The 226,887-nt window shown below is 61.1% G+C and carries 215 protein-coding genes, 1 other RNA gene and 4 pseudogenes (2 of these 220 cut by a window edge); 106 read left to right on the forward strand and 114 right to left on the reverse strand.

The annotated features are described in order from the left end of the window. Positions 1-47 carry the 3' end of a transporter substrate-binding domain-containing protein gene (locus NVB75_RS18400; protein WP_258342696.1) on the forward strand. Its footprint begins 733 nt before the window's first position, so the window shows 47 of its 780 coding nt (coding positions 734-780); its start codon lies off the left edge, out of view; its stop codon occupies positions 45-47. 110 nt (positions 48-157) lie between these two features. Here the strand turns inward: NVB75_RS18400 and NVB75_RS18405 are convergent, their stop codons facing one another. Then, entirely contained in the window at positions 158-652 is a 495-nt protein-coding gene (locus NVB75_RS18405; RefSeq protein ID WP_218263100.1) for a DUF523 domain-containing protein, read from the reverse strand. Between the two features lie 2 nt (positions 653-654). Beyond that, the gene (locus NVB75_RS18410; protein WP_076013039.1) at positions 655-1,287 is read right to left on the reverse strand and encodes a 2OG-Fe(II) oxygenase; all 633 of its coding nucleotides are present in this window, start codon (positions 1,285-1,287) and stop codon (positions 655-657) included. Between the two features lie 131 nt (positions 1,288-1,418). Between NVB75_RS18410 and NVB75_RS18415 the strand changes: the two genes are divergently transcribed. Next, entirely contained in the window at positions 1,419-2,171 is a 753-nt protein-coding gene (locus NVB75_RS18415; protein ID WP_063026433.1) for a DUF2059 domain-containing protein, read from the forward strand. A gap of 110 nt (positions 2,172-2,281) precedes the next feature. Here NVB75_RS18415 and NVB75_RS18420 read toward each other — a convergent pair whose 3' ends face one another. Continuing rightward, a complete protein-coding gene (locus tag NVB75_RS18420; protein ID WP_258342698.1) occupies positions 2,282-3,223 on the reverse strand; it encodes an alpha/beta hydrolase in 942 nt (313 codons plus the stop codon). A gap of 111 nt (positions 3,224-3,334) precedes the next feature. On the opposite strand from NVB75_RS18420, the gene NVB75_RS18425 reads away from it, so the two are divergent. The 4 genes from NVB75_RS18425 to NVB75_RS18440 all read left to right on the forward strand — a co-directional run bounded on the left by NVB75_RS18425 (position 3,335) and on the right by NVB75_RS18440 (position 6,054). Next, positions 3,335-3,919, forward strand: a complete 585-nt coding sequence (locus tag NVB75_RS18425) for a DUF6436 domain-containing protein (RefSeq protein WP_076013042.1) — start codon at positions 3,335-3,337, stop codon at positions 3,917-3,919. Positions 3,920-4,064: 145 nt separating this feature from the next. Beyond that, positions 4,065-4,421, forward strand: a complete 357-nt coding sequence (locus tag NVB75_RS18430) for an EamA family transporter (protein WP_167664061.1) — start codon at positions 4,065-4,067, stop codon at positions 4,419-4,421. Then, positions 4,421-4,834, forward strand: coding sequence for a multidrug efflux SMR transporter (locus NVB75_RS18435; RefSeq protein WP_167664060.1), 414 nt, complete (start codon positions 4,421-4,423; stop codon positions 4,832-4,834). Before NVB75_RS18430 ends, NVB75_RS18435 begins: the two co-directional genes overlap by 1 nt. After that, positions 4,831-6,054 (forward strand): DegT/DnrJ/EryC1/StrS family aminotransferase, encoded by a 1,224-nt coding sequence (locus tag NVB75_RS18440; protein WP_258342704.1) that lies wholly within the window; start codon positions 4,831-4,833, stop codon positions 6,052-6,054. The genes NVB75_RS18435 and NVB75_RS18440 overlap by 4 nt, the downstream gene beginning before the upstream one ends. On the opposite strand, the gene NVB75_RS18445 is transcribed toward NVB75_RS18440, so the two are convergent. Then, positions 6,044-6,925: a hypothetical protein gene (locus tag NVB75_RS18445; protein WP_258342705.1), complete on the reverse strand. Its 882-nt coding sequence runs from the start codon at positions 6,923-6,925 to the stop codon at positions 6,044-6,046. The genes NVB75_RS18440 and NVB75_RS18445 overlap by 11 nt on opposite strands. Then, a complete protein-coding gene (locus NVB75_RS18450) occupies positions 6,922-8,007 on the reverse strand; it encodes a GNAT family N-acetyltransferase (protein ID WP_258342706.1) in 1,086 nt (361 codons plus the stop codon). The genes NVB75_RS18445 and NVB75_RS18450 overlap by 4 nt, the downstream gene beginning before the upstream one ends. A 239-nt stretch (positions 8,008-8,246) precedes the next feature. Here NVB75_RS18450 and NVB75_RS18455 point away from each other — a divergent pair, with 239 nt between their 5' ends. Then, positions 8,247-10,610, forward strand: coding sequence for a penicillin acylase family protein (locus NVB75_RS18455; protein ID WP_258342707.1), 2,364 nt, complete (start codon positions 8,247-8,249; stop codon positions 10,608-10,610). Between the two features lie 147 nt (positions 10,611-10,757). Here the strand turns inward: NVB75_RS18455 and NVB75_RS18460 are convergent, their stop codons facing one another. After that, positions 10,758-11,660, reverse strand: a complete 903-nt coding sequence (locus NVB75_RS18460) for an AraC family transcriptional regulator (RefSeq protein ID WP_258342708.1) — start codon at positions 11,658-11,660, stop codon at positions 10,758-10,760. Positions 11,661-11,759: 99 nt separating this feature from the next. On the opposite strand from NVB75_RS18460, the gene NVB75_RS18465 reads away from it, so the two are divergent. Then, entirely contained in the window at positions 11,760-12,113 is a 354-nt protein-coding gene (locus tag NVB75_RS18465; RefSeq protein WP_016973032.1) for a carboxymuconolactone decarboxylase family protein, read from the forward strand. On the opposite strand, the gene NVB75_RS18470 is transcribed toward NVB75_RS18465, so the two are convergent. After that, positions 12,091-13,056, reverse strand: coding sequence for a GlxA family transcriptional regulator (locus NVB75_RS18470; RefSeq protein ID WP_258342709.1), 966 nt, complete (start codon positions 13,054-13,056; stop codon positions 12,091-12,093). The two genes, NVB75_RS18465 and NVB75_RS18470, sit on opposite strands and share 23 nt — an antisense overlap. Before the next feature lie 300 nt (positions 13,057-13,356). On the opposite strand from NVB75_RS18470, the gene NVB75_RS18475 reads away from it, so the two are divergent. Then, entirely contained in the window at positions 13,357-13,998 is a 642-nt protein-coding gene (locus tag NVB75_RS18475) for an HD domain-containing protein (RefSeq protein WP_258342710.1), read from the forward strand. A 119-nt stretch (positions 13,999-14,117) separates the two neighbouring features. On the opposite strand, the gene NVB75_RS18480 is transcribed toward NVB75_RS18475, so the two are convergent. From NVB75_RS18480 to NVB75_RS18515, 8 genes are all read right to left on the reverse strand, one after another. Continuing rightward, positions 14,118-15,005 carry an ABC transporter permease subunit gene (locus NVB75_RS18480; RefSeq protein WP_258342711.1) on the reverse strand — a complete coding sequence of 296 codons (888 nt, stop codon included), beginning with the start codon at positions 15,003-15,005 and terminating at the stop codon, positions 14,118-14,120. Further along, positions 15,002-15,922, reverse strand: coding sequence for an ABC transporter permease subunit (locus NVB75_RS18485; protein ID WP_258342713.1), 921 nt, complete (start codon positions 15,920-15,922; stop codon positions 15,002-15,004). Before NVB75_RS18485 ends, NVB75_RS18480 begins: the two co-directional genes overlap by 4 nt. Further along, the gene (locus tag NVB75_RS18490; protein WP_003195240.1) at positions 15,919-17,061 is read right to left on the reverse strand and encodes an ABC transporter ATP-binding protein; all 1,143 of its coding nucleotides are present in this window, start codon (positions 17,059-17,061) and stop codon (positions 15,919-15,921) included. The genes NVB75_RS18485 and NVB75_RS18490 overlap by 4 nt, the downstream gene beginning before the upstream one ends. Before the next feature lie 74 nt (positions 17,062-17,135). Next, positions 17,136-18,230: a polyamine ABC transporter substrate-binding protein gene (locus tag NVB75_RS18495; RefSeq protein ID WP_258342715.1), complete on the reverse strand. Its 1,095-nt coding sequence runs from the start codon at positions 18,228-18,230 to the stop codon at positions 17,136-17,138. Between the two features lie 240 nt (positions 18,231-18,470). Next, positions 18,471-19,565, reverse strand: coding sequence for a polyamine ABC transporter substrate-binding protein (locus NVB75_RS18500; RefSeq protein ID WP_275712421.1), 1,095 nt, complete (start codon positions 19,563-19,565; stop codon positions 18,471-18,473). Between the two features lie 208 nt (positions 19,566-19,773). Further along, complete coding sequence (locus NVB75_RS18505) at positions 19,774-21,138, reverse strand: aspartate aminotransferase family protein (RefSeq protein ID WP_258342718.1); 1,365 nt, start codon at positions 21,136-21,138, stop codon at positions 19,774-19,776. A 58-nt stretch (positions 21,139-21,196) separates the two neighbouring features. After that, positions 21,197-22,555, reverse strand: a complete 1,359-nt coding sequence (locus NVB75_RS18510; protein ID WP_201125642.1) for a glutamine synthetase family protein — start codon at positions 22,553-22,555, stop codon at positions 21,197-21,199. 39 nt (positions 22,556-22,594) lie between these two features. Continuing rightward, positions 22,595-23,374, reverse strand: a complete 780-nt coding sequence (locus NVB75_RS18515; protein WP_093203916.1) for a gamma-glutamyl-gamma-aminobutyrate hydrolase family protein — start codon at positions 23,372-23,374, stop codon at positions 22,595-22,597. A gap of 278 nt (positions 23,375-23,652) precedes the next feature. Here NVB75_RS18515 and NVB75_RS18520 point away from each other — a divergent pair, with 278 nt between their 5' ends. Beyond that, positions 23,653-25,029, forward strand: coding sequence for a glutamine synthetase family protein (locus tag NVB75_RS18520; protein ID WP_003213894.1), 1,377 nt, complete (start codon positions 23,653-23,655; stop codon positions 25,027-25,029). A gap of 63 nt (positions 25,030-25,092) precedes the next feature. Here NVB75_RS18520 and NVB75_RS18525 read toward each other — a convergent pair. Next, a pseudogene (locus tag NVB75_RS18525) lies at positions 25,093-25,170 on the reverse strand (outer membrane lipoprotein carrier protein LolA); the annotation flags it as partial. 79 nt (positions 25,171-25,249) lie between these two features. Between NVB75_RS18525 and NVB75_RS18530 the strand changes: the two are divergent. Continuing rightward, entirely contained in the window at positions 25,250-25,885 is a 636-nt protein-coding gene (locus NVB75_RS18530; RefSeq protein ID WP_258342722.1) for a TetR/AcrR family transcriptional regulator, read from the forward strand. A 140-nt stretch (positions 25,886-26,025) separates the two neighbouring features. Here NVB75_RS18530 and NVB75_RS18535 read toward each other — a convergent pair whose 3' ends face one another. The 10 genes from NVB75_RS18535 to argE all read right to left on the reverse strand — a co-directional run bounded on the left by NVB75_RS18535 (position 26,026) and on the right by argE (position 36,466). Beyond that, complete coding sequence (locus tag NVB75_RS18535; protein ID WP_003213899.1) at positions 26,026-26,241, reverse strand: molybdopterin-binding protein; 216 nt, start codon at positions 26,239-26,241, stop codon at positions 26,026-26,028. Between the two features lie 29 nt (positions 26,242-26,270). Further along, positions 26,271-27,077, reverse strand: a complete 807-nt coding sequence (gene ssuB, locus NVB75_RS18540; protein WP_258342723.1) for an aliphatic sulfonates ABC transporter ATP-binding protein — start codon at positions 27,075-27,077, stop codon at positions 26,271-26,273. Further along, entirely contained in the window at positions 27,074-27,862 is a 789-nt protein-coding gene (ssuC, locus tag NVB75_RS18545) for an aliphatic sulfonate ABC transporter permease SsuC (RefSeq protein WP_010167854.1), read from the reverse strand. Before ssuC ends, ssuB begins: the two co-directional genes overlap by 4 nt. Before the next feature lie 9 nt (positions 27,863-27,871). Further along, positions 27,872-29,020 (reverse strand): FMNH2-dependent alkanesulfonate monooxygenase, encoded by a 1,149-nt coding sequence (ssuD, locus tag NVB75_RS18550; RefSeq protein ID WP_003213905.1) that lies wholly within the window; start codon positions 29,018-29,020, stop codon positions 27,872-27,874. 25 nt (positions 29,021-29,045) lie between these two features. Next, on the reverse strand, positions 29,046-30,014 hold the full coding sequence (locus NVB75_RS18555) for a sulfonate ABC transporter substrate-binding protein (RefSeq protein ID WP_010167860.1): 969 nt from the start codon (positions 30,012-30,014) through the stop codon (positions 29,046-29,048). Positions 30,015-30,121: 107 nt separating this feature from the next. Further along, entirely contained in the window at positions 30,122-30,715 is a 594-nt protein-coding gene (ssuE, locus tag NVB75_RS18560; protein ID WP_017476595.1) for an NADPH-dependent FMN reductase, read from the reverse strand. A gap of 317 nt (positions 30,716-31,032) precedes the next feature. Then, positions 31,033-31,671, reverse strand: a complete 639-nt coding sequence (locus NVB75_RS18565) for a peroxiredoxin (RefSeq protein ID WP_010167863.1) — start codon at positions 31,669-31,671, stop codon at positions 31,033-31,035. A gap of 273 nt (positions 31,672-31,944) precedes the next feature. Then, on the reverse strand, positions 31,945-33,288 hold the full coding sequence (locus NVB75_RS18570; RefSeq protein WP_258342725.1) for an OprD family porin: 1,344 nt from the start codon (positions 33,286-33,288) through the stop codon (positions 31,945-31,947). A gap of 595 nt (positions 33,289-33,883) precedes the next feature. Continuing rightward, positions 33,884-35,182, reverse strand: coding sequence for an amino-acid N-acetyltransferase (gene argA / locus NVB75_RS18575; RefSeq protein WP_258342726.1), 1,299 nt, complete (start codon positions 35,180-35,182; stop codon positions 33,884-33,886). A 135-nt stretch (positions 35,183-35,317) separates the two neighbouring features. Beyond that, complete coding sequence (gene argE, locus NVB75_RS18580) at positions 35,318-36,466, reverse strand: acetylornithine deacetylase (protein ID WP_258342728.1); 1,149 nt, start codon at positions 36,464-36,466, stop codon at positions 35,318-35,320. A gap of 158 nt (positions 36,467-36,624) precedes the next feature. Here argE and NVB75_RS18585 point away from each other — a divergent pair, with 158 nt between their 5' ends. Beyond that, positions 36,625-37,992, forward strand: coding sequence for an inorganic triphosphatase (locus NVB75_RS18585; RefSeq protein ID WP_076013066.1), 1,368 nt, complete (start codon positions 36,625-36,627; stop codon positions 37,990-37,992). 57 nt (positions 37,993-38,049) lie between these two features. Here NVB75_RS18585 and NVB75_RS18590 read toward each other — a convergent pair whose 3' ends face one another. Then, a complete protein-coding gene (locus NVB75_RS18590; RefSeq protein ID WP_010167872.1) occupies positions 38,050-38,520 on the reverse strand; it encodes an Lrp/AsnC family transcriptional regulator in 471 nt (156 codons plus the stop codon). 127 nt (positions 38,521-38,647) lie between these two features. Between NVB75_RS18590 and NVB75_RS18595 the strand changes: the two genes are divergently transcribed. From NVB75_RS18595 to NVB75_RS18625, 7 genes are all read left to right on the forward strand, one after another. Then, positions 38,648-38,986 carry a hypothetical protein gene (locus tag NVB75_RS18595; RefSeq protein ID WP_258342731.1) on the forward strand — a complete coding sequence of 113 codons (339 nt, stop codon included), beginning with the start codon at positions 38,648-38,650 and terminating at the stop codon, positions 38,984-38,986. Between the two features lie 84 nt (positions 38,987-39,070). Further along, positions 39,071-40,774 carry a GspE/PulE family protein gene (locus tag NVB75_RS18600; RefSeq protein WP_258342732.1) on the forward strand — a complete coding sequence of 568 codons (1,704 nt, stop codon included), beginning with the start codon at positions 39,071-39,073 and terminating at the stop codon, positions 40,772-40,774. A 59-nt stretch (positions 40,775-40,833) separates the two neighbouring features. Next, positions 40,834-41,754, forward strand: a complete 921-nt coding sequence (locus NVB75_RS18605) for an SPFH domain-containing protein (protein ID WP_003213925.1) — start codon at positions 40,834-40,836, stop codon at positions 41,752-41,754. A gap of 10 nt (positions 41,755-41,764) precedes the next feature. Further along, positions 41,765-42,211: an NfeD family protein gene (locus NVB75_RS18610; protein ID WP_258342735.1), complete on the forward strand. Its 447-nt coding sequence runs from the start codon at positions 41,765-41,767 to the stop codon at positions 42,209-42,211. Between the two features lie 69 nt (positions 42,212-42,280). After that, on the forward strand, positions 42,281-42,598 hold the full coding sequence (locus NVB75_RS18615) for a DUF2388 domain-containing protein (protein ID WP_010167882.1): 318 nt from the start codon (positions 42,281-42,283) through the stop codon (positions 42,596-42,598). A gap of 162 nt (positions 42,599-42,760) precedes the next feature. Continuing rightward, positions 42,761-43,432, forward strand: coding sequence for an outer membrane protein (locus tag NVB75_RS18620; RefSeq protein WP_258342738.1), 672 nt, complete (start codon positions 42,761-42,763; stop codon positions 43,430-43,432). Between the two features lie 160 nt (positions 43,433-43,592). After that, a complete protein-coding gene (locus tag NVB75_RS18625) occupies positions 43,593-44,735 on the forward strand; it encodes a DegT/DnrJ/EryC1/StrS aminotransferase family protein (RefSeq protein WP_258342739.1) in 1,143 nt (380 codons plus the stop codon). A 39-nt stretch (positions 44,736-44,774) separates the two neighbouring features. Here NVB75_RS18625 and gcvH read toward each other — a convergent pair whose 3' ends face one another. The 9 genes from gcvH to NVB75_RS18670 all read right to left on the reverse strand — a co-directional run bounded on the left by gcvH (position 44,775) and on the right by NVB75_RS18670 (position 54,152). Further along, positions 44,775-45,158, reverse strand: a complete 384-nt coding sequence (gene gcvH / locus NVB75_RS18630) for a glycine cleavage system protein GcvH (RefSeq protein WP_008438893.1) — start codon at positions 45,156-45,158, stop codon at positions 44,775-44,777. Positions 45,159-45,210: 52 nt separating this feature from the next. Beyond that, on the reverse strand, positions 45,211-46,293 hold the full coding sequence (gcvT, locus tag NVB75_RS18635) for a glycine cleavage system aminomethyltransferase GcvT (protein ID WP_258342740.1): 1,083 nt from the start codon (positions 46,291-46,293) through the stop codon (positions 45,211-45,213). A 155-nt stretch (positions 46,294-46,448) separates the two neighbouring features. Next, positions 46,449-48,065 carry an iron ABC transporter permease gene (locus NVB75_RS18640; protein ID WP_003213940.1) on the reverse strand — a complete coding sequence of 539 codons (1,617 nt, stop codon included), beginning with the start codon at positions 48,063-48,065 and terminating at the stop codon, positions 46,449-46,451. A 197-nt stretch (positions 48,066-48,262) separates the two neighbouring features. After that, complete coding sequence (locus NVB75_RS18645; RefSeq protein ID WP_008438892.1) at positions 48,263-49,267, reverse strand: extracellular solute-binding protein; 1,005 nt, start codon at positions 49,265-49,267, stop codon at positions 48,263-48,265. Between the two features lie 95 nt (positions 49,268-49,362). Beyond that, positions 49,363-50,580, reverse strand: coding sequence for a 2-octaprenyl-3-methyl-6-methoxy-1,4-benzoquinol hydroxylase (locus NVB75_RS18650; RefSeq protein ID WP_258348674.1), 1,218 nt, complete (start codon positions 50,578-50,580; stop codon positions 49,363-49,365). Between the two features lie 9 nt (positions 50,581-50,589). Continuing rightward, a complete protein-coding gene (locus NVB75_RS18655) occupies positions 50,590-51,075 on the reverse strand; it encodes a DUF4442 domain-containing protein (RefSeq protein ID WP_258342741.1) in 486 nt (161 codons plus the stop codon). Then, a complete protein-coding gene (ubiH, locus tag NVB75_RS18660) occupies positions 51,068-52,255 on the reverse strand; it encodes a 2-octaprenyl-6-methoxyphenyl hydroxylase (RefSeq protein WP_258342742.1) in 1,188 nt (395 codons plus the stop codon). The genes NVB75_RS18655 and ubiH overlap by 8 nt, the downstream gene beginning before the upstream one ends. After that, positions 52,252-53,574: a Xaa-Pro aminopeptidase gene (gene pepP / locus NVB75_RS18665; protein WP_258342743.1), complete on the reverse strand. Its 1,323-nt coding sequence runs from the start codon at positions 53,572-53,574 to the stop codon at positions 52,252-52,254. The genes ubiH and pepP overlap by 4 nt, the downstream gene beginning before the upstream one ends. A gap of 20 nt (positions 53,575-53,594) precedes the next feature. After that, positions 53,595-54,152, reverse strand: coding sequence for a YecA family protein (locus NVB75_RS18670; protein WP_258342744.1), 558 nt, complete (start codon positions 54,150-54,152; stop codon positions 53,595-53,597). A gap of 138 nt (positions 54,153-54,290) precedes the next feature. On the opposite strand from NVB75_RS18670, the gene NVB75_RS18675 reads away from it, so the two are divergent. From NVB75_RS18675 to NVB75_RS18690, 4 genes are all read left to right on the forward strand, one after another. After that, positions 54,291-54,500 (forward strand): TIGR02449 family protein, encoded by a 210-nt coding sequence (locus NVB75_RS18675; protein ID WP_003213954.1) that lies wholly within the window; start codon positions 54,291-54,293, stop codon positions 54,498-54,500. Then, positions 54,497-54,814 (forward strand): cell division protein ZapA, encoded by a 318-nt coding sequence (locus tag NVB75_RS18680; protein WP_003213956.1) that lies wholly within the window; start codon positions 54,497-54,499, stop codon positions 54,812-54,814. Before NVB75_RS18675 ends, NVB75_RS18680 begins: the two co-directional genes overlap by 4 nt. 30 nt (positions 54,815-54,844) lie before the next feature. Beyond that, a non-coding RNA gene (ssrS, locus tag NVB75_RS18685) (6S RNA) lies at positions 54,845-55,023 on the forward strand. 56 nt (positions 55,024-55,079) lie between these two features. After that, a complete protein-coding gene (locus tag NVB75_RS18690) occupies positions 55,080-55,709 on the forward strand; it encodes a 5-formyltetrahydrofolate cyclo-ligase (protein ID WP_258342745.1) in 630 nt (209 codons plus the stop codon). 7 nt (positions 55,710-55,716) lie between these two features. Here NVB75_RS18690 and NVB75_RS18695 read toward each other — a convergent pair whose 3' ends face one another. Beyond that, positions 55,717-55,866, reverse strand: a complete 150-nt coding sequence (locus NVB75_RS18695; RefSeq protein WP_003213959.1) for a hypothetical protein — start codon at positions 55,864-55,866, stop codon at positions 55,717-55,719. Positions 55,867-56,062: 196 nt separating this feature from the next. Here NVB75_RS18695 and NVB75_RS18700 point away from each other — a divergent pair, with 196 nt between their 5' ends. The 4 genes from NVB75_RS18700 (at position 56,063) to NVB75_RS18715 (ending at position 61,454) form a co-directional block, all read left to right on the forward strand. Continuing rightward, positions 56,063-56,512, forward strand: a complete 450-nt coding sequence (locus NVB75_RS18700) for an EVE domain-containing protein (protein ID WP_258342747.1) — start codon at positions 56,063-56,065, stop codon at positions 56,510-56,512. Positions 56,513-56,651: 139 nt separating this feature from the next. Further along, positions 56,652-57,617, forward strand: a complete 966-nt coding sequence (locus NVB75_RS18705) for an HlyD family secretion protein (protein ID WP_063026373.1) — start codon at positions 56,652-56,654, stop codon at positions 57,615-57,617. Further along, positions 57,614-60,334, forward strand: coding sequence for a ribosome-associated ATPase/putative transporter RbbA (rbbA, locus tag NVB75_RS18710; RefSeq protein ID WP_258342749.1), 2,721 nt, complete (start codon positions 57,614-57,616; stop codon positions 60,332-60,334). The genes NVB75_RS18705 and rbbA overlap by 4 nt, the downstream gene beginning before the upstream one ends. A 1-nt stretch (position 60,335) precedes the next feature. Further along, complete coding sequence (locus NVB75_RS18715; RefSeq protein WP_177046796.1) at positions 60,336-61,454, forward strand: ABC transporter permease; 1,119 nt, start codon at positions 60,336-60,338, stop codon at positions 61,452-61,454. Positions 61,455-61,572: 118 nt separating this feature from the next. On the opposite strand, the gene NVB75_RS18720 is transcribed toward NVB75_RS18715, so the two are convergent. After that, a complete protein-coding gene (locus NVB75_RS18720; RefSeq protein WP_258342752.1) occupies positions 61,573-61,980 on the reverse strand; it encodes a flagellar basal body-associated protein FliL in 408 nt (135 codons plus the stop codon). A gap of 149 nt (positions 61,981-62,129) precedes the next feature. On the opposite strand from NVB75_RS18720, the gene NVB75_RS18725 reads away from it, so the two are divergent. From NVB75_RS18725 to glpT, 3 genes are all read left to right on the forward strand, one after another. After that, positions 62,130-63,107, forward strand: coding sequence for an NADPH:quinone oxidoreductase family protein (locus tag NVB75_RS18725; RefSeq protein WP_258342753.1), 978 nt, complete (start codon positions 62,130-62,132; stop codon positions 63,105-63,107). Positions 63,108-63,182: 75 nt separating this feature from the next. Next, positions 63,183-63,800, forward strand: coding sequence for a flagellar basal body-associated protein FliL (locus NVB75_RS18730; RefSeq protein ID WP_258342754.1), 618 nt, complete (start codon positions 63,183-63,185; stop codon positions 63,798-63,800). Between the two features lie 282 nt (positions 63,801-64,082). After that, positions 64,083-65,420 (forward strand): glycerol-3-phosphate transporter, encoded by a 1,338-nt coding sequence (glpT, locus tag NVB75_RS18735; protein WP_093203852.1) that lies wholly within the window; start codon positions 64,083-64,085, stop codon positions 65,418-65,420. Here glpT and NVB75_RS18740 read toward each other — a convergent pair. Next, on the reverse strand, positions 65,417-66,070 hold the full coding sequence (locus NVB75_RS18740) for a gamma-glutamylcyclotransferase (RefSeq protein ID WP_076013086.1): 654 nt from the start codon (positions 66,068-66,070) through the stop codon (positions 65,417-65,419). The genes glpT and NVB75_RS18740 overlap by 4 nt on opposite strands. Before the next feature lie 40 nt (positions 66,071-66,110). Further along, positions 66,111-68,504, reverse strand: coding sequence for a TonB-dependent siderophore receptor (locus NVB75_RS18745; RefSeq protein WP_258342755.1), 2,394 nt, complete (start codon positions 68,502-68,504; stop codon positions 66,111-66,113). Between the two features lie 329 nt (positions 68,505-68,833). Between NVB75_RS18745 and NVB75_RS18750 the strand changes: the two genes are divergently transcribed. Further along, positions 68,834-69,310, forward strand: coding sequence for a sn-glycerol-3-phosphate transporter (locus NVB75_RS18750; RefSeq protein ID WP_258342756.1), 477 nt, complete (start codon positions 68,834-68,836; stop codon positions 69,308-69,310). A gap of 151 nt (positions 69,311-69,461) precedes the next feature. Here the strand turns inward: NVB75_RS18750 and NVB75_RS18755 are convergent, their stop codons facing one another. The 6 genes from NVB75_RS18755 to NVB75_RS18780 all read right to left on the reverse strand — a co-directional run bounded on the left by NVB75_RS18755 (position 69,462) and on the right by NVB75_RS18780 (position 76,767). Beyond that, positions 69,462-70,430, reverse strand: coding sequence for a CDP-6-deoxy-delta-3,4-glucoseen reductase (locus NVB75_RS18755; RefSeq protein WP_177070905.1), 969 nt, complete (start codon positions 70,428-70,430; stop codon positions 69,462-69,464). Next, positions 70,430-71,896 carry a 4-hydroxy-3-polyprenylbenzoate decarboxylase gene (gene ubiD, locus NVB75_RS18760; RefSeq protein ID WP_003213983.1) on the reverse strand — a complete coding sequence of 489 codons (1,467 nt, stop codon included), beginning with the start codon at positions 71,894-71,896 and terminating at the stop codon, positions 70,430-70,432. The genes NVB75_RS18755 and ubiD overlap by 1 nt, the downstream gene beginning before the upstream one ends. Positions 71,897-71,985: 89 nt before the next feature. Continuing rightward, positions 71,986-73,971 (reverse strand): acyltransferase family protein, encoded by a 1,986-nt coding sequence (locus NVB75_RS18765; protein ID WP_258342759.1) that lies wholly within the window; start codon positions 73,969-73,971, stop codon positions 71,986-71,988. A gap of 156 nt (positions 73,972-74,127) precedes the next feature. After that, on the reverse strand, positions 74,128-75,387 hold the full coding sequence (gene rho / locus NVB75_RS18770; RefSeq protein ID WP_008438874.1) for a transcription termination factor Rho: 1,260 nt from the start codon (positions 75,385-75,387) through the stop codon (positions 74,128-74,130). Positions 75,388-75,620: 233 nt separating this feature from the next. Next, positions 75,621-75,950, reverse strand: coding sequence for a thioredoxin TrxA (gene trxA, locus NVB75_RS18775; RefSeq protein ID WP_003213989.1), 330 nt, complete (start codon positions 75,948-75,950; stop codon positions 75,621-75,623). Positions 75,951-76,071: 121 nt separating this feature from the next. After that, positions 76,072-76,767: a FadR/GntR family transcriptional regulator gene (locus NVB75_RS18780; protein ID WP_258342761.1), complete on the reverse strand. Its 696-nt coding sequence runs from the start codon at positions 76,765-76,767 to the stop codon at positions 76,072-76,074. Between the two features lie 254 nt (positions 76,768-77,021). On the opposite strand from NVB75_RS18780, the gene NVB75_RS18785 reads away from it, so the two are divergent. From NVB75_RS18785 to NVB75_RS18800, 4 genes are read left to right on the forward strand one after another with little or no spacing between them, the layout of a single operon-like run. Continuing rightward, positions 77,022-77,807 (forward strand): transporter substrate-binding domain-containing protein, encoded by a 786-nt coding sequence (locus NVB75_RS18785; protein WP_017476630.1) that lies wholly within the window; start codon positions 77,022-77,024, stop codon positions 77,805-77,807. Positions 77,808-77,828: 21 nt separating this feature from the next. Beyond that, positions 77,829-78,497, forward strand: a complete 669-nt coding sequence (locus NVB75_RS18790) for an amino acid ABC transporter permease (RefSeq protein ID WP_003213995.1) — start codon at positions 77,829-77,831, stop codon at positions 78,495-78,497. Continuing rightward, positions 78,494-79,144, forward strand: a complete 651-nt coding sequence (locus NVB75_RS18795; protein ID WP_003213996.1) for an amino acid ABC transporter permease — start codon at positions 78,494-78,496, stop codon at positions 79,142-79,144. Before NVB75_RS18790 ends, NVB75_RS18795 begins: the two co-directional genes overlap by 4 nt. Next, a complete protein-coding gene (locus NVB75_RS18800; RefSeq protein ID WP_258342763.1) occupies positions 79,131-79,868 on the forward strand; it encodes an amino acid ABC transporter ATP-binding protein in 738 nt (245 codons plus the stop codon). Before NVB75_RS18795 ends, NVB75_RS18800 begins: the two co-directional genes overlap by 14 nt. Before the next feature lie 4 nt (positions 79,869-79,872). On the opposite strand, the gene NVB75_RS18805 is transcribed toward NVB75_RS18800, so the two are convergent. The 4 genes from NVB75_RS18805 to NVB75_RS18820 form a co-directional block, all read right to left on the reverse strand. After that, complete coding sequence (locus tag NVB75_RS18805; protein ID WP_258342764.1) at positions 79,873-80,403, reverse strand: hypothetical protein; 531 nt, start codon at positions 80,401-80,403, stop codon at positions 79,873-79,875. Next, positions 80,375-82,873: a fimbria/pilus outer membrane usher protein gene (locus tag NVB75_RS18810; protein WP_258342766.1), complete on the reverse strand. Its 2,499-nt coding sequence runs from the start codon at positions 82,871-82,873 to the stop codon at positions 80,375-80,377. The genes NVB75_RS18805 and NVB75_RS18810 overlap by 29 nt, the downstream gene beginning before the upstream one ends. A gap of 6 nt (positions 82,874-82,879) precedes the next feature. Then, on the reverse strand, positions 82,880-83,593 hold the full coding sequence (locus NVB75_RS18815; protein ID WP_258342767.1) for a fimbria/pilus chaperone family protein: 714 nt from the start codon (positions 83,591-83,593) through the stop codon (positions 82,880-82,882). A gap of 99 nt (positions 83,594-83,692) precedes the next feature. Next, a complete protein-coding gene (locus NVB75_RS18820) occupies positions 83,693-84,346 on the reverse strand; it encodes a DUF1120 domain-containing protein (RefSeq protein ID WP_258342768.1) in 654 nt (217 codons plus the stop codon). A 491-nt stretch (positions 84,347-84,837) separates the two neighbouring features. Here NVB75_RS18820 and ppx point away from each other — a divergent pair, with 491 nt between their 5' ends. Further along, complete coding sequence (gene ppx, locus NVB75_RS18825; protein ID WP_017476639.1) at positions 84,838-86,340, forward strand: exopolyphosphatase; 1,503 nt, start codon at positions 84,838-84,840, stop codon at positions 86,338-86,340. A gap of 185 nt (positions 86,341-86,525) precedes the next feature. Here the strand turns inward: ppx and ppk1 are convergent, their stop codons facing one another. Both ppk1 and hemB read right to left on the reverse strand, forming a co-directional pair. After that, complete coding sequence (gene ppk1 / locus NVB75_RS18830; protein ID WP_063026336.1) at positions 86,526-88,754, reverse strand: polyphosphate kinase 1; 2,229 nt, start codon at positions 88,752-88,754, stop codon at positions 86,526-86,528. Positions 88,755-88,772: 18 nt separating this feature from the next. Further along, positions 88,773-89,786, reverse strand: coding sequence for a porphobilinogen synthase (gene hemB, locus NVB75_RS18835; protein WP_258342769.1), 1,014 nt, complete (start codon positions 89,784-89,786; stop codon positions 88,773-88,775). Positions 89,787-90,015: 229 nt separating this feature from the next. Here hemB and NVB75_RS18840 point away from each other — a divergent pair, with 229 nt between their 5' ends. After that, positions 90,016-90,654, forward strand: a complete 639-nt coding sequence (locus tag NVB75_RS18840; RefSeq protein ID WP_177009066.1) for a DedA family protein — start codon at positions 90,016-90,018, stop codon at positions 90,652-90,654. Here NVB75_RS18840 and NVB75_RS18845 read toward each other — a convergent pair. Continuing rightward, a pseudogene (locus tag NVB75_RS18845) lies at positions 90,635-91,871 on the reverse strand (sterol desaturase family protein). The gene NVB75_RS18840 and the pseudogene NVB75_RS18845 overlap by 20 nt on opposite strands. Before the next feature lie 115 nt (positions 91,872-91,986). On the opposite strand from NVB75_RS18845, the gene elbB reads away from it, so the two are divergent. Then, a complete protein-coding gene (gene elbB / locus NVB75_RS18850; protein ID WP_258342770.1) occupies positions 91,987-92,652 on the forward strand; it encodes an isoprenoid biosynthesis glyoxalase ElbB in 666 nt (221 codons plus the stop codon). Here elbB and NVB75_RS18855 read toward each other — a convergent pair. After that, positions 92,649-93,101 (reverse strand): YaiI/YqxD family protein, encoded by a 453-nt coding sequence (locus tag NVB75_RS18855; RefSeq protein ID WP_017476645.1) that lies wholly within the window; start codon positions 93,099-93,101, stop codon positions 92,649-92,651. The genes elbB and NVB75_RS18855 overlap by 4 nt on opposite strands. Positions 93,102-93,103: 2 nt before the next feature. Beyond that, positions 93,104-94,999 carry an FTR1 family protein gene (locus NVB75_RS18860; RefSeq protein ID WP_258342771.1) on the reverse strand — a complete coding sequence of 632 codons (1,896 nt, stop codon included), beginning with the start codon at positions 94,997-94,999 and terminating at the stop codon, positions 93,104-93,106. Positions 95,000-95,305: 306 nt separating this feature from the next. On the opposite strand from NVB75_RS18860, the gene NVB75_RS18865 reads away from it, so the two are divergent. The 4 genes from NVB75_RS18865 to NVB75_RS18880 are packed head-to-tail and all read left to right on the forward strand — an operon-like array spanning position 95,306 to position 98,455. Further along, a complete protein-coding gene (locus tag NVB75_RS18865) occupies positions 95,306-96,703 on the forward strand; it encodes a COG3014 family protein (RefSeq protein ID WP_258342773.1) in 1,398 nt (465 codons plus the stop codon). A 10-nt stretch (positions 96,704-96,713) separates the two neighbouring features. Then, positions 96,714-97,085, forward strand: a complete 372-nt coding sequence (locus NVB75_RS18870) for a YcfL family protein (RefSeq protein WP_003214024.1) — start codon at positions 96,714-96,716, stop codon at positions 97,083-97,085. 35 nt (positions 97,086-97,120) lie between these two features. Further along, on the forward strand, positions 97,121-97,708 hold the full coding sequence (gene lpoB / locus NVB75_RS18875) for a penicillin-binding protein activator LpoB (protein ID WP_076013106.1): 588 nt from the start codon (positions 97,121-97,123) through the stop codon (positions 97,706-97,708). Positions 97,709-97,711: 3 nt separating this feature from the next. Beyond that, the gene (locus tag NVB75_RS18880; RefSeq protein WP_258342774.1) at positions 97,712-98,455 is read left to right on the forward strand and encodes a penicillin-binding protein activator LpoB; all 744 of its coding nucleotides are present in this window, start codon (positions 97,712-97,714) and stop codon (positions 98,453-98,455) included. Positions 98,456-98,596: 141 nt separating this feature from the next. Here NVB75_RS18880 and NVB75_RS18885 read toward each other — a convergent pair whose 3' ends face one another. The 3 genes from NVB75_RS18885 to NVB75_RS18895 all read right to left on the reverse strand — a co-directional run bounded on the left by NVB75_RS18885 (position 98,597) and on the right by NVB75_RS18895 (position 101,875). Continuing rightward, positions 98,597-99,229 (reverse strand): LysE family transporter, encoded by a 633-nt coding sequence (locus NVB75_RS18885; protein WP_003208844.1) that lies wholly within the window; start codon positions 99,227-99,229, stop codon positions 98,597-98,599. A 172-nt stretch (positions 99,230-99,401) separates the two neighbouring features. Then, positions 99,402-99,965 carry a mechanosensitive ion channel family protein gene (locus tag NVB75_RS18890; protein WP_258342775.1) on the reverse strand — a complete coding sequence of 188 codons (564 nt, stop codon included), beginning with the start codon at positions 99,963-99,965 and terminating at the stop codon, positions 99,402-99,404. Further along, complete coding sequence (locus NVB75_RS18895) at positions 99,965-101,875, reverse strand: ATP-binding cassette domain-containing protein (protein WP_258342776.1); 1,911 nt, start codon at positions 101,873-101,875, stop codon at positions 99,965-99,967. Before NVB75_RS18895 ends, NVB75_RS18890 begins: the two co-directional genes overlap by 1 nt. A 50-nt stretch (positions 101,876-101,925) precedes the next feature. Here NVB75_RS18895 and NVB75_RS18900 point away from each other — a divergent pair, with 50 nt between their 5' ends. Beyond that, a complete protein-coding gene (locus NVB75_RS18900) occupies positions 101,926-102,387 on the forward strand; it encodes a TIGR02444 family protein (protein WP_258342777.1) in 462 nt (153 codons plus the stop codon). Here NVB75_RS18900 and NVB75_RS18905 read toward each other — a convergent pair. Continuing rightward, positions 102,384-103,613 carry an AlgP family protein gene (locus NVB75_RS18905; RefSeq protein ID WP_258342778.1) on the reverse strand — a complete coding sequence of 410 codons (1,230 nt, stop codon included), beginning with the start codon at positions 103,611-103,613 and terminating at the stop codon, positions 102,384-102,386. The two genes, NVB75_RS18900 and NVB75_RS18905, sit on opposite strands and share 4 nt — an antisense overlap. 192 nt (positions 103,614-103,805) lie before the next feature. Here NVB75_RS18905 and NVB75_RS18910 point away from each other — a divergent pair, with 192 nt between their 5' ends. After that, positions 103,806-104,471 (forward strand): FKBP-type peptidyl-prolyl cis-trans isomerase, encoded by a 666-nt coding sequence (locus tag NVB75_RS18910; RefSeq protein ID WP_258342779.1) that lies wholly within the window; start codon positions 103,806-103,808, stop codon positions 104,469-104,471. A gap of 53 nt (positions 104,472-104,524) precedes the next feature. Here the strand turns inward: NVB75_RS18910 and rsd are convergent, their stop codons facing one another. The 7 genes from rsd to NVB75_RS18945 all read right to left on the reverse strand — a co-directional run bounded on the left by rsd (position 104,525) and on the right by NVB75_RS18945 (position 110,923). Next, complete coding sequence (rsd, locus tag NVB75_RS18915) at positions 104,525-104,983, reverse strand: sigma D regulator (protein WP_258342780.1); 459 nt, start codon at positions 104,981-104,983, stop codon at positions 104,525-104,527. A gap of 206 nt (positions 104,984-105,189) precedes the next feature. Continuing rightward, positions 105,190-105,711 (reverse strand): disulfide bond formation protein B, encoded by a 522-nt coding sequence (locus NVB75_RS18920; RefSeq protein WP_063033880.1) that lies wholly within the window; start codon positions 105,709-105,711, stop codon positions 105,190-105,192. 237 nt (positions 105,712-105,948) lie between these two features. Continuing rightward, positions 105,949-107,190 (reverse strand): heme biosynthesis protein HemY, encoded by a 1,242-nt coding sequence (locus tag NVB75_RS18925; RefSeq protein WP_258342782.1) that lies wholly within the window; start codon positions 107,188-107,190, stop codon positions 105,949-105,951. A 5-nt stretch (positions 107,191-107,195) separates the two neighbouring features. Beyond that, a complete protein-coding gene (locus tag NVB75_RS18930) occupies positions 107,196-108,314 on the reverse strand; it encodes a uroporphyrinogen-III C-methyltransferase (protein ID WP_258342784.1) in 1,119 nt (372 codons plus the stop codon). An 18-nt stretch (positions 108,315-108,332) separates the two neighbouring features. Continuing rightward, complete coding sequence (locus tag NVB75_RS18935; protein WP_258342786.1) at positions 108,333-109,100, reverse strand: uroporphyrinogen-III synthase; 768 nt, start codon at positions 109,098-109,100, stop codon at positions 108,333-108,335. After that, positions 109,097-110,038, reverse strand: a complete 942-nt coding sequence (hemC, locus tag NVB75_RS18940; protein WP_258342787.1) for a hydroxymethylbilane synthase — start codon at positions 110,036-110,038, stop codon at positions 109,097-109,099. The genes NVB75_RS18935 and hemC overlap by 4 nt, the downstream gene beginning before the upstream one ends. A 138-nt stretch (positions 110,039-110,176) precedes the next feature. Continuing rightward, positions 110,177-110,923 carry a LytTR family DNA-binding domain-containing protein gene (locus tag NVB75_RS18945; protein ID WP_017476662.1) on the reverse strand — a complete coding sequence of 249 codons (747 nt, stop codon included), beginning with the start codon at positions 110,921-110,923 and terminating at the stop codon, positions 110,177-110,179. Between the two features lie 563 nt (positions 110,924-111,486). On the opposite strand from NVB75_RS18945, the gene argH reads away from it, so the two are divergent. Then, positions 111,487-112,881: an argininosuccinate lyase gene (gene argH / locus NVB75_RS18950; RefSeq protein WP_003208818.1), complete on the forward strand. Its 1,395-nt coding sequence runs from the start codon at positions 111,487-111,489 to the stop codon at positions 112,879-112,881. Between the two features lie 145 nt (positions 112,882-113,026). Here the strand turns inward: argH and NVB75_RS18955 are convergent, their stop codons facing one another. After that, complete coding sequence (locus NVB75_RS18955; RefSeq protein WP_258342789.1) at positions 113,027-113,686, reverse strand: glutathione S-transferase family protein; 660 nt, start codon at positions 113,684-113,686, stop codon at positions 113,027-113,029. 125 nt (positions 113,687-113,811) lie between these two features. Here NVB75_RS18955 and NVB75_RS18960 point away from each other — a divergent pair, with 125 nt between their 5' ends. The 3 genes from NVB75_RS18960 to NVB75_RS18970 all read left to right on the forward strand — a co-directional run bounded on the left by NVB75_RS18960 (position 113,812) and on the right by NVB75_RS18970 (position 117,499). After that, on the forward strand, positions 113,812-114,096 hold the full coding sequence (locus NVB75_RS18960; RefSeq protein ID WP_003208814.1) for a hypothetical protein: 285 nt from the start codon (positions 113,812-113,814) through the stop codon (positions 114,094-114,096). 148 nt (positions 114,097-114,244) lie between these two features. Further along, entirely contained in the window at positions 114,245-114,493 is a 249-nt protein-coding gene (locus NVB75_RS18965) for a TIGR02647 family protein (protein ID WP_063033873.1), read from the forward strand. 168 nt (positions 114,494-114,661) lie between these two features. After that, the gene (locus NVB75_RS18970) at positions 114,662-117,499 is read left to right on the forward strand and encodes a class I adenylate cyclase (RefSeq protein WP_258342790.1); all 2,838 of its coding nucleotides are present in this window, start codon (positions 114,662-114,664) and stop codon (positions 117,497-117,499) included. Here the strand turns inward: NVB75_RS18970 and rnk are convergent. From rnk to cyaY, 3 genes are all read right to left on the reverse strand, one after another. After that, on the reverse strand, positions 117,496-117,906 hold the full coding sequence (gene rnk, locus NVB75_RS18975; RefSeq protein ID WP_258342791.1) for a nucleoside diphosphate kinase regulator: 411 nt from the start codon (positions 117,904-117,906) through the stop codon (positions 117,496-117,498). The genes NVB75_RS18970 and rnk overlap by 4 nt on opposite strands. Positions 117,907-118,037: 131 nt before the next feature. Then, positions 118,038-118,256 (reverse strand): DUF1289 domain-containing protein, encoded by a 219-nt coding sequence (locus NVB75_RS18980; RefSeq protein WP_258342792.1) that lies wholly within the window; start codon positions 118,254-118,256, stop codon positions 118,038-118,040. 2 nt (positions 118,257-118,258) lie between these two features. Continuing rightward, on the reverse strand, positions 118,259-118,591 hold the full coding sequence (cyaY, locus tag NVB75_RS18985; RefSeq protein ID WP_258342793.1) for an iron donor protein CyaY: 333 nt from the start codon (positions 118,589-118,591) through the stop codon (positions 118,259-118,261). A gap of 238 nt (positions 118,592-118,829) precedes the next feature. On the opposite strand from cyaY, the gene NVB75_RS18990 reads away from it, so the two are divergent. From NVB75_RS18990 to NVB75_RS19015, 6 genes are read left to right on the forward strand one after another with little or no spacing between them, the layout of a single operon-like run. Beyond that, positions 118,830-118,991, forward strand: coding sequence for a lipoprotein (locus tag NVB75_RS18990; protein ID WP_177046833.1), 162 nt, complete (start codon positions 118,830-118,832; stop codon positions 118,989-118,991). A 9-nt stretch (positions 118,992-119,000) separates the two neighbouring features. After that, complete coding sequence (lysA, locus tag NVB75_RS18995) at positions 119,001-120,248, forward strand: diaminopimelate decarboxylase (RefSeq protein WP_258342794.1); 1,248 nt, start codon at positions 119,001-119,003, stop codon at positions 120,246-120,248. Between the two features lie 4 nt (positions 120,249-120,252). Continuing rightward, positions 120,253-121,083, forward strand: a complete 831-nt coding sequence (gene dapF / locus NVB75_RS19000) for a diaminopimelate epimerase (RefSeq protein WP_003208798.1) — start codon at positions 120,253-120,255, stop codon at positions 121,081-121,083. 13 nt (positions 121,084-121,096) lie between these two features. Further along, on the forward strand, positions 121,097-121,813 hold the full coding sequence (locus NVB75_RS19005; protein ID WP_258342795.1) for a DUF484 family protein: 717 nt from the start codon (positions 121,097-121,099) through the stop codon (positions 121,811-121,813). Positions 121,814-121,815: 2 nt separating this feature from the next. Then, the gene (gene xerC / locus NVB75_RS19010) at positions 121,816-122,715 is read left to right on the forward strand and encodes a tyrosine recombinase XerC (protein WP_076013125.1); all 900 of its coding nucleotides are present in this window, start codon (positions 121,816-121,818) and stop codon (positions 122,713-122,715) included. Next, positions 122,712-123,410, forward strand: a complete 699-nt coding sequence (locus tag NVB75_RS19015) for an HAD family hydrolase (RefSeq protein WP_258342796.1) — start codon at positions 122,712-122,714, stop codon at positions 123,408-123,410. Before xerC ends, NVB75_RS19015 begins: the two co-directional genes overlap by 4 nt. Positions 123,411-123,665: 255 nt before the next feature. Here NVB75_RS19015 and sutA read toward each other — a convergent pair whose 3' ends face one another. The 4 genes from sutA to glnK all read right to left on the reverse strand — a co-directional run bounded on the left by sutA (position 123,666) and on the right by glnK (position 126,441). Further along, positions 123,666-123,992, reverse strand: coding sequence for a transcriptional regulator SutA (sutA, locus tag NVB75_RS19020; RefSeq protein ID WP_003208791.1), 327 nt, complete (start codon positions 123,990-123,992; stop codon positions 123,666-123,668). A 103-nt stretch (positions 123,993-124,095) separates the two neighbouring features. Continuing rightward, the gene (locus tag NVB75_RS19025; protein ID WP_017476675.1) at positions 124,096-124,521 is read right to left on the reverse strand and encodes a secondary thiamine-phosphate synthase enzyme YjbQ; all 426 of its coding nucleotides are present in this window, start codon (positions 124,519-124,521) and stop codon (positions 124,096-124,098) included. A 209-nt stretch (positions 124,522-124,730) separates the two neighbouring features. Next, positions 124,731-126,068, reverse strand: coding sequence for an ammonium transporter (locus NVB75_RS19030; protein ID WP_258342798.1), 1,338 nt, complete (start codon positions 126,066-126,068; stop codon positions 124,731-124,733). Positions 126,069-126,102: 34 nt separating this feature from the next. After that, positions 126,103-126,441: a P-II family nitrogen regulator gene (gene glnK / locus NVB75_RS19035; RefSeq protein ID WP_002555808.1), complete on the reverse strand. Its 339-nt coding sequence runs from the start codon at positions 126,439-126,441 to the stop codon at positions 126,103-126,105. A gap of 421 nt (positions 126,442-126,862) precedes the next feature. On the opposite strand from glnK, the gene NVB75_RS19040 reads away from it, so the two are divergent. Then, the gene (locus NVB75_RS19040) at positions 126,863-127,123 is read left to right on the forward strand and encodes an accessory factor UbiK family protein (protein WP_003208783.1); all 261 of its coding nucleotides are present in this window, start codon (positions 126,863-126,865) and stop codon (positions 127,121-127,123) included. 52 nt (positions 127,124-127,175) lie between these two features. On the opposite strand, the gene cfa is transcribed toward NVB75_RS19040, so the two are convergent. Beyond that, entirely contained in the window at positions 127,176-128,288 is a 1,113-nt protein-coding gene (gene cfa / locus NVB75_RS19045; protein WP_093203756.1) for a cyclopropane fatty acyl phospholipid synthase, read from the reverse strand. 234 nt (positions 128,289-128,522) lie between these two features. Between cfa and NVB75_RS19050 the strand changes: the two genes are divergently transcribed. Both NVB75_RS19050 and NVB75_RS19055 read left to right on the forward strand, forming a co-directional pair. Beyond that, positions 128,523-129,431 (forward strand): LysR family transcriptional regulator, encoded by a 909-nt coding sequence (locus tag NVB75_RS19050; RefSeq protein WP_258342800.1) that lies wholly within the window; start codon positions 128,523-128,525, stop codon positions 129,429-129,431. A 97-nt stretch (positions 129,432-129,528) separates the two neighbouring features. Then, positions 129,529-131,025, forward strand: a complete 1,497-nt coding sequence (locus tag NVB75_RS19055; protein WP_093203748.1) for a YifB family Mg chelatase-like AAA ATPase — start codon at positions 129,529-129,531, stop codon at positions 131,023-131,025. Here the strand turns inward: NVB75_RS19055 and NVB75_RS19060 are convergent. Beyond that, positions 131,012-131,596, reverse strand: a complete 585-nt coding sequence (locus NVB75_RS19060) for a TetR/AcrR family transcriptional regulator (protein ID WP_258342801.1) — start codon at positions 131,594-131,596, stop codon at positions 131,012-131,014. The two genes, NVB75_RS19055 and NVB75_RS19060, sit on opposite strands and share 14 nt — an antisense overlap. A gap of 114 nt (positions 131,597-131,710) precedes the next feature. On the opposite strand from NVB75_RS19060, the gene NVB75_RS19065 reads away from it, so the two are divergent. Continuing rightward, entirely contained in the window at positions 131,711-132,634 is a 924-nt protein-coding gene (locus tag NVB75_RS19065; RefSeq protein WP_258342802.1) for an ABC transporter six-transmembrane domain-containing protein, read from the forward strand. Between the two features lie 117 nt (positions 132,635-132,751). Here the strand turns inward: NVB75_RS19065 and NVB75_RS19070 are convergent, their stop codons facing one another. Both NVB75_RS19070 and NVB75_RS19075 read right to left on the reverse strand, forming a co-directional pair. Beyond that, positions 132,752-134,728: a methyl-accepting chemotaxis protein gene (locus NVB75_RS19070; protein ID WP_258342803.1), complete on the reverse strand. Its 1,977-nt coding sequence runs from the start codon at positions 134,726-134,728 to the stop codon at positions 132,752-132,754. Between the two features lie 178 nt (positions 134,729-134,906). Further along, positions 134,907-135,827, reverse strand: coding sequence for a LysR substrate-binding domain-containing protein (locus tag NVB75_RS19075; RefSeq protein WP_258342804.1), 921 nt, complete (start codon positions 135,825-135,827; stop codon positions 134,907-134,909). Between the two features lie 152 nt (positions 135,828-135,979). Here NVB75_RS19075 and NVB75_RS19080 point away from each other — a divergent pair, with 152 nt between their 5' ends. Next, positions 135,980-137,383 (forward strand): NorM family multidrug efflux MATE transporter, encoded by a 1,404-nt coding sequence (locus NVB75_RS19080; protein ID WP_258342805.1) that lies wholly within the window; start codon positions 135,980-135,982, stop codon positions 137,381-137,383. A gap of 128 nt (positions 137,384-137,511) precedes the next feature. On the opposite strand, the gene NVB75_RS19085 is transcribed toward NVB75_RS19080, so the two are convergent. Then, the gene (locus NVB75_RS19085) at positions 137,512-139,182 is read right to left on the reverse strand and encodes a bifunctional diguanylate cyclase/phosphodiesterase (protein WP_226476790.1); all 1,671 of its coding nucleotides are present in this window, start codon (positions 139,180-139,182) and stop codon (positions 137,512-137,514) included. 267 nt (positions 139,183-139,449) lie between these two features. On the opposite strand from NVB75_RS19085, the gene rep reads away from it, so the two are divergent. Continuing rightward, on the forward strand, positions 139,450-141,459 hold the full coding sequence (gene rep / locus NVB75_RS19090) for a DNA helicase Rep (protein ID WP_017476688.1): 2,010 nt from the start codon (positions 139,450-139,452) through the stop codon (positions 141,457-141,459). 57 nt (positions 141,460-141,516) lie between these two features. Next, positions 141,517-142,089 carry a xanthine phosphoribosyltransferase gene (locus tag NVB75_RS19095; protein WP_008439415.1) on the forward strand — a complete coding sequence of 191 codons (573 nt, stop codon included), beginning with the start codon at positions 141,517-141,519 and terminating at the stop codon, positions 142,087-142,089. A gap of 131 nt (positions 142,090-142,220) precedes the next feature. On the opposite strand, the gene NVB75_RS19100 is transcribed toward NVB75_RS19095, so the two are convergent. From NVB75_RS19100 to dadA, 6 genes are all read right to left on the reverse strand, one after another. Further along, complete coding sequence (locus NVB75_RS19100; protein WP_258342811.1) at positions 142,221-144,143, reverse strand: acetyl-CoA hydrolase/transferase C-terminal domain-containing protein; 1,923 nt, start codon at positions 144,141-144,143, stop codon at positions 142,221-142,223. Positions 144,144-144,278: 135 nt separating this feature from the next. After that, entirely contained in the window at positions 144,279-144,695 is a 417-nt protein-coding gene (locus tag NVB75_RS19105) for a cytochrome c5 family protein (RefSeq protein ID WP_076013140.1), read from the reverse strand. A gap of 182 nt (positions 144,696-144,877) precedes the next feature. Further along, positions 144,878-145,426, reverse strand: coding sequence for a cupin domain-containing protein (locus NVB75_RS19110; protein WP_003208755.1), 549 nt, complete (start codon positions 145,424-145,426; stop codon positions 144,878-144,880). Between the two features lie 116 nt (positions 145,427-145,542). Then, complete coding sequence (alr, locus tag NVB75_RS19115; protein WP_258342812.1) at positions 145,543-146,619, reverse strand: alanine racemase; 1,077 nt, start codon at positions 146,617-146,619, stop codon at positions 145,543-145,545. Positions 146,620-146,698: 79 nt separating this feature from the next. Then, positions 146,699-147,052 (reverse strand): RidA family protein, encoded by a 354-nt coding sequence (locus NVB75_RS19120; protein WP_003208752.1) that lies wholly within the window; start codon positions 147,050-147,052, stop codon positions 146,699-146,701. After that, complete coding sequence (gene dadA / locus NVB75_RS19125) at positions 147,024-148,325, reverse strand: D-amino acid dehydrogenase (protein ID WP_063033857.1); 1,302 nt, start codon at positions 148,323-148,325, stop codon at positions 147,024-147,026. The genes NVB75_RS19120 and dadA overlap by 29 nt, the downstream gene beginning before the upstream one ends. A 156-nt stretch (positions 148,326-148,481) precedes the next feature. Here dadA and NVB75_RS19130 point away from each other — a divergent pair, with 156 nt between their 5' ends. Beyond that, the gene (locus NVB75_RS19130; RefSeq protein WP_003206849.1) at positions 148,482-148,970 is read left to right on the forward strand and encodes an Lrp/AsnC ligand binding domain-containing protein; all 489 of its coding nucleotides are present in this window, start codon (positions 148,482-148,484) and stop codon (positions 148,968-148,970) included. Between the two features lie 128 nt (positions 148,971-149,098). Here the strand turns inward: NVB75_RS19130 and NVB75_RS19135 are convergent, their stop codons facing one another. Further along, positions 149,099-149,452, reverse strand: coding sequence for a YkgJ family cysteine cluster protein (locus tag NVB75_RS19135; protein WP_003208747.1), 354 nt, complete (start codon positions 149,450-149,452; stop codon positions 149,099-149,101). A gap of 115 nt (positions 149,453-149,567) precedes the next feature. Between NVB75_RS19135 and NVB75_RS19140 the strand changes: the two genes are divergently transcribed. Further along, positions 149,568-150,860, forward strand: coding sequence for an FAD-binding oxidoreductase (locus NVB75_RS19140; protein ID WP_258342814.1), 1,293 nt, complete (start codon positions 149,568-149,570; stop codon positions 150,858-150,860). Position 150,861: 1 nt separating this feature from the next. Here the strand turns inward: NVB75_RS19140 and NVB75_RS19145 are convergent, their stop codons facing one another. Beyond that, on the reverse strand, positions 150,862-151,098 hold the full coding sequence (locus NVB75_RS19145) for a DUF1127 domain-containing protein (RefSeq protein WP_258342815.1): 237 nt from the start codon (positions 151,096-151,098) through the stop codon (positions 150,862-150,864). Positions 151,099-151,263: 165 nt separating this feature from the next. On the opposite strand from NVB75_RS19145, the gene NVB75_RS19150 reads away from it, so the two are divergent. Further along, complete coding sequence (locus tag NVB75_RS19150) at positions 151,264-152,688, forward strand: PLP-dependent aminotransferase family protein (RefSeq protein ID WP_258342817.1); 1,425 nt, start codon at positions 151,264-151,266, stop codon at positions 152,686-152,688. A 62-nt stretch (positions 152,689-152,750) separates the two neighbouring features. After that, positions 152,751-154,313, forward strand: a complete 1,563-nt coding sequence (locus tag NVB75_RS19155; RefSeq protein ID WP_258342819.1) for a phospholipase D family protein — start codon at positions 152,751-152,753, stop codon at positions 154,311-154,313. 125 nt (positions 154,314-154,438) lie between these two features. Here NVB75_RS19155 and NVB75_RS19160 read toward each other — a convergent pair whose 3' ends face one another. From NVB75_RS19160 to NVB75_RS19170, 3 genes and pseudogenes are all read right to left on the reverse strand, one after another. Continuing rightward, positions 154,439-155,581 carry an MFS transporter gene (locus tag NVB75_RS19160; protein ID WP_258342820.1) on the reverse strand — a complete coding sequence of 381 codons (1,143 nt, stop codon included), beginning with the start codon at positions 155,579-155,581 and terminating at the stop codon, positions 154,439-154,441. A 40-nt stretch (positions 155,582-155,621) separates the two neighbouring features. Beyond that, positions 155,622-155,711, reverse strand: a pseudogene (locus tag NVB75_RS19165) (outer membrane lipoprotein carrier protein LolA); the annotation flags it as partial. A 31-nt stretch (positions 155,712-155,742) separates the two neighbouring features. After that, positions 155,743-157,236: an aldehyde dehydrogenase gene (locus tag NVB75_RS19170; protein ID WP_017476698.1), complete on the reverse strand. Its 1,494-nt coding sequence runs from the start codon at positions 157,234-157,236 to the stop codon at positions 155,743-155,745. A 230-nt stretch (positions 157,237-157,466) separates the two neighbouring features. Between NVB75_RS19170 and NVB75_RS19175 the strand changes: the two genes are divergently transcribed. Next, positions 157,467-157,829, forward strand: a complete 363-nt coding sequence (locus NVB75_RS19175; RefSeq protein WP_003213261.1) for a cupin domain-containing protein — start codon at positions 157,467-157,469, stop codon at positions 157,827-157,829. 70 nt (positions 157,830-157,899) lie between these two features. On the opposite strand, the gene rpmG is transcribed toward NVB75_RS19175, so the two are convergent. Together rpmG and rpmB are read right to left on the reverse strand one after the other, a co-directional pair. After that, the gene (gene rpmG / locus NVB75_RS19180; protein WP_003176906.1) at positions 157,900-158,055 is read right to left on the reverse strand and encodes a 50S ribosomal protein L33; all 156 of its coding nucleotides are present in this window, start codon (positions 158,053-158,055) and stop codon (positions 157,900-157,902) included. A gap of 11 nt (positions 158,056-158,066) precedes the next feature. Then, complete coding sequence (gene rpmB / locus NVB75_RS19185; protein WP_003213263.1) at positions 158,067-158,300, reverse strand: 50S ribosomal protein L28; 234 nt, start codon at positions 158,298-158,300, stop codon at positions 158,067-158,069. A gap of 458 nt (positions 158,301-158,758) precedes the next feature. Here rpmB and NVB75_RS19190 point away from each other — a divergent pair, with 458 nt between their 5' ends. Next, the gene (locus NVB75_RS19190) at positions 158,759-160,351 is read left to right on the forward strand and encodes an ABC transporter substrate-binding protein (protein ID WP_258342823.1); all 1,593 of its coding nucleotides are present in this window, start codon (positions 158,759-158,761) and stop codon (positions 160,349-160,351) included. Positions 160,352-160,454: 103 nt separating this feature from the next. Here NVB75_RS19190 and radC read toward each other — a convergent pair whose 3' ends face one another. Next, complete coding sequence (radC, locus tag NVB75_RS19195) at positions 160,455-161,129, reverse strand: DNA repair protein RadC (protein ID WP_258342824.1); 675 nt, start codon at positions 161,127-161,129, stop codon at positions 160,455-160,457. Positions 161,130-161,259: 130 nt separating this feature from the next. Here radC and coaBC point away from each other — a divergent pair, with 130 nt between their 5' ends. The 4 genes and pseudogenes from coaBC (at position 161,260) to argB (ending at position 165,530) form a co-directional block, all read left to right on the forward strand. Continuing rightward, on the forward strand, positions 161,260-162,468 hold the full coding sequence (coaBC, locus tag NVB75_RS19200; RefSeq protein WP_017476702.1) for a bifunctional phosphopantothenoylcysteine decarboxylase/phosphopantothenate--cysteine ligase CoaBC: 1,209 nt from the start codon (positions 161,260-161,262) through the stop codon (positions 162,466-162,468). A gap of 5 nt (positions 162,469-162,473) precedes the next feature. After that, a complete protein-coding gene (dut, locus tag NVB75_RS19205) occupies positions 162,474-162,929 on the forward strand; it encodes a dUTP diphosphatase (protein ID WP_003213270.1) in 456 nt (151 codons plus the stop codon). 252 nt (positions 162,930-163,181) lie between these two features. Then, positions 163,182-164,603: pseudogene (locus NVB75_RS19210) on the forward strand (phosphomannomutase/phosphoglucomutase); the annotation flags it as partial. Positions 164,604-164,624: 21 nt separating this feature from the next. After that, entirely contained in the window at positions 164,625-165,530 is a 906-nt protein-coding gene (argB, locus tag NVB75_RS19215) for an acetylglutamate kinase (RefSeq protein WP_003213275.1), read from the forward strand. Between the two features lie 168 nt (positions 165,531-165,698). Here the strand turns inward: argB and pyrE are convergent, their stop codons facing one another. After that, a complete protein-coding gene (pyrE, locus tag NVB75_RS19220) occupies positions 165,699-166,343 on the reverse strand; it encodes an orotate phosphoribosyltransferase (protein ID WP_003213276.1) in 645 nt (214 codons plus the stop codon). An 82-nt stretch (positions 166,344-166,425) separates the two neighbouring features. On the opposite strand from pyrE, the gene NVB75_RS19225 reads away from it, so the two are divergent. Beyond that, positions 166,426-167,205 (forward strand): exodeoxyribonuclease III, encoded by a 780-nt coding sequence (locus NVB75_RS19225; protein ID WP_003176915.1) that lies wholly within the window; start codon positions 166,426-166,428, stop codon positions 167,203-167,205. A 58-nt stretch (positions 167,206-167,263) separates the two neighbouring features. Here NVB75_RS19225 and NVB75_RS19230 read toward each other — a convergent pair whose 3' ends face one another. Both NVB75_RS19230 and rph read right to left on the reverse strand, forming a co-directional pair. After that, the gene (locus NVB75_RS19230) at positions 167,264-167,632 is read right to left on the reverse strand and encodes a DUF4870 domain-containing protein (RefSeq protein ID WP_017476705.1); all 369 of its coding nucleotides are present in this window, start codon (positions 167,630-167,632) and stop codon (positions 167,264-167,266) included. A 22-nt stretch (positions 167,633-167,654) separates the two neighbouring features. Beyond that, positions 167,655-168,377 (reverse strand): ribonuclease PH, encoded by a 723-nt coding sequence (rph, locus tag NVB75_RS19235; protein ID WP_003213280.1) that lies wholly within the window; start codon positions 168,375-168,377, stop codon positions 167,655-167,657. Between the two features lie 217 nt (positions 168,378-168,594). Here rph and NVB75_RS19240 point away from each other — a divergent pair, with 217 nt between their 5' ends. From NVB75_RS19240 to NVB75_RS19265, 6 genes are all read left to right on the forward strand, one after another. Further along, positions 168,595-169,458, forward strand: a complete 864-nt coding sequence (locus NVB75_RS19240; protein WP_093203689.1) for a YicC/YloC family endoribonuclease — start codon at positions 168,595-168,597, stop codon at positions 169,456-169,458. An 11-nt stretch (positions 169,459-169,469) separates the two neighbouring features. Beyond that, a complete protein-coding gene (gene gmk, locus NVB75_RS19245) occupies positions 169,470-170,090 on the forward strand; it encodes a guanylate kinase (protein ID WP_003213284.1) in 621 nt (206 codons plus the stop codon). 167 nt (positions 170,091-170,257) lie between these two features. Next, positions 170,258-170,521, forward strand: a complete 264-nt coding sequence (gene rpoZ / locus NVB75_RS19250; RefSeq protein ID WP_003176920.1) for a DNA-directed RNA polymerase subunit omega — start codon at positions 170,258-170,260, stop codon at positions 170,519-170,521. Positions 170,522-170,581: 60 nt separating this feature from the next. Further along, entirely contained in the window at positions 170,582-172,687 is a 2,106-nt protein-coding gene (gene spoT, locus NVB75_RS19255) for a bifunctional GTP diphosphokinase/guanosine-3',5'-bis pyrophosphate 3'-pyrophosphohydrolase (protein WP_258342825.1), read from the forward strand. A gap of 24 nt (positions 172,688-172,711) precedes the next feature. Continuing rightward, on the forward strand, positions 172,712-173,092 hold the full coding sequence (locus tag NVB75_RS19260) for a RidA family protein (RefSeq protein WP_003213288.1): 381 nt from the start codon (positions 172,712-172,714) through the stop codon (positions 173,090-173,092). Positions 173,093-173,155: 63 nt separating this feature from the next. After that, a complete protein-coding gene (locus NVB75_RS19265; protein WP_177080584.1) occupies positions 173,156-173,899 on the forward strand; it encodes a hypothetical protein in 744 nt (247 codons plus the stop codon). A 43-nt stretch (positions 173,900-173,942) separates the two neighbouring features. Here NVB75_RS19265 and NVB75_RS19270 read toward each other — a convergent pair whose 3' ends face one another. After that, complete coding sequence (locus tag NVB75_RS19270; RefSeq protein ID WP_258342830.1) at positions 173,943-174,794, reverse strand: SDR family oxidoreductase; 852 nt, start codon at positions 174,792-174,794, stop codon at positions 173,943-173,945. A gap of 188 nt (positions 174,795-174,982) precedes the next feature. On the opposite strand from NVB75_RS19270, the gene exbB reads away from it, so the two are divergent. The 9 genes from exbB to NVB75_RS19315 all read left to right on the forward strand — a co-directional run bounded on the left by exbB (position 174,983) and on the right by NVB75_RS19315 (position 183,755). Next, entirely contained in the window at positions 174,983-175,969 is a 987-nt protein-coding gene (exbB, locus tag NVB75_RS19275; RefSeq protein ID WP_258342832.1) for a tonB-system energizer ExbB, read from the forward strand. 6 nt (positions 175,970-175,975) lie between these two features. Further along, positions 175,976-176,401, forward strand: coding sequence for a TonB system transport protein ExbD (gene exbD, locus NVB75_RS19280; RefSeq protein ID WP_017476711.1), 426 nt, complete (start codon positions 175,976-175,978; stop codon positions 176,399-176,401). Then, positions 176,398-177,147 (forward strand): energy transducer TonB, encoded by a 750-nt coding sequence (locus tag NVB75_RS19285; protein ID WP_258342834.1) that lies wholly within the window; start codon positions 176,398-176,400, stop codon positions 177,145-177,147. Before exbD ends, NVB75_RS19285 begins: the two co-directional genes overlap by 4 nt. 168 nt (positions 177,148-177,315) lie before the next feature. Further along, entirely contained in the window at positions 177,316-177,651 is a 336-nt protein-coding gene (locus NVB75_RS19290; RefSeq protein ID WP_076013159.1) for a cupredoxin domain-containing protein, read from the forward strand. A gap of 3 nt (positions 177,652-177,654) precedes the next feature. Continuing rightward, positions 177,655-178,473, forward strand: coding sequence for an FTR1 family protein (locus NVB75_RS19295; RefSeq protein ID WP_177119976.1), 819 nt, complete (start codon positions 177,655-177,657; stop codon positions 178,471-178,473). A gap of 19 nt (positions 178,474-178,492) precedes the next feature. Further along, positions 178,493-179,023: an iron transporter gene (locus tag NVB75_RS19300; RefSeq protein ID WP_258342835.1), complete on the forward strand. Its 531-nt coding sequence runs from the start codon at positions 178,493-178,495 to the stop codon at positions 179,021-179,023. Between the two features lie 113 nt (positions 179,024-179,136). Continuing rightward, positions 179,137-180,057, forward strand: coding sequence for a hydrogen peroxide-inducible genes activator (locus NVB75_RS19305; protein ID WP_003213305.1), 921 nt, complete (start codon positions 179,137-179,139; stop codon positions 180,055-180,057). An 8-nt stretch (positions 180,058-180,065) separates the two neighbouring features. Next, complete coding sequence (gene recG / locus NVB75_RS19310) at positions 180,066-182,141, forward strand: ATP-dependent DNA helicase RecG (RefSeq protein ID WP_017476717.1); 2,076 nt, start codon at positions 180,066-180,068, stop codon at positions 182,139-182,141. A gap of 213 nt (positions 182,142-182,354) precedes the next feature. After that, positions 182,355-183,755, forward strand: coding sequence for an aminoacyl-tRNA deacylase and HDOD domain-containing protein (locus NVB75_RS19315; protein ID WP_258342836.1), 1,401 nt, complete (start codon positions 182,355-182,357; stop codon positions 183,753-183,755). Between the two features lie 135 nt (positions 183,756-183,890). Here the strand turns inward: NVB75_RS19315 and NVB75_RS19320 are convergent, their stop codons facing one another. From NVB75_RS19320 to tagH, 13 genes are all read right to left on the reverse strand, one after another. Next, positions 183,891-184,271 (reverse strand): hypothetical protein, encoded by a 381-nt coding sequence (locus tag NVB75_RS19320; protein ID WP_008439448.1) that lies wholly within the window; start codon positions 184,269-184,271, stop codon positions 183,891-183,893. Between the two features lie 125 nt (positions 184,272-184,396). Next, positions 184,397-185,320, reverse strand: a complete 924-nt coding sequence (tagQ, locus tag NVB75_RS19325) for a type VI secretion system-associated lipoprotein TagQ (RefSeq protein ID WP_258342837.1) — start codon at positions 185,318-185,320, stop codon at positions 184,397-184,399. A gap of 84 nt (positions 185,321-185,404) precedes the next feature. After that, the gene (locus NVB75_RS19330; protein ID WP_063033839.1) at positions 185,405-187,117 is read right to left on the reverse strand and encodes an SUMF1/EgtB/PvdO family nonheme iron enzyme; all 1,713 of its coding nucleotides are present in this window, start codon (positions 187,115-187,117) and stop codon (positions 185,405-185,407) included. Continuing rightward, positions 187,110-188,294, reverse strand: a complete 1,185-nt coding sequence (locus NVB75_RS19335; RefSeq protein WP_258342838.1) for an ABC transporter permease — start codon at positions 188,292-188,294, stop codon at positions 187,110-187,112. Before NVB75_RS19335 ends, NVB75_RS19330 begins: the two co-directional genes overlap by 8 nt. Continuing rightward, entirely contained in the window at positions 188,294-188,998 is a 705-nt protein-coding gene (locus NVB75_RS19340; protein WP_258342839.1) for an ABC transporter ATP-binding protein, read from the reverse strand. Before NVB75_RS19340 ends, NVB75_RS19335 begins: the two co-directional genes overlap by 1 nt. Next, positions 188,998-192,015: a serine/threonine-protein kinase gene (locus tag NVB75_RS19345; protein ID WP_258342840.1), complete on the reverse strand. Its 3,018-nt coding sequence runs from the start codon at positions 192,013-192,015 to the stop codon at positions 188,998-189,000. The genes NVB75_RS19340 and NVB75_RS19345 overlap by 1 nt, the downstream gene beginning before the upstream one ends. Continuing rightward, positions 192,012-192,731 (reverse strand): PP2C family serine/threonine-protein phosphatase, encoded by a 720-nt coding sequence (locus NVB75_RS19350; RefSeq protein WP_258342841.1) that lies wholly within the window; start codon positions 192,729-192,731, stop codon positions 192,012-192,014. The genes NVB75_RS19345 and NVB75_RS19350 overlap by 4 nt, the downstream gene beginning before the upstream one ends. Next, positions 192,732-193,385 carry a type VI secretion system-associated protein TagF gene (gene tagF / locus NVB75_RS19355; RefSeq protein WP_258342842.1) on the reverse strand — a complete coding sequence of 218 codons (654 nt, stop codon included), beginning with the start codon at positions 193,383-193,385 and terminating at the stop codon, positions 192,732-192,734. Next, complete coding sequence (tssM, locus tag NVB75_RS19360) at positions 193,382-196,882, reverse strand: type VI secretion system membrane subunit TssM (RefSeq protein WP_258342843.1); 3,501 nt, start codon at positions 196,880-196,882, stop codon at positions 193,382-193,384. The genes tagF and tssM overlap by 4 nt, the downstream gene beginning before the upstream one ends. After that, positions 196,879-198,168, reverse strand: a complete 1,290-nt coding sequence (locus tag NVB75_RS19365; RefSeq protein ID WP_063033833.1) for a DotU family type VI secretion system protein — start codon at positions 198,166-198,168, stop codon at positions 196,879-196,881. Before NVB75_RS19365 ends, tssM begins: the two co-directional genes overlap by 4 nt. Positions 198,169-198,174: 6 nt before the next feature. Next, positions 198,175-199,509, reverse strand: coding sequence for a type VI secretion system baseplate subunit TssK (gene tssK, locus NVB75_RS19370; RefSeq protein ID WP_076013173.1), 1,335 nt, complete (start codon positions 199,507-199,509; stop codon positions 198,175-198,177). A gap of 14 nt (positions 199,510-199,523) precedes the next feature. After that, entirely contained in the window at positions 199,524-200,030 is a 507-nt protein-coding gene (tssJ, locus tag NVB75_RS19375) for a type VI secretion system lipoprotein TssJ (protein WP_063033831.1), read from the reverse strand. A 52-nt stretch (positions 200,031-200,082) separates the two neighbouring features. Next, positions 200,083-201,405: a type VI secretion system-associated FHA domain protein TagH gene (gene tagH / locus NVB75_RS19380; RefSeq protein WP_258342844.1), complete on the reverse strand. Its 1,323-nt coding sequence runs from the start codon at positions 201,403-201,405 to the stop codon at positions 200,083-200,085. Positions 201,406-201,809: 404 nt separating this feature from the next. On the opposite strand from tagH, the gene tssA reads away from it, so the two are divergent. The 15 genes from tssA (at position 201,810) to NVB75_RS19455 (ending at position 221,522) form a co-directional block, all read left to right on the forward strand. Continuing rightward, a complete protein-coding gene (tssA, locus tag NVB75_RS19385) occupies positions 201,810-202,829 on the forward strand; it encodes a type VI secretion system protein TssA (protein WP_258342845.1) in 1,020 nt (339 codons plus the stop codon). A gap of 54 nt (positions 202,830-202,883) precedes the next feature. Beyond that, a complete protein-coding gene (tssB, locus tag NVB75_RS19390; protein ID WP_010168268.1) occupies positions 202,884-203,390 on the forward strand; it encodes a type VI secretion system contractile sheath small subunit in 507 nt (168 codons plus the stop codon). A 2-nt stretch (positions 203,391-203,392) separates the two neighbouring features. Next, the gene (tssC, locus tag NVB75_RS19395; RefSeq protein ID WP_258342848.1) at positions 203,393-204,889 is read left to right on the forward strand and encodes a type VI secretion system contractile sheath large subunit; all 1,497 of its coding nucleotides are present in this window, start codon (positions 203,393-203,395) and stop codon (positions 204,887-204,889) included. A gap of 153 nt (positions 204,890-205,042) precedes the next feature. Continuing rightward, positions 205,043-205,531, forward strand: coding sequence for a type VI secretion system tube protein Hcp (locus NVB75_RS19400; RefSeq protein ID WP_003213345.1), 489 nt, complete (start codon positions 205,043-205,045; stop codon positions 205,529-205,531). Positions 205,532-205,740: 209 nt separating this feature from the next. Beyond that, entirely contained in the window at positions 205,741-206,256 is a 516-nt protein-coding gene (gene tssE / locus NVB75_RS19405; RefSeq protein WP_026077864.1) for a type VI secretion system baseplate subunit TssE, read from the forward strand. Then, positions 206,253-208,112: a type VI secretion system baseplate subunit TssF gene (gene tssF, locus NVB75_RS19410; RefSeq protein ID WP_063033828.1), complete on the forward strand. Its 1,860-nt coding sequence runs from the start codon at positions 206,253-206,255 to the stop codon at positions 208,110-208,112. Before tssE ends, tssF begins: the two co-directional genes overlap by 4 nt. After that, a complete protein-coding gene (gene tssG, locus NVB75_RS19415) occupies positions 208,076-209,119 on the forward strand; it encodes a type VI secretion system baseplate subunit TssG (RefSeq protein WP_258342850.1) in 1,044 nt (347 codons plus the stop codon). The genes tssF and tssG overlap by 37 nt, the downstream gene beginning before the upstream one ends. Next, complete coding sequence (tssH, locus tag NVB75_RS19420; RefSeq protein ID WP_258342851.1) at positions 209,112-211,784, forward strand: type VI secretion system ATPase TssH; 2,673 nt, start codon at positions 209,112-209,114, stop codon at positions 211,782-211,784. Before tssG ends, tssH begins: the two co-directional genes overlap by 8 nt. 158 nt (positions 211,785-211,942) lie before the next feature. Then, positions 211,943-213,889 carry a type VI secretion system Vgr family protein gene (locus NVB75_RS19425; RefSeq protein ID WP_258342853.1) on the forward strand — a complete coding sequence of 649 codons (1,947 nt, stop codon included), beginning with the start codon at positions 211,943-211,945 and terminating at the stop codon, positions 213,887-213,889. A gap of 15 nt (positions 213,890-213,904) precedes the next feature. Continuing rightward, positions 213,905-214,339 carry a DcrB-related protein gene (locus NVB75_RS19430; protein WP_017476738.1) on the forward strand — a complete coding sequence of 145 codons (435 nt, stop codon included), beginning with the start codon at positions 213,905-213,907 and terminating at the stop codon, positions 214,337-214,339. A 14-nt stretch (positions 214,340-214,353) separates the two neighbouring features. Further along, positions 214,354-218,667, forward strand: a complete 4,314-nt coding sequence (locus NVB75_RS19435; RefSeq protein WP_258342855.1) for an RHS repeat-associated core domain-containing protein — start codon at positions 214,354-214,356, stop codon at positions 218,665-218,667. Between the two features lie 11 nt (positions 218,668-218,678). Continuing rightward, positions 218,679-219,230 carry a hypothetical protein gene (locus tag NVB75_RS19440; RefSeq protein ID WP_258342857.1) on the forward strand — a complete coding sequence of 184 codons (552 nt, stop codon included), beginning with the start codon at positions 218,679-218,681 and terminating at the stop codon, positions 219,228-219,230. A 143-nt stretch (positions 219,231-219,373) separates the two neighbouring features. Continuing rightward, complete coding sequence (locus NVB75_RS19445; RefSeq protein ID WP_258342858.1) at positions 219,374-219,640, forward strand: hypothetical protein; 267 nt, start codon at positions 219,374-219,376, stop codon at positions 219,638-219,640. Between the two features lie 553 nt (positions 219,641-220,193). Beyond that, positions 220,194-220,781, forward strand: coding sequence for a hypothetical protein (locus tag NVB75_RS19450; RefSeq protein ID WP_258342859.1), 588 nt, complete (start codon positions 220,194-220,196; stop codon positions 220,779-220,781). A gap of 288 nt (positions 220,782-221,069) precedes the next feature. Beyond that, positions 221,070-221,522, forward strand: coding sequence for a hypothetical protein (locus NVB75_RS19455; RefSeq protein WP_258342861.1), 453 nt, complete (start codon positions 221,070-221,072; stop codon positions 221,520-221,522). Positions 221,523-221,645: 123 nt separating this feature from the next. Here NVB75_RS19455 and NVB75_RS19460 read toward each other — a convergent pair whose 3' ends face one another. The 3 genes from NVB75_RS19460 to NVB75_RS19470 all read right to left on the reverse strand — a co-directional run bounded on the left by NVB75_RS19460 (position 221,646) and on the right by NVB75_RS19470 (position 223,470). Continuing rightward, a complete protein-coding gene (locus NVB75_RS19460) occupies positions 221,646-221,921 on the reverse strand; it encodes an HU family DNA-binding protein (protein WP_003213368.1) in 276 nt (91 codons plus the stop codon). A gap of 191 nt (positions 221,922-222,112) precedes the next feature. Continuing rightward, a complete protein-coding gene (locus tag NVB75_RS19465; RefSeq protein ID WP_258342863.1) occupies positions 222,113-223,261 on the reverse strand; it encodes an NAD(P)/FAD-dependent oxidoreductase in 1,149 nt (382 codons plus the stop codon). 41 nt (positions 223,262-223,302) lie between these two features. Continuing rightward, a complete protein-coding gene (locus NVB75_RS19470; protein ID WP_003213373.1) occupies positions 223,303-223,470 on the reverse strand; it encodes a rubredoxin in 168 nt (55 codons plus the stop codon). Between the two features lie 196 nt (positions 223,471-223,666). On the opposite strand from NVB75_RS19470, the gene NVB75_RS19475 reads away from it, so the two are divergent. Beyond that, positions 223,667-224,230 (forward strand): chorismate lyase, encoded by a 564-nt coding sequence (locus tag NVB75_RS19475; protein WP_258342864.1) that lies wholly within the window; start codon positions 223,667-223,669, stop codon positions 224,228-224,230. Beyond that, a complete protein-coding gene (gene ubiA, locus NVB75_RS19480; protein ID WP_258342865.1) occupies positions 224,230-225,120 on the forward strand; it encodes a 4-hydroxybenzoate octaprenyltransferase in 891 nt (296 codons plus the stop codon). The genes NVB75_RS19475 and ubiA overlap by 1 nt, the downstream gene beginning before the upstream one ends. A gap of 32 nt (positions 225,121-225,152) precedes the next feature. On the opposite strand, the gene NVB75_RS19485 is transcribed toward ubiA, so the two are convergent. Then, positions 225,153-225,533 carry a hypothetical protein gene (locus tag NVB75_RS19485; RefSeq protein WP_258342866.1) on the reverse strand — a complete coding sequence of 127 codons (381 nt, stop codon included), beginning with the start codon at positions 225,531-225,533 and terminating at the stop codon, positions 225,153-225,155. Positions 225,534-225,685: 152 nt separating this feature from the next. On the opposite strand from NVB75_RS19485, the gene phoB reads away from it, so the two are divergent. Together phoB and phoR are read left to right on the forward strand one after the other, a co-directional pair. Next, the gene (phoB, locus tag NVB75_RS19490; RefSeq protein WP_003195617.1) at positions 225,686-226,375 is read left to right on the forward strand and encodes a phosphate regulon transcriptional regulator PhoB; all 690 of its coding nucleotides are present in this window, start codon (positions 225,686-225,688) and stop codon (positions 226,373-226,375) included. A gap of 43 nt (positions 226,376-226,418) precedes the next feature. Beyond that, positions 226,419-226,887 carry the 5' portion of a phosphate regulon sensor histidine kinase PhoR gene (gene phoR / locus NVB75_RS19495; RefSeq protein WP_375378882.1) on the forward strand. 854 nt of this gene lie beyond the right edge of the window, so 469 of the gene's 1,323 nt are visible here — the first part of the coding sequence; its start codon is at positions 226,419-226,421; its stop codon lies off the right edge, out of view.

Raw genomic sequence — 226,887 nt, forward strand, 5'->3', positions numbered from 1 at the left:
AGTGGTTCGGAATGGATGCGAGCAAGCCGGTGAAAAAGGCCGAATAAACGACTCGGTCAATGTGGGAGCGGGCTTGCTCGCGAAAGCGGTGGGTCAGCTTGAGCAACGGGTGACTGACACTACGCTTTCGCGAGCAAGCCCGCTCCCACATGTTGATCTATGTCGGGCTTGAGCATTTTGCCAGGGCCGCTGCCGCTTCGGGCAGTTCCAGCTCACTGAACACCAACACCCCATGGCGCTTGAGCAATGCCGCCGTCACGCCTTCGCCCGTGACCTTCACACCGGTGAAGGTGCCGTCATAGGTCAGCAGATTGCCGCATGACGGGCTGTTGGCCTTGAGCACGGCGACCCGGATGTTGTGACGCTGCACCAAGGCCAACGCCTGGCGGGCACCCTCGAGGAAAGCTTCGCTGAAGTCTTCGCCTTGGGCCGTCAGCACCTGGGCGCGGCCTTCCCACACATCAATCCCCTGCCCGCCCGGGATCTCGGCTGACGGCCGTGGCGTCGGCAAACCTCCCGCAACCTCGGGGCACACGGCAACCACCCGGCCTTCGGCCTGCCACGCGGCCAATTGATCGAAAGGCCCGCTGGCGCCTCCGTCGTAGCGTACCCGGTGCCCCAGCAGGCAGCGGCTGACCAGAATCTTTTGCATCATCAGAACGGCTCGTTACCCCGCCGGCGAAACCAGCCGGTAAGTGACAGGCGTTCGCGGGTGGCGGGCATGACTTCATGGGGGATCTCCCCCGACAGGAACACCACCAGGCAACCGCCGATGGGCACCACATCGTATTCGACGTCGCCCTTGAGGTACATGCGCAACTGGCCACCATGCTCCGGCAGCCAGGCGTTGTTCAAGTAGATCACCGCCGACACCATGCGCCGGTCGTCATCGCGAAAACGGTCTACATGCTTGAGGTAAAACGCCCCCGGCGGGTACATCGCGAAGTGGCTTTCGAAGTCTTCCAGTCCCAGGAACAGGCCCCGGTTCATCGCCACCCGCAGGCTGTCCATCAGTTCGAGGTAGGTGTCGCAGGCGACAACTTCACCCGGCTCCAGCCACTGGATATGGTCGCCCCGAATGCCCTCGCGAATCTCCTGGGACGGCCCGCGCCCGACGGCTGCCGGCGCCAATTCACCCTCGGCGGCGCGTTTATGGCACTCAGCCGCCAGTTCGAGGGTCAGAGCCTCGGGCAGGAAGATATTCTGCTGCGACCAGCCTTGTGCGGCCAGGTCATCGACAATGCGTAACAGCAGCGGGTGATCGGAGGGTATGGGCATGGCGCGCATAGTATCCATACGCCTGTGAATCCGACAGAGCCGTCGAGCGTCTGAATACACTTTAGTCAGGTGACCGATAGGATTTCTCGACAAATCCTACGCCCGACACGGACAATAGTGGCCGACTGACAGGAGTCCCTATGCGTCGTTTGTTTTTTTCCTTGCTGATGCTCTGCGTTTTGCCCGCCTGGGCAGACAGCCATGACCAGTTGTACAAGGTCGCCGGCTGGGCAGACCAGCGCGCGCATTTTAATGACGCCCTCAGTGCCGCCCAGCAGCGCTACCGCAATAGCTTGCCGCCGGCGGTGTATCAAGCGCTGGTGGACAACAGCAATAAACGCTTTGCGCCGCAGTCGGTAGACCAGCGCGCCGAAGCACAGCTACGCAAGAATCTGGCGGACCCGAAGCCGGCGTTGGCCTTTTTCCAATCGCCCCTTGGCCGCAAGATTGTCGCCGCCGAATTGCTGGCCACGCGCCGGGATCAACTGGCGAAGAATGCCCAGGGCTTGCCGCATATGGAGGCCGACGCCACCCGCAGCCTGATCATTGGCCACCTGGCCCAGGCGCTGCCGGCGCGGGAAGCCGGGGCTGAAGTCAGCCTGGCGATTGCCGGTGTGGCGGCCGACAGCTTGAGCCAGATGATCCCCGGCCTGTTGGGCGGCGGTCAGGCACAGGGCATGTTGAACGGCCAGCGTGAGCGCCTGATGCAGCAGATTGGCAATGATTTGAACAACACGTTGTTGTACGTCTACCGGGATCTGTCTGACCCGGAGTTGGAGGAGTTCGCGACGTTCGCGGAGTCGCCGGATGGCAAGGCGTACTACAAGGCGGCATTGGCGGCGATCCGGGCCGGGCTGGCGGTCGGTCAAAGCACTTCAAGCCTGGCACCCTGAAACCGATTGATCGCTCCCACGCTCCGCGTGGGAGCGCAGCGGGTGACGCTCTGCGTCACGGGACGCGGAGCGTCCTCGGAGGCATTCCCACGCGGAGCGTGGGAACGATCTCAGGCCAGGTGATCACTTAGAAACTTGAAGTACACCTGCCGAATCTCCGGAATCTCATTCGCCAAATGATGCCTGCCACGCGGCAGCATCAAGACCTCCGGCTGGTCGAACTTGCTGCGCAGTACCTTCAGGTTGTGCTGCCAGTCCACCGTCATGTCTTCCTCACCCTGCACGATCAACGGCCGCCGCGCACTGCGTGGCGCGGCTTCAATGCGTTTGATCCAGCGCGCCAAGGCGCCCACCCAGGCGGTCGGCAGTTGTCGGGGCTGCAACGGGTCGGCCTCCAGGAACGGCTTGAACTGCGGGTCGTTGGTGTTATCGCTGAAACGCCGGGCGATGCCTTTGACGAACGGCCGGAGCAGGTAATAACTGAGCTGCGACCAGCCCCAGGCCCGGGGACGCACCAGCGGTGAGAGCAAAAAGGTCTTGCCCTGGGCCGGGCTGTCGACGCCATGGTTAAGCAGGTGATCCACCACAATCGCGCCGCCGGTGCTTTGCCCGAACAGGTGCCACGGCTGCGGCAATTGCAACGCCCTGGCCTGTTCAAACAGCGCCTGCACCACATTCTGGTATACCGCAAAGTCATCGATGCTGGCCCGCGCGCCGCTGGACAAACCATGGCCCGGCAAGTCGCAGGCGATCACCACAAAGCCCTGGTCCAGCGCCCAATCCACGGCATTGCGGTACAAACCCATGTGGTCGTAGAAGCCATGGAACAGGAACATCGTCGCCACCGGAACGGGCGGCCACCACACCTGGCAGACCACCTCGAACCCATCCACCGTAACCCGCCCCAGGCGGCTTACTGCGGGCACTTTGCGGGCGGGCAGGTCCAGGCCGTAGAAGCGCTGGTAGACCCGGGCCTCGGCAGAAAGCGGCTGCGCGTCCACCAGGGGCCGCAAGCTTTCGCGTAGATGATCAGGGTCAAACGTAACGGGCATAAGAACTTCCAGACTGTGGCTTCAACGCGTTGAACAGATGAATATCGAGCCGCGATATTCATCTGTCAGGGCAAGCATGGCAAGCTACGCGTCCTCCGAGGATCGATCCAAATGCGACAGCCCTACCGCACCACCCTCTTCGCCAGCCTGATCGTGATCATTTGCGCCGGGGTGTTATGGGCGGCGTATGACTGGTTTCAGGGGCGCTACCTGCGGGCGTTCAGTGAGCATACGGCGGTGTTTTCCGGTGACAGCCTGAGCCTGCCGGCCGAGCTTGCCGGCCCGGGCCCGATCCGCCTGGTGCACTTCTGGGACCCGGCCTGCCCGTGCAATGTCGGCAACCAACAGCACCTCAGCGAGCTGATCGAGCAGTACGCGCCCCAAGGCGTAGAGTTCTATTCCCTGCAGAAAGCCGGCAGCCACGGCCAGTTGCCCGCCACCCTCGGCGCGATGAAGGCCCTCAAGGCCGTGCCAGGCGCCCAACACTTGCCTGCCAGCCCCGCCGTTGGCATCTGGGACCGCAGCGGCAAGCTGGCCTACTTCGGGCCCTACAGCGAAGGGCTGACGTGTAACTCCAGCAACAGCTTTATCGAACCCATACTGCAAGCCCTCGGAGTCGGGCGCGAGGTCAATGCGACCCACACCCTGGCGGTAGGCTGTTACTGCGAGTGGAACGCGGCCGCGCCTCCACCCTGAGGCGACGCGCCAAGCTGAACAGAGGCTGTTCATTCGGCAAACTCAAATAACTGTATCGGCATGCTCCTGTATCGTGAGCAGCTAGTGGAGCGGACGGCGTTTGAGTCGTCGGTGCCAGGTGCACAAGCAGACGATACGGGAACACATGAGCCAATTAACCATCATCCTCTGGATACTCAACGTCATCGTTGATACGTCCGGCCAGTTGGCGTTTAAAGCCGCTGCCTCAGCCAGCGCCGAGCATGACGGCATGGCCCACTGGCGCCATATGCTCAAGCGTCCGTGGATCTGGCTGGGCATCATCTGTTATGTCTTCGAATTCGTGCTGTGGCTGGCCTTCCTGACGCTGGTACCGTTGTCGGTCGGGGTGATGCTGGGCTCCATCAATATTGTCGTGATCATGATTGCCGGGCGTTTCCTGTTCAAGGAAAGCCTGACCAAATGGCGGTTGATCGGCATCCTGCTGATCGCCTGTGGCGTGACCGTCGTGGGGTTTGAGTAATGAAACGGTTTTATATCCTGGGTTTTCTGTCGCTGATCGTTTTCGACACCTTGGCGCAGGTCAGCTTTAAGTTCGCCTCGATTCACGCCGAGCCACTGACGATGGACGCCGCCTGGCTGATACGCGTGTTCGGTGCGCCGTGGATCTACGGTGCATTTGTTGGCTACATCGGCGCGTTTTTTACCTGGATGACGTTGTTGAAATACGCGCCAGTCGGCCCGGCATTTGCGGCGTCACACTTGGAGCTGATCAGCGTGACGCTGATCTCCGTCTGGCTGTTCAACGACACCCTGACCTTGCCCAAAATCGTCGGTGGCGCGCTGATTATCGCGGGCATCCTGTGCCTGGCGCGCAGCGAAGAAAAAGAGAGCAAGACCGTCGAGGCCGAGCCCTCGCAGACGCTGGCGTCATGACCCGCGTTGCCGGCCGGGAGATTCCGCCAACAGCGGGCCTTCCCCTGCGCTGGCGGGATGTGTTCAACCTCTCGGGCGACCTGGCCCGCTCGCTGGCCCAACAACTCGATATCCCGCTGCCGGCCCTGCCCTGTTCCGGCACGGCCGCCCTGATCATGGCGCTGCGGGTGTTGCAGCAACGCAGTCCTGGGCGCACCGAGCTTATCGTCCCCGCGTATACCTGCCCGTTGGTTGCCCTGGCTGCCCATCACTGCCCGCCATTACGCGTGGTGCCGTGCGATTTACAGCCCGGCAGCATCAACCTGGACGAGCAACAGCTGGCGCAATTGTGCAACGAAAACACCTTGGCGATCGTCGTCACCCACCTGGCTGGGCGTGTGGCGGATGTGGACGCCGCCAGGCGCATTGCCGAGCCACTTGGCGTGGCGATCATCGAAGACGCCGCCCAAGCCATGGGCGCCCTGGATGACGGAAAAAGCGTCGGGCTCAAAGGCGACATCGGCTTTTTCAGCATGGCGCTGGGCAAAGGCCTGACAACGGCCGAAGGCGGCGTGTTGTTCAGCCGGGACCCGGCGCTGCATCAGGCATTGCACCAACAATGCCGGCAGGACTTGCCCTTCAGCCTGCGCTGGGAAGCGCAACGCAGCGCCGAGCTGTGGGGCTATGCCGCGGCGTATCAGCCCCGTGGGCTGAAGTACGTGTACGGCAAACCGCTGCGGGCGGCGCTGGCGCGGGGCGATGAAGTGGCGGCGGTGGGCGACGATTTTTCCATCAACGATATCCCGTTGCACCGTCTAGGCGGTTATCGCCAAAAAGTAGGTGCTGCAGCGCTGACACGCCTGCCCGAACATTTGCAGCAAGGGCGCCTGCGGGCGTTGCGCCGCGTGGCGTTGCTCAACAGCTTGCCCGGCGTCTCGGTGTTGACCGACCGCCCGGGCCAGCAAGGCACCTGGCCGTTTCTGATGGTGGTCATGCCCAGCGCACAAACTCGCGATACCGCCATGGCGCAGCTGTGGACGGCGGGCCTGGGCGTCACCCGCCTGTTCATCCACGTATTGCCGGGCTACCCGGCACTCACCCCGCTCTTGCAGCAAGGCGTCGCTACCCCGCACGCACAATGCTTCGCCGCCCAAACCCTGTCGATCAGCAACAGCCACTGGCTGACGGACGAGCTGTTCGAGCAAGTGCTGGATCATCTACGGCGGATTCTTAAACGCTAGCCCAGCTCTGATCGATGCGGGTCAACAGGCGCGCATTCAGCTCATTCTGCTGCTGTTGCCAGATCACCACCTGGTTTTCCGGCAGCTCTTCCTGGCCATCCGATGCACTCAGCCAACGCTTGAACTTGCTCTGGTAGTGATAGGCCGAGACGTCGCCGGTGATGTCCGCGCCAATGATGCTGCCGTGGCATGCATCGATCAGTTGATTCAAATGCGTCTCCAGAAACTCGCCCTGGTCCCAGTTGGTATTCACCACCTCCGGGCTCAGCACGTCTTTGTCGATGGAGAGATACACCGGCAATGACCGGTCGAGCTGCGCCAGGAACGCGCTCATCAACTCGTCCGCGTTGGCGAATGCGCGATTGCTGCGGCCTGCACCGATCCACTTCAACCAGCGGGTATCAACGTTGGTGTTCCAGTAGGTCAGCTTGCGTTTCACCAACGGCGACCAGTGATTCTCCCAGGCGTGCTTGAGGGAAATGTCCGGCGAGCCGATGCCCAGCACATGCACATGCTCGACCTGCGGCAAACGGCTGGCCCAGTAGACCCAGGACCCACAGTGGATACCAAACGGATAGCGCATGTTGTCCGGGTGGTTATCGCAAATGATCAGTTGGATCTTTTGCTGGGTGGGAAGACGGTTCAACAACAACTGGCTGAGGTGGTGATAGTCACCGCTGCCGGTAAAGACGCAGCCGTAGTCTTTGGGCATCTGCGCTTGCAGGGCGTTCTCCAGCTCCTTGAACTGCGCCCAGCGGCAACCGAACCGAATCTTCTCCTGCCAGGCTTGCAGCGGCAGGGTAATGGCGCCGGGAATGTTATTCACGGCCCCGTCAAAATCGAGGATCAATGCGGGACGGGCCTGGCTCATGCGGTTTGCTCCTGCTGCCACTGCGTATCGCTTTCAAAATGGTGCCGGAAACGGTTCATCACTTTGCGCAGCAGCGGGTTCCTCACCCAGACCAGATGGCGGGTAAACGTGAACTTGGCGCCGAGGCTGGCCTTGACCTGTGGGTCGGTCCACCCCGCGACATAAAACTGCAGACCCTTTTCCAGGGCGAACTCCAGGTTCACAAACCAGCTGACGAAGTACAGGTTGTGCTCCAGCGCCAGCGGGTAGTTAAGGCCGATGTACTTGTCGAGCAACTTGCCGTCTTGCTGGTAGCACAGGTTATAGCCAACCAGTTCGTCCTCGTCCCAGTAGCAGAACACATGCCCGCCGCTGTCGGCATCGGTGAGCAACTGGATGAAGAACTCGGGCGTGAGCAAGTCGAAGTGGATCTCGCTCTGTGCGTACACCGCCTTGTACAGCCGATACAGTTCCTGCTGCCATTGCTCGTCGCTGAAGCGGGCATCGCCGGTGTCCAGAATCTCGATGCGCAGCTCGTCACGGCTGCGTAGCTTGCGGCGGATATTGCGGCGACGGCTGTGGGACAACCGCGACAGATACTCATCCGTCGAGCTGAAGTCGATCGGTACATAGGCCAGCGCCTGGCCCTCTACATTGATGAATCCGCGCTGGGTGCAGGCCTCGATCAACGCGTGTGCGTAGCGATTGTCCTCGACACTGAGCAGCGGAGAATCCAGCGGCACATCTTTGACGATGGTGAGTTTGCGTTGCGGCGCACACTCCTGTTGCAGCCATTGCGCCATGTCCTGTGGCGGTACGCTCAGCGGAAACGGCGAATACTCGCTGACCGTGGTGCCGACAAAGCAGGTGTCGATATGCAGCCACGACTGCCACAAACGGTACCCCGGCCAACTGCGCAGGCGGGCACGCAGCTCATCGTCGGCGGTGGTTTGCAGGTCGAACCGGGTGAAAAAGTACGGCAGTCCCTGTGCTGACAGCCGGGCGTTGAAGCCCACCGGCGGGTATCGCAAAAAGTGGCTGATCAGCGATGGCGTTTCCATGCAGCAGGCATAAGGCACCTGTGCACGGCTGGGATCTGTCATAAATTGCATTCCGAAAGTGATAGCAAAGGCGCGCCCGGATGACGGGGTGAATCATCGCGCCGCTGGTTTCATGTAACAGAGTAAACATAATACTCCGCCCACCCGCGGCCCACTTCAGAACCCCCACTTCATGCAGCTCAGGTTCAGGGAGCACGAACCCGAGAGCATTTTCCGCAGCGCTCGCCAAACCCACTAAACTGCCCGAATCTTCACGGTGACCGACTAATAAGGGACAACCCATGAAACGCATCCTGACCGCGCTGGCCATCCTGCTCGTAGCCCTAATGGTTGGCGCCGGCTGGTACGTGTACAGCAAGCAGCCGACTCGCCAGGGCACGGTGGAGCTGGCCCACCTGCAAGGCTCGGTCACCGTGCGCTACGACGACCGAGGCGTGCCGCATATCCGCGCCGAGAATGAGACCGACCTGTACCGCGCCCTCGGCTACGTGCATGCCCAGGACCGGTTGTTCCAGATGGAGATCATGCGGCGCCTGTCCCGTGGCGAGCTGGCCGAGGTGCTGGGACCCAAGTTGCTGGAAACCGACAAACTGTTCCGCAGCCTGCGCATTCGCGAGCGCGCCTTGAGCTACGTCGAACACATGGACCATGAGTCTGCGTCCTGGAAGGCCCTGCAAGCCTACCTGGACGGGGTCAACCAGTATCAGGACAGCCACGCCAAACCCATGGAGTTCGACGTACTGGGCATCCCCAAGCGTCCGTTTACCGCCGAAGACACCATCAGCGTTGCTGGCTACCTGGCCTACAGCTTTGCCGCCGCCTTTCGTACCGAACCGTTGCTGACCTACGTCCGCGATCAACTGGGCAACGATTACCTGAAGGTCTTCGACCTCGACTGGCAGCCCAAGGGCGCACTGAACCTGGCGGCTGGTGACTGGAAGGATTTGGGCGCCATCGCCCAGTTGAGCGAACAAGCCCTGGCCGAAAACGGCCTGCCGCAGTTCGAAGGCAGCAACGCCTGGGCCATCAGCGGCAGCCGCACCAAGAGCGGCAAACCGTTGCTGGCAGGTGACCCGCATATCCGCTTCTCGGTGCCATCGGTGTGGTACGAGGCGCAGCTGTCAGCGCCGGGTTTCGAGCTTTACGGTTATCACAACGCGCTGGTGCCGGTGGCGTTCTTGGGCCACAACAAGGATTTCGGCTGGAGCCTGACCATGTTCCAGAACGACGACCTCGACCTGATCGCCGAGAAGGTCAACCCGGACAACCCCAACCAGGTCTGGTACCACGGCCAGTGGGTGGACATGACCAGCAGCGAGCAACAGATCGCGGTCAAGGGCCAGGACCCGGTGACCATGACCCTGCGCACCTCGCCCCACGGCCCGATCATCAATGACGTGCTCGGCGAAAACGCCGGCAAGACGCCGATTGCCATGTGGTGGGCGTTCCTCAACACCGAGAACCCGATCCTCGATGGCTTTTATCAGCTCAACCGTGCCGACACGCTGGCCAAGGCCCGTGCGGCGGCGGCCAAGGTCCAGGCGCCTGGCTTGAATATCGTATGGGCCAATGCCAAAGGCGATATCGGCTGGTGGGCAGCGGCGCAACTGCCGATCCGCCCGGCCGGGGTCAACCCGGGCTTTATCCTCGACGGCAGCACCGCCCAGGCGGACAAGCTCGGCTTCTACCCGTTCAGCGCCAACCCCCAGGAAGAAAATCCGGCCCGCGGTTATGTGGTGTCCGCCAATGCCCAGCCGGCGTCACCCACCGGCATGCCGATCCCTGGCTATTACAACCTGGCGGACCGTGGCCAGCAGTTGAATGCCCAGTTGAGCGACAACAGCGTGAAATGGGATGTGGACAACAGCCAGGCCTTGCAGCTTGGCACCACCACCGCCTACGGCCCACGGCTGCTGGCGCCGTTGCTGCCGGTGCTGCGTGAAGTGGTCAAGGACCCGGCACAGTTGAAACTGGTGGAGCAATTGGCAACGTGGAAAGGCGATTACCCGCTGGATTCCACCAGTCCCACGCTGTTCAACCAGTTCCTGTTCAACCTCACCGACGCCGCGTTCCACCCAAAGCTGGGCGATGCGATGTTCAAGACCTTGCTCACCACCCGAGTGGTGGATGCGGCCTTACCGCGCCTGACCGCTTCAGCGGATTCGCCCTGGTGGGACGGCCACCGCGCCGAGACCGTCAAGCTTGCCTGGGACAACAGCCTGCAACACCTCAAGGCGACCTTCGGTGACGACCCGTCGCAGTGGCAATGGGGCAAGGCCCACACCCTGACCCACGGCCATCCGCTGGGCTCGCAGAAGCCGTTGGACAAGATCGTCAACGTCGGCCCGTTTGCCGCTCCTGGCACCCATGAAGTGCCCAACAACCAATCCGCACAGATCGGCCCGGCGCCATGGCCGGTGACGTACGGACCGTCGACCCGGCGCCTGATCGACTTCGCCGATGCGGCGCATGCGCTGACCATCAACCCGGTCGGGCAGAGTGGCGTGCCGTTCGACAAGCACTACTCCGACCAAGCGGAGACGTATATCGAAGGCGGGTATGAGCAAGCGCATTTCAATGATGAGGAAGTGACGGCGAATACCCGCAGTACGCTCAAGCTGTTGCCGGCCCGCACACCGCAATAACTGAAGAAACAGAAGACCCAATGTGGGAGCGGCGGTGCGACGATTCGACTTGCTCGCGAATGCGGAGTGTCAGTCACCAGATGTATTGACTGATCCACCGCTTTCGCGAGCAAGCCCGCTCCCACATTTTGATCTGCGTTGTTGCGGCTACCGGGCTCGCAGCCGCCCCGGCGCTTCACCGTAGGTCTCCTTGAATTTCTTGCTGAACGCCGCCTGGGACTGATACCCCGCCTGGGCAGCAATATCCGTCAGGCTCAGCCGCGACTGCTGCAGCAGGTTGAACGCCAGCTCCATGCGCAACTGCGTCAACAACACCCACGGCGACACGCCCGCCACTTTGACAAACCCACGCATGAACGTCGCCCGGGACATCGACGCGGCGCTGGCCAGGCTGTCGATGGTCCACTCATGCCCGGGGTCCGCCAGCATCGCCTGCCAGGCCTTGCCCAGGCGTTTGTCGGTCAACAAGGCAAAGGTGCCCGCCACCGGCGCTTGCTGCGTCAGCCACGCCCGCAGGATCAAGGTGAACAACGCCGACGACAGTGCATCGATAAAGAACCTGGCCCCCAGCCGTTGCCCGTCCGCCTCGCTGCGCAGCAGTGCGATCAATGCCGCCAACTGCCCATCGGCCTGCCACTGCCGACTCGACACCACCAGATAGTCCGGCAACGCACTGAACAACAACGACTGGCGGTTATAGCGAAAGCTGCCGCAAAGCATGTCCACGTCCGGCTGCTCACCGCCCAGGCGATGGATCGGCAACAGGCCGCCCTCGATCACGGTCTGCGCCAACGGCTTCACCCGCACGCCCTGGCTGCGCACCAGGTGCGTCGCGCCACCGGGCATCAACAGGATATCGCCCTCCTCCAGCGTCACTTGCTGCCCACCGGACAATTCGGCGCGGCAGGTGCCCGCCAGCACAATGTGATACGGCGCCACGCCCAGCGGCTCGGGCTCGTGGTCCATGGCCCAGGCGCCCTGGAACTGGCAACGCAAGTCCAGGCTGCCCCGCAGGTTGGCCAACGCGATCAAGGTGTCGATGGAGTTCATTTGCGAGCATCGGTCAAAAAGATGAGCGGATTGAACAATACCGCCAAACCGGAACAGCCCAGACTGGTTTCACACCCAACCCGTTCAGGAGTTAACGCGATGTTCAATAACTGGTCCGACTTGCTGCCTACCGTGAAGAAAGCCTTTGGCGCACTGGGCAAGAGCAACCCGAAGATGGTCAAAGCCTACATGGCGTTGGGGGAAGCTGCCGAGGAAAACAACGTCCTGGATGCCAAGACCCGTGAGCTGATTTCCATCGCCGTGGCCATCACCACGCGCTGCGACGGTTGCATCGGCGTGCATGCCGACGCGGCGATCAAGGCCGGCGCTACCCGCGAAGAAGTGGCCGCGACCCTGGCCACGGCGATTTCGCTGAATGCCGGTGCGGCGTATATCTACTCGCTGCGTGCCCTGGAAGCCTACGACACGCTCAAACCGGCGCCGCAAAGTTAAGCCGGAATTGTTGCGGCGTCACGCCCAGCCGGCGGTTGAACACACTGCGCATGTGCTGGGCATCGCGAAAGCCGCATTGATACGCCACGGTCTTGAGCGGCGCGTGGGTGCTTTCCAGCATCACCCGCGCCGCATCCACCCGCGCCCGCTCGACGAACTCCGCCGGGGTGATCTGCGCTTCCCGGGCGAACACCCGCGAGAAGTTGCGCGCGCTCATGTTGGCGGCCTTGGCGAGGTCGGCGATGGTCAGGTCGCCTGTCAGGTTGGCCAATACGTAGCGCTGCACCAGCGCCACCGCCGAGGTGGCTTCAGCGTGGGGTGTCAGAAACGGGCTGAACTGCGACTGCCCGCCTGAACGCTGGGTAAATACCACCAGACGCTTGGCCACGCTCAGGGCGACTTCCGGGCCGTGGTCCTGGGCCAGCAGGTACAGCGACAGGTCGATGCCCGCCGTCACCCCGGCGGAGGTGTAGAGGTTGCCGTCCTGCACGTAGAGGCGGTCCGCTTCGACCTGGGACGATGGGCATAAGGCGGCCAAATCAGCGGCGTCGCCCCAGTGGGTAGTAACGGTGCGCCCGTCCAGCAGGCCAGCCCGGGCGAGCATGAAGGCGCCGTTGCAAATGGAGCCGAAACGTTTGGCTCGCGCGCTGGCGTCACGCAGCCATTGATTGAACACCGGGCCGAAATCCTCGAAGGGCAACTGCGGCCCGCCGGCCATCAATAGTAGATCGTAGGGCTCGACGGCTTCGCTGAAATGCCGGTGTGCCTGCAACGACAAGCCGTTGGAACAGGCCATGCTGCCGTGCTCCAGGCCAATCACCTCCAGCTGGTAATGCGCCTCGGGCGGCAGAAAACGGTTGGCCTCGCAGAACACATCCAGGGGGCCGGTCACGTCCAGTGACTGGACGCCGGGGAAGATCAGGATGGCGACGGTTTTGCCCATGGATAAACACACCTTTTTTCAACTGAATAAATACAACCCCTGTGGGAGCGGGCTTGCTCGCGAAAGCGGAGTGTCAGTCATTGGATATGTCGACTGATCCACCGCCTTCGCGAGCAAGTCGAATCGTCGCACCGCCGCTCCCACATTTGATCTTCACAGGTTTCAAGAGACTAGTCCGCTTGGCGCGATATCGCGGCACATTGGCCGGGATCACTCCCTCACCACGGTAGCCCCCTCGCGGGCGCACGACCAGACTGGACTCATCGGCGCCAACCCGGCGCTTTCTTGAGGACAACGACCATGAGCACCACCATCGCCGGCATCAAGATCCCGGACAGCGCCCTGGCCAAGGCCACCACTGAATACATCCGCGACATCGAATCCGACCTGCTCTACCACCACTCCCGCAGGGTGTTCCTGTTCGGCGCCTTGAGCGGTGAGCGCCAGCAATTGGCCTATAACCCGGAGCTGCTGTACGTCGGCGCGATGTTCCACGACCTGGGCCTGGTGGAAGGTCACCGCAGTGACGACGAGCGCTTTGAAGTGGACGGCGCCAATGCAGCGGCAGACTTTCTCAAGCCTTACGGGTTGAGCGATGACGACATCGAGCAGGTGTGGTTGTCGATTGCCCTGCACACCACGCCGGGGGTGCCCAAGCATTTGCGCCCGACTGTGGCGCTGGTGACGGCGGGCGTGGAAATGGACGTGTTGGGGATGGAGTACGCGGCGTTTACCAGCGTGCAGCGCGAAGCGGTGGTGCATGCGCATCCACGGGGTGAAGGGTTCAAGGAGTGCATCATCTGCGCGTTTGCCGATGGCTTGCGCCATCGTCCGCAGACCACGTTCGGCAATGTTAAGACCGATGTGCTGGTGGATCAGGAGCCTGGGTTCAAGCCGATGAACTTTATCGAGGTGATTCGCAAGTCGCCTTGGAACGCCTGACAAGATCGTTCCCACGCTCTGCGTGGGAATGCATCCCTGGACGCTCCGCGTCAGCTCTCAGAGTCGTGACGCGGAGCGTCACAGGAGGCGTTCCCACGCGGAGCGTGGGAACGATCATCCTAGACCGGTGCTGGAGCCCGACGCGAATCCGTCGGCTTCTCCCAGCCATCCGCAGCCGCTTCTTCAATCGCCTGCTGGATCGCTTTCTTGCGGTGCTCTTCAGCACGGCGGCTGAAGAACCACACCAGGAACGTCACGATCGACACCGCCAGCAGAATCAGGCTGGCCACGGCGTTGATCTCGGGTTTAACCCCCAGACGCACTGCCGAGAACACTTCCATCGGCAACGTGGTAGAACCCGGCCCCGACACGAAGCTGGCCAACACCAGGTCATCCAGCGACAGCGCGAACGACATCATGCCGCCCGCCGCCAGCGACGGCGCGATCATCGGGATGGTGATCAGGAAGAACACCTTCCACGGCCGCGCACCCAGGTCCATCGCCGCCTCTTCAATCGACAGGTCCAGCTCACGCAAGCGCGCCGACACCACCACCGCCACATACGCCGAACAGAACGTGGTGTGGGCGATCCAGATGGTCACCAGGCCACGTTCCTGCGGCCAACCGATCATCTGCGCCATGGCCACGAACAGCAGCAACAGCGACAGACCGGTGATCACTTCCGGCATCACCAGCGGTGCCGTCACCAGGCCGCCAAACAGCGTGCGGCCCTTGAACTGGCTGATACGCGTCAGCACGAACGCCGCCAACGTACCCAGCGCCACTGCGGCAATCGCGGTGTAGCAGGCAATTTCCAGGGAGCGGCCGACCGAGCCCATCAACTGGGTGTTGTCCAACAGGCCGACGTACCACTTGATCGACCAACCGCCCCATACCGTCACCAGTTTGGATTCGTTGAACGAGTAGATCACCAGGATCAGCATCGGCAGGTAGATGAACAGCAACCCCGCCACCAGCATGAAGCTTGAGAAACTGACGCGCTTCATATCTTGCCCTCCATCTCTTTGGCTTGGCTGCGGTTGAACAGAATGATCGGCACGATCAGGATCGCCAGCATCACGACCGCCAAGGCAGACGCCACCGGCCAGTCACGGTTGTTGAAGAACTCTTGCCACAACACTTTACCGATCATCAGGGTTTCCGGGCCGCCCAGCAGTTCCGGGATCACGAACTCGCCCACCACCGGGATAAACACCAGCATGCAGCCGGCGATGATGCCGTTCTTGGACAGCGGCACGGTGATTTTCCAGAAGCTGTTGAAGGTGCTCGAACCCAGGTCCGATGCGGCTTCCAGCAGGCTTTGGTCGTGCTTCACCAGGTTGGCGTACAGCGGCAGGATCATGAACGGCAGGTACGAATAGACCACGCCGATGTACACCGCGATGTTGGTGTTGAGGATCTGCAGCGGTTCGTTGATCAGCCCGATGGACATCAGGAAGCCGTTGAGCAAGCCGTTGTTGCTGAGGATGCCCATCCACGCATAGACGCGGATCAGGATCGCAGTCCAGGTCGGCATCATGATCAGCAGCACCAGCACCGTCTGGATTTCCTTGCGCGCGCTGGCAATGGCGTAGGCCATTGGGTAGCCGATCAGCAGGCAGAGGACGGTGCTGAAAAACGCCATCTTCAGCGAGCCCAGGTACGCCGCGATGTACAGCTCGTCATCGCCCAGCATCCCGTAGTTGGCCAGGTTCAGCACCAACTGCAGTTTCTGCTCAACGAAGGTGTAGATCTCGGTGTACGGCGGGATCGCCACGTCGGCTTCGGCAAAGCTGATCTTCAAGACGATGAAGAACGGCAGCATGAAGAACAGGAACAGCCAGAGGAAAGGGATCCCGATGACCACATGCCGGCCACCGGGGGTTATTCGTTGCAGCTGGCGTTTGAACTTCTTCATGTTCATGAGCGAAGTACCACGCCGCTGTCGTCTTCCCACCACACGTACACCTGGTCGCCCCAGGTTGGGCGCTGGCCGCGGCGCTCGGCGTTGGCCACGAAGGACTGCACCAGCTTGCCGCTCGGCAATTCGACGTAGAACACCGAGTGGCCGCCGAGGTAGGCGATGTCGTGCACCTTGCCGCTGGACCAGTTGTGCTCGCAGGTCGGCATTTCGGTGGTCACCAGCAGCTTTTCAGGGCGGATGGCGTAGGTCACCGACTTATCTTCCACCGAGGTGGCGATGCCGTAGCCGACGTAGATGTCGCGGTCCAGGTCCGGGCACTTGAGTACCGCGTGGCCTTCAGCGTCGTCCACCACCTGGGTGTCGAAGATGTTGACGTTGCCGATGAACTCGCACACCAGGCGGCTGGTAGGCGTTTCATAGATGTCGATCGGGCTGCCGATCTGGGCAATCCAGCCCAGGTGCATGATCGCGATGCGCTCGGCCATGGTCATGGCCTCTTCCTGGTCGTGGGTCACCATTACGCAGGTCACGCCTACGCGCTCGATGATTTCAACCAGTTCCAGCTGCATCTGCGAACGCAGCTTCTTGTCCAAGGCGCCCATCGGCTCATCGAGCAACAGCAGTTTCGGACGCTTGGCCAGGGAACGCGCCAGGGCCACCCGCTGGCGTTGACCGCCAGACAGCTGGTGCGGCTTGCGCTTGGCGTACTGGCTCATCTGCACCAGCTTGAGCATCTCGGCCACACGGGCGTCGACCTCGGCCTTGGGGATCTTGTCCTGTTGCAGGCCAAACGCGATGTTCTGGGCCACGGTCATGTGGGGGAACAGGGCGTAGGACTGGAACATCATGTTGATCGGCCGCTCGTACGGCGGCATGTCGGTGATGTCCACACCGTCGAGGTAAATGCGTCCTTCCGTTGGGCGCTCGAAGCCTGCGAGCATGCGCAGCAAGGTGGATTTGCCCGAACCCGATCCGCCGAGCAAGGCGAAGATTTCGCCTTTCTTGATTTCCAGGGACACATCGTCCACCGCAATCGTCTCGTCGAACTTCTTCGTGACCCGGTCGATTTTGACCAGCACCTTTTTCGGTGTCTGGTCGCCCTCGAGGGCTTTCTTATAGGCGCCGGAGGCAACTGCCATTTACGAAACTCCCAGAAAAAAAGAGTGCAGCTCGCCCAATACGGGCCAGCCTTGGATAGTTTGAGCGTTAAGCCTTACTTGCCCGTCTTGACCTTGGTCCAACTACGGGTCATCAAACGTTGCACTTTCGGGGGTAGCTCGAAGTTGACAAAAGTCCGGTCGAGAACCGCCTGCGGTGGGTAAACCGCTTCGTCGGTGCGTATCGATTGCTCCATCAGTTTGTCCGCCCCTGGGTTAGGGTTGGCGTAACCGACGTAATCACTGACCTGAGCGATCACCTCAGGTTTCAGCAAATAGTTGATGAAGGCGAGGGCCTCTTTGACGTTAGTGGCATCCTTGGGGATGGCCAGCACGTCGAACCACAGGTTGCCGCCTTCTTTCGGAATCACGTAGGCGATGTTCACGCCCTTGCCCGCCTCGGTCGCACGGGCCTTGGCCTGGAACACATCACCGGAGAAACCGGCCGCCACGCAGATGTTGCCGTTGGCCAGGTCCGAGATGTACTTGGAAGAATGGAAGTAGGTCACGTAAGGACGCACTTTCAGGAGTTTCTCTTCAGCCTTCTTATAGTCTTCAGGGTTGGTGCTGTTGGGGTTCAAGCCCATGTAGTTGAGCACCGCCGGCAACATTTCGTCCGCCGAGTCCATGAACGACACGCCGCAGCTCGCCAGCTTCTTCATGTTTTCCGGTTCGAACAGCACGGCCCAGGAGTCGATCTTGTCGACGCCCAGCACTTCTTTGACTTTATCTACGTTGTAACCAATACCGTTGGTGCCCCACAGATACGGCACCGCGTACTGGTTGCCCGGATCGTTCTTTTCCAGGCGCTTGAGCAACGCCGGGTCGAGGTTGGCGTAGTTGGTCAGCTGCGACTTGTCGATTTTCTGGAACGCCCCGGCCTTGATCTGCTTGCCAAGGAAGTGGTTCGACGGCACTACCACGTCATACCCGGTACGCCCGGCAAGTAACTTGCCTTCCAGGGTTTCGTTGGAATCAAACACGTCGTAGACCGGCTTGATGCCGGTGGCCTTTTCAAAGTTGGCCAGGGTGTCCGGGCCGATGTAGTCCGACCAGTTATAAATATGCACAGTCGGGGCGGCCTGCACGCTGACAGCCAGCGTGATACCTGCACCCACCAGCAAGGCTTTGCGAAATAAAGAAATTGGCAAGTGGAGGTCCTCTTAAATAGTTGGGCCCGAAGTTGTTGCCCGGCAACAAAACCGGCGCGCAACTTACCCTCGATAAACCGATCCGGCAAAACTTTCTGTCATTTAATGGGTGGGAGCGGGCTATGTGGGAGCGGGCTTGCTCGCGAAAGCGGCGTATCAGTTGATACATACGCTAGCCGACACACCGTCTTCGCGAGCAAGCCCGCTCCCACACCAGCCTGCTCCCACAGGTTTTAAGGCTTACTTGCCCGATTTGATTTTGGTCCAGCTGCGGGTCATTTCCCGCTGAGTAGCAGCCGGCAAGTCAGCAATGGCATACAGCTTGGCTTGCACGTCCGCTGACGGATAAATGCCTGGGTCGCTGGTGATGTCTTTGTCGACCAATGCGGTAGCCTTCTCGTTACCGTTCGGGAAACGCACGCTGTTGGTGATGCTCGCCATGACTTCCGGCTTGAGCAGGTAGTTCATGAACTTGTAGGCGGCGTCGACGTTTTCGGCATCTTTAGGGATGGCGACCATGTCATAGAAGCTGCCGGCACCTTCTTTCGGAATGTCGTAGGCCACCTTGACCTTGCCACCGGCTTCAGCCGCGCGGGACTTGGCCTGTTGCACGTCACCCGAATAACCCACGGCTACGCAGATGTTGCCGTTGGCCAGGTCGGAGATGTACTTGGACGAGTGGAAGTAACCGATCGAAGGACGCAGCTTGAGGAACAGCGCCTCGGCTTGCTTGAGGTCTTCTTTCTTCTGGGTGTCGGTCGGCAGGCCCAGGTAATGCAGTGCCACCGGCAGCATTTCGGTTGGCGAATCGAGGAAGCTCACACCGCAGCCTTTGAGCTTGGCGAGGTTTTCCGGCTTGAGGATGGTGTCCCACGAGTCGATCTTGTCGATGCCCAGTGCGGCCTTGACCTTCTCCGGGTTATAGCCGATGCCGATGGAGCCCCACATGTACGGGAAAGCGTGCTTGTTGTCCGGGTCGCTGACGGACACGGCTTTAAGCAGGGATTTGTTCAGGTTGTCGTAGTTCGACAGCTTGGACTTGTCCAGCTCCTGGTAAACACCGGCCTTGATCTGCTTGGCGAGGAAGTTGTTCGACGGCACGACGATGTCGTAGCCGGACTTGCCTGCCAGCAACTTGGCTTCCAGGGTTTCGTTGGAGTCGAACACGTCATAGACCACCTTGATCCCGGACTCTTTTTCAAAGTTCGCGATGGTGTCCGGTGCGATGTAGTCGGACCAGTTATAAACGTGCAGCACTTTATCGTCGGCGTGCGCCGCGCCTGCCATGGCCCCCATCAGGGACAAGGCCAGGAGGGTCTTGCCAGCGTTCTTCAAACCTAATGCCTTCATTCGGTCATGCTCCAATTTTTTCTTTTTTGGGCCACGTTCGTTCTTTAAGTCCAACGTGTTTCGCAGCCCGTCTAAGGGGCAACAAAACAGGGCGACAGTCTGGCAAGTTCAGGGGCCGGCTTTCAACCAATGCCCCGCTTTTCTAACATCCCAGAAGCAGCGCCCGACAGGCGCTGCGTTCTGAGCCTAGCATTTAGCCCTGCAATGCCGCCAAAGTCAGGTCCAGGCAGTGCCGCGCCTTGGTCACCAACTCGTCTATCTCGGTCTTGCTGATCACCAGCGGTGGCGAAATGATCATGGTGTCGTCCACGGCGCGCATGATCAGGCCATTCTCGAAGCAGAACGTGCGGCAGATCATGCCAACACCACGGCCTTCATAACGCTTGCGCGTTGCCTTGTCCTGAACCAGCTCGATGGCACCGAGCATGCCCACACCGCGAACTTCACCCACCAACGGGTGATCCGCCAGTTCCCTCAAACGCTTTTGCAAATAGGGTGCCGTTTCGTCGTGCACGCGCTTAACAATTTGTTCATCGCGCATGATGCGGATGTTTTCCAGGGCTACTGCTGCCGCCACCGGGTGACCGGAATAGGTGAAGCCGTGGTTGAAATCACCGCCTTCGTTCAGCACTGCGACCACTTCGTCGCGCACGATCAGGCCACCCATCGGGATGTAGCCGGAGGTCAGGCCCTTGGCGATGGTCATCATGTCGGGCTTGAGGTCGTAGAAATCGCTACCGAACCACTCACCGGTACGGCCAAAGCCGCAGATCACTTCATCGGCGACGAACAGGATGTCGTACTTGGCAAGGATTTCCTTGATGCGCGGCCAGTAGCTGGCAGGCGGTACGATCACGCCACCGGCACCCTGGATCGGCTCTGCAATAAAGGCGCCGACGTTGTCCACGCCCAGCTCCAGAATCTTCTCTTCCAACTGGTTGGCCGCCCACACGCCGAATTCTTCCGGGCTCATGTCGCCGCCTTCGCCGAACCAGTATGGCTGGGCGATGTGGACGATGCCCGGGATCGGCAAGTCGCCCTGTTCATGCATATACGTCATGCCGCCCAGGCTGGCGCCGGCCACGGTGGAGCCGTGGTAGCCATTCTTGCGGCTGATGATGGTCTTCTTGTTCGGCTGGCCTTTGATCGCCCAGTAGTGGCGGACCATACGCAGCATGGTGTCGTTGCCTTCGGAGCCGGAACCGGTGAAGAACACGTGGTTCATGCCTTGCGGGGCGATATCGGAGATGGCTTTGGCCAGTTCCAGCACCGGCGGGTGGGCAGTCTGGAAGAACAGGTTGTAGTAAGGCAGCTCTTTCATCTGCTTGGCGGCCGCATCAGCCAGTTCATCGCGACCGTAACCGATCGCCACGCACCACAGGCCGGCCATGCCGTCGAGAATCTTGTTGCCTTCGCTGTCCCACAGGTAAACGCCGTGGGCTTTGGTGATGATCCGTGGGCCTTTCTCTTTCAATTGCTTGAAGTCGCTGAACGGCGCCAGGTGGTGATCGCTGCTCAAGGCTTGCCATTCACGGGTTTGCGGGTTGTTGCTGGACATACCAATCTCCTAAGTGTTTCAGGTGAGGGCGCGCCGTTTGAAGGGCGCGCCCGGCGCATCAGACGGCAAAGAGCAGGAATTCCCGCTCCCACGAACTGATCACGCGCTTGAAGTTTTCATGCTCGGCCCGCTTGACCGCGACGTAGCCTGTGATGAATTTTTGACCCAGGTATTTCTCGATGGTCTTGCTGTTTTCCATGCGTTCCAGAGCGTCTTCGATGGTCAGCGGCAGGCGCAGGTTGCGACGCTCGTAACCACGGCCCACCACCGGCGCGCTTGGGCTGATGCCTTCGACCATGCCGATGTAGCCACACAGCAAGCTGGCAGCAATCGCCAGGTACGGGTTGGCGTCGGCACCCGGCAGGCGGTTTTCCACCCGACGGTTTTGTGGGCCGGCGTCCGGTACCCGCAGGCCTACGGTGCGGTTTTCTTCGCCCCACTCCACGTTGACCGGCGCCGAGGTGTCGGGCAGGAAGCGGCGGAACGAGTTGACGTTAGGCGCGAACAGCGGCAACAGCTCAGGGATGAATTTCTGCAGGCCACCGATGTGGTGCAGGAACAGCTCGCTCTTGGTCCCGTCTTCATTGGAGAACACGTTCTTGCCGGTGGCGATGTCGATGATGCTCTGGTGCAGGTGCATCGCGCTGCCGGGCTCGCCGGTCATGGGCTTGGCCATAAAGGTGGCCGCCACGTTGTGCTTGAGCGCCGCTTCACGCATGGTCCGCTTGAACACCAGGATCTGGTCGGCCAGGGACAGGGCGTCGCCGTGACGGAAGTTGATTTCCATCTGCGCCGTGCCGTCTTCGTGGATCAGCGTGTCGAGGTCCAGCTCCTGCAGCTCGCACCAGTCGTAGACGTCTTCGAACAACGGGTCGAATTCGTTGGCCGCTTCTATAGAGAAGGACTGGCGGCCGGTTTCCGGGCGACCGGAACGGCCAATCGGCGGTTGCAGCGGGAAGTCCGGGTCTTCGCAGCGCTTGGTCAGGTAGAACTCCATCTCCGGCGCCACGATGGGCTGCCAGCCTTTATCGGCGTAGAGCTTGAGGACTTTCTTGAGCACGTTGCGCGGCGACAGCTCGATCGGGTTGCCTTGCTTGTCGTAGGTGTCGTGGATCACCTGGGCCGTAGGCTCTATGGCCCAGGGCACGAGGTACACCGCGTTCTCGTCCGGGCGGCAGATCATGTCGATGTCGGCCGGGTCGAGCAATTCGTAATAGATGTCGTCTTCGACATAGTCGCCGGTCACGGTCTGCAACAGAACGCTTTCGGGCAGGCGCATGCCTTTTTCGGCGATGAACTTGTTGGTCGGCGAGATCTTGCCCCGGGTGATGCCGGTGAGGTCGCCAATCATGCATTCGACTTCTGTGATCTTGTGGTCTTTCAACCAATCGGTGAGCTGGTCGAGGTTGTTACTCATAAATGCCTCTGGGCTGTGTTTCCTGACATCCATTAAAGGTCAGGCGTAAGTTGACGCAGCATCCGCGTCGCGTTGCATCACCCGCTTTCGACAGGCATTGCCAAATGCCTGGAAGATTGCGAGGTAGTGCGGGTTAGAGCTTACCTGCCATTCGGGGTGCCATTGCACTCCTAAAGCAAAAGCCTTGCCCGCGGGAACCGAAAAGCCTTCGATCAGGCCGTCCGGCGCAGTGGCCTCCACCTGAAAACCCGGCGCCAGGCGATCGATGCCCTGTGAATGAATCGAGTTGACCTGGATCGTCGACGGCAAGCCCAGGCTTGCCAATACCCCATTCGGGGAGATGGCCACTGCGTGCGCCGGGCCGTATTGGATGTCCAGCGGCTGGGTGTCGTCTTCGCGGTGATCCATCATGCCCGGCACTTCGTGAACCTTCTGGTGCAGGCTGCCGCCAAACGCCACGTTCATTTCCTGGAAGCCACGGCAAATCCCCAGCACCGGAACGCCTGCCGCAATCGCGGCACGCAGCAGCGGTAGCGTGGTTTGGTCCCGTGCAGAATCATGAGCAGTCCCGGGCGCGCTGGCCGGACCGTCGTAGTGAAAGGGTTCGATATTGGAAGGTGAACCGGTAAAAAGAATGCCGTCCAGACCGTCAAGAATATTGGCCGGGTCGAGCACATCCGCCAGGGACGGAATAATCAACGGCAAGCCCTTGGCAGCGGTGGCCACTGCACGGACGTATTTGTCGCCACTGATGTGATAAGCATGCAGACCGACCTGTTTGGAGCAGGCGGTGACGCCGATTAACGGCAGGCGAGACATGAAGCACCCCGGTATTATTGCTGTTATGGGTTTGAATCGAGCTTAGCCTTGTTCATTTTTTTACACAACACCCCCGTAAAAAATACAACACGGCCCGCTCAAACGTGCTGGTTCCAAGAGCACCAATCCCAAAAAATCGCCCCAAAAAGCCCCAAAAAAGCCCTCAAGGCGCTTTTTTAGGGCAAAAAAGGCCTCGCTTGACTTCGGCATGCCGTTCGGGTTGACTGAAACCCGAAGAGATCAATGATTGATATTTTTAACAACAAAGGTGTTGCATCATGTCGGTACCCCCGCGTGCCGTTCAGCTTAACGAAGCGAACGCGTTCCTTAAGGATCATCCTGAGGTTCTGTACGTAGACCTTCTAATTGCGGATATGAATGGTGTGGTGCGCGGCAAGCGCATCGAACGCACCAGCCTCCACAAGGTTTACGAGAAGGGCATTAACCTGCCTGCCTCTCTATTTGCCCTGGATATCAATGGCTCAACGGTGGAAAGCACCGGCCTGGGTCTGGACATCGGTGATGCTGACCGAATCTGTTATCCAATCCCCGACACCCTGTGCAATGAACCCTGGCAAAAGCGCCCAACCGCGCAACTGCTGATGACCATGCACGAACTCGAAGGTGAACCTTTCTTCGCCGATCCTCGCGAAGTACTCCGCCAAGTTGTAAGCAAATTTGACGACCTCGGTCTGACCATCTGCGCCGCATTCGAGCTGGAGTTCTACCTGATTGACCAGGAGAACGTGAATGGCCGGCCACAACCGCCCCGCTCGCCGATCTCCGGCAAACGCCCGCACTCGACACAGGTCTACCTGATCGACGACCTCGACGAATACGTCGACTGCCTCCAGGACATTCTGGAAGGTGCAAAAGAGCAAGGCATCCCTGCCGACGCCATCGTCAAGGAAAGTGCCCCGGCGCAGTTCGAAGTGAACCTGCACCACGTTGCCGACCCTATAAAGGCCTGCGACTACGCGGTACTGCTCAAGCGCTTGATCAAGAACATCGCCTACGACCATGAGATGGACACCACCTTCATGGCCAAGCCTTACCCGGGCCAGGCAGGCAACGGCTTACACGTACACATTTCGATCCTGGACAAGGACGGCAAGAACATCTTTGCCAGCGAGGATCCCGAGCAGAACGCCGCATTGCGTCACGCGATCGGCGGTGTGCTGGAGACCCTACCCGCCCAAATGGCGTTCCTGTGCCCTAACGTCAACTCCTACCGTCGTTTCGGCGCACAGTTCTACGTGCCGAACTCGCCGTGCTGGGGCCTGGATAACCGCACCGTGGCGATTCGCGTACCGACCGGCTCGTCCGACGCCGTACGTATCGAACACCGTGTGGCCGGTGCCGACGCCAACCCTTACCTGCTGATGGCTTCGGTCCTGGCGGGCGTGCATCACGGCCTGACCAACAAGATCGAGCCTGGCGCACCGGTGGAAGGCAACAGCTACGAGCAGAACGAACAGAGCCTGCCGAACAACCTGCGCGATGCCCTGCGCGAGTTGGACGACAGCGAGGTGATGGCCAAGTACATCGATCCTAAATACATCGATATCTTCGTCGCCTGTAAGGAAAGTGAGCTGGAAGAGTTCGAACACTCCATCTCCGACCTTGAGTACAACTGGTACCTGCATACCGTGTAAGCGGTTGCCGGGTTAAAAAGAACGCCGCAGGCTCTTGGCTTGCGGCGTTTTTTTATGCCTGCCTGTAGGAGCGAGCTTGCTCGCGAAAAACCTGAGGGCGCCGCGTTGATTCAGGATGCCCGCGTCATCGTTTACGACCATCGCGAGCAAGCTCGCTCCTACATGGTATGGATCATAGGCTGTCTCTCGTACAATGCCCGCTGCCCTGTAGGAGACTTCAATGAATCGCCCTGCCACCCCTCGCAAACCCCGCGCCCGCAGCCAGGCCCGGATCGACGCGATCCTCGACGCCGCCCGCACCTTGCTGGCCGCCGAAGGCGTGGCCAGCCTGTCGATCTACAGCGTGGCCGAGCGGGCACAGATTCCGCCGTCATCGGTGTACCACTTCTTCGCCAGCGTGCCTGCCTTGCTGGAGGCGCTGACCGCTGACATCCATGCAGCCTTTCGCGCGGCCATTCAGGCGCCGATCGACCACGACTCACTCAAGCATTGGCGCGACCTTTCCTGCGTGGTGGAGCAGCGCATGCTCACCATCTACAGCAACGACGCCGCCGCCCGGCAATTGATCCTGGCCCAGCATGGGTTGACTGAAGTGACACAGGCCGACCGCCAGCACGATCTGGAGTTGGGAAACCTGATGTATGAGGTGTTCAACCGGCACTTCGAGGTGCCGAGCCTGCCCGACGATGTCGACGTGTTTGCCCTGGCCCTGGAACTGAGCGACCGCGTTTACGCGCGCTCGGTGCATCAGCACGGGCAAATCACCCCGCGCATGGCCGAGGAAGGCATGCGGGTGTTTGATGCGTATGTGGGGCTTTATCTGCCGGCGTTCTTGCCCAAGCGCACACCCACATGATCATTCCCACGCTCTGCGTGGGAATGGCTCATGGGACGCTCCGCGTCCCGCCAGCCAGCACAAGACTTGAGCCCTGCGCATGGGTGACGCGGAGCGTCACGGGATGCATTCCCACGCAGAGCGTGGGAACGATCATCACATCACAGCTTGGCGATCGACACCTCGGTGGACTTCACGAAGGCAATCACTTCACTGCCAATCACCAGTTCCAGCTCTTTCACCGAGCGCGTGGTGATCACGGAAGTGACGATGCCGGACGCGGTCTGCACGTCGATTTCCGACAGCACGTCGCCTTCGACGATTTCCTTGATGGTGCCTTTGAACTGGTTACGCACGTTGATGGCTTTAATAGTCATGGTCGTTCTTCCTGTGTAAGACAAGTGAGTTATTGAGCCCAACGCAATTGCGTAGGCAGCGGTGAAACAGGTTCGGGTTCCGGCGGGGTGCCGGGCAGCGACAACACACGGTTAAGCACTTCGGTTTCCAGCGCCGCCAGGCGGTGGGAGCCACGCACCCGCGGGCGTGGGAGTTCCACGTGCAGGTCGAGGCCGATTTCGCCGTCTTCGATCAGGATCACCCGGTCGGCAATGGCCACGGCTTCGCTGACGTCGTGGGTCACCAGCAACACGGTGAAGCCGTGCTTCTGCCAGAGGTTCTCGATCAGTTGCTGCATCTCGATCCGGGTCAGGGCATCCAGGGCCCCCAGCGGTTCGTCCAGCAGCAACAGGCGTGGCTGGTGGATCAAGGCGCGGGCCAGGGCCACGCGTTGCTTCTGGCCACCAGACAACGCCGCCGGCCACTCATTGGCGCGCTCGGCCAGGCCGACCGCTTCCAGCGCTTCCAGTGCCCGCGGGCGCCAGTTGCCCTTGAGGCCAAGGCCCACGTTGTCGATGATCTTTTTCCACGGCAGCAGGCGCGCTTCCTGGAACATCAACCGCGTGTCTTCAATCGCCTCGCTCAGCGGCGCGGAACCGGCGAGCAGTTCGCCGCCGCTGGCTTTGTCCAGGCCGGCCAGCAGGCGCAGCAAGGTACTTTTGCCGCAGCCGCTACGGCCTACGACCGCCACGAATTGACCGGCAGGAATATGCAGGTCGATTTCCTTGAGCACTTCCCGCGCGCCGAAAGCCTTGCGCAACTTGCGCACTGCCAGGGGAATGCCCCGCAGCAAGCGTGGAGGTTGTTGAGCGGTCATGCCGCACCTCCTTTATTCACTTGATAAGCCGGGTGCCAGCGCAGCCAGACACGTTCCAGGCCACGCGCCGCCAGGTCTGCCAGCTTGCCGAGCACGGCGTACAGCACGATCGCCAGTACCACCACATCGGTCTGCAGGAATTCCCGGGCGTTCATTGCCAGGTAGCCGATGCCGGAACTGGCGGAGATGGTTTCCGCGACGATCAACGTCAGCCACATAAAGCCCAGCGCAAAGCGCACGCCCACCAGAATCGAAGGCAAGGCGCCCGGCAAAATCACTTGGCGAAACAGGCTGAAACCGGACAGGCCATAACTGCGGGCCATTTCCACCAGCGCCGGGTCGACGTTGCGGATGCCGTGGTAAGTGTTGAGGTAGATCGGGAACAGCGTGCCGAGGGCGACCAGGAATATCTTCGCGGTCTCGTCGATGCCGAACCACAGGATCACCAGCGGGATCAGCGCCAGGTGCGGCACGTTGCGGATCATCTGCACCGAGCTGTCCAGCAGGCGTTCACCCCAGGTCGACAGGCCGGTGATAAAGCCCAGGGCCAGGCCGATGCTGCCGCCGATCACAAAGCCCAGGCCCGCACGCCAGCCGCTGATGGCCAGGTGGGTCCAGATTTCGCCGCTGCGCACCAGGCTGATGCCCGCTTCGATCACCGCGCTGGGTGCCGGCAGAATCCGCGTCGACAACCAGCCGGCCGACACGGACAACTGCCATACCGCCAGCAACAGGATCGGCAGCGCCCAGGGCGCCAATCGATGACTTAACTTTTCAAGGTTCATGGCGGCGCCTCAGCTCTGGGACGCAGCTTTGGGAAGAATATCGTTGGCGACCATTTCGCCGAACGGACTGACGTAGCCGGCGCCTTTCGGCAGCTCGGGACGTTCGATGTCCAGGTGCGGGAACAGCAGCTCGGCCACGCGATACGACTCTTCCAGGTGTGGATAACCGGAGAAGATAAAGGTGTCGATGCCCAGGTCAGCGTATTCCTTCACCCGTGCAGCCACGGTCGGGCCATCACCTACCAAGGCCGTGCCGGCTCCGCCACGTACCAGGCCTACGCCGGCCCACAGGTTGGGGCTGACTTCCAGGTTGTCGCGACTACCGCCGTGCAAGGCGGCCATGCGTTGCTGGCCTACGGAATCAAAACGCGACAACGAGGCCTGGGCGCGGGCGATGGTTTCATCGTCCACGTGGGAGATCAGTTTGTCGGCGGCCTGCCAGGCTTCGGCGTTGGTTTCACGCACGATCACATGCAGGCGAATGCCGAAGCGCAGGGTACGCCCGAGCTTGGCGGCCTTGGCGCGAACCTGTGCGATCTTTTCCGCTACCGCAGCCGGCGGCTCGCCCCAGGTCAGGACCATTTCCACTTGCTCGGCTGCCAGGTCCTGGGCCGCTTCGGAGGAACCCCCGAAATACAGCGGCGGGCGCGGTTGCTGGATCGGCGGATAGAGCAACTTGGCGCCTTTGACGCTGATGTGCTGGCCGTCGTAATCGACGGTTTCGCCTTCCAGTACGCGGCGCCAGATGCGGGTGAATTCCACCGACGCCTGGTAACGTTCTTCATGGCTCAGGAACAACCCGTCGCCTGCCAATTCATCCGGGTCTCCACCGGTTACCAGGTTGAACAACGCCCGGCCACCGGACAGACGATCCAGGGTCGCTGCCTGACGCGCCGCCACCGTCGGGGAAATGATCCCGGGGCGCAGCGCGACAAGGAACTTCAAGCGTTGGGTCACCGGGATCAGCGACGCTGCCACCAGCCACGAGTCTTCGCACGAACGGCCGGTGGGGATCAGCACCCCGCCGAAGCCGAGGCGGTCTGCCGCCTGGGCTACTTGCTGCAAGTAACCGTGATCAACGGCGCGAGCGCCTTCGGCGGTGCCAAGGTAATGGCCGTCGCCGTGGGTAGGCAGGAACCAGAAAATATTGAGGCTCATGGAGTTGTCTCCTGAAGAAGTCGGATTACGGCGCTTTGGCAACGGCGGCGGGTGGCGTCCAGATCACGTCCTTGATGTTCAAGGGTTTGGGGATCAATTTGAGTTGGTAGAAGCTGTCGGCGATTTTCTGCTGCGCGGCGACCACTTCCGGGGTCAGGAACAGCGCGCCGTAGCCCTGGCGTTTCACCGAGGTCAGGGTGATGTCGGCCGGCAAGCCCAGCAGCGGTGCAACTTGTTCAGTGACTTGCTCCGGGTTGGCCTTGGACCATTCGCCCACCGCGCGCACTTCTTCCACCAATGCCTTGATCACTTCAGGGTGTTTTTCAGCGTAGGGCTTGGTGGCCAGGTAAAACTGATGGTTGTCGGCGATGCCGGTGCCGTCACGCAGGGTGCGGGCTTGCAGTTGTTTTTCGGCGGCTGCCTGGTACGGGTCCCAGATCACCCAGGCATCGACGCTGCCGCGCTCGAACGCGGCGCGGGCATCGGCGGGCGGCAGGAAGACGGTCTGCACGTCGGTGTATTTCAGGCCGGCATCTTCCAGGGCACGCACCAGCAGGTAGTGCACGTTGGAGCCCTTATTGAGGACGACTTTCTTGCCCTTGAGGTCTTGCACCGATTTGATCGGCGAATCTTTCGGTACCAGGATCGCTTCGCTGGTCGGCGCTGGTGGTTCATAGGCGACGTAGAGCAGATCGGCACCGGCGGCCTGGGCGAACACCGGTGGCGTCTCACCCGTCACACCGAAGTCGATGGAACCGACGTTCAATCCTTCCAGCAGCTGCGGGCCACCGGGAAACTCGGTCCACTGCACTTGCACGCCCTGCTCGGCCAGGCGTTTTTCCAACGAGCCCTTGGCCTTGAGCAGCACCAGGGTGCCGTACTTCTGATAGCCGATCCGCAGGGTCTCGGCGGCTTGAGCTTGAACGATGGCACCGAAGGACACAGCCGCAGCAAACAGTGCGACCAGACCACGACGCAAGATGACAGTGCGCATGGCGCTCTCTCCAAAATACGATGAGGGGGTTGGCTGCACCTGCTTGGCCGTTGGCGGCTGAGTAAGGTGAGTAGTACTTGTTGAATCCAGGTAAAGCTGGGTGAGGCTTAAATGCTCCAGCGAGCACTCAACAAACGTTCATTCAACACATTGGGATCAAGGGGTTTCGGGCGGCGGGCCATGGCGCTGTAGAAGGTTTCCAGGGCCTCGCTCAAACGTTGTTCCAGCACCGGCACCAGTTGCGCCTGGGCACTGCCTTCGCCGTAAGCAATCTGGCTGTCTTCAGCGAAAATCCCGTGGAGCAATTCCTGGGCTTTCAGGGCCGAAAGCACCGGCTTCAAGGCGTAGTCCACCGCGAGCATGTGGGCGATGCTGCCGCCGGTGGCCATCGGCAATACCACTTTGTGGGCCAGGGCGCGTTCGGGCAGCAGGTCGAGGATGGTTTTCAGCGCGCCGGAAAACGAAGCCTTGTACACCGGCGTGGCGATCACCAGGCCATCGGCATTTGCCACTTGCTGCAGCAGGTCGATGATTTTCGGGCTGTCGAACCGCGCGTGCAGCAAGTCTTCGGCCGGGAAGTCCCGTATCTGATAACTCACCACTTCCACGCCTTGTTGCTGCAACCAGTTGCGGGTGTGATCCAGCAAGACCCCGGACCGGGAACGTTGGCTGGGGCTACCACCAAGTGTTACGACCAGCATGTAGGCAATTCCTTTGGAAAGTGTCGGCGGTTCGCTATGTGGCGATGGCGCCAAGATGGGACAGACCATATCAGCCAATTTATATATCTATAAATCTTATTTTTTCATTTGTTTATTCTTTAAATGCATATGCGGCTGACTAAATTCCAGGCATAAAAAAAGGCCGTCGAAACGGCCTTAAAACCCCTGCTGTGTGAGACTTGAAATGCGATCAAGTGTGGGAGCGGGCTTGCTCGCGAAAGCGCTGTGTCATTCAAAGACGCGTCAACTGACAGTGCGCATTCGCGAGCAAGCCCGCTCCCACATTGGGTTCTGTGTCAGCGATTCGGTTGAGGGGTGAGCCGCAGGTACGGTTTCACCGCGCGGTAACCCTTCGGAAAGCGTTTCTTGATCTCTTCCTCGTCCTTGAGCGACGGCACAATCACCACCTCATCGCCGTCCTGCCAGTTGGCCGGGGTGGCGACTTTGTGGCTGTCGGTCAGTTGCAGCGAGTCGATCACCCGCAGGATTTCGTGGAAGTTGCGCCCGGTGCTGGCTGGGTAGGTGATGGTCAGGCGAATCTTTTTGTTCGGATCGATCACGAACAGCGAACGCACGGTGAGGGTATCACTGGCATTCGGGTGGATCAGGTCGTACAGGTCGGAGACCTTGCGGTCTGCGTCGGCCAGGATCGGGAAGTTGACGATGGTGTTCTGGGTTTCGTTGATGTCTTCGATCCACTTGTGGTGGGAGTCCACCGGGTCGACCGACAGGGCAATGGCCTTGACGCCGCGCTTGGCAAATTCATCTTTCAGCTTGGCGGTGAACCCCAGCTCGGTGGTGCACACCGGGGTGAAGTCCGCCGGGTGGGAAAACAGTACGCCCCAGCTATCGCCCAGCCACTCGTGGAAGCGAATCTTGCCGGCGCTGGAATCCTGTTCAAAGTCGGGGGCGATGTCGCCCAGTCTGAGGCTCATGGTGTGGCTCCTGATGAGTGCTTATGGAGCCCACTGTGCCTGTGTCGCGGATTATTTAAAAAGAATAAATATCGATTTATCTAGACGATAAAGGAATATTAAAAATCTGTTCATTGGACTTGGCGACAGGCGAGGATCAACATCGGCTTCAAGGTTCGAGAAGGCCTTGAGACGCTGTACAAAGAGGGGTTCAGGAAGGGCTTGCGGGGGTTGAGCCCGACTTGAAAAGTAAAGCACCCTGCCCGGCTTTGCGCCGGGCAAGGTTTTACGCTCTTACTTGAACGCGTAGCTGTAGCTGACGATCAGGCGGTTTTCGTCCTGGTCGCGAGTGCTGGCCAGGTCGGTACGCCACATGGCGTTCTTCCAGGCGACGCCCAGGTTTTTCAGCGGACCTTCTGGAATAACGTAGGCCAGGGTCAAGTCACGCTCCCACTCTGTCTTTTCACCGACGGCAGTGTCGATGTTGCTGCCACGCAGGTAGATCACACCGGCTGTCAGGCCAGGTACGCCAACTTTGGCGAAGTCATACGCGTAGCGAGCTTGCCAGGTACGCTCGCCAGCACGGGCGAACTTCTGGATTTGCATGTCGGTAGTGGTGCTGTTCGACGAGCCGTCACCTTGGTTCAACCAAGGGAAGTCGCTGTCGCCCTTGGTGTACTGGTAACCAGCACCAAAGGTGTGACCTGCAACCGAGTACAACGCCAGGTAGCTGTACAGGTCGTTGTCGACCTTACCTTTGGTAGTCGTGTTGCCGTAGAAACCGGTGGTGTAGTAACCGGCAGTGTCACCGTTGGCACCGTTGTCGCGGCTGCGGTAGTAACGCAGGTCACTTTTCAGAGTGCCTGGACCGATCGCCCAGTTGTGGACCAAGCCCAGGAAGTTCTGCGCATAAAAGTCCTTCAGCTCGCCGAAGTAGTACGAAGCGGTCAGGTCTTTGGTGATTTTGTAGTCAGCACCGGCGTAGTAGAACTTGTTGACGAAGTTACCAGCGTCGTAGTTCGAGCTACCGTTGGCACCGGCCAGGGACAGACCTTCATTGTTGCTGGAGTTACGGCCTTTGGAGTGCTCGATCTGACCAGCAGTCAGGGTCAGGTCCTTGATCTCGTTCGAAGAGATCTCGCCGCCCTGGAAGGTTTGTGGCAGCAGACGACCGTCGTTGGTCTTGATGACCGGGTTGTTCGGCTGCAGGGTACCGATCTTCAGCACGGTCTGGGAGATCTTGACCTTACCGGTCACGCCCAGGCTGGCGAAATCGTTGACCGCCTTGTTGCCATCACTTGGGAACACGGTGCCGCCGGAAGCAGTACCGGTGTAGTTACCGTGATTTTCACGGCTCGAATCCAGACGTACGCCGTACAGGCCGATGGCGTCAAGACCGAAGCCTACAGTGCCCTGGGTAAAGCCGGAGATGAAACGCAGGTCGAAGCCTTGGCCCCATTCAGCGTTTTTGCTGCGGGTGTTGGACGTTCTCGAAGGAACGCCATCACGGTTGTCTGTATTGATGTAAAAGTTGCGCAGGCCAAGAGTGACCTTGCTGTCGTCGATAAAACCTGCGGCGCCTGCTTGTTGAGCGATTGCCCCCAAAGCTACGGCCAACGCCAATGTTGACTTCTTCATGTACCGCTCCTCTCATTTCTAATTTTTGTATTTCTTAGGTCTCGGGTCTGACGCCCTTGATCCACAGATGCGCGATTAGCGCCAGATAGTGACTGACAAGTCAATCGTAACCTTGTGTGTCTACTACCTTCGTCTAACCGCAGTTGATTTGGTCCCTGCAGGGTAATGAGTTTTTCATACACCCAAAAAGAATTGTTTCATTCTTTTTCATACGATTCTGGAATAACGCTTTCCATGTGACGGTCAGGCCGTTGAGGCAGTACCGCTGCATAAAGGTGTTCCTGAAGAGTATGTCTCTGCGTTTTTTTAGATCGTTTTGTGTTGACCCAATGGGGTCATACGTCACTCACGATCAAAAACGCGACGCCATCATGGCCAAACGCACATCATTCCGTCAATTTGTTACAGTTTTTGTATCGATGAAACTTTTCTGCCGTCCCGCTAATGCACCTCACCGTACCTGGCGATAATGTCACTTTGATGTCAGTTGTGTGGATAATTCTGCAAACCCGGCGAGTGGCATCATTGCACCCGGCCCGGATGCAAGACTCGCCAAATTGACAGGCGAGAGGATTGCCCCCTCGCCGCTTCAGGCTTACAACGCCTTTTCGAAAATCTTCGAATTACGCTGATAGTTGTACAGCGACGCCCGCGCCGACGGCAGGCGATCCACTGTACTCGGCACAAACCCACGCTCGCGAAACCAATGGGCAGTACGGGTGGTCAGCACGAACAACGTCTTCAAACCCTGGGCCCGGGCACGGGTCTCGATGCGTTCCAGCAGTTCGTCACCGCGACCGCCATGGCGGTACTCCGGGTTCACTGCCAGGCACGCCAGCTCCCCTGCGTCCGAGTCGGCGATCTGATACAGCGCCGCGCAGGCGATGATCATGCCTTCACGTTCCACCACACTGAACTGTTCGATTTCCCGCTCCAGCACTTCCCGGGAACGGCGCACCAGAATCCCCTGCTCTTCCAGCGGGCTGATCAGATCCAGCAGACCGCCGACATCTTCAATTGCCGCTTCGCGCACCAGCTCAAACTGCTCCTGGGCCACCAGCGTACCGCCGCCGTCCCGGGTGAACAGCTCGGTCAGCAAAGCACCATCTTCGACATAACTGACAATGTGGCTGCGGCCTACGCCGCCACGGCAAGCTTCAGCCGCCGCGTCCAGCAGCTCAGCCTGGTAGTTGCTGCCCAAGCGTTGCAGGTGCGCAGGCACCTGTTGCGGCCGCAGTTCACGCACCAGCCGGCCGTGTTCATCGATCAAACCAAGATCGGCGCCAAACAGCAGCAATTTGTCCGCGCCCAGGTCAATGGCGGCGCGAGTGGCGACGTCTTCGCAGGCGAGGTTGAAGATTTCACCGGTAGGCGAATAACCCAGCGGCGACAGCAATACGATGGAACGCTCGTCCAGCAGCCGGTTGATGCCCTTGCGGTCGACCCGGCGCACTTCACCGGTGTGGTGATAGTCGACGCCTTCAAGCACACCGATCGGGCGCGCCGTCACGAGGTTGCCGCTGGCCACCCGCAGGCGCGAGCCCTGCATCGGCGAGGATGCCATGTCCATCGACAACCGCGCTTCGATGGCGATACGCAGATGGCCGACCGCGTCGATCACACACTCCAGAGTCGCGGCATCAGTAATGCGCAAGCCTTCGTGGTAAGCCGGGGTCAGGCCGCGGGCGGCGAGGCGAGTTTCGATTTGCGGACGCGAACCGTGGACCAGCACCAGGCGCACGCCCAGGCTGTGGAGCAGCACCAGATCGTGGACGATATTGCCGAAGTTTGGATGATCCACACCATCGCCCGGCAGCATGACCACAAAGGTGCAGTCGCGGTGGGCATTGATGTAAGGCGAAGCGTGACGAAGCCAATTGACGTATTCGGGCATAAAACCTGGGCCTGTAATAAAAAGCAGCCAAAAAGGGATGAATCATGAAAACGCACAGCGGGCTGTTGGTTATCGTCGGAACAGGCTTGGCGACACGCTCGCTCTCCTTCTATGTACGGATGGGCAGGGGTTAATTTATGCAGGTGTCAGGCAGTAATGTTGAATCAGTTCCCGCAATAGACGCACTGTAGGCGTCAAGCGTGACATTTCAAGGTACTCGCCGGGCTGGTGGGCGCAGGCGATATCGCCAGGGCCGAGCACCAGGGTCTCGCAACCAAGGCGCTGAAGATAAGGCGCTTCGGTGCCGAACGCCACTGCTTCAGCGCGATGACCGGTAAGTCGTTCAGCCACCCGCACCAACTCGGTATCCTCTGCTTGCTCGAACGGCGGCACTTCGGGGAATAACGGCGCGTAGTCGATCTTCACCTTATGCCGCTCGGCCAGGGGCTCAAGCTTCTGCCGGATGGCCGCGCGCAGCACCTGGGGATCCATGCCGGGCAAGGGCCGCAGGTCGAATTCCAGGGAGCACTGGCCGCAGATGCGATTGGGATTGTCGCCACCGTGGATACAGCCGAAGTTCATGGTCGGTTGCGGCACGCTGAATTGTGGGTTGCGGTATTCGCGCTGCCAGGCCAGGCGCAGGCCACGCAGCTCGCCGATGGCGTCGTGCATGGCTTCGAGGGCGCTGTGGCCCAAGCTTGGATCCGACGAATGGCCGCTGCGCCCGAGAATATCGATGCGCTCCATCATCACGCCTTTGTGCAGGCGGATGGGTTTGAGGCCCGTCGGCTCGCCGATCACCGCCGCGCGGCCTAAAGGACGGCCCGCCTCGGCCAGCGCCCGGGCGCCGGCCATGGAGCTTTCTTCATCGCAGGTGGCAAGAATCAGCAGCGGTTGCTTGAAGGGCTGGTCCAGCAGCGGCTGCACGGCTTCGATCACCAGGGCGAAAAAACCTTTCATGTCACAGCTGCCCAGTCCTACCCAGCGGCCGTCGACTTCCGTCAGCTTGAGCGGATCGGTCTGCCATAGCGCGCCATCGTAGGGCACGGTGTCGCTGTGACCCGCCAACACCAGGCCGCCAGGGCCGGTGCCGAAACTGGCCAGCAGGTTGAATTTTCCGGGGCTGACCTGCTGGATGTCGCAGGCAAATCCCAGGTCCCCCAGCCAGGTGGCGAGCAAATCGATCACCGGGCGGTTGGATTGGTCGAGAGAGGCCTGGGTACAACTGACCGAAGGCGCGGCAATCAGCGCGGCGAACTGTTCTTTCATGGATGGTAAAGGCATGCGCGGTCTCTCAACTTCCCGGACGAACCCCATCATAGAACCATCTGCACGACACAATAAACCGTTGCGGCGCGTTGCCGGGCTCAGTCCTGTACACTGCACGACCTTGGCAGCCACTCATTTCCCCGGCTGCGCTCCCGATCCTGGATTTTCCGGCCATGCAGAAAGAAACCGAAATCAAGCTCCGCGTCAGCCGCGAAACCCTCGCCGCGCTGCGTGAGCACCCGTTACTGAAAAAACGCAACAAAAGTGGCTGGGAACGCCGTGAGTTGATGAACCAGTACTTCGACACCCCGGAACGCGACCTGGCCCAGGCCAAAGTGGCCCTGCGCCTGCGCAAAGACGGCGACGAAGTGATCCAGACCCTCAAGACCCGTGGCCAGAGCGTTGCCGGCTTGTCGGAACGCAATGAGTACAACTGGGACCTGGCCAAAGCCAAGCTCGACGTGAAGAAGCTCGACGGCGAATGCTGGCCCGAGCAACTGGCCGAGCTGGACAAAAAGACCCTCAAGCCGATCTTCACCACCGATTTCGTTCGCGAACGCGCCGAAATTGCCTGGGGCCGCGGCAAGGCCAAGGTGGTGATCGAAGCCGCCCTGGACCTCGGCCATGTGGTCGCCGGCAAGCAGAAAGAAGAAATCTGCGAACTGGAACTGGAACTGCGCGAAGGCGACCCGGCCGCCCTGCTGGAGCTGGCCGCTGAACTGGCCGCAACCCTGGCCCTGATGCCGTGCGATATCAGCAAGGCTGAGCGTGGCTATCGCCTGTTCGACGCCAACAGCTACTCCCTGAGCCTGCCGGCACCGGTGCTGCACGCTGAAATGCCGCTGGACGACGCGTTTGCCGCCGTCATGTGGCACCTGTTGGGCAGCAGCCAGCGCCTGGCCGAGCAATACCGTTTCAATGGCCACTGGCGCCTGCTGCAAGACTGGGTAGAAAACCTCGGCGAACTGCGTGCCCTGCTCGGCAGCCTCGGCCAAGCCGCGCCACGCCAATCCACCAGCGAACTGCGCGCCGCACTGGATGCCCTGCTGGAAGACTGGCGTCCGCTGGTTCAGGCCGGTGACGACGATGAAGACATCCGCAAGGCCGCGCCGGAACAGTTCGCTGAAGAACTGGAAGACGTGCGCTGGGGCCTCTTCTCGCTGACCACTTCCCGCTGGCTGCTGGCCCGTACCTGGGCAGCGGAGCGCAACGTGCGTGGCAATCGCCAGGGTGCGGCACAGCTCGCCAACTGGCTGCCACGCCTGCTGGCCGACGACGCCGTCGCCCTGCAACTGCCGCGCTACCAGCAACAGCCGGAAGACTTGGCCGAGCAACTGCCGCGTATCGAACGCATCCTGGCCTGGCTGCACCATGCACGCCAAGTGCTGGATATCGCCGAGCTGGACCGTCTATATGGCGAGTTGAACAAGCTGGCGCACCTGGCCAACCAGCCGATCACCGATGAGTCGCTGGATGCGCGGATGCATCAGGCAATCGCGGTGTATCAGAATCGCGCCTGGAAAACCCTGCTTCGCCTGTAAAACCCTTGTGGTGAGGGAGCTTGCTCCCTCGCCACTAAAGTCAGGCCATGGCAACTATCAGCGCAACACCGGCAAACTCGTGGTGGACTTGATCTCCGACAAGGCCACTATCGAGTTGACCTCCTGAATCCCCGGCACCATCGAGAGTTTTTCGAAGAAAAACCGCTCATACGCTTCAATGTCCGATGTGACGATCCGCAGTAAAAAGTCCACCGCCCCCATCAGCACATAACATTCCAGCACTTCCGGAAAACCGCGAATCGCCTCGGTGAATTCAGTGAAGTTGGAACGGCCGTGGGCGTTGAGTTTCACCTCGGCAAAGATCTGCGTGTTGAGGCCGATTTTTTTGCGGTCCAGCAGGGTGACCTGGCCGCGAATCACACCCTCCTCTTTCAGCCGCTGAATCCTGCGCCAGCACGGCGACTGCGACAGGCCGACCTGTTCGGCGATCTGCGCGCTGGAAAGCGAAGCGTCCTCCTGCAACAGCGCCAGGATGCGCCGGTCATACACGTCCAACTCACTGTGCATAGAAATACCTGTTAATCGTACTTTCTGGAATTATATGATTCCCTTATAAGCCAATACGGGCTTTTTTAGATAAGAAATCTCCCGGGGCGCATGTAAAAATTTCTCCAGTCGAATCCGGAGAATCATCATGCACGTCGTCGAATCCGCCAGTCCCGCCCCACGCGTCGATGCCTGGGCCGTCAGCAACGCTCACTGCCAGGCGCACTATCAAATCCTCGCCGAGGCTGAACCCGACGTGTTGTGCCGGGTGCTCAACTATTTTGCCCTGCAATTCCTGGTTCCTCGCCAGGTGAACGTGCAGCGTGAAGACGACCTGCTGGCGATCGATATCGTGATGGATGGCCTGAGCTGGCACCGGGCCCAGGTGATCGGCGAAAAACTTCGTAACCTGATCAGCGTGTGCTCGCTGGAACTGCACCCGGCTGATGCGGTGCGGCCTCTGGCGGTGCAGGCGGCCGGTCAGTAAAAGCCTGCAATAAACCCCGGAGGCCGAAGCGCAAGGGGTGACTAGCCTGAGGACTACGCCTAATCGTTGCCCAGGAACGTCACCATGTCCGTTGCGCCAAATACCCAGGATCGCTGGCTGGAAATCCATCACTTGCTACCTGCCCTGATCGACCAGGGCATGGTGCCCGCCGACCTGACCGTAACGGCGAACAGCGGGCGGCATCCCCTGGAATGCATTGCCAGCTCGGGGCCGCCGCTGGAAATGCTGACCGAATGGCTGGCCCGTCACTGCGGGCAGCCTTACCTGCGTATCGACCCGTTGAAAATCGATGTCGCCGCAGTGGTGCCGCTGATGTCATACGCCTTTGCCCAGCGCCACAGGATCCTGGCAGTTGCGGTCGACGCCCACAGCGTTACCGTCGCCAGCGCCCAGCCTTACGTGAGCAGTTGGGAAGCGGGCTTGGCTCAAGTGTTGAAGCGTTCCATCAGGCGGGTGGTGGCCAACCCCCAGGATATCCAGCGCTGCACCGTAGAGTTTTACCGGCTCGCGAAATCGGTCAACGGCGCTATTGATCAAAAAACGTCCAGCGCTCCCAACATCGAGCAACTGCTCAACCTTGGCGCCAGCGACCAGGAACCCGACGCCAACGACGCGCACATCGTCAACATCGTCGACTGGCTGTTGCAGTACGCCTTCGGCCAACGGGCCAGTGATATCCATATCGAACCCGGCCGCGACCAGGGCCGCGTGCGTTTTCGCATTGATGGGCTGCTGCACGACGTCTATCAATTCTCGTCCCAAGTGACGATGGCAGTGGTCAGCCGCCTGAAAAGTCTCGGGCGGATGAACGTGGCGGAAAAACGCAAACCCCAGGACGGCCGGGTAAAGACCAAAAGCCCGGCGGGCGGCGAAGTGGAACTGCGCCTTTCGACCTTGCCCACCGCCTTCGGCGAAAAGCTGGTGATGCGAATTTTCGACCCGCAGGTGCTGCACAAGGATTTCCAGCAACTGGGGCTTTCCAGCGACGACCTGCAACGCTGGCAATCCATGACCGGCCAGGCCAACGGCATCATTCTGGTCACCGGGCCTACGGGTTCGGGCAAGACCAGCACCCTGTACACCACGCTCAAGCAACTGGCCACCCGCGAGGTCAACCTGTGCACCGTCGAAGACCCAATCGAGATGGTCGAGCCGGCCTTCAATCAGATGCAGGTCCAACCCAACATCGACCTGACCTTCGCCAGCGGCATCCGCGCCCTGATGCGCCAGGATCCGGACATCATCATGATCGGCGAGATTCGCGACCTGGAAACCGCAGAGATGGCGATCCAGGCCGCCCTGACCGGGCACCTGGTGCTGTCGACCCTGCACACCAACGATGCACCCGGCGCCATCAGTCGCTTGCTGGAACTGGGCATTCCTCATTACCTGATCAATGCGACATTGCTGGGAGTGATGGCCCAGCGTCTGGTGCGGCTGTTGTGCCCGCACTGCAAGCAGCTCGCCGGGCAGGTCTACCAGGTCGGGGGTTGTGGAGAATGTCGGGAAAGTGGGTATCGGGGCCGGGCCGGGATCTACGAAATCATGCTGATGAACGACCGCCTCAAGGCCTTGATCACCCCGGGCACCAACCTCCAGGCCCTGCGCCGCGCGGCCCTTGACCAAGGCATGTGCAGCTTGCGGTCTGCCGGTACGCGCAAGGTAATGGCAGGGCTGACGACGATGGACGAGGTGCTGCGAGTGACGCCTGGGGATTCAGAAACAAATCCTTTGATTGATGGGCCGGTAAACCGTTCTTATCCGTGACAACACCGTTACAATCGGAAAAACCTCGCTTTACCGCCCACACCAGATAGGGAATCGTTATGCAGATCGGAACCGTACTGCTTCTTTTCGTAGGCTTGGCCGTCGCCATCCTCTTCATGGGTTTCAAAGTGGTGCCCCAGGGTTACCAGTGGACGGTTGAACGCTTTGGCCGCTACACCAACACCCTCAAGCCGGGCCTGAACATCATTATCCCGGTCATGGACCGCATCGGTCGCAAGATCAACGTGATGGAAAGCGTGCTGGATATTCCACCCCAGGAAGTCATCACCGCCGACAACGCCACGGTGCAGATCGACGCCGTGTGCTTCTTCCAGGTGGTCAATACCGCCCAGGCCGCCTACGAGGTGAACAACCTCGAACACGCCATCCGCAACCTGCTGCAAACCAACATCCGTACCGTGCTCGGCTCCATGGAGCTGGATGCGATGCTCAGCCAGCGTGACGGCATCAACGAAAAACTGCTGCGCACCGTCGACGAAGCCACCGCACCGTGGGGCATCAAGATCACCCGGATCGAAATCAAGGACATCAGCCCGCCTGCCGACCTGATGGCTGCCATGTCCGGCCAGATGAAGGCCGAGCGGATCAAGCGTGCACAGATCCTCGAAGCCGAAGGCCTGCGAGCCTCCGCGATCCTGACCGCCGAAGGCAAGAAGCAGGCGCAGATTCTGGAAGCTGAAGGTGGTCGTCAGGCGGCGTTCCTGGAATCCGAAGCCCGTGAGCGTCAGGCCGAAGCAGAAGCCCGCGCCACTCAAGTGGTATCGGAGGCGATCGCCACCGGTAACGTGCAGGCCATCAACTACTTTGTCGCCCAGAAATACATCGACGCACTGGGCAAGCTGGCCTCGGCCAACAACAGCAAGGTGATCCTGATGCCGCTGGAAGCCAGCCAGGTGATTGGCGCCGTTGGTGGTATCGGCGAGATCGTCAAGGCAACCTTCGACAACAAGAAAGCCTGAGGCACGCACCATGTGGGAATTCCTGCAGCACCTGTCGTTTTGGGACTGGCTGGCACTGGGCACGGTGCTGTTGATCCTTGAAGTGTTCGGTGCCGGCGGTTATCTGCTGTGGATGGGCATCGCCGCGGCAGCCGTGGGCGTGATCAAGTTCTTGATCCCGAGCCTGGGCCTCGAATGGCAACTGCTGTTGTTCGCGGTGTTGTCGATCCTGACGGCGGTGTACTGGTGGCGACGCCAGCGCAGCAGCGCCAAGGTCAGTGACCAGCCGGGGTTGAACATGCGCGGTTCGGAGCTGATCGGCCGCACCTTTGTGGTGCATCAGGCCATTATCGAGGGCCGAGGCAAGATCAAGGTGGGCGATGGTGTCTGGATGGCCTCCGGGCCTGACGCGCCGGTTGGGACACACGTACGTGTCACTGGTCAGGAAGGCGTTATTTTGCAGGTTGAAACTGTTTAGTCATCCATGGAACTCGACTGGGCTATCTACAATCAAACTGTTCAGATAACCCAGTCGGAGTCACCCATCATGCGTCTAAAATATGCTGTCGCAACCCTCGCTGTGCTTTCCCTTCCTGTCGGTTCAGCCATGGCCGACAGCTTCTGGCGTAATGTCATCTCATCGGGTGCCACGACCGGCTCGACGTACCTGACCTTCAAGGACCACAAAATGGTGGTCGCCGCCCAGGACGACGCCGGTAGCTTCGTCGCGAGCGACGGCAGCATCCGCGGCCCTTACCTGGAAGCTGCGATGCAGAAGGTCCGCGCCGATAACCCTGGCCTCAAGGCCACGGACATGGACCTGGCCAACGCGATCCTGGCAAAGAACGCCATTGCTTCCGAGTAATACCGTCGCGTAAAAAATGCCGCTCTTCGAGAGCGGCATTTTTTTGCCCCTTCTTCCTACACCCGACGCTGACGATTCAAAATTCGATCAGGAAAACTCCTGTCGAGCGGGCCGCCCCCCCGGCAACAAGCTATCGATTCCCTATTTAGTTCAAGTGAATCGATGACTATGAAAAAACTCTCCAGCGCCCTGCTGCTTGCCGCGATCGTCACCCCTTATGCCCAGGCAGAAGGCTGGTACGGGTCGGCAAAGCTCAACAGCGCCCGCCAGAACCTCTCAAGTTCCCTGTTGACCAGCCCACGGGTAACCCACCGGGTAGAAGCGCCTGACAGCAGCAAGACATTCACCGGTTCATTTGCCGTGGGTTATGCCTTGGCTGATGGCTGGCGCCTTGAAGGTGAATACACCACGCCCAGCCACTCGAACTTCAAATCCCATTGGGCACCGTTCAATGCCAACGTCAACAGCCTGCAGACCGACAGCCAGCGCCTGATGCTCAACGGTTATAAAAACATCCCGATCAACGAGTGGCTCTCGTTCTACGGCATGGCGGGGGTGGGCCTGGCCCAAATCGATGCCAAGGGTTATCAGGCCAACGAAACCCGTCGCTTTGCCAGCCATCGCCAACACAACTTCGCCTACAGCGTCGGCCTGGGGCTGGATGCCGAGGTCAGCGAAACCCTGACCCTGGGCACCGGCTGGCGTTACGTGGACATGGGCCGGATCGAAACCGGCTACAACACCTTCGCCAACCGGATAAACGCCCGGGACGAGCAGCTTAAAGGCAAGCTCAAGGAACAGAATGTGTTTCTTGAGGCGCGCGTTTCTTTCTGACGCAGACGCCGAGAATGCCGCTTACCAGGCGGCATTTTTTGTTTAAGAGGAGACAATTCATTCACAGGCGACAGGCTATATTCAGTCGAGCCGTGCAACCATGCGCGGCATTGATATGCTTTTTTCTCAGCGCCTTTCTGAAACGGATGCCTTCAACGTCATGAGCCAACTGCCCTTTCTGCCGTTCTCCAAGCCCACCATTGATGAAGCCACCATCTCGGCGGTGGGCGACGTACTGCGCTCCGGCTGGATCACCAGCGGGCCGAAAGTGCAGGCGTTCGAAGCGCAGTTGTCGGAATACTTTGGCGGGCGCCCGGTGCGCACCTTCAACTCGGGCACCTGCACCATGGAGATCGCCTTGCGCATCGCCGGTATCGGCCCTGGAGATGAAGTCATCACCACCCCGATTTCGTGGGTCGCCACGGCCAACGTGATTCTGGAAGTCGGCGCCACGCCGGTGTTCGCCGATATCGACCCGGTAACCCGCAATATCGACCTGGCCCAGGTAGAAGCCGCGATCACGCCGCACACCAAGGCGATCATCCCGGTGTACCTGGCCGGTCTGCCACTGGACATGCCATTGCTCTACGCGCTGGCCAACAAGTACAACCTGCGCATCGTCGAAGACGCCGCCCAGGCCCTGGGCTCCAGCTGGGATGGCCAACGCATTGGTGCTACCGGCGATTTCGTGTCGTTCAGCTTCCAGGCGAACAAGAACATCACCTCATCCGAAGGCGGCTGCCTGGTATTGAACAACGCTGAAGAAGCACGCCTGGCGGAAAAATATCGCCTGCAGGGCGTGACCCGCACCGGCTTCGACGGCCTGGACGTGGATGTACTCGGCGGCAAGTTCAATATGACCGACATCGCAGCGGCCATCGGCCTGGGCCAATTTGCCCACATCGAGAAGATCACTGCCCATCGCCAGGAACTGGCACGGCACTATTTCGAATGCTTCGGCAGTGATTTCGAAGAAAAGTACGGCGCGCAATTGCCACCGGCAGACTTCGAAAACAGCAACTGGCACCTGTTCCAGCTGGTACTGCCGGAGCGCCAGGACGGGTTGCCGGCGCGCGCCACGTTCATGGAGCAGATGCAGGCCCACGGCGTCGGCATTGGCTATCACTACCCGCCGATCCACCTGCTGAGCTTGTACAAGGCGCAGGGATTCAAGGAAGGCATGTTCCCGGTAGCGGAAAAAGTCGGGCGTTTGATTGTGTCGTTGCCGATGTTCACGGCGATGACGAAGGCGGATGTAGAGCGTTCGGTAGCGGCGGTCAAAGCGGTATTGAAGCGCGGATAAAACCTTTGCGGGAGCCGGTTGCCGGCTCCCGCAGCGGGATCACTCGCCGATGGCAGCCTTGTAACCGGCAGCGTCCAGCAGCTTGTCCAGCTCAGCCGAGTTGCTTGGCTTGAGCTTGAAGATCCAGGCGCCGTAAGGGTCGGAGTTCAACAGCTCTGGCTCGCCGCTCAAGGCGTCGTTCACCGCGATCACTTCGCCAGCAATTGGCGAGTAGATATCTGAAGCGGCCTTAACCGATTCAACTACGCCCGCCTGCTGAGTCGCCTCAAATACGTTGCCGACTTCGGTCAACTCGACGAACACCACATCTCCCAAAGCTTCCTGGGCATGGTCCGAGATCCCGACGGTCACCGTACCGTCAGCTTCCAGACGGGCCCATTCGTGACTTTCGGCAAAACGCAGGTCGGCAGGGATATCGCTCATAGTCTGTGTCCTCAAGAGAAAAATGTCAGCGGCCATTGGCCCGCCGGAAAAGTTAAATCAGTGTTTTGCCATGACGCACGAAGGTCGGTTTGACCACCCGAACCGGGTACCACTTGCCGCGGATTTCCACCTCGGCCCGGTCAGCAGTCGCCGACGGCACACGCGCCAGGGCAATGGATTTGCTTAGCGTAGGAGAGAAACTACCACTGGTGATCTCTCCTTCGCCAACATTGGCGATACGAACCACCTGATGAGCGCGTAAAACCCCGCGCTCCTCCAGTACCAGGCCGACCAGCTTGGACTTCACACCCGCAGCCTTTTCGGCCTCCAGGGCGGCGCGACCGATGAAATCGCGCTCGGCCGGTTCCCAGGCGATGCTCCAGGCCATGTTGGCTGCCAGGGGCGAAACGTCCTGATGAATATCCTGACCGTAGAGGTTCATGCCGGCCTCAAGGCGCAGCGTGTCACGGGCGCCGAGGCCGATGGGCGAAATACCTGCGCCCACCAGATCGTTGAAAAACGCCGGGGCCTGGTTGGCCGGAAGGACAATTTCCAGGCCGTCTTCACCGGTATAACCGGTGCGCGCAATAAACCAGTCGCCGTCGGCCAGGCCTTCAAAGGGCTTGAGCTGGTGAATCAAGGTGGCACGTGATTGGGTGACCAGCTCGGCGATCTTTTGCCGGGCGTGGGGTCCTTGAATGGCGAGCATGGCCAACTCGGGCCGCTCGTGGATCTGGGCCTGAAAGCTGCCGAGCCGAGCCTGCATCCAGGCCATGTCCTGGTCGCGGGTGGCAGCGTTGACCACCAGCCGGTAACCGGTTTCGGTGCGGTACACGATCATGTCGTCCACCACGCCGCCCTGCTCGTTGAGCATGGCGCTGTACAACGCACGGCCGCAGCCGTGCAAGCGGTCAACATCATTGGCCAGCAGATGCTGAAGCCATTCCTTGGCCTGGGGGCCTTTGATATCGATCACGGTCATATGGGATACATCAAACACCCCGCAGTCGCGTCGCACCTGATGGTGTTCCTCAACCTGCGAGCCGTAGTGCAACGGCATATCCCAACCGCCAAAATCGACCATTTTCGCGCCAAGGGCGAGATGCAGGTCATACAGAGGCGTGCGCTGTCCCATGGGTTTCTCCTTCCGGGCGTGGCGAAGGTGCGGACGGTCGCCTTCGGGCCGCACGCCTTGAAATACAAGGCCTGTAGCCGCGTTCAGCAACCCGATCTGAAAGATCGACCGCACCGAATGCCGCGCATTGTAGCCTCATGCCGTAGGACTGGCACCTAACCGATTCGTCTCGCCGAACGTCGGATCAACCCGATGACCGGTAACAGGCCCACCAACACCAGGGTCAAGGCCGGCAGCGAAGCCCGCGCCCACTCCCCTTCGCTGGTCATCTCGAAAATCCGGACCGCCAGTGTGTCCCAGCCGAACGGGCGCATCAGCAGGGTGGCCGGCATTTCCTTGAGCACATCGACAAACACCAGCAGCGCCGCGCTCAGGGTGCCCGGCAGCAAAAGCGGCAGATACACTTTGCAAAACAGTCGCGGCCCGCTGACGCCCAGGCTGCGGGCGGCTTCCGGCAAGGACGGTCGGATTCGCGCCAGGCTGTTTTCCAGCGGCCCGTAGGCCACCGCAATGAAGCGCACCAGATACGCCAGCAGCAAGGCCGACAAACTGCCCAGTAACAGCGGTTTGCCGGCACCCCCCAGCCAGCCTGATACCGGGATCACCAGTTCACGATCCAGGTAGCTGAACGCCAACATGATCGACACCGCCAGCACCGAGCCCGGCAGCGCGTAACCCACGTTGGCCAGGCTGATGCCGGAGCGGATGGCCCGGGTGGGCGCCAGGCGGTGGGCGAACGCCAGCACCAAGGCCACGCTGACGGTGATCAGGGCCGCCATGCCACCGAGGTAGAGGGTATGGACGATCAAGCCGGCGTAGCGCTCGTCCAGATCAAAGCGGCCCCGCTGCCAGAACCAGGCCACCAGTTGCAGCATCGGAATCACGAACGCGCAGGCGAATACCAATCCGCACCAACCGCTGGCCAATGCCGCCTTGAACCCGCGCAGGTGGTACAGCGCTTTGCCGCGAGGTCGCTCATTGCTCGGCCGACTGGCGCCCCGGGCGCGGCGCTCACCGTACAGCACCAGCATCACCACCAGCAGCAACAGGCTGGCCAGCTGCGCAGCACTGGAGAGGCTGAAAAAGCCGTACCAGGTCTTGTAGATGGCAGTGGTGAAGGTGTCGAAGTTGAACACCGAGACGGCGCCAAAATCTGCCAACGTCTCCATCAGCGCCAAGGCCACACCCGCACCGATGGCCGGGCGCGCCATGGGCAGGGCCACACGCCAGAACGCTTGCCACGGTGATTGGCCCAAAACCCGCGCCGCTTCCATCAGGCCTTTGCCCTGGGCGAGAAACGCGGTGCGCGCCAACAGATAAACGTAGGGGTAGAACACCAGCACCAGCACGATGATCACGCCGCTGGTGGACCGTACGCGAGGCAGGCGCAACCCCGTGCCGAACCATTCCCGCAGCAGGGTTTGCACCGGACCGGAGAAGTCCAGCAAGCCAACGAAGACGAAGGCGAGCACATAGGCAGGAATCGCGAAAGGCAGCATCAACGCCCAGTCCAGCCAGCGCCGGCCCGGGAATTCGCAGAGGCTGGTCAGCCAGGCCAGGCTGACGCCCAGCAGCGTGACGCCCACACCGACGCCCAGCACCAGGGTCAAGGTGTTGCCCAGCAGGCGTGGCATCTGGGTCTCCCACAGGTGGGACCAGATTTGATGGTCGATGGTCTGCCACGACAGCAACAGCACGCTCAGCGGCAGCAGCACCAGGGCGGCGACGGTGAAGACCGGCAGGTACCAGCGGCGTTGGGCGGGATGGGCCAAAGGTTAATTCTCAGAGAATGAATAGCTTGAAGCCACCGCTAACCAATGTGGGAGCGGGCTTTTGTGGGAGCGGGCTTGCTCGCGAAAGCGGCGTGTCAGTCAACGCACAGGTGACTGATACACCGTCTTCGCGAGCAAGCCCGCTCCCACACACGCCCGCTCCCACATTCAGATCGGCGGTGCCTTACAAATTGTATCTAGTTCCAGCCAGCCCGATCCATCAAGCGAATAGCCTCAGCCTGGCGCTTGCCCGCCACTTCCACCGGCAATGTATCGGCTACAAACTTGCCCCAGGTCGCGACTTCCGCCGACGGCGGCACGGCCGGGTTGGCCGGGAATTCCTGGTTCACATCCGCAAAGATCTTCTGCGCTTCCGGCGTGGTCATCCACTCCACCAGCGCCTTGGCTGCTTCCGGGTGCGGTGCGTGCTTGGTCAGGCCGATGCCCGACAGGTTGACGTGCACCCCACGGTCGCCCTGGTTCGGCCAGAACAGCTTCACCGCCAGGTCCGGCTTCTGCTTGTGCAGGCGGCCATAGTAGTAAGTGTTGACGATACCAACGTCGCACTGCCCGGCATTGATCGCCTCAAGCACGGCGATGTCATCGGAGAACACGTCGGTGGACAGGTTGTTGACCCAGCCCTTGACGATTTCTTCGGTCTTGGCCGCGCCGTGGGTTTCGATCAGGGTGGCGGTCAGCGACTGGTTGTAGACCTTCTTCGCAGTGCGCAGGCACAGGCGGCCTTCCCATTGCTTGTCGGCCAGGGCTTCGTAGGTGGTCAGGTCGCCCGGCTTCACGCGATCGGTGGAATAGGCGATGGTCCGCGCACGCAGGCTCAAGCCAGTCCAGGCATGGGCCGAAGAGCGGTACTGAAGGGGGATGTTCTTGTCGATCACCGCAGAGGTGAACGGTTGCAGGATGCCCATCTGCTCGGCCTGCCAGAGGTTACCGGCATCGACGGTGAGCAGCAGGTCGGCGGTGGCGTTTTCACCTTCGGCCTTGATGCGCTGCATCAACGGCGCTTCCTTGTCGGTGATGAACTTCACCTGCACGCCGGTCTTCTTGGTGTAGGCATCGAACACCGGCTTGATCAGTTCATCGATGCGCGAGGAGTAGACCACGACTTCGTCGGCCGCCTGCACGGTGGTGCTGCCGATCAGTGTGAGTGCCAGGGCAGTCAGGAGGCGCTTGGGTGCCAACATGGGTGCGGTCTCTCATTTGCGAAAAGAGGGCAAATGATAAGGACTCACATTTGGTAACGCTCGACGTAGCCGTTACCAAATGTTGCGCACCCCTCTCAGGCCTTGGCCAGCTCCGGCAAATCCCCGGACAAGCCCAAGGCCTGACGCACAAACAACGCTTTGGCCTCTGGCATCTGCTCAACCACCTTCAGCCCGGCATTACGCAGCCAACGCAGCGGCAGTTGATCGGCCTGGAACAACCGCTCAAAGCCTTCCATCGCCGCCATCAGCGCCAGGTTGTGCGGCATGCGCCGGCGCTCGTAACGGCTGAGCACCTTCACATCCGCCAGGCGCTCACCGCGCTCGTTGGCCGCCAACAGCACCTCAGCCAGCACCGCCGCATCGAGGAAGCCCAGGTTCACGCCCTGCCCCGCCAACGGATGAATGACGTGGGCCGCGTCGCCAATCAATGCCAGGCCCTCGGCGACGTAACGCTTGGCATGGCGCTGACGCAACGGCACGCACACCCGTGGATCGGCGCTTACCACGGTGCCCAGGCGCCCTTCGAAGGCGCTCTCCAGCTCGCGGCAGAAGCGTTCATCGTCCAGCGCCATCAAGCGCTCGGACTCACTCGGCGTGGTGGACCAGACGATCGAACACCAATCTTCCTGCCCATCCCGCACCAGCGGCAAAAACGCCAGCGGGCCGTTGTCGGTAAAACGCTGCCAGGCCGTGCGCTGATGCGACTGACTGCTGCGCACACTGGTGACGATGGCGTTGTGCAAATAATCCCACTCACGGGTGGCGGTGCCGGTCAGGCGGCGCACGGCCGAGTTGGCGCCGTCAGCCGCGACCACCAGCGGCGCGCGCAAGGTGCGGCCGTCAGCCAGGGTCAGCAGCCAGTCATCGCCGGAGCGGCGCATCTGTTCCAGGCGCGCATTCGCCAGCAGGCCGAGGTCGCAGTCGTGCAGCCGATCAAGCAAGGCGTCCTGAACCACACGGTTTTCGACGATATGCCCCAGCACCTCGGCATGCACACTGGCTGCCGAAAAGTGGATCTGCCCGGTGCCGCTGCCGTCCCACACCTGCATCTCGCCGTAAGGGCTGGCACGCCGCTCGACAATGCCGTCCCACACGCCAAGACGCTCGAGGATGCGCTGGCTGGCGGCCGACAAGGCGCTGACCCGCGGTTCGAACGCAGCATGAGGGTCGAACGGCTTGACGCTCAGCGGGCTGCCGTCCAGCAGCAGCACCTGCAGGCCACTGCCCTGCAACGCCAGCGCCAGGGCGCTTCCGACCATTCCGGCCCCGACAATCAGCACATCTGCGCGCATGTCCATGCTTTAAGCCTGTCTCGATTGCAGCTTGCGCCGCACGTAAAGGGTTTTGTCGACCCGCGCCACCAGGGTGCCGGAGCCGTCATGAATCTGCACCTTGAGCTGCGGCAGGTACTTCTCGCCGCCGGCGGTGCGCTGGCGAATCTCGTCCAGCAACGCCTGGTCGATGGAAAATTCGGCAAACACCGGGCCTTTGCCCGGCGAGATGAAATCGATGGCCGCAGCCTTGCCCCAGACAATGTAGTCGCGCCCCAGATTCTCCATCAGCATCAGCATGTAGAACGGGTCGACCATCGAATACAGGCTGCCGCCAAACTGCGTGCCGACGTAATTGCGGTTGTACCAGCCCAGGCCCATGCGCACCTTGACCTCGCGGAAATCGCTGCCGATGTGCAACACCCGGACTCCGGCCCCAAGGTAAGGCGGGTACAGGGTCATGACCCAGCGCAACAGCCGCGCCTTGCCCAGGCGTCGGGTCAGCCACTCACGCATCGGGACGGGTGCCCAGGCCCATGGCCTGACGCGCGAACCAGCGCTTGGCCGGTGGCAGCAGGTCCAGACCCAACAACCCCATGTTGCGGCCCAGCGCTACCAATGGTTGCGCACTGCCAAACAGGCGGGTGACCTGGTCGGAAAAGCCGACGGTGAGTTTCTGGTCCATGCGCTGACGCTCGCGGTACGCCTGCAAGGTCGCCAGGTCGCCCGGAATTGCCGGCCCGGCAAGCAGCGCCTCGGCCAACGCGTAGGCATCCCGCAGGGACAGGTTGAAGCCCTGACCGGCAATCGGGTGCAGGCTGTGGGCGGCATTACCGAGCACCGCCAGATGGGAGCGCACTTGTTCTTCCGCCTCCACGAGGGCCAACGGGTACAAGTGACGCGCGCCGACCTGCTTGAGAGTGCCCAGGCGGTAGCCGAACACGCCCTGCAATTCACTCAGGAAGCTGCGTTCGTCTAGGTCGGCCAGGCGCTGGGCGTCCATGCCGATGCGGGTCCACACCAGCGCGCAACGGTTGTCCGGCAGCGGCAGCAAGGCCATCGGCCCTTCGTCGGTGAAACGCTCGAACGCCTCGCCGTTGTGGGCTTCGCTTGGGGTGACGTTGGCGATAAGCGCACTCTGGTTGTACGGCCGCTTTTTGACGCCGATGCCCAGTTGCTCGCGCAAGCCCGAGCGGCCGCCATCGGCCAGCACCGCGAGGTCGCACTCCAGCACGGTTTCGTCATTGAGGGTCAGGCGGTAGCCGTTGGCAAGCGGCTCCATGCGGGTGACTTCCGCCGGGCAACGCCAACTGACAACTTCCTTGTCCAGGCCTTGCCACAGGCATTGGCCGAGCCAGGCGTTTTCCACCACGTAGCCAAGCGCCGGCACGCCCTCTTCCATGGCCGACAGGCGCGCAGTAGAGAAGCGGCCACGGTCCGACACATGAATCTGCTTGATCGGCTCGGCGCGACGGGAGATTTCCTGCCATACGCCCAACCGTTGATAAATCTGCCGCGCGCCAAAAGACAGTGCCGAAGAACGTGCGTCGTAGCTCGGCTGGTAGCTGTCGCCGGGGGCAAACGGCTCGATCAGCACGATCTTCCAGCCACGGGCCTTGGCTCCGGCCTGCAACGCCAACGCGAGGCTGGCGCCCACCAGGCCGCCGCCGATAATCGCCAGATTGGCCCGGCTCATCGGGCACCTGCCATCAGCGCTTCGATCTCGGCAACGGACTTGGGCACGCCACCGGTCAGAATTTCACAGCCTTGCTTGGTCACCACCACGTCGTCCTCGATGCGTACGCCAATGCCACGCCATTTCTTCGCCACGTTCTGGTTGTCCGGGGAAATGTAGATCCCCGGCTCCACGGTCAGCGCCATGCCGACTTCCAGCACCCGCCACTCGCCGCCCACCTTGTACTCGCCCACATCGTGCACATCCATCCCCAGCCAGTGGCCAGCGCGGTGCATGTAGAAGGCTTTATAGGCTTCGCTGGCGATCAGCTCGTCGACGTCACCCTGCAACAACCCCAGCTTCACCAGCCCGGCAGTGATCACTTGCACCGTCGCCTCGTGGGCCTGGTTCCAATGCTTGTTCGGGGCGATTTCGGCAAAGGCGGCTTCCTGGGAAGCCAGCACGATTTCGTAAATCGCCTTTTGTTCAGCAGAGAACTTGCCGCTCACCGGCCAGGTACGGGTGATGTCGCTGGCATAGCAGTCGATCTCGCAACCGGCGTCAATCAGCACCAGGTCGCCATCCTTGAGCACCGCGTCATTCTGCTGGTAATGCAGGATGCAGCTGTTGCGCCCCGAGGCGACGATGGAGCCATAGGCCGGCATCTTCGCCCCGCCTTTGCGAAACTCGTAGTCGAGCTCCGCCTCAAGGCTGAACTCATACAACCCGGCGCGGCTGGCCTGCATGGCCCGCACATGGGCCGCGCAGGAAATCCGCGCGGCCTCGCGCATCACCTTCACTTCTGCCGCCGATTTATACAGGCGCATGTCGTGAAGCAGATGATCCAGGGCAACAAATTCGTTCGGTGGTTGGGCGCCGAGGTGCGCTTTAGAGCGGATCACGTTGATCCACTCCATCAGGTGCCGGTCGAACTCGGCATTGCTGCCCATAGCCGAATACACCCGGTCGCGGCCTTCGATCAGGCCGGGCAGGATGTCGTCGATATCGGTAATCGGGAAGGCGTCATCGGCGCCAAAATCGCGGATCGCGCCTTCGGTGCCCGCTCGCAGGCCGTCCCACAGTTCGCGCTCGGCATTGCGTTCGCGGCAGAACAGCACGTACTCGCCGTGCTGGCGGCCGGGCATCAGCACGATCACCGCTTCCGGTTCGGGGAAGCCGCTCAGGTACTGGAAGTCGCTGTCCTGGCGGTAGACGTGCTCGACGTCACGGTTGCGGATGGCCACCGCAGCCGCCGGCAGGATGGCGATGCTGTTGGGTTCCATCTGCGCCATGAGCGCCTTGCGGCGCCGGGTGTATTCCGCTTTGGGGATATGGATCATGGGCAGATGGGCTTCCTTTCTTAGTGCAGCGACGGCTTGGGTGCAGCGGGCTCAGCCGATTTACGGGTCTCGGTGAACAGCAGCAGCGGCGCGACGCGCAGGTATTCCATGACTTCCATGTAGTCGCTTTCGCCGTCTTCGGACTCTTCCAGGGCGTCTTGCACCTGGGAGATGGCGGCCAGGTCTTGCAGCACTTCCTGGGCATCGGTGCTCAGTTCCAGGCCGCCGGCGTTCACGCCGAAACCGTGGAGGAAGCCTTGGCACCATTGGCCCAGCGCGGCGGCGCGCTCGGTGAGCGGCGCGTCATCGGTCGGCAGAAGCAACACGACGGTGACGTCATCACCGGTCAGTTCGCCTTTGACCATCTCTTGCAAACCGATCAACGCGTTGCGCACGTTTTCGGTGGGCTCGGTTTCCAGCAGCTCGGCGACGTCGGCCAGCCAGTTGTCGGCATCAAAGCCGACACCGGTGCAACTGCGACCCAGCAGCACGCCGTGCAACTCGGCAGGCGAGCAAGGATGACCGCTGGAGCTCAGCAGTTTGGAAAAAGCATCGTACGGGGAGTTCTGAATGGGCATGGTGAGCTAGGCGCCAGACGGCGCAATGTCTAGAATGAAGCGCTGTATCCTAGCATCGGCAGACGTACCAAGACTATCGAGGGCGTCAGATCGTTTATCCAGCAGTTGCCATTCATCAGACAAATCCAGTGGAACCCAATGGAAGACACCGACCTGCAAGCGCTGATGGCCAGACTCGAGCTGCTAATTAACCGGGTCGAGCAACTTAAGAGCCAAAACGGACTCCTATTAGCTCAGGAAAAGACCTGGCGCGAGGAACGCGCTCACCTCATTGAAAAAAACGAAATCGCCCGGCGTAAGGTCGAATCGATGATTTCGCGCCTGAAGGCCCTGGAGCAAGACTCATGAGTTCAAGCAATAGCGTCACCGTGCAGATTCTCGACAAAGAATATTCGATCATCTGCCCACAGGAAGAACGCAGCAACCTGGTGAGCGCTGCCCGCTACCTGGACGGCAAGATGCGTGAAATCCGCAGCAGCGGCAAAGTCATCGGCGCCGATCGCATCGCGGTGATGGCCGCCCTGAACATCACTCACGATTTACTGCATAAGCAGGAACGGCCTGACGTGCAGGCCAGTGGCTCGACGCGCGAGCAGGTGCGCGACCTGCTGGAGCGGGTCGATCTGGTACTTTCTACCGATCCAGAGCCACCCAAGGGCTGATTGCGGCGTCGGTTTCGGGTATACTCGCCCCACTCCCTGGCGTGCTTGCCAGTCGGCGATGTCCCTGAGCCGATTCGCACTACCCTGGAAGTTACACGTTGGGCTGGTGTGCATGTCCGCTAGACGGAAAGCCTTAAAGCCTACTGTTTCTTCCACCTTGAACTTTCGGGTTCAAGGGCTAAGTCGACAGCGGTTCTGTCGGGGAGCCTGATTCCCAAATCCAATGCCAGTCTTAGGACTGGCATTGTTTTATGAGCCGAAAACCATGACCGAACCTGCGCCGCTTTCCCGCCCGCAACTTCGACGCATGCTGCGCAAAGCCCGCCGCGCCCTGACGCCGAGCGAGCAACGCCAGGCCGCCCTGGGCCTGTATCGGCAACTGGCACAGCACCCGCTGTTTCGCCGGGCCAAACACATCTCCTTGTATCTACCGACGGACGGTGAAATCGATCCGCGCCTGCTGCTGCGCGCTGCACAGCGCCGGGGCAAGGCGACGTACCTGCCGGTGCTCAGTGCGTGGCCGCGAACCAAGATGGTGTTCCAGCGGGTACGGCCCGGCGAGAAGCTGAGCCCCAACCGTTTTCGCATCCTGGAGCCACAGGTGAATGTCAGCCGGCAACGCAAGGTCTGGGCGCTGGACCTGGTGCTGTTGCCACTGGTGGGATTTGATGATGTGGGCGGACGGCTGGGCATGGGCGGCGGTTTTTATGACCGTAGCCTGGCCTACATGGCCCGCCGGAAATCCTGGCGCAAACCGACACTGTTGGGCCTGGCCCATGAATGCCAGAAGGTCGAACGATTGGCGCAGGCAAGCTGGGATGTACCGCTTGAGGGCACAGTCACCGATAAGGATTGGTATATAGCAGAGACGCTACTGGAACCAGCAGCGCCTTAAGGACAGGTCAGCGTTTGAACGGTTGCGGTTGTTGCTGTGCGAGTTCAATCGGTGCGTCAGTCTTGTTCGACCACAAGCTCTGCGCATAGCCGGTGGTCACGACGCCCAGACCGAACAAAATAACCAATATCCATAGTAAATCCGGTTTGCGTTTCATCGATTGCCCCCCTTCAGGCATCTTGCACACGATGACAGCAACGTTCCATAAGTAGTCCGTGCCAGCTGCGTCAAGCTCAAAACCCCGGCATTCTGCGTTAACGTGAACCAACACGCAAACCTTGACGCCAACCGACCGTCGGTTTGTCATAAAATTGCCGGACAACTTTCCCAATCGTCTTTTGAGGAGCGAAAACATGGCCTATTGGCTGATGAAATCCGAGCCCGATGAACTGTCCATCAAGGGCCTGGAAAAGCTCGGTGAAGCCCGCTGGGACGGGGTGCGCAACTATCAGGCGCGCAACTTCCTGCGGGCGATGGCGGTAGGTGACCAGTTTTTCTTTTATCACTCCAGCTGCCCGGAGCCGGGGATTGCCGGCATCGGCAAAATCGTCGAGGCGGCATACCCGGACCCGACCGCGCTGGAGCCTGACAGCCATTACTTTGACGCCAAGGCCAGCCCTGAAAAAAACCCGTGGAGCGCGATCAATGTCGCCCACGTCGAGACCTTTCCCAAGGTCCTGGGGCTGGGCTATCTGAAACAGCAAACCGCCCTCGCCGAGTTGCCCCTGGTGCAAAAAGGCAGCCGCCTTTCGGTGATGCCGGTCACCGCCGAGCAATGGGCCGCCGTACTCGGCCTGCGTTAAATAGCAGAACCCTGCGGTCACACCCATGGCGCATGCATCTGCGCGCCAACCGGGTTAGGGTGGCGCTTCATTTGACCCGCATCAAGGGCCTTCGGGCAGGATCGGTCAAACTAGGACGCTAACGCCGCAGGATGCACCCATGTCGACGAACCACCGCACCTCCCATCTTTTCGCCATTCCATTGATTGTCTTGCTGCTGGCCGCCGGCGGCTTTGGCTATTGGCAATCTACCCAGGACCGCCTGCCCGAAGGCTTGAGCATGGGCAATGGCCGGCTGGAATCGACTGAAGTGCAGATCGCCGCCAAGATCCCTGGGCGCCTCGCCGAAGTGCGGGTGGATGAAGGCGACAAGGTGCTCAAGGGCCAACTGCTGGCACGCATGGACACCCGCACCCTGGAAGCCCAGCGCGCCCAGGCCGAAGCCGAAGTGCTGCGGGCCAAAGAGAATTTCGCCGCCGCCCAAGCCAATGTGCAACTGCGCCAGAGCGAACAACTGCTGGCCAGCCAGGAACTCAAGCGTACCCAGGAGCTGTACAAACGCGGCTTCGCCAGCGGCCAGTTGATCGACCAGCAGCAAGCCCGACAGAACACCGGCAACGCCGCCGTGGTCGCCGCCCAAGCCCAGGTCAACTCGGTAAAGGCCGCCATCGGCGCCGCCCAGGCCCAGGTCGCCCAACTCACCAGCGAAATCGAAGACAGCAGTTTGCGGGCGCCCATCGACGGCATCATCCAGCTGCGCCTGGCCGAACCCGGCGAAGTGCTCGGTGCCGGTGGCCGCGTATTGCTGCTGATCGACCCGAACGACCAATACATGAACCTGTATCTGCCCGCTTCGGTAACCGGCGCCCTGACCGTCGGCAGTGAGGCGCGGATCGTCCTCGACGCCCTGCCGAAGCAACCGTTGCCGGCGAAAATCAGTTTTGTCGCGGCCAAGTCGCAGTTCACCCCCAAGGAAGTGGAAACCCGCGACGAGCGCCAGAAGCTGGTGTTCCGGGTCAAACTGCGCCTGACCCAACCGAGCGCCGTGCCCCAAGCCAAACCGGGCATGCCCGGCGCCGGTTATGTGCGCACCGCTGACCTGGACTGGCCGGCCAACCTGCAATGAGCGGCCTGGCGCTGCACGCCACAGGCATCAACCATCGCTACGGCAAGCAACAGGCGCTGATCGACATCGCCTTCAGCTTGCCCGCCGGCACACGCTGCGGGCTGATCGGCCCGGACGGCGCTGGCAAGTCGAGCCTGCTTGGCTTGATTGCCGGGGTTAAAAAGCTTCAGCAAGGTGAGCTGGAAGTACTCGGCGGCTCCATCGAAGACCGCCGCCACCGCAACAGCCTGTACCCGCGCATCGCCTTCATGCCTCAAGGCCTGGGCGGCAACCTGTACCCCGAGCTGTCCATCAGCGAGAACATCCGGTTCTTCGCCACGCTGTTCGGCCTGTCAAAAGCCGATTGCGACCAGCGCATGCACAACCTGCTGCTGGCCACCGACCTCGCACGCTTCGCCGAGCGACCTGCCGGCAAGCTCTCCGGCGGCATGAAGCAGAAACTCGGCCTGTGCTGTGCGCTGATCCACGACCCGGACCTGCTGATCCTCGACGAGCCCACCACCGGCGTCGACCCGCTGTCCCGTCGGCGCTTCTGGGAACTGGTGGAAACCGTACGCAGCGAACGCCCGCAACTGACATTGCTGGTGGCCACTGCCTACATGGAAGAAGCCGAGCAGTTCGAACACTGCCTGATGCTCGACCGCGGCAAGCTGATCGCCGACGGCCTGAGCAGTGAACTGGCCGCCGCGACACCCAGCGGCAAACTGGACGAAGCCTTCACCCACTTCCAGGGCGACAGCGCCCACAACAACCAGCCGCTGGTGATTCCGCCACGGGAAAGCGATAACACTGACATCGCCATCGAAGCCCACGACCTGACCCTGCGCTTCGGCGACTTCACGGCGGTGCACAAGGTCAGCTTCGCCATAGGCCGGGGCGAGATCTTTGGCTTCCTCGGCTCCAACGGCTGCGGCAAGACCACCACCATGAAAGTCCTCACCGGCCTGATGCCGGCCACCGAGGGTACCGCGACCCTGCTCGGTAACCCGGTCAACGCCAAGGACCTGGCCACCCGCAAGCGCGTGGGTTTCATGTCGCAAAGCTTCTCGCTGTACGGCGAGCTCAGCGTGCGCCAGAACCTGGTGTTGCATGCGCAGTTGTTCGACCTGCCGAAGGCGGAAAGCGGCCAGCGCATTGATGAGTTGATCGAGCGTTTTGACCTGGGCGACGTTGCCGAGCAGCCTTCCGGCGAGTTGCCATTGGGTTTGCGCCAGCGCTTGTCCCTGGCGGTGGCGGTGCTGCACCGCCCGGAAGTGCTGATCCTCGATGAACCGACCTCGGGTGTCGACCCGGCCGCGCGGGATGATTTCTGGCGATTGCTGATCGAGCTGTCCCGGGAACAGGGCGTGACGATCTTCCTGTCCACGCACTTCATGAATGAGGCCCAGCGCTGCGACCGGATCTCGCTGATGCACGCGGGCAAGGTACTGGCCTGCGACACGCCGGACGCGCTGCAACAGCAATTCCACGGCGAGACCCTGGAAGCAGCGTTCGTCACCTGCCTGGAACAGGCCCAAGGCGCGCCCGAAGCGGCAACCGCGCCCACCGAAACCGTCAGCGAACCCATGGCCCCGCCCGTCAGCAAACGTGGGTTCAGCCTCGCCCGCCTGTTGGCCGTGGCCAGCCGCGAAGGCAAGGAACTGCTGCGGGACAAAGTGCGCATGGCCTTCGCCCTGCTGGGCGCGATTTTCATGATGGTGATTTTCGGCTACGGCATTTCCCTGGACGTGGAAAAGCTCGCCTTCGCTGTCTACGACCAGGATCAAACGCCGCAAAGCCGGGCCTATCTGGAAGCCTTTCGCAGTTCGCGTTATTTCGCCGAACAGCCGCCGATCACCGATTCCAATGAGCTGCACAAACGCCTGCAACGCTCGGAAATCAAACTGGCGCTGGAGATTCCGCCAGGGTTCGGCCGCGATCTCTACGCCGGCCGCCAGCCCGCCGTGGCCGCCTGGCTCGATGGCGGCATGCCGTTTCGCGCGGAAACCAGCCGCAATTATGTCGAGGCCGTGCACCAAGCCAATCTCCAACAACTGGCCGAACTGAACAGCACACCTCTCAACCAACAGGCCGCCGCCAAACTGGAAACCCGCTTTCGCTACAACCAGGACGTGGTCAGCGTGAACGCCATCGGCCCGGGCGTGATGGCGCTGATCCTCGCCTTCATCCCGGCGATGCTCACGGCCCTGGGGATCGTGCGCGAAAAGGAACTGGGCTCGATCACCAACTTCTACGCCACGCCGCTGACTCGCTTGGAGTTCCTGCTGGGCAAACAGGCACCGTACCTGGCGGTGAGCCTGATCAACCTCGGGCTGCTGGTGGCGATGAACCGCTGGCTGTTCGGCGTGCCGTTCAAAGGCAGCGGCGTGACCCTGGCCTTCGGCGGCCTGCTGTATGTGCTGGCCACCACCAGCATGGGCCTGCTGATTTCCGCGTTCACCCGCACCCAGATCGCGGCGATCCTCGGCACCATGATCATCACCAGCCTGCCGACCATTCAGTTCTCCGGGCTGATCGTGCCGCGCTCGTCCCTGGAAGGCGCCGCCGCGTTGATGGGCATGCTGTTCCCGGCGGGCTACTTCCTCGACATCGCGGTGGGCACCTTTACCAAGGCCCTGGATCTGCGCCAGTTGTGGCCGCAGTGCCTGGCGCTGTTCGGGTTCTTCCTGGGGTTCACCGGGCTTAGCCTGATTATGCTCAAGAAGCAGGAGGCCTGAGATGCACAAGTTCGCCCATATCCTGCGCCTCGGCATCAAGGAACTGACCAGCCTGCGCCACGACAGCGTGTTGCTGCTGTTCCTGTTCTACGCCTTCACCGTCGCCATCTATATGCCCGCCGCCGGTTCGGTGATCGGCGTGCATAACGCCAGCGTGGCCTTTGTGGATGAAGACCACAGCGCGCTGTCCCGGCAACTGGCCGAAGCCCTGCAACCGCCGGAGTTTCAAGCGGCGGTGCCATTACCGTATGACCAGTTGGACAAGGTGATGGACAGCGGCCAGTACACCTTCGTGATCAACGTGCCGGCGAATTTCCAGGCCGACCTGTTGGCCGGGCGCCAGCCGGGGGTGCAGGTCAACGTCGATGCCACGGCCATGAGCCAGGCATTCATGGGCGCCGGGTATATCGGGCGGATTTTCCAGCGGGAATTGCTGACCTATGGCGGCCAGGCTGATGCAGCCCAAAAGGCCCCTGCGCTGCTGACCACCCGGGCGCTGTTCAATACCAACCTGGAAGGTGGCTGGTTTCTCGCGGTAATCCAGATCGTCAACAACATCACCATTCTCGCCATCGTGCTGACCGGCACCGCGCTGCTGCGTGAGCGGGAACACGGCACCCTCGACCATCTGCTGGTGCTGCCACTGACGGCGCTGGAAATCATGCTGGCGAAAATCTGGAGCAACATGCTGGTGGTGGTGCTGTGCACCTGGCTGTCGCTGGAAGTGGTGGTGAAAGGCTTGCTCGGCGTGCCGCTGGCCGGGTCGCTGACCTTGTTCTTGCTGGTGACGGCGCTGTACCTGTTTGCCAGCACCGCCTTGGGCATCTTCCTCGCCACCCTCGCACGCTCGACGCCGCAGTTCGGCCTGCTGGCGATCCCGGTGATTATCCCGATGCTGCTGTTGTCCGGCGGCAGTACGCCGCTGGACAGCATGCCGCAGTGGTTGCAATGGGTGATGCAGGGCTCGCCGTCGACGCACTTTGTGAGCCTGAGTGCCGCGATTCTGTTCCGGGATGCGGGTGTGAATGTGGTGTGGCCGGACTTGCTGGCGCTGGCGGGGATTGGGTTGTTGTTCTTTGCGGTGGCGTTGGCGCGGTTCAGGAAGAGCCTGGCTTCCTGAGGTGTCTGTCAGGGCATCTTCGCGAGCAAGCCCGCTCCCACATTCAACCGCATTCTCATGTTAGAACTCGGTCAAGTGTGGGAGCGGGCTTGCTCGCGAAGGGCGCGAAGCGACCGGCTTACTGGATGATCAGGTTGTTGAACAACAGATCCTCAACCTGCGGCTTGCCGGTCTCGTCGTTCATTACTTGCTGAGTCTGCTTAAGGGCTTCCTGGCGCAGTTTTTCCTTACCGTCGACGCTGCTCATTGCGTCGCTGGTTTGCTGGGTAAACAGCGCCACCAACTGGTTGCGAATCAACGCATCGTTGGCTTTGACGGCGGCGGCCGCCTCGGGGCCTGTCACCCGCAGGGCGATATCCGCCTTGAATACCTTCAGCTTCGCGGTGCCATCCAGGCCGTAGTTACCGACAAACGGCGGGCTCAGGCTGATATAGCTGACCTTCGGCGCTTCGCCTTCTTTGGCTTCTTCGGCCAGGGCTGCCGTCGGCAGTGTCAGGGCCAGCATCAACAGGATCCACGCTTTCACAGTTCATTCCTCAATTCGGTTGCCCAGTAGCATAACGCTAGCAGCCCTGAGCACAAGCTTATGGCGACTTATCAGGCCGGGGCATGCTCGTTGACCCATCGCCCTGCCCACCTACACTTATCGGCCAACACGCCAAAAGGAATAGTCCGATGAAAGCTGTGCTGTGCAAAGCCTTCGGCCCCGCCGAAACCCTGGTGCTGGAAGACGTCGAAAGCCCGGCGATCAAGAAGAACGAAATCCTGTTGGACGTGCATGCCGCCGGGGTCAATTTCCCGGACACCCTGATCATCGAGGGTAAATACCAGTTCAAACCGCCCTTCCCGTTTTCGCCGGGCGGTGAAGCGGCAGGCGTGATCAGCCAAGTCGGCGAGAGCGTCAGCCACTTGAAGGTCGGTGACCGGGTGATGGCGTTGACCGGCTGGGGCAGCTTCGCCGAGCAGGTCGCCGTGCCGGGCTACAACGTGCTGCCGATCCCGCCGAGCATGGACTTCAACACCGCTGCCGCCTTCAGCATGACCTACGGCACCTCGATGCACGCACTGAAGCAACGGGCCAACCTGCAACCCGGGGAAACCCTGTTGGTGCTCGGTGCCTCCGGCGGTGTCGGCCTGGCTGCAGTGGAAATCGGCAAGGCCATGGGCGCCCGGGTGATCGCCGCTGCCAGCAGCGCCGACAAGCTTGCCGTGGCCAAGGCAGCGGGCGCCGATGAGTTGATCAACTACAGCGAAGCCAGCCTCAAGGACGAAATCAAACGCCTTACCGGCGGCAACGGCGTGGATGTGATCTACGACCCGGTGGGCGGCGACCTGTTTGACCAGGCCATTCGCGGCATCGCCTGGAATGGCCGGCTGCTGGTGGTGGGCTTTGCCAGCGGGCGCATTCCTGAGTTGCCGGTAAACCTGGCGCTGCTCAAGGGCGCGGCGGTGGTCGGGGTGTTCTGGGGTTCGTTCGCCCAGCGCCAGCCTCAGGACAATGCCGCCAACTTCCAGCAACTGTTCGGCTGGTTTGCCGAAGGCAAGCTGAAGCCGCTGGTGTCTCAGGTGTACCCGCTGGAGCAGGCCGCGCAGGCGATTAATGACCTCGGCCAGCGCAAGGCTGTCGGTAAGGTGGTGGTGCAGCTACGCTGACGATTGTTTCATTTTGTCGGCGAGGTGCCTGGGCCCATGATCGGCCGAGGCACTCATTCATTGGCAGGAAAAATAATGGTCACACGGTTGCGCGCGCTGCTGCTGGGGTTGTTGATGGTGATCTCGGCTCAAACTTTTGCCCATAAAGAGGACAAGGATGTACGCGGGCTAAACAACGTGACCGTGCTGATCGTGCGTCATGCAGAAAAACCCGATGAAGGCCCGTTGCTAAGCCCCAAGGGCGAACAAAGGGCGGCAGCCTATGCCCGCTATTTCGACCCGCTGCTGTTGAACGGCATCTCGGTGGTGCCCCAGCGGTTGATCGCTACCAGCGACAGCAAGGAAAGCTCCCGCCCTCGCCTGACCCTGACGCCGTTAGCCCAGCGCCTGCAACTTCCACTTGAAACACCCTACTCAGACGATCAAGTCGGCAAGCTGGTGAAGTCGCTACGCAAGTCCAACCAAGCCCAAACCGTGCTGATCGCGTGGCATCACGGGCATATCGACAAGTTGATCGAAGCCTTTGGCGGGGACGGCCCGGCGCTCACCGGCATGAAGAAATGGCCGGAAAATGTATATGACTGGCTGATCGTGTTGCGCTTCGACGAACAGGGCCAACTGGTGGAGTCCCGCAGCCAGAAAGTCCAGGAACACCTGCTTCCGGGCGACATCGCAGCCGCCAACGGCAGCTGAGCCGGATCGCTGTCTGTGGCGAGGGAGCTTGCTCCCGCTGGGTCGCGAAGCGGCCCCAAAAGATGGGCCTGCTGCGCAGTCCAGCGGGAGCAAGCTCCCTCGCCACACGTTCGTGATACCCCGCCTGAAAACGCCCCTCACTTGCCTCTAAGCGACATGTTCGTAAAAGAACATGCAATTGCACTCAATTCCTATGCCCGCAGATAAGAGGCGGTGCTATTTTCGGTAACGAAACTGTAACATTCGCATCCGCAGTCAAAACAAGAAATTTGGAGCTCTTGAATGTTTGCTTTCTTCCGCCCTGCCGCACACCAGGCGCCCCTGCCTGAAGAAAAAATAGACAGCACGTACCGACGCCTGCGCTGGCAGATCTTCGCCGGTATTTTCTTCGGTTACGCCGGGTACTACCTGCTGCGCAAGAACTTCTCCCTGGCCATGCCGTACCTGATCGACGAGGGTTACACGCGCGGCCAGCTGGGCCTGGCGATGTCGGCGATTGCAATTGCCTACGGCCTGTCCAAGTTCCTCATGGGCCTGGTGTCCGACCGCTCCAACCCGCGCTACTTCCTGCCCTTCGGCCTGCTGGTGTCCGCCGGGGTGATGTTCATTTTCGGTTTCGCGCCTTGGGCAACGTCCAGCGTGACCATGATGTTCATTTTGCTGTTCATCAACGGCTGGGCCCAGGGCATGGGCTGGCCGCCAAGTGGGCGGACCATGGTGCACTGGTGGTCGCAGAAGGAACGCGGCGGCGTGGTTTCCGTATGGAACGTGGCGCATAACGTCGGCGGCGGCTTGATCGGCCCGCTGTTCCTGCTGGGCATGGCCTGGTTCAACGACTGGCACGCGGCGTTCTACGTCCCGGCCACCGTGGCCCTGCTGGTGGCGGCATTTGCCTTCATCACCATGCGCGACACCCCGCAATCGGTGGGCCTGCCGCCTATCGAGCAATACAAGAACGACTACCCGGAAGGCTACGACGCCAGCCACGAAGACGAATTCAGCGCCAAGGAAATCTTCGTCAAGTACGTGCTGCGCAACAAAATGCTGTGGTACATCGCCTTCGCCAACGTCTTCGTCTACCTGCTGCGCTACGGCGTGCTGGACTGGGCCCCGACGTACCTCAAGGAAGCCAAGCACTTCGACGTGGATAAAACCTCGTGGGCGTACTTCTTCTACGAATGGGCAGGCATTCCGGGCACGCTGCTGTGCGGCTGGATGTCGGACAAGATCTTCCGTGGCAACCGTGGCCTGACGGGCATCGTGTTCATGGGCTTGGTCACCGTCGCGACCCTGGTTTACTGGCTCAACCCGCCGGGCAACCCGATGGTCGACATGATCGCGCTGTTCTCCATCGGCTTCCTGATCTACGGCCCGGTGATGCTGATCGGCCTGCAGGCGTTGGAGCTGGCACCGAAGAAAGCCGCCGGTACTGCAGCGGGCTTCACGGGCCTGTTCGGTTACCTGGGTGGTTCGGTGGCAGCGAGTGCGGCCATGGGCTACACCGTTGACCATTTCGGCTGGGACGGTGGTTTTGTGCTGCTGATCGGCGCGTGCCTGCTGGCGATTGCGTTCCTGATCCCCACCTTGTGGCACACCAATAGCGTCAGTACCGCACGTTAATCGTCGGAACAGCCTTTGGAACACCGCTTGAGCCGCGCCTCCAGATTCTTGTCTGGCATGGCGTGGCTACGCAGGGCGTTGACGGTCTGCTCGACATAATCGCGAGTGGTACCGTAACGCCCGCAAGCGCTTTGCAACACGTGATTCAGCACGATGTCGGGCAAATTCCCGGCGTAGCTGGGCAGGTGCCGCTCCAGTACAAATCCCAATGCCTGCACCTGGCTGCCATCTTCAAGACGGCAGGTGAGCCAGTGTGGCCGGTAGGACGGGTAAGGCATCTCGCGCTGCCACAAGGCATAAAGCGAAGCCTCCAGCTGATCTTCCGGCAAGCGGTAGGCAAACCCACTGCACGAGCCGCCGCGATCCAGGCCAAACACCAACCCCGGTGTTTCCGGCGTGCCCCGGTGCTCATGGGACCACAGGTACAAGCCGCGGTGATAACCATGGACCCGCGCCCGCATGCGTTGTGTCGACGAGCATTCAGGCCGCCAGATCAGCGAACCATAAGCGAATAGCCAGACCGGCCCACCCTTATGCAAAGCCATGGTGGCTTGCATCGAGCTCATCAACTGTTCGTGAGTGAGTTGCGGCCCCAGATCGAGCCGCGGAGGGTAAGCCAATTGCAAAAGATCAGATTCAATGGCGGTCATGGCAAATCGCTTAGGTCTCCTTTGTTGTTACGAGAAGCTGTTACCAGTTGTAAGCAACTTTACCGTAATAGAACGCGCCGCTGTAACCGTACGGCGAAAAAGTGCTATAGGCCAAATTGCCACCACTGCTGGCGTAGGCATTGAGTTTTTCCGGGTACTTGTCGGTGACGTTGTCGCCGCCAACGGTGAAGGTCCAGTTTTTCAGCTTGTAGTCGGCTGACAGGTCCAACAGCCAGGCGGCCTTGAAGCTCTGGTCGTTGGCAGGGTCGGCCTGGTAGCTGGTGAATGAACCATAGCGCACCAAATTACTGTGCAGCGCCCAATTGCCGAAGCTCAGGTCGTTACCCAGGCTCAGCTTGTGCTGGGGTGTGGTGTCGCCCAACAGGCCGATGCGTTCGCGACGATCCACCCGGACCAGGCTCGCGCCCAGGCTATCCAGTACAGCCGGGTTGGCTTTTACGTCGGTGACCTTGGTGTGGTTGTAGTTGTAGCCCACGGTGCTGTTCCAGCGCACACCGTTATCCAGCTGGTAGCGATAGTTGGCCACCAGGTCGACGCCATTGGTGGTGGTGTCGGTGGCGTTGGTGAAGTAACGCACGGTGGTGTAGTTGATGTTGCCGACGCCGTTGGCCTGCAGGTACGCCAGCGCAGCCGGGTTTTTGCTCAGGTCCAGGTTGGAGGACAGGCTGATGCGGTCGCTGATGTCGATACGGTAGACGTCGGCGGTCACTGTCAGGTTGTCGGTCGGCTCCAGCACCAGGCCGAGGCTGTAGTTGCGGGACTTCTCGGCTTTCAGGTCTTCCGCACCGAGCAGGCGCGCCACCTGGCTGTTGGCCGGGAACGTACCGGCTTCCTGGATGGTGTTGCCGATCAGCTGGGACGAGGTGTAGGCGAAGTTCTGCTGCGCCAGGGACGGCGCGCGGAAACCGTTGGATACACTGCCGCGCAAGGCCACTTGCGGGGTGAAGTCGTAGCGGGCCGAGAGCGAGCCGCTGACGTTGGAACCAAAATCACTGTAGTCCTCATGACGCACGGCAGCCGAGGCGCTGAGTTTTTCGGTGAAGTTGGTTTCCAGGTCCAGGTACTGCGCCCAGCTATGGCGCGTGCTGGTGCCTGCGTCGGAATCACGGAAGCCGCCCAGGCCCGAACTGCCGGTCTGGTAGTAGGACGCCGGGTCACCCGCCTTGATCTGATAACTCTGGTCCAGGTATTCGCCACCAAACGCTACCGACACCGGATACGGCAACCAGCCCAGGCTGAATTCCCGCGACAGATCCAGGCTGAGTTGCTTCTGGTCATTGACCAGGGTGCCGTTGTCGAACTTGCGCGGCGTCGCCAGGCCCAGTGAGGTGTTGATGGTTTCGGTACCGATCTGGTACCGGTTCTTGCCGTAGTTCACCGACACGTCGTAGTGCCAGTCATAGGCCAACAGGCCGCGCAGACCGACCGCCAGGGACGTGTCTTCCACGTCGCCGCGAATCAGCGGCAAGTAGCCGTTGGGGTTGAGCGCTGGAATGTTGTTACTCGCGTTGCTGGCCCGGTAGAACGCCGCCGTTTCGCCGCGGGTCTTGCTGTAGCCGCCAAACGCATAGAACTCAGCGGCATCGCTGAAGGAATATTCCGAGTTGAGAAACAGCTTGCCCTGGTCGGTGGCCGGCTCGCCCTGGCGGAACACCCGCTGGCCGTAGGTCGTCGAACCAACGCTGCCCGGACGCAGGTCCTTGCCGGCGCGGTTGGTGTAATCGTTGTCGGCACCTTCGGCCGAGATGTTGATAAACCCGTTATCGCCCAGCGCCACACCGGTGTTGCCGCTGAGGTTGCGCTGGATACCGTCACCCTTCTTGTACTCACCGAACTTGCTGGTGATCGAGCCACCGTGGTCGTCATGCTTGAGGATCACGTTGATCACCCCGGCAATCGCATCGGAGCCGTAACGGGCCGATGCGCCGTCACGCAGCACTTCAATATGGTCAACTGCCGACAGCGGGATCGCATTCAGATCCGCCGGTGCCGAGCCGCGCCCCACTGCGCCGCCGAGGTTGACGAAGGCACTGGTGTGGCGGCGCTTGCCGTTGACCAGCACCAACACCTGGTCCGGTGACAGGCCACGCAACTGCGCCGGACGCACCAGTTCGGCGCCGTCTACCAGGCTGGGGCGTGGAAAGTTGATGGACGGAATCAGACGGGCCAACACCGCGCCCAACTCATCAGAGCCGGTGCTGCGCAAGGTGTCGCCGGAAATCACATCGATAGGTGACAGCGAAGCACTGGCGGTGCGCTCTTGGGCGCGGGTGCCGGTCACGATGACTGTGTCGAGTTTGGGTACATCGGCAGTGGCCGTTTCGGCGGCTGCCACTGGACTGAATCCCACAGCGGTCAGCAAATTAGCCGACAAAATCGCCGTGTACAGCAGGTGCTGCTTATTGCTCCCCATACCGCTCCCCTTGGAATCAAAAGCCAGAACGTCAATGCTCTGAGCTCATACGATCGATCCGTGTGGCGGACGGTGGCGGTCATTTATTGGTTATTGGCAGAAAGTCGGTAGTCCGTTGCCATATAGCTTAATGGTATCTATGTAACAAATTAAATACCTTTAAAGAATAAGCGAATGCATAAGCCCGGGTAGCTCCGCTCATCAGGATTGGCCGCCTCAATCCCTGTAGTTTCAGCGCACGTTCAGCCTGGAGGCACGCTGAGCCTTCAAAATAGGCGCCTGTCACGACCCACTTAGCCGCCAACCGAACCGACTATCGAGGTCACACCATGAAATACCGACTTCCCAGCCTGTTGTTCCTGGCCCAGGCCACCACCGCCCTGGCGGTGGAAGCGCCGCCCCAGGACGAAAAAGGCTTCTGGTACGCCCAGACGAGCGTCTACACCCGGCATTTTTCGCCGGACAAGGACCACAACAACAATCAGGACCTGATCGGCCTGGAGCGCAATGAAGCGTCAGGCCTGGTGTATGGCGGGGCGACGTTTCGCAACTCGTTCAGACAGCGTTCTTACTACGCCTACGCCGGCAAACGCTACGACATGCCCGATTATCCGGTGTACTTGAAGCTGACAGGCGGCGTGATCCAGGGCTATCGCGGCAAGTACCGCGACAAGATTCCGCTGAATGGGCTGGGCGTGGCGCCGGTGATCATCCCCTCGGTGGGTACTCACTACGGGCCGGTCGCCGCCGAGCTGGTGTTGCTCGGGTTCAATGCGGCGATGGTGACCACGGGCGTTCGTTTCTGATCGAGCCGCTGAAGGGCTTCTGTGGCAAGGGAGCTTGCTCCCGCTGGGTCGCGAAGCGGCCCCTGAAGTTCATGCGGTCTTTCAGGTAGAACCCAGCGACTGTTTCGGGGCCGCTGCGCAGCCCAGCGGGAGCAAGCTCCCTCGCCACAGGTTACGGGCGAGGCGCGTAGGCAAATACGTCAGCACGCATCTGGTGTGCATCCATGCCGGCTTCGACCAGCGCATCCAGGGTGCCATAGATCATCGCCGGTGAGCCGCTGGCGTAGACGTGCACGGCTTTGAGGTCGCTGATGTCTTCGCACACCGCTTCATGCAGCAACCCGCAGCGCCCTTCCCAGCCGCACAGGTCGCTGACCACTTTGTGCAGGAACAGGTTGGGCAGTTGCAGCCACTGGTCCCAGTGCTCGATCTCGTAGAAATCTTCCGGTCGACGTACACCCCAATACAGATGCACCGGGTGCTTGAAGCCACTGGCGCGGCAGTGTTCGATCAGGCTGTGCATCTGCGCCATGCCGGTGCCGGCGGCGATCAGCACCAGCGGCCCGTCGGGCAGTTCGGCCAGGTGGGTGTCGCCAAACGGCATCTCGATGCGCGCCATCTGGTTGCGCTGCAACTGCTCCAGCAGGCTGCGGGCGCTGTCTTCACGGGCCAGTACGTGGAGTTCCAGCTCGCGCCCGGCGTGGGGTGCGGAGGCCAGGGAGAACGCCGACTTCTCGCCGTTTTCCCGTTCGATCATCAGGTATTGCCCGGCGTGGTAACGCACGGCCTTGCCGGCCGGAGCCCGCAGGCGCACACGCCACACGTCACCGCCCACTTCGACGCACTCACTCAGTTGGCAAGACAATTTGCGCACCGGCAATTCTCCCGGCGCCAGCACGCCATCCCACAACACAATGCAATCTTCCAGCGGTTCGGCAATGCAGGTATAGAACTCGCCATGGTCACGCACCTCACCGGCTTGCTGCACCCGGCCTTCCACCAGCAGCGCTGCACACACATGGCACACGCCATTGCGGCAGGCCTGGGGGCAATCGTAGCCCAGGCGTCGCGCGCCCTCGAGAATCCGCTCGCCAGGCGTCAGTTCCAGTACCGCACCGGAAGGCTGCAGGGTTACACGCATCAATCTATTCCTAATTCTTTCCAGAGCGCATCCACACGGGCAGTGACCGCTTCGTCCTTGACGATCACACGGCCCCATTCGCGGGTGGTTTCACCCGGCCATTTATGGGTGGCATCCAGGCCCATTTTCGAGCCGAGGCCCGATACCGGCGAGGCAAAGTCGAGGTAGTCGATCGGCGTGTTATCGATCATCACCGTGTCGCGCTTGGGGTCCATGCGCGTGGTGATGGCCCAGATCACGTCGTTCCAGTCCCGGGCGTTGATGTCGTCGTCGGTGACAATAACGAACTTGGTGTACATGAACTGTCGCAAAAACGACCACACACCCAGCATTACCCGCTTGGCGTGGCCGGGGTACGACTTCTTCATCGTCACGATGGCCATGCGGTACGAGCAGCCTTCGGGCGGCAGGTAGAAGTCGGTGATTTCCGGAAACTGCTTTTGCAGGATCGGCACAAACACTTCGTTCAACGCCACGCCGAGGATCGCCGGCTCATCGGGCGGCCGGCCGGTGTAGGTGCTGTGGTAGATCGGCTTGATCCGGTGGGTGATGCGCTCGACGGTGAACACCGGGAAACTGTCGACTTCGTTGTAGTAGCCGGTGTGGTCGCCGTAGGGGCCTTCATCGGCCATCTCGCCGGGGTGAATCACGCCTTCGAGGATGATTTCGGCGGTGGCCGGCACTTGCAGGTCATTACCACGGCATTTCACCAACTCGGTGCGGTTACCGCGCAACAAGCCCGCGAAAGCGTACTCGGAGAGGCTGTCGGGCACTGGCGTGACAGCGCCAAGGATGGTCGCCGGGTCGGCGCCCAGGGCCACCGAAACAGGGAATGGCTGGCCGGGATGCTTTTCGCACCACTCACGGAAATCCAGTGCGCCGCCACGGTGGCTCAGCCAACGCATGATGACCTTGTTACGGCCAATCACTTGCTGACGGTAGATGCCGAGGTTCTGGCGGTCTTTGTTCGGGCCTTTGGTGACGGTCAGGCCCCAGGTGATCAGCGGGCCGACGTCGCCTGGCCAGCAGGTCTGAACGGGGAGCATGCCGAGGTCGACGTCATCGCCTTCGATGACCACTTCCTGGCAGACCGCGTCTTTCACGACCTTGGGGGCCATGGCGATGATCTTGCGGAAGATGGGCAGCTTCGACCAGGCGTCCTTCAGACCCTTGGGTGGCTCAGGCTCCTTTAGGAAGGCCAGCAGCTTGCCGATCTCCCGCAGTTCGCTGACGGACTCGGCGCCCATGCCGAACGCAACGCGGTCGGGGGTGCCGAACAGGTTGCCGAGCACCGGAATATCAAAGCCCACCGGGTTTTCGAACAGCAGCGCCGGGCCCTTGTTACGCAAGGTGCGGTCGCAAATCTCAGTCATCTCCAGGACCGGGGAAATCGGCACCTGGATACGTTTCAACTCTCCGCGCTGCTCAAGTTGCTGCACGAAATCCCGAAGATCCTTGAATTTCATTAACCATGCCACCCGTAAAATAGGCGTACATCCTACCTGCTCTTACGGTCGCTGGCAGCTTATTGAGCAGCATTGCCGACGACACAGACTCAAAGAGCCGATGCCTGGGTTTCATTGCGCAAGGCTTTGAACAACGGTTCAAGGAACGCCTCGACATACCGCGAACCGACCGCCGAGAGGTGATTGTCGTCGGTGTACAGCGACTGACCGTCCAGTTCCACGCGACACCAGTCATTCGCACTGCATAGCTTAGGCGCCGGGTCCATGACCTTTACCCCGGGATCAGCCGCCGCGATGCGCTCGAATACGCTGCTGATATAGGCCTGGCGTTGGAGGTGCTCAGCCAGGGGCATACCTTCTTTGTCGGTGGGCCGGCCGAGCATCGCCAGGCGACTCAGGCGGTAAGGCGGACTGAATTCCTGCAGGGGGACTTCCTTGACCAGCCACACCCGATGGCCGCTGTCGCGCAATTGCTGCACAAGGGCGCCCAAGCTTTCAGCGAAGCGCCGCTCGGCGAAGGCGCGGTCATAGGTTCCGGTCGCCGGGTCCAGCAACGAAGCCTCGGTGTCACCATCGCGCTGCCCATAGACATACAGGCTCCAGCGCGCCACCAGCACCACGTCGCTAAAGGTTTCCTTGCCGAGCAGTTGCGTGACCTGCTGGTTAAAGGTCAAGCAGCCCGGAACGCTTTCCTTGCGATTAAACGGCAGGCAACCGGCATAACCTGCCTGGGTGACGCTGACACCATACTTGCTCGCGCCGTCTTGCAATGCCGGAACCAGGGCCGTGGCATGGCTATCGCCCCATACCAACGCGCGTGTCGGCGCGGACTGAGGTCCGAAATGACAAAATCCATGATGGCGATTTTTCCCCCCATCCACCAGGCAGGCCATGAGGTCCGGGCTCCACTCGCGCGCCTGGGCAAATTGCAGCGCCTCGGGCGACAGGCGCCAAGGCAACCCCTTTGTCCAGACCAGGCCTTTGCCCAGCAGCCCCACCGCCAGCAGCGCGATACCCGCCGCCACGAGGATTTGCTTGCGTCCTGCCAACAACCGACGCTCACGGAACGGCGCCTCGACGAACCGCCAGGATCCGTAACCCAGCAACAGGCTCAACACAAACAACGCACCAAGCTCCCACGGCCCCAGGCCATCGACACTGGCGTACTTGCCGAACACGTAGACCGGCCAATGCCACAGGTACCAGGAGTAGGAGATCAGGCCGATCCCCACCAGCAAACGGCTACCCAGCAGCTTGCTCGCCAGAGTGGCTTGCTGGCCGTTGGCCCAAATCAGGCAGACCACGCCCACCACCGGCAACAGCGCAGCGGCGCCGGGAAACGGCGTGCTTGGGTCATAGGCGAAGACTGCCAGCAGGATCAGGCCGAGACCGGCAAGACTGACGACCTGCGCCAAGGCCGGGCTCGCGCGGTATTGGCGTGCAGGCATGACCGCCAGCATTGCGCCCGCCAACAGTTCCCAGGCACGCATCTGTAGCAGGAAAAAGGCTCTTTCCGGAGCGTGGGCCACCGCCCACATGCTCATCCCGAACGACACCAGCAACAACACAAACAGCGCCGCACGCCAGTGTTTGAGCCGGCTCGACAGCACCGTCAGCAACAAAGGAAAAAGAATGTAGAACTGTTCTTCAACCGACAATGACCAGGTATGCAGCAACGGCTTGATGTCGGAGGCCACATCAAAGTAGCCGTCCTGGCGCATGAAAAACAGGTTGGAGATAAACACCACCTGGTTATGTATCGAGCGCCCCAACTCGCTGTAATCCTTGGGCGCCAGCAGAAACCAGCCCACCACCAGCGCGCCGAGCATCATCACGAATAGCGCCGGCAGGATACGCCGCGCTCGACGGGCCCAGAAGCCGACAAAACTGAAACGGCCGGCCTCACGCTCGCGCCAGATGATCGAGGTGATCAAGTATCCGGAGATCACGAAAAACACGTCAACACCGACAAAGCCGCCGGTAAAGCCCGGTACACCAAAATGAAACAGCACAACAGCAAGCACAGCTATGGCACGCAGGCCGTCAATGTCCCTGCGATAAGCGAGAATGGTCATAAAATCTTGTAATTTGCCTGATCGGATGGACAGCGAGTGTAGTCACACACGCGAATTTGTTTCTAAACAGACACACACTAAAGCCAAAACTCATTTTCCAGAAACAAAAAAAATGGCGCCCCATGGGGCGCCATCCTTTTTGACCGAAGCGTCGTGTTACTTGCGCTTCATCGACAGGAAGAACTCGTCGTTGGTCTTGGTGGTTTTCAGCTTGTCGATGAGGAACTCGATGGCAGCTACTTCATCCATCGGGTGCAGCAGCTTGCGCAGGATCCACATGCGCTGCAGTTCGTCATCGGCGGTCAACAACTCTTCGCGGCGCGTGCCGGAACGGTTGATGTTGATGGCCGGGAACACACGCTTTTCAGCGATACGGCGGTCCAAAGGCAGTTCCATGTTGCCGGTACCTTTAAACTCTTCGTAGATCACTTCATCCATCTTCGAGCCGGTTTCAACCAGCGCGGTGGCGATGATGGTCAGCGAGCCGCCCTCTTCGATGTTCCGCGCGGCGCCGAAGAAACGTTTCGGTTTCTCCAGGGCGTGGGCATCGACACCACCGGTGAGCACTTTGCCGGAGCTCGGGATCACGGTGTTGTAGGCACGGGCCAGACGAGTGATGGAGTCGAGCAGAATCACCACGTCTTTCTTGTGTTCGACCAGGCGCTTGGCCTTCTCGATCACCATTTCAGCAACCTGCACGTGGCGGGTTGGTGGCTCATCGAACGTCGAGGCAACCACTTCGCCGCGCACGGTGCGCTGCATTTCGGTTACTTCTTCCGGACGCTCATCGATCAGCAACACGATCAGGTGAACTTCAGGATTGTTACGAGCGATGTTCGCTGCGATGTTCTGCAGCATGATGGTCTTACCGGCTTTCGGCGGGGCCACGATCAGGCCGCGCTGGCCTTTGCCGATCGGGGCGCACAGGTCGATGACACGACCGGTCAAGTCTTCGGTGGAACCGTTACCGGCTTCCATCTTCATGCGCACGGTCGGGAACAGCGGGGTCAGGTTCTCGAAGAGAATCTTGTTTTTCGCGTTCTCGGGACGATCGTAGTTGATCGTGTCGACCTTGAGCAGGGCGAAATAACGCTCGCCTTCCTTTGGAGGGCGGATCTTGCCAACGATGGTGTCACCGGTGCGCAAGTTGAAGCGACGGATCTGGCTCGGCGAGACGTAGATATCGTCTGGGCCGGCGAGATAGGAAGCGTCTGCAGAGCGGAGGAAGCCGAAGCCGTCCTGGAGAATCTCCAGCACGCCATCACCGGAGATTTCCTCGCCGCTTTTCGCGTGCTTTTTGAGCAGGGAGAAAATCACGTCCTGCTTGCGCGAACGGGCCATATTTTCTATGCCCATCTGTTCGGCCAATTCGAGCAGTTCGGTAATCGGCTTTTGCTTGAGTTCAGTCAGATTCATATAGGAATGACGTAATCATTTATGGAGGGGGGAAATTAAGCTTTTGGCTTAATGAGGCCGCGCCGCAGAGAAGGCGACAGGATCGCGTACTAATCGAAAAGGAGAGCGTCGGCGACGGCTTGCAGGGGGCAGTGGAGAAACCAGTGCGGGGCCGAATGTACCACCTGAATTTCAGAGCGTCTAGCCCTGTTTCACGAAAAAGCCCCGCAATTTGCGGGGCTTTTTAAGGACGCTTAGATGTTGGCGTCGAGGAAAGCTTGCAGCTGGGACTTCGACAGTGCGCCGACCTTGGTGGCCTCGACATTGCCGTTCTTGAACAGCATCAGGGTCGGGATACCACGCACACCGTGCTTGGCAGGAGTTTCCTGGTTGTCGTCGATGTTCAGCTTGGCGATGGTCAACTTGCCTTCGTAAGTGGTGGCAATGTCGTCCAGGACCGGAGCGATCATTTTGCAAGGACCGCACCACTCAGCCCAGTAGTCAACCAGCACCGGGCCCTGGGCCTTCAGTACTTCGGCCTCAAAGGTCGCGTCGGTGACGTGCTTGATAAGATCGTTGCTCATGGATGTCTCCGGGTTGTAAGCAAAAAAAACGTTGCCCATCATAGCCGCCCTTCCCGCGTTCAGGAAGCCGCAGCTGATTGACTCTTCCTATGATGGCGCATGAGTTTGGGTATAGCCCAACTCACGGGGTCACGGGAGTGATGAAGGCAATGCCTGTACGCATCGCCGCGTTACGCACATGTTCCTGCATGCTTTTCTGCGCGGCCCCGCTGGCGCGTCGGGCCAGTGCACGGAGGATTTTGCGGTGCTCCTGCCAGGTCTCCATGGCCCTCTCCGGCCGGATGAACGGTAGCTTCTGACTCTCCAGAAACACCTCGGCGCTAGCACTGAGGATGTTCACCATCGCCTGATTGCCGCTGGCCAGCAGGATGCGCTGGTGGAATTCGAAGTCCAGCCGGGCCGCTGCCTCAAAGTCACCGGCCTTGAGCTCCTTGCGCATCGCCTCGACGTTATCTTCCAGGAGGTCCAACTCATCGGTGGTCAACGTCACCGCCGCCAGCCCCGCCGCAAAGCCTTCCAGGGCGTAGCGCAGTTGAAAGATATCCAGTGGCGTCGCCTGCGCCGTAAACGGCCAGGCCAACCCAGGAAGTTCCTCGGCCGCTTGCACGAACACGCCTTTACCCGGTTGCACACTCACCACGCCCAACGCGCTGAGGGACGACAAGGCTTCGCGCAACGAGGCCCGGCTTACGCCCAATTGCAGCGCCAGATCTCGCTGGGAGGGCAATGCGTCGCCCGGCCCGAAGCCCTCATCAGCGATCAATTTGCGGATGGCCTGTAGCGCCACTTCCGGTACGGCTTGGGCGATGGAATTCATAAAAACTCGAGTTTCCAGTCAACTGAGCGGCTAGTTGTAAAGCTATTCGAAGCGCCCGGCAAGCCACGCCCCAAAGGGGCTCGCGGGGTTTTGACGGCGCCCGAAAAGGGTGCAGAAAACACAGCAACTGTTCAGACCAGTAAGACCGCCAAAACTCAACAGCTACCAGCCCTCCAGCGAATTAACACCGTGCTGGCATGGGCTGTGCACTGGCAAAACTCAGAAAATCCTTTCGTCCCTTTCGGAGAGTTGCCATGACCAAGCGTTGCAGCGCCCTGCTCACTGCCCTGTTTGCCAGCCTGATGCTGAGCCAGGCGCCCGCCCAGGCCAACGGTCTGGACGATATCGTCGCCCGTGGCACCCTCAAGGTGGCCGTGCCTCAGGATTTCCCGCCGTTCGGCTCGGTCGGCCCGGACATGAAGCCTCGCGGGCTGGATATCGACACCGCAAAACTGCTGGCCGACCAGCTCAAGGTCAAGCTTGAACTGACCCCGGTCAACAGCACCAACCGCATCCCGTTCCTCACCACAGGCAAGGTCGACCTGGTGATTTCCAGCCTGGGCAAGAACCCCGAGCGCGAGAAGGTCATCGACTTCTCCAAGGCCTACGCGCCGTTCTACCTCGCCGTGTTCGGCCCACCGGATGCGCCGATCAGCACCGTTGATGACCTCAAGGGCAAGACCATCAGCGTGACCCGTGGCGCCATCGAAGACATCGAGCTGACCGCCGTTGCGCCTAAAGAGGCGACGATCAAGCGCTTTGAAGACAACAACTCGACCATCGCCGCCTACCTGGCCGGCCAGGTGGACCTGATCGCCAGCGGCAACGTGGTGATGGTGGCCATCAGCGAGCGCAACCCCAAGCGCGTACCGGCACTGAAAGTGAAGCTCAAGGACTCGCCGGTCTATGTTGGCGTGAACAAGAACGAGCCGGCACTGCTGGACAAGGTCAACCAGATTCTGGTCGCGGCCAAAGCCGACGGCAGCCTGGAAAAGAACGCAATGCAGTGGCTCAAAGAGCCGCTGCCGGCTGATCTCTGATCGCGGTAACGAGGGTTAGCTATGGCCTACCAATTCGACTTTGTGCCGGTTCTGGCCAATACCGATCTGTTGCTGCGCGGCGCGCTGTTCACCCTTGAGCTGACTGCCATCGGTGCAGTACTGGGCGTGGCGCTGGGAATCGTCGGCGCGGTGGTGCGGGCGTGGAAGATCCAGCCGTTCAGCTGGATCTTCGGGGTGTACGTCGAGTTGATCCGCAACACGCCGTTCCTGGTGCAGCTGTTTTTCATCTTCTTCGGCCTGCCGTCCCTCGGTTTGAAAATCACCGAATGGCAGGCGGCGGTGCTGGCGATGGTGATCAACCTGGGAGCGTACTCCACGGAGATCATCCGCGCCGGGATCCAGGCAATCCCGCGTGGGCAACTGGAAGCGGCGGCCGCGCTGGCCATGACGCGTTTCGAGGCGTTCCGCCATGTGGTGTTGCTGCCCGCGCTGGGCAAGGTCTGGCCGGCCCTGAGCAGCCAGATCATCATCGTGATGCTCGGCTCGGCAGTCTGTTCGCAAATCGCCACAGAAGAGCTGAGCTTTGCCGCCAACTTTATCCAGTCACGCAACTTCCGTGCTTTTGAAACCTATGCACTGACCACCTTGGTCTACCTGTGCATGGCGCTGATGATCCGCCAGTTGCTGAACTGGATCGGCCGTCGCTATGTCATGAGGAACGCCCGATGAGTGATTTTTCCTTCTGGGACATCGTGCGCAACCTGCTCACCGGCTTGCAGTGGACCTTGCTGCTGTCGCTGGTGGCGTTTATCGGCGGCGGCGTCATCGGCTTGCTGGTGATGACCATGCGCATCAGCACCAAGGCTTTCCCGCGCAACGTCGCCCGTACCTATATCGAGCTGTTCCAGGGCACGCCGCTGTTAATGCAGCTATTCCTGGTGTTTTTCGGCATTGCCTTGCTCGGCGTGGACATTTCACCCTGGCTGGCGGCAGCCATTGCCTTGACCCTGTTCACCAGCGCCTATCTGGCCGAGATCTGGCGTGGCTGCGTCGACTCCATCGCCCACGGGCAATGGGAGGCGTCCGCGAGCCTGGCCCTCAACCCACTGGAGCAATTGCGCTACGTGATCCTGCCCCAAGCCCTGCGCATTGCCGTGGCGCCGACCGTGGGCTTCTCGGTGCAAGTGGTCAAAGGCACCGCCGTGACCTCGATCATCGGCTTCACCGAGCTGACCAAGACCGGCGGCATGCTCGCCAACGCAACCTTCGAACCCTTCATGGTCTACGGCCTAGTGGCGCTCGGTTACTTCCTGCTCTGCTACCCCTTGTCCCTCAGTGCGCGCTACCTGGAAAGGAGACTGCATGCCTCTGCTTAGAATTTCCGCCCTGCATAAGTATTACGGCGATCACCATGTACTCAAGGGCATCGACCTGACGGTCGAAGAAGGCCAGGTGGTGGCAATCATCGGCCGCAGTGGCTCGGGTAAATCCACCTTGCTGCGCACCCTCAATGGCCTGGAGTCGATCAACGATGGCGTGATTGAAGTCGACGGCGAGTACCTCGATGCCGCCCGCGCCGACCTGCGCAGCTTGCGGCAAAAGGTCGGCATGGTGTTCCAGCAGTTCAACCTGTTCCCGCACCTGACGGTGGGTGAAAACGTCATGCTTGCACCACAAGTGGTGCAGAAAGTGCCGAAAGCCAAAGCCGTGCAACTGGCGCGGCAGATGCTGGAGCGGGTCGGGCTGGGGGAGAAGTTCGATGCCTTCCCTGATCGTTTGTCCGGCGGCCAGCAGCAGCGGGTAGCTATCGCCCGTGCGCTGGCCATGTCACCCAAGGTGTTGCTGTGTGATGAAATCACCTCGGCCCTGGACCCGGAACTGGTCAACGAAGTGCTCAGCGTGGTGCGCCAACTGGCCAAGGATGGCATGACACTGATCATGGTCACCCATGAGATGCGTTTTGCTCGGGAAGTGGGGGACAAACTGGTGTTCATGCACCAAGGCAAGGTGCATGAAGTGGGTGACCCTAAAATCCTGTTTGCCAACCCGCAGACCGCCGAGTTGGCCAACTTTATTGGCTCGACAGAGACACCCGACTGAGCCGTCAGCCAGCAGGCACCAGCTCAAAACGCCCACCGCCCTCCAGCACGGTTTTGTCGCGCACGGCGGTGGTCATGTCGAAGAGATAAGTCTCAACCTGCACCTGGGCCGAAAACACGCGACCCACGGCCGGCACCCCCGCAGCCAACACCACCATGGCCTGGTCCTGCAGCAGTTGGCCGCTCCGATCGGCACGATTATGCAACGGGGCCAACTCTGCTGGCCTGCCGTCCAGCACCGCCTGCTGGAGGCTGAGGTTGAAATACCCCTGCTCGCCAAACTTGAAGCCTTGGCCCACAGCGGGTACGCCTCGAAAACGCAGGGCAATGAGCGTGTCCTGCGGGCACACCACATTCAAATGCACCGTGCGCTTACCAAACAGTACGCCTTGCGCAGCAAAGGCGCCAAGATCAACCTCAGGCCGGCTCAACGACAGACGACATTCTGCGGCATGGACCTCCCCCGCGATCAACAGGCCGGACAACAGCGCGCCTGCAGCGCCTACCTTAACGGCAGGTCGCAGAGGCGGTTTCATAGGGTCGCTCATCATAAGATTGCTCCGCCAGGTCGAGTTGAAGTGTGCACGAAGCCCCGCTTGGCGATGACACCGTAAGGGTTTGCGCGCTATCGATATTGCTCAGGAAAATCATGCCGTCTGCGACGACGTTGGTCAGGAATGCATTACCTGCACCCAGCACCGATGCACCCTGGGGCAGAGGCTCGCCAGCTGTATCCGTGGCCCTCAGTAGCACGCGTCGAACTTTAACCACCTCGAAGTCGACCTTGCTGAATGAACCTCGCCCGGCCTCCAGCACTTTCGTACCGTTCTTGATATCCACCTGCCGCGGCAAGGACTTGCCTTCGATTTCAAGCTGGCTGACTTGATAGGCGGGCAGCCCGGGAAGCACCGCCATGCCCCAGCGATCAGTCCACACAGGCCCTTGGGGAGTACTGATACGAGCCCCCGTAATATCACCGGCCGAGGCAACGCCGAACGTATCTTCTACCCGGTACGGCGTAAAGGTCACGCCCCGATCATGGGCCACCACGGCGCCCTGCAATTGCCCGCTGTAACGTGTACTGGAGCCATCCCGGTCAATGCCCGCACCGACTTGGGTATAACGCGACAACGTATTAACCCAACCGCCCACAGCCTGCTCATGATCGCCCCTCAGGTCTCTCTCGCCACGAAGCTCATAGTTCAGGGTCTCATCCACACGTTCGGTATACGTGGTACCAATACTGGAGCGACGACCTTGGTGTCGTGCAACAGAGGTGAGGGACCGCTCGCGGCCCAGCGGAACGGCGACCTGCAAGCGAAACCCGACGCCATCCTTATCGCCCCGGGTAGCACCCGACGTACCCACCTGCGAGTCCACCGTCACACCCACGTTCGCGTACCTGAAGTCCTTGCTCCAAGAGCCGTAGATGTTTTGGGTGGTCCTGCTATTGAAATGAGCCGCCCGGGAATAGCCCAGCGAAAACTCGCCAAACTCCCGTGCAGCCCAACTGAAGCCCGCGGTGTACTGATTTTTAAACCGTGCGTCCCGAGCGTCGCCGGCGGCAGTACGCAGGGTTTCAAGCACCTCACGATAGCCTGGGGTTTGAGTCGTGGCGCTCAGCGAAACCTGTACGTTGCCAGGCAACGTGCTTCCCACGGAAACGCTATTGCGCGCGCCCTGGCGCTTTTTTTTACGGTCCCGCGCAAGGTTGTTACGCAGCCCCAGGGAAAAACGTTCGCCAAAGCCGGTGTCCAGCGCAAAGCCCACCGAATTGTAGTTGTCGGTGCCCTGCACCCCGGAGCTGAAGGCGCTGCTCTTGCCAAACGCCCAGGTTCCGCTGGCCATTCCGAGCACAGGCTCTTTGGCGCCGCTGCGGTCCACATCTCGCACTTTGCCCAGCCCAGCCGTATAACCCGCCCGGACCGGTACCGCCGCGCGAAAAGACGCCGCCGGTACCACGAAGCTACGTTGTGCCCCTCGTGTATCGATGACGCTGACATGAAGGTCACTTGTGCCATTGAGCAAAGGTAAATTGCTCAACGAAAAGGGGCCTTCGGGCACCACCGTGGTGTAAATCAGGGCGCCTGATTGACGCACTTCAACCCGTGATTGGCTGACGGCTACACCCTCGACCACCACGCCACCGCCGCTCGAACTGCTCGCGATCCCGTCGGGAAACAACTGCGCACCCAACAGTTGCACACCGCCAAATACCGGGCTGGCGCCGGATATCTGCCCCAATTGGAACGTAGACGCCAACGGCACTAAATCACGTTGCGCATAGGCAAACAGATGCTCGGTGGTGGAGCGCCCGTTGCTGGAGACGTACAGCTGGCGACTACGTGCAATCCAGTCTCCGAAGTTGAACCCTGCTTCTGTCGAAGCGGAGAAATAACGGCTGGTGTCCTCTCGCGAATGGCTATTACTGCCCTGCAGGTCATAGTTGAGCATCCCTGCGGTACCGCCCCGGGAATAGTGGCCAGACCCGCGTTGCAGCTCGCGCAATGCCTGGGTAGGCACCACCAGCAATACTTCCTCGCTTCCCGGGCGTAACGTTGCCACCGTATTGGGATACTCAGAGAGAAAGTCATGGCAAGCCTGGTCAACCGCCGCGTCTTTGTTCAGTACCCGGGAAGGCACTTGCAAGCCCGCTCGGTCAAGCAAACCACGGGTGAAACACAACTCGCCTTCATGATTGAAACGCACATCCGCCAGCCCCACCCGGTCACCATTCACCGTCAGCCCGACAACGCGCACGCCTTCGGTGAAACGCGCAGCGCTACGGAAATAACGAGCGACGCCGGGGTCAATACCGCGAGCCTGTAAGGTCGCCAAGTCGAACCCCAGCAACTGGGTGCCGGGCTGGGCAGCGTAAGCCTGCTCAGTCATCCCCGACAGGATCGCCACACACACCAGGCCATTACGCCTGAATCGCTCATCGTCACGTTTGGCTTTAGATAGTTTCTTACTGACCGCACCGGGAACTCTTTTGACTTTTCTCATGACCGGTCAAGGCGCATTGGCTAGGAGTAATGCGTCGTAACTGTCGACGGTAAATCCATAGAGGGTGGCCGGCTCGAGGGTCACTGAAGTGGCGTCCGGTACGGCCTTCTTCAGGTCAACCTTCAACACTTCGCCCGGCAAGATGTAGGCGCGAGGAAGGTTGGCTCGAATGTTTTGCGGATTGACCTTCACTTCAGTGCTCAGTCGGACCACATACGGACTGTCGTTGCGCACGATCAGCGTGCTGGCCTGCAGTTGCCAGGTCAGTAGCTCCCAGGGTGCTTCATTTCGAGGCAAGCCTTTGGGGTGCAGGATCAGGGGTAAATTCTGCCGGAGGCTGATACCGATCGTCGCACCCGAACCGGGTCGGGTCTGAGGAACGCCCTCGAAAGACACACGCTTCAAACGCTGAGTCTTGAGCGGCTCCTTGCCAATTGCCAGGAACCTGACCATCTGCTGCTCCCCCGCATCGACTCGCGCAACAGGCGGCGTTATGAGCACCAGCGGCTCAAGGTCTTCAGGAATATCTTCGATCGTCGAATGAAGTAAGGCGGGGCCTTTATCGGTATTGGTTACGTTGATGCTGACTTCGCCCTCCGACTCGTTCAGCACAATAACGGTTGTTTCAGGACGCATACCATCCGCCCATATATCAGCAGCAAACACCATATTCAAACAAACATACAAAGGCGCAAGAACTTTGAATCTCAACTTAGTCATTGACCAACCTTCCATTACCTCAAGATTACAAACCAGTCGACGCAGGTTTTGGCAGGCAACTTCCAGCCCTAACCTGCATCGACCCAATTCAAATGATTCTTAGAGGTAACGCAGTTCCAAAGTCGCCTGACCATCCAGAGCAATTTGACTCGTCATATCAAGCTCAGAAGTTCTATTGATAACCGCCTGAACTTCCAGATTTCCGGCCAGTGTATTCAGTTGAAGTGGCGTATTGGTACCAATGTGCCATGCCGCAATATTCGCGCCTTGCCCCAACGCCGGCCCGCCCTGCACCCAACTGGTGCCATTGTTGCTACTGGTAAGAACGTTTACCGCCCGACCATCAGCGACAGAATTACGCAGATGCACAACGTACCCGCCTATTTTCTGTGCTCTTGCGGTGGTGCCCAAACCGTAGTTATAGGTATCGGTGTAAGGCGCACCGAACTGACTGACCATCAGGTTCGGGATACGGCTGCTGGCCCGGTTATCCACGGCCTTGATGCCCACCTTGGTCTTTACACTGCTGGCACACCTGATTGCATAAGGCGTGGTCTTGGCGGCCAACTTGGTATAGTTGGTGGGGCTCAAGGTACTCGGGTTGATGGCCCCGTAATCAATAACAGAGTTGGTAATTGTGAAACTGCAGCTGCTGGGCGCGATGGTGCCCTTGACACGAAGATCGGCAGCTTGCGCGCTCAGACCTGCAACAGCTACCAACATGCCTACCAATACAGCAACATTTTTCTTCATAAGATATTTACCCTTCAATGAGATATGGCTAATTACAGATGGCCAGAAACGAACATTGCCCCTCATCCACGCGGGCAAGTTCATGCTGCACGACGTTCTGATCCATAAATAAATACCGCCACGGCACAAATGCCGAATCGAAGTATCGGCATATCAATTCCAGAATAAAGTCGGGGAAAATTGCAATCCTCGTATGAACCGTCAGTTCTATTGCCTTGAACCTTCCGGCGCCATCGTGCGAGCGTGCGTAAAATCGCTCAGGAGGAATATAAAAACGTGTAGGAACTATCAGTTACCCCAGTAAGTGCTGGGTTGCACAAATATGGATTACATCACCCGTTAACTCGGTAATACGAGATGAGTGAACATTTCCTACAACGGCAACTCGCCCGTCCCATAGCCGCGCTGGAAAAATTACTCTGGCACTACGCGTTGGCGTCAGCGGTTGATCGTGGCACGATGGCGAGGTTATCGACCGAGACCCCTTAACCATGCCGCAATCCCAAGCCAAGAATCTGTCCCTGATCGCCGCCATCGACCTGGGCTCCAACAGCTTTCACATGGTCGTGGCCAAGGCCCAGAACGGCGAAATCCGCATCCTTGAGCGGCTCGGCGAGAAAGTGCAGCTGGCTGCCGGTATCGACGATGAGCGTCAGCTCAATGAAGAATCCATGCAGCGCGGGCTCGATTGCCTGAAGCGCTTTGCCCAACTGATCAACGGCATGCCCCCCGGCGCCGTGCGGATCGTCGGCACCAACGCCCTGCGCGAAGCCCGTAACCGCGGCGAATTCATCCGCCGTGCCGAGGACATTCTCGGTCACCCTGTAGAAGTCATCTCCGGCCGCGAGGAAGCGCGCCTGATCTACCTCGGCGTGTCCCACACCCTGGCCGACACCCCGGGCAAGCGCCTGGTGGCCGACATCGGCGGTGGCAGTACCGAATTCATCATTGGCCAACGCTTCGAACCGCTGCTGCGCGAAAGCCTGCAGATGGGTTGCGTGAGCTACACCCAACGCTATTTCAAGGACGGCAAGATCACCCCTGCCCGCTACGCCCAGGCGTATACGGCGGCGCGGCTGGAGATCATGAGCATCGAGCACGCCCTGCACCGCCTGACGTGGGATGAGGCCATCGGCTCGTCCGGCACCATCCGCGCCATCGGCCTGGCCCTCAAGGCCGGCGGCCACGGCACTGGCGAGGTCAATGCCGAAGGCCTGGCCTGGCTCAAGCGCAAGCTGTTCAAGCTGGGGGATGCCGAGAAGATCGACTTCGACGGCATCAAGCCTGACCGCCGCACGATTTTCCCGGCGGGCCTGGCGATCCTCGAAGCGATTTTCGACGCTCTCGAACTGCAACGCATGGACCACTGTGACGGTGCCTTGCGTGAAGGCGTGCTGTACGACCTGCTGGGCCGCCATCACCACGAAGACGTGCGTGAACGCACCCTCAGCTCGCTGATGGAGCGTTACCACGTCGACCTGGAGCAAGCCGCTCGGGTTGAACGCAAGGCGCTGCATGCTTTCGATCAGGTTGCCGCGGATTGGGACCTGGAAGACGGCGTCTGGCGTGAACTGCTGGGCTGGGCGGCCAAGGTCCATGAAGTGGGGCTGGACATCGCCCACTACCATTACCACAAGCACGGCGCCTACTTGATCGAGCACTCGGACCTGGCGGGTTTCTCTCGGGAAGACCAACAGATGCTCGCGTTGCTGGTGCGCGGCCATCGGCGCAATATTCCGAAGGACAAGTTTGCCGAGTTCGGTGACGAAGGCATCAAGCTGATTCGCCTGTGCGCGCTGCTGCGTTTTGCGATTCTGTTCCACCACATCCGTGGTACCCAGGAAATGCCGCAAGTGGTGCTGCGGGCCAATGCCGACAGCCTGGACGTGGTGTTCCCGAAAAACTGGCTGGATGAAAACCAGCTGACCCAGGCGGATTTCGCCCAGGAAGCCGAGTGGCTGACGCGGGTTGGGTTCACGCTGAACGTGCGCTGATAGGGTGAGTGACGCGGAGCGTCGCAGGATGTATTCCCACGCAGAGCGTGGGAACAATCCAACGCCACAAAACAAATGTGGGAGCGGGCTTGCTCGCGAAGGCGGAGTGTCAGTCAACAGATTCATCGACTGATCCACCGCCTTCGCGAGCAAGCCCGCTCCCACATTTTTGACCGCGTCGGCTTTTAGTTCACCGTCAGAATCGGGCTGCCCAGCTTCTCCAACAACGTCGCCTGGGCGCTGCGCGGGTTCTGGTTGCCGGTCGGGGTGTTGCGCACGTAGCGCCCGTCCGACTGCAGGCTCCAGCTGTGGGTGTTGTCGGTGAGATAACTCTCCAGCTCCTTCTTGACCCGCATGATCAGTTTCTTGCCTTCCACCGGGAAGCAGGTCTCCACGCGTTTGTCGAGGTTGCGCTCCATCCAGTCGGCACTGGAGAGGAACATCTGCTCCTCGCCGCCATTGAGGAAGTAGAACACCCGCGTGTGCTCCAGGAAGCGCCCGATGATCGAACGCACGTGGATGTTATGGGAGACCCCGGCGATGCCCGGACGCAGGCAGCACATGCCACGCACCACCAGGTCGATACGTACGCCTGACTGGCTGGCCTTGTACAGCGCACGGATGATCTTCGGATCGGTCAGCGAGTTGAACTTGGCGATGATGTGCGCCGGCTTGCCTTCAAGGGCGAACTGGGTCTCGCGGGCAATCATGTCGAGCATGCCCTTCTTCAGGGTGAACGGCGCGTGCAGCAGCTTCTTCATGCGCAGCGTCTTGCCCATGCCGATCAACTGGCTGAACAGTTTGCCGACGTCTTCACACAACGCGTCATCGGAGGTCAGCAGGCTGTAGTCGGTGTAGAGCTTGGCGTTGCCGGCGTGGTAGTTGCCGGTGCCCAAGTGGGCGTAACGCACGATCTCGCCGGCTTCACGGCGCAGGATCAACATCATCTTGGCGTGGGTCTTGAAGCCGACCACGCCGTAGATCACCACCGCACCGGCCGCTTGCAGGCGGCTGGCCAGTTGCAGGTTGGATTCTTCGTCGAACCGCGCCCGCAGTTCGATCACCGCCGTCACTTCCTTGCCGTTACGCGCGGCATCTACCAGCGCATCGACGATTTCAGAGTTGGCGCCCGAGCGGTAAAGGGTTTGGCGCACAGCCAACACATGCGGGTCCTTGGCGGCCTGACGCAGCAGGTCGACCACTGGCGTGAAGGACTCGAACGGGTGCAGCAGCAGAATGTCCTGCTTGCTCACCACGCTGAAAATGTTCTCGCTGTTCTGCAGCAGTTTCGGGATCTGCGGGGTGAACGGCGTGTATTGCAGCTCCGGGTGGCTGTCCAGGCCGGTGATGCTGAACAGGCGCGTCAGGTTCACCGGGCCATTGACCTGATACAGCTCGGTCTCGCTCAGATTGAACTGCTTGAGCAGGTAGTCGGACAGGTGTTTCGGGCAGGTGTCTGCCACTTCCAGACGTACCGCATCACCGTAGCGACGGGAGAACAGCTCACCGCGCAGCGCGCGGGCCAAGTCTTCGACGTCTTCGGAGTCCAGTGCCAGGTCGGCGTTACGGGTCAGGCGGAACTGGTAGCAGCCCTTGACCTTCATGCCCTGGAACAGGTCATCGGCGTGGGCGTGGATCATCGACGAAAGGAATACATAGTTATCGCCAGCGCCCCCCACCTCTTCCGGTACCTTGATGATCCGTGGCAGCAAGCGCGGCGCCGGGATGATCGCAAGGCCGGAATCGCGACCGAAGGCGTCGATACCTTCCAGCTCGACGATGAAGTTCAGGCTCTTGTTCACCAGCAACGGGAACGGGTGCGTCGGGTCGAGACCGATAGGGGTGATGATCGGCGAGATTTCGTCGCGGAAGTAGCGGCGTACCCAGGTCTTGATCTTGGCGGTCCAGTGACGGCGCCGGATGAAGCGGACCTGATGCTTTTCCAGCTCCGGCAGCAGGATGTCGTTGAGGATCGCGTATTGGCGGTCCACATGGCCGTGCACCAGCTCGCTGATACGGGCCAGGGCCTGGTGCGGTTGCAGGCCGTCGGCACCGGCTTGTTCACGGGCGAAGGTGATCTGCTTCTTGAGGCCGGCGACACGAATCTCGAAGAACTCGTCCAGGTTGCTGGAGAAGATCAGCAGGAACTTCAGCCGCTCCAGCAACGGGTAGGACTCATCCAGTGCCTGTTCCAGCACGCGGATGTTGAATTGCAGTTGTGACAGCTCGCGATGGATGTACAGGCTGCTGTCATCCAGGTTGGTAATCGCAACCACCGGCGCCGGTGCGGCAGCGGGCGTTTCGACCACCACGGCAGGCGGTGCCGGCTCTAACTCCGGCGGGGTCTCGGTGACTTGTTCAACCACCGGGTGAGCGTCTTTTACGGCAACTTCTGTGAGTCCTTCGGTATTCATCGAGTGTTCCTGTGAGGGCTAGTGTTGCTCTCTAAGCAATTGGGCGGCGCGGGCGGCGAAGTAAGTCAGGATGCCATCAGCACCCGCGCGTTTAAAGGCAGTCAGGGATTCAAGGATCACCCCTTCACTCAACCAACCATTCTGGATCGCGGCCATGTGCATGGCGTATTCACCGCTGACCTGATAGACAAAGGTCGGCACCTTGAATTCCTCTTTGACCCGATAAAGGATGTCGAGGTACGGCATCCCGGGCTTGACCATGACCATGTCGGCACCTTCAGCCAGGTCCGCCGCCACTTCGTGCAGGGCTTCGTGGCTGTTGGCCGGGTCCATCTGGTACGAGGCCTTGTTGGCCTTGCCCAGGTTCAGCGCCGAACCCACCGCATCGCGGAACGGACCGTAATAGGCGCTGGCGTACTTGGCCGAGTAAGCCATGATGCGCACGTTCACGTGGCCGGCCAGCTCGAGGGCTTCGCGAATCGCCTGGATGCGACCGTCCATCATGTCCGACGGCGCCACCACCTGGGCACCCGCTGCGGCGTGGGACAAGGCCTGCTTGACCAGCGCATCAACGGTGATGTCGTTCTGAACATAGCCTTCTTCGTCGAGAATGCCATCCTGCCCGTGGGTGGTGAACGGGTCCAGCGCCACGTCGGTGATCACTCCCAGTTCCGGAAAGCGCTCACGCAAGGCGCGGGTGGCGCGCTGGGCAATACCGTCCGGGTTCCAGGCTTCGGCGGCGTCCAGGGACTTGAGTTTAGACGGCGTGACCGGGAACAGCGCCAGTGCCGGAATCCCCAGTTCAACCCAGTTCGCCGCCTCTTCGAGCAGCAAATCAAGGGTCAAGCGCTCCACACCCGGCATCGACGCCACCGCTTCCCGACGATTTTCACCGTCCAGCACAAACACCGGCAGGATCAGATCATTCACCGTCAGGACGTTTTCACGCACCAGGCGACGGGAAAAATCATCGCGACGGTTGCGACGCAAACGGGTGGCGGGAAACAGGCGGTTGGCGGGGGTAAAGCTCACGGCAGACTCCTGAGCCCGGGTTGACGGGCGAGCGTGACAGTTATAAGCGGCCATTATGACGAAGGAATTACAGTTGTGGTGACCTCATGCACCGTAAGGCAACCGGCATGTGACCTGTAGTCGCATTCGTCGTTTATGTAGGAATTGTTCACTTCGTGACACATCTCGATACTTTCATGAATGTTCACGAAGGCGTAGGCTGCGCGTTCATTTCGCCAGCACCCAGACCATGCTTCAACAATTTCTGCATGACTTCGGCTACTTTGCGCTGTTCCTAGGCACCTTCTTCGAAGGCGAAACCATCTTGGTTCTCGCAGGCTTCCTGGCGTTCCGTGGATACATGGATATCAACCTGGTGGTGGTCGTTGCCTTTTTCGGCAGCTACGCCGGCGACCAGTTGTGGTACTTCCTGGGACGCAAGCACGGCCGCAAACTGTTGGCGCGCAAGCCGCGCTGGCAACTGCTGGGCGACAAGGCCCTGGAGCATATCCGCAAGCACCCGGACATCTGGGTGCTGAGCTTCCGCTTTGTCTACGGTTTGCGCACGGTGATGCCGGTGGCCATTGGTTTGTCGGGCTACCCGCCGGGCCGCTACCTGTTGCTGAACGGGATCGGCGCCGCCGTGTGGGCCGCAGCGCTGGGAGCTGCGGCTTACCATTTCGGCGCGGTACTGGAAGGCATGCTGGGCAGCGTCAAGAAATATGAGCTGTGGGTGCTGGGCGCACTGCTGGTGCTGGGCCTGGGCTTGTGGATCCGCCGGCGCATCAAGAACGCCCGCCTGACCCGCGAAGCCTGTGCCGCTGAGAAGGTTCGCCTGGCGGCAGACACAGCTGCAAAAACCGAAAAGCCTACGACGCCAGTCGAGTAAGCCGGTCTCTGCAACAGTAGAGGCCGATGCCGCTGAGCAAGCTGTAACTGACCAGGCCCAGCCAGCCCAACGAGCTGGCCGGCCACAGCCCCACCAGCGGCGCCAGCCAAACCAGCGGCACATTCAGTGCCAGGCGCACCAGCTCAGCCTTCAGCGCCCACGGGCGATTCTCCAGCGCCACCCCCAGGGTGAACAACCCCAATGCCATCGCGCTCCAGCCCAACACCAGGGCGGCGGTCGGCAAACCCTCGCCAAAATTCATCAGATAACTGCCAAAGCCCACGTACGCAGCAAACTGCAGGGCGATGTAAACCTGTTGGCGCCCGTCCAGCGGCACCTCGAACTTGCGGAACTGGCTCAAGTCCGGCTTGGTCATCGGGTACTTCGCCGCCACGTCCGCCGGGCGCCAGCCGGTGCGCATGAACCAGATCCGCAGCTTGTCCCACCACCTTTCGGTACGCCGTGCATCACTCCACAACTGCGCATAAAACTGCAGGTTGGCCCACAGCGGGTTCCAACTGGCCAAGGGAGTGGTCACACCAAAGATCACGGGCTCGTTATCGTCTTCTTCCTGGAAGGAGCCAAACAGACGGTCCCAAATAATAAACACCCCGCCGTAGTTGCGATCCATGTAGAGAGCGTTCTGTGCATGGTGGGCCCGATGATTGGGGGGCGTGAAAAAAAACCCCTCGTCCCGGGGGGGGCTTCGGCACATGGCGCGTGTGCACCCAGAATTGATACAGCAGGTTGAGGGACGCCACACTGATAAACACCACCAGCGGCACGCCCAACACGGCCAGCGGCAAGTAGAAGATCCAGCTCAGCAGGAAGCCGGTGCTGGTCTGGCGCAAGGCGGTACTGAGGTTGTAGTCCTCGCTCTGGTGATGCACCGAGTGCGCGGCCCAGAGGATGTTGCGCTCATGGCCCATGCGGTGCAGCCAGTAGTAGCAAAAGTCATAAAACACAAAGGCGAACACCCAGGTCCAGACGCTTTGGGCCGACAGCTCGATGATTGCCAGGTGCTTGAGCGCGAAGGCGTAGGTAAGGATGCCCACACCTTTGGTGAGCAACCCTGTGGTGGTGGACAGCACGCCGGTGCTGAGGCTGTTGATGGCATCGGCCACCCGGTAGTTGCGTTGGCCGCGCCGGTAGTCGGCCAGCAGCTCGACCACGATCAAGGCAATGAAAAACGGTACCGCGTAAGGGACGAAGTCCATGGGCAAGTCCGGTCAATTATTGTTACATCTAGAGTAGGTGTAGCGGCTGGATATCCCATTGGCAATGAGTGACAAATGAGTAGACATTTAACGCCATGAATCAGGAGAAATGCCCATGAGCAAAAAGATTGCAGTGATCCTTTCCGGCTGTGGCGTGTACGACGGGGCTGAGGTTCATGAAAGCGTGATCACCCTGCTGCGCCTGGACCAGCGCGGCGCTGAGGTGCAGTGTTTTGCGCCGAACATTGCCCAACTGCACGTGATCAATCACCTCACGGGCGAAGAAATGCCTGAGTCGCGCAATGTGCTGGTGGAGTCGGCGCGTATTGCCCGCGGCGAGGTGAAGGACATTCGTGAGGCCAACGCCGAGAATTTCGACGCACTGATCGTGCCCGGCGGTTTTGGCGCGGCAAAGAACCTGTCGAACTTTGCCGTGGAAGGCGCCGGGTGCAGCGTCAACCCGCAGGTGCTGGAACTGGCCGAAGCCTTTGCCGAAGCGGGCAAGCCCGTCGGCCTGATCTGCATCTCGCCGGCCCTGGCGGCGAAGATCTATGGCCCCGGCGTGACCTGCACCATCGGTAACGACGCCGACACCGCAGCCGCCATGGACAAAATGGGTGCCACCCACCAGGAATGCGCGGTGGACGACATCGTCGAAGACAAGGCGCGCAAGCTGGTGAGCACCCCGGCCTACATGCTGGGCAAGCGCATCAGCGAAGTGGCGTCAGGCATCAACAAACTGGTGGACCGGGTGCTGGAACTGACCCACGAGAACGATTAGGCCTTCATCAGCCGGGTCAGAATCCGATCCAGCGAATTGGCAAACGCCTGCTTGTCCTTGTCCCCATGGGGCGGCGGGCCACCGCCCATCTGCCCCTGCTCCCGCAGATCGGTGAACAGGTTACGCACCGCCAGCCGCTCGCTCATGTTCTGCGGGCTGAACTCCTTGCCTCGCGGGTCCAGCGCTGCCACGCCGTTCTTGACCAAACGGTCGGCCAGCGGCACATCGCTGCAGATCACCAGTTCGCCGGGCACCGCGTGCTCCACCAGGTAGTCATCGGCCGCATCCGGGCCGCTGGGCACCACAATCAGCTTCACACACGAGAAGCTCGGCTTGATCTGGCTCTGCCCGGCCACCAGCACCACCTCGAACTGGCGCTTGAGGGCGAACTTCACCACCTGGTCCTTGGCCGCCCGTGGGCAGGCATCTGCGTCGATCCACACGCGCATGGTTACGCCACCACCCGGCGCTTTTCAGCCAGCCGGCTGCGACCGTACAGCACCACAATCGCCAGGATCGCCACGGCCTGAGCGCTCAGGGAATAAGCATCGGCGTGAATGCCCAGCCAGTCAAAGTCAAAGAACGCCACTGGCCGGGTGCCGAAGATCCCGGCTTCCTGCAACGCCTTGACGCCATGCCCGGCGAACACCACCGACAGCGCACACAACAACGCCGCGTTGATACCGAAGAACAGCGCCAGCGGCAGTTTCGCCGAGCCCCGCAGAATCACCCAGGCCAGACCCACCAACAGCACCAGCGCCGTGGCACCACCGGCCAATACCGCGTTGTGCCCGGCGGGGCCAGCCTGCAACCACAGGGTTTCGTAGAACAGGATCACTTCGAACAGCTCGCGGTACACCGAGAAGAACGCCAGCATCGCAAAGCCGAAGCGCCCGCCACCGCCCACCAGGCTGCTCTTGATGTAGTCCTGCCAGGCGGCTGCGTGGCGGCGGTCGTGCATCCACACCCCGAGCCACAGCACCATCACACTGGCAAACAGCGCGGTGCAGCCTTCCAGCAACTCACGCTGGGCGCCACTGACATCAATCACATACGCCGCCAGCGCCCAGGTGGCCAAGCCGGCCAACAGCGCCAGGCCCCAGCCGACGTTGACGCTACGCACCGCCGATTGCTGGCCGGTGTTACGCAGGAACGCGAGGATCGCCGCCAGTACCAGGATCGCTTCCAGACCTTCGCGCAGCAGGATCAACAAACCAGAGATATAACTCAGGGACCAGCTCAAGCCGTCGCTGCCCAGCAGGCCGGCCGACTCGGTGAGCTTGCCCTTGGCCACGTCCAGGCGCTGCTGCACTTGCTCGATCGGCAACCCGTCCTGCAATGACTGCCGGTAGGCCATCAGGGCCTTTTCGGTGTCCTTGCGCACGTTGGCGTCGACGTTGTCGAGGGAGCTTTCAACCAGTTCGAAACCTTCCAGGTAAGCCGCTACCGACAGGTCGTAGGCCTGCTCGTGCTCACCGTTACGGAAAGCGGCGAGGCTTTTGTCGAGGGTGGTCGCGGTGTAATCGAGCAACTGCGCCGGGCCACGCTTGACCTGCGGCGGCTGGGCGCGCTGGGCACGGAACGTCGCCACAGCGTCCGGGCCTTCGGCGGCCAGCACTTCGTTGGGGGTCTGGCGTGCAAGGTCGGCGAGGTTGAAGGACTTTTCGCTTTTCGCAGCAGCCGGGTCGGCGGTGAAGCCCGCAATGTAGGTGGCCAGGTCCCAGCGCTGGCGGTCGTCCAGTTGATCGGCGAAAGACGGCATGTCAGTGCCCTCCACGCCCAGCCCAAGAGTGTTGTAGATCGCGTAGAGGCTCAAACGGTCGAGGCGCGCAGCGTCCCGCAGATTGGCGGGCGGCGGGGTCATGCCAACGCCTGCGGGGCCATCGCCAGCGCCCGCGGCGCCGTGGCACACCGAGCAATTCTGCGCGTACAGCGGCGCACCACGGGTCGGGTCGGGCGTAATGGCCGGGGCTTGGCTGACTTCATAGGCCACCGCCAGCTTGGCGCCCAATTGTCGGGCCCGGTGCGCAACCACCGCGCCGTCCTGATGGGCCGTTACGGCGGCCAGCAGTTCATCCACGCCTTTGATCAGTTCGGCGCGCTCGGGCTTTTCCGGTAGATCGGCCACCAGCCCCTGCAACACCCCGAGAAACTCTACCTGTTCACGGTATTCGGAATCATCGATAACCTTGCCCGCCTCCACCGTCGGGGGGTAGTCCGCACCGATGTAGTCTAGTAAATGCAGGGCTTGGGGCGCGCCCTCGGCAGTTGCAGCCAGCAGGTTGAAACTGCACGACATCAACGCCGGCAGCACCAGCCAGGCAAGAAAACGGAAGGGGGCAATCATGAATGGATCTCAAATGGAAATACGAAGTAACACATTGTCAAACCTTACGGGGTTTGACTCAAGTTGTAAGTGATGTGGGCCTGGGTTTACCAAGAGGCGGATGATGGCCTCCTTACCGGAAAATGGATCCAAAAGGCCATTGTTTTGCCAGTAATCGGGCTTATAATGCCGCGCCTTCGTTATTGCGAAATGGCATTTTCGCTCCTCTTTTTATGAGGAATTGGCAGGGTGCAACGCCTTCCTGCCATTGGTGATTCGGTCCGACCAGCACATTCGGCCGATTATGTTCAGGGAAGAAGCTCCTCGATGGCATCTCGCGCCTTTACCTCGCTCGCGCTCGCAGCAGTCACCTTGCTGTCCGGTTGTTCGATGTTCCGCAGCTACGACACCGAGCTGCAAGCCACCAATCAGCAGTTGGCCACCGGCAATGTCGACGGCGCGCTGACCCTGCTTGAGAAGAACAACACCGGCGACGACAAGGACCTTCTCTACTACTTCGAAAAGGGCGAGTTGTTGCGGGCCAAGGGCGACCTGACCGGCAGCCAGACCGCCTGGCGCAGTGCCGACCTGCAAGTATACAAGTGGGAAGAGTCGGTCAAGTTCGACACCGATAAGTACCTCGCGCAGTTCGGCGCCTTCCTGGTCAATGACAAGGTCCGCCGCTACGAAGGCTACGACTACGAAAAAGTCATGCTCACCACCCAGATGGCCCTGAACCTGCTGGCGCTGAATGACTTCGACGGCGCCCGCACCGAGATCAAGAAGACCCACGAGCGCGAAGCGGTGATTGCCGACCTGCGGGACAAGGAATACCTCAAGAGCGAAAACGAAGCCGAGCGCCAAGGCATCGCGACCCAGTTCAAGGACCTGCGCGGCTACCCGGTGGAAAGCCTCAATGCCCCGGAAGTGGTGGGCCTGAAGAACAGCTACCAGAGCGCGTTCAGCCATTACCTGGCCGGCTTCGTCTACGAAGCCCTGGGCGAAAAAGACCTGGCCGCACCGGGCTACCGCAAGGCCGCCGAACTGCGCCCCAACACTCCACTGCTGGAACAGGCGCTGCTCAACCTGGACAAATCCAAAGTCGGTGCCGACGAGACCGACGTGCTGATCGTGGTGCAAAGCGGCCTGGCACCGGCCCGCGACTCGATTCGCCTGCCGTTGCCGATCCCCATCGACGGCCACCTGGTGATCACTCCACTGTCGTTCCCGGTGATCAAGCCCGACACCTCCACCGCGACCTTCGCGCAGATCGGGGTCGACGGCCAGCAGCAGAACCTCACGGCTCTCAACAGCACCACCGCCATGTCCCGCCGCGCCCTGCGGGATGACATGCCGGGCATCATCCTGCGCACCACCGTGCGGGCCGTCACTCGCGGCGTCACCCAGAACAACCTGAACAAGACCAACCCGATGGCGGGCCTGGTACTCGGTATCGCTTCGGCCGTCACCGAAGGCGCCGACACCCGCACCTGGCGCACCTTGCCGGACATGACCCAAGTGACACGCCTGCGCCTCAAGCACGGCGAGCACCAGGTCAGCCTGCCCAACGCCCTGGGCGGCACGCTGGTAACGGTCAAGGCCGACCAGCGCTACCAGGTGATCACCCTGCGGGTGGTCGGCAACCAGGTATTCGCCGGCGGTCTCGCGGCCCACGTGGTGCAGAGCAATCCGCCCCAGGCCGTCGCCACTCTCAAACAACCTTAAGGAGCACGCTATGCGTCATTTCATCCTCGGCGCCCTGGCGCTGATCCTGCTGGCTGGTTGCGCCACCCCGCCACCGCCGGAGCCCGGCAGCGCCGCGAGCAAAATCGTGGTGATGGGCAAGTTCAAAGGCATCGCCGTCGGCGCCATCCGCGTCGCCCGGGAAAACGGTTTCCTGACCGCCAAGGTGCAGTTGAGCAATATCACCAGCAGCAACCAGATGATGTATTACCGCTTCGCCTGGCTGGGTGCCGACGGCTTCCCGGTGGGCGACGAAGAGACCTGGAAAGTGCTGAACCTCTACGCCAACCAGGCGACCTTCCTGCCGGCCATCGCCAACCTGCCCCAGGCTGCCGACTTCCGCCTGGAAGTGAAGACGCCTTGATCCGCCCACTCCTTCAGTTTCAGAGAGACATCCCCATGTTTGCACGCTTCTCGTTCCTCGCTGTGGTCGCCGTTATGGCCAGCGGCTGCGCCAACACCTCGCCGGTACTGGGCGGTAAAAACATCAGCTACGGCGACACCAAGGCCGTGGAACTGGTGACCAACGAGTTCGGTTCCACCGACCTGCAGATGATCGCCGAAAGCATGACCCGCTCCCTGGCCCAGTCCGGCATCCTCCAGGGCCGCCCGGTGGTGCAGGTGTATGACGTGAAGAACAAGACCAGCGAGTACATCGATACCCGCGAGATCACCACGTCAATCAAGACCCAGCTGATGAAGACCGGTACCGCCCGCTTCGCCAGCGACAACACCGACATGCAAAGCCAGGTCGACCAACTGAAGCTGCAGAACCAGAGCGGCCTGTACAAGAAGTCGACCGTCAGCAAGACCGGCAACATGGTCGCCGCCAAGTACCGTCTGGAAGGCTCCATCAGCTCTATCGTCAAGCGCAGCTCGGACTACAAGGACGTGTTCTACAAGTTCAGCCTGCAACTGATTGACGTGGAAAGCGGCCTGGCCGAATGGATGGACGAAAAAGAAATCCGCAAGACCACGGAGCGCTAAGCAATGCGTGCATGGATTGGCATGATCGGCCTGTTGTGCGCCTTTGGCGCCTCGGCCGCACCGAAGATCGCGGTGACCGACCTGGCCTACGAGGCCCGGGTGGAGGAGTACATCCACCTGGTCGCGGCGAGCAACAACTTCCAGGCCAGCGCCTACAACGCCAGCGGCGGCTCGAGCTACAGCGAGTACGAGAGCCGCAACAGCTACATCGAGCAGACCGAACTGCGCAAGTTCAGCGGCGACATCAAGGGGGAAATCCTCAAGTCGCGGCAGTTCCAACTGGTGCAGGGCACGCCTTACACCGCTGACGCCAAGGGCGATGTGTATGACGTGATCAAGCGGATCAAGGCCGGTAACTTCAAGGGCGCGGACTACGTGTTGTTCGGCACCTTGTCGGACATCGACTTCACCCAGGACGTCAACGCGCTGGACCACACCAACAGCTATTCGGCGGTGCTGGGCCTGACGCTGGTGGCGGATTTCAGCCTGATCAACACCCGCACCTTTGAGATCACCTCGGCGTTTACCGCCATGGGCGAAGGCCAGGACACCAAGCTGGTGAACAACCGTGACGTGCGCGTGAGCCTGAACCGGCCTCGCGTGGTGCGGGAAGTGTCGAAGGCGTTGGGCGAGGATGTTGCGCGGCAGTTGGCCGAGCAACTGGGCGGTGTTTATCAGGAGCAACCGGGGCAGCCTGCATTGCGCAATAACCTGCCACGGGATGAAGCGCCGAAGATCCTGCGCTGAACGAAAATCCCGCTACCGACATAAAACCAATGTGGGAGCGGGCTTGCTCGCGAATGCGGTGGGTCAGTCAATACATCTGGTGACTGACACTGCGCATTCGCGAGCAAGCCCGCTCCCACATTTTTGATCCGGTTTCGTCAATTACGCGGTTGCGCGATGCAAGCTGGCCAGGAACCCCGCCGCACCAACAAACAGCCCGGCAAACGTGCGGTTCATGCGTTTCTGCTGTTTCGGTGTGCGCAGCAAGCGCAACACTTTCGACGCCAGCCCGGTGTAGCCAGCCATCACGATCATGTCCACGCAGATCATTGTCGCGCCCAGGATCAGGTACTGGTTCAGCAACGGCGCCTGCGGGTTCACGAACTGTGGCAACACCGCCAGCATGAACACCAGGGCCTTGGGGTTGCTGGCGTTGACCAGAAACCCACGGAACATCATCGCCATCGGCTTGCCGATCGGGCGGATCGCCGCGTCATCGCTAAGGTCGGTTGGCAGCGCGCGCCATTGCTTGATGGCCAGGTACACCAGGTACGCCACACCGAACCACTTGATCGCATAGAACGCGGTGGAAGATGCCGCAAGAATCGCCCCCAGGCCGCCAGCGACCACGGCGATTTGCATCGCCAGGCCCAGTTGCAGGCCCAGGGCATTCCAGTAACCACGCAGGAAACCGTATTGCAGGCCGCTGGACATCGACGCAATGGCGCCGGCGCCAGGAGAGAGACTGATGATCCAACTGGCCAGGAAAAAAGCCAGCCATGTGTCGAGAGCCATTACACACCTCAGAGCTGAGTTTGCTGAATGTTTCTAAACTAACGCTGCTGGCCGAGAAATGGCTAGAAAAATTTTGGGATGCGCCTTTGTGGCGAGGGGGCTTGCTGTGGCGAGGTAGCTTGCTCCCTCGCCACAGCAAGCTCCCTCGCCACGGCAGCTCCCTCGCCACAGATTAAGGCAGTACGCCACTGTCGCGCCAACGGCGCACCGAGCGCTGGAAGAACAGGCTGTTGGGCACTTGCACCATGACACTGCCGGTACCGGCCTCTTCCACTTCGATCAGGGTGGTGTAGAGCAAATTGATCGCCACCACCCGGCCTTTGACGCCGGGTTTGTCGACGGTGTCCACCAGTTCGACCACGTCTCCCAAGCGAAACGGCCCGACGGTGAAGATCAGAATGGCGCACAGCAAGTTGGACAACACCGACCACATGGCGAAGAACGCCACTGCAGCCACCGCCACAAAGCCCGACAACGCCGTCCACAGCACCGTGGCGGACACGCCCAGGCGCTCCAGCACAAAGATCAGCGCACTGCCCATGATCAGCCAGCGCAGGCCGCCGCGCAGGGGCATCAGCAACTGCGGCGGGAACGGATAACGTTCCCCCAGGCGGTTCAGGCATTTGGCAACGAAACGCTGGGCGAGATAGCCAGCCAGCAGGATCAGCAGAATCTGTACGGCCACCCAGATCGGCGCGATCCACTGGGCCGGCAGTGGCAGTTGCAGCGCCTCCATCAGGACAGCGCCTCCAACTCCGCTTGCAAGGATTCCAGCAGTTCGAGGGCTTCCATCCAGGTCTCCTCCAACTGTGCCTCACGCACCTTGAGCTTGGCCTGTTCGGCCAGCAGGTCGCGCAATTCATCCTTGCGGGCCGGCTCGTAGATGGCGCTGTCACCCAGGCTGGTTTCGATCGTCGCCAGCTTCTCGTGGATCTTGCCCAACTCGGCTTCCAGCTTGTCGGCTTCACGCTTGTGTGGTGCCAACTGCTGACGCAATGCAGCAGCGGCCTGGCGCTGGGCCTTCTTGTCGGTCTTGTCCGGGTTGACCGGCGTGTTGCTGACCGGCGCGTTGCGCAGGCGGTAGTCCGACAGCCAGCGCGCGTAGTCTTCCAGGTCGCCGTCGAATTCCTCGACCTTGCCGTCAGCCACCAGCAGGAAGTTATCGGTGGTGCTCTTGAGCAGGTGCCGATCGTGAGACACCACCAACACCGCGCCGCTGAATTCCTGCAGGGCCATGGTCAGCGCCAGGCGCATTTCCAGGTCGAGGTGGTTGGTCGGTTCGTCGAGCAGCAGCAGGTTTGGCCGGTCCCAGGCGATCAACGCCAGGGCCAGGCGGGCCTTTTCGCCGCCGGAGAAATTCAACACTGGCTCGTCGATGCGCGCACCACGGAAGTCGAAACCACCGAGGAAGTCTCGCAGAGTCTGTTCGCGTTCGGTCGGCGCTAGGCGCTGCAAGTGCAGCAGCGGGCTGGCCTTGGCGTCGAGGGAGTCCAACTGGTGCTGGGCGAAATAGCCCACCACCAGGTTCTCACCGCGCACCAGGCGGCCGGCCAAAGGCTGCAATTCGCCCGAGAGGTTTTTGATCAGCGTCGACTTGCCAGCACCGTTGGGGCCGAGCAGGCCGATCCGCGCGCCGGGGGTGAGCTGCAACTTGACCTTCTCGAGGATGGTCTTGTCGCCATAACCCAGGCGGGCGTCGGACAAGTCCAGCAACGGGCTGGAGATTTTCACCGACTCGCGGAACACAAAGTCGAACGGTGAATCGACGTGGGCCGCCGACAGTTCTTCCATGCGCTCGAGGGCCTTGATCCGGCTCTGGGCCTGACGGGCCTTGGTGGCCTGGGCCTTGAACCGGGCGATGTAGCTTTCCATGTGCGCACGTTGCGCCTGCTGCTTCTCGTAGGCTTGCTGTTGCTGGGCCAGGCGTTCGGCACGGGCGCGCTCAAAGGCGCTGTAGCCACCGCGGTACAGGGTGATTTTCTTCTGGTCGACGTGGGCGATGTTGTCGACCACGGCGTCGAGGAAATCCCGGTCGTGGGAAATCAGCAGCAAGGTGCCCGGGTAGCTTTTCAGGAAGTCTTCCAGCCACAGGATCGCATCGAGGTCCAAGTGGTTGGTCGGTTCATCAAGCAGCAACAGGTCCGAGGGGCACATCAGCGCCTGGGCCAGGTTCAGGCGCATGCGCCAGCCGCCGGAGAAGTCGGCGACCGGGCGATCCATCTGTTCATTGGTAAAGCCAAGGCCGGCAAGCATCTTGCGGGCGCGGGCGTCGGCGGTGTAGCCGTCGGCGCTGTCCAGTTCCGAGTGCAGGCGGGCCTGTGCGGCGCCGTCCTGGGCTTTCTCGGCCTCGGCGAGGTCGTGTTGCACCTGGCGCAGGCGCAGGTCGCCATCGAGCACGTAGTCGATCGCAATGCGGTCGAGGGTGTCGATCTCCTGGCGCATATGGGCGATGCGCCAGTCGGCCGGCAGCAGACAGTCCCCGGAATCAGGCGTCAGCTCACCCAGCAGCAAGGCGAACAACGTGGATTTGCCGGCGCCGTTGGCACCGATCAGGCCGGCTTTGTGACCGGCGTGCAGGGTCAGCTCGGCGTCTTCGAGAAGACGTTGCGGGCCACGCTGTAATGTTAGGCTTTGAAGTCGGATCATAATGGCGGCGGAGTCTACCAGCTTCGTTGGCCGCTGGCTTGGGTGTGAATATGTGCGCTGACCTGTGGAGCTTTGCCCTCTCGACTTACGCCCGCCCGGGCGTCGAGGACGCGTGCCTGCGCTTGCAGGCGCAAGGGGCTGATGTGTGCCTGATGTTGTGCGGGTTGTGGCTGGAGCAGCGTGGCGTGGCGCCGGAAACGTCGCGTTTGCAGGCACTGCGGCAGGTCGCTGAGCCGTGGCAGGCGGAGGTGGTCGGGCCGCTGCGGCAAGTGCGCACGCAATGGCGGGCCCTGGCGCAGCACGATGCTGAGCTGGGAGCATTACGGGAGCGGGTCAAGGCCCTGGAGCTGGAAGCTGAGCGGCTGCTGCTATCGCGTCTGGAAGGCGTTGCGCAGGTTTGGCCGATGGCCGAGGCGGGAGCTCAAGCGTGGCTTGAAGGACTGGCGGCCGAAACCGCCAACCTTGACCACGACGCGCTGCATCAGCTGCGCGCCGCAGTCACCAACACTTAGGAAGCGCTGGTTGGGGTGACGCTTGGCGCTGCCGGTGCAGGCGTGCTGCTGGCCGGAGCGGTTGGCGCTGCGGTGCTGGCAGCCGGTGCGGCCGGTGTTGCTGGCTTTGCAGCTGGGGTAGCTGGCTTGGCCGGTGCAGGCTTGGCGGCGGCTGGTTTTGCGGCTGGTTTCGCAGCAGCAGGCTTAGCAGCTGGCTTGGCAGCTGGTTTCGCAGCAGCAGGCTTAGCGGCTGGCTTGGCAGCTGGTTTCGCAGCAGCAGTTTTAGCGGCTGGCTTGGTGGCTGGCTTTGCAGCAGCAGTTTTAGCAGCAGGCTTGGCGGCTGGTTTTGCAGCAGCAGTTTTAGCAGCTGGCTTGGCGGCTGGTTTTGCAGCAGCGGTTTTAGCAGCTGGCTTGGCGGCTGGTTTTGCAGCAGCGGTTTTAGCAGCTGGCTTGGCAGCTGGCTTTGCAGCAGCAGTTTTAGCAGCAGGCTTGGCGGCTGGTTTTGCAGCAGCAGTTTTAGCAGCTGGCTTGGCGGCTGGTTTTGCAGCAGCGGTTTTAGCAGCTGGCTTGGCAGCTGGTTTTGCAGCAGCAGTTTTAGCAGCAGGCTTGGCAGCTGGTTTTGCAGCAGCGGTTTTAGCAGCTGGCTTGGCGGCTGGTTTTGCAGCAGCGGTTTTAGCGGCTGGCTTGGCGGCTGGTTTTGCGGCAGCGGTTTTAGCAACTGGCTTGGCAGCCGATTTAGCCGGTGCTTTTGCCGCAGGCTTGGTTGCAGCTTTCGCAGGTGCCTTGGCGGCGACTGCTTTGCTGGCTGGCTTCTTCGCTGCGCTGGCTGCAACGGCTTTAGCCGGAGCACGAGTGCTCAGCACTTTGCCTACAGCTTCCTTCACACGACCAACACCCTGAGCCAGTTTCAGGCTCTCGGAGGCATCACGCTTGAGTTGGGAAATGTAGGTGCGGGTTTCGGATTGACGATCCTTGAGGGCGTCGAGCAAGTCCTCAAGTTCTTTGACGGCGTCCTTGGCTTTGGCTTGTGCCTTGGCTTTGCCAGCGGTCGCTGCGCCTTGCAGTTTGGTACGGGATTTGTGCAGTTTTTCCTGAGCTTTGCCGCGTTGTTTTTCAAGCTTGGCGAGCAACTTCTCTGCATCAGCCAAGGCTTGTGAACAAGCGCTTTCCAAATGTTCGAGCAGGCTGCCCGAAAGTTGTTGGAGCAAATGCAACGGGGTATTTACAGGCTTCTGTTTGGCCGACATGGTTTACCTCCTGGCTGACGTGGGTGCGGCTCATACTAGCCCTCTGCTCTTACCGCCGCTAGGGCATGTTGACAGTATCGATTGGCTTGCGTTGCACCGCACGAAAATTCTTATTGATATAACGAAAATCCACGCCACTTTTTAAGCATTCACACTGGCATAATCCATCGCACTTTCGGCTGGAGAACGCCCATGTCGCGTTACCTTTTTTTAGTGTTGAGCGTGGCGCTTTCAGTGGCCAATGCGAGTGAGAAATTGCCGTCCAAAGATGACCACGACCTGGCCTACAGCCTGGGCGCAAGCCTGGGTGAGCGTCTGCGCCAGGAGATGCCGGGCCTGCAAATCGAGGCACTGATCGACGGACTCAAACAGGCCTATCAAGGTAAGCCACTGGCCCTGGACGACACGCGCATCGAACAGATCCTTGCCCAGCACGAAGCGCAAAATGCGCCGGACAATCGAGCGCCACAAAGTGAAAAGGCACTCGCTGCCGAACAGCAATTTTTAGCCAGTGAGAAATCCAAAAGTGGCGTGCGCGAATTGGCAGACGGCATCCTGTTGACCGAACTGACCCCTGGCAGCGGGAAAAAGCCGGCGGCCGATGATCGCGTGCAAGTGAATTATGTTGGGCGGTTACCCGACGGGACGGTCTTCGACAAGAGCACACAACCCCAGTGGTTTCGCCTGGACAGTGTGATCAGCGGCTGGCGCAGCGCATTGCAGCAGATGCCGGTAGGCGCGAAATGGCGGCTGGTGATCCCATCCGACCAAGCCTATGGCGCTGAGGGTGCGGGCGAGTTGATCCCACCCTATACGCCGCTGGTATTCGAGATCGAATTGCTTGGCGCGGGTGCCTGAGCCCAAACGAAAAACGGTGCGCAATGCGCACCGTTTTTTTGTGTTGCGGCGAGTCAGGCTTTAGCCGTCAACTCTTCCTTGTGAGCGTTGTGCAGCACTTCGATCAGGCAATCTTCCAACTCGAAACGCTCGTGAAGCAAACCGCCCAGCTCTTTGAATTTTTCGGCAACGCACTTGCCCGCGTCACACAGGTCGTTGAACGCCAGCAGCTTCTCGGTGATGACATCGATGCGCGGGTAAATCGTCTCTGCCAAGTCCAGGCCACGTTGATCGTCGAAAGCCTCGGCCTCTTTGGTCAACTGCTCGTAGACACCGAAGTGCCCCGCCGAGACGTAATCCACCAATACCCCACAGAATTCCTGCAACGGCTTGCGATTCTCGCTTAGCGCTTCGGGCTTGGCACCGAGAGCATCAAAGGCCCGAACCAGTTCGTGACGCGCCTTCAACCAAACATCGATCAGTTTGTGCACCCCACCCCAGCGTTCCTGAGCATTCTGACAACTTTCCAGCATGATGATCTCTCTTCCCTATAGGGGCGCCGCACACTGCCCGCGCAACACTTCAAGGTTAAAGCGGCAACCGGGCAAAGGTGCATCGAACAGTCTGTTTCAATAACGCGTGCGAGCCAGATTATGCCCGCATGACTATGGCATCAAGGTACGCAGGAGAGAAAGTTCATACAAGTGTTTAATCCATTCCTACAACCTGCGGGCACCTGTCAGTGCCGCGCAAGGCCAAACCGCTGGCTCAACAGCAGCCGCGAGAACTGCGCTACGCCAAGGATCAGCATGGCCACGAAGAACAGCAGGCTCCACTCGGGAATACTCAAGTCGAACAGCGTCCAGTTGATTTCCACGCAGTCGACGGTGCCCTTGAAGATCAGCGCCAACGCCTCCCGTAGCGACAGGTTTTCAATCATGGATTGAAGGCCTGGCCAACAGGCCGGCAGCTGTTCCGGCGGCGTATTTTGCAGCAGCACCTGGCGTACCGCAGTGATGGCGCCCAACACTGCACAGCCCATGCTGGACGCCCAATACAGGTAGATCCCGGACCGCTTGGGCCCATGAATCGCCGCCACCAGGTTGATCAGCGTGAAGGCAGCCACAAGAATTCGTTGCACCTGACACAGGAAACACGGCCGCAAAAGCGCGGCATATTCCAGGTAAAAGGACGCGCCCAGCGTCAGCGCACCAGCCAGGAACGCCAGGAGGAACAGGGAGCGTGAGGGGGCCAAAGACATTGTTTATCCGCAACGCAAGAGATAGGTAGTTACGGTAGAGGAAAGGCCTTACCCCTTTCAATACGCGTCGGAGCAGACGATTCCGCGAGAGCGTAGGGATATCCCGTCAGAAGGCGAGTGATTAAACGCGCGTCTGCGTAGGAGTTTACTACAAGCCATATTGACTACAGCTATAGCGCGCTATTGAAGGGTTAGCCACCAGAAAATCCTGAGGCAACCCTTACACTGTTTCCTACGTCAAACCCTTGCCGGCACCGGCAGCGGTGACGCCAGCAGACGCTTGTCCAGCAGGCCCAGGCCTTCCTGAAACAACTGGTTGCTGCGCTCGGTGTCGCCCAACTGCGCCAGCAGGCGTGCCAGTTCGGCACAGGCTTCAGGGTTGCGCTGCGCCTGCAGGCTGCTTTCCAGGTAGTCCCGCGCCTTGCCCCACAGGCTGTTTTGCAGGCACAGGCGTCCCAGGGTCAGCAACAGGCTGGCATCGCCTGGATGATCCTTGAGCCAGCCTTCGGCAAACTTCAGTTGCTTCGCCGGATCGCTGCCACGCAGCAGGCCGTAGAGCCTGATCAGATGGCTGTCGTACTCGCGCTTGAGCGCGCCGCGCAGCACTTCTTCAGCCTTGGCATCCGCGCCCAATTGGCGCAGTTGTTCGGCGTAAGCCAGCACCAGTTGCGGCTCCTGGCGCTGGGCCGAGGTCAGTTGTTGCCAGGCCCGTTCAAGGGACTGCTGGCCGGCCTCGCCCTGCTCTTCGCGCTGGGCAGCCAGGGTCAGGTTCTCGCCCCAGGCGCGACGTTCCAGGTCAGCCAGCTCGGCAGGCGGCAGCGCTTTGTCTTTGCGCAGTTCCGGCAACAGCCGGATTACCGAAGACCAATCACCACGCTGTTGATACAGCCGCTGCAATTGACGCAATACCTGGACGTTATGCGGATGACGCTCATGCATGGCCTGCAAGGTGACCAGGGCGCCATCAGTGTCGCCACGGTCCATCTGCAACTGCGCATGACTCAAGGCCACCGCCAGTTCGGCCTGGGGCTGGCGCTCAAGCGCGCGCTCCAGCAGGCCGTCCGCTTCCTCATAACGCCCCTGCTCGTTAGCCGCGCGCGCGGCGCCGAGGTAGTAGAGCAATGGCTGGCGTTCCGCTTCGGCCGCTCGGTGCAAGTGACGCTCGGCACTGGCCCAACGCCCTTCGGCAAGGTCCATCTGGCCCTGTTCAATGGCGACCTGCACCCGACGGCTACGATTGCGCCGCGACCACGGGTTGACCACACCACCCGAAGTCAGCACCAGGCTAAGCAGCACCCGGACCAGATAGATCGCCAGGCCGATGGCAAACAGCGCCACCAGCGTCGACCACAGCCCGGACTCGTAATGCAGCACATGGGGATAGGTAATCAGCACGTAACCGGTGTGTTTCGAAATGCCCACGGCCAGTGCCAGGGCGATCGCAATCGCCAGCACCAGGATCACATAGAAGCGCTTCATCGGCTTTACTCCTGGGTCGCCGGCTTGCCAGCGGAAGCCTTGGCTTCTTCGGCAGACAGGTGGCGACGGTCAAGGTAAGCCTGCACGGCAGCCAGGCTCGCGGCCAGGTCAGGCGTTACCACCGAGACGGCCTTGGGCTCGAGCTCGGCAATACGCGCCAGCATGGCTTTGCTTTGCGGGTTGTCTTGATTGAAGTTGTCCTGCAACACGCTGCGGGCCTCGCCCAGGGAGCGGCTGTACACCGCCGGCTCGCCGTTGAGCGCCGCCCATTGCGCTTGCTCCAGCGCCAGGCTCAGGGCCAGACGCACCTGATTCAGACCTTGCCCTGCCAGCAGCGGACGAATGTTGTCATCGGGGTTGAAGTCGATGCGGAAATACCGCGAAATCTGCTCCCACCACTGGCTCCAGCGGCTGTCCGTATCGGTGGTCGGACGGCCCCCATTGGCGGCTTCCGGGAGTTGGTACTCAGGAGCAATGGCCGCCAGTTGCACGACCTGATCGCGCAATGCTGCCAGTTGCAGGTACAGCCCGGTACGGTCCGGCTGTTCGATATTGCGCAACGCGGCGAGGCTCTTGGCCAACTGCTCACGAGCGGCGTAAGAGCCCGGGTCACTTTGTTCGCGGAGGATTTCGTCAGCGCCCTGAACCAGCGCCTGGGCACTGTTGATGTCCTGCAAGGCGGAAAGACGCAGGCTGGCCAGGCGGATCAGGTGTTCGGCCTCGGCCAGGCGCCAGTCCTGGCGGCTGGCGCCCAGCACGGTTTCCAGGCGTTGGCTCAAGCGCTGCTGGTCGCCCTGCAATTGCGCCACCAGCCGGCGGCGCTCTTCCAGTTCCTCAGCGCCGGGCAACTGCCCCAGGCGTGCCGACAGCTGCTGTTGGCTCTGTTTGAGGCTCTGGGATTGGTCGTCCAGGGTTTGCACTTGGCCCAGCTGTTGCTGGCTGCTCGCCTGCAGTGCGCGGACCTGCCAGATCCCCCAGCCGCCGGCGGCAACACCGGCTGCGCCAAGTAACAAGGCCACGATAGCCAGGCCGTTGCCACGGCGCGGGGCGGTGGTGACCGGTGTCTCAACGGGCGCATCAAGCGCAGGCTGAGCTTCATCTTTAGGCAAGGCTGTTTCGCTCACGTATCCATCCTTTGCGTATTAGAGAGTGGGAACGGAGAAACTCCGTAACGCCACTAACAAAGCCGCGGCACTGGCGCCACGACAATCCACAACTTTTTGCGCGCCAGCGGCACGCGCCATCTCGGCGACTCGCGGGCTGGGCACAAACAACGGCAGTTGTGCCACCAGGGGCCAATCTGTGCCGGCCAGGGCTTGCAGGTGTAAAAAACCCTGCCCACTGCTGACCACCACGCCGTTCAAGCGTTCCACGTTTATGCGTTGGATCAGGGTTGCACCGTCGTAATCCGGCAGGAAACGGCGGTACAACTCCAGATAGTCGACACTAGCACCTTGCTCGCGCAAACGCTCAGCGAGCAACTCGCGCCCGCCCTCGCCCCGCAGGATCAGCACCCGGGCCCCAGGCCGAGCGATAGCCTCGCGCAAGGCGACCAGTTCAAGCAAGGCTTCACTGTCGTCGCCTTCCTTGGGATAGCTGACATCAAGGCCGTGGTCAGCCAACACCTGCGCCGTAGCAGCACCGACGCTGAACCACGGCAATGCCGGTGGCTGTGGCCAGTGTTGAGCCAACAACTGCAAACCCAGGCGCGCCGCCGGCTTGCTCACCACGATCACCGCACAATAACGGTCCAGCTCGCGAAAGATTGCGTGTTGCTCAGGCGTGACGGGTAACGCTTCGATCTCCAGCAACGGCAGGCTGCTGCTGAAGATACCTTCCTCAGACAACGTCGCCGCGAGGGCCGCCGACTCCTCGGCAGGCCGCGTCAGCAGCACACGCCATTGCGTCACTGCGGACCTGCCTCGCCGTAGACCGCTTGCAGAATGGCACCGGCGCCTTTCTCCAGCAGTTCCTCGGCGACTTTGATACCCAGGCTGGTCGCCTCGCTTTGCGGCCCGCGAATCTCTGCAGTGAGCAGCAACCCGCCACTCGGGTCGCCCACCAGGCCACGCAGCCAGAGGTTCTCGCCTTCGAGCACGGCGTAACAGGCGATCGGCACCTGGCAGCCACCGTTGAGGTGCTTGTTCAGAGCGCGTTCGGCGGTGACGCGAATTTCAGTGTCCTGGTGGTCCAGCGGCTTGAGCAGCGCATGAATTTCGCTGTCGGCGGTGCGGCACTCGATACCCACGGCGCCCTGTCCGCCAGCCGGCAAGCTGTCTTCGACGCTGATGGCCGAGGTGATGCGGTCTTCAAAACCCAGGCGGATCAGGCCGGCTGCCGCGAGGATGATCGCGTCATATTCACCGGCGTCGAGCTTGGCCAGGCGGGTATTGACGTTGCCCCGCAGAAAGCGGATTTGCAGGTCTGGGCGGCGGGTCAGCAACTGTGCCTGGCGACGCAGGCTGGAGGTGCCGACGACACTGCCCAGCGGCAGTTCAGCAAGAGAGGCGTAGGTATTGGAAACGAAAGCATCGCGTGGGTCTTCGCGCTCGCAGATGCAAAAAAGGCCCAGGCCTTCGGGGAAGTCCATGGGCACATCTTTCATCGAATGCACCGCGATGTCGGCTTCGTTCTCCAGCAGAGCGGTTTCCAGTTCCTTGACGAACAGGCCCTTGCCGCCGATTTTCGACAATGGCGAATCAAGCAGCTTGTCGCCGCGACTGACCATGGGCACCAGGGACACCTTCAGGCCGGGATGAGCCTGCTCGAGGCGTGCTTTGACGTATTCGGCCTGCCATAAGGCCAGGGCGCTTTTACGGGTGGCGATGCGGATTTCGCGAGAGGACATGGATCAATCCGTACTTAATAGATACGGCAGATAATAACAGCTCAGGCAAATGCGCTTTGATTTGAATCAGCAAGTGCGGGGCCTCCCTGGCCGCGTCGCACCGGGATATGGGCGGTGAAGCTCGCGTCAGCCCTTGGGCTAAAGCTGCTGCATCATCTTGCGCACACCGGCGACATGACGCCGGCTGACGATCAGGGCGTCGCCATTGAGGCCTTTCAGGAACAGCTGAAAATGCCCAAGCGGCGTGCGCTGCAAGCGCTCGATGCGCTCCCGTGCCACCAGCGCATTGCGGTGGATGCGCACAAAGCGGTCGCCAAATTCATCTTCCAGCGCCTTGAGTGGCTCATCGAGCAACACTTCACCGGCCTCGTGACGCAAGGTCACGTACTTGTGATCGGCGATGAAATAGACCACCTGATCCAGGGGAATCAGTTCGATGCCCTTGCGGGTGCGGGCGCTGATATGACTGCGCGGCCCGTTGCCGCCCTGGGCTGCGGGCTGGGTCAAGGCAGCGAGCTGGACGCGATTGGGACGCTCGGCCTTTTTCAAGGCGCGCAGCAATGCATCGGCGTTGATCGGCTTGACCAGGAAACTGGCGCCACTGGCATCCAGAGCCTCGGAAGAGAACTCATCCTGGGAGGCGCACAGCACCACCGAAGGCGGCGACTCTCGCTCGCTCAGGCGGGCAGCTACCTGCAAGCCATCAAGGCCCGGCATGCGGATGTCGAGTAACACGACGTCCGGTTTGAGGCTGTCAATAAGGGCCAAGGCTTCTTCGCCACTGGTGGCGCTCGGCTCAAGGACACTGTAACCCTCGAGTTCACTGACCAAACGGCTCAGTCGCTCGCGGGCTTGGGGTTCGTCATCAACGATCAGGACATTCATATTGCGCTGGATTCCTGCGTGAGTCTCGCACAAGGATAGCGTAGACAGGTGCGGTGACTTCCGTCACGGCGATCCACGCTAAGACTAGCGCGAGCGGCAAAAAGTGCCCCGAGAGTGGCACCAATATTTACCCGGACCTGTTCAATCGCGCCCAAAGCCTTCTGCCTTTGGGCATCGTCGTAGGGTTTGCTGATACACAATACGAACACCCCCTCTCTAATGGATAGCCTGGAGTTCGACCTCATCGCCTGGCATTGGTGCAGTGCACCTTCTGTCAGCGCGACGCTCTATCAGTGCAACTGTAGACGCTCGCGAAGACGATATTGCTCAATCGTCAAATATCGTTTCAATAAACACGCTTTGTTTACCCAAGACCGCAAGTTTTAAACCCCCGTTCGGTCCTGGCTCCAGTCTCGTCCTGCGCGAGTCCGGCGGCAAGGCACTTAGCCATCTTGGAAACAAATAAAAATGCCGCGCCCCCGCATCCTCGCCTCCGGGGGCAACCCTGTTATTATCGGCGCCACACTTTCATGCCCTCTTTCCAGCAGATCACGAGCGAATCCATGAGCACCGACAAGACCAACCAGTCCTGGGGCGGCCGCTTCAGTGAACCCGTCGACGCCTTCGTCGCGCGCTTCACCGCCTCCGTCACCTTCGACCAGCGCCTCTACCGCCACGACATCATGGGCTCGATCGCCCACGCCACGATGCTGGCCAAGGTCGGCGTACTGACCGATGCCGAGCGCGACAGCATCATCGACGGCCTGACCACCATCCGTGGTGAGATCGAAGCCGGTACTTTCGACTGGCGCGTCGACCTGGAAGACGTGCACATGAACATCGAGGCTCGCCTCACCGACCGCATCGGTGTGACCGGCAAGAAACTGCACACAGGCCGCAGCCGTAACGACCAGGTGGCCACCGACATCCGCCTGTGGTTGCGAGACGAGATCGACCTGATCCTGGCCGAAATCACCCGCCTGCAAAAAGGCCTGCTGGAGCAGGCAGAGCGTGAGTCCGGCACCATCATGCCCGGCTTCACCCACCTGCAAACCGCCCAGCCTGTGACCTTCGGCCACCACCTGCTGGCCTGGTTCGAAATGCTCAGCCGCGACTACGAGCGCCTGGTGGACTGCCGCAAGCGTGCCAACCGCATGCCTCTGGGCAGCGCCGCATTGGCCGGCACCACCTACCCGATCGACCGCGAGTACACCGCGCAGTTGCTGGGTTTCGACGCCGTGGGCGGCAACTCCCTGGACGGCGTGTCGGACCGTGACTTCGCCATCGAATTCTGCGCCGCGGCCAGCATCGCGATGATGCACTTGTCGCGTTTCTCCGAAGAGCTGGTGCTGTGGACCAGTGCGCAATTCCAGTTCATCGACCTGCCGGATCGCTTCTGCACCGGCAGCTCGATCATGCCGCAAAAGAAAAACCCCGATGTGCCGGAGCTGGTGCGCGGCAAAAGCGGCCGTGTATTCGGCGCGCTGATGGGCCTGTTGACCCTGATGAAAGGCCAGCCGCTGGCCTACAACAAGGACAACCAGGAAGATAAGGAACCGCTTTTCGACGCCGCCGATACCCTGCGCGACTCGCTGCGGGCCTTTGCCGACATGATCCCGGCGATCAAGCCCAAGCACGCCATCATGCGTGAAGCGGCCCTGCGTGGTTTCTCCACCGCCACCGACCTGGCCGACTACCTGGTGCGTCGCGGCCTGCCGTTCCGCGACTGCCACGAAATCGTCGGGCATGCCGTGAAATACGGCGTGGACACCGGCAAGGACCTGGCGGAAATGAGCCTGGAAGAACTGCGCCAGTTCAGCGATCAGATCGAGCAGGACGTGTTTGCGGTACTGACCCTGGAAGGCTCGGTGAATGCCCGTAACCATATCGGCGGGACTGCACCGGCGCAGGTGAAGGCTGCCGTGGTTCGCGGCCAGGCATTGCTCGCCAGCCGCTAACCCAAAGGTAAATACCCCGGCGAATAAGGGCGAACACTGAACCTGTGGCGAGGGAGCTTGCTCCCGTTGGACTGCGCAGCAGTCCCATTTTTGGGGCCGCTTCGCTGCCCAACGGGAGCAAGCTCCCTCGCCACAAAAGCAGTCTTTATTTCTTGGCAGCAATCATCGCCATAAACGCCGGCATTGCCGCTTCCTTGTCCGCCGCCACCCGCTGGGCATTCGGCAACGCCTGCAAGCGTTCCAGCAACGCCTTGGCCTTCGGCAACTCAGCCAACAGATCCAGCCCGAACAACTTTCCGGCCACGGCACACGCCAGGTCCACGCTGTACACAAAATACAAATCCGCAATCGTGAAGCTGTCTCCCGCCACATACGGCGCGAACTTCCCGTGCCGCCCCAGCGATGCGATCCCCAGCAGTAACTCAGTCCTGGATTTTTCCTTGATCGCCTCCGGCACCGGCATCCCGAAAAACGCCTCGGCAAAACACGCCCGGGCCGGCAGCTCGATGTACAGCTCGATTTCCCTGCACAACGCCAGCACCTGGGCGCGCTGGAACGGATCGCTCGGCAGCAGCGATGGCCCGCCTTGGGTCTGTTCGATGTATTCGAGGATCACGCTGGTTTCGTTGATAAAGCCTTGCTCGACACCCAGCACCGGCACCTTGCCCCGGGGGCTTACGGCCAAGGCTTCAGGGGTCTGGCCTGCGTAGAACGGCACCTCTTCGAAGGGCAGCCCTTTCTCCAGCAGTGCCAGTTTCACCATGTTGTAGTAGTTGCTGACCGAAAATCCATAAAGCTTGAGCATCACTAAGCCTCCAGGCCGTGTACGGGGTTGGCAGCAGTGGTTATAGAACGGGATGCCACGCCTGACCAGCAGCATCAGCCGAGTGAATGGGGGTAGACTGGCGCCCTTTCCTCCAGGAGCCTGCCATGAGCGAGCCAACCGATATCGACAACGACGAAGAAGAGTTCGCCGAGACCACCTTGATTGAAGCGATCGAAAACCAGATCGAAAGCGACAACCCGCCCGCCGCCAAGGCCACGTTCAACAAGCTGACCCTGGTGGGCTACGAGCGCGAAGACATCCTGCAAATGATGGCCCACGTACTTGCCATCGAGATCGACGCCCTGCTCGAAGAAGACCGTGCCTTCAATACCGAATGGTATGAAACTGCCTTGCGCGCTCTGCCAGAGCTGCCGCCCGAGAAGCAATAAGCCCGACACCGCGCTGGCCAGCAAGCGCTTGCTGGCCACAATCCTGCCCCACATCAACACGGCATGAGTTCCGACTGGACAGCTCGCCAAAGTGCGTTCACCTTATGGCTGCTAACGTCTAAAAATTCCTAGAAAGTCTGGAGTCCTTATGTCGTATACCCCTGAGTTGGTTGCCGAACTGGAAATCCTTGCACTCTTCAACCTGGGCAGCTCCCAGGAAGGTCTGAAAGTTCATCAGACCGCCGCTCCCACTGCCATTGCCGCTGCCCGGCGCCTGTTTGAAAAAGACCTGATCGACCAGCCAGATGGTGGCTACCTCACCAGCCTTGGCCGGGATGCTGCCGAACACGCACAAAGCCTGCTGACTATTCTGACGACCAGCAAAGAAGCCGCCTGACACCTCGTATCGCCCACGGGATCCTCTTTTCACGGATTCCGCGGGCATTCCTGCGCCCGGGATAAAATTTTGGCGCCAAAAACAAAATCCCGCTAAACCTCCTACGCTACTGGCTGTAAACTCCCACACGGCCGCCCACGTCGGGCCCTGCGAGCCACCGAGTTCGACATGACCCGCACCCACGAAATCCGCCCCGACCTGGACGAAGGCATCGACCGCAAGGTGCTGACCCAGTTGCGCGCGCGGTTTCTGGCCCTGAACGAGGGCCGCATGGCGCGCGCCGTTGAAGGGCTGACGCCGCGCCAGCAAAGCGTCCTGACGCTGCTGCCGCTGTTCTTTCACGTCAATCATCCGCTGCTCCCGGGTTATGTGTCGGGCAGTACTCCGGCGGGCCTGTCGAACTTTGAACCCGACGCGCAAGTATTGGCAGAAGCCCAGCGCCTGACCCGCACGTTTTCCTACAAGCCCCGGCACGGCAACCCACCGCGCCCGATTCATGGCCTGTTCCTGATGGGCAGCCTGGGCACCCTGGCCCAGGCCGATCAAAGTGATATGGACGTGTGGGTCTGCCACGCCGCCGATCTCAGTGAGAACGAGCTGGCCGAGCTGCGCAAAAAATGCCAGTTGCTGGAAACCTGGGCCCTGGGCATGGGGGCCGAGGCGCACTTCTTCCTGATCGAGCCGACACGGTTTATCCAGGGCGAGCGCGACACCCAACTAAGCTCCGAAGACTGCGGCACCAGCCAGCATTACCTGCTGCTGGACGAGTTCTACCGCACCGCCATCTGGCTGGCCGGGCGCACACCGATCTGGTGGCTGGTACCGGTGTATGAAGAAACCCGCTACGCCGAATTCACCCACGCGCTGATCTCCAAGCGCTTTATCCGCGCCGACGAAACCCTCGACCTGGGCCATCTGGCTCACATCCCGCCGGGTGAATTTATCGGCGCCGGCCTGTGGCAGTTGTTCAAGGGCATCGAATCGCCCTACAAGTCGGTACTCAAACTCCTGCTGACCGAGGTCTACGCCAGCGAACACCCGAAGGTGCAGTGCTTGAGCCTGCGCTTCAAGCGGGCGGTATTTGCCAACCAGATGGACCTGGACGAGTTGGACCCGTACATCGTGGTCTACCGCCGGATCGAGGAGTACCTCAAGGCCCGCAATGAGCCGGAACGCCTGGAACTGGTGCGGCGCGCCCTGTACCTGAAGGTCAACCGCAAGCTCAGCGCGGGCCAGCGCACCGGGTGGCAACGTTTGCTGCTGGAGCGTCTGGCCAGTGAATGGGGCTGGGACCAGCGCCAATTGGCCCTGCTGGACAGCCGCAGCCAATGGAAAGTCCGCCAGGTGGCCTCCGAGCGCCGGGCGCTGGTCAACGAGCTGAACTACAGCTATCGCTTCCTGACCCAGTTTGCCCGCACCGAACAGACCGTCAGCCTGATCAACAAGCGCGACCTCAATGTGCTGGGCCGGCGCCTGTATGCCGCGTTCGAGCGCAAGGCCGGCAAGGTTGAGTTCATCAACCCCGGCATTGCCCCGGACCTGGCCGAAGACACCCTGACCCTGGTGCACTCGCCCAACCGCAAAGAGCCGGGCCAGCACCATTGGGGCCTGTACAACGGCAACCTGACGGCTCTGGAATGGGAGCACTTCGCGCCGATCAAGCGCAGCCGCGACCTGCTGGAAATGCTCACCTGGTGCCACCGCAACGGCGTGATCGACAGCAGCACCCGCCTGGCTCTGCATCCCGGCAGCAGTGACATGACCGAATTCGAGCTGTTCAACCTGCTGGGCAGCCTGCAACAAACCGTCGCCCTGCCCTTGACCAGCGTGGATGAGGAACGCCTGCTGCGCTCGGCAGTGCCCGAGGAAGTGCTGCTGCTGATCAACGTCGGCGTCGATCCGCTCAAGCACCACCGCGACCTGAACATCCTGATGACCACCGAGCGCACCGACTCCCTGAGTTACGCCGGCGTACGGGAAAACCTGGTGCTGACCCTGGACCAGGTCACGCTCAACAGCTGGAACGAGGTGATGGTCAGCCGCTACGACGGCCCCCACGCGCTGCTCGACTGCCTGCGGGATTACCTGAACCAGTTGCCGGCCAATCATCTGCCGCGATTGCGGGTGCGTTGCTTCTGCCACAACCGCGCACAATTCATTGCCCAGCGCGTGGAAGAAATCTTCGACACCGCGCAAAACCTGATGCTGAGTCAGGAAAACCACCGCTATCTGGTGCAGGTGCAGCAGCACTACCACGTGATGGAGCTGACACCCGGCCAGGCCAACCATGTGTCACTGGCGACCCAGGACGCGCTGATCGCCTACCTCAGCGAAGAACTGGCCAGCTACAGCCCGCTGCACCTGGACACCATGGCCCTCGAAGACCATGACCTGGCGCTGTTGCTGCCCATGGGCCTGCCCGACTGTGTGCAGGTGTTCTACCGGATCAACGAAGGGGTTGCCGAGCTGTACGTGCTGGATGAATTCAATGCGCTCTGGCAGCAGCGCCTGCCGTTTCACGACGAGCAAAGCCTGTTGGTGCCGCTGCAACGCTTCCTGCAATCGATTATTTATCGGCGCGACGCGCTGCTGCCGCTGGATCCGCAACAGCCCCTCGGCGCGGTGCAAATCCTGTATTACCAGCTGTTGCCGTCAGGCAGCGGCCGCGCACGCCGGGCCGAACCGCGCCCAGCGCCGCAAACCCCGGCCAATAAACCGTTCTACGACGTGCAGGCGATTATCGGCAAGGCGGCGCCGGGCCAGGTGGGGATCACCTTGTACTGCAATCAACGGGAGTTTTCCGAACTGGAATTTGGCGACCAACTGTTTGCGGTGGTCGCCCAGCAAATCGTCGGGCAACGCCGGGAGACCGAGCGCTACCGCTGCTACATCACCGATCTGGACCTGTCCGGCCTGCTCGGTGATGTTCAAAGCCCGAGCAATCTGTACCTGCGCTACAAGGCTGATCTGGAACTGGCGCTCAATGAAGCGCTGAACCAGGTTTAGAGAGGAAAGGCGCCACCGTCTTTTGGCTGGCCTTCAACGCTGAGCAATTCAAGCTTGAGGGTCTTGCCACCCGGTGCTGGCCAGTCGATGTGCTGGCCGACTTGCAGGCCCAGCAATGCACTGCCCACCGGCGCCAGGATCGAGATTTTGCCTTTGTCGGCGTTCGCGTCCTTGGGGTAGACCAGGGTCAGGTGATAGTCCTTGCCACTGCCTTGTTCACGGCAATGTACGCTGGAGTTCATGGTCACGACGGTTGCAGGCACTTCATCGTGGCCAACCACTTCTTCGGCGCGGTCGAGTTCGTGTTGCAGGGCTTCAACGCCCGGCGACGCCTCGCCGACACGGTCGATCAGTTGCTCAAGACGCTGCACGTCAAGACGGGTGAGGATGATGGAAGGTGCGGTCATGATTCAGGCAGACTCCTTTTTTCTGCACAAAAAAGCAAAACCCCGCCAGGAAAAGGCGGGGTTCTCACGGACCTCGATGAGTTGAGGTGTATCCGGACACTACCACAGCACAATAAATAAACAAGACAGCCTCAGGCGGAGGCCTTGCGCTGCTCGGCCTGGGCGACGATCACGCGGCGCCGCGCGTCATCGGCGGAGCGCCATTCGCGGATGTCTTCCACATGGCGGAAGCAGCCGAGGCAGACTTTGTGCTCATCCAGCCGACATAAACTGATACAAGGTGACGGCACCGCCGGGCTGACATTGCTGAACAGCGGCTTGGGCGGGCGTACGGGTGCGGGCTGCGTCACGATCAGATCTCGTCGAAGTCCAGCTCGACGCCGGCTTGTTCCTGGGTGAGGCGCGTGAGCATTTCGCTCAGCAGCTCATCGGTAGTGTCGTGGGTCCAGCGGTTTTCTTCTTCATCGTAATCGAAGTGGAAACCACCGGAGCGCGCCGCCAGCCACAGCTGACGCAGAGGCTCCTGACGGCTGAAAATCAGCTGGGTGCCATTTTCAAACTTGACGGTCAGCACACCGGCCGAGTTCTCCAGGTCCACATCCAGGCCGCTGTCGTCGAAAATATCCTCCAGCGCTTGCTGGGTGGAATCCACCAGGTCGTGAAAACGGGCTTCGGTCAAACTCATTGTGGGAACCTCGAAAGTGTCTGGTCTCGCTCAAGCGCCGCACAATACGGACGCACCATCATGATTGCAAAGGATACCGATTTCATTACCCGCAGCTGCGGGAATTATCCCTGATTGGTGTAAGCGCAATCGCGACAAACTCGGCAAAGCCCCGCCGGACGGGTATTTCGGCACATAGGCAATCCGGCGGGTGGTCGGTATACTCGGGCGCAATTAATGCATATTCAAGGATTTCGCCATGAAGCGCCTGATCTCTTCCCTTGCTGCGCTCGTCGCGGTCGCTTGCCTCGTTAGTGCCTGTGGTCAAAAAGGCCCGCTGTATCTGCCCGATGACAGCAAAGACCCGAATGAACAGGCGCAATCGTCGCAAACCAAAGCGCACAAGCACGACACCTTCTAAGGGAACATCATGGACGCTTTTAACTACCGGGACGGCGAGCTGTTCGCGGAAGGTGTGGCGCTGTCCGCCATTGCCGAGCGCTTTGGTACCCCGACCTACGTGTACTCCCGTGCCCACATCGAAGCGCAATACCGCTCCTTTGCCGACGCGCTGGAAGGCACGCCGAGCCTGGTGTGCTACGCGGTAAAAGCCAACTCCAACCTGGGTGTACTCAATGTCCTGGCGCGCCTGGGCGCCGGTTTCGACATTGTGTCCCGGGGCGAGCTTGAGCGTGTGCTGGCCGCTGGCGGCAAAGCTGACAAGATCGTGTTCTCCGGCGTCGGCAAGAGCCGCGAAGACATGCGCCGCGCCCTGGAAGTTGGCGTGCACTGCTTCAACGTCGAGTCCACCGACGAGCTGGAGCGCCTGCAAGAGGTGGCCGCCGAGATGGGCGTTCGCGCGCCAATCTCCCTGCGGGTCAACCCGGACGTAGACGCCGGCACTCATCCGTACATTTCCACCGGTCTCAAAGAGAACAAGTTCGGCATCGCCATTGCCGACGCCGAGGACGTGTACATCCGCGCCGCCCAACTGCCAAACCTGGAAGTATTGGGCGTCGACTGCCATATCGGCTCGCAACTGACCAGCCTGCCACCGTTCCTCGACGCCCTCGACCGCCTGCTGGCGCTGATCGACCGCCTCGGCGAATGCGGCATCTACCTGCACCACATCGACCTCGGTGGCGGCGTGGGCGTGCGCTATCGCGACGAAGAGCCGCCGCTGGTTTCCGACTACATCAAGGCCGTGCGCGAGCGCACCGAAGGCCGCGACCTGACGCTGATGTTCGAGCCGGGCCGCTACGTCGTCGCCAATGCCGGCGTGCTGCTGACCCAGGTCGAGTACCTCAAGCACACCGAACACAAGGATTTCGCCATCGTCGACGCGGCAATGAACGACCTGATTCGCCCGGCGCTGTACCAGGCCTGGATGGATGTGACGGCCGTCAAGCCACGCGCGGGCGAAGGCCGCAGTTACGACGTGGTCGGTCCGATCTGCGAGACCGGCGACTTCCTGGCCAAGGAACGTCAGTTGGCCCTGGAAGAAGGCGACCTGCTGGCCGTGCATTCGGCCGGTGCCTACGGGTTTGTCATGAGCTCCAACTACAACACCCGCGGGCGTACCGCCGAGGTGCTGGTGGACGGTGATCAAGCGTTTGAAGTGCGTCGCCGCGAGACGGTAGCCGAGTTGTTTGCTGGCGAAAGCCTGCTGCCGGAGTAAGGCCATGTTGCTGCGTTTTACCAAGATGCACGGGCTGGGCAATGACTTCATGGTTCTCGACCTGGTCAGCCAGCACGCGCACATCCTGCCCAAGCACGCCAAGTTGTGGGGCGACCGGCACACCGGTGTCGGCTTCGACCAATTGTTGCTGGTGGAAGCACCGAGCAACCCGGAAGTGGATTTTCGTTACCGGATCTTCAACTCCGACGGCTCCGAAGTGGAACAGTGCGGCAACGGTGCCCGTTGTTTCGCCCGTTTTGTGCTGGACAAGCGCCTGACCGCCAAGCGGCAGATTCGCGTCGAGACCAAAAGCGGCATTATCGAGCTGGATATTCGCAGCGACGGCCAGATCGGCGTCAACATGGGCGCCCCACGGCTGGTGCCGGCGGACATTCCGTTCCAGGCCACCGAGCAAGCGCTGAGCTACGCCGTGGACGTGGACGGCAAGACCGTCAACCTGGCTGCCGTGTCCATGGGCAACCCCCATGCCGTGCTGCGGGTCGATGACATCAACAGCGCACCGGTTCACGAACTGGGGCCCAAGATCGAAAACCACCCGCGCTTTCCGGCGCGGGTTAACGTGGGTTTCCTGCAGGTCATCGACCGTTCCCGTGCGCTCTTGCGCGTCTGGGAACGCGGTGCCGGCGAAACCCAGGCTTGCGGTACCGGCGCCTGCGCCGCTGCCGTGGCCGCGATCAGCCAGGGGTGGATGGATTCGCCACTGCTGATCGACCTGCCCGGCGGACGTCTGTCCATCGAATGGGCAGGCCCTGGCCAACCGGTGAAAATGACCGGTCCGGCCACCCGCGTCTACGAAGGACAGGTCCGTCTATGAGTGAGCAAATCTAATGACTGATAAGCCTCAAGTACCCGCGAAAGCATCCCCAAGCGAAAGTCTGGAGGCCGCAGCCGTTGCGGCGTATCTGGAGGCTAATCCGGACTTCTTCGTCGAACACGAAGAGCTGTTGCCGGCCCTGCGTATTCCCCACCAGCGCGGCGATACCGTGTCGCTGGTGGAGCGGCAGATGAAGATCCTGCGCGAGCGCAATATCGAGATGCGTCATCGGCTCTCGCAGCTGATGGACGTGGCCCGTGACAACGACCGCCTGTTTGACAAGACTCGCCGCCTGGTCCTGACCCTGATGGACGCCGCCAGCCTGGAAGAAGCGGTGATTGCCGTCGAAGACAGCCTGCGCCAGGACTTCCAGGTGCCCTTTGTCAGCCTGATCCTGTTCAGCGATAACCCGATGCCGGTAGGGCGCTGGGTCAGCGGCAGCGATGCCCAGACTGCCATTGGCGGCTTGCTGTCCGAAGGCAAGACCATCAGCGGCACCCTGCGCGAACATGAGCTGGACTTCCTGTTTGGCGCCGAGCAGCGCCAGCAGATCGGCTCAACCGCCGTAGTCGCCCTCAGCCATCAAGGGCTGCATGGCGTGCTGGCCATCGCCAGCCGCGATCCGCAGCACTACAAAAGCTCGGTGGGCACGCTGTTCCTGAACTACATCGCCGAAGTGCTGGGCCGCGTCCTGCCGCGCTTCACCACCGCCTTGCGCGCGGTGCGCTAGCCATGGAACGACAACTGGACGCCTACTGCGCTCACCTGCGCAGCGAGCGCCAGGTGTCACCGCATACCCTGGAAGCCTACCGGCGGGACTTGAACAAGGTCCTGGCGTTCTGCGAGAAACAACACATCAGCAGTTGGAAGGCCCTGGATATCCAGGGTCTGCGCAGCCTGATCGCCCGCCTGCATCAGCAAGGCCAATCCTCCCGCAGCCTGGCGCGCCTGCTGTCGGCGGTACGCGGCCTCTATCACTACCTGAACCGCGAAGGCCTGTGCGACCACGACCCGGCCAACGGCCTGGCGCCGCCCAAGGGTGAACGCCGCCTGCCCAAGACCCTCGACACCGACCGTGCCCTGCAATTGCTCGACGGCGCGGTGGAAGATGACTTCCTGGCCCATCGCGACCAGGCGATCCTCGAGCTGTTCTACTCTTCGGGCCTGCGCCTGTCGGAGCTGACAGGGCTTAACCTCGATCAACTGGACCTGGCAGATGGCCTGGTGCAAGTGCTCGGCAAAGGCAGCAAGACTCGCGTATTACCGGTGGGCAAAAAGGCCCGCGAAGCCTTGCTGCTGTGGCTGCCCCTGCGTGCCCTGGCCAACCCGGCGGATGACGCCGTGTTTATCAGCCAGCAAGGCCGACGCCTCGGGCCCCGGGCCATTCAGGTACGGGTCAAGGCCGCCGGCGAGCGCGAGCTGGGGCAAAACCTGCACCCGCACATGCTCAGGCACTCCTTTGCCAGCCATTTGCTGGAGTCGTCCCAGGACCTGCGCGCGGTGCAGGAGCTGCTTGGCCACTCCGACATCAAGACCACCCAGATCTACACCCACCTGGACTTCCAGCATCTGGCAACGGTGTACGACAGCGCCCATCCACGGGCCAAACGCATTAAGGGCAGTGACTCATGAGCATCAAGCTGATCACCTTCGACCTGGACGATACGCTCTGGGATAACGTGCCGGTCATCATCAGCGCCGAGGCGTCGATGCGCGAGTGGCTGGCGACCCATGCCACCAAGGTGGGCGACTTGCCCCTGGAGAAGTTTGCCAGCTTGCGCCAACAGGTGCTGGAGCGGCATCCGGAGCTCAAATACCGCATCAGCGTGTTGCGTCACAAGGTGCTGCAATATGCTTTCGAGGAGGCCGGATACCCGTTGCCGGAAGCGGCGCAGATGGCGGACGTGTGCTTTGAAGCGTTCATCCACGCCCGGCATCAACTCACCGTATTCCCCGAAGCGGAACCGATGCTGCAAGCACTGCGCCGCGACTATCTGCTGGGGGTGATTACCAACGGTAATGCCGATGTGCAACGTGTGGGGTTGGCGGACTACTTCCACTTTGCACTCCGGGCTGAAGACATTGGTATTGCCAAGCCGGATGCGCGGTTGTTTCAGGAAGCCTTGCAGCGCGGTGGCGTAGCGCCGGGCGCGGCAGTGCATGTGGGTGATCATCCAGGGGATGACATTGCCGGTGCGCAGCAGGCGGGGCTGCGGGCGGTGTGGTTCAACCCGGCAGGCAAGGCCTGGGAGGCCGAGAAATTGCCGGATGCCGAGATCCGCAGCCTGACCGAGTTGCCAGCGCTCCTGACCCGCTGGAACGCATAACCTGATGATGAAGGGCTTTTGTGGCGAGGGAGCTTGCTCCCGCTGGGCTGCGAAGCGGCCCCTGAACCAGCCACGACGGCCTTTCTGAAAGAACGCGTCGACCCAACCAGGGGCCGCTTCGCGCCCCAACGGGAGCAAGCTCCCTCGCCACACACGCTCTTCATCCTTAGATGGGTGTTGGCCCTAACCATTTTGTAGCGCCCATGAAAAAGCCCGCAGCGACGGCGGGCTTTTTCAGCAAGCAAGCAGCAAACCTTAGATAGGCCGGCTGCCATACTTGTTATCAGGCTTCTTCGGTGGATCAGCCACCACGTTAGCCTCGACTTCCTGCACTTTGCCGCCTTTAGCGAGGAATTCTTCCATCGCACGGGCCAGCGCATCGCGCTCTTTGTTCTTGGCTTCTACGCTCGGCAGTTCGTCGACCGACACCGCAGCCTTGGCCTTGCCTTTGGCTGCCGGGACCGGTGCATCGTCGCCACCGTCGTCGTCAGCCACGTCTTCGGCAGCCGCCTCAAGACCTTCTTCGGTTTCGTCGTCGTCGCCTACTTCGAGGTCGTCGTTTTCCAGATCATCGTCGCTCATGTTCTACCTCATGACTTGCGAAAAGCAGATTAGTTATAGCCCAGCTTCGCCGCCTGTCGACGGCCGCCGGAAAAAAATCAACATCCACCGGATCACCAGTGGCTTATGCCCCATCACCGTGCAAGGTGGCGAGGACTTTACGAGCACCGCCATGATCACGGTGCTCGCCCAGATAAACACCTTGCCAGGTCCCCATCGCCAAGCGGCCGGCCCTTACCGGCAAACTCAGCTGGCAGCCCAGGAGACTGGCCTTGAAGTGCGCCGGCAGATCATCCGGACCTTCGTCGTTGTGTTCATATCCCGCCATGCCTTGCGGCACCAGCGCATTGAAAAAACGCTCGAAGTCACGGCGAACCGCCGGATCGGCGTTCTCGTTGACCGTCAACGAGGCCGAGGTGTGCTGCAGCCACAAATGCAACAGTCCCACCCGACAGGCCTTCAATTCAGGCAAGCCGGCGAGCAACTCGTCCGTCACCAGATGAAAGCCCCGGGGCTTGGCCCGCAGGGTTATCAGGGTCTGTTGCCACATACAGTTCTCCGCCTATCGGCGCGCATTCTAGCGCGCTCAGGGAAAAAACAAAGTGCCGAATACGCCTACATGCCTGTAAGACATTCGCACACTGAAAAGTGCGGTGTGGATACCATCACAAAGTCGCGAAAAAACCCATACACCTTTAGCCACAGACAAACCCCGGGCAAAAAAATGCCCGGCAAGCCGGGCATCTTTTTTTCGCGTACTTACAAGTTGTAGCCGCGTTCGTTGTGTTGCGCCAGATCGAGGCCAACCGCCTCTTCTTCTTCGGTCACCCGCAGGCCCATCACCACGTCCAGCACTTTGAGGATGATGAACGTCACGATGGCGGTGTAGATGACGGTGAAGCCGACACCCTTGGCCTGAATCCAGACCTGCGCCGCCACGTCAGTCACAGTGCCGAAGCCGCCCAGTGCAGGGGCTGCGAACACACCCGTGAGGATCGCACCCACGATACCGCCGATACCGTGAACGCCGAACGCGTCCAGGGAGTCGTCGTAGCCCAGCTTGCGCTTGAGGCTGGTAGCGCAGAAGAAGCAGATCACACCGGCAACCAGGCCGATCACCAGGGCGCCCATCGGGCCCACGGTGCCGGCGGCTGGAGTGATTGCCACCAGGCCAGCGACCACACCCGAGGCGATGCCCAGAGCGCTTGGCTTACCGTGAGTGACCCACTCGGCGAACATCCAGCCCAGCGCAGCAGCCGCGGTAGCGATCTGGGTAACCAGCATCGCCATGCCGGCAGTGCCGTTGGCCGCAGCAGCGGAGCCTGCGTTGAAGCCGAACCAGCCAACCCACAGCATGGCCGCGCCCACCAGGGTGTAACCGAGGTTGTGCGGTGCCATTGGGGTAGTCGGGAAGCCTTTACGCTTGCCGAGCACGATGCACGCCACCAGGCCAGCCACACCGGCGTTGATGTGCACCACGGTGCCGCCTGCGAAGTCCAGCACGCCCCAGTCGCCCAGCAACGAACCCGGACCGCCCCACACCATGTGGGCAATCGGTGCGTAGACCAGGGTGAACCAGACGCCCATGAAGATCAGCATCGCGGAGAACTTCATACGCTCAGCGAACGCACCGACGATCAGCGCCGGGGTGATGATCGCGAAGGTCATCTGGAAGGTCACAAACACGGCTTCAGGGAACAACGCCGCCGGGCCGGTGATGCTGGCCGGGGTCACACCCGAGAGGAACAGTTTGGACAAGCCACCCACAAACGAGTTGAAGTTGACGACGCCTGCTTCCATCCCGGTGGTGTCGAACGCCATGCTGTAGCCGTAGACGAACCACAGGATGGTGATCAAGCCGGTGATGGCGAAGCACTGCATCATCACGGAAAGAATGTTTTTGGAGCGAACCATGCCGCCGTAGAACAGCGCCAGGCCTGGAATGGTCATGAACAGCACCAACGCAGTGGATGTGAGCATCCAAGCGGTGTCGCCGGAGTTGAGGACTGGAGCAGCCACTTCGTCTGCCGCCATGGCCAGGCTTGGCATTACGATGGACAACAGGGCTCCGAGCCCTGCGAATTTACGCAGAGTCATATTGTTTTCTCCTGGGGCGTTGGGGTTTGGCGGCTTAGATTGCGTCGGTATCGGTTTCGCCGGTACGGATGCGAATAGCCTGTTCCAGATTGACCACGAAGATCTTGCCGTCACCGATCTTGCCGGTGTTGGCGGCCTTGGTTATCGCCTCGATAACCCGGTCAAGATCCTTGTCGTCAATGGCGACATCAATCTTCACCTTTGGCAGGAAATCGACCACGTATTCCGCGCCGCGATAAAGCTCGGTGTGACCCTTCTGCCGACCGAAGCCTTTGACCTCAGTAACGGTAATGCCCTGCACGCCGATCTCGGACAGTGACTCGCGTACATCGTCCAACTTGAACGGCTTGATGATGGCAGTGACTAGCTTCATGAAAACTCTCTCCCGAATTGGTGGACTTGCCCCAGGAAAACAAACCCGTCTCAAGTCTAAGCGCAGTGCCTGGCTTTGTAACGCTTCGTCGCCTTGGCATTTGCCATTGCGACGCTCGCTAACCACTGGTGACGAAACACCTACCCCGCTCCGTCGGCGCACTGCATCGTCACAGCGACTGCATCAGTGCATGGGTCATGATCGTCTAAGCAGAAAGCTTGCCAGCTCCGTAAAAATCACTGAAATCAGTCCTTTGTTCGCTTGTGCCCACCTCCCGGGCGCCGTTGCTGCGAAGATACGCACGAAAACGGTGCGTGACCGCCCGGCCACATGCGCGAAAAGCGTGCGCCGCCGCTGCTGGAAATGACTATAGACGCTGCGTGATACACTGCCGGCCAACAGATTTTCCGGACGATTTCCCATGCTCGCGCCCAAAGACCTCCTCGACGCCCTGAGCGGCCACGCCTCCCGCCTGTTCAGCAGCGACACGCCGCTGCCACGCAATGAAATTGAAAGCCAGTTCAAGGCGCTGCTGCAAAGCGGTTTCAGCAAGCTGGACCTGGTAAGCCGGGAAGAGTTTGATAGCCAGATGGTGGTGTTGGCGCGCACTCGGGCGCGGTTGGAAAGCCTTGAGGCCAAGGTGGCGGAGCTGGAAGCGCGATTGACGCCCGCCGCCGAATAAACCGGCCCAACCGGGGCAGGTTTCGCCTGTCCCCGTTAAACCGTTGTAACCCTCAGCTCACCCGCTGATACCCGCCGACAACGCCCTTCTTCGACAATACCCACTGCCACAACTGGATATCCCGCGCGCGAAACGCCCCTGCACACGACAGCAGGTAATAGCGCCACATCCGGTAGAAACGCCGCCCGAAGGTTTCGGCGAAGTCCGGCCACGCCAATTCGAAGTTTTCGCACCAGGCCATCAGTGTCTTGTCGTAGTCGGCGCCAAAGTTGTGCAAATCCTCGGCAACAAACAACCCGTCCATGGCGTCGCCAATCTGCCCGATCGAGGGCAAATCCCCGTTGGGAAAGATGTATTTGTCGATCCACGGGTCCGGCGTGCTGTTGCGTTGGTTCTTGCCGATGGTGTGCAACAGGAACAGCCCGTCGTCCTTCAGGCAGCGATTGGCCACCTCCATATACGCCCGATGGTTCTTGCGCCCCACATGCTCAAACATGCCGACGCTGGCGATATGGTCGAATTGCTCGTCGATATCCCGATAGTCCTGCAGACGAAACTCGATCGGCAGATGTGCATACTTGGCGCGACCCCACTCCGCCTGCTCTTTGGAGATGGTCACACCCACGCACTCCACGCCATAGTGCTCGGCAGCATGGCTCATGAAACTGCCCCAGCCACAGCCGATATCCAGCACGCGCATGCCCGGCTTGAGACCGAGCTTTTTACAGATCAGGTCCAGCTTGGCGAACTGCGCTTGTTCCAGGGTGGTGGCATCTTTCCAGTAGCCACAGGTGTACGTCATGCGAGAGTCGAGCATGCGCGCGTAGAAGTCATTGCCGAGGTCGTAGTGCGCCTCGCCGACCTGCCAGGCGCGCTTCTTGTTTTGCAGGTTCAGCCAGCGGGAGCTGAACGCGTGAAACAACAAGGTGGCCGGGTTGGCCTGGTCGATCACCCCGGACCGCATGAGGCGGTAGAAAAACTCATCCAGCGCCTCGGCGTCCCAACCGCCATCCATGTAGTCCTCGCCAAGGCCAAGGTTGCCTTTGGCCAGGGCCAGGTCGAACGTAGCACTGTGGTGCAGTTGCATATCCGCAGCCGACGGCCCGTTTACCTCAATCTGCGCCTGCGCCAGCAACTCCTTAACGAAGCGCGCTCCCTGAGACATCTCATCAGAACCGGAAAAAGAATGACGCGTTTTGTTAAGCACAATTGCTCTCCAGAAATAGCGTTGCCTTTGATTCATACACTGCGAGAAATCTGGCCATGGAAGCGTCTGGCATGGCCCTCAAGGCATCACCGGGAACGCTGGCTGGGAACAGATGTAACAAATCTTATCCAGCCATTTTTTAAAGATATAATGAATTAATCTTATGAAAACCATGCGAAATTGGAATGCAAAATGGACATCAGGGCGCTTCGTTATTTCGTAGAAGTCGTGGACCAGCAGAGCTTTACCAAAGCCGCCGTGAAGCTGCACCTGACCCAGCCAACGGTCAGCAAAATGGTGCAGCAACTTGAAACGAGCCTTGGCTTGAGGCTGCTGGACCGCATGGGAAAACGTTTCACCCTGACGGACGCCGGTGAAATTGTGCTCAAGCGCGCCAAGGAAATGATCGCACTGCACGATGAGATGACCGTGGAGCTGCAAGACTTGCAGCAAGTCGAACGCGGCGCCCTGCGCATGGGACTGTCGCCCTCTACTCACCTCGCACTGGCACCGATCTTCGCGGAATATCACGCCCGCTACCCGAAGATCGAACTGAAACTGTTCGAAAGCGGCGGCAACGTCACCATTCAGGACCTGCGCCAAGGCACCCTGGAGTTCGGCACCATCCTCGACTCGCCGCGCGTGGCGGACATCTGGTCCGAATTCGAATCCATGCCCTTGTTCGAATCGCCACTGTGCCTGCTCGCACCCCATGATTCGCCCTGGCAGGGACGCAGCTCGGTAGAGCTGAGCGAACTGCAATCCTGCGAATTCATCTTTTACGATGACACCTTCACCCTGAACCAATTCGTACTCGATGCCTGTGCCCTGGCCGGTTTTGAGCCGCGTATCAGCGGCCGCAGCAGCCAATGGGACTTTATCGCCTCCCTGGTGCGCTTGGGCGTGGGCATCACCCTGCTGCCCCGGGCGTTCTGCGACACCCTTGATGCCAACCAATTCAGCATCGCGGAAATACAGTCGCCCGCGCTGAACTGGCGGCTGATGCTGGCGTGGCGGCGCCAGTGCAAGCTGTCGTTTGCGGCGCAGGCGTGGTTGACATTGGCGAAGGAGTTTTTGTGTGTGCCGCCGCCCAGCCAGTAACCCGATACGTTCTGTAAAACCTCACCGCTGCGTTGCGCCGGCGCTGGGCTACCCTTGAAAAACCGCAGGAAGCGGCCACTCATCTCAAGGAACGAGCATGTCCCTCGCCATCGTCCACAGCCGCGCCCAGATTGGCGTTGAAGCCCCCGCCGTCACTGTCGAGGTGCACATGGCCAACGGCTTGCCTTCGCTGACGCTGGTAGGCCTGCCGGAAACCGCCGTCAAGGAAAGCAAAGACCGCGTGCGCAGTGCCATTCTCAATTCTGCGCTGCAATACCCTTCCCGCCGCATCACCCTCAACCTCGCGCCCGCCGACTTGCCCAAGGACGGTGGGCGTTTTGATTTGGCGATTGCCCTGGGGATTCTCGCCGCCAGTGTGCAGGTACCGGCGCTGACCCTCGATAACGTGGAATGCCTGGGAGAGCTTGCACTGTCAGGCGAGGTGCGGGCGGTAAAAGGGGTATTGCCAGCAGCGCTGGCGGCGCGCAAGGCCGGGCGCACCTTGATAGTGCCTCGGGCCAATGCGGAAGAGGCGTGCCTGGCCTCGGGATTGAAGGTGATTGCGGTGGATCATCTGCTGCAAGTGGTGGCGCACCTGAACGGTCACGTGCCGATCGAACCCTTCGTTTCCAGTGGCCTGATGTACTTGAACAAACCCTATCCCGACCTCAGTGAAGTGCAGGGCCAACTGGCAGCCAAACGCGCACTGCTGATTGCCGCCGCGGGCGCCCACAACCTGTTGCTCAGCGGGCCACCGGGCACCGGCAAGACCTTGCTCGCCAGCCGTCTGCCGGGGCTGTTGCCGCCCTTGAGTGAACAGGAAGCGCTGGAGGTGGCGGCGATTCAATCAGTGGTCAGCCTGGCGCCGCTGAGCCATTGGCCGCACCGGCCGTTTCGCCAGCCGCACCACTCGGCGTCAGGCCCGGCGCTGGTAGGCGGCGGCTCGAAACCGCAGCCGGGGGAAATCACCCTCGCCCATCATGGTGTGTTGTTTCTCGACGAACTGCCGGAGTTTGATCGCAAGGTCCTGGAGGTGCTGCGTGAGCCGTTGGAGTCCGGGCATATTGTGATTGCCCGCGCCCGCGACCGGGTGAGTTTCCCGGCGCGTTTCCAGTTGGTGGCGGCGATGAATCCCTGCCCTTGCGGCTATGTGGGCGAGCCAAGTGGGCGCTGTCGCTGCACGCCGGAGCAGATCCAGCGCTATCGCAACAAGCTCTCGGGGCCGCTGCTGGACCGGATCGACCTGCACGTGACCGTCGCCCGGGAAAGCACTGCGCTGAACCCGGGCAAACAGTCAGGCGACGATACCGCCAGCGCATCCGCCCTCGTGGCCGAGGCCCGGGAGCGTCAGCAACGGCGCCAGGGCTGCGCCAATGCCTTTCTCGACCTGCCGGGGCTACGCCAGCACTGCAAGCTGGCGAAGGCCGATGAAGGCTGGCTGGAGAGTGCGTGCGAACGCCTGACACTGTCGCTGCGGGCGGCGCATCGTTTGCTCAAGGTCGCCCGCACCCTGGCCGACCTGGAACAGGTGGAAGCCATAGCCCGCCATCATCTGGCGGAAGCCTTGCAGTACCGCCCCGCTAGCGCGTCCTAGGTAAAGTCAGAAGCAACCCGGCCACTTCCATCACCTCCCCCATCGCCGCCTCAGCCGATTCAACGGAGGGTTTGAGCATCAAGTCATCGGCATACCCCATGGCCACGGCGAAGAGCTGCCGCGCCGCTCGTTTGGGCGACTCACAGTGGAACACTTTGGCCGCCACACCTTGCTCGATGATCTCCGCGAGCATCGCTTGCCATTGGGCGTTGATCGTCAGGTAAGCCTCGGCGAATGGCTCGTCATGCATGGCTTCGTCCCAGGCATCCAGCCACAACGCCCACCCGGCATCTGCCGTGGAGGGCAAGCAGTCACGCAGGAAACCTTCGAGTGCTTCCAGTGGAGGCAGCCCCTCCAGCGGCACCCGCACCTCGTCCAGTTGCTCGTTGGCAAACCGCACAAACGCTTCGCGGCGCAGTTCTTTCCAGTCGCTGAAGTAGTGATAGACGTGGCTGCGGGACAGCCCGGCGTGCTCCGCCAAGTCGCGGGTGGAAACATCGGCGAAGCCTTTGCTGCGAAACAGCTCCAGGGCGGCGGCGATGATCTGGTCTTTACGGTCGATACGCGACATGAGGCTTTTCCTTCAGGCACCGGCAGATCGACGGCGCTTGCTTTTTGAGCGATCGCTCAAGGATACTTGAGCAGTCGCTCAATACTAGCGTTTATCTCACCCTTGGTGCACCCCATGTCATCCGTAACACCGCAAATTCTGATCGAAGAAAGCAAAAAGATCGGACAACAATCCGCCAGCCAAACCCTCAAGGCGATCGCCAGGGCCTATCCCGGCAAGCTGTTCTGCACCTTGTCGCTGGTGGCCCTGGAAAACGCGTTGCTGCTGGCCTACCCGCTGTTTGCCGGGTTCGCGGTGGACTCAATTATCCGCGGCGACGCCGGCAGCGCGCTGTTCTACGCCGCCGTGGTACTGGCGTTCTGGGTGGTCGGGGCGGCGCGAAGGGCGCTGGATACACGCACCTTCACCCGTATCTACGCGGACCTGGCGGTGCCGGTGATTCTCAACCAGCGCCTGCAAAACCACAGCACCTCACGGGCAGCGGCGCGGGTGGTGTTGGCACGGGACTTTGTGGATTTTTTCGAAAAACACGTGCCAATCATCGCGACGGCGCTGGTGTCGATCGTCGGTGCGGCAGTGATGCTGCTGGTGATCGAGCCGTGGATCGGCCTGGCGTGCCTGACGGCGCTGGTGCTGTGCACGACCTTGTTGCCACGTTTCGCCCGGCGCAATCAGGAGCTGCATGAGCGCTTGAATGACCGCCTGGAAAAGGAAATCGGCCTGGTGGAAAAGGTCGGCGCGCTGACCTTGCGGCGGCACTACCAGGTGTTGTCACGCCTGCGGATCTGGCTGTCGGACCGCGAGGCTGCCGCGTTCCTGTTTATCGGTACGCTGGCGGCACTGCTGTTTGTGGTCGCCATCAGCCAGTTGGCGCTGTCGCCGGCGGTCAAGGCGGGCCACGTGTATGCGGTGATGACTTACCTGTGGACCTTTGTCAGCAGCCTGGATGAAGCGCCAGGGATGGTCGACCAACTGGCGCGACTCAAGGACATTGGCAAGCGTGTGGACCCGGGGCTGGGCGACCGATCCGACGTTTGAGGCGTCGAATCCTCCGTCATCGCGGGCAAGCCCGGCTCCCACATTGAACCGGTTTCTTCAATTGAACACGGTCAACAGTGGGAGCGGGCTTGCCCGAGATGAGGCCCGAACAGTCAATCAACGAAACCGGTCAACCTCATGCCGCAAGCCCGCCGCCAGGGTCTCCAGTTCCTTGGCGGTGATCGCCAGGTTCGACACCACTTCACGCTGCTCGCTGTTGGCCAGGGCAATGCTCTGCAAGTTGCTGCTCAGCAAGGTCGCGGTGCTGCTCTGCTCTTGGGTAGCGGTGGTAATCGCCGCAAACTGCTGGCCCGCCGAGCGGCTTTGCTCGTCGATCCGCGCCAGGGCCGAGGCCACGTCGGCATTGCGCGCCAGGCCTTCCTGCATCAGCACGTTGCCTTGTTCCATGGTGCTGATGGCGTTGCCGGTTTCCTGCTGGATGCTCTGAATCATCCCGGAAATTTCATCCGTGGCCTGACGAGTACGCGACGCGAGGTTGCGCACTTCATCCGCCACCACCGCAAACCCACGCCCTTGCTCACCGGCCCGCGCGGCTTCGATGGCGGCGTTGAGCGCCAACAGGTTGGTCTGTTCGGCAATGGCGGTGATCACCCCGACGATCCCGCCGATTTCCTGGGAGCGCTGGCCCAAGGTGTTGATCACAGTGGCCGTGCTATTGAGCGCGGTGGCGATGTGTTCCAGGGACGACGACGCTTTCTGCATCGAGGTGCGGCCGATCCTGGTTTGCTGGGCGTTGTCCTGGGCCAGGCGCTCGGTGTTGCCCATGTTGTCGGCGATGTTCAGCGAGGTGGCGCTGAACTCTTCTACCGCGCCGGCCATGCTGGTGATCTCGCCGGACTGTTGCTCCATGCCTTCGTACGCACCGCCGGACAACCCCGACAGCGCCTGGGCGCGGCTGTTTACGTCTTCAGCCGCCTTGCGAATGTGCGACACCATGGTCGACAGCGCTTCGCCCATCTGGTTGAAACTGCGGGCCAACTGGCCGATTTCGTCATGGCTGGAAACGTTCAAGCGCGCGCTCAAATCACCGGCGCCCAGGGCTTCTGCCTGACGTACCAGGTCGCCCAACGGTTGCAACTTGCTGCGCAACAGCCAGACCGCCGCGCCCACCGCCAGCAGCATCGCGAGCAAACTGCCGATCGCCAGGCGAATCCCCACCGACCAGGTCACCGCGCGAATTTCGGCTTTCGGCATGCTCGCCACCACCGACCACGGGCCGCCTTCAAACGGCACCGCGACGCTGTAGAAATCTTCGTTCTTATCGCTCCAGAAACGGCCTTTTCCAGGTTTGGCGGCCAGGTCGAGCATGACCGGAATCGACTGATCCAGCGCCTGCACGCCAGCGGGCGGTACCAGCCAATGCTTCTGTTCATCCAGCAGCGCCAGGGAACCGGTCTGGCCGATGCGGAAGCGCTTGAGGTTGTCGAACTGGGCGTTCTGCGCGTCGGTGTAGTCGAACCCGACAAACAGCACCGCAATCACTTTGCCGCTGGCATCACGCACCGGGCTGTACTGGGTCATGTAGGAGCGATCAAACAACACCGCGCGGCCGACATAGCCCTGCCCGCCGAGCAAGCGTTGATAGGCCGGGTGCTGATGATCCAGCGCCGTGCCAATGGCGCGGCTGCCGTCCTGCTTGGTCAGGGATGTGCTGACGCGGATAAAGTCCTCGCCGCTGCGTACGAATACGGTCGCCACGCCGCCGGACATCTGCTTGAACTCATCAACTTCAGCGAAATTGTTGTTGAGCACTTCCTCGCCCAGGTACAGGCCCGGCGTCTGCACGCCCGCCACAGTCACCGGCTGCTCCGGCCGCACACTCAAGCCAGCGCTGAAGCGCTTTTCAAACAGCCCGCTCAAACGCTGGGTACTTTCGCGCAAGGTGCTGTGGAAGGTATTGAGTTGGTCAGCCAGCAAGCGAGCCTCGCTGGCCAGATGCTCCTCGCGGGTGTCGAGGTTGGCGGAGTCCAGCGAACGCAAGGCGAACACCGTACTGCCGCTGATGACGACAGCCAGTATCACGGCGAGGGCGAGCCCCAGTTGAGAGGCGATCCGGGCGCGAGGTTGAGACATGAAGGCTCCTGGCCGAGGCCAGGATCATCCTGATCTCATAGCGCTGCTCGGCAAAATTCTAATAGGGGAAACGTTGTAGAACGGCAGTTCCAACAACCCTACTTCGGCGGGCAGGCTCAATACTTGAGCGAATCACAGGGGTATCACGCAAACGATTGCTCGCCGATGCGCAATCCGCTCAATCCAGTCGCTCTACCTCGGGCAATTCCATCGCCTGGACCTCGCTCTGGAGAAAGTCCGCCAGCCGGCGCAAACGCTCACCACCAGGCCGGGTTTTCGGCCACACCAGATAGTAATTTTCCCCACTGGCCACGGCGGTGGGCCATGGCAAGCTCAAGCGGCCCTGGGCCACGTCTTCAGCCACCATCAGCAAGTCGCCCATGGACACGCCATACCCCCGAGCGGCGGCAATCATGCCCAGCTCCAAGGTGTCGAACACCTGCCCGCCCTTGAGCGATACCTGGGATGACAGCCCCATGCGCTCCAGCCAGTAGCGCCAGTCACGCCGGTCCGGCGTCGGGTGCAGCAATTCGGCAGAGGCCAGCCGCATGACGTCCCAGGGCCCGTCGCTCAACAGATTCGGCGCGCCCACTGGAATCAGCAGTTCAGGAAACAGGTAGCAGGCTTCCCAGTCCGGCGGGAAATGGCCGTTACTCAGCAATACCGCGCAATCGAACGGTTCCTGGTTGAAGTCCACTTCATCGACGTTCATCCAGGCGCTGGTCAGTTGCACTTCATTGCCCGGCTGCAAATGCCGGAAGCGACTGAGCCGCGCCAGCAGCCAACGCATGGTCAGGGTGGACGGCGCCTTCATGCGCAGGATGTCGTCCTCTGCGTTCAACGTATGACAGGCGCGCTCCAGGGCCGCGAAGCCTTCGCGCACGCCTGGCAGCAACAGGCGCGCCGCCTCGGTGAGCTGCAACGTGCGGCCGCTGCGCTGGAACAGGCGGCAGGCGAAATGCTCTTCCAGGGTACGAATGTGCCGGCTCACCGCGCTTTGGGTGATCGACAACTCTTCCGCCGCCCGGGTGAACGAGTTGTAGCGGGACGCGGCTTCAAACGCGCGTAAGGCGTAAAGAGGAGGAAGACGACGAGACATGGCGAAAGCTCCGACGGCGCAATCTCGAAACCCTACCAGAATCATTCAGGCATGAGTTTTAATCATGCGTGCCATCGGATTTATCCCTTTGTGCAATGCGCTGTGAGCACCGAGAATCAACCCTTCCACCCTTCCCTGACTTTTTGAGCGTGATGATCATGCAGCATCCGGCACGTACCGAACTCTGGGCCATTCTGCGGCTGTCAGGGCCGCTGATTGCCTCACAGTTGGCCCACATGCTGATGGTGCTGACCGACACCCTGATGATGGCCCGCCTGAGCCCCGAGGCCCTGGCCGGCGGCGGCCTGGGTGCGGCGAGCTATTCGTTCGTGTCGATTTTCTGCATCGGCGTGATCGCCGCCGTGGGCACGCTGGTCGCGATCCGCCAGGGCGCGGGCGACATTGAAGGCGCCACCCGCCTGACCCAGGCCGGGCTGTGGCTGGCCTGGTTGATGGCACTGGTGGCCGGCTTGCTGCTGTGGAACCTCAAGCCGGTGTTGCTGATGTTCGGCCAGACCGAAACCAACGTCGCGTCCGCCGGCCAGTTCCTGACCATCCTGCCGTTCGCCCTGCCCGGCTACCTGACGTTCATGGCCCTGCGCGGCTTCACCAGCGCCATCGGCAAGGCCACGCCGGTGATGGTCATCAGCCTGGGCGGCACGGTGATCAACTACCTGCTCAACCACGCGTTGATCGAAGGCATGTTCGGCCTGCCGAAACTCGGGCTGGTGGGCATTGGCCTGGTCACGGCCATCGTCGCCAACTGCATGGCTTTGGCGTTGATCTGGTACATCAAATACAACCGCGCCTACGACGCCTATCCGCTGCGCAAGGGCCTGTTGCGGCCCAACCTGCATTACCTGCGGGAACTGTGGCGCCTGGGCCTGCCGATTGGTGGCACCTACGCGGTGGAAGTCGGGCTGTTTGCGTTCGCCGCGCTGTGCATGGGCACCATGGGCAGTACGCAATTGGCTGCGCACCAGATTGCCCTGCAGATTGTGTCGGTGGCGTTCATGGTTCCGGCGGGCATGTCCTACGCAATTACCATGCGCATCGGCCAGCATTACGGGGCCGGGAACCTGCTGGAAGCACGGCTGGCCGGCCGGGTGGGCATCGGCTTTGGCGCGCTGGTGATGCTGGGCTTTGCAGCGGTGCTGTGGTTGTTCTCGCATCAGTTGATCAGCTTGTTCCTCGACCAGCATGACCCGGCGTTTCGCGACGTGATCAACCTCGCCGTGAGCCTGCTGGCCGTGGCCGCTTGGTTTGAGCTGTTCGACGGCGTGCAGACCATTGCCATGGGCTGCATTCGCGGGCTCAAGGATGCCAAGACCACGTTTCTGGTCGGGCTGGGTTGCTACTGGCTGATCGGCGCACCGGCTGCGTGGTTGATGGCGTTCAATCTCGGCTGGGGGCCGACTGGCGTGTGGTGGGGCCTGGCTCTGGGCCTGGCGTGCGCGGCAATCAGCCTGACCTGGGCGTTTGAACGGAAGATGAAGCGGATGATTCGCCAGGAGCCTGAAACCCAACGCGGATTTCAAGGCGCGCAGCCTGAGTAACGATTGTGCTCGGTCAACTGTGGGAGCGGGCTTGCTCGCGAATGCGGTGGGTCAGCCATGAATGGGTTGGCTGAAATACCGCATTCGCGAGCAAGCCCGCTCCCACATTTTTGATCGGGTTCACACCATTAGATCACGCCGCCCACCAATTCCTGGCTGTTACCAAACGTCAGGTAGTCCACCAGTTCCGCCAGCGGCAAAGGCTTGCTGATCAGGTAACCCTGAGCCTGATCGCAGCCGAACAACCGCAACAACGCCAGCTGCTCTGCGGTTTCCACGCCCTCGGCTACCACTTCCAGATTCAGGTTGTGGGCCAGGTTGATCATCGCGTGCACCAGCTTGCGGTTCTCTTCGCGCTCTTCCATGCCGCCGACGAAGCTTTTGTCGATCTTCAGCAAGGCAATCGGCAGGCTGTTGAGGTGCACGAACGACGAGAAGCCGGTGCCAAAGTCATCCAGGGAAAAGCGCACGCCCAGGCGGCCAAGGGCGTCCATGGTCTGCTTGACCAGGTCGCTGCGGCGCATCACGGCGGTTTCCGTCAGTTCAAATTCCAGCCACTGAGCTTCCACGCCACGCTCGGCAATCAGCCGGCTGAGGGTGCTGAGCAATTGGCTGTCCTGGAACTGGCGGAACGACAGGTTGACCGCCATGTGCAACGGCGCAATCCCGCGTTCGCGCAGGTCCTGCATGTCGCGCAGCGCCCGGGAAATCACCCAGTAGCCCAACGGCACGATCAAGCCGCTCTGCTCGGCCAGGGGCACGAACTCGCTCGGCGGCAACAAACCGCGCTCGCCGTGGCGCCAGCGCACCAGCGCTTCGAGGCCGACGATATGCCCGTCGTCGAGGTCCAGGCGGGGTTGGTAATGCAGTTCCAGCTCGTCACGGCGCAACGCCCGGCGCAGTTCGCTTTCAAGGTCGGCGAGGCTGCGGGCATTGCGGTTGATGCGCTCGTTGAAGATATGAAAAGTACAGCCCTGGGTGCTCTTGGCTTGCTGCATGGCGATATGGGCGTGCCACATCAGCGGGTCGGCGCCGGCCCTGGCACGGGCATGTGCCACGCCGAGGCTGCAGCCGATCAGCAGGCTTTCGCCATCGACCCAATACGGTTCGGCCATGGCTTCGATGATGCGCTCGGCCATCCATTCGGCGCGCTGGGGCGCACGGCGGGTATCGATCAGCAGGGCGAACTCATCGCTGCCCAGGCGTGCCAGTTGATCACCGGCCTCCAGCTGGCTCTTGAGCCGCGAGACCACTTGCAGGATCAGCCGGTCGCCGGCCTGGTGGCCGAGGGCGTCGTTGGCATGACGGAAGTTGTCCAGGTCGAGGTGACCGAGGGCGACGCCACGGCCTTCGTTTTCCGCCAGGCGGGCGGTCAACAGGGTCTGGAAGCCCTGGCGGTTGGCGATGCCGGTCAGCGGGTCTTGCTCGGCCAAGCGTTGCAGGGTGTTTTCCAGCACTCCGCGCTCGCGCACATGCCGCAGGCACCGGCGCAATGTATCGACATCCAGTGCATTCAGGATCAGCCAGTCGCTGACGCCGAGGGGCGAAACCAGAGGTTCCTCTTCCAACAGCAATACCGTTGGCAGGCTGCAACGACCGGGGCCGGGCTGAAGGCTGGCCGTGGTCAACAACACCGCACTGTGATCGTCGTCGAACAGATTGCTCACAGACTCCCAGTTTGGCGCGCTGATCAGCACAGCTCCGTCGCCCATCGGCGCCAGGCACTCGCGCAATAACGCTGCCCACGCTGGCTCATCGGCCAGTAGCAGCAAACGCAAGGGTTCGACAGGCGTAGACAAGCTAGCTCCCTAGACTCTGCAAAATTTCGTTGGCGGCGGGCATTATGACGTGCGACCTGACAATGACCAATGATATGGGTTATCAAATACACACTGAGCGGCGCTAGACCGAACAATAGTCCTAAATGCCCTGCACATCCTGCGGCAAAGTAACAAAACCGGCAAATTTAGATCGAGTGGTACGTCACACTGTCGTTCAGAGGCAGCAGAATCTTGCCAGCCTGTTAAAATGCCCGCCCTTTTGATCAATGACTCCCTGAATTCTGTATGTCCCGACTCAATCCCCGGCAGCAAGAAGCCGTGAACTACGTCGGCGGCCCTCTATTGGTGCTCGCCGGTGCCGGTTCCGGCAAGACCAGCGTGATCACCCGCAAGATCGCGCACCTGATCCAGAGCTGCGGCATCCGCGCCCAGTACATCGTCGCCATGACCTTTACCAACAAGGCGGCGCGGGAAATGAAAGAGCGCGTCGGCACCCTGCTCAAGGGTGGCGAAGGCCGTGGCCTCACGGTGTGTACCTTCCACAACCTGGGGCTGAACATCATCCGCAAGGAGCATGTGCGGTTGGGCTACAAGCCGGGCTTCTCGATCTTTGACGAGACTGACGTCAAGGCGCTGATGACCGACATCATGCAAAAGGAATACGCGGGCGACGACGGCGTCGACGAGATCAAGAACATGATCGGCTCGTGGAAAAACGACCTGATCCTGCCCGCCGAAGCCCTGGAAAACGCGCGCAACCCCAAGGAACAGACCGCCGCCATCGTCTACACCCACTACCAGCGCACGCTCAAGGCGTTCAACGCGGTGGACTTCGACGACCTGATCCTGCTGCCGGTGAAGCTGTTCCAGGAACACGCCGACATCCTCGAAAAGTGGCAGAACAAAGTCCGCTACCTGCTGGTGGACGAATACCAGGACACCAACGCCAGCCAATACCTGCTGGTGAAGCTGCTGATCGGCAAGCGCAACCAGTTCACCGTGGTGGGCGACGACGACCAGTCGATCTACGCCTGGCGCGGCGCCCGCCCGGAAAACCTGATGCTGCTCAAGGACGACTACCCGTCCCTGAAAGTGGTGATGCTGGAGCAGAACTACCGCTCCACCAGCCGCATCCTGCGTTGCGCCAACGTGCTGATCTCCAACAACCCCCACGAGTTTGAAAAACAACTGTGGAGCGAGATGGGCCACGGCGACGAGATCCGCGTGATCCGCTGCCGCAACGAAGACGCCGAAGCCGAGCGCGTGGCCGTCGAACTGCTCACCCTGCACCTGCGTACCGACCGGCCCTACAGCGATTTCGCGATCCTGTACCGCGGCAACTACCAGGCCAAGCTGATCGAGCTGAAGCTGCAGCACCACCAGATTCCTTATCGTCTGTCGGGCGGCAACAGCTTTTTCGGACGCCAGGAAGTAAAAGACCTGATGGCCTACTTCCGGCTGATCGTGAACCCGGACGACGACAACGCCTTCCTGCGGGTGATCAACGTCCCACGTCGGGAAATCGGTTCGACCACCCTGGAAAAGCTCGGCAACTACGCCACCGAACGCAAGATCTCGATGTACGCCGCCACCGACGAAATCGGCCTGGGCGAGCACCTCGACACCCGCTTCACCGACCGCCTGGCGCGCTTCAAGCGCTTCATGGACAAGGTGCGCGAGCAGTGCGCCGGCGAAGACCCGATCAGCGCCCTGCGCAGCATGGTCATGGACATCGACTACGAGAACTGGCTGCGCACCAACAGCTCCAGCGACAAGGCCGCCGATTACCGCATGGGCAACGTGTGGTTCCTGATCGAGGCGTTGAAAAACACCCTCGAAAAGGACGAAGAAGGCGAGATGACCGTCGAGGACGCCATCGGCAAGCTGGTCCTGCGGGACATGCTTGAACGCCAGCAGGAAGAGGAAGACGGCGCCGAAGGCGTGCAGATGATGACCTTGCATGCGTCCAAGGGCCTGGAATTCCCCTACGTGTTCATCATGGGCATGGAAGAGGAAATCCTCCCGCACCGCTCCAGCATCGAAGCCGACACCATCGAAGAAGAACGGCGCCTGGCCTACGTGGGCATTACCCGCGCGCGTCAGACCCTGGCCTTCACCTTTGCCGCCAAGCGCAAGCAGTACGGCGAGATCATCGATTGTGCCCCCAGCCGGTTCCTCGACGAACTGCCGCCGGATGACCTGGCGTGGGAAGGCAACGACGACACACCAACCGAAGTCAAAGCCGTTCGCGGCAATACCGCCCTGGCGGATATACGCGCGATGTTAAAGCGCTAGAATCGACTACTTTTTAATCTACTTTCGGCGCGTGTTGCGCCAACAGAGGAAGCTTTCGTGGAAGCACTGCACAAGAAAATTCGCGAAGAAGGCATCGTGCTTTCCGATCAGGTACTCAAGGTCGACGCCTTTCTGAACCACCAGATCGACCCAGCGCTGATGAAACTGATCGGCGACGAGTTCGCTGCGTTGTTCAAGGATTCGGGCATCACCAAGATCGTCACCATCGAAGCCTCGGGCATTGCACCGGCGATCATGACCGGCCTGAACCTCGGCGTACCGGTGATTTTCGCGCGCAAGCAACAGTCCCTGACCCTGACCGAAAACCTGCTGTCGGCGACGGTGTATTCCTTCACCAAGAAAACCGAAAGCACCGTGGCGATTTCCCCGCGCCACCTGACCAGCAGCGACCGCGTGCTGATCATCGATGACTTCCTGGCCAACGGTAAGGCGTCCCAAGCGCTGATTTCGATCATCAAACAGGCCGGCGCGACCGTTGCAGGTTTGGGGATTGTGATCGAGAAGTCGTTCCAGGGTGGCCGTGCAGAGCTGGATGCCCAGGGTTATCGGGTTGAATCGCTGGCGCGGGTGCAGTCGTTGGCGGGTGGCGTCGTAACCTTCATCGAGTAATCGGTGCGGGCACGTTTAAAAATGTGGGAGCGGGCTTGCTCGCGAATGCGGTGGATCAGTCGACCTATCCAGTGACTGACACATCGCATTCGCGAGCAAGCCCGCCTCCCACATTTGATCTCCTGTGTTTTCTAGTGTGCGGTGGCTTGTAGGCCCGCTAGCAACAGGCGCTGGTACAGGTCCTCTTTCAACCCCTCCGGCTTATCCAACCCCATCCGCACCAAATGCTCGGGAAACGCCTCCGGCTCCGGTGCATCCAGCGCCGCCTTGCCCAGTTCCAGAATTTCCGTCAGCTTGAATTTGCTCATGAGCCAGTTCAACGCCCGCAGCAAATCCCGCTCTTCATCGGTGAAATCACAGCCCAACGGATACTCCGGGAACAACCTCGGATGCCGAGCTTGAATCGCCTGCAGACGCTCCGGCGTGTTGTCGGCAAACCGCGGATCCAGCTGGAAATCCTTCGGCAACTTCCCGGCCTTCTGCGCCTGTTCGATCAAGTCTTCCTGGAACCGTGAGTCGGTGATATTCAGCAGCGCCTCGATTACCTTGGCATCGGTCTGCCCACGTAAATCCGCGATCCCGTATTCGGTGATGACGATGTCCCGCAGGTGCCGGGGAATCGTGCAGTGGCCGTATTCCCAAACAATATTGGAACTGACCTCGCCCCCCGATTCGCGCCAGCTGCGCAGGATCAGGATCGAGCGCGCGCCTTCCAGCGCATGGCCCTGGGCGACAAAGTTGTATTGCCCGCCGACGCCGCTGAGCACCCGGCCGTCTTCCAACTGGTCGGCCACGCCCGCGCCCAGCAGGGTCACGGTAAACGCGCTGTTGATAAACCGCGCATCCAGGCGCTGTAAACGCTTGAGTTCTTCCCGCCCGTACAGCTCGTTGATGTAGCTGATGCGGGTCATGTTGAATTCCAGGCGCTTGCTCTGGGGCAAATCCCGCAGGCGCTCGTAGAAACTCTGCGGGCCGAGGAAGAAGCCGCCGTGCACCGAGATCCCATCGGTCTGCGCGGCTTCGTCCAGGGTGCCGGCGTTGGCCCGCTCCTGAGTCGCCACGTCCGGGTACACCTTGCGCCGCACAATCCCGGCGTCGGCCAGCACCAGCAGGCCGTTGACGAACATTTCGCTGCAACCGTACAGGCCACGGGCGAAGGGTGCGACGCCGCCTTCATGGCTGATCAGCGGCGCCCATTGGTACACATCCAGGTCGGTGAGCAACAGGCGATACGCCTCGTTGTCCGCCTGACGCGCCAGCAAGGCGGCGGTCAGTGCGTCGCCCATGGAGCCGATGCCGATCTGCAAGGTGCCACCGTCGCGCACCAGGGTGCTGGCGTGCAAACCGATAAAGTGATCCTGAAAACCTACGGGCATGTTCGGCGTGGAGAACAGCGTGGTGCTGTCCTTCTCGTCGATCAGGAAGTCGAATTCGTCCATGCCCAGTTCGGCGTCGCCGGGCATGTAGGGCAAATCACTGTGAACCTGGCCCACCACCAGAATGGTCTCACCGGCCTCGCGGCGCTTGGTGATCATCGGCAACAGGTCGAGGGTGATGTCGGGGTTGCAGCTCAGGCTCAGGCGGTCCGGGTGTTCGGCGCTGCTGGCCACCAGCTGCGCAACGAGGTTCAGGCCGGCGGCGTTGATATCACGGGCGGCATGACTGTAGTTGCTGCTGACGTAATCCTGCTGGGCCGAGGCGCTGTGCAACAAACTGCCGGGCTGCATGAAGAACTGCTGCACGTGAATGTTGGCTGGCAGGTTGTCCTTGTGCAGGGCGGCAAGGAAATCCAGTTCGGGATAGTCGCCGAAAACCCGTTCGATAAAAGGTTCGAGGAAGCGCTTCTGCAAGCCATCGCCCAAGGTGGGGCGACCCAGGACCAGGGCGGTGTAAATGGTCAGCGCCCGATCCGGCAGCTTGGCGATACGCCGGTACAGCGCGTTGACGAACAGGTTGGGTTTGCCCAGGCCCAGGGGCATACCCATGTGAATATGCGCCGGCAGCCGTGCCAGTACGTCGTCGACCGCTTGCTCGATTGAACACAACTGCACCATCCGACTTCTCCCGAACATTCCATGAATTGGGGTTGGACCGAGCTTGCCGGGTCTTTGCTGCAAAGAACAGCCTAAAAAGGCAAATCGCGGGCACAAAAAAGCCGCTGGTCAGCGGCTTTTTTGGCGAAGATCGGTTTATTTAAGACCCGACATCTTCTCGATTGCACCTTTAAGCTCATCATCCGAGCAGTCGGCACAGGTGCCTTTTGGCGGCATGGCGTTCAGGCCGGTGATGGCCTTGGCCAGCAGGCCGTCGAGGCCCCCCTGGTGGTCCGCGCGGTCTTTCCAGGCCGCAGTGTCGCCAATTTTCGGAGCGCCCAACAGGCCGGTACCGTGGCAAGCGTTGCAGTGCTTGGCGATTACGTCATCCGGCGATTTCGCGCCACCGCCGCCGCCCGCAGCCACTGCCACTTCCATCCCCTTGCACTCTTGCCCCTGGACGCACACCTGGCCGACAGGCTCCAGGCGTTTGGCAATTTCATCATTGGTCGCAGCTTGAGCGCTGACAGCCCATAGGGCCAGTACGGTTGCTGGTGCAGCCAGCATTTTCATAATTAGGTTCACGCGTTCACCCTCAATGGTGGCTATTCACGCCTGCGGCCACGGTTTCGCAGGCGGCGAAAGTATAACGGTTAGCCCGCCCCGCCGAAACAACCCTATTAACCAAAGGGAGATTCAGCAGGGCGGAATGCTGCTACGGGCGTCTCTGCGACATAGGCAGGACGCCTCTTTTCTTAAAAGTTCGCGGGTGTGGCTGCGCTGATTAGTCGCGCCGGCACTTCGAACGGATTGCGAAAACGGTGCGGCTTGGTGCTTTCAAAGTAGTAGCTATCGCCGGCTTCGAGCACAAAAGTTTCAAGACCGACTACCAGCTCCAGGCGGCCTTCCACCAGAATCCCGGTTTCCTCGCCCTCATGGGTGAGCATCTCTTCGCCGGTATCGGCACCTGGCGGGTAGATCTCGTTGAGGAACGCAATCGCCCGGCTCGGGTGCGCGCGGCCCACCAGTTTCATGGTGACGGCGCCGTCGGAGATATCGATCAGCTCATTGGCTTTATAGACGATCTGGGTCGGTTTTTCCTGGAGGATCTCCTCGGAAAAGAACTCCACCATCGACATGGGAATGCCGCCCAGCACCTTGCGCAAGGAGCTGATGGAGGGGCTGACACTGTTTTTTTCGATCATCGAAATGGTGCTGTTGGTGACGCCCGCGCGCTTGGCTAGCTCACGCTGGGAAAGACCTTTCAGTTTACGGATGGATTGCAGTCGTTCGCCGACGTCCAATGCAGGAGCCTCCTAGGATTCAGGCGTTGTTGTAATTGAGCGTTATCATGGCGACAGCGTTCAGTATTTACAACACTTTGGCCTAAATCCCGGAATCTGCCATTCGTGGGTGCCGCTCAAGCGCCGGAATAGAGCCGTGGCACCCGGCGTAGGTTGCAGAAGATCTGGTAGGGAATGGTGTCGGCAGAGGTGGCAACGTCACTGGCGAGGATGTTTTTGCCCCACAACTCGACGGTAGAACCGAGCCCGGCCTGAGGTACGTCGGTCAGGTCGATACACAGCATGTCCATCGACACACGGCCCAGCAACTGACTGCGCTGGCCGGCCACCAGCACCGGGGTGCCGGTGGGCGCGTGGCGCGGGTAGCCGTCGGCATAACCCATGGCAACCACGCCGATGCGCATCGGTTTCGGGGTGATGAACTTGGCGCCGTAGCCCACCGGCTCGCCGGCTGGCAGTTCACGTACGCAGATGACTTTCGATTCGAGGGTCATCACCGGCTGCAAGCGTGCGGCGATGGCCTGGTCTTCGCCAAACGGCGTGGCGCCGTAAAGCATGATGCCCGGGCGTACCCAGTCACTGGAAACGTTCGGCCAGCCCAGCACCGACGGCGAATTGCGCAGGCTGACCTGGGCCGACAGGCCCTGGCGCGCCGCTTCAAACACCGCGACCTGCTCTTCGCTGCTGGTACTGTCCAGCTCATCGGCACGGGCGAAGTGGCTCATCAGCACGATCTTCGCGACTTTGCCGCTGGCCAGCAGGCGCTGGTAAGCGTCGTGATAATCCTTGGGGTGCAAGCCGACACGGTGCATGCCCGAATCAAGCTTGAGCCACACGGTCAGCGGCTTGCTGAGCTGCGCCTGTTCAATTGCATCCAGCTGCCACAGCGAATGCACCACGCACCAGAAATCATGCTCGATGATCAGCGGCAGCTCGTCGGCTTCGAAAAAACCTTCCAGCAACAGCACCGGCCCGCGAATCCCGGCGGCCCGCAGTTCCAGCGCTTCCTCGATGCAGGCCACGGCAAACCCGTCCGCCTCGGCTTCCAGCGCCTGGGCAACGCGCACGGCACCATGGCCGTAGGCATCGGCCTTGATCACGGCGAGGGCCTTGGCCCCACCCGTGACTTCACGGGCCAGTTGATAATTGTGGCGCAGGGCTTGGAGGTCGATCAGGGCACGGGCAGGACGCATGGCGGCAGGCTTCTAGGCGGCAGTGAGAAGAAAAAACCGGCACCCACTGACTGCGCGGGCACCGGGAGAGGAGTTTTGCTTAAGGCAGAGCGGCCACAACCGACAGCTCCACCAGGATTTCCGGTTCGCAGAGTTTCGCTTCAACCGTGGCACGGGCCGGCGCGACGCCTTTTGGCAGCCACTTGTCCCATACCGCGTTCATTCCGGCGAAATCGGCGTCGATGTCTTTCAGGTAGATGGTCACCGACAGCAGCTTGGTCTTGTCGGTACCGGCCAGGTCCAGCAAACGCTCGATGTTGACGAGTGTTTCGCGGGTCTGCTGTTCAATCCCGGCACTCATGTCGTCGCCGACCTGCCCTGCCAGATACACGGTACCGCTGTGAACAACGATCTGGCTCATGCGCTCATTGGTGAGCTGGCGCTGGATTGACATGTTTTGCGGACTCCTGGTGGTTGCCATAACGGGAAATATCGAGGCCTTCGGCACTGATTTGCGGAGTCTTCTTCGCCATCAAATCGGCCAGCAAACGACCAGAGCCACAAGCCATGGTCCAACCGAGGGTGCCGTGACCGGTGTTCAGGAACAGGTTTTTGAACGGGGTAGCACCGACAATCGGCGTGCCGTCTGGCGTGGTCGGGCGCAGGCCGGTCCAGAAACTGGCCTGGCTCAAATCACCGCCCTGAGGATAAAGGTCGTTGACGATCATCTCCAGGGTTTCCCGCCGGCGTGGGTTCAGCGACAGGTCAAAACCGGCTATCTCAGCCATGCCACCGACGCGAATGCGGTTGTCGAAACGGGTAATCGCGACCTTGTAGGTCTCGTCGAGAATGGTCGAAGTCGGGGCCATCGCCGCGTTGGTGATCGGCACGGTCATCGAGTAACCCTTGAGCGGGTACACCGGCGCCTTGATCCCCAGTGGCTTGAGCAGCTTCGGCGAGTAGCTGCCGAGGGCCAGCACGTAGCGGTCGGCGGTTTCCAGCTTGCCGTCGATCCACACGCCGTTGATCCGGTCACCGGCGTAGTCCAGGCGCTGGATATCTTGCTCGAAGCGGAATTCGACACCCAGTTGCTTGCACATGTCGGCAAGGCGGGTGGTAAACATCTGGCAGTCGCCGGTCTGGTCGTTCGGCAGGCGCAGGGCACCGGCGAGGATATCCGTAACGCTGGCCAGGGCCGGCTCGACGCGGGCAATGCCGGCGCGGTCCAGCAGCTCGTAAGGCACACCAGACTCTTTCAACACGGCGATGTCCTTGGCGGCACCATCCAGTTGGGCCTGGGTGCGGAACAGCTGAGTAGTCCCCAGGGTGCGGCCTTCGTAGGCAATGCCGGTCTCGGCGCGCAGTTCGTCGATGCAGTCGCGGCTGTATTCGGACAGGCGCACCATGCGTTCCTTGTTCACCGCATAGCGGCTGGCGGTGCAGTTGCGCAGCATCTGCGCCATCCACAGGTACTGATCGATATCGGCGGTGGCCTTGATCGCCAGGGGTGCGTGGCGCTCCAGCAGCCATTTGATGGCCTTGAGCGGCACACCCGGCGCAGCCCATGGCGAGGCATAGCCCGGCGAGATCTGCCCGGCGTTGGCGAAACTGGTCTCCATGGCCACAGCCGGCTGACGGTCGACCACGACCACTTCAAAACCAGCTCGTGCCAAATAGTAGGCACTGGCCACGCCAATGACACCGCTACCCAAGACCAGAACGCGCATTTTTATTCCCTCATCACGGCTTGACCGCTGACGTTTGTTGTTCAGCACAAAGATGTGGGCAGTATAAAAAGCAATCACCAGTGCATTTCACTATATAACTGCCTATATTTGGCGACAATTCTCGGCAAAAACCCTTTTCACGGAGGAGCATCCCCTATGCGGACCAACACTCAGACCAAGCGGGAGCTGGACAAGATCGACCGCAACATCCTGCGCATCCTGCAGGCCGACGGGCGAATTTCGTTTACTGAGCTGGGGGAAAAGGTCGGGCTGTCGACCACGCCGTGCACCGAGCGGGTCCGGCGCCTGGAGCGCGAAGGGATCATCATGGGTTACAACGCCCGGCTCAATCCGCAGCATTTGAAGGGCAGCCTGCTGGTGTTTGTCGAGATCAGCCTCGACTACAAGTCCGGCGACACCTTTGAAGAATTCCGGCGCGCCGTGCTGAAACTGCCTCACGTGCTGGAGTGCCACCTGGTGTCAGGGGACTTCGACTACCTGGTGAAGGCGCGCATCTCGGAGATGGCGTCGTACCGCAAATTGCTCGGCGATATCCTGCTCAAGCTGCCCCACGTAAGGGAGTCCAAGAGCTATATCGTGATGGAAGAGGTGAAAGAGAGCCTGAACCTGCCGATCCCGGATTAAGACAGCACCACAGGCCAATGTGGGAGCGGGCTTGCTCGCGAAGGCGGCATGCCAGCCAACCCTGTATCCACTGATCCACCGCATTCGCGAGCAAGCCCGCTCCCACACTAGTTGATCGGGGACATCCGCTAGACCAATACCTGACGCGTCGACGCCATGTACGCGTGAATCTGCTTTTCCACCCGTGGGTGGATCAGCTCCACCGGGCGGCGGTCGTTGGGGCATGGCAAGGTCGGCGTGGTGCCGAACAGCCGGCAAATCAGAGGGCGTTCGTCGTATACGGTGCAGCCATTGGGGCCCAGGTGCACGCAGTTGAGTTCGTCCATCGCCGCTTCCTGCTCGGCAGCGGTCTTGCGCGGCAGGCGCGACATTTCCTCGGGGGACGTGGTTACCGGCCCACAGCAGTCGTGGCAACCCGGGACGCACTCGAACGAGGGAATCTGCCGGCGCAGCGCGTTGACTTTCTGACTGTTGCAACTCATCGACATAGGGACCGAACGGCGAATAGGCGTGGATTCTGCCCTAAAAGCCCCCGGTGAGACAGCTTCGCCCGACCGCTGTATCCTGCGTCAAATTTTCCAAACAGGGATGCTCCCCATGACCGCCAGCGCCCGGCACGCCAATTCCTACTACGCCGCCAGCAGTTTCCCGCAGCCTGATTATCCAGTGCTGACAGGTGAAGTGGTGGCCGATGTGTGCGTGGTGGGCGGCGGTTTTTCGGGGCTTAACACTGCCCTGGAACTGGCCGAGCGTGGTTTCAGCGTGGTCCTGCTGGAAGCCCGCAAGATCGCCTGGGGCGCCAGCGGGCGCAATGGCGGGCAGTTGATTCGTGGTGTCGGCCATGGACTGGACCAGTTCACCAACGTCATCGGCGCCGAGGGCGTGCGCCAGATGAAACTGATGGGCCTGGAGGCAGTAGAGATCGTGCGCCAGCGGGTCGAACGTTCGCGGATCGCCTGCGACCTGACCTGGGGCTACTGCGACCTGGCCAACAAACCCCGCGACCTGGAACACCTGGCCGCCGACGCCGAAGAGCTGCAAGGCCTTGGCTATCGCCATGAAGTGCGCCTGCTGCAAGCCAGCGAGATGCGCAGTGTGATCGGCTCCAACCGCTATGTAGGCGGCATGATCGACATGGGCTCCGGCCACCTGCACCCGCTGAACCTGGCCCTCGGCGAGGCAGCCGCTGCACAGCAGTTGGGCGTCCAGTTGTTCGAGCATTCCGAGGCGGTGCGGATCGATTACGGCCCGGAGGTTAACGTTCACACCGCTCAGGGCAACGTGCGCGCCAAGACCCTGGTGCTGGGCTGCAATGCTTATTTGAACGGCCTCAACCCGCACCTGAGCGGCAAGGTGCTGCCCGCCGGCAGCTACATCATCGCCACCGAGCCGTTGAGCGAAGCCCAGGCGGCCGAGTTGCTACCGCAAAACATGGCGGTTTGTGACCAGCGGGTGACGGTGGACTACTTCCGGCTGTCCGCCGACCGACGCTTGCTGTTCGGGGGTGCCTGTCATTATTCAGGACGCGACCCACAGGACATCGGCGCCTACATGCGGCCAAAGATGCTCCAGGTGTTCCCGCAGTTGGCCAACGTAAAAATCGACTACCAATGGGGCGGCATGATTGGCATCGGCGCCAACCGCCTGCCGCAGATTGGCCGGCTGGCCGACCAACCCAACGTGTATTTCGCCCAGGCCTATGCCGGCCATGGCCTCAATGCCACCCACCTGGCGGGCAAACTGCTGGGCGAAGCCATCAGCGGCCAGCAAAGCGGGCGTTTTGATCTATTTGCCAAGGTGCCGCACATCACTTTCCCGGGCGGCAAGCATTTGCGCTCGCCGCTGCTGGCGCTGGGAATGCTCTGGCACCGGTTGAAAGAACTAGTCTGAATCAACCGCGCCAGAAGGGCTTCAACCCTTCCTGGCGCGCCTGTTCGACACTCAGGCCCACGTCACGCAGTTGCTCCGGGGTCAGCTCCAGCAAGGTCTTGCGCGTGTGCATGCGGTGCCAGAACAACGCCCAAGAGCGCAGCGCCGGAGCCTTGTGACGCGCCGCCATGCGCCGCTCCTGGCCGACTTCCAGTTCCTGACCGTGTAATGCCAACCGCACATCGCTCAAACCGCTCATTTTCCTGCCCCTCATTTACGTATTGCCATGAGTACGTAGGATGAGCCGGCGGGCGAAACCATGACAGATTCAACATCGCTGTATTAAATCCATACAGATGCTGCCTATTGGCGCCTGAATCCTGTATTTTCAGCCTATCTGTACTGGTAACCGGGAAGCATCGCCATGACCCTATACGTCAACCTGGCCGAACTGTTGGGCACGCGCATCGAGCAGGGCTTCTATCGCCCGGGCGATCGATTGCCGTCAGTGCGGGCCTTGAGCGTGGAGCACGGGGTGAGCCTGAGCACCGTACAGCAGGCCTACCGGATGCTGGAAGACAACGGCCTGGCGATGCCCAAACCCAAATCCGGCTACTTCGTACCGGTAGGCCGCGACTTACCGGCACTGCCAGCAGTAGGCCGCCCGGCCCAGCGCCCGGTAGAGATTTCCCAGTGGGACCAAGTGCTGGAACTGATCCGCGCGGTGCCACGCAAAGACACCATACAGTTGGGTCGTGGCATGCCGGATGTATTGTCGCCGACCATGAAACCGCTGCTGCGCAGCCTCGCCCGGATCAGTCGGCGCCAGGACATGCCGGGACTGTATTACGACACTATCCACGGCAACCTGGAGCTGCGCGAACAGATCGCGCGCCTGATGCTCGATTCAGGCTGCCAACTGACGCCCCAGGACCTGGTGATCACCACCGGTTGCCACGAAGCGCTGTCCGCCAGTATCCACGCCATCTGCGAGCCGGGCGACATCGTTGCCGTCGACTCGCCGAGCTTCCATGGCGCCATGCAAACCCTGAAAGGCCTGGGCATGAAAGCCCTGGAAATCCCCACCGACCCGCTTACCGGTATCAGCCTGGATGCGCTGGAGCTGGCACTGGAACAGTGGCCGATCAAAGTCATCCAGCTGACCCCCAACTGCAATAACCCGCTGGGCTACATCATGCCGGAGTCGCGCAAACGCGCGCTGCTGACCCTGGCCCAGCGCTTTGACGTGGCGATCATCGAAGACGATGTGTATGGCGAACTGGCCTACAGCTACCCGCGCCCACGCACCATCAAGTCCTTCGACGAAGATGGCCGCGTCGTCCTGTGCAGCTCCTTCTCGAAGACCCTGGCGCCGGGCCTGCGGATCGGCTGGGTAGCACCCGGTCGGTACCTGGAGCGCGTGCTGCACATGAAATACATCAGCACTGGCTCCACCGCGACCCAGCCGCAGATCGCGATTGCCGAATTCCTGAAAGACGGGCATTTCGAACCGCATTTGCGGCGGATGCGTACGCAATACCAGCGTAATCGCGACCTGATGCTCGATTGGGTCAGCCGTTACTTCCCGGCCGGCACCCGCGCCAGCCGTCCACAGGGCAGTTTCATGCTGTGGGTGGAATTACCGGAAGGCTTCGACACCCTGAAGCTCAACCGGGTGTTGTTGGATGAAGGTGTACAGATTGCTGTGGGAAGTATCTTTTCCGCCTCCGGCAAGTACAGGAATTGCCTGCGCATGAACTACGCTGCCAAACCAACGCCACAGATTGAAGAGGCCGTGCGCAAGGTCGGCGCAACGGCCATCAAGTTGCTGGCCGAAGCCGCGGACTGACCTTTCTCGGGAAATAGCCGTCATATGCCGACAACCGCCCTGATTCGGAACCCACGTCATTGATGACCCAACGGCTATTACCGTTTTTCCTGCTGGGCATCCTGGCCCTGGGCGGCTGCGCAACCATCGACCAGCCGCGCACGCCCAGTGAGGCGCTGCCGGCCAGCGAGTCGTCCTTCGGCCGCTCGATCCAGGCCCAGGCCGCACCGTACAAAGGCCGCTCCGGCTTCCGCCTGCTGCCCAACAGCAGCGAAGCCTTCATGGCCCGTGCCGAACTGATCCGCAACGCCCAGACCAGCCTCGACTTGCAGTACTACATCGTCCACGACGGCATCAGCACGCGGATGCTGGTGGATGAATTGCTCAAGGCCGCCGACCGTGGCGTGCGCGTGCGCATCCTGCTGGACGACACCACCAGCGACGGCCTGGACCAGATCATCGCCACCCTCGCCGCCCACCCGCAGATCCAGATTCGCCTGTTCAACCCGCTGCACCTGGGCCGCAGCACCGGCGTGACCCGTGCCATGGCGCGGCTGTTCGACCTGTCGCTGCAACATCGGCGCATGCACAACAAGCTGTGGCTGGCGGACAACAGCGTCGCCATCGTCGGCGGGCGCAACCTGGGAGATGAGTATTTCGACGCCGAACCCAACCTCAACTTCACCGATATCGACATGCTCAGCGTGGGCCCGGTGGCCGAGCAACTGGGCCACAGTTTCGACCAGTACTGGAACAGTGCATTGAGCAAGCCCATCGGCGATTTCGTCCGCAGCGCCTCCAAAGGCGACCTGGCCAGCGCCCGCGTACGGCTGGAGGAATCCCTCGCCGAATCGCGCCAGCAAAATCATGCCCTGTACAACCGCCTGCGCACTTACAAAACTCAGCCGCGCATGGACATCTGGCGCCGCGAGCTGATCTGGGCCTGGAACCAGGCGCTGTGGGATGCGCCGAGCAAGGTGCTGGCCAAGGCCGATCCGGATCCGCGGCTGCTGCTGACCACCCAGCTGGCGCCCGAACTGGAAGGTGTCAGCCATGAGCTGATGATGATCTCGGCTTACTTCGTGCCCGGGCAGCCCGGGCTGGTGTACCTGACCGGTCGTGCGGACGCCGGGGTATCGGTGAGCCTGCTGACCAATTCCCTGGAAGCTACCGACGTGCCCGCCGTGCACGGCGGCTATGCGCCCTATCGCAAGGCGCTGCTGGAACACGGCGTGAAACTGTACGAGTTGCGTCGCCAGCCGGGAGACGGCGGCGGCAGCGGCCCTCATCTGTTCCGCAAGGGCACCTTCCGCGGCTCGGACTCCAGCCTGCACAGCAAGGCGATCATCTTTGACCGGGAGAAATCCTTCATCGGCTCATTCAACTTCGACCCGCGCTCGGTGCTGTGGAACACCGAAGTCGGCGTACTGGTGGACAGTCCCGAGCTGGCGGAACACGTGCGCAACCTGGCACTGGAGGGCATGGCGCCCCCATTGAGCTATCAGGCGAAACTGCAGGATGGCCAGGTGGTGTGGGTGACCGAAGACAACGGCCAACTGCACACCCTCACCCGTGAACCCGGCAGTTGGTGGCGCCGGTTCAATGCCTGGTTTGCTACATCCGTCGGGCTGGAACGCATGCTTTAAGAACAGCGCAGAGCCCTGTGGGAGCCGGGCTTGCCCGCGATTGCGGCGTCTCAGGCACAGGATGCGCAAGCTGACACTTCGCTATCGCAGGCAAGCCAGCTCCCACAGTTGTTCGCATTTCAAGGTCAGGCCGGCTGGGTGGCGCCGAATGCGCCTTGGCGCAGCAGCAGAATCACCAACCCCAGCGCCCCCGCTGCCATCAACAGCGGCAACGCATGCCCGCTGATCCACTGGCTGCCAGCACCGGCCACCAGTGGGCCGATCAGGCAGCCGATGCCCCACAGCTGCGCGATATGCGCATTGGCGCGCACCAGTGCGTCGTCGCGGTAGCGCTCGCCAATCAGGATCAGCGACAAGGTGAACAACCCACCGGCGCTGGCCCCGAACAGCACCCACACCGGCCAGATCAGCAGCGTATCGAGCAACAGTGGAATCGCCAGGCTCGTCGCCAGCAGCATCAGCGCGCAGCCGAGAAACAGTGTGCGCCGAGGCAGGTAGTCCGCCAGCGCGCCAATCGGCAGTTGCAGCAACGCATCACCGACCACCACCGTGCTGACCATCGCCAGGGCAATCTCGGCGGTGAAACCCTGTTGCAGGCAATACACCGGCAACAGCGTCAGAATCATCGCCTCGAACGCGGCGAATAACGCCACCGCCCAGGCAATCGCCGGCAAACCCTGGCAGAAGCGCAGCAAGTCGCCGAAGGTCACGCTGAAGGACTCGGCAGTCGGCGCACCGGTGCGGCCCAGCAGCAGGATCGGCGAGAACGTCAGCAGACCAACGCCCACCCAGAAGCCAATGTCGTTATCCGTACCCAGCGCGCCCAGCAGCAACGGGCCCGACAGTTGGCTCAACGCATAGCTGCAGCCATACAGCGCCACCAGACGGCCGCGCCAACGCTCGATCACCAGTTGGTTAATCCAGCTTTCGCCGAGGATAAACACGATGGTCAGGATCACCCCGATCATCAGCCGCAGCACCAGCCATACCGGGTAGCTGGGCAATATCGCCAACAGGCCGATGGAAATCGCCCCGGCCCACAGGCACAGGCGCATCAGGTTTGCCGTGCCCAGGCGTGAGGCCAAGCCACTGGAGACCTTGGCACCCAGCAGCACACCAAAGGCCGGCATCGCCGCCATCACGCCGATAGCGAAGCTGCCGTAGCCCCAGCTTTCCAGGCGCAAGGACACCAGCGGCATGCTCACGCCCAAGGCCAGGCCCACGCTCAAGACCGACGCCAACACGGCGAAATAGGTCGCCCAACGCATTTCCACGCTCCTGTGGATTGTTTTTTCAGGGCCGCAAACGAACTGTAGGAGCGAGCTTGCTCGCGAAAAACTTGAGAGCACCGCGTGCATTCAGAATGCCCGCGTCATCGTTCAAGTCCTTCGCGAGCAAGCTCGCTCCTACAGGGAGTCGCCGGGATTACTTACAACTTGATCCAGGTCGCCTTCAGCTCGGTGTACTTGTCGAACGCGTGCAGCGACTTGTCGCGGCCGTTACCCGACTGCTTGAAACCACCGAACGGTGCGGTCATGTCGCCGCCATCGTACTGGTTGACCCACACGCTACCGGCACGCAGTGCCTTGGCGGTCAGGTGTGCCTTGGAGATGTTCGACGTCCACACCGCAGCGGCCAGGCCGTATTGGGTGTCGTTGGCGATCGCGATGGCTTCTTCCACGCTGTCGAAGGCAATCACCGACAACACGGGGCCGAAGATTTCTTCCTGGGCGATCTTCATGGCGTTGGTCACACCGTCGAAAATCGTTGGCTCCACATAGGTGCCACCGCTTTCCTGCAGCGTGCGCTTGCCGCCGGCTACCAGCTTGGCACCATCGGCATGCCCGGCTTCGATGTACGACAGCACGGTGTTCATCTGCTGGGTATCCACCAGCGCGCCGACCGTGGTGGCCGGGTCCAGCGGGTTGCCCGGCTTCCAGGCCTTGAGGGCCTCGATCACCAGCGGCAGGAATTTATCCTTGATCGAACGCTCCACCAGCAGGCGCGAACCGGCGGTGCACACTTCGCCCTGGTTGAAGGCGATGGCGCCGGCCGCAGATTCGGCGGCGGCTTGCAGGTCCGGGGCATCGGCGAACACGATGTTCGGGCTCTTGCCGCCAGCTTCCAGCCAGACGCGCTTCATATTCGACTCACCGGACCGGATCAGCAGTTGCTTAGCGATCTTGGTGGAACCGGTGAACACCAGGGTGTCGACGTCCATGTGCAGCGCCAGGGCGTTACCCACGGTGTGGCCATAACCCGGCAGCACGTTGAACACGCCTTTTGGGATGCCGGCTTCAACCGCCAGTTCGGCGATGCGGATGGCAGTCAGTGGCGACTTTTCAGACGGCTTGAGGATCACCGAGTTACCGGTGGACAGCGCCGGCCCAAGTTTCCAGCAGGCCATCATCAGCGGGAAGTTCCACGGCACGATGGCCGCGACAACGCCGACGGGCTCCCGAGTCACCAGGCCAAGCTGGTCGTGGGGCGTGGCTGCAACTTCATCGTAGATCTTGTCGATGGCCTCACCGCTCCAGCTCAGCGCTTGCGCCGCGCCTGGAACGTCGATGTTCAGGGAGTCACTGATCGGCTTGCCCATGTCCAGGGTTTCAAGCAGTGCCAGCTCTTCGGCGTTGGCCTTGAGCAAGCCGGCGAAACGGATCATGGTGGCTTTGCGCTTGGCGGGCGCCAGGCGTGACCAGGCACCTGAATTGAAGGTGGCGCGGGCGTTTTCAACCGCGCGCTGGGCGTCGGCGACGTCACAGCTGGCAACCGTTGCCAGCAGACGGCCATCGACCGGGCTGAGGCATTCGAACGTGTCGCCGGAAACGGCGGCGGTGTATTCGCCATTGATGTAGGCGCGGCCTTCGATCTTCAGATCCTTGGCGCGTTGTTCCCAGTCGGCACGGGTCAGGGTGGTCATGCGAGTGTCCTCCTCTTATTGAATACAAGGGCCGGGCAATGTACCCAGGCACCTTCGAAGAATGCTTGCCCGACCAGCCAGCTGTTCGGCTCAAGGCAGCTGCCACCCTAAACCAGCGGCGATGGATGTTTCAATATATTTGACATAACGGCAGCAAACGCCCTTGCGATGTTCATTTTAATAAACATAGACTTTGAGCTCTCCAACCGCAGGCCAGACGGGACACGCCCATGAACATCCAGAATATCGTCGACTTCAGCCAGGCCAGGACTGAGCCTGACCGCTACCGTCCGGCCGCGGAGAAAATCCTCAAGGGCGACCCTGAGCAAACCGTCTACAACCACTACAACAGTCCGTGCGGCCAGATGAGCGCCGGGGTCTGGGAAGGTGAAGTCGGGCAGTGGAAGGTCAACTACACCGAGCATGAATATTGCGAGATCGTGCAGGGCGTCTCTGTATTGCGCGACGCCGATGGCAACGCCAAGACCTTGCGCGCCGGTGATCGCTTCGTGATTCCGGCCGGCTTCAGCGGCACTTGGGAAGTGCTGGAACCCTGCCGCAAGATCTACGTGGTGTTCGAAGAAAAGGCCTGATCATTTTTCAGGCACAAAAAAAAGCCCGCATCGTGAGATACGGGCTTTTTTTCACAAGAAAGAAAACCAATTACTTGATTTTGCCTTCTTTGTAGATCACGTGCTTGCGAACGCGCGGGTCGAACATTTTCTTTTCGAGCTTGTCCGGGGTAGTACGCTTGTTCTTGTCGGTAGTGTAGAAGTGACCAGTACCGGCGCTAGAGATCATTCGAATCAATTCACGCATGATTTAGCTCCTTAGATTTTGCCGTCGCGGCGCAGTTCGGCCAGCACGACAGTGATGCCGCGCTTGTCGATAACACGCATGCCTTTGGCAGATACGCGCAGACGAACAAAACGTTTCTCTTCTTCAACCCAAAAGCGGTGATGCTGCAGGTTTGGCAGGAAACGACGACGGGTTTTGTTGTTTGCGTGGGAAATGTTATTCCCAGTCACCGGACCCTTACCGGTAACTTGACAGACTCTCGACATGCCTCAGCCCTCTAAAACCACATGCCCAACCCGGCATGGGTTGGCCGCTTAATCTCTCAGTCATTTGGCGCCAGGCGCCGCGTTTCTTTAGGGTCTTACCGGCTACACCTACTAGCGAAGGAACCGGGCCCCTAGAAAAGAGCGCTGCTTTATACCAGAAAGACCCCAGTGCAACAACAGGCCGTGTACTTTTATACGCGTAAATCCAGGCCATGGACGCCTGAACCGTTGCCAGGGTGGGCCGCTATAGAAGCTAACCGCTCGTCGCACAGAATGATTTACAGCGCTCGCGCGCACTGCAAAGTGCTCGGCAAAACGACCTGAGGCGCCATCAAAACAGCATTTGAGGCAAAAGCACAGGCAAAAATGGGCTAGTCATTTGTCAATCAGCCCACTACGGTAGGACTTTTCCAGACTGCACTCGCAGATGGGCCTTCGATCTGCAAAGGAAACCGAATATGCGCCTCGCTGCCCTACCGCTATTGCTAGCCCCTCTTTTTATTGCTGCACACGCCAAGGCGGCCACCACCCTGAGCGTCTGCACCGAAGCCAGTCCCGAGGGCTTCGACGTGGTGCAATACAACTCGCTGACCACCACCAATGCCTCGGCAGACGTATTGATGAACCGCCTGGTGGACTTCGACGCCACCAGCGGCAAGCTGGTCCCGAGCCTGGCGGACAGCTGGGACGTCTCGCCGGACGGCCTGACCTACACCTTCAAGCTGCATCCGGACGTTAAATTCCATCGTACCGAATACTTCACCCCAAGCCGCACTCTGACGGCCGAAGACGTGCGCTTCAGCTTCGAGCGCATGCTCGACCCGGCCAACCCGTGGCACAAGATTGCCCAGAGCGGCTTCCCCCACGCCCAGTCGCTGCAACTGCCCACGCTGATCAAGAAGATCGACGCCCTCGATCCGCTGACCGTGCGCTTTACCCTGGACCACGCCGATTCGACCTTCCTCGCCGCATTGAGCATGGGCTTCGCCTCGATCTACCCGGCGGAATACGCCGACAAACTGCTCAAGGCCGGCACACCCGAAAAACTCAACAGCCAGCCTATCGGCACCGGGCCGTTCATTTTCGGGCGCTTCCAGAAGGACGCGACGATTCGCTACAAGGCCAACCCGGACTACTTCGCCGGCAAGCCTGCGGTGGATAACCTGATCTTTGCGATCACCCCGGACGCCAACGTGCGCCTGCAAAGGTTGCGTCGCGATGAGTGCCAGATCGCCTTGTCGCCCAAGCCCCTGGATATCGATGCAGCACAGAAAGACGCCGACCTGAAGATCGAGAAAACAGCGGCCTTCATGACCGCGTTTGTCGCCATCAATAGCCAGCATCCGCCGCTGGACAAGCCGGAAGTCCGCCAGGCAATCAACCTGGCCTTCGACAAGGCCAGCTACCTCAAGGCAGTATTCGAAGGCACCGCCGAAGCCGCCAATGGCCCGTACCCGCCCAATACCTGGAGCTACGCCAAGGACTTGCCGGGCTACCCGCAGGACATTGCCAAGGCCAAGCAGCTACTGGATCGCGCCGGCCTCAAGGATGGTTTCAAGACCACCATCTGGACCCGGCCGTCGGGCAGCCTGCTGAACCCGAACCCGAGCCTGGGCGCACAACTGCTGCAAGCGGACCTGGCCAAGGTCGGCATCCAGGCTGAAATCCGCGTGATCGAATGGGGCGAACTGATCCGCCGCGCCAAGGCCGGCGAGCACGACCTGCTGTTCATGGGCTGGGCCGGCGATAACGGTGACCCGGATAACTTCCTGACGCCGCAGTTCTCCTGCGCGGCCGTAAAGTCCGGCACCAACTTCGCCCGCTACTGCGACCCGGCGCTGGACAAGCTGATCAGCGCCGGCAAGACCACCAGCGAACAAGGCGTGCGCAGCAAGCTTTACCAGCAGGCCCAGGCGCAGATCCAGCAACAGGCGTTGTGGCTGCCACTGGCGCACCCGACCGCGTTTGCGCTGACGCGCAAAAATGTCGAGGGGTATCAGGTGAGCCCGTTCGGGCGCCAGGATTACTCCAAGGTCAGCGTCAAGCCATAAGCCAGGCCCCCTGTAGGAGCGAGCTTGCTCGCGAAGGTCGTCAACGATAACGCGGAAAACCTGACACCCAGCTTTTTCGCGAGCAAGCTCGCTCCTACAGAGCCTACATCCACCCAAATTCCGCCATCGACAGCGGATCACCCTCCCCCACAATGATGTGGTCCAGCACACGCACGTCCACCATCTCCAACGCCTTTTGCAGCACCCTGGTCAGTTTTCGATCAGCAATGCTGGGCTCGGCGCTGCCGGAAGGATGGTTGTGGCACAGGATCAGCGCCGCGGCGTTGTAGTCCAACGCGCGCTTCACCACTTGCCGGGGGTAGACGATGGCGTTGTCGATGGTGCCTTGAAACAGCTTCTCGAAGCCCAGCACCCGGTGTTTGGAGTCGAGAAACAGGCAGCCGAATATCTCGTGAGGCTCATGGCGCAGCAGCGCCTTGAGGTAGTCGCGCACGGCCTCCGGACTTTCCAGCACCGAGTCGCTGCGCAGGCGCTCGGCCAAGTGACGGCGGGCCATTTCCAGTACGGCTTGAAGCTGGGCGAACTTCGCCGGCCCCAGGCCCAGGTGCTGGCTGAACACCGTCTGCCGGGCCTCCATCAGCGCGCGCAGGCTGCCAAATTGCGCCAGCAGATGCCGCGCCAGGTCGACGGCACTTTTACCGGACACCCCAGTGCGCAGGAAAATCGCCAGCAATTCAGCGTCGGAAAGGTTCTCCGCGCCCAGTTCCAACAGCTTCTCCCGCGGACGCTCTGCCGCAGGCCAATCGCGAATACTCATGGCACCTCCGTGTGCATGTGCGCCGCTGTTGCATGGCGGACGCTGTGGTATCTTAGGCCATCTTTTTGCGTGCGATTTCACCTGGGGAGGGGGCATCGCAACGCCATCACTGAACTGGAAAGGCAAGCCAATGCAGCGTCTGTATCGGAAACGCATCGTTCTCGGCGTCGGCGGCGGCATTGCCGCCTACAAGAGCGCAGAGCTGGTTCGCAGGCTCCTCGACCAAGGCGCCGAAGTGCGCGTGGTCATGACCCGGGGCGGCAGTGAATTCATTACCCCACTGACCATGCAAGCCCTGTCCGGCCACCCGGTTCACCTCGATCTGCTGGACCCCGCAGCCGAAGCTGCCATGGGACACATCGAACTGGCCAAATGGGCCGACCTGGTGCTGATCGCTCCGGCCACCGCCGACCTGATCGCCCGCCTCGCCCAAGGCATTGCCGACGACCTGCTGACCACCCTGGTGCTGGCCACCGACGCCACCGTCGCGATCGCCCCGGCCATGAACCAGGCCATGTGGCGCGACCCGGCCACCCAGGCCAACACCCAACTCCTGCAAAGCCGTGGCCTCAAGGTCTTCGGGCCGGCCTCCGGCAGCCAGGCCTGCGGTGACGTGGGCCTGGGCCGCATGCTCGAAGCCACCGACCTCGCCCAATGCGCCGCCGACTGCTTCCAGCACCTGGCCCTCACCGGCAAGCACGTGCTGATTACCGCCGGCCCGACCCAGGAAAACATCGACCCGGTGCGCTACATCACCAACCATAGCTCAGGAAAAATGGGCTTCGCCCTGGCTGAAGCGGCGGTCGAGGCAGGCGCCCGGGTAACCTTGATCACCGGCCCGGTGCATCTGCCGACCCCGGATCGCGTCACCCGAATCGACGTAGTCAGCGCCCGCGACATGCTGGCGGCCTGTGAAGCGGCGATTCCCTGCGACCTGTTTATCGCTTCGGCAGCGGTCGCGGACTACCGCCCGGAAGTGGTTGCACCGCAAAAACTCAAGAAAGACCCTACAAGCGGCGACGGCCTGCTCCTGCAAATGGTCCGTAACCCGGACATTCTGGCGACCATCGCCACCCGCGAAGACCGCCCGTTCAGCGTCGGCTTCGCTGCCGAAACCGAGCATTTGCTGGACTACGCCGCACGCAAATTGAAAGACAAAAACCTCGACCTGATTGTCGCCAACGATGTCGCCAACCCGAGCATCGGCTTCAACAGCGAGGAAAATGCCATCAGCGTGATCGACCGCGAGTTGCACGCTACCGTTTTCGCCCAGACCAGCAAGGGCAAGATTGCCCGCCAACTGATCTCTTTTATCGCCCTACGGCTGAACCAGGTTTAATTTCCATGCACGCTTTGCAAGCCAAGATCCTCGACCCACGCATCGGCAACGAATTCCCGCTGCCGGCCTACGCCACTCCAGGCTCCGCCGGCCTCGACCTGCGCGCCATGCTCAAGCAGGACACCGTGCTTGAGCCGGGCCAGACCATTCTGATTCCGACCGGCCTGTCGATCTACGTGGGCGACCCTGGCCTGGCGGCGCTGATCCTGCCGCGCTCCGGCCTGGGTCACAAACACGGGATCGTCCTCGGCAACCTGGTGGGCCTGATCGATTCGGACTACCAGGGCGAGCTGATGGTGTCGTGCTGGAACCGTGGCCAGACCGCGTTCAACATCGCCGTCGGCGAGCGCATTGCCCAACTCGTACTTGTGCCGGTGGTGCAGGCGCACTTCGAGCTGGTCGAAGAGTTCGACGAAACACAGCGCGGTGCAGGCGGCTTCGGACATTCCGGCAGCCACTGACTAAGCTGAACTGACTTAGCCGGACAAGCCGGGTGCCTCACCCGGCCTGACGCCAACGCATGGCCTTTCAGGATGAAGAATGCGCGGAACTTATCAGCAAGATTTCCCCAGTGAAATCAGGGCATTAGGCGGGCGAAAGGGCGGTGCTTCGGCGCCGATCGCACTTTTGCACCACGAACTCTATGCCAAAAACGCCGTCTTACCCTTCAGTTTGAGCCTGCCGGTCAGCACCCCTGAGGCCAGCCCAGCCCCTTATCGATGGAGTTCCCCCCCGCAATGAGCAACGCAGCCCGAGTCGCCCCGACATTTCCCGACAGCATTTTCCGCGCCTATGACATCCGTGGCGTGGTCCCCAAGACCCTGACCGCCGAAACCGCCTACTGGATCGGCCGTGCCATTGGCTCCCAGAGCCTGGCCCAAGGCGAGCCCAACGTCTCCGTTGGCCGTGATGGCCGCCTCTCCGGCCCCGAGCTGGTGGAGCAACTGATCCAGGGCCTGGCCGACAGCGGCTGCCATGTCAGCGACGTCGGCCTGGTGCCAACGCCTGCGCTGTACTACGCGGCCAACGTACTGGCCGGCAAGTCGGGCGTGATGCTCACCGGCAGCCACAACCCGTCGGACTACAACGGCTTCAAGATCGTCATCGCCGGCGATACCCTGGCCAACGAACAGATCCAGGCCCTGCACACCCGCCTGAAGACTAACGACCTGACCAGCGGCACCGGCAGCATCACCAAGGTGCAAATCCTTGATCGCTACTCGGACGAAATCACCCGCGACGTCAAACTCGCCCGCCGCCTGAAAGTGGTGGTGGACTGCGGCAACGGCGCGGCCGGCGTGATCGCCCCGCAACTGATCGAAGCCCTGAACTGCGAAGTGATCCCGCTGTTCTGCGAGGTCGACGGCAACTTCCCTAACCACCACCCGGACCCGGGCAAGCCTGAGAACCTGGTGGACCTGATCGCCAAGGTCAAGGAAACCGGCGCCGACCTGGGCCTGGCTTTCGACGGCGACGGCGACCGCGTCGGCGTGGTGACCAACACCGGCAATATCGTGTTCCCGGACCGCCTGCTGATGCTGTTTGCTCGCGACGTCGTGGCGCGCAACCCGGGTGCCGAGATCATCTTCGACGTCAAATGCACCCGCCGCCTGACGCCGCTGATCAAGGAATACGGCGGTCGTCCGCTAATGTGGAAGACCGGTCACTCGTTGATCAAAAAGAAAATGAAAGAAACCGGCGCCCTGTTGGCCGGCGAAATGAGCGGTCACGTGTTCTTCAAGGAACGCTGGTTCGGTTTTGACGACGGTATTTACAGCGCCGCCCGTCTGCTGGAGATCCTCAGCAAGGAAAAATCCACCGCCGAAGACCTGTTTGCAACCTTCCCGGATGATATTTCTACGCCAGAGATCAATATCCATGTGACCGAAGAGAGCAAATTCAGCATCATTGACGCACTGCACGATGCGCAGTGGGGCGAAGGCGCCAACCTGACCACCATTGACGGCGTGCGGGTCGATTACGCCAAAGGCTGGGGCCTGGTTCGCGCATCCAACACCACACCGGTGCTGGTGCTGCGTTTCGAGGCGGATTCCGAGGCTGAGTTGCAGCGCATCAAGGACGTGTTCCACGCCCAGTTGAAACGTGTTGCCCCTGATCTCCAATTACCGTTCTGATTTTTTGTACCGGAGCCCTGAATGACCCTCGAACGCGAAGCCGCCGCCAATACCGCCAAGGTCCTTTCCGAAGCGTTGCCTTACATTCGACGCTACGTCGGCAAGACGCTGGTGATCAAGTACGGCGGCAATGCCATGGAAAGCGACGAGCTGAAAACCGGCTTTGCCCGCGACATCGTGTTGATGAAAGCCGTCGGGATCAACCCGGTGGTGGTACACGGTGGCGGCCCGCAAATCGGTGACCTGCTCAAGCGCCTGTCCATCGAGAGTCACTTCATCGACGGCATGCGTGTCACCGACGCCCAGACCATGGACGTGGTAGAGATGGTCCTGGGCGGCCAGGTGAACAAAGACATCGTCAACCTGATCAACCGCCATGGCGGCAGCGCCATCGGCCTGACCGGCAAGGACGCCGAGCTGATCCGCGCGAAGAAGCTCACCGTGACCCGCAAGACCCCGGAGATGACTCAGCCGGAAATCATCGACATCGGCCAGGTGGGCGAAGTGATCGGCATCAACACCGATCTGCTGAACCTGCTGGTGAAAGGCGATTTCATTCCGGTGATCGCGCCAATCGGCGTGGGTGCCAACGGTGAGTCCTACAACATCAACGCCGACCTGGTGGCCGGCAAGGTGGCCGAGGCGCTGAAGGCCGAGAAGCTGATGCTGCTCACCAACATCGCCGGCTTGATGGACAAGGAAGGCAAGGTTTTGACCGGCCTGACCACCCAGCAAGTGGACGACCTGATCGCCGACGGCACCATCTACGGCGGCATGCTGCCGAAGATCCGCTGCGCACTGGAAGCGGTGCAAGGCGGTGTCGGCAGCTCGTTGATCCTGGATGGCCGTGTGCCGAATGCGATCCTGCTGGAAATCTTCACCGATACCGGTGTGGGTACGCTGATCAGCAATCGCAAGCGCCCTTAAGCGCTGGTAAACAAAAAGGCCCCGTTCAATTCGATTGAACGGGGCCTTTTCTATGTACTCGGTCTAAAAATGTGGGAGCGGGCTTGCTCGCGAAAGCGGCGGGTCAGTCGACACATATATCAACTGACAAGCCGTATTCGCGAGCAAGCCCGCTCCCACATGGATCTTCTAAACGCCGAACTGCTCGCGATAGGCCTTGACCGCCGGCAAATGCTGCTTGAGCTGCGGGTCGTCTTCCAGGAACTGCAGCACTTGGTTCAACGAAACAATGCTCACCACCGGAATCGCGAAATCACGTTCAACTTCCTGGATCGCCGACAATTCACCGTTGCCGCGCTCCTGGCGGTTCAGCGCGATCAACACGCCGGCCGCCTTGGCGCCGTCCTGGGAAGCGATGATCTGCATCACTTCGCGAATCGCCGTACCCGCAGTGATCACGTCGTCGATGATCAGCACGTCGCCCTTGAGCGGCGCACCGACCAGGCTACCGCCTTCGCCGTGGGCCTTGGCTTCCTTGCGGTTGAAGCACCAAGGCAGATCCAGCTCGTGATGTTCAGCCAACGCCACGGCGGTCGCGGCCGCCAGGGGGATGCCTTTGTAGGCAGGGCCGAACAGCACGTCGAAGGAAATACCGCTTTCAACGATGGCGGCCGCATAGAAACGACCCAACTGCGCCAGGGCGGAACCCGAGTTGAAAAGGCCGGCATTGAAGAAGTAAGGGCTGGTGCGCCCGGACTTCAGGGTGAACTCACCGAAGCGCAATACGCCGCGATCGATGGCAAAACGAATGAAATCGCGTTGATACGCCTGCATGAAAAAAGCCTCAGATACCACGGATTTAGCTAATTAGGTAGACGGCGTGTATCATACACGCACGCGATTTTTGGGGCCATTTATGCGGATCATCAGTGTGAACGTCAATGGTATTCAGGCTGCAGTCGAGCGTGGTTTGCTCAGTTGGCTGCAAGCCCAGAATGCCGACGTCATCTGCCTGCAGGACACCCGCGCCTCCGCCTTTGAACTGGACGACCCAGCCTTCCAACTGGATGGCTACTTCCTTTATGCCTGTGATGCCGAAGTTCCCGCCCAAGGCGGCGTGGCTTTGTATTCGCGGTTGCAACCCAAGGCGGTCATCAGCGGCCTCGGCTTCGAGACAGCCGACCGCTACGGGCGCTACCTGCAAGCCGATTTCGACAAGGTCAGCATCGCGACCTTGCTGCTTCCATCAGGGCAGAATGGCGATGAAGACTTGAACCAGAAGTTCAAGCTAATGGACGACTTCGCCCGTTATCTGGATAAACAGCGGCGCAAACGTCGCGAGTACATTTACTGTGGCTCGCTGTATGTGGCGCAACAGAAGCTGGATATCAAGAACTGGCGCGACAGCCAGCAATCACCGGGCTTTCTCGCGCCGGAACGGGCCTGGATGGACGAGATTGTCGGCAATATGGGCTATGTCGATGCCCTGCGGGAAGTCAGCCGCGAAGGCGACCAGTACAGCTGGTGGCCGGATAACGAACAGGCCGAGATGCTCAACCTCGGCTGGCGTTTTGACTACCAGCTGCTGACGCCAGGCTTGCGTCGCTTCGTGCGCAGTGCACGCCTGCCACGCCAGCCGCGCTTCTCGCAGCACGCGCCGCTGATCGTGGACTACGACTGGACCTTGACCATCTAAGGTCTTTTTCCAGGCACAAAAAAACCGACATCGCTGTCGGTTTTTTTGTGGGCGGTGGTTATTTGATCAACCGCAACGTCCACGGATAACGATAAGCCACACCCTTGTTGGCCTTGATGCCCCCAATGATCGTCATCACCACCGCACCAATCACCAGGACGGTCATCAACACGAAGCCGATCACGATAAAGCCCAGCAGGAAGCAGACCGCCCAGGCAATGCCCACGGTGATCTGGAAATTCAGCGCTTCCTTGCCCTGGTCATCAATGAACGGGTCCGTGTCCTTCTTCACCTGCCAGAGAATCAAAGGCCCCAGCAGGCTGCCGAACGGGAACATCAAGCCGAAAAACGCCGCGAAGTGACAGAGCATCGCCCACTGGCGAACTTCCTTGGACGGTGTCGGCAGCGGAAGTTGACTGTCACTCATGGCGTAGCTCCTTGGGGTTGAATCAGTCGGCCAGGGCGGCGTTCTGCAGTTCGAAGATCTCGGTCATGCCTTTCTGGGCCAATGCCAGCATGGCATTCAGGTCCGCCGGCTGGAATGGCGCGCCTTCGGCGGTGCCCTGCACTTCGATGAAACCACCGGTGCTGGTCATCACCACGTTCAGGTCGGTCTCGGCAGCCGAATCTTCAAGATAGTCCAGATCCAGCACTGGCTCGCCCTGATACATGCCTACCGATACAGCCGCGATCATCTGCTTGAGCGGATCGCCGCCTTTCAGGCCGCCACGCTTCTTGATGACTTTGAGCGCATCGACTAGGGCAACCATGGCGCCGGTGATGGATGCAGTACGGGTGCCACCGTCGGCCTGGATCACGTCGCAGTCGACATACAGGGTCACGTCGCCCAGCTTGGACATGTCCAGGGCAGCACGCAGGGAACGACCGATCAGGCGCTGGATTTCCAGGGTGCGCCCACCTTGCTTGCCACGGCTGGCTTCACGCTGGTTACGCTCGCCGGTGGCGCGCGGCAGCATGCCGTATTCGGCAGTCAACCAACCCTGGCCCTGGCCCTTGAGGAAACGCGGCACGCCGTTTTCGACGCTGACGGTGCAGATAACCTTGGTATCGCCAAACTCGACCAGTACAGATCCCTCGGCGTGTTTGGTGTAGTTGCGGGTGATGCGGATCGAGCGGAGCTGATCGGCAGCGCGACCACTTGGACGTTTCATAGGGGATACCTGTACGGAGGACGAAAAACTGCCGAGCATTATAGAGCCGCCAGCCCTGATCGGCACTTCTAAAAAATCCTGTTACAAACCCGGTCACCGAAGCCACTGTTTGGGGCCACCCGTCCCGTTGAGCTACAATCCTGCGCCTTCGCAGCCTGTCGGCTTCAATCTACCCATCAGCCCGCCTGTTTGCGGGACTGCATCGCGAGGTACCTCCATGGTGCACAGCATGACCGCCTTCGCCCGCGTCGAAAAAGCCGGCGTCCAAGGCACCCTGAGCTGGGAATTGCGCTCGGTCAACAGCCGCTACCTGGAGCCGCACCTGCGCCTGCCGGAATCGTTTCGCGACCTCGAAGGCGCGGTCCGTGAAGCGCTACGCCAGGGGATCTCCCGCGGCAAGCTGGAATGCACCCTGCGCTTCACCGAGGAAACCACCGGCAAGCCGTTGCAGGTGGATCGCGAGCGCGCCGCGCAATTGGTCGCCGCCGCCGAAACCATCGCCAGCCTGATCAAACAGCCTGCCGCCATCAATCCTTTGGAAGTTCTGGCCTGGCCCGGCGTGCTGGTGGCCGACGCCACTGACCCGCAGGCGCTGAACGCCGAGGCCCTGGCCCTGTTCAACCAAGGCTTGAAAGAACTCAAGGCCGGTCGCGAACGCGAAGGCGCCGAGCTGGCCCGCCTGATCAGCGACCGCCTGACCTCCATCGAAGAGGACGTGGTGACCCTGCGCGAACTGGTGCCGCAGATGCTTGCCACCCAGCGCCAGAAGGTCCTGGATCGCTTCGCCGACATGCAGGCCGAGCTGGACCCGGTGCGCCTGGAGCAGGAGATGGTCCTGCTGGCACAAAAGAGCGACGTTGCCGAAGAGCTCGACCGCCTGAGCACCCACATCCTGGAAGTGCGCCGCGTGCTCAAGTCCGCCGGTGCCGCCGGTCGGCGCCTGGACTTCCTGATGCAGGAACTCAACCGCGAAGCCAATACACTGGGCTCCAAAGCCTTTGATCCGCGCAGCACCCAGGCTGCGGTCAACCTCAAAGTGTTGATCGAGCAAATGCGCGAACAAGTACAGAATATCGAGTAAGGCACCCTGACATGACCCACAGCACCGGCACCCTTTACATCATTTCTGCCCCATCGGGCGCGGGCAAAAGCAGCCTGGTCAAAGCCCTGACCGACGCTGACGAGCAGATCCGCATCTCGGTGTCCCACACCACCCGCGCCATGCGCCCGGGTGAAGTGAACGGCGTGCACTACCACTTCGTCGAGCGCACCGAGTTCGTCAAGATGATCGAGCACGGTGATTTCCTCGAGCGCGCCGAAGTCTTCGGCAACCTCTACGGCACCTCCCAAAGCCACCTGCAGCAGACCCTGGACGAAGGCCACGACCTGATCCTGGAAATCGACTGGCAGGGCGCCGAGCAAGTGCGCCAGCTGATGCCCAAAGCCCGCTCGATCTTCATCCTGCCACCGTCGCTGGAAGCGTTGCACCAGCGCCTGACCAACCGCGGCCAGGACAGCGACGAGATCATCGAAGGCCGCATGCGCGAAGCCGTCAGTGAAATGAGCCACTACGTCGACTACGACTACTTGATCATCAACGACGATTTCGCCCACGCACTGGACGATCTGAAGGCGATTTTCCGCGCCAATCAGCTCCAGCAAAAGCGTCAGCAGCAGCGTTTCGGCAAATTGTTGGCCGAACTGCTCGGCTGATTGGCTCTTCCCAAAACCGCTGCAAGGGCTTTACATTGGCACTTGTAGCGCGTTTGCGATGGCCTGCGAAAAATCAGCGCTTCCCTAAACGCTGGTGATTTTTTAAACTGTTCAGTCCGCTCGCCCAACCGGGCAGCGCGCATATTGCATTCGCTCCGAGGAATACCATGGCCCGCGTAACCGTTGAAGACTGCCTAGAACACGTGGATAACCGCTTTGAGCTGGTCATGCTCTCTACCAAGCGTGCCCGTCAACTGGCTACTGGCGGCAAAGAGCCTCTGGTCCAGTGGGAAAACGACAAGCCTACCGTTGTAGCCCTGCGTGAAATCGCTGAAGGCCTGATGAGCTACGAGTTCATCGCCAACGCCGAAATCGTTGAAGACGAACCGCTGTTTGCAGCGTTCGAGGACGAGTCCAACGAGGCCGTCTAAGCCTATGCCTGGTCGACGTAGCACGGCGCGGGGTCACAGCCAACGGCAGGAGTTAATACTTTGCCGAGCATAGACGCCCTCGCCGATCGCTTATCGACCTACCTCGGCCCAGACCAGGTCAACCTGGTCCGCCGAGCGTATTTCTACGCCGAACAAGCCCACGACGGCCAACGCCGCCGCAGTGGCGAGGCGTATGTCACGCATCCTCTTGCCGTGGCAAATATTCTTGCCGACATGCACATGGACCATCAGAGCTTGATGGCCGCGATGCTGCATGACGTGATCGAAGACACCGGTATTGCCAAGGAAGCGCTCAATGCGCAATTTGGCGAAACCGTGGCCGAACTGGTCGACGGGGTCAGCAAACTGACCCAGATGAACTTCGAAACCAAGGCCGAAGCCCAGGCGGAAAACTTCCAGAAGATGGCCATGGCCATGGCCCGGGACATCCGGGTGATCCTGGTCAAGCTGGCCGACCGGCTGCACAACATGCGCACGCTGGAGGTGCTGTCCGGTGAAAAACGCCGGCGCATCGCCAAGGAAACCCTGGAAATCTACGCGCCCATCGCCAATCGGCTGGGCATGCACGCCATTCGTATCGAATTCGAAGACCTCGGCTTCAAAGCCATGCACCCGATGCGTTCCGCGCGCATTTATCAGGCGGTCAAACGCGCCCGGGGCAATCGCAAGGAAATCGTCAACAAGATCGAAGAGTCCCTGAGCCATTGCCTGGCGATCGATGAGATCGAGGGCGAGGTCAGCGGCCGGCAGAAACACATCTACGGCATCTACAAGAAGATGCGCGGCAAGCGTCGGGCCTTCAACGAGATCATGGACGTGTACGCGTTCCGGATCATCGTCGACAAGGTCGATACCTGCTACCGCGTGCTGGGCGCTGTACATAATTTGTACAAACCCCTGCCGGGGCGCTTCAAGGACTACATCGCGATTCCCAAGGCCAACGGCTATCAGTCGCTGCATACCACGCTGTTCGGTATGCACGGGGTGCCCATCGAGATCCAGATCCGCACCCGCGAAATGGAAGAGATGGCCAACAACGGCATCGCCGCCCATTGGCTGTACAAATCCACCGGCGACGAGCAGCCGAAAGGTACGCATGCCCGCGCCCGCCAGTGGGTCAAGGGCGTGCTGGAAATGCAGCAACGTGCCGGCAACTCCCTGGAATTTATCGAAAGCGTGAAGATCGACCTGTTCCCGGACGAGGTCTACGTGTTCACGCCCAAAGGCCGGATCATGGAGCTGCCCAAAGGCTCCACGGCGGTCGACTTTGCCTACGCGGTGCACACCGACGTGGGTAACAGCTGCATAGCCTGTCGGATCAATCGTCGACTGGCCCCGCTGTCGGAACCGCTGCAAAGCGGCTCCACGGTGGAGATCGTCAGCGCACCGGGCGCACGCCCGAACCCGGCCTGGCTGAACTTTGTGGTTACCGGCAAGGCCCGCACCCATATCCGTCACGCCCTGAAACTGCAGCGCCGCTCCGAGTCCATCAGCCTGGGCGAACGCCTGCTGAACAAGGTGCTCAACGGCTTCGACAGCTCCCTGGACAAGATCCCGGCCGAGCGCGTGCAGGCGATGCTCCACGAGTACCGTCAGGAACTGATCGAAGACTTGCTGGAAGACATCGGCCTGGGCAACCGCATGGCATATGTGGTCGCCCGCCGCCTGCTGGGCGAAGGCGAACAGTTGCCAAGCCCCGAAGGCCCGCTGGCGATTCGCGGTACCGAAGGCTTGGTGCTCAGCTACGCCAAGTGCTGCACGCCGATCCCGGGTGACCCGATTGTCGGCCACTTGTCCGCCGGCAAAGGCATGGTGGTGCACCTGGATAACTGCCGCAACATCAGTGAAATCCGCCACAACCCCGAGAAATGCATCCAGCTTTCGTGGGCCAAGGATGTCACTGGCGAATTCAACGTCGAGCTGCGGGTCGAGCTGGAACACCAGCGCGGCCTGATCGCCCTGCTGGCCAGCAGCGTCAATGCGGCCGACGGCAATATCGAGAAAATCAGCATGGACGAACGCGATGGTCGCATCAGCGTGGTCCAACTGGTGGTCAGCGTGCACGACCGTGTGCACCTGGCCCGCGTGATCAAGAAACTGCGCGCCCTGACCGGGGTCATCCGCATCACCCGCATGCGCGCCTAGCCCATCCATTACAAGGAGTCATTCATGACCAAGACTGTTATCACCAGCGACAAGGCACCAGCAGCAATCGGTACTTACTCCCAGGCGATCAAGGCGGGCAATACCGTCTACATGTCCGGCCAGATTCCACTGGACCCAAAAACCATGGAGCTGGTTGAAGGCTTTGAAGCCCAAACCATCCAGGTCTTCGAAAACCTGAAGTCGGTTGCCGAAGCTGCAGGCGGTTCGTTCAAGGACATCGTCAAACTGAACATCTTCCTCACCGACCTGAGCCACTTCGCCAAGGTCAACGAGATCATGGGCAAGTACTTCGAACAGCCGTACCCAGCCCGCGCCGCCATCGGCGTTGCCGCCCTGCCAAAGGGCGCGCAGGTTGAGATGGACGCCATTCTGGTCATCGAGTAAAACATCCGGCGCAGCGCTTCCAAGGGAAGGCTGCGCCGAATTGGTTTTTGGAAGGATTTCGTAATGCGCAAAGCGCTCGTTGCCTCTTCGTTGCTCGCCCTGTTGCTCGGCGGCTGCGCCAGCAATCCCGCCGACCTGGATGTGAGCGGCACCTGGATCAACCAGGCCGCCATCGACGCGGCAGCCAAGGGCGGCCCTTTGCGTGAAGCCCTGCAGAGCTATGGTCCGAACCTCGAATGGGAGGTGAACACCAAAGCATCCCAGGCCCGCTACTACAACGGTTTTGAAGTAGCTGAAGGCAAGTTGCTGGGTGAAAAATCCGGCGCCTGGAGCGTCGACTTCTACGGCAGCTCCGCCACTGAACTCAAGCGTAAAGGCAAACTACTGTTGCAAGGGGCCAATGATAACGAGCCCGAGCAGCTATTTGCCCGCGCCAAGGACCCTGCCCCCGAAGGCGCGCCACTTGGCGCCAACTTCGAACGCACCCTGTACGCCGCCTATATGGGCGGCACCTGGAAAATCAGCAGCGGCAACGGCGAAGGCGCGACGGTGCAGTTCCAGGCCAATGGCCAGGTAACCGGCTTGCCCGGCGCTGATCAGTACTCGCTGTGCCTGGCGGGCGATTGCGCCTCCATGAGCGGCGGCTACGACAGCATCTGGCTGCAACTGAACGGCCAGGGTAACCCGTGGATCTTTGCGCGCAAGGGCAAGCAACTGGAGATCTTCCAGGCGATCAACACCGCTCAGGCCGACGAGGTACCCTCGTTTACCCCCGGGCCACGACAGTGGTTGCTGGAAAAACAGTGACGCAAAAAAGGAGCCCTTAGGCTCCTTTTTCTTTAGGTCGCGATCAACCTTCAAGAATCGCTGCGTACCCTTCGCGATAACTTGGGTATCGCGGCGCCCAGCCCAGCGCCTTGGCCCGGGCGTTGCTGCATTGCTTGCTACCGGCCCGCCGTACGCTGGCGTTCTCGGCCCATTCGGTCACGCCAAGGTACTCGCGCAACCAGGCAACCACCTCGGCCAGCGGGGCCGGAGCATCGTCGACGCCGATGTAGCACTTATCCAACACACCGCCCTGCTCCACGTGCCGCAGCAAAAACGCCAGCAAACCCGCTGCGTCATCCGCGTGAATCCGGTTGCCATATAAAGGCGGATCAATCGCCACGCGATAACCCTGGCGCACTTGGCTCAACAACCACTCCCGACCTGGACCATAAATCCCGGTAAGGCGCACGACACTGGCGGGAATCCCACTATTCAATGCCACTTGCTCGGCTTCCAGCATCACTTGTCCGGAATAACCGCCAGCCTTGGTCTCGGAGCTTTCGTCGACCCACTCACCGTTCTGCTGCCCATACACACTGCTGCTGGACACAAACAGCAAGTGCTTAGGCTCCTGGCCGTAGTCGTTCAACCATTCCAGCACATGCTGCAACCCTTGCACGTACGCGGCGCGATAGCCTGCTTCGTCGTGATCGGTGGCCGCCGCGCAATACACCAGATAATCCACTCCGCCCACCGGCCAGGTGTCGGGGCAGTCTTCTTTGAACAGATCGCCAGCAATCCCGATCACGCCCTCGGGAAGGCGCGAGACATCCCGCCGCAGGCCGTGAACCTCCCAGCCCTTGGCCAGCAATTGGGTGGCCAGACGGCTACCGACATCGCCGCAACCGGCAATCACCACAGAAGGCGCAGACATCACAAAACTCCATTCTTAAAGGTCAAGATTAGCCCCCACAGATGACCAGCGGCCAGCAAAACGACAAATAAAGTAACTGTATTACTTCTGTTAACAAGAATTACTTGCAATAATAACCGCCCATTTGTCCTCGACCCGTTACGGTCTGGAAGGACGCTCACTCATTTTTTCTCTCAGGTCCGGCCAGCATGACACGCAATAAATTCCCCGCTTCGCCAACCAAGCCTCACAGCCCATCCCGCGCCTGGCGTGCGATAGCTGCAGTGCTGTTCAGCGTTCTGCTGGCACCGACCGCCGCGTTCGCCGACAACACCGCACCGGCCACCCCGCCGGCTGCCACTGCGCCAGCCTCCGAGCAAAACGCTCCTGCACCAGCCGCCGCACCCGCTGCCACCGACCCGGCCCTCGCCGCCGAAGGCGTACCGGCTGACGATTCCGGCGTTGTGCTGGAAGAAGACAACAGCCTGGGCATGGCCCACGACCTGTCGCCCTGGGGCATGTACCAGAACGCTGACATCATCGTGAAGATCGTGATGATCGGCCTGGCCATCGCCTCGATCATCACTTGGACCATCTGGATCGCCAAAGGCTTCGAGCTGCTGGGCGCCAAGCGTCGCCTGCGCACTGAAATCGTCCACCTGAAAAAAGCCACCACCCTTAAAGAAGCCAGCGAAAGCGCGGCGAAGAAAGGCACCCTGGCACACCTGCTGGTACACGACGCACTCGAAGAGATGCGCCTGTCCGCCAACACCCGTGAAAAAGAAGGCATCAAGGAACGCGTCAGCTTCCGTCTTGAGCGCCTGGTTGCCGCCTGCGGTCGCAACATGAGCAACGGCACCGGCGTGCTGGCCACCATCGGTTCCACCGCGCCCTTCGTCGGCCTGTTCGGTACCGTGTGGGGCATCATGAACAGCTTCATCGGCATCGCCAAAACCCAGACCACCAACCTCGCCGTCGTGGCTCCCGGCATCGCCGAAGCCCTGCTGGCAACGGCACTGGGCCTGGTTGCCGCGATTCCTGCGGTCGTCATCTACAACGTCTTCGCCCGTTCGATCGCCGGCTACAAGGCCCAGGTGTCGGACGCTTCGGCAGAAGTCCTGTTGCTGGTCAGCCGTGACCTCGATCACCTGCCTACCGAGCGCAGCTCGCAACCGCATATGGTGAAAGTGGGGTAATCGGCCATGGGCCTGCATTTGAATCAAGGCGACGACGAGCTCGTCGAGAACCACGAAATCAACGTCACGCCGTTTATCGACGTGATGCTGGTGCTGCTGATCATCTTTATGGTGGCCGCACCACTGGCTACTGTGGACATCAAGGTCGACCTGCCCGCCTCCAGCGCGAAACCTGCGCCGCGGCCGGAGAAGCCGATATTCCTCAGCGTCAAGGCGGACCAGCGTCTGTTCCTGGGCGAAGAAGAAGTCAAATCCGAAACCCTGGGCGCGGTGCTCGACGCCAAGACCCAAGGCAAGAAAGACACGACGATCTTCTTCCAGGCCGACAAGGGCGTGGACTACGGCGACCTGATGAGCGTGATGGATGCCCTGCGGGCAGCCGGCTACCTCAAGGTAGGCCTGGTCGGACTTGAGACGGCAGCCAAGAAATGATCACGACGCGCCACAAACTGACGCGTTATGGCACCAGCCTCGCCGTCGTGCTGGGCGTCCACGCCGTCGCGATCATCATCGCGCTCCAGTGGTCGGCGCCACATAGGGTCGAGCTGCCTCCGGCGGCCATGGTCATCGACCTGGCACCGATGCCGGCGCCACCACCTCCGGCACCGCCGAAGGTGGTAACGCCGCCGCAACCACCCGCGCCGGTGGAAGAGCTGCCATTGCCGAAACTGGCCGAGGCACCAAAGCCGACGATCCAGGTGCCAAAGCCGGTCAAGCCCAAGCCAAAACCACAGCCGCCAAAACCTGTGGAGAAGAAGCCCGATCCGCCCAAGGAAAAACCTTCCGAAGAGCCGCCGAGCGAAACTCCGCAGAACAACGCGCCTACGGAGAAGTCCGCTCAGCCACAACCCGGCCCTTCACCGCAGCAGATCGCGGCCAAGGCCACCTGGGAAAGTACCCTGCTGGGCCACCTGCAGAAGTACAAGAAGTACCCGCCAGGCGCCCAGGCGCGTGGCAAGGAAGGCCTGAACCGCCTGCGTTTCGTGGTAGATGCCGATGGCAACGTGCTGTCCTATGAACTGGTGGGCCGCTCCGGCAACGCCGATCTGGACCGCGCCACCCTCGACATGATCCGCCGTGCCCAGCCGCTGCCCAAGCCGCCGGCCGACATGTTGAAAGGCGGCAGCATCGAGATCGTTGCGCCGTTTGTTTACAACATCGAAAAACGTCGCCGGTAATCCTCTCCCGTGGGCACTCTCGAGTGCCCACGGCTGCTTCGTCTCCCCTGCCTATCGCCGCAAGCTGAACCCCAGTTGAACAGGCCTCAACCTAACTTTATCTTCACTTGTAACATTTAAAGACAAAGCCAATCATCCGCGAATCGTTCTCATTAGCGGACATTCGGCATGCCCAACCTTGCCCGACTGGCTCTTCTCCTACTGGCTTTTCCCGTCGCAGCGCAGGCGGATCAGCTGGTCACCCTGGTCATTCAAAACCACACCTTCAGCCCCTCGACGTTCGAGGTGCCTGCCGGTGAGCGTTTCCGCATTCAGCTCACCAGCCACGACGAAAGCGTCGATGAGTTCGAAAGCTATGACATGAAATTCGAAAAAATCATCGTCCCCGGCAACACCGTTACGGTGTTTGCCGGCCCGCTGCATCCCGGCACCTACACCTTCTTCGATGACTATCACCCCGACCAGGCCAAAGGCACGGTCACTGCTGTCGCGGCCAAGGAGTAAGCCATGCTGGCCTGTCTGTTGATCGTGTTTCGAGAAGTGCTGGAAGCCGGGATCGTGGTGGGAATTGTCATGGCCGCCACCCAAGGCCTGGCCAGACGCGGGCTGTTCATTGGTGGTGGAATCGCGGCCGGCGTGCTCGGTGCCGGCATCCTCGCGCTCTTTACCGGCGCAATCACCCAGGCACTGCAAGGCTTCGGCCAGGAAATCTTCAACGCGGCCATCCTGGTGGTTGCCGTGGTGATGCTGGGCTGGCACAACCTGTGGATGGCCAGCCACGGTCGCGAGCTGGCAACCCAACTGCGCAGCGCCGGCAATGCCGTACTCACTGGCGAAAAATCACTCTGGGCCCTGGCCGTAGTGATCACCGTGGCCGTGCTGCGCGAAGGCTCGGAAATCGTGCTGTTCCTTTACGGCATCGCCGCGTCGAGCCAGGCAGACCCGCTCTCGATGCTGACCGGCGGCGTGCTCGGCATCGCTGCCGGGGCCGCGTTGTCCTGGCTGATGTATCGCGGCCTGGTCGCCATCAGCCTCAAGCGCCTGTTCTCGATTACCGGCTGGATGATCGCCTTGCTTGCCGCCGGCATGGCTGGCCGGGCCGCCGCGATCCTCGCCGGTATCGACCTGATTCCCGCCTGGGGCTACCAGCTCTGGGACACTTCCTGGCTGGTCTCCGATGGCAGCCTCACCGGCCGCGCGCTGACTGCGTTGGTGGGCTACACCGACCGGCCGCTGGGCGTCCAGTTGGTTGCCTGGTCCGTCACCCTCGCGCTCCTGGTGCTGGGTAACCGCTTACTGCATTCACGCCCGACACAATCACGTTAACCGCCCCAGGAGCCCCACCATGAAACCTTTGCGCAATCCCTTGGCCGCCGCACTGCTACTTGTCAGCGCCGTGGCCGCTTCCTCCCTGGCCCAGGCCCGCGAATACCCGATTGGCGGGCCCGTCCAGGTCAACGACATGGAAATCGCCTCCTCCTATCTGGTGGGCATCGAAATGGCCCCGATGCCACCGGGCATGGTGATGAGCAAGGACTCGGTGCACCTTGAAACGGACGTGCACGCCACCGCCGACAACAAGTACGGCCTGTCCAACGGTGAGTGGGTGCCCTACCTGACCATCACCTACTCGCTGGTCAAGCAAGGCTCGCCCGACTACAAGGAAATCGGCACCTTATTGCCGATGGTGGCCAAAGACGGCGCTCACTACGCCAACAACGTGAAAATGGACGGCCCCGGCACCTATACCGTGGTGTTGCGCTACGAAAGCCCGCAAATCAAAGGCTTCTTCCACCACGTGGACAAGGAAACCGGCGTACCGGAATGGTGGGGCCCCTTCACCAAGACCTTCACCTTCAAATACCCGCAAAGCTGAAAGCATGAACGCGACACCTGATTACCAGGTGTCGTAAACCCCATGCTGTCTGATAACGTGCGTCTATCGATTGCAGCCGGTATGCTTGGCCCGCAACCTCATGGACGCCCGCTATGACTCTTACAGAATTACGCTACATCGTTACCCTCGCCCAAGAGCAGCACTTCGGCCACGCGGCCGAGCGTTGCCACGTCAGCCAGCCGACGCTGTCGGTGGGTGTGAAGAAGCTTGAAGACGAACTCGGTGTGCTGATTTTCGAGCGCAGCAAAAGCGCCGTGCGCCTCACGCCCGTCGGCGAAGGCATCGTTGCCCAGGCCCAGAAGGTTCTGGAACAGGCCCAAAGCATTCGCGAGCTGGCCCAGGCCGGTAAAAACCAGCTGACCGCCCCGCTGAAAGTCGGCGCCATCTATACCGTCGGCCCATACCTGTTCCCGCACTTGATTCCGCAACTGCACCGCGTCGCGCCGCAGATGCCGCTGTATATCGAAGAAAACTTCACCCACGTGCTGCGCGACAAACTGCGCAACGGCGAGCTGGACGCGATCATCATCGCCCTGCCGTTCAACGAGGCAGACGTGCTGACCCTGCCGCTCTACGATGAGCCGTTCTACGTGCTGATGCCGGCGTCCCACCCCTGGACGCAGAAAGACACCATCGACGCGGGCCTGCTCAACGACAAGAGCCTGCTGTTGCTGGGCGAAGGCCACTGCTTCCGCGACCAGGTGCTGGAAGCCTGCCCGACCCTGACCAAGGGCAATGACGGCGCCAAGCACACCACCGTGGAATCCAGCTCCCTGGAAACCATTCGCCACATGGTCGCCTCTGGCCTGGGCATTTCGATCCTGCCGCTGTCGGCGGTCGACAGCCATCACTACGCCCCCGGCGTGATTGCCGTGCGCCCACTGACGCCGCCGGTACCGTTCCGGACCGTGGCCATTGCCTGGCGCGCCAGCTTCCCGCGGCCGAAAGCGATTGAAATCCTCGCCGACTCGATCCGCCTGTGTTCGGTGGCCAAGCCGCCTGCTGCGAGCTAAGTAACGGTATGACTGAGCTGTCGCAGGTGTCGGTGACGGCACTCAAGGGTGTCGGGGAGGCCATGGCCGAGAAATTGGCCAAGGTCGGCCTGGAAAATCTCCAGGACGTGCTGTTCCACCTGCCCCTGCGTTACCAGGACCGCACCCGCGTGGTGCCCATCGGCCAGTTGCGCCCTGGGCAGGACGCGGTGGTTGAAGGCACCGTCAGCGGCGCCGATGTGGTGATGGGCAAGCGCCGCAGCTTGGTGGTGCGCCTGCAAGACGGCACCGGTGGCCTGAGCCTGCGCTTCTACCATTTCAGCAACGCCCAGAAGGAAGGCCTCAAGCGTGGCACCCGCGTGCGTTGCTACGGCGAAGCTCGGCCCGGCGCGTCGGGGCTGGAAATCTACCACCCGGAATACCGCGCCATTACCGGCGACGAACCGCCGCCAGTGGACACCACCCTCACACCGATCTACCCGCTCACCGAAGGCCTGACCCAACAGCGCCTGCGCCAGTTGTGCATGCAAACCCTGACGATGCTCGGGCCAAAAAGCCTGCCCGACTGGCTGCCTCAGGAACTGGCGCGCGACTACCAACTCGCACCGCTGGATGATGCGATCCGCTACCTGCATCACCCACCTGCCGACGCCGATGTCGACGAGCTGGCCCTCGGTCATCACTGGGCCCAGCATCGCCTGGCGTTCGAAGAACTGCTGACCCACCAACTGTCCCAGCAACGCCTGCGCGAAAGCATGCGCTCCCTGCGCGCACCGGCAATGCCCAAGGCTACGCGCCTGCCCGCGCAATACCTGGCCAACCTGGGGTTTGCACCGACGGGCGCCCAGCAACGGGTCGGCAACGAAATCGCCTACGACCTGAGCCAGAAAGAACCCATGCTGCGGCTGATCCAGGGTGACGTGGGCGCGGGTAAAACCGTGGTCGCCGCCCTCGCCGCCTTGCAGGCACTCGAAGCGGGTTATCAGGTTGCACTGATGGCGCCTACCGAGATTCTCGCCGAACAGCACTTCATCACCTTCAAGCGCTGGCTCGAACCACTGGGCCTGGAAGTCGCGTGGCTGGCCGGCAAGCTCAAGGGCAAGAACCGCGTAGCCGCCCTGGAACAGATCGCCGCTGGCGCCCCGATGGTGGTGGGCACCCACGCTCTGTTCCAGGACGAAGTGAAGTTCAAGAACCTGGCGCTGGTGATCATCGACGAACAACACCGCTTCGGCGTGCAGCAGCGCCTGGCCCTGCGCCAGAAAGGCGTGGGCGGCCGCATGAGCCCGCACCAGTTGATCATGACCGCCACGCCGATCCCTCGCACCCTGGCCATGAGCGCTTACGCGGACCTCGACACGTCAATCCTCGACGAACTGCCGCCGGGCCGAACGCCGGTCAACACGGTACTGGTCACTGACACCCGCCGGGTCGAAGTGATCGAACGGGTGCGCGGTGCCTGTGCCGAAGGGCGCCAGGCGTATTGGGTGTGCACGCTGATCGAAGAGTCGGAAGAGCTGACTTGCCAGGCTGCCGAAACCACCTATGAAGACCTCACCAGCGCCCTGGGCGAACTCAAGGTCGGGCTGATCCACGGTCGCATGAAGCCGGTGGAAAAAGCCGCGGTGATGGCCGAGTTCAAGGCCGGCAATTTGCAGTTGCTGGTAGCAACCACCGTGATCGAAGTCGGCGTCGACGTGCCCAACGCCAGCCTGATGATCATCGAGAACCCCGAGCGCCTCGGTCTGGCCCAACTGCACCAATTACGTGGCCGCGTCGGCCGGGGCAGTGCTGCCAGCCATTGTGTGCTGCTGTACCACCCGCCGCTGTCGCAGATTGGCCGTCAGCGCCTGGGCATCATGCGTGAGACCAATGATGGTTTCGTGATCGCCGAAAAAGACCTCGAACTGCGCGGCCCCGGCGAAATGCTCGGCACCCGCCAGACCGGCCTGCTGCAATTCAAGGTGGCCGACCTGATGCGCGACGCCGACCTGTTGCCCGCCGTGCGCGATGCCGCCCAGGCGTTGATCGAGCGCTGGCCGGAGCATGTCAGCCCGCTGCTGGATCGCTGGCTCAGGCATGGGCAGCAATACGGCCAAGTGTGACGCTGACCCACCGTAGGAGCGAGCCTGCTCGCGAAAAACCTGAGGGCGCCGCGTTGAATCAGGATGCCCGCATCATCGTTAACGACCTTCGCGAGCAAGCTCGCTCCTACACATGCCTGCAATAGCCGACAGTGTCACAAACCGCACTTAGACGACCCTCACTTGTATCAAGCTGGTTATACTCCAATGACTGTAGGAAATTGGATTCAGGCCATGTCAGAAGTTGCCCTCGCCACAGCCCCACCGACCGCACCCTCGGTGATTCGGACGCTGCTTGCAAAGCTCGCCATCAGCTACACGGAAGTTGCCGAACGCCCTGGCCTGAACCCGGCACAGAAGGTTCAGGCCGTGCTGCTCGACGATGCCGTGGGTGCACTCATGGTGCTGTTTCCGCAGAATCAGCTGCTGGACCTCAACCGCCTGGCCGAACTCACCGGCCGCCGCCTCACGGCGGTGTCGCCGGAGCGCCTCGAGCGCATGCTCGGCAAACACAGCCTGAGCCTGCTGCCTGGCCTGCCACCGCTCACCAGCTCCCCGTGCCTGTACGAAGAAAGCCTGTTGCGTGAGCCAACCGTACTGGTGCACTCGGGCGAGGCCGGGCTGCTGCTGGAGATTTCCAGCGACGCCTTCAAGAGCATGCTGACCAAAGCCAGCGCCGCGCATTTCGGCGAGCCGCTGAGCAGCATCCGGCCGAACCTGGATCGCCCCAACGACGACCGCGAGGAAATCACTCAGGCGATGCAGGCGTTCACCGCCCGCCGTATCCAGCAGCGCCTGGAAGCGACCATCGAGATTCCACCGCTGGCCGACACGGCGCAGAAGATCATCAAGCTGCGGGTCGACCCCAACGCCACCATCGACGACATCACCGGCGTGGTGGAAACCGACCCGGCCCTGGCCGCCCAAGTGGTGAGCTGGGCCGCATCGCCCTACTACGCCTCGCCGGGCAAGATCCGTTCGGTGGAAGATGCCATCGTGCGCGTGCTGGGCTTTGACCTGGTGATCAACCTCGCACTGGGCCTGGCCCTGGGCAAGACGTTGAGCCTGCCCAAGGACCACCCGCAGCAGGCCACACCGTACTGGCACCAGTCGATCTACACCGCCGCCGTCATCGAAGGCCTGACCCGCGCCATGCCCCGCGCCCAGCGCCCGGAAGCCGGCCTGACCTACCTGGCCGGCCTGCTGCACAACTTCGGCTACCTGTTGCTGGCCCACGTCTTCCCGCCGCATTTCTCGCTGATCTGCCGGCACCTGGAGGTCAACCCGCACCTGTGCCACAGCTACATCGAGCAGCACCTGCTGGGCATCAGCCGCGAGCAGATTGGTGCGTGGTTGATGCGTTATTGGGACATGCCGGACGAACTGTCCACCGCCCTGCGCTTCCAGCACGACCCGACCTACGACGGCCAATATGCGGAATACCCGAACCTGGTGTGCCTGGCCGTGCGCTTGTTGCGCAGCCGTGGCATCGGCTCCGGGCCGCATGAAGATATCCCGGACGAACTGGTTGAGCGCCTGGGGCTGACCCGGGACAAGGCAGAGGATGTGGTGGCCAAAGTGCTGGATGCGGAAACGTTGTTGCGCGAGTTGGCGTCGCAGTTCAGCCAGGGATAAATCGGGCGCCTGTTACACCGTATTCGCGAGCAAGCCCGCTCCCACATTCAATCCCATTCCAAAGTTGGAACTCGGTCGAATGTGGGAGCGGGCTTGCTCGCGAATGCAGGCGACGCGGTATTGCTGAAGAAACCCCTAGCCTTTGGGCTTTTTCTTCGGCTTCAAATACTTGGTCAACCCCTGGAACCAGATCACCAGCGCCGGGTTGCCCTTGATCTGGATCGACTTGTCCTGAATCCCCGTCATGAACGCCAGTTGCTTGTTCTTCGCCTGCATCGTGGCGAAGCCGTAGGCGGCATCCTTGAAGGCAATGGCAAACGCAGGCGCGGGATGAACACCCGAACGGCTGGTGATGCGCTGGTCTTTGACGATGAAGTGACGGGCAACCTTGCCGTCGAGGGTCTGCAGCTGGAACGCCAGGTCCTTGTCACCCAACTGCTGCTGGAACGCAGGGTTGGTGCGGCTGGCTTTGCCCATCAACAGGCCAAGCATCCAGAGAAGAAAACGAAATTTCATGCACACGGCCTCAGTGTAATTATTGGGTGGCCGCAGCAGTTTAACGATTTGTGCAAATAACGCTACCGATCTCCCGTTTTAGCAGGAGATCGGCTGGCGTTTAACGCTTATAGCAACAACTTGGCTTAAACGTTAGGGCAAGGAACCGGTGCCCAATCCGCCAGGTTTGGATCACGGCAAGTGCCTTCGATCTGCGCTTTACCGGCGCTGGCAACCTGCTTGCTTTCAGCTTGCTTGGTCTGGGCGGTCTGGATGGTTTTCTCGGTGGCTACGGCTTCTTTCGGCACGGTAGGCAGTACCGGCTTCTTCGCGACTTTTACCGGCTTCTTGCCTTTGGCTGGCGTCACCACCTGCGTGGTATCGGCAGTCGCAACAGTGACGACGTCAGCACGTTGTACGCCCACTTGTTGCAGGTCCTGCTCGTAAGCCTGGGTGTAGTTGTTCAGGTCTTCGCTGGCCTTGCCATTCACCGCGACGATCAGGTCGTTGGACTCTTTCAGGCCCGAGACGATTTCTGCCAGGCGCTTGCGGCCTTCGGTGTCGTTAACGGTCTTGGCCTTGCGGTCAGCTACCAGTTTGGTGAATGCGCTCTGGTAGCACTGCTGGGACGCCTTGGCGTACGCGGTGCTGCGGTCGATGTCCGAAGCGCGCTTGTTGACGTCGGTGGCGTAGGACGCGATGCGCTGGTTGTCATCGGTGATCTGCTTCTGGCGCTCGGTGTAGTAACCCGCTGCACCACCTGCCAGGGCGCCGCCCGCTGCACCGATGGCGGCGTTGCGGCCACGCTTGTCGGAGTCGCCGGTCAGGGCGCCCAGCAAGGCACCACCGGCCGCACCGATTGCAGCGCCGGTGACGACCGACTTGGTCAGGTCCGAATCGGTAGCGCGCAGGTGCTGCACCGGCTCGTAGCAGTTCGGGTAGTACTCGACCTTGGTGGTCGAGGAGACCTTGGAGGTCGGCGACGTTGCACAACCGGTCAGCACGGTGCTGAAACCAGCAGCGATCAACAGCAGATGACGCTTGGAAACTGCCTTACGGGAAAAAATCATCGTTGTGTTCTCTTTTAAGTTTGACTTGCCCAGCACGGCCCACCGCCGCCTGAGTCCTTTCCAAGCTCGCCATACAACCAACGGTCAAGACCGCTGACCGCTCGCTGCGAGCAATTCCTTCAAAATCGTCGCCGGGTCGGCCCGCTGTTGCTTGCGGTAGTTGCCCACATGGCGAACGAATAACGTCGCACGCGTCACCAGGCTCTTGCCCAGTACCGGCTTGCGATCCAACTCTTCCTTGATCCGTTGAAACTGCGCCTGGATCACCGCATCGGTGTAGCGCGTGCCGGTGGCCAGGTTGTCGATATAGATCGCCACCGCGCCGTCCAGCGCGCTGCGCCCATTGGTGATGGCCGTGGCGAACAGTTGCGCGCTGGCTTCGTCCTTGGCGTCGATGGCCTGCTGACGGCTCTTCTGCAAATTGATCAGGCGGATGTTGTAGTTGTTGATGGTCTCGGCCACCAGGGCCGCAGACTGAATCAGGTTGCCGGCCGCTTCTTCGCGCTGCTGGGCGATCAGCGAAACGTTGCGCTTGAGCTCTTCGTTGACCAGCCCAAGCTCGGCTTGCAGGCGCGGGTCGACGCTGGCGGCGATGATGCTGTCCAGGCGCTTGGTCGGGTCCTGGGCGTCATCGATGGCGTCGGTCAGCGAAGCCAGGCGGCCTTCTTTCTGCCACTGGGCGAACAGCTCCTTGTAGCGCGAACGCGGTGCCGACAAGGCGCCAATCGCCACGCGAAAGCCGGTGGTCTCGTTGCTTTGTTCGGTGCCGTCAGCGGCGAACAACGGGTACTCGCGGCGCATGCCGGTGAACAGCGTGCCCTCGCCTTCCAGGTAGTTGCCTCCCTTGACCACGAACCCGCCATAGGTGCCCTGACGACGCCCGGCGTGCACCAGTTGAAAGGATTCCTGGACCATTTCCGCCGCGTTGCCGATCACATCGAACATGCCGATCGGGTTGGGCAATTTGGTGCCGATAGGCATCAACCGCGCCGCTTGGCCGGTGCCACCGGCGACCTGGTTGAACACCGCATAATCGGCGAGGGGGCCGTCGCTTTCGCTGCCCTCGGTGCGCCGTGGGAACAGCCGGCCTTCCAGGTCCTGACGGCTGACCGCTTGGCCACCGCGTGCGGCAAACTCCCACTCCACTTCGGTAGGCAGGCGCACAAAGCCCAGGCCGCCGTCATCTGCCGAAGCCCCGCGACCACTCACCGGCAACAGCTCGCGGTGGTATTTCATCAACCACGCGCTGTACACCGCCGAGAAGCGTTCCGCCTCAAAGCGCGACAGCTTGACCTTGGGCAGGCGCGCCGCCATGCCGGTGGGTACGTCGCACGCCGGGGCCGGCTCGCCACTGGCCAGGGACTGCGCCTGGGACATGACCTGCGCGTATTGCCGTGCGGTGACTTCGTACTTGCCGATGAAGTACAGCATCGGCTTGAGCGGGGTCTTGGCGTCGGTCTTGGGCATCAGCGGCGCGATGACCTTGTTCCAGTCCTTGGGCAGGTCCTTGAGGGTGAACTGGCCGTTGATAAAGTCCCGGCGATAACCGGAAATAAACGACTGCTGGTAGCCCGCCTCGCCCTCGCTGAACGGGTAGCCGAGGCTGATCTCGCGGTCATCCAGGGTGCCCTGGGCCAGCACGTAGGCGTAGCGGAACACCATGTTGCCTTCGCAGGGCAGCGGCAGGCTGACGTCATCCGGCAACGGCTTGGGGTTGTCCAGCTTGTCGCTGGCCTCATCGGCCCAGGCCACGCAGGACAGGGTCAGCGCCACGGCGGCGCCCAGTAACTTATACATCTCTGATTCCTTCAGAAGCCTGGATACGCGCCACACGCCAACCGCCACAGGCCGCCGCCACGGCGCTGACGCCAAGGACAGCGGCCAAGGCCAGGCCGTAATGATGCGCCAGCAGATGACTGGCGTACTCGCCTGGCACCTGCACGAATAATTGATTCAGACCTGACTGCGCCAGGCCATACAACACGCCACTCAATACAGCGGCAAACCCCGCGCTGTAGAGCGCCTGCAACACCACGAACAGCAACAGCCCGGCGGTGGAAAACCCCAACAGCCGCAACACCGACAGCTCCCGGCGCTTGCGTGCAACCGATGCCAGCGCACCGGCAAAGATCGCGGCAAACGCGCCCGCCAACGCCAGCCCGGCGATGATCCAGAACACGATCGACAGGTTGCGGCTCAACGACTGCACCTGGGCGATGGTCTGTGCCTGGGTCGAAACCAGCAGATTCTGCCCGGCGAAATACACCCGCAGCGGTTCCACATCCATCAGGCGCCGCGCATACAAGCGGAACGCCGGGTATACCCGCTGCTCGCTGACGCCCACCGCATCGCCGTCCCAGCCAAACGCCGGCACCGCGCGGCCATCGCGATAATCTTCCGCCGCTTCCAGCAAGCCCAAGGGCGCAAACAGTCCATCCCGGGCGAAGGCTTCCAGCGGCAATACGTGCAGCACTTGAACCCGAGTGCGCTGCGACTCGACCCGCCCCGCCACTTGGCGACCAAAACTGGCCTCCAGCCAATCCCCGGCCTTCGCCCCGAGCTTCTCGGCAGCGGTGTGGCTCAGCACGATTTGATCCAGGCCCTTGGGCATCGGCATGCCGGCCAGCAATGGATCGTTGTCGGCGGTCGGCAGCATCTCCACCGTCACGGCGCCCAACTGCGCCGTCGCTGCAATCTGCCGGGTGCGCGGCAAGGCAAACGCCACGTCATTGCGCTGGCGCAGTTGCTCGACAAATTCACTGCTGAATCGACCACCGCCCAACGGAATAATTTCCCGGGTGGCCGGGTCGTTTTCCAAACGTTCGGTCAAACTGCTGACCAGTCCATATTTCAAGCCAAATAACACCAGCAGCGGGGCGATCACCGCCACCAGCGCGAGCACCGAACACACCGACAGCCACGCATCGTTGCGGTAATCCTGCCAGGCCAGGGAAGCCACCAGGGCGATACGCATCAGCAGGCCTCCCCGAGGGTCGCGGTGACGCCGCCGTCGGTGTCGCGACGGCAACTGATGCGCCGCACCTGCAAGCCACTGGCCCGAGCCAGAGGTTCATCATGGGTCGCGATCACGCAGCACGCGCCGTTATTCCGGGCCTGGGCCAACAGCGCCTGCATCACCCGCTCGGCGTTCAACGGGTCAAGCGCAGCGGTGGGCTCATCCGCCAGCAACAGCTGCGGACCGTGGGCCAGGGCTCGGGCACAGCTGACCCGCTGACGCTGGCCGACGGACAACGCCGCCGGCTTCTTATCCAGTTGATCAGTGATTTCCAGCTGCTCGGCCAACCGCGCCACGCTGCCATCGTCCCTCAACCCCAGGAGTTGCCGCGACAATGCAATGTTGCCGCGCACATCGAGAAAACCCAGCAGGCCGCCGGTTTGCAGTACATAACCCAGGTGCCGACTGCGCAGGTTCGCCAGCGCACTTTGCTGATCGCCGCGCCAGAGCCCGGCGATGTCGACGCGGTTGAACTCGAACTGCCCGACCTGATCCGGCGCCAATACCAGCGCGAGCAAATCCAACAAGGTGCTCTTGCCACAGCCACTCGGCCCGACCACCGCCAACTGTTCACCCGCACGCAGTTGCAGGCCCGGTATCACCAGGCTGTAGCGCTGGGCACCAACGCCCCGGCTCTTATGCACTGCGCTCAAGTTCAGCATTACGGCAGCGTCGACAACGGCACGCGGTACAACGCATCACCCGGCTCGGCATCGCCGAAACGGACCCAATTCGCCACGTCATTGTGGAAGGTTTCGTAGAGGCGGATCTTCGAATCCAGCTCGTCGATAAAGTCTTCCTGCTCGGCCACGCTCAACGACAGCCACAAGTCCTGGGTCATGTTCAGCGACTTGCTGCGGTACGGCAGGCCTTCCAGGTACTCGCCCAGGATGCCGCCGTCCGCCAGGTTGCCGCCTTTCTTCAAGGCCTGTGGATCGCGGCTCATATAGGCCGAGGCGCTGGCGATTTCCTGGAAGAAATCCTTCGGTGAGGTCTGGGTTTTACGCGCAGCGTCGACGATCAGTTTCAAGGACTGCTGCAAATCGTTGAGCTGCAATTTGGTCAGCATCACGCACACCTGAAAGGCCGGTAGCGCGGTGTTGGTCAGGTCGCGGTCGGCGGTCCAGGCACTCACCAGTTGCGGCGCCTGGCTCGCGGTTTTGCGGCCGAGGAAATCCATGTGCATCGCATAACCAACGGCGGCGGATTTGTCCGCCAGGGTCGGCGCGGTGCTGAGCAGCGGCACCGGCTGCGGCGTGTTGCTGCGCACCTGATGCACCAGGTTGGCGAACACCGTACCGATCTCGTCGACCCGTTCACCGAACTTGCGCACATCGCCACCGGGCACCGGCGTGTACAGGTCGCCGATCTGCGGGTTGGCGTCGGCGGTGAGGGTGCGGTACTGGGTTTCGGCGCCGCTGTGGGTTTTCTTGCCGGCGTCGGTACGCAGGTGCAAAGCGTAGATCTTGATCTGCTTGCCCAATGCAGCCTGACGTACTTCGGCTTCGTTCATCTGGGTGGTGGCGAACGGGTCGTTCTTGCGCAACGCACCGGCGTCAGTCACCAGCAGGATCAAGCGTCCGCCGTAGCCGGACCAGTCCATGCCCTCCACCGCCTGCATCACACCGGCGAACGCGTCTTCGTTGAACGAGTGGCTGGACACCGTGGACGCCTTCACCTGGCGCGCCATGTCGAGGAAGCGTTGCGGGTCGCGGCCCTGGTCGAGGGTGATCAGGGTCTTGGCCACGTATTCCAGGCCCGGGGTTTTCTTGATGCTGTTGCGAAAACCCACCAGCCCAAAGCTCACACTGTCCAGCTCGCCACGCTCGGCGATGCGGGTTTGCAGCTCGTGGACCACGTCGCGAACCTGGTCGATGTAGGGCTGCATCGACACCGTGGTGTCGACCACCAGCACCACGGCGGTGCGAAAGGCGTCGGCGTTGGCATCGGTCACCGGCGTTCGGCCGACAGCCTTGGCGATGACATTAGGCGTGTTGCCCGGGTCGATGGAGGCAACGTTGAGCAACTGCACCGGCTGGCCGTTTTCGTCGAAGCTCTCTTTGGAGTCGAAGATCGGCAACAGGTAGAACTGGTTCTGCGGAACGGCGCTGGCGCTGGGTTCCAGGGCCAGCACTTGCTGATTGTCCTCGCTGTTTTTCTGCACCTTGAGCAGCAGGTTTTTCGCCGCCGCCGGATCAGCCAACAACTTTTCCACTTCTGCGGATTGGCGCAGGAACATCACCGGCGCCCGGCCCGAACGTTCAGTGAACTTGAGCACCAGGCTCTGCTTCCAGTCGCTGACTTGGGTGGCCGGCAACCAGCCGTCGCTACGCCCGTCGGTGGCGGCGCCAACACGCAGCCACGGGCTGCCGTCGACGTCCTTGCGCTGGTAGACGTAGAGCACGGAAAACGCCGGCAAACCTTCGCCTGCCGTACCGCCCGCGTCACTCGACAATTTCGCGCCGGGCTTGCTCAGTACCCGCTGGAACAGGGTTTTCTTGCCAGCCATCAGCAACGGGCGTTGGCCGCCGTCGGCCTGCGCCGCCACCGGTTGCGCGGCAGGCGGCGTGGCAGTCGGTTTGGCGGTCTTGGCCGCCTCGACAACCGGCGGCGCGGCGGGCGCATCATCTTTCAACCACCAGTAGCTCGCGCCCCCAATCGCCAGCGCCACCGCCACGGCAACCGCTGCCAACGCCAGCACCGGCCCACGGTTCTGTTCGGACACGGCGGAGTGTTGCGTCGGCGTCACCACCGGTTGACGCACCGGTTGCGGCTGCGGCTTATCGGTCGGGATTTCGATGGAGACCGGCGTGAGTCCGGCCAGGTCATTCGAGACCGCCACCGGAATCGGCAGAGGCCGAATCAACGTCGCCTCGACCTGCTCTTCCTTCGGCAACTGATCCAACGCCCGCAACAACGCCGCCGCATCCGGGAAGCGTTCCGCCGGGTCTTTGGCCAGCAGCTTGCGCAGCACCTCCTGATAACGCCCATGGTGCACCGGCAACTCCGGCAGCGGTTCAGTCAGGTGCGCCAGCGCGGTGGAAAGCGCATCGGTGCCGTTGTAAGGCAGCTTGCCCACAAGGATTTCGTAGAGCACCACGCCCAACGCATACAGGTCGGCGCGACCATCAATCTCCTGGCCCCGGGCCTGCTCCGGGCTCATGTAGCTCGGCGTGCCGACGGCAAATCCGGCCTGGGTGAACTGCGTGCGGTCATCCAGGGACTTGGCGATACCAAAGTCCGACAACACCGCCGTGCCATCCGCGCGGAACAGAATGTTCGCCGGCTTCACGTCACGGTGGACCAGGCCCTGGGCGTGGGCATAACCCAGCGCCGACGCGATCTGGCGGATATACGTCAGCCCCTGCTCCGGCGTCAGGCCGGCGGCGATGCGCTCCTTGAGCGTGCCATTGGGCAGGTATTCCATGGCCATGTAATACAGCTCACCGACATTGCCGATGTCATGGATGGTCACGGTATGCGGGTGGGACAGGCGCGCCAAAGTCTTGCCTTCGCGCAGGAAGCGTTCGCAGAAGCTCGGGTCGGCCGCCAGCGCTGCCGCCATGATCTTCAGCGCCACCTTGCGCTCCAGTGACCGCTGGGTCGCCAGGTACACGCTGGCCATGGCGCCAACGCCAATTTCGCCTTCGATGTCGTAGCCGGGAATGACGATGTTCATGTCGACACCTTCACAACGATGGCGGTGATGTTGTCCGGCGCGCCGCGATTGAGCCCCAGGTGCACCAGGCTGCGGACGATTTCGTCGGGCTCGGCATGGCTCAACACTTCGCGAATCTCGTGGTCTTCGACGGTCCTGTTCAGGCCGTCGCTGCACAGCAGGTAACTGTCGCCGGGGGCGATCAACAGGTCGACCGACGACAACGCCAACTGTGCTTCCACGCCAATCGCACGGGTGACGATATTCGCCCGTGGATGCACCCGGGCATCGGCTTCACTGAGCAGGCCGCTGTCCTGCAAGTCCTGCACGTAGCTGTGGTCGCGGGAGATGCCTTCCAGCACGCCGTCCCGCAGGCGGTACAGGCGGCTGTCGCCGGCCCACAAGCACACACCGCGCAAGCCTCGGGTGGCAAGCAACACCACGGTGCTGCCCATCATGCTCACGCCACGGTGGGCGGTTTCTTCGCGCACCGCGCCGTTGACCCGCAACAGGTCGCTGCGCAACGCCGCCGTGTATTCCTCAAGGGAACGGCCGACGGGAATACTGCGCAGGCTGTCGACGATCAGGCTGCTGACGTAGTCCCCGGCCGCATGCCCGCCCATACCGTCGGCCACCACCCACAGGCCGTTTTCCGGCAGGTCGAGGCAGGCGTCTTCATTGACTTGGCGAACCATGCCGACATGGCTTTTGCTGGCGGATTTGAACGTGGACCGCATCTACACAACACCTTCTTGGCCAAGCAAAAATTGCGCAAAATCGTCGGCGGCAGGCAGGCCCTGACACCGCAATAAACCGGGGGAAATCTGTTGCGAACCCCGCCCCCACCACAGGCTCGCGCCTTCGCAGGCCTGTTCGGCAAGCGCAGTCATCCGCGCTTGCGGGTCTGTGGCAGCGACGCGTTGCAGGCCGGCAAATCGGCTACCCAAGGTGCGTGGTTGGCAGGCCGGAGCGCCGAGGGATTCGATGCCGTCGCTGAAACCTTCGAAGGTGGCACCGGCATCCAGCGTGCTCAGCAGCAGCTCTTCCACCTGCTCAAACCAGGCGTCCGGGCCGCCGATGATGGAGGCCGGATCGCTGTCGTGATCCAACAGCGCAGCCACCGTCAGCGGGAAATAGCGCCCCACCCGGTCGATGCTCGGCATCACCACGCCCACCGCCGCGTCCGGCCCGCACACACCCGGTGCCAGCACGAAACGCCACAGCGGGCTGACCAGGTAAGCGTTCAACCAGTCAGCCCCGAGACGGGTCTGGCTGGCGAGTAATCCGGACGCCAGCCAGCTGTCCCAAGGGCCGATAAAGCTCTGGGGCAGCGCGCGGCTGACAAAGTCGCCGCGGCTGGCCAACTTGCCGTAGAAACCCAACGTGGTCATAGCCGCTCCGGCAGGCTGAAGCCGTTAAGCACGCGGCTCTTGAACGGGTTGAAGGCGCTGTTGGCCCGCAACTCGTAGGAGATGCTCGCGCCGTCGACCCGCAGGCGCAGGTTGAAACGGTCCGGCGAATTACCGGCGGTCAGGTCTGATTGTTCCAGCAACCGGAACCACGCCCACGGGCCATCCAGCGTCACGCCGGAGCGCCCGCTGGCCGACGGCGGCATGATGGAAATGCGCACCACGCCAATGCTGCCGGGATTCGGCCACTGCATCGCAACCGGGCGGCTCGGGCCGTGGTCGTAGCTCAGTTGTTGGCCGTCCAGGTCCAACAGGAACTGGGTGATGGTCGCGTCCATCGCCACCGGCTTGAGCTCAAAGCGCACGATCGGCTGGGTGCCACCGGCGCGGAAAAACGCGTCACGAATGGTCGCCGCGCGCTGGAACGTTTGCAGCACACCCGGCGCGATGCCGAGTTTCTGCGCCGCGCCCGGCTGCCAGCGCCAGGTTTGCGTGGAGGTGTCGACGTAAGGTTGCAGGTACTTGCGGAAGTAGTTGTCCATCACCCCGCCCACCCCAAAGAACTGCCCGAAATCATCCAGGGTCGCGTCCCGCGCACTGCCAGGCGACATCGGATAACGCCCGGCCAGGGACTGGCGATACACGTTCACCACTTCACTGACCCACGCCGCATTCAACTGGTTACGCACCCCGCCCATCATGCTGTTGGTGGTGGAGTTGACCACCGACTTGACCATGCCCTGCACCAGCGGCGGCTGGCGTTCGGCATTCAGGCTGACCCGCGTGGCCGCAGCCGCCGCCTGGTTTTTCGCTTCGCCGAGCAACGCATCGCCGCTGGCGCCGACCATGGCGCTGACCTGCACATACAACGCATTCATGTCCGCCAGCAGGCTATCAATGGCCGCCGGTTCGCCTTCGTTCTTGCTGACGATGCTGTTGAGTTCGGCGAAGTGCGCCGTCACCGGATCTTCACTGGCCGCTGGTGCATTCGCAGTTGGCTGGTCCTGGCCAAGCAGGCTGCCGAGGCGTTCCTTGAGCTTGTCCACGCCACCTTCCACCGGCGCGCCCTTGGCGGCCAGCAGGCGTTCTTCCGCCTGCAGGTCGGTCTCCTTGGAGACTGCCACCAGCAGCTTCTTCAGCGGCGAGGTCGGCCCGGAAATCACCCGCAAAACGTCGGCCGCCTGGGCCACGCTGGTGATCGGCACAAAGTCGATGTCAGCCAGCAAGGCGTCCCACTGGCGTTGATAGTCCTGGAAGTACAGGCGACGCACGTCCGCCGCGAGGCTGACCACGTTCTGTTGATCGGCCGGCTCGCGGCCCAGCACCCATTGCTCTTCAGCGAGGGTGCCGGTCTGGTTCAGGCTGGTCAGCAGGAAGCCCTGGCGATAACCCTTGGCGGTGAAGAAGCCGCTCAACGGCTCACCCAACGGCTTGCCACTTTTGCGACTGAACACCAGCGCGGCATCGCGGCCCGCCGCTTCGTTGATGCGAAAGTCCGGCACGCCTTCCGGCAGTTTCTGGCGCTTGATGCGGTCGTAGACGCGCTGGGCCACCGGCAGTTGCTGCAGTTGCCGGCGCAGATCGTCAATCAAGCGCGGGTCCAGCCGGGCGCTGGGCGGATGCCGCTCGAACAAGGCCTGCAAGTGCCCGATCAGAGCCTGGCGTTGGTCCGCCGGCAGGTCGCGCGGCAGGTTGCGGTCCCAGTCCAGGGCGATCCAGGCCTTGATGAAGTCCGGGTCGTAATGCTCACTGTCAGCGAGCATCAGGTAGGCCTTCAAGCCTTCATAGAGGAAGTCGGAATTGCCGCCGCCGTGCAGTTGCTCTTCGATGCGCGTCACCAAACGGGGCGCGAACACGGCGATCAACAGCTTGCGGTAGACGCTGGCGGATTCGGCTTCGAGCATGTCGCCCTGATACAGGCCCAAGCCTTCGGACCAGCTTGGCGAGTCCCCCGCCAGGTTCTTCACCGCATTGAGCAACGGCAGCACCGCCAGTACTTCGCGTTGCGCCGGGCTCAGGTTCTGCACGGTCTGGCCCAGCGGTGCGACCTTCTGGTCAACCTGGGCGATGTAGGCCTGGTTGGCGCGATAACTCACCCACCACAGCGTACTGACCACCAGCACCAACGCCACGGTTGCGGCCAACACGCCACGGGCAATCCACTTGCGACGGCGCTCGACCTTCGGGTTGACGCCCACCAGGCCACGCTCGGCAAACGCCACGGCGGTGAACAGCTTTTCGATGAAATAGCTGCGCCCGGTGCCGGTCTGACGCGCCAGGTGCTGGCGGTCCAGGTTCATGCTCTGGGCCATGGCGCCGATCAAGCGGTCAATCGGGCTGCCTTCCTGGGTGCCGCTGGTGAAGTACACCCCGCGCAGCAAGACCCGCTCTTCAAAGGCGTTGGGTTTGAACACGCCTTCAAGGAAGCCTTGCAGGCAATCCTTCAACGCGCCGAACTGCTGCGGGAAGCCGTAGATCAGGTCGCGCCGCGCCGGGTCGCGTTCCTGTTGCAGGCGTTCCACCAGGCGCTCGTTGAGGCGCTGCTCCAGACCGGCGAATTCGCTTTGCAGATGGGCCAGCGGGCTGTCGCTGTTCTTGCCGTCGTCCAGGGCGAAGGTCATGCCCCACACCTGGGCGCGCTCTTCCTTGCTCAGGTTGTCGAAGAACTCCATGAAGCCCGGTACCAGGTCGAGCTTGGTGAGCATCAGGTAGATCGGGAAGCGCACGCCCAGTTGGGTGTACAGCTCCTGGATGCGCAGGCGGATCGCGGCAGCATGGGCGGCACGCTCGGCGTCGCTGCCCAGCAGCAGGTCCGAGAGGCTGATGGCGATAAACGCACCATCAATCGGGCGCCGGGAACGCTGCTTTTTCAACAGGTCGAGAAAGCCCAGCCAAGCGGCTTTATCCACCGTGGAGTTGCTGTCCTGGGTGGTGTAGCGGCCGGCGGTGTCGAGCAATACGGCCTGGTCGGTAAACCACCAATCGCAATTGCGCGTACCGCCCACGCCCCGTACAGCACCGGCACCCAACTGCGCGGCCAAGGGAAAGTGCAGCCCGGAATTGACCAGCGCGGTGGTCTTGCCCGAACCCGGCGGGCCGATGATCACGTACCACGGCAGCTCATACAGGTTGCGGCGCTCGTCACCGCCCAGCTTGGCCTTTTTCAACAGGGCCAGGGCTTCGTCCATGCGCTGGCGCAGGGTCGCCAGCTCTTCGGCGGTGGCAACGCTGGCCGGGTCTGGCGGGGTTTCTGCGGCGAGGCTGCGCATCACTTCGGCGGCCTGGCGGCGGGCCTGGATAATCCGGAACACGCGGTAGGCAATCCACACCGCGAACACCAGGATGATCAGCGCCCAGCGGCGTCCTTCCGGCACCAGCACATCGAGCAGCGGCCCCACGAACCAGATGATCAGGCTCAAGGCGATCAGGCCCAGCAACGGGATCACCCAGCGAATCACAAAACTGAAAAACGCCTTCACTCGACCCCCTCCGCCAATACGGTGATTTCTACCCGGCGATTGCGCGCACGGCCTTCAGCAGTGGCGTTGGTCGCCACGGGCTCGGTGTCGCTACGGCCCTCGGCACTGAAGCGTTCCGCCTGGCCGGTCTTGGCCGCGAGAATCTCCAGCACCGACTTGGCCCGCGCCTCGGACAGCGCCCAGTTGGACGGGAACCGCAGGGTCGCAATCGGACGGTTATCGCTGTGGCCGGTGACCCGCACCTGGCCCTTGACCTTGCGGATGGCGTCGGCAATGCGCAGCATCAGTGGCTGGAAGTCATCGACGATGCTGGAGCTGGCCGAGGCGAACAGTTCATCGCCACGGATGGTCACCACGGAGCGGTCGACAGCATCTTCCACCGCCACGCGACCGGCCTTGATGTCTTCCACCAGGAAGCCTGCCAGGCGTGGCCGCTCGATGATTTTCGGCTGCGCTACCGGACGGTCGATGGCCTGCACCGGGATCTCGCCCAGGGCATGAATATTCTTGAACACCGGCTCGGCATCCGACGCCAGTTTCATCCGCAACCCGAACAGCAACGCCAGCAACAATGCCACGCCGATGGCCACGGCGATCCACGGCGGCATGAACTGCGCCAGGCGATCACGGGCCACGGTTACGCCGCGCCAGTGGGGCGACAGCTCGCGCTCATGCTCGCCACGGGCACTGCGAATTGCCGCCGCGGTACGCTCGCGCAAGGCTTCCAGCTGGCTGCGGCCGTCGTTCATCACGCGGTAGCGACCTTCGAAACCCAGGCACAGGCACAGGTACAGCAGTTCCAGCAGGTACAGGCGCTCCCGCGGGCTTTGCAGGCAGTGATCCAGCAATTGGAAGACCTTTTCGCCGCCCCAGGCTTCGTTGTGCACGGTGATCAGCAGGCTCTGCTTGCCCCAGTCACTGGCACTGCCCCACGGCGTACTCAGCACGGCTTCATCGAGGGCGGTGCACAGCGCGTAACGCGCCAGCAGCACGTCATTGCGGGCCACGCCGGCAGCCTCGGCACGCTCTTCAAACTGGCGCAGGTAGGCCAGCAATTGTGCGCGCAGGCTCGACGGCGCCGGGTGCGAAATCGTGTTGCGCAAGCGCGTCAGCAGCGACAGCAACGGGCCGGCGGCGCTTTCCAGCGGGTTCAGGCCCTGGGCCTTGCCGGTCAGGATCGGCGCAGCGGGCATCGACAGCGGCGCCGGCTCTGCGCGAACCGGCTCCGGTGCGCGGCCACCCGGGCGCGGCATGAACTGGGTGCGGTCATCATCATTGGGATGCATCGCGGATTATCCTCGGATGGCCCAGAAAGCCAGGTTCAACCCCGGGAACTGGCCGGCGATGTGGAACGCAAAGCCGCCGGAATTACTCAGTTGCTGCCAGTGCTCGCTGCCCCGGTCCAGCTCGTAATAGGTGCTGCCTGCATGGTACGGAATCTGCCGTGGCGCCACCGGCAGCGGCAGCAGGCCGATGCCCGGCAGTTGCAGGTTGACCAGGTCGCGGATGTGTTCCACCGAGCCGACTTTGCTTTGCTGACCGAAGCGCGCGCGCAGGGTTTCGCCTGGCACATCGGCGCGCACCACCAGGATGAAACTGGCGCTGTCGATCAAGGTTTTGTCGGCCAGCATCGCCACGTGCACGCCGTAGGCTTTCTCGACAATCGGGATCGGCGTGGCCTTGCTGTCGATCAGCATCGACAGTGCTTCACGCAGCGCCTGCATCACCGGGGTGAAGCTCAGGGCCAGGTCGTCATGCTGGTATTGCGGGTATTCCTGGGGGCGGCGGCCAGTGGTGGAGAAGGTCGAGAACTCGCCGGCCAGGCTCACCAGTTCACTGAAGAAACGCTCCGGGTGCAGCGGGCTCAACTGGCTCAGGTGCTGGATCAGCGGCTGGGCGCGGTTGACCAGTTGCAGCAGCATGAAGTCGGCAATTTCCGAAGCGCCACCGGCGCCCGAAGCCACCACGCGCCCGGCCAACGCTTCGCCGCGCTGGTGCAGCAGGCCCAGCAGTTCGCTGCGAAACGCGGTCAGCGGTTTGCTGGCAGCCACGTCGAGTACCGGCGGGATGTAGCTGTCGTCCAGCACCAGGGCGCGGTCGGCGCGTTTTTCCTTGATGCGCACCAGGCCGATGGCTGCGTAATCGCTGATGCCATCCTGGGCAGTCAACAGCCGCAGGGCACGGGAACCGACCGCCACCGGCGCACGGTTTTCAAAGGGCGCGTTGTCGTCGCGCACTTCGCGCACCTGGCTGACGTAGCGCGCCGCTTCCAGGGCTTCGCCTTCGTCGACGGTGTCGCGGGCGCCGGCACGCTTGAGGGGCAGTGCCAGGTAGACCAGGCCATCGCGCAGGTGGTCGTCGATGTTCAACGGGCTCGGCGCCAGGTCGTCCTGCGGAATATTGAACGGCGTACCGTCGGGCAACAAACCGCGTGCCGAGACAATCGCCAGCTTGCCCTGGGCCAACAGGCCCTGGTCGATCAACAATTCGGAGAAGCCCCAGGCCCCTGCCGACAACGGGCGGCTGCGCGCATCGATCAGGTTTTCCAGGTAACGGTCATGCTGCTGGAAGTGCTGCGTTCCGATGAACATGCCTTCCGACCAGACCACGCGATTGTTCCAGGACATGGGGGCTCCGATTCTTATTGGGCAGGGCTGGATGGGGGAACCACGACGTCGGCACGTACGGCATGCACATCGAGGCTGATCTGGTATTCGGTGTATTGGCGCGCCGGCACGTTAAGCACGGTGCGCCACACGGCGCGGTCCAGTTCGCGATAGCCCACCAGCAGGCCGATCTGGCGGGTGGACGGATCGAGGTCGCGCTGGATGCTCAATTGCTGGCCGGGCTGGATCACCACTTCGTCCTGGTCGAGCAGGTCGAGGCCGAGGGTCGACTGGGCGCGATCGGCCAAGGCGAAGTAGTCGGAACGGCTGAAGGTGGCGGCGTTTTTCAGTTCGAAAATCCGCACCCGTACCGGGGCTGCCTGGCCATTGGCGCCGGGGTTGAGCCCGGCGATGGCGTGGAAATGCAGCTCGACGGCGGCGGTGTCTGCCTCAGCCTCGGGGGCTTCGGGCTTGGCCGCATCCTTGGCACACGCCGTCAGCAGAAGCGCGGTGGCGGCTGCGAGTAAAAACCTGGGAATCATCCTGCGTCCTCAATGACGTACTTAGCTATCCGTTGTTCCATGTACTGCGTTGTTAGTGACGCTGTCGGCTGCTGTGCTCTTCGTAGGCACGGCTGAATTCACGCCCGAACAAGTCCTGGAAATCTTCCTGGGCCTCGCGGGAAATATTGCTGTAGAGCTCGGTGAACTGCTGCCAGTACTGGGCCTGGCGCGAACCGTTGAAAATGCTCGACAACCCGCCCGGTTTGCCCATGCGCTCTTCAAGCTGCGCCGGCTCAAAGCGCGTCAGCAGGTGTTTGATGGCGGCTTCGACACCGGCCATTACCGCCAGTTGGTGAGCGCGCAGATCGTCGAAACTGTCGCGTACTGCCACGTCCGGCGCCATAAACGCCTGGTTGCTGTGACGCAGTAGCAGCAGTAACGCTTCATCGGCATTCGGGGCGAATTTCAACGGGTTGTTTTCCACCGGTTGAATCACCGTCTGCTGCATGCGGAACTCGCCCTTGAGGCTGCTGCGGGCACGCAGTACGTCGATCAAACCTTCGACCATCAGCCGGTAGCTGCGGCCGATGCTTTCCATCTGGGCTTCAGCCTCGGCCTTGTCCAGGCGCAACTGATCGAGGCCGGCACCGCGCAGGAAGGCTTGCAGCAAATCGGGGTGGTTGGCGTCGGCCACCGGGAGCGGCTGCTCGACCTTGGGTGGCTCGATGATCGGTGGTGGAGGAGGAGGCGGCGCAACAGGCTTGGGTGCCGGGGCATCGCCAAACAAATCCCAGTCGTCGGGAATGATTGAGCCCGAGACCACCGGCGCAGGCGGTTCAGCGACGGGCAGCGGTGTCGGCGGACGAAAGTCGTGTTGCTCGGCCGGTACGTGGTCGTGCACGGTGGCCGGCGGGACGCTGGTGGGTGCGAGGAAGTCGAACAGGTCCGGCAGGGTGTCCATCGACGAGGCGCCCTGAAACTGCGGCGCGATCACCGGGTGCGGCGTCGGGGTGCTCACGGCGGCGCCCATCAGGGCTTCGAAGCTGTTGGAGGTGTCACCGGTGAAAGACGGGGTATCTGTCACTTTCAGGTTGAAATCGATACGCGCCTGGATTTCGTAATCACCGATGCGAATCAGCTCACCGTCTTGCAATGGCTCGCTGTTTCCCCGGCGCAAACGGATGCCGGCGTTGACTAGCTCAACACCGTTAGTGCTGTTATCGGTTAAATAATAACGACCATCTTTGTATTGAATTACGCAATGCTGCGTGGAAACCAGGCGCTCCGGGTCAGGCAATATCCAGTCATTTTCGGAACCGCGGCCAATAGCCATCGCTCCCTGATCCATGGACTTTTCAGGGCACTGGCCAGGGGTAATCTTGTGATAACTAGTGATAGTCAAACACAGCGACATCATGCCTCCTTGCTGATACTTCGCGCGCGGCCGTTCCCTGGGAGAAATGCTCCCGAGGGATCCACGACAGATCCTTTCAAAACCTTGAAAGCCTGCTTCAACCCGCGTAATAGCTGATCTTAACCGGCCTGTATGACAAAAATCCTGCCTCGGCACCTGCTTCGACCGATCAGTCGCGCAGGATGTTAAGCACCGCACATCTGTCATAGAGGGCGAATAGCTTACCTTGACAAGGCATAAGTACTACACCAAAAATGCACAACTTCTTGAACACCAATGATGGCACTTTGAAATCAGTATGATGTCAAAGCGCTAAATATGACCAAGAAAACATGCAAAGTTCCTCGCGCAACTAATGCATGAGTTGCCCGTCATCTAACGGGCTGATAGGGAGATCGAATTTAGTGGATGTGCCTCTGCTGCTCGCCGCCGTTTCCGCGACTTCGCCTTGTGGCGAAGACTTGGAATATGACGCCGATTATTTGCATCTTGAGCGTGCCGCACAGGGTCAACCCGAGCGCAGCATGGGCGACTCGATTCTGCCTGCCGAACCTCCGGAATGGCGCAGCATCCAGCAGCAAAGCCTCGACCTCCTGCAACGCAGCAAAGACCTGCGCATCACCCATTTCCTGTTGCAAAGCGCCCTCGCCCTCCAGGGCATCGCGGGGCTTGCCGACGCGCTCACGCTGATCAACGCGCTGCTGCGCGAATACTGGGCCGACCTGCATCCGCGCCTGGATGCCGATGACGACAACGACCCCACCGTGCGCATCAACGCCCTCAGCGGCGTGGCCAGCGACGCGAACATCCGCCTGCTGCGCGAAGCCATTCTGACCCGTTCGCGCACCTTCGGCCCCGTCAGCCTGCGCGCCGCACTGAATGCCAGCGGGCTGCAGAGTTTCCCCGGCGAAAGCCTCGGCGCCGAACAGCTCAACGGCGCGTTTCTCGACAGCGATGCCGAGCAACTGCAAGCCACCCGCGACGCGCTGAACGCCGCCCGCGCCGCCTGTGATGCCATCGAACAATACGTCAGCGACCAGGTCGGTTCCGCCCAGGGCGTGGACCTCGGCCCCTTGAAGCAACTGCTCAAGCAGGCCGTGCAGATACTCAACCAATATGCCCCACACAGCGGCGCCGCCAGCGAGCCCGAGGTTGTCAGTGACGACAATGCCCCCTCGGTTGAATACGCCGCCGCGCCCGTTGCAGCACGCCCGACCGGCGACATCGCGAGCCGCGATGAAGTGCTGCGCAGCCTCGACAAAATCCTTGCGTACTACACCCGCCACGAGCCTTCGAGCCCGCTGCCGGTGCTGTTGAACCGAGCGAAGAATCTGGTGCACGCCGACTTTGCGGCCATCGTGCGCAACCTGATTCCCGACGGCATGTCCCAATTTGAAAATCTGCGCGGGCCGGACAGCGAATAAGCGTACGGATCGCGCAGTTACAACACCGTCGCTCAAGCGACCAGGAGCAGCAACGTGGCGAAGCAAAGTTCTCAGAAATTCATCGCGCGCAACCGTGCGCCTCGGGTGCAGATCGAGTACGACGTCGAGCTCTACGGCGCCGAGAAAAAGGTCCAGCTGCCCTTCGTCATGGGCGTGATGGCCGATCTCGCCGGCAAGCCCGCGGAGCCTCTGGCGCCTGTGGCCGACCGCAAGTTCCTTGAAGTGGACGTCGACAACTTCGACTCGCGCCTCAAGGCCATGCAGCCACGCGTCGCGTTCCATGTGCCCAATGAGCTGACCGGCGAAGGCAACCTGAGCCTGGACATCACCTTCGAAAGCATGGACGACTTCAGCCCCGCTGCCGTGGCACGCAAGGTCGACTCGCTGAACAAGCTGCTCGAAGCCCGCACGCAGCTGGCCAACCTGCTGACCTACATGGACGGCAAGACCGGCGCTGAAGAAATCATCATGAAAGCGATCAAGGACCCGGCATTGCTGCAGGCCCTTGCGAGCGCGCCGAAGCCGGCAGGGGACCAGTAATCATGACCGAGAATACCGCCCGCGAAGGCGCCCAGAACCTGGGCGCTACCGAAGAAACCAGCGAGTTCGCGTCGCTGCTGCTGCAAGAATTCAAACCCAAGACCGAGCGTGCTCGCGAAGCCGTGGAAACCGCCGTGCGCACCCTGGCCGAGCAGGCACTGGCCCAGACCGACCTGGTGTCCAACGACGCGATCAAATCGATCGAATCGATCATCGCCGCCATCGACGCCAAGCTCACTGCCCAGGTCAACCAGATCATCCATCACCAGGACTTCCAGCAACTGGAAAGCGCCTGGCGTGGCCTGCACTACCTGGTGAACAACACCGAGAGCGATGAGCAACTGAAGATTCGCGTGCTCAACATCTCCAAGCCGGACCTGCACAAGACCCTGAAGAAATTCAAGGGCACCGCGTGGGACCAGAGCCCAATCTTCAAGAAGATGTACGAAGAAGAATACGGCCAGTTCGGCGGCGAACCTTACGGCTGCCTGGTGGGCGACTACTACTTCGACCAGTCGCCTCCCGACGTGGAGCTGCTGGGCGAGCTGTCGAAAGTCTGCGCCGCGATGCACGCGCCGTTCATTGCCGCGGCTTCGCCAACCGTAATGGGCATGGGCTCCTGGCAGGAACTGTCGAACCCGCGCGACCTGACCAAGATCTTCACCACCCCGGAATACGCCGGCTGGCGCTCCCTGCGTGAATCGGAAGACTCGCGCTACATCGGCCTGACCATGCCGCGCTTCCTGGCGCGCCTGCCGTACGGCGCCAAGACCGACCCGGTGGAAGCCTTCGCCTTCGAAGAAAACACCGACGGTGCCGACAGCTCCAAGTACACCTGGGCCAACGCGGCCTACGCGATGGCGGTGAACATCAACCGTTCGTTCAAACACTTCGGCTGGTGCTCGCGCATCCGTGGCGTGGAGTCTGGCGGTGAAGTCGAGAACCTGCCGGCCCACACCTTCCCGACCGATGACGGCGGTGTGGACATGAAGTGCCCGACCGAAATCGCCATCAGCGACCGCCGTGAAGCGGAACTGGCGAAGAACGGTTTCATGCCGCTGCTGCACAAGAAAAACACCGACTTTGCCGCCTTCATCGGCGCCCAGTCGTTGCAGAAACCGGCCGAATACGATGACCCGGACGCCACCGCCAACGCCAACCTGGCCGCGCGCCTGCCGTACCTGTTCGCCACCTGCCGTTTCGCTCACTACTTGAAGTGCATCGTGCGCGACAAGATCGGTTCCTTCAAAGAGAAGGACGAGATGCAGCGCTGGTTGCAGGACTGGATCCTCAACTACGTGGACGGCGACCCGGCGCACTCCACCGAAACCACCAAGGCCCAGCATCCATTGGCGGCTGCCGAAGTGATCGTGGAAGACGTTGAAGGCAACTCGGGGTACTACAACTCCCGGTTCTACCTGCGCCCGCACTACCAGCTTGAAGGGCTGACCGTGTCGCTGCGCCTGGTATCGAAACTGCCTTCGGCGAAAGGCGCGTAACACCGTCGCTCGTTCCCACGCTCCGCGTGGGAATGCCGCTCGGGACGCTCCGCGTCCCAGTGACGCAGAGCGTCACAAGATGCGTTACCACGCAGAGCGTGGGAACGATCAGCGTTAACAAATTCTGTGGCTGAGACCACACAGGGAGAAAACATGGCTGTTGATATTTTCATCAAGATCGGCGACATCAAGGGCGAGTCCATGGACAAGGCCCACAAGGACGAAATCGACGTATTGAACTGGAGCTGGGGCATGGCCCAGTCCGGCAACATGCACGTGGGCGGTGGCGGCGGCGCAGGCAAGGTGAACATCCAGGACCTGTCGCTGACCAAGTACGTCGACAAGGCCTCGCCTAACCTGATGATGCACTGCGCCAGCGGCAAGCACATCGACAAGGTCACGCTGACCGTGCGCAAGGCCGGCGGTGAAAGCCAGGTCGAGTACATGATCATCAACCTGGAAGAAGTGCTGGTTACCTCCCTGAGCACCGGCGGTTCGGGCAGCGATGATCGCCTGACCGAAAACGTGACCCTGAACTTCGCCCAGGTGATGGTGGACTACCAGCCACAGAAAGCCGACGGCACCAAAGACGGCGGCGCGATCAAGTTTGGCTGGAACATTCGCTCCAACACCAAACGCTGATTTGTCACCCTCGCTCCGTAGGCGCTGTCGAGCGGAGCGAGGCTGCGTTCGAGGACGAAGTCCTCGCAATCCGGCACCGATAGTTGACTGATAAGTCCCGGTGTCCGGTTTACGACTGCTTCGCAGCCGAACGCAGCCTCGCTTCGCTCGACAGCGGCTACGGGTCGGGCACTTTGTTCCTCTCGCAACCCGTCCGTGGAGCTGCTTTGGTGGTAACTGAAATTGCTTCCCGCGATCGCCTGCAACCGTCCCTGCTGGACCGGTTGACCGACGATGACCCGACCAATCCCAAGGAAAGCGCCGACAAACGCGTGCTGTCCCTGAGCCAATTGAAAGCCTCGGTGCTGCGTGACCTGACGTGGCTGCTCAATACCACTTCACTGCTCAACGCCGACGCCACGCTGCACACGCCGGCCGGTACGTCGGTGGTCAATTACGGGCTGCCTGCCCTGGCGGGCAACAGTGTTTCCAGTGTCGACGTCAGTGCCCTGGAAGCCTTGATTCGACAAGCTATCGCCACCTTCGAGCCGCGTATCCTGCGTCATACCCTGCGGGTCAAGGCACGCGTGGGCCATGGCGAGATGAACCATAACGCCCTGAGTTTCGAGATCGAGGGCGACCTGTGGGCGCAGCCGGTGCCGTTGCGCCTGTTGCTGCAAACCGACCTGGACCTGGAAACCGGCCATGTGCGTGTGGTCAACGCCGACCAGCGGAGACGCCCATGAACCCGCGCCTGCTGGAGCTGTACAACCAGGAACTGCACCACGTGCGCGAAAGCGCCGCCGAGTTCGCCAAGGAATACCCGAAGATCGCCAGTCGGCTGACCCTGTCCGGCATGGACTGCGCCGACCCGTACGTCGAACGGTTGCTCGAAGGCTTTGCGTATCTCACGGCCCGGGTCCAGCTCAAACTCGACGCCGAGTACCCGACCTTCACCAACAACCTGCTGGAGATCGCCTACCCGCACTACCTGGCGCCGACCCCGTCGATGACCGTGGTGCAGTTGCAGGCCGATCCCGATGAAGGCTCCCTGGCCAGTGGTTTTCCACTGCCCCGCGACACCGTCCTGCGTGCCGCGCTGGGTCGCGAAACCCAGACCTGCTGCGAGTACCGCACCGCGCACCCGGTGACGCTGTGGCCGTTGCAGGTCGCCCAGGCCGAGTACTTCGGCAACCCGTCCGCGGTGCTCGGGCGTTTGGCCGCCAGCGAACCCAAGGCCAAGGCCGGTCTGCGTCTGACCTTGCGTACCGGCGCCGAGCTGCCGTTCAACAGCCTCGCCCTGGATAATTTGCCGCTGTACCTCAGCGGTGCCGACGAACAACCGTTCCGCCTCTACGAACAACTGCTGGGCAATGCCTGTGCGGTGTTCGCGCGCAAGCCCGGCGGTGATTGGGTTGAACGCCTGCCGCCGGATGCCTTGCGCTCCCGGGGTTTCGACGACGCCGATGCGGCAATGCCGGTGGTGCCTCGGGCATTCCAGGGCTATCGCTTGCTTCAGGAATACTTCGCTCTGCCCCACCGTTTTCTGTTCGTTGAATTCGCTGAGCTGAGCCGCGCCGTCAAGCGCTGCGACGGCCAGGAGCTGGAACTGATCGTGCTGTTCGACCGCCACGATCCGAGCCTGGAAGGCAGCGTCGGCAAGGCGCAATTCGTGCCGTTCTGCACCCCGGCAATCAACCTGTTTCCCAAGCGGGTGGACCGAATTCACTTGTCCGAGCGGGTCAACGAACACCATGTGATCGCCGACCGCACGCGGCCGATGGACTTCGAGATTCACTCCTTGAGCGGCATCACGGGCCACGGCACCGGACCGGAGCAGCCTTTCTTGCCGTTCTACGCCGTGCGCGATCCGTCGCGCTATGGCCGTGACCAGGCTTACTACACGGTGCGCCGCGAACCCCGCGTGTTGTCCAGCGACCAGCGTCGCAACGGGCCGCGCTCCACCTATGTGGGCAGCGAAACCTTCGTCAGCCTGGTGGACACCCAGCAAGCGCCGTACCGCCATGACCTGCGCCAACTGGGCGTTACCGCACTGTGCACCAACCGCGATTTGCCGTTGTTCATGAGCGTGGGCAACGGCAAGACCGACTTCACCCTGGCCGACAGTGCGCCGGTATTGGCCGTACGTTGCGTCGCCGGGCCAAGCCGCCCGCGCGCCAGCCATGCCCATGACGCCAAGGCCTGGCGCCTGATCAGCCAGTTGTCGTTGAACTACCTGTCGCTGAGCGAGCAAGGCCAGGGCGCCGCCGCCCTGCGCGAATTGCTGCGCCTGTATGGCGACAGCAACGACGCCGCCCTGCAATTGCAGATCGAAGGCCTGCGGGAAGTCAGCAGCAAAGCGGTGACCCGCCGCCTGCCGATGCCCGGCCCGATCGTGTTTGGCCGGGGCCTGGAGATCACCCTGGAATTTGATGAAAACGCGTTCCGCGGCACCGGCGTGTTCCTGCTCGGTGCGGTGTTTGAACGGTTCCTGGCACGCTATGTGTCGATCAACAGTTTTACCGAGACGGTGATCCGTACCACCGAACGCGGCGAGATCATGCGATGGAAAGCCAAGCCCGGACGCCGTCCGACCCTGTGAGTACCCTGGATGCGATGCATCAGGAGCCCTGGGAATATGACTTCTTCCAGGCGCTGCGTCGTATCGAGTGCGAATCGCCGGAGCTGCCACGCCTGGGGCATTCCCTGCGCCTGGCGGATGACCCGCTGCGTCTCGGTCAGCAGGCCGATTGCACCTTTGCGCCGGCCACATTGGCCTCGGTCGAACCTGGGGCTGAAGGCCAGCCGGCACGGCTGGAGCAGTTCTTCTTCGGCCTCGGCGGCCCCAACGGCCCGCTGCCGCTGCACATCACCGAGTACGTGCGTGAGCGCCAGCGCAACAACGCCGACAGCACCAGCAAGCGCTTCCTGGATGTGTTCCACCACCGCCTGCTGACCCTGTTTTATCGGGCCTGGGCCGAGGCACGGCCGACCGTCAGCCATGATCGCCCGGACGATGACTACTGGTCGGCGCGCCTCGCGGCACTGAGTGGTCGCGGAACACCGAGCCTGCTCAACCAAGGCCTGATCCCCGACACGGCGAAGCTGCATTACAGCGGCCACCTGTCGGCGCAAACCCGCTACCCGGATGGCCTGAAAGCGATTCTCGGCGAGTACTTCGGCCTGCCGGTGGAGATCGAAGAGTACGTCGGCCAATGGCTGGAACTGCCCGAGCGCAGCCGCGTGAGTGTCAGCGCCAACCAGCTGGGCGTGGACTTTTGCCTGGGCAGCCACGTGTGGGACCGCCAGCATAAATTTCGCATTCGCCTGGGCCCGCTGAAGCTCGATGACTACATGGGCATGCTGCCCGGCAGCCAGCCGTTCAACGAGCTGGTGGCGTGGATCGCCGAGTACCTGGGCCATGAACTGGACTGGGACCTGAACCTGATCCTGCAACAACCGGAAGTGCCGGCCCTGCAACTCAACGGCCAGTTCCGCCTCGGTTTCAACACCTGGCTCGGCCAACCCGAGCATGACGCCAACGACCTAATCCTGGCCCGGCATTACGCCGAACACGCCAACACCTCAAGGAATCCAGAGCATGGGTGAAATCAGTCGCGCCGCACTGTTCGGCAAACTCAACAGCGTGGCCTACAAGGCCATCGAAGCCGCCACCGTGTTCTGCAAGCTGCGGGGCAACCCGTATGTGGAACTGGCCCACTGGTTTCACCAGTTGCTGCAACTGCAGGACTCGGACCTGCACCGCATCATCCGTCAGTTCAACATCGAGCCGGCGCGCCTGGCCCGTGATCTGACTGAAGCCCTGGACCGCCTGCCCCGTGGCTCGACGTCGATCACCGACTTGTCGTCCCATGTGGAAGAAGCGGTCGAGCGTGGCTGGGTCTACGGCAGCCTGATGTTTGGCGAAAGCCAGGTGCGCACCGGTTACCTGGTGCTGGGGATTCTCAAGACGCCAAGCCTGCGCCATGCGCTGTTAGGGTTGTCCGGTGAATTCGACAAGATCAAGGCCGAAGCCCTGAGCGAACGCTTTGATGAATACGTCGGCGACTCGCCCGAAAATGCACTGAGTGCCAGCGACGGTTTCAACGCTGGTGCTGTCCCGGGCGAGGCCAGCGGCGCCATGGCCCCGAGCGCGATGGGCAAGCAGGAAGCCCTCAAGCGCTTCACCGTCGACCTGACCGAACAGGCCCGCAGCGGCAAGCTCGACCCGATCGTCGGGCGTGACGAAGAGATCCGCCAACTGGTGGACATCCTCATGCGTCGACGCCAGAACAACCCGATCCTTACCGGTGAAGCCGGCGTCGGCAAGACCGCCGTGGTCGAAGGCTTCGCCCTGCGCATCGTCGCCGGCGACGTACCACCCGCGCTGAAAGATGTGGAACTGCGCAGCCTCGATGTGGGCCTGCTGCAAGCCGGCGCCAGCATGAAAGGCGAGTTCGAACAGCGCCTGCGCCAGGTCATCGAAGACGTCCAGGCCTCGCCGAAACCAATCATCCTGTTTATCGACGAAGCCCACACTCTGGTAGGTGCCGGTGGCGCCGCCGGGACCGGTGACGCGGCCAACCTGCTCAAGCCTGCCCTGGCCCGTGGCACCTTGCGTACCGTGGCCGCCACCACCTGGGCCGAGTACAAGAAGCACATCGAAAAAGACCCGGCCCTGACCCGCCGCTTCCAAGTGGTGCAAGTGGCCGAGCCGTCGGAAGACAAGGCGTTGCTGATGATGCGCGGCGTGGCCTCGACCATGGAAAAACACCATCAGGTGCAGATCCTGGATGAAGCCTTGGAAGCTTCGGTGAAGCTGTCCCACCGCTACATTCCGGCGCGTCAATTGCCGGACAAATCCGTGAGCCTGCTGGACACCGCCTGCGCCCGCGTCGCCATCAGCCTGCACGCGGTGCCGGCGGAAGTCGACGACAGCCGCCGTCGAATCGAGGCGCTGGAAACCGAGCTGCAAATCATCGCCCGCGAGCATGCGATCGGCATCGCCATCGGTGCGCGCCAGACCAACAGCGAAGCGCTGCTGGGTGCCGAACGCGAGCGCCTGGCCACCTTGGAAAGCCGTTGGGCCGAAGAGAAAACCCTGGTGGATGAGTTGCTCGCCACCCGTGCAACCCTGCGCGAAAAATCCGGTGTGGTGGACAGTGATGCGGGTAACCACGAGAGCGACGAACTGCGTGCAAAACTGGTCGATCTGCAACAACGCCTCTCCACACTGCAAGGCGAAACCCCGCTGATCCTGCCGACCGTGGACTACCAAGCGGTGGCCTCAGTGGTCGCCGACTGGACCGGCATCCCCGTGGGCCGCATGGCCCGCAACGAACTGGAGACGGTGCTCAACCTCGACCAGCACCTGAAGAAACGCATCATCGGCCAGGACCACGCCTTGCAGATGATCGCCAAGCGCATCCAGACCTCCCGCGCCGGCCTCGACAACCCGAGCAAGCCGATTGGCGTGTTCATGCTTGCCGGCACCTCCGGCGTGGGCAAGACCGAAACCGCCCTGGCCCTGGCCGAAGCCATGTACGGCGGTGAGCAGAACGTCATCACCATCAACATGAGCGAGTTCCAGGAAGCCCACACCGTGTCCACCCTCAAGGGCGCGCCACCGGGCTACATCGGCTACGGCGAAGGCGGCGTACTGACCGAAGCCGTGCGGCGCAAACCCTACAGCGTGGTGCTGCTGGACGAGGTGGAAAAAGCCCACCCGGACGTGCATGAAATCTTCTTCCAGGTGTTCGACAAAGGCGTGATGGAAGACGGCGAAGGCCGGGTGATCGACTTCAAGAACACCTTGATCCTGCTGACCACCAACGCCGGTACCGAGCTGATTTCCCAGGTCTGCAAAGACCCGGCGAACATCCCCGAGCCCGAGGAAATCGCCAAGGCCCTGCGCCAGCCGTTGCTGGAGATTTTCCCACCGGCGCTGCTCGGCCGCCTGGTGACCATTCCGTACTACCCGCTGAGCGACGAGATGCTCAAGGCGATCACGCGCCTGCAACTCAACCGCATCAAAAAGCGCGTGGAGAACACCCACAAAGTCGCCTTCGATTACGACGACGAAGTCGTCGACCTGATCGTATCCCGTTGCACCGAAACCGAAAGCGGCGGGCGGATGATCGACACCATCCTCACCAACAGCCTGCTGCCGGACATGAGTCGCGAATTCCTCACCCGCATGCTCGAAGGCAAGGCGCTGGCGGGGGTGCGGATCAGCACGCGGGATAACGAATTGCACTACGACTTCAACGATTGACCTGACGGAATGCGATCAAAACTGTGGGAGCGGGCTTGCTCGCGAAGACGGCGTATCAGTTGATGCATCCGGTGACTGATTCACCGCGTTCGCTAGCAAGCCCGCTCCCACAGTTGGAGCCGGTTCCTACAGTTATTACGCAATTTACGGGTTAACCGATGTTATTCAACCAATCGTCACGCCTGGCCAAGATCACCAGCCCCCTGGGGCCGGATGTGCTGCTGCTCAATGAAATGGGCGGCGGTGAAGAGCTGGGCCGCCTGTTCAACTATGAGCTGCAACTGACGTCCCTGGACGCCAACATCGACCTCAACCAGTTGCTGGGCAAGCCCATGAGCGTGGGTCTGCAACTGGCGGACGGCGGCGAACGGCATTTCCACGGCATCGTCGCCCGCTGCAGCCAGAACATCGATCAGGGCCAGTTCGCCAGTTACCAGGTGACGTTGCGCCCCTGGCTGTGGCTGCTGAGCCGCACCTCCGACTGCCGGATTTTCCAGAACCTGAGCATCCCGCAGATCATCAAGCAGGTGTTCCGCGACCTGGGCTTTTCCGACTTCGAAGACGCTCTGAGCCGGCCGTACCGCGAGTGGGAATACTGCGTGCAGTACCGCGAGACCAGCTTCGACTTCGTCAGTCGCCTGATGGAACAGGAAGGCATCTACTACTTCTTCCGCCACGAACAGGACCGCCACGTGCTGGTGCTGGCCGATGCCTACGGTGCCCACGCCAACGTACCCGGCTACGCCTCGGTGCCTTACTACCCCAAGGACGAGCAGCAGCGCGAACGCGACCATATGCACAACTGGCACCTGGCGCAGGAAGTACAGCCCGGCTCCCTTGAGCTCAACGACTACGACTTCCAGCGTCCCAGCGCCAGCATCGACGTACGCTCAGCCATGCCGCGCCCGCACACCGCCGGCGACTACCCGCTGTACGACTACCCCGGCACCTACGTCAAAAGCGAAGACGGCGAACACTACGCCCGCACCCGCATCGAAGCCTTGCAAACCCTGCACGAACAAGTGGAGTTCAGCGGCAACGCACGGGGCCTGGGTTCCGGCCACCTGTTCAGCCTCACCGGCTTCAGCCGCCGCGACCAGAACCGCGAATACCTGATCGTCGGCGCCCGCTACTACATCTCCCAGGAAAGCCTCGAAAGCGGCGGTGGCGCGCCTTCGGCCCAGTTCGAAAGCACCCTCACCTGCATCGACGCGCAACAGAGTTTCCGCCCACTGGCCAACACCTACCGGCCCATCGTCAAAGGCCCGCAGACGGCGCTGGTGGTGGGGCCCAAGGGCGAAGAAATCTGGACCGACCAATATGGCCGGGTCAAGGTGCATTTCTATTGGGACCGCCACGACCAGTCCAACGAAAACAGCTCGTGCTGGATTCGCGTATCGCAGTCCTGGGCCGGAAAAAACTGGGGCTCGATGCAGATTCCACGGATTGGCCAGGAAGTGATTGTGAGCTTCCTGGAAGGCGATCCGGACCGGCCGATCATCACCGGACGGGTGTACAACGCCGAGCAGACCGTGCCTTACGACCTGCCGGAAAACGCCACCCAAAGCGGGATGAAAAGCCGCTCCAGCAAAGGCGGCACACCAGCCAACTTCAATGAAATCCGCATGGAGGACAAGAAGGGGTTGGAGCAGTTGTACATCCATGCCGAGCGCAATCAGGACATCGTGGTTGAGGTGGATGAAAGCCATTCGGTGGGGCATGACCGGAACAAAAGCATCGGGCATAACGAGACGGTGACCATTGGCTCGAATCGCCTGCGGGTCGTGCGCAACAACGATACCGTGCTGGTGGGCGGGGCCAAGTCTGACAGTGCCGCCACGACCTACACCGTCGAGGCTGGCGACAGTATTCGCCTGGTGTGCGGCGCCAGTGTGATTGAGCTCAAGGCTGGCGGCGACATCAACCTGACCTGTGGCTCGTTCAACCTGTTTTCCACCGGCAGCAGCAAAATCCAGACGAAGGGCAAACTGGATATCAACCTGGGCAGTGACAAGGGCACGGTGCCCGGTGCCCAAGGCGTGCAAAGCACGATCAAGTCCGCCGTCGAATCAAAATTCCCCGGCAAGCCCGGCGCTGGTCAATAACGAGATTTATCCACCATGAATTACCTGATCAACGAAGCCCAATTCACCCTGCCCGATGCAGAGGTGCAGGACACCTCGATCAACATTCTCAAGTTCGCCAAGCTGGGCACCACCCTGGTGGTGAGTCGCAGCCCCTTGGCAGATGGCGAGACCTTGCAAAACAACTTCGAGGGCCAGCTGAAAAAGCTAGAACAGCAGGTCAAGGACCTTCGTTATTCGCCGGCGCAAGCCATCAAGGTGGGCCCAGCGCAGGACATCGACGCCTTTGAAGTCCAGAACCGTTTCAACAAAGGCAGCGACAATATTTACCAATATCAGTTGGCAATGCAGATACCCGGCACACGCAACCTGATCGCCTTGAGCTACGTCAAGACCCAGCCCCTGGGGCCTGCCGAGGCGGCACATTGGGCAACGCTCAAGAACACGCTCAACTTTGCCGTCACCCCCTGAGCAGAGTCTGAACAATGAGTGAAGACCTCTGGGCTGCCCGCGAAGGCGACGCGCTGCTGCACACCTCGGTGATGGCCGATATTCTCGGCGGCGTGCTGGAAGTGGCCGCCTATGCCGCACTCACTACTGTGGGCTGCCTGGCCGTTGCCGGGGCGGTTTTCCTCGCGACCGGTGCGACCATCGCCACAGGCGGTGTTGCATTGGTGTTGGTGGTAGGAGCGGTCGTCGGGATCACCGCAGGGCTTACAGGGGCTGACCTGAAAATATCCAGTTGGTGCGAGTCCGCGGCCAACTGGGTATCCCCACCCGTGATCGACGCCTTCATCACCAGCGGCTCGGACAACGTCTTCATCAATGGCAAAAAGGCTGCCCGCGCCGCAGGCAAGATGACGGCTGTGCCAGTCGCGCCCAGCGAGCCGCCGGCCCCCAGCTTCCTGGACATGGCAGGCGAGTTTTTCTCGCAGATGTGGCGCCCGACTGTCGCCTCGCCTGCGCCCGGCACCGAACCTTGTCAGCTGGATACAGTGGCGTGCAACAAGCACCCGCCCATGCCCCTGCAATTCATTGCCGAGGGTTCCAGCTCGGTGTTCATCAATGGCCAGCCTGCGGCGCGCAGTGGCGATCGCAGCACGTGCGACGCCAAAATCGGCACAGCCCCGGGCCTGATCTCGCCGGATGTGCGCATCGGTGGCGGGACCATCGTGGTGCAAGAGATTCGCAGCGGCAAGACGCCGGGCGTGGGTTTGGCGATTGCGGTGGTGATGGCGTTGCGGGGCAACCTGAAATGTTTCTGGACCAAGCTGCCGTGCCTGGTTGGTGGCTTGGTGGCGGGCGGTGCCATTTCTTATGCAACCAGCAAGGTCACCTCTGCGCTCAAGAGCGCCATGAATGGCTCGCCCAATCCGGTTCACAGCGCGACCGGGGCCAAGGTCCTGGGTGGGGACGAGGAGCTGGATTTCGTGCTGCCGGGTTTGCTCCCGATAGATTGGCAGCGTTTCTACAGCAGCCTCGACACACGCCAGGACGGTCTCTTCGGCGCGGGCTGGAGCGTTGCGTATGAAGTGTCGATTGAGATAGATGCAGACGAAAACCTGCTCTACATCGATGAGCAAGGGCGCCGCCTGGAGATCGGCTACATCCCCTTGTCCGGCGGAGCATTCGACCCGGGCGAAGGCCTTGCGGTCAGGCGCAGTGCCGACGGCGCGGTATTGATCGAGAGCATCGACGGCCTGTATCGGCTGTTCGAGCCCGACCCGCTGAACAGCGCACGGATGCGTCTGCAGCTGCTGGGTGATCGCAATGAAGGGCGGATCTTTCTCGACTACGACACTCAGGGGCGGCTGTATCGCCTGCGCGACACCCATGACTTGATGCACGTCGAACTGAGCTACTCGGCTGAACACCCAAGGCGCGTGAGCCACATCGAACGGCGTTATCTGCGCCAGGAACATTTCGATGCGCGCAGCGATGTGCTCGTCAGCTACCGCTATGACAGCAACGGCGACCTGGCTGAAGTGTTGGATGTGCAAGGTACAACCCTTCGACGCTTTGCTTATGACAATGGCCGGCGAATGGTCGAACACCAGTTGCCGAGTGGCCTGCGCTGCTTCTATCAATGGAGTGCAGTGACCGGCCCCCACGGTGACGAGTGGCGCGTCAGCCGCCACTGGACAGACGCAGGCGATGAATACACCTTCGACTACGATCTCGACGCCGGCATTACCCGCGTGACCGATGGCCTGATGCGCGTCAGCACACGAGAGTGGAACCCGCAGTACCAGATCACTCGCTACGTCGACAACCTGGACCATACGTGGCTGTTCGAGTGGAGCGAAGACCGCCAGTTGCTCGGCGCGACTGACCCGCAAAACGGTCAGTGGCGCTTCAATTACGATGAGTCCGGCAACCTGAGCGCGGTGATCGACCCGCTGTCCAGAACCAGCGGCACGCAGTGGCTCGCGCACTGGGCATTGCCCCAAGTAGAGACCGACCTTGCGGGCAACAGTTGGCACTATCGCTATGACCAGCGAGGCAACTGCATCGAGGAAATCGACCCGCTGGGCAATAGCACGCGCTATGTCTACGACGGGTTCGGTCAACCAGTGCGCATCATCGATGCCACGGAAAAAACCAAAACGCTGCATTGGAACGAATGGAGCCAACTGGTCGAAGCGGTGGATTGCTCGGGTTATCCCACCCGTTATCAATACGATGCCTTTGGCAATCTGGTGGTGCAGACCAATGCGGAAGGTGAGTCGGTTCGCTACCGGTACGGTTCTCAGGGGCTATTGCTGGAATGCCAGCTCCCGGATGGCCGCGTGGAACAGTTCCAGCGCAGCGCCAGCGGTTACCTGACGGCCCATGTCGACCCGGCCGGCAGCACCACGCGCTATGCCTATGACCTGCGTGGCCTGGTCAAACAGCGCTGGGATGCGCATAACCGCACGGTCATGTTCGACCATGACGCCTATGGCCGATTGCGCAGGCTGACCAATGAGAACGGCGAAAGCTATTGCTTTGAGTGGGATGCATGCGACCGCATGGTGCGGCAGCAAGACCTCGACCAGAGTCAGCGCTGCTACACCTATGATCCGCTGGATGATGTTGTCGCCGTGGACTTCCTGCCGGGGACAGAAGGCGAACCGGTAGCGCCGCTGTCACACCAATTTCAGCGAGATCCGGTTGGACGCCTGGTCAGCAAAGTCACCGCGGACGGCACCACCGTTTACGAACATGATCTGAACGACCAACTGGTCGGCGTCACGTTCACCACGATTGACGGTCAGCAGCAGCGACTGGGTTTCAGCTACGACGCGCTGGGGCAACTGCTGCAGGAGCACAGCACAGCGGGCTCCTTGCAGCATCACTACGACGAATTGGGGAACCTGATTCAGACCCAGTTGCCCGACGGGCGATGGCTGAACCGCCTCTACTACGGCAGTGGTCACCTGCACCAGTTGAATCTCGATGGGAAGGTCATCAGCGACTTCGAGCGTGATCGTTTGCATCGCGAAGTGCAGCGCACTCAAGGTCAACTCAGAACGAACACCGCGTATGACCGCAGTGGAAGGGTTCGCTCGCGCCAGCGCCGCAGTATTGACCAACCGTGGCAGTTGCCGCCGTTGGTTGAGACTGACTACAGCTACGATCCCAGCGATAACCTGATCGGGCGTCGGCGTATTGACCGTGTTCATGATCGTCAAGAGCAGTTGGGTTACGACAGTACCGAACGTATTCTCGTCAGCCACCAAGTAGGCCAGACCGAAACCTTTGCTTATGACGCGGCAGCCAACCTGCTCGACGGCCCACGACAGGGTGGCTTGGTAAGGCATAACAGGCTGCTCACCTACCAAGACAAACGTTATAAATACGATGCTTTTGGTCGAATGATCGAAAAGCGTAGTGCTGCTCGAGGCTTGCAACGGTTTGCCTACGACGCAGAAAGCCGACTGGTTGAAGTGCGCAATGAAAACGGCAATGTGGTCAGGATGACCTACGACCCGTTGGGCCGTCGCACTGAAAAAACAGAGCATGACAACGATGGCTATCCACTGGGCGTGACACGCTTCACCTGGGACGGATTACGCCTGCTGCAGGAACATAAACACAGTCAAACCAGCCTCTACATTTATGAGGACGAGGGTTACGAACCCCTTGCGCGTGTCGACGGTGTGGGGCCGCTGCAAAAAATCCGCTATTACCACAACGACCTCAGTGGCCTACCGGAGCAGCTAACTGAGGATGACGGTCGTGATGTTTGGCGCGCGAGCTATCGGGTATGGGGTAACACCTCGGAAGAGGTGCGTGAACCGTCCTACATTGAAGAGCAGAACCTGCGATTTCAGGGGCAATACCTGGATCGGGAGATCGGGCTGCACTACAACACGTTTCGATTTTATGACCCTGATGTAGGCCGCTTTACGACAACCGACCCCATTGACTTGATGGGTGGAATCAATCTTTATCAGTACGCCCCAAATCCGGTCACATGGATCGATCCGTTGGGCTGGGCGTGCGGTCACCATGGGCATCACTCCGATCCGAAATTCCTGGGCGGCAAACATAACCAAAAGCTGACAAAACTCACCGATACTGATCACAAACAGCTTCACCGCGATATGAACGACTTCCTGGTCGGAAAAACAAAAGTCGTCAATGGAAGCCCTGTACATATGCGGCCACAACGGGGCAACAGCGGTGCAAAAATTCAAGCAAACTTCACCAGAACTGAAAGGCTCCAGGCGCTTGCTGACTTCTACAAAGGAAAAGGGGCACAATACAAAGATGCTGTTGTCGACTTCTTCACACAACATCCGGGACTAAAGTAATGACTAGATTCTTGACCATCGCCTACGACTTAAGTGCCATCAATAATCATGCCTACTTTTTTGAGGAGGCACCTGAAAACATATTTTGCAAGAGCTGTGGTTGCTGCATTGATCCTAGCTACCAACCCGCAGAACTTAGAACACCAAACAAAACTGATATTGGCGTAACTTATGATCGGAGGTTCATCGCATCACTGCGCTTCAAGGAATACATTGACAGTTTAGATCTGAACGTTGATTTTTCATTGATCAATGAAAAAAAACAACTATTTCTCATCCGACCCAAGCACGTTATCAGCTACAGCGCTCAACAGCAGGAAAACCTCTGCGGTACCTGTCATCAGTATTTTGACTGTGTGGCCCCTCTCCCGACATTCTATCAGGAAACTGGAAAACCTCTTGAGCACGGAATGTTTTTCACAAGTATTAGCTTCGGTAGCGGAAAGGAAAAAAGTCCTTCCATTATTCTCGGCATCGAAACGGCACTTGAGATTAAAAGCGCAATAAAGTCATTGAAATTCAGAGGAGCCGACATAAGCAAAATTATTTCTCCTCAAACTTAATTGGCATAAAGGGAGCCGATACAAATGGACGGGTTTATTTAGACTTACAGCCATAAGATAAATTAAATAAATCAGCCCTTCACCAGTATGTCACACCCGTTAACCGTTAGTTTTTCGAAGCGAACAATGCAATGAATCTGAGTATGCTCATCCTACAAGAAAGTGACGCAGCCGCTCTGAATGAGAGTATCTGTATTCGCCATCTGGGCCACCACATCACGCAGATATTCATGACACTGTTGCCCAAGGTGAACATCAACGGCAGTAGTAAAATCGTCGTTTCTTTAGGCCCCCGCGGCGACGAAGACGTGTTTGACAATGTGTTGGGCGTGACAAACATATTTATAGAAGACTTCGACTTTAAACTTTTTTATCCCTGGATCGTCTTAACCAAGACAAAAAACTTTTAGAGACATTACGAAATGCACTCATTGATATCGCTACGAAAAAAGGAATCAACGAGGCGACTGTTGAGATCATAAACTCTACTGCTGACAGCGTCTTAGAAACACACTTTCAGCTGGAGACTTCGATTAAAAAGCTTGCAAAAAACAGCAAAGACAAAAAGCACAAAATTGCTATTTTCAGGCTCTTGAACGCAGAAGTCGGAGAAAGCTGGTATTGCAACGTGCAGGGTCAAAAAAAAACAACACTTGGATGCACGAAGTTCCAAGCTTCATTGATCGAAGTGATTTTTTCAAGAGTGCAGAACTCCACGAAAATAATTACAAGGTAAAAAATCGATTAGGCAATGTCGTTTTTGAGCTGACATTTTGATAATTAATTAAAAAACAGCTTTAAAGGGAATAGGACCCGGTCTATTTAAAACATCTACGTTGGATAAGCTATCCCCTTTACCGGAATCTTCTAACAGAAACGGACCGGATAGCGGAGCTCGCAGAGTTTAAAAAGGAGGCGCTAGACCCCACATCCGCCCTTAACAATTTTGAGGATGGTTCATTAATGAACTATTTCAAACTAAATCCGAATGTCAACAGCGAAAAATGGGAACGATACGTCAATCTTGGAGAACTCATTTACAAGGGGGAGGAGGTCGATGACATAGCGCTTTCCAATAGTCGAGGACCGTGCAATTTGAAACCGCTGCAGTATGAAATACTTGTCGACGGTATAACCGCTCAGGTCAACACAATCGGAGCGGATTTCTTTGTATTCGATGAGTCTATTAAAGGGCTGGATAACCTGGCGGCCGAGCGTGTGCAATATTTACGCATCGCCCATGAAAGCCAAAAAGCACGTTACCGACTCTTGCATGCCTACAATCATGTCGACTGCGTCGATTGGGCCTTATCCAAATACGAAGCCTGGCCGGAAGAGCACGTGGTCAAGGAATGGCAAAATCCAAGAGGACGTTTTTTCTTCGATCCGGTACTGATCGCCAAAAAAATCCCTGAGACTGCCGAGGTCTTTCGTTTGGTGGGCTGGGGGGGAGCGTTCAACATCATCATTTGTGAAGCGTACAAAGAGAAGTTGCTAGCGTTGGATTTCGATCATTCTTTTTTGGAATTCCATCCTATGACGCTTATGTAATAACTATAAGCAATAAAGGGGACAGATTTATTTAGAGAAAAGGCTCTCAGATAAATTAAATAAATCCGTCTCCATTACCTCTCATCCGCACTACATCTTTTACCCACCACGCCTGTTTGCCTGTTTCGTACGTTATAAATTTTCACGATAAACAATCCCTCGCTATCAAAAAACGGTCTATCACACTGTCAATTCTGGCAGTTACCAATACCAGACGCTTTGAATACATTCCTTAACGGTACTAGGCGAGTTCGCCATCAAGGCCTGTGCAAGATAAGGAATCAGCTAATGAAAAATACAATTTCCACCCCAACAGTCGTGGCAGCGCGGGAAGTGGTCGCGGACATCAGCGTCCTGCATGAACACCTGAACTTCGTCTCCAGCTCCGTCACAATTGAAGGCCGGCCCGGCGCTCAGTTAGTCGTCAGGGCCAATCAGACCATGTTCGCGCCTTTCCGTATCTATCAAATCAGCTTCTATATTCCTCACACTATCAAGGCTGGCACCCACCCACTGGGCTCCGAGGAAGACGAAATCCTTGCACACTATTTACCTCCGAACACCAATCAGACCGACTCCTACAACGCGATCAGCGGAAGCATCACGTTCTACGAAGATCCTACGGCTACCAGGCTGCGCGGGACCTTTGATTTCAAGGGCCGGCGATTTCATGAAGAGCATCCTGAAATTGCTGATATCCGAAATGGCACGCTGAATGTTGAGGTGGAGACGGCCAAGTAACAATCCGAAGGTATTTGACGCCCGTCCAAATCCTCCAACAAAAAATGGGCACCCGACCCAGTCGGCGTGCCCATTTTTTATCCCGCGCTCGCACTCGCATGTGCGTAGCGCAGGCTTCTTTACTTACGGATTGACGCTGTCTTTAAGCGACTTGCCTGGCTTGAACGCGACGGTGTTGCTCGCCTTGATTTTCACCGGCTCGCCGGTTTGCGGGTTTTTGCCGGTGCGGGCGCCGCGGTGGCGCTGCAGGAAGGTGCCGAAGCCCACCAGGGTGACGCTGTCCTTGCGATGCAGCGCGCCGGTGATTTCTTCGAGTACGGCGTTGAGTACGCGGTTGGCCTGTTCTTTGGTCAGGTCTGCTTTTTCAGCAATAGCGGCTGCGAGTTCTGGTTTACGCATAAGTGAAGCCTCTTTGACGGTTTTTTGTTGTTATGTCCGTGCTGCTCTCTTTCGGAGCAGCGCCCAAGGCGCCGCAGGCTCTACTCTGCGGCAGACGGGAGTGAGGATGGCATGCCATCGGGGCCTGCGCCAGTCTCACGGCGACCTTTCTACGGTCAAAATGATGCTTATTCCGACAGAACGACCAGCATTTACGCCAGTAGCGGCGGAAGTTCTTTGTTAAGGGCCAGTTTTTCCATCACGGCCGTGCCGGTCAGGGCGTAACCCAGCAGGCGGCCGCTGGCGTCGCGGCACAGGGCCTTGATGTCGCCGCCCTGCCCTTCGACGCTCCACACACCTTCGGTGCCCCGTGGCGGTGGCGAGACGACCAGCGGGCAGACAGGGGTTTTTACTGTGACCGGCATCGGGCCGTAGCTGACGGCCGTCGCGTTGCCCGCCAGGGTCTGGGCCAGGGCGCGGGCGCAGCTCATCAGCGGCATCACGTACAGCAGGTTCAGGCCATCGACCTCGGCGCAGTCGCCCAGGGCGTAGATATTGGCGTGGGAGGTCTTGAGGTGGCGGTCGACCATAATCCCACGGTTGATCTGCAAGCCGGCGGCGGCGGCCAGATCGACACGGGGGCGCAGGCCGATGGCAGACACCACCAGGTCGCACTGGATCACTTCGCCATCAGACAGGTGGGCTTCCAGGCCGTCAGCGTTGCGCTGCAGGCGATTGAGCACCGGGCCCAGGTGGAAACGCGCCCCAAGGCCTTCAAGGCCGGCCTGCACCGCTGCGGCGGCTGCCGGGTGCAGCAGGGTCGGCATGACTTGCTCGCACGGCGCCACCAGGTCGATCTCGTAGCCGCCGAGGATCAAGTCGTTGGCGAACTCACAGCCGATCAGCCCGGCCCCCAGCAGCAACACTCGGCGCTTACCGGCCGCCGCGGCACGAAAGCGTGCGTAGTCTTCAAGGTCGTTGATCGGGAAAATCAGCTCGGCGGCGTCGCCCTGTACCGGCACCCGCACGGTTTCTGCGCCCCAGGCCAGGATCAGGTCGCGGTAGATCACCGCTTCCTCACCGATCCACAGGCGCTTGTGGCCCGGGTCGATGCCGCTGATGCGGGTGTGGGTACGCACTTCGGCCTTCAATTGCTCGGCCATGGCGCCCGGTTCAGCCATGCTCAGGCCGTCGGCTTCCTTGTTCTTGCCAAAACCGGTGGAGAGCATGGGCTTGGAGTAGGAGCGCCCGTCATCTGCGGTGATCAGCAACAGCGGGGTTTCGCTATCGAGCTTGCGAAACTCCCGCGCCAGGTTGTAACCGGCCAAACCTGTGCCGACGATCACGACAGGTGCGTTCATTCCTTTCTCCTTGTAGTACGGTTCTTGAATTGCTTCTTAAATCAGCCGATTTCGATCATTTCGAAATCCATTTTGCCCACGCCGCAGTCCGGGCACAGCCAGTCTTCGGGGACGTCCTGCCATAGGGTGCCCGGGGCGATGCCGTCATCCGGCCATCCGTCTTTCTCGTCGTAGATCAGCCCACAGACGACACATTGCCACTTCTTCATCACTTGCTTCCTCAGGGTCCAGGCGTACTGGCCGACGGTCGATAGATTCAGCCTTGCCGTGCGGCTCAGGGCGTTTTGTACTGATCAGCAGGCGCAGATGCAAGCTTGATCGACGCATGGGCCTGGCGCGCTCCGGCAAAAGTCCAGGGCACCATGGTAAGCTCGCCGCCTCATTAACTGCCAATAATGACCCTCCGTGCCGCATTCAAACGCCCTTCCCGATGCTTGCCGATGGCTGAGCCAGAGCCTTCTGAGCCCACTGCCCGCGCCGCTGACACTCAACTGGCTGTTCGATGAAGGTTCCCTGACCCGGCGCCTTACACGGCTGTCGGGTGATGGCTTCAGCGTGACGCCGCTGTTCGAAGGCTGGCAACCACTGCGAGACGACGAATGCGCCACCCTGGACTTGCCCGCCGCCAGCATCGGCTGGGTGCGCGAGGTGTATTTGCGTGGCCATGGCCAGCCGTGGGTGTTTGCCCGCAGCGTAGCGGCCCGCAGCGCCTTGCAGGACGACGGTTTGCACATGGATGAGTTGGGCAGCCGGTCACTGGGGGAATTGCTGTTTTGTGACCATGCCTTCACGCGCCAGGCCATTGAGGTGTGCCGCTATCCACGGGAATGGCTGCCCACCGCCGATCAGGCCGATAACCTGTGGGCGCGTCGCTCGCGCTTTGATCGCGGGCCGCTGAGCGTGCTGGTGGCGGAAATTTTCCTGCCGACCCTGTGGCAGGCCGTGCACGACCATCCGGAGAATTGCTGATGTACCAGCGCCTGCTCAAGTCCCTGAATCGCTTGAACCCCAGGGCCTGGGACTTCATCCAGTTGACCCGCATGGACAAGCCCATCGGCATCTATCTGCTGCTATGGCCCACGCTGTGGGCGCTGTGGATTGCCGGCAAGGGGTCGCCATCGCTGCTCAATATCGCGATCTTCGTGCTCGGCGTGATACTCACCCGGGCCGGTGGTTGCGTCATCAATGACTGGGCTGATCGCAAGGTCGACGGTCACGTGAAGCGCACCGAACAGCGGCCGCTGGTGAGCGGCAAGATCAGCTCGAAAGAGGCGCTGGTGTTCTTCGCGGTGCTGATGTTCATCAGTTTCCTGCTGGTGCTGCTGACCAATTCCATGACGATCTGGCTGTCCCTGGGCGGCCTCGCGCTGGCGGCCAGCTATCCATTCATGAAGCGTTACACCTACTACCCGCAGGTGGTATTGGGCGCGGCGTTCTCGTGGGGCATGCCGATGGCGTTCACCGCTGAAACAGGCAGCCTGCCAGCCGCGGCATGGCTGTTGTACATCGCCAACCTGTTGTGGACGGTGGGCTACGACACGTACTACGCCATGACCGATCGCGACGATGACCTGAAAATCGGGGTCAAATCCACCGCCATCCTGTTCGGCGATGCCGACCGGGTGATCATCCTGACCCTGCAGGGCCTGGCACTGGTGTGCCTGTGGCTGGCGGGGATGCGTTTTGAGCTGGGTGGCTGGTTCCACCTGGGCTTGCTGGCGGCGGCCGGGTGTTTTGCCTGGGAGTTCTGGTACACCCGGGACAAGGACCGGCTCAAATGCTTCAAGGCGTTTTTGCACAACCACTGGGCCGGGTTGGCGATTTTTGTCGGGATTGTGGCGGACTACGGGTTTCGGTGAAGGGCCACGCCCCTCACCGCTAGCCGGTCGACTCAGGGCTTGGCGACCTTCCAGGCCCCGTCCATCTTGCCGTCACCGGTCATATCGCCGGTCTTCTTGTCCATAATGAAGGTATATAGCGGCTTGCCGCTGTAGGCCCACTGGCTTTTCTGGTCGTCACGGGTGATCACCGTCCACTTGCCCATGGGCTTGTCGGTGGACTCGGCCATCAACGGCGGCCAGTTGGTGGCGCACTTGTCGTTGCACATGGATTTGCCATCAGCATCCTTGGCAAAGGTGTAGAGGGTCATGCCTTTGTGGTCCACCAGCATCCCGTCCTTGGTCATTGCCGGGTCTGCCGCAAACGCCAGTGTCGGCAACGTTAACGCGGCCGTTACCAGCAGGGTTTTCCAGGAAAACGTACTGTGAGTCATGGGAACCTTCCTTTTGTGGTTGTCAGGATTCGGACCCCAAGCGTAGTCCAGAGAGGCGCCGAATGCCCAAGCGACTAAATTACTGTCACACGACTGCAATAATTCCGTTATCTAATGCGGCGCAAGACAGTTAAATGACAAGAGGATTTAGCATGGTTGGCAGGAGCATTCTGATCGTTGACGACGAAGCGCCCATTCGCGAAATGATCGCCGTTGCGTTGGAAATGGCCGGCTATGACTGCCTGGAGGCGGAGAACTCCCAGCAGGCCCATGCCATTATCGTCGACCGCAAGCCGGACCTGATCCTGCTGGACTGGATGCTGCCCGGCACCTCCGGTATCGAATTGGCCCGCCGCCTCAAGCGTGACGAGCTGACCGGGGATATCCCGATCATCATGCTCACCGCCAAGGGCGAAGAGGACAACAAGATCCAGGGCCTGGAAGTCGGCGCCGATGACTACATCACCAAGCCCTTTTCCCCACGGGAACTGGTCGCCCGCCTGAAAGCCGTACTGCGCCGTGCCGGCCCAACCGATGGCGAAGCGCCTATCGAAGTCGACGGCCTGATTCTGGACCCGATCAGCCACCGTGTGACCATCGACGGCAAACCCGCCGAGATGGGCCCCACCGAATACCGCCTGCTGCAATTCTTCATGACCCACCAGGAGCGCGCCTACACCCGCGGCCAACTGCTGGACCAGGTCTGGGGCGGCAATGTGTATGTGGAAGAGCGCACCGTCGACGTGCATATCCGCCGCCTGCGCAAAGCCTTGGGCGACGCTTACGAGAATCTGGTACAAACCGTGCGCGGCACCGGCTACCGGTTTTCCACCAAAGGCTGAGCCAGCCCGAACTGCCCAGACAGCTGAAAGGACGCGTGTTTAAGTGAACCAAAACTGGTATGGCACCCTGATCCGCCACATGCTCCTGTTGATCACTGGCTGCCTGCTGGTGGGCCTGGTCAGCGGCTATTACGGCTGGAGCCTGGCCGTCGGCCTGGGCGTTTACCTGGGCTGGACCCTCAAGCAATTGCTGCGCCTTCACGAGTGGCTGCGCCAGCACAAACCTGATGAAGCACCACCCGACGGTTACGGCCTGTGGGGCGAGGTGTTCGACAGCATCTACCACCTGCAACGCCGCGACCAACGCGTACGCGGGCGGCTTCAGGCGGTAATCGATCGGGTCCAGGAGTCCACGGCCGCGCTGAAAGACGCCGTCATCATGCTCGACAGCGACGGCAACCTGGAATGGTGGAACCGCGCCGCAGAAACCCTGCTGGGCCTCAAGACGCCCCAGGACAGCGGCCAGCCGGTGACCAACCTGGTGCGCCACCCGCGTTTCAAGGAGTACTTCG

The organism is Pseudomonas sp. CBS (assembly GCF_024734645.1).
Taxonomy (GTDB): domain Bacteria; phylum Pseudomonadota; class Gammaproteobacteria; order Pseudomonadales; family Pseudomonadaceae; genus Aquipseudomonas.

Excerpts from the sequence above, each read along its gene's own strand:
- ppx (WP_017476639.1), top strand. The coding sequence starts at position 84,838 with ATGCCGCAATCCCAAGCCAAGAATCTGTCCCTGATCGCCGCCATCGAC.
- NVB75_RS18885 (WP_003208844.1), bottom strand. The coding sequence starts at position 99,229 with ATGGCTCTCGACACATGGCTGGCTTTTTTCCTGGCCAGTTGGATCATC.
- NVB75_RS19470 (WP_003213373.1), bottom strand. The coding sequence starts at position 223,470 with ATGAAGAAGTGGCAATGTGTCGTCTGTGGGCTGATCTACGACGAGAAA.
- NVB75_RS18565 (WP_010167863.1), bottom strand. The coding sequence starts at position 31,671 with ATGAGCCTCAGACTGGGCGACATCGCCCCCGACTTTGAACAGGATTCC.
- NVB75_RS18655 (WP_258342741.1), bottom strand. The coding sequence starts at position 51,075 with ATGCGTGAGTGGCTGACCCGACGCCTGGGCAAGGCGCGGCTGTTGCGC.
- NVB75_RS19040 (WP_003208783.1), top strand. The coding sequence starts at position 126,863 with ATGCTCGCGCCCAAAGACCTCCTCGACGCCCTGAGCGGCCACGCCTCC.
- rpoZ (WP_003176920.1), top strand. The coding sequence starts at position 170,258 with ATGGCCCGCGTAACCGTTGAAGACTGCCTAGAACACGTGGATAACCGC.
- NVB75_RS18765 (WP_258342759.1), bottom strand. The coding sequence starts at position 73,971 with ATGACCATTCTCGCTTATCGCAGGGACATTGACGGCCTGCGTGCCATA.
- gmk (WP_003213284.1), top strand. The coding sequence starts at position 169,470 with ATGACCCACAGCACCGGCACCCTTTACATCATTTCTGCCCCATCGGGC.
- rnk (WP_258342791.1), bottom strand. The coding sequence starts at position 117,906 with ATGACCGCACCTTCCATCATCCTCACCCGTCTTGACGTGCAGCGTCTT.
- NVB75_RS18855 (WP_017476645.1), bottom strand. The coding sequence starts at position 93,101 with ATGCGCGTGTGGATCGACGCAGATGCCTGCCCACGGGCGGCCAAGGAC.
- rpmG (WP_003176906.1), bottom strand. The coding sequence starts at position 158,055 with ATGCGTGAATTGATTCGAATGATCTCTAGCGCCGGTACTGGTCACTTC.
- gcvT (WP_258342740.1), bottom strand. The coding sequence starts at position 46,293 with ATGGGACAGCGCACGCCTCTGTATGACCTGCATCTCGCCCTTGGCGCG.
- NVB75_RS18450 (WP_258342706.1), bottom strand. The coding sequence starts at position 8,007 with ATGACAGATCCCAGCCGTGCACAGGTGCCTTATGCCTGCTGCATGGAA.
- NVB75_RS19130 (WP_003206849.1), top strand. The coding sequence starts at position 148,482 with ATGCGGACCAACACTCAGACCAAGCGGGAGCTGGACAAGATCGACCGC.
- NVB75_RS18865 (WP_258342773.1), top strand. The coding sequence starts at position 95,306 with ATGGCATCTCGCGCCTTTACCTCGCTCGCGCTCGCAGCAGTCACCTTG.
- NVB75_RS18810 (WP_258342766.1), bottom strand. The coding sequence starts at position 82,873 with ATGAGAAAAGTCAAAAGAGTTCCCGGTGCGGTCAGTAAGAAACTATCT.
- NVB75_RS18555 (WP_010167860.1), bottom strand. The coding sequence starts at position 30,014 with ATGCGCACTGTCATCTTGCGTCGTGGTCTGGTCGCACTGTTTGCTGCG.
- NVB75_RS18455 (WP_258342707.1), top strand. The coding sequence starts at position 8,247 with ATGAAACGCATCCTGACCGCGCTGGCCATCCTGCTCGTAGCCCTAATG.
- NVB75_RS19230 (WP_017476705.1), bottom strand. The coding sequence starts at position 167,632 with ATGAGTGACAGTCAACTTCCGCTGCCGACACCGTCCAAGGAAGTTCGC.
- ppk1 (WP_063026336.1), bottom strand. The coding sequence starts at position 88,754 with ATGAATACCGAAGGACTCACAGAAGTTGCCGTAAAAGACGCTCACCCG.
- sutA (WP_003208791.1), bottom strand. The coding sequence starts at position 123,992 with ATGAGCGACGATGATCTGGAAAACGACGACCTCGAAGTAGGCGACGAC.
- NVB75_RS18410 (WP_076013039.1), bottom strand. The coding sequence starts at position 1,287 with ATGCGCGCCATGCCCATACCCTCCGATCACCCGCTGCTGTTACGCATT.
- NVB75_RS19285 (WP_258342834.1), top strand. The coding sequence starts at position 176,398 with ATGATCACGACGCGCCACAAACTGACGCGTTATGGCACCAGCCTCGCC.
- NVB75_RS19140 (WP_258342814.1), top strand. The coding sequence starts at position 149,568 with ATGACCGCCAGCGCCCGGCACGCCAATTCCTACTACGCCGCCAGCAGT.
- hemC (WP_258342787.1), bottom strand. The coding sequence starts at position 110,038 with ATGTCCTCTCGCGAAATCCGCATCGCCACCCGTAAAAGCGCCCTGGCC.
- NVB75_RS19105 (WP_076013140.1), bottom strand. The coding sequence starts at position 144,695 with ATGAAAATGCTGGCTGCACCAGCAACCGTACTGGCCCTATGGGCTGTC.
- NVB75_RS19295 (WP_177119976.1), top strand. The coding sequence starts at position 177,655 with ATGCTGGCCTGTCTGTTGATCGTGTTTCGAGAAGTGCTGGAAGCCGGG.
- NVB75_RS19225 (WP_003176915.1), top strand. The coding sequence starts at position 166,426 with ATGCGGATCATCAGTGTGAACGTCAATGGTATTCAGGCTGCAGTCGAG.
- xerC (WP_076013125.1), top strand. The coding sequence starts at position 121,816 with ATGGAACGACAACTGGACGCCTACTGCGCTCACCTGCGCAGCGAGCGC.
- NVB75_RS18650 (WP_258348674.1), bottom strand. The coding sequence starts at position 50,580 with ATGCGCGCAGATGTGCTGATTGTCGGGGCCGGAATGGTCGGAAGCGCC.
- NVB75_RS18700 (WP_258342747.1), top strand. The coding sequence starts at position 56,063 with ATGGCCTATTGGCTGATGAAATCCGAGCCCGATGAACTGTCCATCAAG.
- tssJ (WP_063033831.1), bottom strand. The coding sequence starts at position 200,030 with ATGATTCCCAGGTTTTTACTCGCAGCCGCCACCGCGCTTCTGCTGACG.
- tagF (WP_258342842.1), bottom strand. The coding sequence starts at position 193,385 with ATGACCACGTTGGGTTTCTACGGCAAGTTGGCCAGCCGCGGCGACTTT.
- NVB75_RS19075 (WP_258342804.1), bottom strand. The coding sequence starts at position 135,827 with ATGTCTCGTCGTCTTCCTCCTCTTTACGCCTTACGCGCGTTTGAAGCC.
- glnK (WP_002555808.1), bottom strand. The coding sequence starts at position 126,441 with ATGAAGCTAGTCACTGCCATCATCAAGCCGTTCAAGTTGGACGATGTA.
- NVB75_RS18645 (WP_008438892.1), bottom strand. The coding sequence starts at position 49,267 with ATGTTGGCACCCAAGCGCCTCCTGACTGCCCTGGCACTCACACTGATC.
- NVB75_RS19135 (WP_003208747.1), bottom strand. The coding sequence starts at position 149,452 with ATGAGTTGCAACAGTCAGAAAGTCAACGCGCTGCGCCGGCAGATTCCC.
- NVB75_RS19265 (WP_177080584.1), top strand. The coding sequence starts at position 173,156 with ATGCGCAAAGCGCTCGTTGCCTCTTCGTTGCTCGCCCTGTTGCTCGGC.
- NVB75_RS19365 (WP_063033833.1), bottom strand. The coding sequence starts at position 198,168 with ATGCATCCCAATGATGATGACCGCACCCAGTTCATGCCGCGCCCGGGT.
- exbB (WP_258342832.1), top strand. The coding sequence starts at position 174,983 with ATGACACGCAATAAATTCCCCGCTTCGCCAACCAAGCCTCACAGCCCA.
- NVB75_RS18505 (WP_258342718.1), bottom strand. The coding sequence starts at position 21,138 with ATGTCCAGCAACAACCCGCAAACCCGTGAATGGCAAGCCTTGAGCAGC.
- NVB75_RS18610 (WP_258342735.1), top strand. The coding sequence starts at position 41,765 with ATGTGGGAATTCCTGCAGCACCTGTCGTTTTGGGACTGGCTGGCACTG.
- NVB75_RS19030 (WP_258342798.1), bottom strand. The coding sequence starts at position 126,068 with ATGACTCTGCGTAAATTCGCAGGGCTCGGAGCCCTGTTGTCCATCGTA.
- tagQ (WP_258342837.1), bottom strand. The coding sequence starts at position 185,320 with ATGATTTTTTCCCGTAAGGCAGTTTCCAAGCGTCATCTGCTGTTGATC.
- NVB75_RS18440 (WP_258342704.1), top strand. The coding sequence starts at position 4,831 with ATGACCCGCGTTGCCGGCCGGGAGATTCCGCCAACAGCGGGCCTTCCC.
- NVB75_RS18805 (WP_258342764.1), bottom strand. The coding sequence starts at position 80,403 with ATGAAACCGCCTCTGCGACCTGCCGTTAAGGTAGGCGCTGCAGGCGCG.
- NVB75_RS18435 (WP_167664060.1), top strand. The coding sequence starts at position 4,421 with ATGAAACGGTTTTATATCCTGGGTTTTCTGTCGCTGATCGTTTTCGAC.
- cfa (WP_093203756.1), bottom strand. The coding sequence starts at position 128,288 with ATGTCTCAGGGAGCGCGCTTCGTTAAGGAGTTGCTGGCGCAGGCGCAG.
- tagH (WP_258342844.1), bottom strand. The coding sequence starts at position 201,405 with ATGTCGCTGTGTTTGACTATCACTAGTTATCACAAGATTACCCCTGGC.
- NVB75_RS18445 (WP_258342705.1), bottom strand. The coding sequence starts at position 6,925 with ATGAGCCAGGCCCGTCCCGCATTGATCCTCGATTTTGACGGGGCCGTG.
- alr (WP_258342812.1), bottom strand. The coding sequence starts at position 146,619 with ATGCGTCCTGCCCGTGCCCTGATCGACCTCCAAGCCCTGCGCCACAAT.
- rph (WP_003213280.1), bottom strand. The coding sequence starts at position 168,377 with ATGAAACGTCCAAGTGGTCGCGCTGCCGATCAGCTCCGCTCGATCCGC.
- NVB75_RS18820 (WP_258342768.1), bottom strand. The coding sequence starts at position 84,346 with ATGAAGAAAAATGTTGCTGTATTGGTAGGCATGTTGGTAGCTGTTGCA.
- NVB75_RS19305 (WP_003213305.1), top strand. The coding sequence starts at position 179,137 with ATGACTCTTACAGAATTACGCTACATCGTTACCCTCGCCCAAGAGCAG.
- NVB75_RS18790 (WP_003213995.1), top strand. The coding sequence starts at position 77,829 with ATGGCCTACCAATTCGACTTTGTGCCGGTTCTGGCCAATACCGATCTG.
- rho (WP_008438874.1), bottom strand. The coding sequence starts at position 75,387 with ATGAATCTGACTGAACTCAAGCAAAAGCCGATTACCGAACTGCTCGAA.
- ubiH (WP_258342742.1), bottom strand. The coding sequence starts at position 52,255 with ATGAGCCGGGCCAATCTGGCGATTATCGGCGGCGGCCTGGTGGGCGCC.
- NVB75_RS19050 (WP_258342800.1), top strand. The coding sequence starts at position 128,523 with ATGGACATCAGGGCGCTTCGTTATTTCGTAGAAGTCGTGGACCAGCAG.
- NVB75_RS19465 (WP_258342863.1), bottom strand. The coding sequence starts at position 223,261 with ATGAACGCACCTGTCGTGATCGTCGGCACAGGTTTGGCCGGTTACAAC.
- NVB75_RS18965 (WP_063033873.1), top strand. The coding sequence starts at position 114,245 with ATGTCGTATACCCCTGAGTTGGTTGCCGAACTGGAAATCCTTGCACTC.
- NVB75_RS19345 (WP_258342840.1), bottom strand. The coding sequence starts at position 192,015 with ATGAACATCGTCATTCCCGGCTACGACATCGAAGGCGAAATTGGCGTT.
- NVB75_RS19460 (WP_003213368.1), bottom strand. The coding sequence starts at position 221,921 with ATGCGTAAACCAGAACTCGCAGCCGCTATTGCTGAAAAAGCAGACCTG.
- NVB75_RS18470 (WP_258342709.1), bottom strand. The coding sequence starts at position 13,056 with ATGGGCAAAACCGTCGCCATCCTGATCTTCCCCGGCGTCCAGTCACTG.
- tssC (WP_258342848.1), top strand. The coding sequence starts at position 203,393 with ATGACCGAGAATACCGCCCGCGAAGGCGCCCAGAACCTGGGCGCTACC.
- NVB75_RS18900 (WP_258342777.1), top strand. The coding sequence starts at position 101,926 with ATGTGCGCTGACCTGTGGAGCTTTGCCCTCTCGACTTACGCCCGCCCG.
- NVB75_RS18705 (WP_063026373.1), top strand. The coding sequence starts at position 56,652 with ATGTCGACGAACCACCGCACCTCCCATCTTTTCGCCATTCCATTGATT.
- NVB75_RS19170 (WP_017476698.1), bottom strand. The coding sequence starts at position 157,236 with ATGACCACCCTGACCCGTGCCGACTGGGAACAACGCGCCAAGGATCTG.
- NVB75_RS19335 (WP_258342838.1), bottom strand. The coding sequence starts at position 188,294 with ATGCGTATCGCCCTGGTGGCTTCCCTGGCCTGGCAGGATTACCGCAAC.
- NVB75_RS18890 (WP_258342775.1), bottom strand. The coding sequence starts at position 99,965 with ATGGAGGCGCTGCAACTGCCACTGCCGGCCCAGTGGATCGCGCCGATC.
- NVB75_RS18715 (WP_177046796.1), top strand. The coding sequence starts at position 60,336 with ATGCACAAGTTCGCCCATATCCTGCGCCTCGGCATCAAGGAACTGACC.
- NVB75_RS18945 (WP_017476662.1), bottom strand. The coding sequence starts at position 110,923 with ATGAATGTCCTGATCGTTGATGACGAACCCCAAGCCCGCGAGCGACTG.
- trxA (WP_003213989.1), bottom strand. The coding sequence starts at position 75,950 with ATGAGCAACGATCTTATCAAGCACGTCACCGACGCGACCTTTGAGGCC.
- NVB75_RS18780 (WP_258342761.1), bottom strand. The coding sequence starts at position 76,767 with ATGAATTCCATCGCCCAAGCCGTACCGGAAGTGGCGCTACAGGCCATC.
- elbB (WP_258342770.1), top strand. The coding sequence starts at position 91,987 with ATGAGCAAAAAGATTGCAGTGATCCTTTCCGGCTGTGGCGTGTACGAC.
- NVB75_RS18615 (WP_010167882.1), top strand. The coding sequence starts at position 42,281 with ATGCGTCTAAAATATGCTGTCGCAACCCTCGCTGTGCTTTCCCTTCCT.
- NVB75_RS18415 (WP_063026433.1), top strand. The coding sequence starts at position 1,419 with ATGCGTCGTTTGTTTTTTTCCTTGCTGATGCTCTGCGTTTTGCCCGCC.
- NVB75_RS18680 (WP_003213956.1), top strand. The coding sequence starts at position 54,497 with ATGAGTTCAAGCAATAGCGTCACCGTGCAGATTCTCGACAAAGAATAT.
- ssuC (WP_010167854.1), bottom strand. The coding sequence starts at position 27,862 with ATGAACCTTGAAAAGTTAAGTCATCGATTGGCGCCCTGGGCGCTGCCG.
- NVB75_RS19005 (WP_258342795.1), top strand. The coding sequence starts at position 121,097 with ATGACTGATAAGCCTCAAGTACCCGCGAAAGCATCCCCAAGCGAAAGT.
- tssG (WP_258342850.1), top strand. The coding sequence starts at position 208,076 with ATGGAAAGCCAAGCCCGGACGCCGTCCGACCCTGTGAGTACCCTGGAT.
- rsd (WP_258342780.1), bottom strand. The coding sequence starts at position 104,983 with ATGCTGGAAAGTTGTCAGAATGCTCAGGAACGCTGGGGTGGGGTGCAC.
- NVB75_RS18815 (WP_258342767.1), bottom strand. The coding sequence starts at position 83,593 with ATGACTAAGTTGAGATTCAAAGTTCTTGCGCCTTTGTATGTTTGTTTG.
- ubiA (WP_258342865.1), top strand. The coding sequence starts at position 224,230 with ATGTACCAGCGCCTGCTCAAGTCCCTGAATCGCTTGAACCCCAGGGCC.
- NVB75_RS18970 (WP_258342790.1), top strand. The coding sequence starts at position 114,662 with ATGACCCGCACCCACGAAATCCGCCCCGACCTGGACGAAGGCATCGAC.
- argB (WP_003213275.1), top strand. The coding sequence starts at position 164,625 with ATGACCCTCGAACGCGAAGCCGCCGCCAATACCGCCAAGGTCCTTTCC.
- NVB75_RS19400 (WP_003213345.1), top strand. The coding sequence starts at position 205,043 with ATGGCTGTTGATATTTTCATCAAGATCGGCGACATCAAGGGCGAGTCC.
- NVB75_RS18600 (WP_258342732.1), top strand. The coding sequence starts at position 39,071 with ATGTCCGTTGCGCCAAATACCCAGGATCGCTGGCTGGAAATCCATCAC.
- NVB75_RS18695 (WP_003213959.1), bottom strand. The coding sequence starts at position 55,866 with ATGAAACGCAAACCGGATTTACTATGGATATTGGTTATTTTGTTCGGT.
- NVB75_RS18755 (WP_177070905.1), bottom strand. The coding sequence starts at position 70,430 with ATGCGTGTAACCCTGCAGCCTTCCGGTGCGGTACTGGAACTGACGCCT.
- dadA (WP_063033857.1), bottom strand. The coding sequence starts at position 148,325 with ATGCGCGTTCTGGTCTTGGGTAGCGGTGTCATTGGCGTGGCCAGTGCC.
- NVB75_RS18620 (WP_258342738.1), top strand. The coding sequence starts at position 42,761 with ATGACTATGAAAAAACTCTCCAGCGCCCTGCTGCTTGCCGCGATCGTC.
- NVB75_RS18860 (WP_258342771.1), bottom strand. The coding sequence starts at position 94,999 with ATGATTGCCCCCTTCCGTTTTCTTGCCTGGCTGGTGCTGCCGGCGTTG.
- ssuD (WP_003213905.1), bottom strand. The coding sequence starts at position 29,020 with ATGAGCCTCAATATTTTCTGGTTCCTGCCTACCCACGGCGACGGCCAT.
- NVB75_RS18425 (WP_076013042.1), top strand. The coding sequence starts at position 3,335 with ATGCGACAGCCCTACCGCACCACCCTCTTCGCCAGCCTGATCGTGATC.
- NVB75_RS18730 (WP_258342754.1), top strand. The coding sequence starts at position 63,183 with ATGGTCACACGGTTGCGCGCGCTGCTGCTGGGGTTGTTGATGGTGATC.
- NVB75_RS18745 (WP_258342755.1), bottom strand. The coding sequence starts at position 68,504 with ATGGGGAGCAATAAGCAGCACCTGCTGTACACGGCGATTTTGTCGGCT.
- NVB75_RS18895 (WP_258342776.1), bottom strand. The coding sequence starts at position 101,875 with ATGATCCGACTTCAAAGCCTAACATTACAGCGTGGCCCGCAACGTCTT.
- lpoB (WP_076013106.1), top strand. The coding sequence starts at position 97,121 with ATGTTTGCACGCTTCTCGTTCCTCGCTGTGGTCGCCGTTATGGCCAGC.
- NVB75_RS18535 (WP_003213899.1), bottom strand. The coding sequence starts at position 26,241 with ATGACTATTAAAGCCATCAACGTGCGTAACCAGTTCAAAGGCACCATC.
- NVB75_RS19190 (WP_258342823.1), top strand. The coding sequence starts at position 158,759 with ATGCGCCTCGCTGCCCTACCGCTATTGCTAGCCCCTCTTTTTATTGCT.
- dapF (WP_003208798.1), top strand. The coding sequence starts at position 120,253 with ATGTTGCTGCGTTTTACCAAGATGCACGGGCTGGGCAATGACTTCATG.
- NVB75_RS19350 (WP_258342841.1), bottom strand. The coding sequence starts at position 192,731 with ATGCGGTCCACGTTCAAATCCGCCAGCAAAAGCCATGTCGGCATGGTT.
- NVB75_RS19055 (WP_093203748.1), top strand. The coding sequence starts at position 129,529 with ATGTCCCTCGCCATCGTCCACAGCCGCGCCCAGATTGGCGTTGAAGCC.
- gcvH (WP_008438893.1), bottom strand. The coding sequence starts at position 45,158 with ATGAGCGATATCCCTGCCGACCTGCGTTTTGCCGAAAGTCACGAATGG.
- ubiD (WP_003213983.1), bottom strand. The coding sequence starts at position 71,896 with ATGAAATTCAAGGATCTTCGGGATTTCGTGCAGCAACTTGAGCAGCGC.
- NVB75_RS19080 (WP_258342805.1), top strand. The coding sequence starts at position 135,980 with ATGATCATGCAGCATCCGGCACGTACCGAACTCTGGGCCATTCTGCGG.
- NVB75_RS19060 (WP_258342801.1), bottom strand. The coding sequence starts at position 131,596 with ATGTCGCGTATCGACCGTAAAGACCAGATCATCGCCGCCGCCCTGGAG.
- NVB75_RS18475 (WP_258342710.1), top strand. The coding sequence starts at position 13,357 with ATGAGCACCACCATCGCCGGCATCAAGATCCCGGACAGCGCCCTGGCC.
- NVB75_RS18905 (WP_258342778.1), bottom strand. The coding sequence starts at position 103,613 with ATGTCGGCCAAACAGAAGCCTGTAAATACCCCGTTGCATTTGCTCCAA.
- tssH (WP_258342851.1), top strand. The coding sequence starts at position 209,112 with ATGGGTGAAATCAGTCGCGCCGCACTGTTCGGCAAACTCAACAGCGTG.
- NVB75_RS19455 (WP_258342861.1), top strand. The coding sequence starts at position 221,070 with ATGAAAAATACAATTTCCACCCCAACAGTCGTGGCAGCGCGGGAAGTG.
- rpmB (WP_003213263.1), bottom strand. The coding sequence starts at position 158,300 with ATGTCGAGAGTCTGTCAAGTTACCGGTAAGGGTCCGGTGACTGGGAAT.
- NVB75_RS19300 (WP_258342835.1), top strand. The coding sequence starts at position 178,493 with ATGAAACCTTTGCGCAATCCCTTGGCCGCCGCACTGCTACTTGTCAGC.
- NVB75_RS18530 (WP_258342722.1), top strand. The coding sequence starts at position 25,250 with ATGAATCGCCCTGCCACCCCTCGCAAACCCCGCGCCCGCAGCCAGGCC.
- glpT (WP_093203852.1), top strand. The coding sequence starts at position 64,083 with ATGTTTGCTTTCTTCCGCCCTGCCGCACACCAGGCGCCCCTGCCTGAA.
- NVB75_RS18870 (WP_003214024.1), top strand. The coding sequence starts at position 96,714 with ATGCGTCATTTCATCCTCGGCGCCCTGGCGCTGATCCTGCTGGCTGGT.
- NVB75_RS18590 (WP_010167872.1), bottom strand. The coding sequence starts at position 38,520 with ATGCACAGTGAGTTGGACGTGTATGACCGGCGCATCCTGGCGCTGTTG.
- NVB75_RS18750 (WP_258342756.1), top strand. The coding sequence starts at position 68,834 with ATGAAATACCGACTTCCCAGCCTGTTGTTCCTGGCCCAGGCCACCACC.
- NVB75_RS19290 (WP_076013159.1), top strand. The coding sequence starts at position 177,316 with ATGCCCAACCTTGCCCGACTGGCTCTTCTCCTACTGGCTTTTCCCGTC.
- NVB75_RS19330 (WP_063033839.1), bottom strand. The coding sequence starts at position 187,117 with ATGTATAAGTTACTGGGCGCCGCCGTGGCGCTGACCCTGTCCTGCGTG.
- NVB75_RS18785 (WP_017476630.1), top strand. The coding sequence starts at position 77,022 with ATGACCAAGCGTTGCAGCGCCCTGCTCACTGCCCTGTTTGCCAGCCTG.
- NVB75_RS18925 (WP_258342782.1), bottom strand. The coding sequence starts at position 107,190 with ATGAAGCGCTTCTATGTGATCCTGGTGCTGGCGATTGCGATCGCCCTG.
- pyrE (WP_003213276.1), bottom strand. The coding sequence starts at position 166,343 with ATGCAGGCGTATCAACGCGATTTCATTCGTTTTGCCATCGATCGCGGC.
- NVB75_RS18725 (WP_258342753.1), top strand. The coding sequence starts at position 62,130 with ATGAAAGCTGTGCTGTGCAAAGCCTTCGGCCCCGCCGAAACCCTGGTG.
- NVB75_RS19270 (WP_258342830.1), bottom strand. The coding sequence starts at position 174,794 with ATGTCTGCGCCTTCTGTGGTGATTGCCGGTTGCGGCGATGTCGGTAGC.
- NVB75_RS19240 (WP_093203689.1), top strand. The coding sequence starts at position 168,595 with ATGGTGCACAGCATGACCGCCTTCGCCCGCGTCGAAAAAGCCGGCGTC.
- tssK (WP_076013173.1), bottom strand. The coding sequence starts at position 199,509 with ATGTCCTGGAACAATCGCGTGGTCTGGTCGGAAGGCATGTTCATCGGA.
- NVB75_RS19145 (WP_258342815.1), bottom strand. The coding sequence starts at position 151,098 with ATGAGCGGTTTGAGCGATGTGCGGTTGGCATTACACGGTCAGGAACTG.
- NVB75_RS18960 (WP_003208814.1), top strand. The coding sequence starts at position 113,812 with ATGAGCGAGCCAACCGATATCGACAACGACGAAGAAGAGTTCGCCGAG.
- NVB75_RS18420 (WP_258342698.1), bottom strand. The coding sequence starts at position 3,223 with ATGCCCGTTACGTTTGACCCTGATCATCTACGCGAAAGCTTGCGGCCC.
- cyaY (WP_258342793.1), bottom strand. The coding sequence starts at position 118,591 with ATGAGTTTGACCGAAGCCCGTTTTCACGACCTGGTGGATTCCACCCAG.
- NVB75_RS18490 (WP_003195240.1), bottom strand. The coding sequence starts at position 17,061 with ATGGCAGTTGCCTCCGGCGCCTATAAGAAAGCCCTCGAGGGCGACCAG.
- ssuB (WP_258342723.1), bottom strand. The coding sequence starts at position 27,077 with ATGACCGCTCAACAACCTCCACGCTTGCTGCGGGGCATTCCCCTGGCA.
- radC (WP_258342824.1), bottom strand. The coding sequence starts at position 161,129 with ATGAGTATTCGCGATTGGCCTGCGGCAGAGCGTCCGCGGGAGAAGCTG.
- NVB75_RS19100 (WP_258342811.1), bottom strand. The coding sequence starts at position 144,143 with ATGGTGCAGTTGTGTTCAATCGAGCAAGCGGTCGACGACGTACTGGCA.
- ssuE (WP_017476595.1), bottom strand. The coding sequence starts at position 30,715 with ATGCTGGTCGTAACACTTGGTGGTAGCCCCAGCCAACGTTCCCGGTCC.
- argE (WP_258342728.1), bottom strand. The coding sequence starts at position 36,466 with ATGCCTTTACCATCCATGAAAGAACAGTTCGCCGCGCTGATTGCCGCG.
- lysA (WP_258342794.1), top strand. The coding sequence starts at position 119,001 with ATGGACGCTTTTAACTACCGGGACGGCGAGCTGTTCGCGGAAGGTGTG.
- NVB75_RS18485 (WP_258342713.1), bottom strand. The coding sequence starts at position 15,922 with ATGAACATGAAGAAGTTCAAACGCCAGCTGCAACGAATAACCCCCGGT.
- recG (WP_017476717.1), top strand. The coding sequence starts at position 180,066 with ATGACTGAGCTGTCGCAGGTGTCGGTGACGGCACTCAAGGGTGTCGGG.
- argA (WP_258342726.1), bottom strand. The coding sequence starts at position 35,182 with ATGCCCGAATACGTCAATTGGCTTCGTCACGCTTCGCCTTACATCAAT.
- NVB75_RS18955 (WP_258342789.1), bottom strand. The coding sequence starts at position 113,686 with ATGCTCAAGCTTTATGGATTTTCGGTCAGCAACTACTACAACATGGTG.
- NVB75_RS19155 (WP_258342819.1), top strand. The coding sequence starts at position 152,751 with ATGACCCAACGGCTATTACCGTTTTTCCTGCTGGGCATCCTGGCCCTG.
- NVB75_RS19425 (WP_258342853.1), top strand. The coding sequence starts at position 211,943 with ATGTTATTCAACCAATCGTCACGCCTGGCCAAGATCACCAGCCCCCTG.
- NVB75_RS18405 (WP_218263100.1), bottom strand. The coding sequence starts at position 652 with ATGCAAAAGATTCTGGTCAGCCGCTGCCTGCTGGGGCACCGGGTACGC.
- exbD (WP_017476711.1), top strand. The coding sequence starts at position 175,976 with ATGGGCCTGCATTTGAATCAAGGCGACGACGAGCTCGTCGAGAACCAC.
- NVB75_RS18880 (WP_258342774.1), top strand. The coding sequence starts at position 97,712 with ATGCGTGCATGGATTGGCATGATCGGCCTGTTGTGCGCCTTTGGCGCC.
- NVB75_RS18510 (WP_201125642.1), bottom strand. The coding sequence starts at position 22,555 with ATGAGTAACAACCTCGACCAGCTCACCGATTGGTTGAAAGACCACAAG.
- NVB75_RS19485 (WP_258342866.1), bottom strand. The coding sequence starts at position 225,533 with ATGACTCACAGTACGTTTTCCTGGAAAACCCTGCTGGTAACGGCCGCG.
- rbbA (WP_258342749.1), top strand. The coding sequence starts at position 57,614 with ATGAGCGGCCTGGCGCTGCACGCCACAGGCATCAACCATCGCTACGGC.
- NVB75_RS19120 (WP_003208752.1), bottom strand. The coding sequence starts at position 147,052 with ATGTCAATCCAGCGCCAGCTCACCAATGAGCGCATGAGCCAGATCGTT.
- NVB75_RS19150 (WP_258342817.1), top strand. The coding sequence starts at position 151,264 with ATGACCCTATACGTCAACCTGGCCGAACTGTTGGGCACGCGCATCGAG.
- NVB75_RS19435 (WP_258342855.1), top strand. The coding sequence starts at position 214,354 with ATGAGTGAAGACCTCTGGGCTGCCCGCGAAGGCGACGCGCTGCTGCAC.
- argH (WP_003208818.1), top strand. The coding sequence starts at position 111,487 with ATGAGCACCGACAAGACCAACCAGTCCTGGGGCGGCCGCTTCAGTGAA.
- NVB75_RS18625 (WP_258342739.1), top strand. The coding sequence starts at position 43,593 with ATGAGCCAACTGCCCTTTCTGCCGTTCTCCAAGCCCACCATTGATGAA.
- NVB75_RS19445 (WP_258342858.1), top strand. The coding sequence starts at position 219,374 with ATGCTCATCCTACAAGAAAGTGACGCAGCCGCTCTGAATGAGAGTATC.
- NVB75_RS19340 (WP_258342839.1), bottom strand. The coding sequence starts at position 188,998 with ATGCTGAACTTGAGCGCAGTGCATAAGAGCCGGGGCGTTGGTGCCCAG.
- NVB75_RS19015 (WP_258342796.1), top strand. The coding sequence starts at position 122,712 with ATGAGCATCAAGCTGATCACCTTCGACCTGGACGATACGCTCTGGGAT.
- NVB75_RS19025 (WP_017476675.1), bottom strand. The coding sequence starts at position 124,521 with ATGTGGCAACAGACCCTGATAACCCTGCGGGCCAAGCCCCGGGGCTTT.
- NVB75_RS18605 (WP_003213925.1), top strand. The coding sequence starts at position 40,834 with ATGCAGATCGGAACCGTACTGCTTCTTTTCGTAGGCTTGGCCGTCGCC.
- NVB75_RS18585 (WP_076013066.1), top strand. The coding sequence starts at position 36,625 with ATGCAGAAAGAAACCGAAATCAAGCTCCGCGTCAGCCGCGAAACCCTC.
- NVB75_RS19175 (WP_003213261.1), top strand. The coding sequence starts at position 157,467 with ATGAACATCCAGAATATCGTCGACTTCAGCCAGGCCAGGACTGAGCCT.
- dut (WP_003213270.1), top strand. The coding sequence starts at position 162,474 with ATGCACGCTTTGCAAGCCAAGATCCTCGACCCACGCATCGGCAACGAA.
- NVB75_RS18465 (WP_016973032.1), top strand. The coding sequence starts at position 11,760 with ATGTTCAATAACTGGTCCGACTTGCTGCCTACCGTGAAGAAAGCCTTT.
- NVB75_RS18740 (WP_076013086.1), bottom strand. The coding sequence starts at position 66,070 with ATGACCGCCATTGAATCTGATCTTTTGCAATTGGCTTACCCTCCGCGG.
- NVB75_RS18430 (WP_167664061.1), top strand. The coding sequence starts at position 4,065 with ATGAGCCAATTAACCATCATCCTCTGGATACTCAACGTCATCGTTGAT.
- NVB75_RS19260 (WP_003213288.1), top strand. The coding sequence starts at position 172,712 with ATGACCAAGACTGTTATCACCAGCGACAAGGCACCAGCAGCAATCGGT.
- NVB75_RS19315 (WP_258342836.1), top strand. The coding sequence starts at position 182,355 with ATGTCAGAAGTTGCCCTCGCCACAGCCCCACCGACCGCACCCTCGGTG.
- phoB (WP_003195617.1), top strand. The coding sequence starts at position 225,686 with ATGGTTGGCAGGAGCATTCTGATCGTTGACGACGAAGCGCCCATTCGC.
- tssF (WP_063033828.1), top strand. The coding sequence starts at position 206,253 with ATGAACCCGCGCCTGCTGGAGCTGTACAACCAGGAACTGCACCACGTG.
- NVB75_RS19450 (WP_258342859.1), top strand. The coding sequence starts at position 220,194 with ATGAACTATTTCAAACTAAATCCGAATGTCAACAGCGAAAAATGGGAA.
- NVB75_RS18990 (WP_177046833.1), top strand. The coding sequence starts at position 118,830 with ATGAAGCGCCTGATCTCTTCCCTTGCTGCGCTCGTCGCGGTCGCTTGC.
- NVB75_RS18670 (WP_258342744.1), bottom strand. The coding sequence starts at position 54,152 with ATGCCCATTCAGAACTCCCCGTACGATGCTTTTTCCAAACTGCTGAGC.
- NVB75_RS18795 (WP_003213996.1), top strand. The coding sequence starts at position 78,494 with ATGAGTGATTTTTCCTTCTGGGACATCGTGCGCAACCTGCTCACCGGC.
- NVB75_RS18910 (WP_258342779.1), top strand. The coding sequence starts at position 103,806 with ATGTCGCGTTACCTTTTTTTAGTGTTGAGCGTGGCGCTTTCAGTGGCC.
- NVB75_RS18460 (WP_258342708.1), bottom strand. The coding sequence starts at position 11,660 with ATGAACTCCATCGACACCTTGATCGCGTTGGCCAACCTGCGGGGCAGC.
- NVB75_RS18570 (WP_258342725.1), bottom strand. The coding sequence starts at position 33,288 with ATGAAGAAGTCAACATTGGCGTTGGCCGTAGCTTTGGGGGCAATCGCT.
- NVB75_RS19430 (WP_017476738.1), top strand. The coding sequence starts at position 213,905 with ATGAATTACCTGATCAACGAAGCCCAATTCACCCTGCCCGATGCAGAG.
- NVB75_RS18480 (WP_258342711.1), bottom strand. The coding sequence starts at position 15,005 with ATGAAGCGCGTCAGTTTCTCAAGCTTCATGCTGGTGGCGGGGTTGCTG.
- rep (WP_017476688.1), top strand. The coding sequence starts at position 139,450 with ATGTCCCGACTCAATCCCCGGCAGCAAGAAGCCGTGAACTACGTCGGC.
- NVB75_RS19320 (WP_008439448.1), bottom strand. The coding sequence starts at position 184,271 with ATGAAATTTCGTTTTCTTCTCTGGATGCTTGGCCTGTTGATGGGCAAA.
- NVB75_RS19070 (WP_258342803.1), bottom strand. The coding sequence starts at position 134,728 with ATGTCTCAACCTCGCGCCCGGATCGCCTCTCAACTGGGGCTCGCCCTC.
- NVB75_RS18800 (WP_258342763.1), top strand. The coding sequence starts at position 79,131 with ATGCCTCTGCTTAGAATTTCCGCCCTGCATAAGTATTACGGCGATCAC.
- NVB75_RS19160 (WP_258342820.1), bottom strand. The coding sequence starts at position 155,581 with ATGCGTTGGGCGACCTATTTCGCCGTGTTGGCGTCGGTCTTGAGCGTG.
- NVB75_RS18520 (WP_003213894.1), top strand. The coding sequence starts at position 23,653 with ATGTCGGTACCCCCGCGTGCCGTTCAGCTTAACGAAGCGAACGCGTTC.
- NVB75_RS18840 (WP_177009066.1), top strand. The coding sequence starts at position 90,016 with ATGCTTCAACAATTTCTGCATGACTTCGGCTACTTTGCGCTGTTCCTA.
- NVB75_RS18595 (WP_258342731.1), top strand. The coding sequence starts at position 38,648 with ATGCACGTCGTCGAATCCGCCAGTCCCGCCCCACGCGTCGATGCCTGG.
- coaBC (WP_017476702.1), top strand. The coding sequence starts at position 161,260 with ATGCAGCGTCTGTATCGGAAACGCATCGTTCTCGGCGTCGGCGGCGGC.
- NVB75_RS18920 (WP_063033880.1), bottom strand. The coding sequence starts at position 105,711 with ATGTCTTTGGCCCCCTCACGCTCCCTGTTCCTCCTGGCGTTCCTGGCT.
- NVB75_RS19065 (WP_258342802.1), top strand. The coding sequence starts at position 131,711 with ATGTCATCCGTAACACCGCAAATTCTGATCGAAGAAAGCAAAAAGATC.
- NVB75_RS18675 (WP_003213954.1), top strand. The coding sequence starts at position 54,291 with ATGGAAGACACCGACCTGCAAGCGCTGATGGCCAGACTCGAGCTGCTA.
- NVB75_RS18515 (WP_093203916.1), bottom strand. The coding sequence starts at position 23,374 with ATGTCTCGCCTGCCGTTAATCGGCGTCACCGCCTGCTCCAAACAGGTC.
- pepP (WP_258342743.1), bottom strand. The coding sequence starts at position 53,574 with ATGATCCATATCCCCAAAGCGGAATACACCCGGCGCCGCAAGGCGCTC.
- NVB75_RS18690 (WP_258342745.1), top strand. The coding sequence starts at position 55,080 with ATGACCGAACCTGCGCCGCTTTCCCGCCCGCAACTTCGACGCATGCTG.